The 163,715-nt window shown below is 43.5% G+C and carries 137 protein-coding genes, 3 tRNA genes and 1 pseudogene; 82 read left to right on the top strand and 59 right to left on the bottom strand.

Annotation, left to right across the window (positions count from 1 at the left end):
* The first annotated feature begins 160 nt into the window (after window positions 1-160).
* Entirely contained in the window at window positions 161-1,066 is a 906-nt protein-coding gene (locus VHE99_12900) for an NAD(+) kinase (GenBank protein ID HVV69906.1), read from the top strand.
* A gap of 9 nt (window positions 1,067-1,075) precedes the next feature.
* On the opposite strand, the gene VHE99_12895 is transcribed toward VHE99_12900, so the two are convergent.
* On the bottom strand, window positions 1,076-2,452 hold the full coding sequence (locus VHE99_12895) for a fused MFS/spermidine synthase (protein HVV69905.1): 1,377 nt from the start codon (window positions 2,450-2,452) through the stop codon (window positions 1,076-1,078).
* A gap of 209 nt (window positions 2,453-2,661) precedes the next feature.
* Between VHE99_12895 and VHE99_12890 the strand changes: the two genes are divergently transcribed.
* On the top strand, window positions 2,662-2,844 hold the full coding sequence (locus tag VHE99_12890) for a hypothetical protein (protein ID HVV69904.1): 183 nt from the start codon (window positions 2,662-2,664) through the stop codon (window positions 2,842-2,844).
* A gap of 37 nt (window positions 2,845-2,881) precedes the next feature.
* Here VHE99_12890 and VHE99_12885 read toward each other — a convergent pair whose 3' ends face one another.
* Complete coding sequence (locus VHE99_12885; protein ID HVV69903.1) at window positions 2,882-3,682, bottom strand: hypothetical protein; 801 nt, start codon at window positions 3,680-3,682, stop codon at window positions 2,882-2,884.
* Window positions 3,683-4,261: 579 nt separating this feature from the next.
* Between VHE99_12885 and VHE99_12880 the strand changes: the two genes are divergently transcribed.
* On the top strand, window positions 4,262-5,500 hold the full coding sequence (locus VHE99_12880) for a hypothetical protein (protein ID HVV69902.1): 1,239 nt from the start codon (window positions 4,262-4,264) through the stop codon (window positions 5,498-5,500).
* 116 nt (window positions 5,501-5,616) lie between these two features.
* Here VHE99_12880 and hslU read toward each other — a convergent pair whose 3' ends face one another.
* The 6 genes from hslU to VHE99_12850 form a co-directional block, all read right to left on the bottom strand.
* Window positions 5,617-6,942: an ATP-dependent protease ATPase subunit HslU gene (gene hslU / locus VHE99_12875; protein HVV69901.1), complete on the bottom strand. Its 1,326-nt coding sequence runs from the start codon at window positions 6,940-6,942 to the stop codon at window positions 5,617-5,619.
* Between the two features lie 69 nt (window positions 6,943-7,011).
* Window positions 7,012-7,566, bottom strand: coding sequence for an ATP-dependent protease subunit HslV (hslV, locus tag VHE99_12870; GenBank protein ID HVV69900.1), 555 nt, complete (start codon window positions 7,564-7,566; stop codon window positions 7,012-7,014).
* 202 nt (window positions 7,567-7,768) lie between these two features.
* Window positions 7,769-8,536 (bottom strand): SPOR domain-containing protein, encoded by a 768-nt coding sequence (locus VHE99_12865; GenBank protein ID HVV69899.1) that lies wholly within the window; start codon window positions 8,534-8,536, stop codon window positions 7,769-7,771.
* A gap of 37 nt (window positions 8,537-8,573) precedes the next feature.
* The gene (locus VHE99_12860) at window positions 8,574-9,980 is read right to left on the bottom strand and encodes a YdgA family protein (protein ID HVV69898.1); all 1,407 of its coding nucleotides are present in this window, start codon (window positions 9,978-9,980) and stop codon (window positions 8,574-8,576) included.
* Between the two features lie 200 nt (window positions 9,981-10,180).
* On the bottom strand, window positions 10,181-11,935 hold the full coding sequence (gene argS / locus VHE99_12855; protein ID HVV69897.1) for an arginine--tRNA ligase: 1,755 nt from the start codon (window positions 11,933-11,935) through the stop codon (window positions 10,181-10,183).
* Between the two features lie 62 nt (window positions 11,936-11,997).
* Window positions 11,998-13,182 (bottom strand): amidohydrolase, encoded by a 1,185-nt coding sequence (locus tag VHE99_12850; protein HVV69896.1) that lies wholly within the window; start codon window positions 13,180-13,182, stop codon window positions 11,998-12,000.
* Between the two features lie 35 nt (window positions 13,183-13,217).
* On the opposite strand from VHE99_12850, the gene VHE99_12845 reads away from it, so the two are divergent.
* Window positions 13,218-14,594, top strand: coding sequence for a deoxyribodipyrimidine photo-lyase (locus VHE99_12845; protein HVV69895.1), 1,377 nt, complete (start codon window positions 13,218-13,220; stop codon window positions 14,592-14,594).
* Window positions 14,595-14,611: 17 nt separating this feature from the next.
* Here the strand turns inward: VHE99_12845 and VHE99_12840 are convergent, their stop codons facing one another.
* A complete protein-coding gene (locus VHE99_12840) occupies window positions 14,612-15,448 on the bottom strand; it encodes a carbon-nitrogen hydrolase family protein (protein ID HVV69894.1) in 837 nt (278 codons plus the stop codon).
* 244 nt (window positions 15,449-15,692) lie between these two features.
* On the opposite strand from VHE99_12840, the gene VHE99_12835 reads away from it, so the two are divergent.
* Window positions 15,693-15,863 carry a hypothetical protein gene (locus VHE99_12835; GenBank protein HVV69893.1) on the top strand — a complete coding sequence of 57 codons (171 nt, stop codon included), beginning with the start codon at window positions 15,693-15,695 and terminating at the stop codon, window positions 15,861-15,863.
* Between the two features lie 104 nt (window positions 15,864-15,967).
* Here the strand turns inward: VHE99_12835 and VHE99_12830 are convergent, their stop codons facing one another.
* Together VHE99_12830 and VHE99_12825 are read right to left on the bottom strand one after the other, a co-directional pair.
* A complete protein-coding gene (locus tag VHE99_12830) occupies window positions 15,968-16,249 on the bottom strand; it encodes a hypothetical protein (protein ID HVV69892.1) in 282 nt (93 codons plus the stop codon).
* A gap of 116 nt (window positions 16,250-16,365) precedes the next feature.
* Window positions 16,366-17,106 carry an HAD-IB family hydrolase gene (locus VHE99_12825; GenBank protein HVV69891.1) on the bottom strand — a complete coding sequence of 247 codons (741 nt, stop codon included), beginning with the start codon at window positions 17,104-17,106 and terminating at the stop codon, window positions 16,366-16,368.
* A gap of 199 nt (window positions 17,107-17,305) precedes the next feature.
* On the opposite strand from VHE99_12825, the gene VHE99_12820 reads away from it, so the two are divergent.
* Window positions 17,306-18,532, top strand: coding sequence for a hypothetical protein (locus VHE99_12820; GenBank protein ID HVV69890.1), 1,227 nt, complete (start codon window positions 17,306-17,308; stop codon window positions 18,530-18,532).
* Here the strand turns inward: VHE99_12820 and murG are convergent.
* Genes murG through murD form a run of 3 tightly spaced genes read right to left on the bottom strand, consistent with a single transcriptional unit; the run spans window position 18,529 to window position 22,214 of the window.
* Window positions 18,529-19,617 (bottom strand): undecaprenyldiphospho-muramoylpentapeptide beta-N-acetylglucosaminyltransferase, encoded by a 1,089-nt coding sequence (gene murG / locus VHE99_12815; protein ID HVV69889.1) that lies wholly within the window; start codon window positions 19,615-19,617, stop codon window positions 18,529-18,531. The genes VHE99_12820 and murG overlap by 4 nt on opposite strands.
* 60 nt (window positions 19,618-19,677) lie before the next feature.
* Entirely contained in the window at window positions 19,678-20,859 is a 1,182-nt protein-coding gene (gene ftsW / locus VHE99_12810) for a putative lipid II flippase FtsW (GenBank protein HVV69888.1), read from the bottom strand.
* Window positions 20,856-22,214: a UDP-N-acetylmuramoyl-L-alanine--D-glutamate ligase gene (murD, locus tag VHE99_12805; GenBank protein HVV69887.1), complete on the bottom strand. Its 1,359-nt coding sequence runs from the start codon at window positions 22,212-22,214 to the stop codon at window positions 20,856-20,858. The genes ftsW and murD overlap by 4 nt, the downstream gene beginning before the upstream one ends.
* A gap of 188 nt (window positions 22,215-22,402) precedes the next feature.
* On the opposite strand from murD, the gene VHE99_12800 reads away from it, so the two are divergent.
* From VHE99_12800 to pfkA, 5 genes are read left to right on the top strand one after another with little or no spacing between them, the layout of a single operon-like run.
* Window positions 22,403-23,176, top strand: a complete 774-nt coding sequence (locus VHE99_12800) for a phosphodiester glycosidase family protein (protein ID HVV69886.1) — start codon at window positions 22,403-22,405, stop codon at window positions 23,174-23,176.
* 35 nt (window positions 23,177-23,211) lie between these two features.
* Window positions 23,212-23,979 (top strand): bifunctional demethylmenaquinone methyltransferase/2-methoxy-6-polyprenyl-1,4-benzoquinol methylase UbiE, encoded by a 768-nt coding sequence (gene ubiE, locus VHE99_12795; protein HVV69885.1) that lies wholly within the window; start codon window positions 23,212-23,214, stop codon window positions 23,977-23,979.
* A gap of 9 nt (window positions 23,980-23,988) precedes the next feature.
* The gene (locus tag VHE99_12790; GenBank protein HVV69884.1) at window positions 23,989-24,582 is read left to right on the top strand and encodes an SCP2 sterol-binding domain-containing protein; all 594 of its coding nucleotides are present in this window, start codon (window positions 23,989-23,991) and stop codon (window positions 24,580-24,582) included.
* A 23-nt stretch (window positions 24,583-24,605) separates the two neighbouring features.
* Entirely contained in the window at window positions 24,606-26,249 is a 1,644-nt protein-coding gene (ubiB, locus tag VHE99_12785) for a ubiquinone biosynthesis regulatory protein kinase UbiB (protein ID HVV69883.1), read from the top strand.
* A gap of 45 nt (window positions 26,250-26,294) precedes the next feature.
* Window positions 26,295-27,296, top strand: a complete 1,002-nt coding sequence (gene pfkA, locus VHE99_12780; GenBank protein HVV69882.1) for a 6-phosphofructokinase — start codon at window positions 26,295-26,297, stop codon at window positions 27,294-27,296.
* A gap of 44 nt (window positions 27,297-27,340) precedes the next feature.
* Here the strand turns inward: pfkA and VHE99_12775 are convergent, their stop codons facing one another.
* Window positions 27,341-28,204 carry a YicC/YloC family endoribonuclease gene (locus VHE99_12775; protein ID HVV69881.1) on the bottom strand — a complete coding sequence of 288 codons (864 nt, stop codon included), beginning with the start codon at window positions 28,202-28,204 and terminating at the stop codon, window positions 27,341-27,343.
* 188 nt (window positions 28,205-28,392) lie between these two features.
* Here VHE99_12775 and VHE99_12770 point away from each other — a divergent pair, with 188 nt between their 5' ends.
* The 6 genes from VHE99_12770 (at window position 28,393) to sucD (ending at window position 33,923) form a co-directional block, all read left to right on the top strand.
* Window positions 28,393-28,701, top strand: a complete 309-nt coding sequence (locus VHE99_12770; protein HVV69880.1) for a bacteriophage holin — start codon at window positions 28,393-28,395, stop codon at window positions 28,699-28,701.
* Window positions 28,702-28,827: 126 nt separating this feature from the next.
* Window positions 28,828-30,183, top strand: a complete 1,356-nt coding sequence (locus tag VHE99_12765; GenBank protein ID HVV69879.1) for a nodulation protein NfeD — start codon at window positions 28,828-28,830, stop codon at window positions 30,181-30,183.
* 33 nt (window positions 30,184-30,216) lie between these two features.
* Complete coding sequence (locus VHE99_12760) at window positions 30,217-30,987, top strand: lysine/arginine/ornithine ABC transporter substrate-binding protein (GenBank protein ID HVV69878.1); 771 nt, start codon at window positions 30,217-30,219, stop codon at window positions 30,985-30,987.
* A gap of 53 nt (window positions 30,988-31,040) precedes the next feature.
* The gene (locus VHE99_12755; GenBank protein ID HVV69877.1) at window positions 31,041-31,799 is read left to right on the top strand and encodes a slipin family protein; all 759 of its coding nucleotides are present in this window, start codon (window positions 31,041-31,043) and stop codon (window positions 31,797-31,799) included.
* Between the two features lie 67 nt (window positions 31,800-31,866).
* A complete protein-coding gene (sucC, locus tag VHE99_12750) occupies window positions 31,867-33,054 on the top strand; it encodes an ADP-forming succinate--CoA ligase subunit beta (protein ID HVV69876.1) in 1,188 nt (395 codons plus the stop codon).
* Window positions 33,051-33,923: a succinate--CoA ligase subunit alpha gene (sucD, locus tag VHE99_12745; protein HVV69875.1), complete on the top strand. Its 873-nt coding sequence runs from the start codon at window positions 33,051-33,053 to the stop codon at window positions 33,921-33,923. Before sucC ends, sucD begins: the two co-directional genes overlap by 4 nt.
* A 53-nt stretch (window positions 33,924-33,976) precedes the next feature.
* Here the strand turns inward: sucD and VHE99_12740 are convergent, their stop codons facing one another.
* Window positions 33,977-34,888: a glycosyltransferase family 9 protein gene (locus VHE99_12740; GenBank protein ID HVV69874.1), complete on the bottom strand. Its 912-nt coding sequence runs from the start codon at window positions 34,886-34,888 to the stop codon at window positions 33,977-33,979.
* Between the two features lie 174 nt (window positions 34,889-35,062).
* Here VHE99_12740 and ftsA point away from each other — a divergent pair, with 174 nt between their 5' ends.
* From ftsA to VHE99_12715, 5 genes are all read left to right on the top strand, one after another.
* Complete coding sequence (gene ftsA / locus VHE99_12735; protein HVV69873.1) at window positions 35,063-36,298, top strand: cell division protein FtsA; 1,236 nt, start codon at window positions 35,063-35,065, stop codon at window positions 36,296-36,298.
* Window positions 36,299-36,497: 199 nt separating this feature from the next.
* A complete protein-coding gene (gene ftsZ / locus VHE99_12730; GenBank protein HVV69872.1) occupies window positions 36,498-37,661 on the top strand; it encodes a cell division protein FtsZ in 1,164 nt (387 codons plus the stop codon).
* An 83-nt stretch (window positions 37,662-37,744) separates the two neighbouring features.
* The gene (lpxC, locus tag VHE99_12725; GenBank protein ID HVV69871.1) at window positions 37,745-38,626 is read left to right on the top strand and encodes a UDP-3-O-acyl-N-acetylglucosamine deacetylase; all 882 of its coding nucleotides are present in this window, start codon (window positions 37,745-37,747) and stop codon (window positions 38,624-38,626) included.
* A 61-nt stretch (window positions 38,627-38,687) separates the two neighbouring features.
* On the top strand, window positions 38,688-39,536 hold the full coding sequence (locus VHE99_12720; protein HVV69870.1) for a biotin--[acetyl-CoA-carboxylase] ligase: 849 nt from the start codon (window positions 38,688-38,690) through the stop codon (window positions 39,534-39,536).
* Window positions 39,537-39,632: 96 nt separating this feature from the next.
* Window positions 39,633-40,133, top strand: a complete 501-nt coding sequence (locus VHE99_12715) for a disulfide bond formation protein B (GenBank protein ID HVV69869.1) — start codon at window positions 39,633-39,635, stop codon at window positions 40,131-40,133.
* 314 nt (window positions 40,134-40,447) lie between these two features.
* On the opposite strand, the gene VHE99_12710 is transcribed toward VHE99_12715, so the two are convergent.
* Window positions 40,448-41,227, bottom strand: coding sequence for a uroporphyrinogen-III synthase (locus VHE99_12710; protein HVV69868.1), 780 nt, complete (start codon window positions 41,225-41,227; stop codon window positions 40,448-40,450).
* A 22-nt stretch (window positions 41,228-41,249) separates the two neighbouring features.
* Window positions 41,250-41,555 (bottom strand): NGG1p interacting factor NIF3, encoded by a 306-nt coding sequence (locus VHE99_12705; GenBank protein HVV69867.1) that lies wholly within the window; start codon window positions 41,553-41,555, stop codon window positions 41,250-41,252.
* 246 nt (window positions 41,556-41,801) lie between these two features.
* Here VHE99_12705 and VHE99_12700 point away from each other — a divergent pair, with 246 nt between their 5' ends.
* Window positions 41,802-42,050: a hypothetical protein gene (locus VHE99_12700; protein HVV69866.1), complete on the top strand. Its 249-nt coding sequence runs from the start codon at window positions 41,802-41,804 to the stop codon at window positions 42,048-42,050.
* Between the two features lie 192 nt (window positions 42,051-42,242).
* Here VHE99_12700 and VHE99_12695 read toward each other — a convergent pair whose 3' ends face one another.
* The 3 genes from VHE99_12695 to eirA form a co-directional block, all read right to left on the bottom strand.
* On the bottom strand, window positions 42,243-42,941 hold the full coding sequence (locus tag VHE99_12695) for a DNA-3-methyladenine glycosylase (protein ID HVV69865.1): 699 nt from the start codon (window positions 42,939-42,941) through the stop codon (window positions 42,243-42,245).
* Between the two features lie 11 nt (window positions 42,942-42,952).
* Complete coding sequence (gene hemC, locus VHE99_12690; GenBank protein HVV69864.1) at window positions 42,953-43,891, bottom strand: hydroxymethylbilane synthase; 939 nt, start codon at window positions 43,889-43,891, stop codon at window positions 42,953-42,955.
* Between the two features lie 87 nt (window positions 43,892-43,978).
* Entirely contained in the window at window positions 43,979-44,491 is a 513-nt protein-coding gene (eirA, locus tag VHE99_12685; protein ID HVV69863.1) for a T4SS-associated protein EirA, read from the bottom strand.
* 276 nt (window positions 44,492-44,767) lie between these two features.
* Between eirA and uvrD the strand changes: the two genes are divergently transcribed.
* The 12 genes from uvrD (at window position 44,768) to VHE99_12625 (ending at window position 56,770) form a co-directional block, all read left to right on the top strand.
* Window positions 44,768-46,939 carry a DNA helicase II gene (uvrD, locus tag VHE99_12680; protein ID HVV69862.1) on the top strand — a complete coding sequence of 724 codons (2,172 nt, stop codon included), beginning with the start codon at window positions 44,768-44,770 and terminating at the stop codon, window positions 46,937-46,939.
* Window positions 46,940-46,955: 16 nt separating this feature from the next.
* Window positions 46,956-48,008, top strand: coding sequence for a uroporphyrinogen-III C-methyltransferase (locus VHE99_12675; protein HVV69861.1), 1,053 nt, complete (start codon window positions 46,956-46,958; stop codon window positions 48,006-48,008).
* Window positions 48,005-49,192 carry a heme biosynthesis HemY N-terminal domain-containing protein gene (locus VHE99_12670; GenBank protein ID HVV69860.1) on the top strand — a complete coding sequence of 396 codons (1,188 nt, stop codon included), beginning with the start codon at window positions 48,005-48,007 and terminating at the stop codon, window positions 49,190-49,192. The genes VHE99_12675 and VHE99_12670 overlap by 4 nt, the downstream gene beginning before the upstream one ends.
* On the top strand, window positions 49,189-50,280 hold the full coding sequence (gene prfA / locus VHE99_12665) for a peptide chain release factor 1 (protein ID HVV69859.1): 1,092 nt from the start codon (window positions 49,189-49,191) through the stop codon (window positions 50,278-50,280). The genes VHE99_12670 and prfA overlap by 4 nt, the downstream gene beginning before the upstream one ends.
* Window positions 50,281-50,562: 282 nt before the next feature.
* Window positions 50,563-51,390 carry a peptide chain release factor N(5)-glutamine methyltransferase gene (gene prmC, locus VHE99_12660; GenBank protein ID HVV69858.1) on the top strand — a complete coding sequence of 276 codons (828 nt, stop codon included), beginning with the start codon at window positions 50,563-50,565 and terminating at the stop codon, window positions 51,388-51,390.
* 233 nt (window positions 51,391-51,623) lie between these two features.
* The gene (rdgB, locus tag VHE99_12655) at window positions 51,624-52,235 is read left to right on the top strand and encodes an RdgB/HAM1 family non-canonical purine NTP pyrophosphatase (GenBank protein HVV69857.1); all 612 of its coding nucleotides are present in this window, start codon (window positions 51,624-51,626) and stop codon (window positions 52,233-52,235) included.
* Window positions 52,235-53,353, top strand: coding sequence for an ABC transporter permease (locus tag VHE99_12650; GenBank protein ID HVV69856.1), 1,119 nt, complete (start codon window positions 52,235-52,237; stop codon window positions 53,351-53,353). The genes rdgB and VHE99_12650 overlap by 1 nt, the downstream gene beginning before the upstream one ends.
* A gap of 9 nt (window positions 53,354-53,362) precedes the next feature.
* Entirely contained in the window at window positions 53,363-54,175 is an 813-nt protein-coding gene (locus tag VHE99_12645) for an ATP-binding cassette domain-containing protein (protein ID HVV69855.1), read from the top strand.
* Window positions 54,176-54,184: 9 nt separating this feature from the next.
* The gene (locus VHE99_12640; GenBank protein HVV69854.1) at window positions 54,185-54,979 is read left to right on the top strand and encodes an MlaD family protein; all 795 of its coding nucleotides are present in this window, start codon (window positions 54,185-54,187) and stop codon (window positions 54,977-54,979) included.
* A 38-nt stretch (window positions 54,980-55,017) separates the two neighbouring features.
* Window positions 55,018-55,677 (top strand): ABC-type transport auxiliary lipoprotein family protein, encoded by a 660-nt coding sequence (locus VHE99_12635; protein ID HVV69853.1) that lies wholly within the window; start codon window positions 55,018-55,020, stop codon window positions 55,675-55,677.
* A 118-nt stretch (window positions 55,678-55,795) separates the two neighbouring features.
* Window positions 55,796-56,308: a YbhB/YbcL family Raf kinase inhibitor-like protein gene (locus tag VHE99_12630; protein ID HVV69852.1), complete on the top strand. Its 513-nt coding sequence runs from the start codon at window positions 55,796-55,798 to the stop codon at window positions 56,306-56,308.
* Window positions 56,309-56,326: 18 nt separating this feature from the next.
* Window positions 56,327-56,770 carry a host attachment protein gene (locus VHE99_12625; protein ID HVV69851.1) on the top strand — a complete coding sequence of 148 codons (444 nt, stop codon included), beginning with the start codon at window positions 56,327-56,329 and terminating at the stop codon, window positions 56,768-56,770.
* Window positions 56,771-56,862: 92 nt separating this feature from the next.
* On the opposite strand, the gene VHE99_12620 is transcribed toward VHE99_12625, so the two are convergent.
* The 7 genes from VHE99_12620 to pilM form a co-directional block, all read right to left on the bottom strand.
* The gene (locus VHE99_12620) at window positions 56,863-57,570 is read right to left on the bottom strand and encodes a dienelactone hydrolase family protein (GenBank protein HVV69850.1); all 708 of its coding nucleotides are present in this window, start codon (window positions 57,568-57,570) and stop codon (window positions 56,863-56,865) included.
* Window positions 57,571-57,803: 233 nt separating this feature from the next.
* The gene (locus tag VHE99_12615) at window positions 57,804-64,001 is read right to left on the bottom strand and encodes a tetratricopeptide repeat protein (GenBank protein HVV69849.1); all 6,198 of its coding nucleotides are present in this window, start codon (window positions 63,999-64,001) and stop codon (window positions 57,804-57,806) included.
* 163 nt (window positions 64,002-64,164) lie between these two features.
* Window positions 64,165-65,472 (bottom strand): secretin N-terminal domain-containing protein, encoded by a 1,308-nt coding sequence (locus VHE99_12610; GenBank protein HVV69848.1) that lies wholly within the window; start codon window positions 65,470-65,472, stop codon window positions 64,165-64,167.
* 22 nt (window positions 65,473-65,494) lie between these two features.
* The gene (locus VHE99_12605) at window positions 65,495-65,893 is read right to left on the bottom strand and encodes a pilus assembly protein PilP (protein ID HVV69847.1); all 399 of its coding nucleotides are present in this window, start codon (window positions 65,891-65,893) and stop codon (window positions 65,495-65,497) included.
* Window positions 65,890-66,483 (bottom strand): type 4a pilus biogenesis protein PilO, encoded by a 594-nt coding sequence (gene pilO, locus VHE99_12600; GenBank protein HVV69846.1) that lies wholly within the window; start codon window positions 66,481-66,483, stop codon window positions 65,890-65,892. Before pilO ends, VHE99_12605 begins: the two co-directional genes overlap by 4 nt.
* Window positions 66,484-66,489: 6 nt before the next feature.
* Window positions 66,490-67,026, bottom strand: coding sequence for a PilN domain-containing protein (locus tag VHE99_12595; GenBank protein HVV69845.1), 537 nt, complete (start codon window positions 67,024-67,026; stop codon window positions 66,490-66,492).
* Window positions 67,023-67,967, bottom strand: a complete 945-nt coding sequence (gene pilM, locus VHE99_12590) for a pilus assembly protein PilM (protein ID HVV69844.1) — start codon at window positions 67,965-67,967, stop codon at window positions 67,023-67,025. Before pilM ends, VHE99_12595 begins: the two co-directional genes overlap by 4 nt.
* A gap of 232 nt (window positions 67,968-68,199) precedes the next feature.
* Here pilM and rplU point away from each other — a divergent pair, with 232 nt between their 5' ends.
* From rplU to VHE99_12570, 4 genes are all read left to right on the top strand, one after another.
* Window positions 68,200-68,511 (top strand): 50S ribosomal protein L21, encoded by a 312-nt coding sequence (gene rplU / locus VHE99_12585; protein ID HVV69843.1) that lies wholly within the window; start codon window positions 68,200-68,202, stop codon window positions 68,509-68,511.
* Between the two features lie 36 nt (window positions 68,512-68,547).
* The gene (rpmA, locus tag VHE99_12580) at window positions 68,548-68,832 is read left to right on the top strand and encodes a 50S ribosomal protein L27 (GenBank protein HVV69842.1); all 285 of its coding nucleotides are present in this window, start codon (window positions 68,548-68,550) and stop codon (window positions 68,830-68,832) included.
* 114 nt (window positions 68,833-68,946) lie between these two features.
* Window positions 68,947-69,960 carry an Obg family GTPase CgtA gene (gene cgtA / locus VHE99_12575; protein HVV69841.1) on the top strand — a complete coding sequence of 338 codons (1,014 nt, stop codon included), beginning with the start codon at window positions 68,947-68,949 and terminating at the stop codon, window positions 69,958-69,960.
* A gap of 74 nt (window positions 69,961-70,034) precedes the next feature.
* Window positions 70,035-70,841: a M15 family metallopeptidase gene (locus VHE99_12570; GenBank protein HVV69840.1), complete on the top strand. Its 807-nt coding sequence runs from the start codon at window positions 70,035-70,037 to the stop codon at window positions 70,839-70,841.
* A gap of 68 nt (window positions 70,842-70,909) precedes the next feature.
* On the opposite strand, the gene rpsT is transcribed toward VHE99_12570, so the two are convergent.
* Window positions 70,910-71,182, bottom strand: a complete 273-nt coding sequence (rpsT, locus tag VHE99_12565) for a 30S ribosomal protein S20 (protein HVV69839.1) — start codon at window positions 71,180-71,182, stop codon at window positions 70,910-70,912.
* A 451-nt stretch (window positions 71,183-71,633) separates the two neighbouring features.
* On the opposite strand from rpsT, the gene VHE99_12560 reads away from it, so the two are divergent.
* On the top strand, window positions 71,634-73,682 hold the full coding sequence (locus tag VHE99_12560) for an oligopeptide transporter, OPT family (protein HVV69838.1): 2,049 nt from the start codon (window positions 71,634-71,636) through the stop codon (window positions 73,680-73,682).
* Between the two features lie 64 nt (window positions 73,683-73,746).
* Here the strand turns inward: VHE99_12560 and VHE99_12555 are convergent, their stop codons facing one another.
* From VHE99_12555 to fba, 5 genes are all read right to left on the bottom strand, one after another.
* A complete protein-coding gene (locus VHE99_12555; protein ID HVV69837.1) occupies window positions 73,747-75,054 on the bottom strand; it encodes a nitrate/sulfonate/bicarbonate ABC transporter ATP-binding protein in 1,308 nt (435 codons plus the stop codon).
* A gap of 197 nt (window positions 75,055-75,251) precedes the next feature.
* Complete coding sequence (locus VHE99_12550) at window positions 75,252-77,000, bottom strand: ABC transporter permease subunit (protein ID HVV69836.1); 1,749 nt, start codon at window positions 76,998-77,000, stop codon at window positions 75,252-75,254.
* A gap of 64 nt (window positions 77,001-77,064) precedes the next feature.
* Window positions 77,065-79,107, bottom strand: a complete 2,043-nt coding sequence (locus tag VHE99_12545) for an oligopeptide transporter, OPT family (GenBank protein HVV69835.1) — start codon at window positions 79,105-79,107, stop codon at window positions 77,065-77,067.
* A gap of 17 nt (window positions 79,108-79,124) precedes the next feature.
* Entirely contained in the window at window positions 79,125-79,724 is a 600-nt protein-coding gene (yihA, locus tag VHE99_12540) for a ribosome biogenesis GTP-binding protein YihA/YsxC (GenBank protein ID HVV69834.1), read from the bottom strand.
* Window positions 79,725-79,899: 175 nt separating this feature from the next.
* A complete protein-coding gene (gene fba / locus VHE99_12535) occupies window positions 79,900-80,964 on the bottom strand; it encodes a class II fructose-bisphosphate aldolase (protein ID HVV69833.1) in 1,065 nt (354 codons plus the stop codon).
* 150 nt (window positions 80,965-81,114) lie between these two features.
* On the opposite strand from fba, the gene VHE99_12530 reads away from it, so the two are divergent.
* The gene (locus tag VHE99_12530) at window positions 81,115-81,714 is read left to right on the top strand and encodes a hypothetical protein (protein HVV69832.1); all 600 of its coding nucleotides are present in this window, start codon (window positions 81,115-81,117) and stop codon (window positions 81,712-81,714) included.
* A gap of 162 nt (window positions 81,715-81,876) precedes the next feature.
* On the opposite strand, the gene VHE99_12525 is transcribed toward VHE99_12530, so the two are convergent.
* Together VHE99_12525 and VHE99_12520 are read right to left on the bottom strand one after the other, a co-directional pair.
* Window positions 81,877-82,668 (bottom strand): hypothetical protein, encoded by a 792-nt coding sequence (locus VHE99_12525; protein HVV69831.1) that lies wholly within the window; start codon window positions 82,666-82,668, stop codon window positions 81,877-81,879.
* 122 nt (window positions 82,669-82,790) lie between these two features.
* Window positions 82,791-83,426 (bottom strand): TIGR02444 family protein, encoded by a 636-nt coding sequence (locus VHE99_12520; GenBank protein HVV69830.1) that lies wholly within the window; start codon window positions 83,424-83,426, stop codon window positions 82,791-82,793.
* Window positions 83,427-83,859: 433 nt separating this feature from the next.
* Here VHE99_12520 and rocD point away from each other — a divergent pair, with 433 nt between their 5' ends.
* The 4 genes and pseudogenes from rocD (at window position 83,860) to nth (ending at window position 87,892) form a co-directional block, all read left to right on the top strand.
* Window positions 83,860-85,071 (top strand): ornithine--oxo-acid transaminase, encoded by a 1,212-nt coding sequence (gene rocD, locus VHE99_12515; protein HVV69829.1) that lies wholly within the window; start codon window positions 83,860-83,862, stop codon window positions 85,069-85,071.
* A gap of 117 nt (window positions 85,072-85,188) precedes the next feature.
* Window positions 85,189-86,829, top strand: a pseudogene (metG, locus tag VHE99_12510) (methionine--tRNA ligase).
* A gap of 11 nt (window positions 86,830-86,840) precedes the next feature.
* Window positions 86,841-87,239 (top strand): RnfABCDGE type electron transport complex subunit B, encoded by a 399-nt coding sequence (locus tag VHE99_12505; protein ID HVV69828.1) that lies wholly within the window; start codon window positions 86,841-86,843, stop codon window positions 87,237-87,239.
* Between the two features lie 8 nt (window positions 87,240-87,247).
* Window positions 87,248-87,892 carry an endonuclease III gene (nth, locus tag VHE99_12500; protein ID HVV69827.1) on the top strand — a complete coding sequence of 215 codons (645 nt, stop codon included), beginning with the start codon at window positions 87,248-87,250 and terminating at the stop codon, window positions 87,890-87,892.
* 41 nt (window positions 87,893-87,933) lie between these two features.
* Here the strand turns inward: nth and VHE99_12495 are convergent, their stop codons facing one another.
* A complete protein-coding gene (locus VHE99_12495) occupies window positions 87,934-88,419 on the bottom strand; it encodes a hypothetical protein (protein ID HVV69826.1) in 486 nt (161 codons plus the stop codon).
* A gap of 211 nt (window positions 88,420-88,630) precedes the next feature.
* Here VHE99_12495 and VHE99_12490 point away from each other — a divergent pair, with 211 nt between their 5' ends.
* Window positions 88,631-93,922 carry a hypothetical protein gene (locus tag VHE99_12490; protein HVV69825.1) on the top strand — a complete coding sequence of 1,764 codons (5,292 nt, stop codon included), beginning with the start codon at window positions 88,631-88,633 and terminating at the stop codon, window positions 93,920-93,922.
* A gap of 236 nt (window positions 93,923-94,158) precedes the next feature.
* Here VHE99_12490 and VHE99_12485 read toward each other — a convergent pair whose 3' ends face one another.
* The 3 genes from VHE99_12485 to parC all read right to left on the bottom strand — a co-directional run bounded on the left by VHE99_12485 (window position 94,159) and on the right by parC (window position 98,283).
* Window positions 94,159-95,355 (bottom strand): aromatic amino acid transport family protein, encoded by a 1,197-nt coding sequence (locus VHE99_12485; GenBank protein HVV69824.1) that lies wholly within the window; start codon window positions 95,353-95,355, stop codon window positions 94,159-94,161.
* A gap of 135 nt (window positions 95,356-95,490) precedes the next feature.
* Window positions 95,491-95,982: a PH domain-containing protein gene (locus tag VHE99_12480; GenBank protein HVV69823.1), complete on the bottom strand. Its 492-nt coding sequence runs from the start codon at window positions 95,980-95,982 to the stop codon at window positions 95,491-95,493.
* Window positions 95,983-96,051: 69 nt separating this feature from the next.
* A complete protein-coding gene (parC, locus tag VHE99_12475; GenBank protein ID HVV69822.1) occupies window positions 96,052-98,283 on the bottom strand; it encodes a DNA topoisomerase IV subunit A in 2,232 nt (743 codons plus the stop codon).
* A gap of 90 nt (window positions 98,284-98,373) precedes the next feature.
* Here parC and adk point away from each other — a divergent pair, with 90 nt between their 5' ends.
* Window positions 98,374-99,024, top strand: coding sequence for an adenylate kinase (adk, locus tag VHE99_12470; protein HVV69821.1), 651 nt, complete (start codon window positions 98,374-98,376; stop codon window positions 99,022-99,024).
* A 171-nt stretch (window positions 99,025-99,195) separates the two neighbouring features.
* Here the strand turns inward: adk and VHE99_12465 are convergent, their stop codons facing one another.
* On the bottom strand, window positions 99,196-99,630 hold the full coding sequence (locus VHE99_12465) for a hypothetical protein (GenBank protein HVV69820.1): 435 nt from the start codon (window positions 99,628-99,630) through the stop codon (window positions 99,196-99,198).
* Window positions 99,631-99,952: 322 nt separating this feature from the next.
* Here VHE99_12465 and VHE99_12460 point away from each other — a divergent pair, with 322 nt between their 5' ends.
* Window positions 99,953-100,411, top strand: a complete 459-nt coding sequence (locus VHE99_12460; GenBank protein ID HVV69819.1) for a DUF2147 domain-containing protein — start codon at window positions 99,953-99,955, stop codon at window positions 100,409-100,411.
* A 139-nt stretch (window positions 100,412-100,550) separates the two neighbouring features.
* Here the strand turns inward: VHE99_12460 and glpD are convergent, their stop codons facing one another.
* Window positions 100,551-102,047 carry a glycerol-3-phosphate dehydrogenase gene (gene glpD, locus VHE99_12455; GenBank protein ID HVV69818.1) on the bottom strand — a complete coding sequence of 499 codons (1,497 nt, stop codon included), beginning with the start codon at window positions 102,045-102,047 and terminating at the stop codon, window positions 100,551-100,553.
* 102 nt (window positions 102,048-102,149) lie between these two features.
* Here glpD and VHE99_12450 point away from each other — a divergent pair, with 102 nt between their 5' ends.
* The 3 genes from VHE99_12450 to aceE are packed head-to-tail and all read left to right on the top strand — an operon-like array spanning window position 102,150 to window position 106,953.
* Window positions 102,150-103,319: a cation:proton antiporter gene (locus tag VHE99_12450; protein HVV69817.1), complete on the top strand. Its 1,170-nt coding sequence runs from the start codon at window positions 102,150-102,152 to the stop codon at window positions 103,317-103,319.
* Between the two features lie 48 nt (window positions 103,320-103,367).
* On the top strand, window positions 103,368-104,231 hold the full coding sequence (gene ampE / locus VHE99_12445) for a regulatory signaling modulator protein AmpE (GenBank protein HVV69816.1): 864 nt from the start codon (window positions 103,368-103,370) through the stop codon (window positions 104,229-104,231).
* A 58-nt stretch (window positions 104,232-104,289) separates the two neighbouring features.
* Window positions 104,290-106,953 (top strand): pyruvate dehydrogenase (acetyl-transferring), homodimeric type, encoded by a 2,664-nt coding sequence (gene aceE, locus VHE99_12440; GenBank protein ID HVV69815.1) that lies wholly within the window; start codon window positions 104,290-104,292, stop codon window positions 106,951-106,953.
* 112 nt (window positions 106,954-107,065) lie between these two features.
* Here the strand turns inward: aceE and VHE99_12435 are convergent, their stop codons facing one another.
* Window positions 107,066-107,836: a hypothetical protein gene (locus tag VHE99_12435; GenBank protein ID HVV69814.1), complete on the bottom strand. Its 771-nt coding sequence runs from the start codon at window positions 107,834-107,836 to the stop codon at window positions 107,066-107,068.
* Window positions 107,837-107,991: 155 nt separating this feature from the next.
* Complete coding sequence (locus tag VHE99_12430; GenBank protein ID HVV69813.1) at window positions 107,992-108,567, bottom strand: hypothetical protein; 576 nt, start codon at window positions 108,565-108,567, stop codon at window positions 107,992-107,994.
* A 398-nt stretch (window positions 108,568-108,965) separates the two neighbouring features.
* Between VHE99_12430 and aceF the strand changes: the two genes are divergently transcribed.
* Together aceF and lpdA are read left to right on the top strand one after the other, a co-directional pair.
* The gene (gene aceF, locus VHE99_12425) at window positions 108,966-110,561 is read left to right on the top strand and encodes a dihydrolipoyllysine-residue acetyltransferase (GenBank protein ID HVV69812.1); all 1,596 of its coding nucleotides are present in this window, start codon (window positions 108,966-108,968) and stop codon (window positions 110,559-110,561) included.
* 163 nt (window positions 110,562-110,724) lie between these two features.
* A complete protein-coding gene (lpdA, locus tag VHE99_12420) occupies window positions 110,725-112,149 on the top strand; it encodes a dihydrolipoyl dehydrogenase (protein HVV69811.1) in 1,425 nt (474 codons plus the stop codon).
* 87 nt (window positions 112,150-112,236) lie between these two features.
* On the opposite strand, the gene dapE is transcribed toward lpdA, so the two are convergent.
* Together dapE and dapD are read right to left on the bottom strand one after the other, a co-directional pair.
* Window positions 112,237-113,388, bottom strand: a complete 1,152-nt coding sequence (dapE, locus tag VHE99_12415; GenBank protein ID HVV69810.1) for a succinyl-diaminopimelate desuccinylase — start codon at window positions 113,386-113,388, stop codon at window positions 112,237-112,239.
* Window positions 113,389-113,487: 99 nt separating this feature from the next.
* Window positions 113,488-114,309: a 2,3,4,5-tetrahydropyridine-2,6-dicarboxylate N-succinyltransferase gene (dapD, locus tag VHE99_12410; protein HVV69809.1), complete on the bottom strand. Its 822-nt coding sequence runs from the start codon at window positions 114,307-114,309 to the stop codon at window positions 113,488-113,490.
* Window positions 114,310-114,401: 92 nt separating this feature from the next.
* Between dapD and VHE99_12405 the strand changes: the two genes are divergently transcribed.
* The 8 genes from VHE99_12405 to VHE99_12370 all read left to right on the top strand — a co-directional run bounded on the left by VHE99_12405 (window position 114,402) and on the right by VHE99_12370 (window position 120,357).
* Window positions 114,402-114,478 (top strand) — tRNA-Pro (locus tag VHE99_12405).
* Window positions 114,479-114,516: 38 nt separating this feature from the next.
* A tRNA-Arg gene (locus VHE99_12400) sits at window positions 114,517-114,593 on the top strand.
* A gap of 60 nt (window positions 114,594-114,653) precedes the next feature.
* Window positions 114,654-114,729: transfer RNA gene (locus VHE99_12395), tRNA-His, on the top strand.
* A gap of 133 nt (window positions 114,730-114,862) precedes the next feature.
* Window positions 114,863-115,342 (top strand): RNA pyrophosphohydrolase, encoded by a 480-nt coding sequence (locus tag VHE99_12390; protein HVV69808.1) that lies wholly within the window; start codon window positions 114,863-114,865, stop codon window positions 115,340-115,342.
* A 50-nt stretch (window positions 115,343-115,392) separates the two neighbouring features.
* Window positions 115,393-117,675 (top strand): phosphoenolpyruvate--protein phosphotransferase, encoded by a 2,283-nt coding sequence (gene ptsP, locus VHE99_12385; GenBank protein ID HVV69807.1) that lies wholly within the window; start codon window positions 115,393-115,395, stop codon window positions 117,673-117,675.
* A 192-nt stretch (window positions 117,676-117,867) separates the two neighbouring features.
* Window positions 117,868-118,677 (top strand): sulfite exporter TauE/SafE family protein, encoded by an 810-nt coding sequence (locus VHE99_12380; GenBank protein HVV69806.1) that lies wholly within the window; start codon window positions 117,868-117,870, stop codon window positions 118,675-118,677.
* 63 nt (window positions 118,678-118,740) lie between these two features.
* Complete coding sequence (gene lgt, locus VHE99_12375) at window positions 118,741-119,550, top strand: prolipoprotein diacylglyceryl transferase (protein HVV69805.1); 810 nt, start codon at window positions 118,741-118,743, stop codon at window positions 119,548-119,550.
* Between the two features lie 12 nt (window positions 119,551-119,562).
* Window positions 119,563-120,357: a thymidylate synthase gene (locus tag VHE99_12370; GenBank protein ID HVV69804.1), complete on the top strand. Its 795-nt coding sequence runs from the start codon at window positions 119,563-119,565 to the stop codon at window positions 120,355-120,357.
* 188 nt (window positions 120,358-120,545) lie between these two features.
* Here the strand turns inward: VHE99_12370 and VHE99_12365 are convergent, their stop codons facing one another.
* Window positions 120,546-121,889: a S41 family peptidase gene (locus VHE99_12365; GenBank protein ID HVV69803.1), complete on the bottom strand. Its 1,344-nt coding sequence runs from the start codon at window positions 121,887-121,889 to the stop codon at window positions 120,546-120,548.
* A gap of 454 nt (window positions 121,890-122,343) precedes the next feature.
* Here VHE99_12365 and VHE99_12360 point away from each other — a divergent pair, with 454 nt between their 5' ends.
* Entirely contained in the window at window positions 122,344-123,051 is a 708-nt protein-coding gene (locus VHE99_12360; GenBank protein ID HVV69802.1) for a L,D-transpeptidase, read from the top strand.
* Between the two features lie 48 nt (window positions 123,052-123,099).
* Here the strand turns inward: VHE99_12360 and hemW are convergent, their stop codons facing one another.
* Window positions 123,100-124,251, bottom strand: coding sequence for a radical SAM family heme chaperone HemW (gene hemW, locus VHE99_12355; protein ID HVV69801.1), 1,152 nt, complete (start codon window positions 124,249-124,251; stop codon window positions 123,100-123,102).
* Between the two features lie 249 nt (window positions 124,252-124,500).
* Here hemW and VHE99_12350 point away from each other — a divergent pair, with 249 nt between their 5' ends.
* The 4 genes from VHE99_12350 (at window position 124,501) to VHE99_12335 (ending at window position 129,197) form a co-directional block, all read left to right on the top strand.
* Window positions 124,501-126,258 carry a hypothetical protein gene (locus VHE99_12350; protein HVV69800.1) on the top strand — a complete coding sequence of 586 codons (1,758 nt, stop codon included), beginning with the start codon at window positions 124,501-124,503 and terminating at the stop codon, window positions 126,256-126,258.
* A gap of 51 nt (window positions 126,259-126,309) precedes the next feature.
* On the top strand, window positions 126,310-127,143 hold the full coding sequence (cysQ, locus tag VHE99_12345) for a 3'(2'),5'-bisphosphate nucleotidase CysQ (GenBank protein ID HVV69799.1): 834 nt from the start codon (window positions 126,310-126,312) through the stop codon (window positions 127,141-127,143).
* 93 nt (window positions 127,144-127,236) lie between these two features.
* Window positions 127,237-128,226, top strand: a complete 990-nt coding sequence (locus VHE99_12340; GenBank protein ID HVV69798.1) for a malate dehydrogenase — start codon at window positions 127,237-127,239, stop codon at window positions 128,224-128,226.
* 23 nt (window positions 128,227-128,249) lie between these two features.
* Complete coding sequence (locus VHE99_12335) at window positions 128,250-129,197, top strand: acetyl-CoA carboxylase carboxyltransferase subunit alpha (GenBank protein HVV69797.1); 948 nt, start codon at window positions 128,250-128,252, stop codon at window positions 129,195-129,197.
* Between the two features lie 59 nt (window positions 129,198-129,256).
* Here VHE99_12335 and VHE99_12330 read toward each other — a convergent pair whose 3' ends face one another.
* The gene (locus VHE99_12330) at window positions 129,257-130,366 is read right to left on the bottom strand and encodes a ThiF family adenylyltransferase (GenBank protein HVV69796.1); all 1,110 of its coding nucleotides are present in this window, start codon (window positions 130,364-130,366) and stop codon (window positions 129,257-129,259) included.
* A gap of 402 nt (window positions 130,367-130,768) precedes the next feature.
* On the opposite strand from VHE99_12330, the gene hldE reads away from it, so the two are divergent.
* From hldE to VHE99_12305, 5 genes are all read left to right on the top strand, one after another.
* Complete coding sequence (gene hldE, locus VHE99_12325) at window positions 130,769-132,199, top strand: bifunctional D-glycero-beta-D-manno-heptose-7-phosphate kinase/D-glycero-beta-D-manno-heptose 1-phosphate adenylyltransferase HldE (protein HVV69795.1); 1,431 nt, start codon at window positions 130,769-130,771, stop codon at window positions 132,197-132,199.
* A 134-nt stretch (window positions 132,200-132,333) separates the two neighbouring features.
* Window positions 132,334-133,227: a septal ring lytic transglycosylase RlpA family protein gene (locus tag VHE99_12320; protein ID HVV69794.1), complete on the top strand. Its 894-nt coding sequence runs from the start codon at window positions 132,334-132,336 to the stop codon at window positions 133,225-133,227.
* Window positions 133,228-133,326: 99 nt separating this feature from the next.
* Window positions 133,327-134,805 carry a D-alanyl-D-alanine carboxypeptidase family protein gene (locus tag VHE99_12315; protein ID HVV69793.1) on the top strand — a complete coding sequence of 493 codons (1,479 nt, stop codon included), beginning with the start codon at window positions 133,327-133,329 and terminating at the stop codon, window positions 134,803-134,805.
* Window positions 134,802-135,671, top strand: a complete 870-nt coding sequence (locus VHE99_12310; protein ID HVV69792.1) for an aminotransferase class IV — start codon at window positions 134,802-134,804, stop codon at window positions 135,669-135,671. The genes VHE99_12315 and VHE99_12310 overlap by 4 nt, the downstream gene beginning before the upstream one ends.
* Window positions 135,672-135,827: 156 nt before the next feature.
* Window positions 135,828-136,100, top strand: a complete 273-nt coding sequence (locus VHE99_12305) for a DUF493 domain-containing protein (protein ID HVV69791.1) — start codon at window positions 135,828-135,830, stop codon at window positions 136,098-136,100.
* A gap of 566 nt (window positions 136,101-136,666) precedes the next feature.
* Here VHE99_12305 and VHE99_12300 read toward each other — a convergent pair.
* The 5 genes from VHE99_12300 to VHE99_12280 form a co-directional block, all read right to left on the bottom strand.
* The gene (locus VHE99_12300; protein HVV69790.1) at window positions 136,667-137,359 is read right to left on the bottom strand and encodes a methyltransferase domain-containing protein; all 693 of its coding nucleotides are present in this window, start codon (window positions 137,357-137,359) and stop codon (window positions 136,667-136,669) included.
* 118 nt (window positions 137,360-137,477) lie between these two features.
* Entirely contained in the window at window positions 137,478-138,644 is a 1,167-nt protein-coding gene (locus tag VHE99_12295) for a type III polyketide synthase (GenBank protein HVV69789.1), read from the bottom strand.
* A gap of 3 nt (window positions 138,645-138,647) precedes the next feature.
* The gene (locus VHE99_12290; protein HVV69788.1) at window positions 138,648-140,021 is read right to left on the bottom strand and encodes an NAD(P)(+) transhydrogenase (Re/Si-specific) subunit beta; all 1,374 of its coding nucleotides are present in this window, start codon (window positions 140,019-140,021) and stop codon (window positions 138,648-138,650) included.
* Window positions 140,014-140,310 (bottom strand): NAD(P) transhydrogenase subunit alpha, encoded by a 297-nt coding sequence (locus tag VHE99_12285; GenBank protein HVV69787.1) that lies wholly within the window; start codon window positions 140,308-140,310, stop codon window positions 140,014-140,016. Before VHE99_12285 ends, VHE99_12290 begins: the two co-directional genes overlap by 8 nt.
* A gap of 45 nt (window positions 140,311-140,355) precedes the next feature.
* Window positions 140,356-141,453 carry a Re/Si-specific NAD(P)(+) transhydrogenase subunit alpha gene (locus VHE99_12280; protein ID HVV69786.1) on the bottom strand — a complete coding sequence of 366 codons (1,098 nt, stop codon included), beginning with the start codon at window positions 141,451-141,453 and terminating at the stop codon, window positions 140,356-140,358.
* Window positions 141,454-141,722: 269 nt separating this feature from the next.
* On the opposite strand from VHE99_12280, the gene lipB reads away from it, so the two are divergent.
* The 5 genes from lipB (at window position 141,723) to rlmB (ending at window position 147,824) form a co-directional block, all read left to right on the top strand.
* Window positions 141,723-142,349: a lipoyl(octanoyl) transferase LipB gene (gene lipB / locus VHE99_12275; protein ID HVV69785.1), complete on the top strand. Its 627-nt coding sequence runs from the start codon at window positions 141,723-141,725 to the stop codon at window positions 142,347-142,349.
* A gap of 54 nt (window positions 142,350-142,403) precedes the next feature.
* On the top strand, window positions 142,404-143,351 hold the full coding sequence (lipA, locus tag VHE99_12270; GenBank protein HVV69784.1) for a lipoyl synthase: 948 nt from the start codon (window positions 142,404-142,406) through the stop codon (window positions 143,349-143,351).
* Window positions 143,352-143,354: 3 nt separating this feature from the next.
* Window positions 143,355-145,454 carry a VTT domain-containing protein gene (locus tag VHE99_12265; GenBank protein ID HVV69783.1) on the top strand — a complete coding sequence of 700 codons (2,100 nt, stop codon included), beginning with the start codon at window positions 143,355-143,357 and terminating at the stop codon, window positions 145,452-145,454.
* 145 nt (window positions 145,455-145,599) lie between these two features.
* The gene (locus VHE99_12260) at window positions 145,600-146,871 is read left to right on the top strand and encodes an MFS transporter (GenBank protein HVV69782.1); all 1,272 of its coding nucleotides are present in this window, start codon (window positions 145,600-145,602) and stop codon (window positions 146,869-146,871) included.
* Window positions 146,872-147,083: 212 nt separating this feature from the next.
* Window positions 147,084-147,824, top strand: a complete 741-nt coding sequence (rlmB, locus tag VHE99_12255; GenBank protein ID HVV69781.1) for a 23S rRNA (guanosine(2251)-2'-O)-methyltransferase RlmB — start codon at window positions 147,084-147,086, stop codon at window positions 147,822-147,824.
* A gap of 206 nt (window positions 147,825-148,030) precedes the next feature.
* On the opposite strand, the gene prmB is transcribed toward rlmB, so the two are convergent.
* Complete coding sequence (gene prmB, locus VHE99_12250; protein ID HVV69780.1) at window positions 148,031-148,945, bottom strand: 50S ribosomal protein L3 N(5)-glutamine methyltransferase; 915 nt, start codon at window positions 148,943-148,945, stop codon at window positions 148,031-148,033.
* Between the two features lie 31 nt (window positions 148,946-148,976).
* Between prmB and VHE99_12245 the strand changes: the two genes are divergently transcribed.
* The 3 genes from VHE99_12245 (at window position 148,977) to VHE99_12235 (ending at window position 152,273) form a co-directional block, all read left to right on the top strand.
* The gene (locus tag VHE99_12245; GenBank protein HVV69779.1) at window positions 148,977-149,528 is read left to right on the top strand and encodes a Smr/MutS family protein; all 552 of its coding nucleotides are present in this window, start codon (window positions 148,977-148,979) and stop codon (window positions 149,526-149,528) included.
* A gap of 38 nt (window positions 149,529-149,566) precedes the next feature.
* Window positions 149,567-150,211: a uridine kinase gene (udk, locus tag VHE99_12240; GenBank protein ID HVV69778.1), complete on the top strand. Its 645-nt coding sequence runs from the start codon at window positions 149,567-149,569 to the stop codon at window positions 150,209-150,211.
* Between the two features lie 277 nt (window positions 150,212-150,488).
* Window positions 150,489-152,273, top strand: coding sequence for a hypothetical protein (locus VHE99_12235; GenBank protein HVV69777.1), 1,785 nt, complete (start codon window positions 150,489-150,491; stop codon window positions 152,271-152,273).
* Between the two features lie 73 nt (window positions 152,274-152,346).
* Here VHE99_12235 and VHE99_12230 read toward each other — a convergent pair whose 3' ends face one another.
* The 4 genes from VHE99_12230 to smc form a co-directional block, all read right to left on the bottom strand.
* A complete protein-coding gene (locus VHE99_12230; GenBank protein HVV69776.1) occupies window positions 152,347-153,930 on the bottom strand; it encodes a peptide chain release factor 3 in 1,584 nt (527 codons plus the stop codon).
* A 357-nt stretch (window positions 153,931-154,287) separates the two neighbouring features.
* On the bottom strand, window positions 154,288-156,315 hold the full coding sequence (ligA, locus tag VHE99_12225; GenBank protein ID HVV69775.1) for an NAD-dependent DNA ligase LigA: 2,028 nt from the start codon (window positions 156,313-156,315) through the stop codon (window positions 154,288-154,290).
* Between the two features lie 81 nt (window positions 156,316-156,396).
* Entirely contained in the window at window positions 156,397-157,122 is a 726-nt protein-coding gene (gene zipA, locus VHE99_12220; protein HVV69774.1) for a cell division protein ZipA, read from the bottom strand.
* A gap of 97 nt (window positions 157,123-157,219) precedes the next feature.
* Window positions 157,220-160,741, bottom strand: coding sequence for a chromosome segregation protein SMC (gene smc, locus VHE99_12215; GenBank protein ID HVV69773.1), 3,522 nt, complete (start codon window positions 160,739-160,741; stop codon window positions 157,220-157,222).
* Window positions 160,742-161,030: 289 nt separating this feature from the next.
* Between smc and VHE99_12210 the strand changes: the two genes are divergently transcribed.
* The 3 genes from VHE99_12210 to VHE99_12200 all read left to right on the top strand — a co-directional run.
* Window positions 161,031-161,777, top strand: a complete 747-nt coding sequence (locus VHE99_12210) for a hypothetical protein (protein HVV69772.1) — start codon at window positions 161,031-161,033, stop codon at window positions 161,775-161,777.
* A gap of 78 nt (window positions 161,778-161,855) precedes the next feature.
* Window positions 161,856-162,371 (top strand): hypothetical protein, encoded by a 516-nt coding sequence (locus VHE99_12205; GenBank protein HVV69771.1) that lies wholly within the window; start codon window positions 161,856-161,858, stop codon window positions 162,369-162,371.
* A gap of 375 nt (window positions 162,372-162,746) precedes the next feature.
* A partial coding sequence (locus VHE99_12200) for a hypothetical protein (GenBank protein ID HVV69770.1) occupies window positions 162,747-163,715 on the top strand: 969 nt, incomplete at its 3' end.

Below are 163,715 nucleotides of genomic sequence, written 5' to 3'. Positions count from 1 at the left end.
AGAAGGTGCCCGTGAGGGCGGATGAGGGGTGAGTTTGGGTTGGCTTTACTATAGCAAAAGCCACTGCAAGCTTACCTCTCATCCGCCCTGCGGGCACCTTCTCCCACAAGGGGAGAAGGAAAAAAGTCATGGCTGTATAAGAGCCGCATTAAACTTTGAAGTGCGATATTCTATGACCGAAAAGACCTTCAATCGTGTCGCCATTATTGGCAGGCAGCGTCAGGAAAATTCTAAAGAAACTTTCAAAGCGCTTTATGAATATTTAAAAACCCGTGGTTATAAAACGGTATTTGAACGCGAAACTGCGCCTGAGTTATCTTTAAATGCGGATGAACGTATCTCTCAAGATCGCTTGGCTGAAGCCTGTGATATTTTGCTGGTGGTGGGGGGAGATGGTAGCTTGCTGCATGCAGCGCGCGTCGCGATAGATCAGTCACTGCCGGTAGCCGGTGTTAACCGCGGACGTTTGGGATTTCTGACGGATATTTACCCGCACCAGTTTGCTAAAATAGAACAACTGCTTAACGGACAGTATCATGAAGAACAACGTTTTTTATTAAACGGATATATTCAACGTCAAGCGCAGGTGACAGTTGCTATTCCGGCTTTGAATGAGATTGTGTTGTCAGCTGGCAATATCGCGCATATGGTTGAATTTAGCATTGCTGTCAATGGCCAAAGCGTGTGCGAAATGCGTGCGGATGGTTTGATTGTAGCGACTCCCACAGGTTCTACCGCTTATGCACTTTCTGGGGGTGGTCCGATTTTGCATCCTGGTTTGCATGCGGTGGTGTTGGTGCCGATGTTTCCTCATACTTTAAGTAATCGTCCAATTGTACTTGATGCTGATAGTCGCATCTCCATCTGCATACCGGAAAATAATGAGGCAATACCTTACATCAGTGGCGATGGACAAAAACGTGTGCCAATTTCTCCGGGCGAAACTTTGATTATAGAGAAAAAATCCCAAACGCTGCGTCTTATTCATCCGCTGGATTATAATTATTTTGAAACGTTGCGGTCTAAATTGGGTTGGCAGGGGAGTGCAGTACCTTTGAATAAATGAGGTAGTGCCTCATTGAAAATAAATATCAAGATTCGCACGATTCAAATTATCCGTATAAATCATCGTATCATGAGATTCTTTATTGTCCTGGCAGACGTAAATAATATTGGTTAAGTCCTGGGTCGTAAAAAACAGCGGATAAGCCAAGCAGGTGCCAAATGCAGCGCGTAAGGTATTATCAACTCGTTTTGAGTACGTGGTTTTCAAAAAGGGTGAAGCGATGATGTTAAAGATAGCCACACCCCCGGGTTTCAAAGCGTGTTTCAAATCCTGAAAATACTGCACGGTTAATAGCTGACTTGGGATATTAGCAATGTTGCTGAAGGTATCTGAGACAATGGCATCAAAACTGTGCGGATGTTCTTTCACAAAACGGCGCGCATCAGCGGCTATAAAAGTGCCATTGATTGGTTTTAAGAAATGTTGCTCGACGATAGGATAAATGCGCGGCTCAATATCCACATAGGTAAAGCGGTTACCGTAAGTATTTTCTGCCGATAAGGTAAAGCCACCTGCGCCTAGTACTAAGATATCTTTATTTCTTAATGCCATATGTTTAAATAAAATATTTTTGATCGTTTCTATATAGGGAAACCCCTTTTTTTGTGCAGATAAAAACGAACTGTGTGAACGATTAATGGATAATATCTTACCGGGTTGGCCATAAACCTGTTCTTTTTGGACTTCATAGTTACCATAAGGTGTAGTTTCAACAAACATACGCGTTTCTATGCCGCGATTTACAACATACACTACAAATCCCAGCATGAGTAAAACCAAAATCATAATCAGTCGCTGTGGCGTAGGTGTGATGAGTAGTATTAAGCTCGCCAGAATCAGATAATTAATAATGACAGTCCATGCGACACCGAGAAAATTCATCAACAATACTGTAGTTAAAACTGCACCTAAAAAAGAACCAATCGTGCTTAAAAATAGGACTTTTCCACCCAGGGCGCCCACCGTTTGTGCAGGCAATAGATTCATGGTGATGGGTACAGTTTGACCCAGAAGATAAGTAATTGGGGCAATGATAAGCAACAGATAAATGACTAATATGGCGAGTAGATTGACTTCTAAATGTCGGCCGACGGAGAAAAATGTATCGATAAAAAGAAACGATAAGCCAAGACCAATGCCAATGGCTGCTAGGAAGAAATTGCGCTGCAGGGCTTTAAATAGGTTTTTATGCTGACGGCCGCCTGCTTGATAACCGTAGGCTAAAAATAATAAGAAAATCCCAATGATTAAGCTGGTGATGATAATATTGTTGCCAACCTCGGGCAGCAATTGACGAATGGCGAGAATTTCTACTGAGATCGTCACAAAGCCTTCGAGTAAAATAATCACTAAGATATAAAAAGGAGATACGCTTCTCTGTTCCATAGAGCACCTGGTTAAATGATTGGGTTTGTCGCAATGATTATACATTTTTTGAGATGCGCTGATGGTATTGCTTCTCATTAAACTAAAACAAGTTAATCTTGCCTTGTTCCATTTCAATTCTTGCCCTTAAATTACTTTTGAGTTATTTTTCGTACCCTATAGGGACAGATTAGCCTTGTTAGCAACTAGGACAATAAGCCTATTCAAAAATGGCTGTAGTAATAGATAGCCCAGCATCATGTTATAAGCGATTAACAAGCTTTTTTCGAGAGTTCAATATTGATACGGCTACCATAGCGCGTTTGATATTTAAGTGGGGAATTGATGATAGTGGCTACCAATCAAAACCCGAAGAATGCAATCGCGATTTATTTGCGACGCTGGGAAATTGAATCTTTATTTCAAAATCTCAAAAGGTTCTCGTATAAGTTAGGTAGGTGAAGCGCGTGACTTCGGGTCATCCTTTTCTCCATCACTCATCATCACTGTATGGGTGTCGTATGCTGAAGGATTAATACCATCGTCATCATCTTTCTGTCTCCAAAAGCTAGTTTCTGGCGCGCTATAAGCTCTGGAGCGGGATAAACTGTAAGAGCTGGACGCGCTTGTGGAGCTATATGAGCTCGAAGAGCTAGAAGAGCTGCTTGTTGCATACTTGTTTTCATCAGGTTCTTTAAGTGGTCTTTTGAGAATATAGTTGGCATAGTAATGATTCATGTCCTGTTGGCATTGAATAATCCAAGGTGTATCTTTGGGATTTATTTTCTTAACGGTGCTAAGAGACATGTGCATTTCTTGCAACAAAAGTATAAAATTATCTAACTTTTCTGGATTTTTAAGTAGGTCATTTATCCATTCTGAGTCAGTTGTTAGTTTCTTTATGGCCATAAACGCTGCGCGAAGCAAAAATCCATTATCCACGAGTTCATTAGATTGAGTTTCTAAAACAGTGGCTATTAGATTGTTGCTTGAAAGGTATTGATTGGCTCCGGGTAGATACCCTTGTGTGGCATACAGTTGAACCAATCTTGTTAATTCTTGAATAGAGTCCTGATTAGCATCTCTTACAGCTATGTAAAAGGATTGGCTAATAACGTCATGGGTAGCTTCTTTAAGAGTTTCCCCCCAAGATACCTCTTGAATAATTTTTTCTATTCTCGCAATAGCCATTGCTGCGGCTTTATCAAGGGGTAAAAAATTAGTTTTTTCTTTCTGTTCATAATCTGACATATTATATACCTAGAAGACAAGATTTGGTTGTTGTATACAAATATTTTCGCGATCCCTCAAGAAAGAAGTGTGATTGATACAATAAAAATTAGTGTAACGTGTATTCTTTATTTTACTTTTTTATAATTAAAATTGTATTAAGGGCACCTCTAGAAATTAGAAATTTTCGCTCAAGACAAGGCGGATTAGATTTTAAACCTGCGTTTATACGGGAATAAATGAGGATTTTAAAATCTAATCCAACGCAGTATTGAGCGAAAAGATCAATTTCTAGAGGTGCTCTTAAGGCTAAGCCAGTTAATATGAGTCAATTCGGCCCTGTGAAAAGTGCCCATTCTTTAATATAGTCTTAAGATTCTATTGATAAAATCCTATTAAATTTTTAAAAATTATCGATTGAATAATGCTCGATTTTGCAACATTTGTTGTTAAAAATGCATAAATTTTATATAAAAATAACATTTTAGTTTGCAGTCTCTTTTCTAAGAAGCAGAGAGGAGAAGGTTGACAAGGTGAGTATTGCGAAAATTTTAGCATCTAGAAGCGAAGTTGCATAAACTGTTTTTTTGGAGAGATCCCATGCGTTTTAGTTTAAAAATAATCACCTTGCTTTTTTCAGGAGTGCTTTTGTTAGTACCCTCTGTTAGTCAAGCACAGTACGATATAGGTCCTCCTATGGGGGGGGGTGGCATTGATTGGGATCTTTTTGGACTATACACAGAAGCTTATCAAGCTTTGGGCATAAGCTTTAGTGAACTTCCCAATATGACTGAGGAAGAAAAACGCAATACGATAGACCAGTATTTGGCTAAAAATGAGCAGTTATTTGAACAGTATATGACAGAGCTTTACGGTTATGTGGAGATATTAAACGGAATACAGAATAGTACCGATGCAGTAGACTATGATGAAATCGCGCAACAACTGGGTCTAGAGCCAGGGGTATATACACCGGATGAAATTCTTCAGCGACTTAATAAAATTAAAGATCAGTATTATCTGGTGCGACAGGGTCAAGAGAGCGCCAATGCATCGGGTATCACCACGGGACAATATATGCGATGGCTGATGGGCTATGTTGCTCGTGATGGTGTCTATTGTAATAGCTATCCTCACGCTTCTTATGGGGATCCATATAACCCTTCCCCGGAAGATTTCTACAGCACAGATAAGGTCAGCTGTTTAAGCGATCTTAGGAATCTGCCGGACACTATACTACATGCGCCACCGGCGAATCCTAATCCGCCAACACCGCCTACACCCCCGGAACAGTTGGAATCTGATACCTCCGATGTGGGTAAGGGACTCCTAAATAATCTGCGTATGCAGATCCCATCGCTGGTAAGGCTGGTTTTCGCCATGAGCTATACCATCGGTGTAGTGTTTTGTATCATCGGCATGATGAAGCTGAAACATATTGGTGAGAATAGAGGCGCCAGTATGTCCCATACTGGGGGATTGGTTGGTGTGATGGCTTATATGATTACGGGCACGGCGTTGATTTACTTGCCTTCCAGTTTGCATATGACCACAGGGACATTTTTTGCACTGGGAGGGGATTCTTCGGCATTTGCTTATTCAAGTGAGGCTGCAGCGGGTATGAGCTTTGATAACCTGGTGGCTGTGGTGGTGGATATTGTGAAGCTGGTGGGTTTGATCGCCTTTGTGCGCGGCTGGATCTTGTTGTCTAAGGTGGGTAGTCAGTCATCGCATGGCACGATGGGTAAAAGCCTGGTGCATATTGTAGCGGGTATTTTGGCGGTGAATATTGTCACTACATGGGAAGTGGTCAGAGCAACGTTTGATTATGCGTGGTAGGAATTTCTTGCAGCCTTGATTTTCCTCTTACAGCCGTGGCTTTTTCCCTTCTCCCATCCCGCAAGGGGATTCCCTTCGGTCACAGACGGGAGAAGGAAGTATGTATTTTTTTATTATTAGAGAATATACCGACTCAAATCTTCATTCTTCAATAAGCTGGTGAGCTGTTTATTCACATACTCTGCGGTAATATCCAACATTTCTCCGCTTCTATCGGTTGCTTCAAAAGAAACGCTTTCCAATAAGCGTTCCAAAATAGTGTACAGCCTTCTTGCGCCAATATTTTCTGATCGTTCATTGACCTGAAAAGCAATTTCCGCAATGCGTCTGATGCCATCTTCAGTAAAATTCAATTTAAATCCTTCAGTGCCCATTAATTCAGTGTATTGCGTGACTAAAGAGGCTTGCGGTTCGGTCAAAATACGCGCGAAATCGTCAGTCGTCAGGGCTTTTAATTCAACTCGTATAGGTAGCCGGCCTTGGAGTTCTGGCACCAGATCTGAAGGTTTGGATAAATGGAACGCACCTGAGGCAATAAATAAAATATGATCGGATTTCACCATGCCATATTTAGTGGATACGGTTGACCCTTCGACTAATGGCAATAAGTCGCGTTGCACGCCTTCGCGGGAAACATCAGCGCCGCCATATTCGCTGCTGCGGCGGACAATTTTATCGATTTCATCCAGAAACACGATGCCATTTTGCTCGACACTTTCTATAGCTAGTTTGCGTATCTCATCATCGTTAACCAGTTTGGCAGCTTCTTCGTCACCCAATTGTTTGAGCGCATCTTTGATTTTCATCTTGCGCTTTTTGGTGCGTTCACCTGCCAGAGTTTGGAACATACCTTGTAACTGGCTGGTCATTTCTTCCATGCCGGGAGGTGCCATGATTTCTATGCCTACCTGAGCACTGACTTCAATTTCGACCTCGGTTTCATCTAATTGGCCTTCGCGTAATTTTTTGCGAAATAATTGCCGAGTGGCGCTGTCTTCTTCTGTTGCTGCTGCTTTACTGGCGATGGTGGAGCGCGGCGGTGTGAGTAGCACATCGAGGATGCGTTCTTCGGCGATCTCTTCAGCGCGGCTGCGCACTTTTTCCATTTCGCTTTCGCGTACCAGTTTGACTGCCACATCGGCTAGGTCGCGGATGATGGATTCTACATCTCGGCCGACGTAACCGACTTCAGTGAATTTGGTGGCTTCCACTTTAATAAAAGGGGCTTTGGCTAATTCGGCCAGGCGGCGGGCGATCTCGGTTTTACCGACCCCTGTGGGACCTATCATTAAGATATTTTTGGGGGTGATTTCTTTAGCCAGTTCGGCGGGCAACTGCATGCGGCGCCAACGATTACGCAGGGCGATTGCCACGGCTCGTTTTGCTTCATCTTGGCCGATAATGTATTTGTTTAATTCTTCGACAATTTCACGCGGGGTCATGGTGGATTGAATATCGATGGAAATCTGTCTATGTCGTCTTTGTGCCATTTTATATTCTCGTATTTAAAGTTATTTAGCAGCTTCAGTGGAAAGTTCTTCGATCACAAAATTTTTGTTGGTGAATACGCAAATCTCGGCTGCGATCGTCAAGGATTTTTCAACAATGTCACGAGCGCCTAGGTCAGTGTGGCGTGCCAGTGCTCTGGCTGCTGATTCAGCATAAGCGCCACCGGAGCCTATAGCCATGATGCCTTCTTCCGGTTCAATCACATCGCCTAGGCCAGTGATAACTAGAGAGGATTTGGCATCAGCCACAGCTAATAATGCTTCTAAGCGTCGTAGGATTTTATCGGTGCGCCAGTCTTTGGCTAATTCCACAGCAGCGCGGGTTAAGTTGCCGGCGTGTTTTTCTAGTTTTGCTTCGAATAGTTCCAGTAAAGTAAAAGCGTCAGCGGTGCCGCCGGCAAAACCGGCGATGACTTTGTCATTATATAAGCGTCGCACCTTTCGGGCATTGCTTTTCATGACCATGGATTTACCCATAGTCACTTGGCCGTCGCCACCGATAACAACGCGGTCGCCACGCCTTACGGAGAGGATGGTGGTGCCTCTGAATTGTTCCAAGGGGAGTCTCCTGTGGTTTGAGTGCGTTTTATGTATATGGTGAGTCTGTGTGGGTATTTCAAGGTAGGAGTAAGTAAGTGGGAGTAAGTAACTACCAGAGGGTCTTTTTTTTGTGGATGAGAGCATTGTTTAAGCACTGTATCCCCTCTCCCCTTGTGTGCATACCCTAAGCCTTGTGGGAGAGGGGGTTACGGGGCTACAACTACTGTTTAACTACCATACTTGAAATATTATTCTCACGTAATGTTTGCTGCTTTTCTAAAGCTTGCTGTTTTGTGGAAAATGGGCCAGCAAATATTCGGTTCCACACCTCGCCATCTACTGTGGATTTTTGAATGCTCACACTTAAACCCAACATAGACAGCTGTGCTTTGAGGCGATCTGCCTCGCTGTAATTTTTAACAGAAGCCACCTGTAACATATATTTGCCCGTGTGATTGGGAATTGCTTCAGAGGGTGTGGTGGGCTTTGTTGTTGTGGGAGGGGCTTCTAAAGTAGAGGTGGTGTCGGCTGTGTGTGATGGAGTAGGTGCAGTAGGGGTATTGGCAGCTTTAGTTGGGCTAACGGCGTTAGTGGTGGTTGGCACAGTTGCGGGGGCTATGGGTTTTTTGGCAACAGGTGTTTGTGCGGTTGGGGTTGGTGTAGTACTGCTAGCATCGACTTGCGCCTTTGGTAATAAGGTATAAAAATCAAACTGTGGTGTATGGGATTGGCCGGCAGTGCTGTCAGCTGTGGGATGGTCTTTTTTGATAGCCGCATGATGAGATTGAATTGGCGGAAGTTGGTGTTTGGACGCCTTGGCATGTAAGAGACTGGGTGCGTATTCCCAAAAAATAGCAATGGCTATCAGTAGCCCAACTAAAATACCGATGAAGGTCCATTTAAACCCGCCGGCAGTATTTTTGGGCGCAGGCTTAGTGTAGCGTTTGGATGGACGGGTTGAATGCGTTCTGCGGTAGTCTCTGGCCATAATTAGTTTTCACATTGTGGTTTGGTTTGTGTCTAGGTTAGGTATTTTGTTGCTGATTAATCACGATCCCATTCACCCTAAGTTGCTGGTTTTTATAAAAAAGATCTAAAATATAGCTGTTATCCTCGGGGATTAACCATTTCTTTAGTATCCATTGGTCAATTTGCTGTTTGGCTTGTTGTAAAGGTTCTGCATTGGGATTGGCAGAACCGTTAGGAACGCCGGCAGAAGTAGTCATTGCCCGTAACATGGCGCTATTACCAAAGCTGGTTAAAAATTCCGTTAACATGGCATCGGGTATCTTTAGATGCGCTTTAGCATCTAAATTGTGCAAAAAATCTGCTAGATTCGTTGTGGTGGTGGACTGCGGTTTTATCACCATTTGCATATTAGCGATGAGATTACCTGAAGCGAGAACTAGGTTCAATTTTTCAATATTCACTTCCAGTCCTTTGTTTAGCAGTATCATGAATAAATCATTATAACGTAGAAGTTGCGTGGGTAAGAGGGCTTCTGTGCGATTGATTTGCGTGAGTTCTTTGCGTAATGCTAACAAAGTGGGCACATCCAGATTGTTAAGAGATAATTTAAGTTGTTGTGGCCCATAAGCATTATTATCTACTACCACTTTATTCAAAATGGTATTTAATTTGTAGGTCATTTTTGCGCTGTTTTCGGCGCTTTGTGATTGCATAGTCAGGCCGTTTAACTGAATCTGAGATTTATGATCTATCGTCTCCCAGGAGGCGTCGCTGATTTTGGTGGTTCGCCAACCTAGGTATAAGCCACTTGGACTTTTGCGTAAGCTGAATTGTTCGCTTAGGTTATTAATTTTCTGTAAAAACTCTGTGGTGGTAATGGTTCCCTCGGGGACATCAATGTTGGCATAGATTTGATTGAGATCGGATGAAAGTAATAGCGTCGCAGTCAAACCATTTACGGTAGCATTGATGTATTGAGCGGAGTTGACTAGATGTAATTCTGGGGCATTTATAACGCTTAATAATGAACCATCCAATTCTACGAAAGTGATGGAATCCATATTGCCTAAGGCGGTTTTGACATTACTTTTAACGACAGCTCTTCCGAATAGAAAGCGTTTTTGTCCAGTCTCTGAAACGATGCGTAAAAATGGACCATGTTGTATATGTTGGTTAAGCGTAAACTGGATGGGGGCGCCTTTGGTTTTTTCATTGCCTAACCAGCGATTGATCTCAAGCAGGCTGGGTTGGGTCAACGTTACTTCTACAGCGGCATCTGAATGAAACCAGCCACGTTGGTAATTAAGAAGTTTCATCTTGACGTGTTCGGATTGGGATAGGGATTCTAGGATTGCGGTGTATTTGTGTTGTACGGCAAATCCCATTCCCCAAGGTAATAATAGGGTAAGGCTAGCGATGATGATTACTAGACAGATTGCAATCCAGATTAGCCATTTTTTCATTCGGTTACCTTTTGACGGTGCCACTAGGCGCTTTTTAGACAGTGAGTTAGGGAGAGGGCTTAAGTGAAAACGCTGTGAATACGTCCATGTACGCTCCATTGTTTCATCCATGAAACAAAGGTTTCACTTAAGCCCTCTCCCTAACTCACTGTCTAAAAAGCTCAGTTGAGTGCCATTTAAATCGTATTTACTTCATGATATTACATCATGTTTGGCGCAGTTAGCCCCAACAATGTCAAACCATTATGCAATACTTGTCGTGTCGCGGTTATTAGGGACAGGCGCGCGTTTCTTAGTGCGGCATCATCCACCAGAAAAGAATGTGCATTATAATAAGCATGGAAATGATTGGCTAATTCTTGTAGATAATGTGCAACAATGCCGGGTTCGTAGGCTGTGGCTGCGGTCTCAATAATTTCAGGATAACGTGACAGGCTGTTTAATAGGTCTTTTTCGTGGGTGTTATTTAGAAGATGCACTGACGCTTTACCTTGGACGCTGTCCCACTGCCATTGTTTTTGCTGTAATTGTCTAAACACACTGCAAATGCGTGCGTGCGCGTATTGAATATAATAAACCGGATTATCACTGGATTGTGATTTGGCGAGTTCCAAGTCAAAATCCAAATGTTGGTCGCGTCTTCGCATGATGTAAAAGAAACGCGCGGCATCATTGCCTACTTCGTTGCGCAGTTCGCGTAAGGTCACAAATTCACCGCCGCGGGTGGACATAGACACGCGGGTTTTGCCGCGGTAGAGAATGGCGAATTGTACTAATAACACTTTGACTTTATCGACATTTTCTCCCAAAGCGGTAACCAGCGCGCGCAAACGTGGAATGTATCCGTGGTGATCGGCGCCGTAAATATCTAAAAGTTCATCAAAACCACGTTCTAATTTATTTAAATGATAACCCACATCGGAAGCAAAATAGGTAGGTTGGCCGTTTTCGCGCACGACGACGCGGTCTTTTTCATCGCCAAAATCTGTGGAGCGAAACCAGGTGGCGCCGTCTTTTTCATAGAGATAGCCGCTTTGGCGAAGTTTTTCTATGCCGCGGGTAATATCACCGGTGGTGTGTAGCTGGCTTTCTCGAAACCAGGTTTGGCAGCTCACGCCAAATTGCAATAAATCATCATGAATGTCCCGTAATATGCTATTTAAACCGTGCTCAAATACGACGGCGAATTCTTTTATGCCAAGGAGTTGTTCGGCGCGAGTGATTAAGCTGTCAACATAGCTTTCTTCTGTGGTTTCATCATCTGGAGGTAGTTGCGCATAAACCTCAGCTGCTGGTTTGTAAAAACGTTCGCCAGCTTGTATTTTCAGTTCTCGGGCGATTTCGATGATGTAATCACCTTTATAGCCGCGGCGCGGAATAGTGATGGATTCACCAAACAGTTCTAGGTAACGCAGCCAGACACTGACTGCCAAAATTCGCATTTGCCGACCTGCATCATTGACATAGTATTCGCGATGTACCTGGAATCCGTAGGCTTCGAGTAAATTGGCGCAACTGGCACTGAATGCAGCTAGGCGCCCGTGTCCTACATGCAGTGGTCCAGTTGGATTGGCGGAGACGACTTCCACATGTATACGCCGTCCAGCGCCTTGATTGCTGCGTCCGTAATCCTCTGCTTGAGCTAAAATCAGGGGGATAACTTGCTGTAGTGTGGAATCAGCAAGAGAAAAATTAATAAATCCCGGTTTCGCTACAGTGACTGCTTCGACACCCTCTATTTTTGGTAAGTGCGCGACGATATCGTCAGCAAGTTGTTGTGGGTTTTGCTTACATTGTTTGCCAAGAATTAAAGCGATATTGCAGGCAAAATCACCGTGTCGTGGATCACGTGCGCGTTCTATTTGTATTGAGACGTTGAGGTCAAGCGGGAGTTTGTTGTCATTTTGTAATGCCGCAATGCTGTTTGCAATAGCAGTTTTAAGTTGTGTTTTCATGGGGTTAAGGCTCAAGTGGCAGGTTTTTGTATAGGTTAGGATAAAGGTTCATAGGCGTCAACCTAGACCATTAAATAATCTATGACAATCTGGCATAACAATTCTGCTGCAATTGGTAAAATTGCGTCGTTAAAATCATAGCTAGCATTATGGCAGGATGCGGTATGGGTGCCATTGCCAATAAAAAAATAGCAGCCGGGTATTTTTTCCAGATAGAAGGCAAAATCTTCAGAGGCGCGTGCGGGTTGCGGCTTGATTCGTACTCTATCATCGCCAAGTAAACGACGCGCAGTGGCAAATACCTGTTGTGTTTCTGTCGCTGTGTTCATGGTTGGAGGGATATAATCGATTAGACTGACTTCGGCGGTGGCGCCATGGGCTTGTGCTAGGTTTTGTACTAGGGCGGTAATACGTTGTTTGGCTGCTTCTCTTTGTTTTATGCTAGCTGTGCGTATCGTGCCGCCAAGGATCGCTGTTTCTGGGACGATATTTCTGCTGGTGCCGCTGTTGAATTCTGTGATGCGCATCGTGATGGGATCGCTGTTAGTAGATAGTTGCTGATTAATGATGGGAAAAGTTTGTGCAATAGCGGCACCAATTAAAATCGGGTCTATATTGTGTTCTGGGGTGGCGGCATGGCCACTTTTACCACGAATGGTGATAACTATATTGGTATTGCCGGAAAGCGCACTGTCAAAGCGCGTGACGACTGTGCTTGTTTCGATGCCGGGATGATTATGCCAGGCGAATATGGCATCTACTTTGGGATTTTCTAGCACGCCGGCCTTAATCATTGCGGGTGCTCCCAGTTTGCAGGCTTCTTCAGCTGGTTGAAAAATCAGTTTTACTTTGCCGCGAAATTGATTTTTGCATGCGACTAAAGCAGAAGCCGCGGCGAGTAGTGTTGCTGTATGTCCATCATGACCGCAGGCATGCATTTTGCCTGGTTGTTGTGATTGATAGGATAGGTGGGTTTGTTCGCTTATGGGTAATGCGTCTAGTTCTGCGCGTAAAGCGACGGTTTTTCCGGGATGGCCTGAGTCTATTACGGCGACTACGCCAGTGCCGGCTAGTTTGATGGGAGTCAGCCCTAAAGCTTGCAATTCATGTACAACGAGGGCAGCTGTTTGCTGTTCTTCAAAACCGAGTTCTGGGTTGGCATGGAGGGTGTGGCGGATGGTGATGAAATGCTTAGCGTTTGTGGAAATGCTATTTCTGAGCTTACTGCTATTTTCGGTCATGTTCATATGGCTGATACCTTGTTCAAAGAAAGGATACACTTTTGAAAAAATCTGAGTTAGCACTGTTTATTTTTAGGCGTGACTTACGTCTTACGGATAATACGGCATTGCTTGCAGCCTGCAAGGAATATAGTCTGGTTTTGCCGTGTTTTATTTTTGATCCGCGGCAGATTGGCGGCAGCAATCCTTATAAAAGTGTTAATGCCATACAGTTTATGGTTGAGTCGTTGCAGGATTTAGAGCGACAGTTAGCGGATAAAGCAGGTAAGCTGTTTTTATTTTATGGAGCGCCTGACCAGGTTGTTATGCAGTTGCTTCGGTCTTTGCCGATTGAAGCTGTGTTCATCAATGCAGATTATACGCCATTCAGTCAGGAAAGAGATGGATTGCTGGAAGCAGTTTGCCGTGACCATAAGGTGAAGTTCAGCGTGTTTGACGATGCGTTGCTAAATCCACCTTTTGCTATCACTAAAAGCGATAAAAGTTATTATTCGGTATTTACGCCTTATTGGAAATCGGCAAGTAAAGTGCAAGTGGCGCGACCGGTGCAGTTAAGAAAAGCGCATTTTTTTATTGGAAAAATTAAACAGGCATTGGGAATTGCGATCTATCATAAAGTTTGTCCTGTGACGAATACTAACCTTTACCAGTCGGGTGGTCGTGCGAATGCTTTGGCGATTTTGGCAGTCTTGGCCAAATTTAAAGATTATACAGCGCATCATGATATAGCAGCTTTGGAAAATACTTGCTTGTCTGCTCATCTGAAATTCGGAACGGTTTCTGTGCGTGAAGTGTTCCATGCAGTGCAGCAGGCATTGGGAGAAAATCATCCATTATTGCGGCAGTTATATTGGCGTGATTTTTATACGCAAATTGCTTTTCACGCCCCTTTTGTGTTTGGGCACTCTTACCAGAAAAAATATGAAAAACTCTGGTGGAGTCAGGATAAAAGCGCTTTTGAAAAGTGGTGTACTGGAAAAACAGGCTTTCCCTTGGTAGATGCTGGCATGCGTCAATTAAATCAAACTGGATTTATGCATAATCGGGTACGCATGGTGGTGGCTGCATTTTTAACCAAGGATTTGCATATCGATTGGCGCTGGGGGGAGCGTTATTTTGCGCAGTATTTGTTAGATTATGATCCAGCAGTGAATAATGGCAATTGGCAATGGTGTGCTTCGACAGGTTGTGATCACCAGCCGTGGTTTCGAATTTTTAATCCATGGTTGCAGCAGAAAAAATTTGATTCAAATTGTGATTATATTAAACGTTGGGTTACGGAGTTGCAGGATATTGAACCTTCGATTATTCATCGCTGGTACGATGCAAAAAGTCCCGCGATCAAGGGGTACCCGCGACCTATGTTGGATCATGCTACAGAGAGTGATTTGACGAAAAAAATATTTAGAGGGCAATAATAATGAGAAACAAGCAGCTAGTTAATTGAATCACATTGGACAGCAATGCGCTGATGAGTCAGGGCTGGGAACTTTTCTCGGATATTTTTTTGCAGTTGCAGATCTACGTTTGCAGTAATAACGCCGGATTCTTCATCAATTTGGCTTAGAACTTTTCCCCAAGGGTCGACGATGCGGCTATGGCCGTAAGTGGCATGTTTTTGGGGAGAATGCTGGCCGGTTTGGCAGGCGAAAATAAAATAATTCAGGCTTTCTATCGCGCGGCAGCGGGTTAGGGCTTCCCAATGATCCTGTCCAGTTTTTACGGTGAAAGCACAGGGTACTGCGACGATTTGTGCGCCTTTATTGACCAGGCAGCGAAATAGTTCGGGGAATCTCAGGTCATAACAGACTGCAAGGCCGAGTTTGCCAAAGGGTGTATCTATCACGACGATCTCATGGCCTGGGTCGAAGGTTTGTGATTCACAATAGGTTTCAACGCCCGAGGTAATGGTCACGTCAAACAAATGGATTTTGTCATAACGGGCAGCGATATGGCCTTGATCGTTGTAAACAATACAAGCGGCGCTTACTTTGTTGGGATTGTGCGTTTTGATGGGTATGGTGCCTCCCACCAGCCAGATTTTATGCTGTTTTGCTCGAGAAGCTAAAAAATCTTGAATTACGCCATTCCCAAATTCTTCCTGCAATGCCAATTTAGTCATCTCTTCTGCACCCATCATGGGAAACATTTCTGGTAACACTACAAGCTGCGCGCCTTTGTTGGCCGCCGTTGCAATGAGATGGGATGCTGCGGTTAAGTTACTTGTTAGATTAGGGGTAGAAGTCATTTGAATGGCAGATACGAGGGTCATATAGGTATGCCTTTAGAAAGTTTTTAGTTCATATTAACAGAGATTTTTAGCTGACAGCATGCCAAAAAGTCCGTTCCGCCTAAAGACTACATTTTTGAAACTATGACTATGCTGTAATCACAGACGAACTCAACAAAGGTCAATAGGGAAATCGCAGGATAACACCCTCCAAGGAGGGGGAACCACGGATGGAAATGCGGTCAAGGCCTGAGTAGTGTGAAACTAAATTCTCGAGTGTCATGTTATGTTAGCCGACTTGCCAATGCCGATACAGAAGCAAATACTAAGTTATCTTGAAGCAGATAATTTTCGTGCAGCTAAAGAACTACACGATTCATTTCTGCTGTATAAAATTAACAAACAAAATTATGATCAAGACGATAGTTTTGATGATGATGAAGATGAAAAATCTTAAACTTATCTCATATCTTTAAAATCTTTTAAACGCCTAAGTTTCCATGCTTTTTAGTCAATTATTAAACCCCTCCTCTCCCTAATGGGAGAAGAGAGGGTGTTTATTTAGCTGTTGGTGTTACCGGACTGAGTGGGTTCTGTCTCAGTTCCATGCATTTTTTCGCACTGTTCCTTAGTCAGTTCCAGATATCCCTGGCCTTTGCAGCTATTTTGACCTTTGCAGGCGTGCGCATAAAAGGTACTGGTTTTGCAAGCGCTTTGGCCTTTGCAGGAATTTACGCCATAGCATTTAACATTATCAGCCAATGCTTGGGTAATGGGGGCGACGGTGAATGCCAATGCTACAGTAGTAGCTAGAGCGGTGCCGATTAGGTTCTTTTTGATCATAAAAACTCCTTTTAATATGAATATCATAAATTAACGATTAAAAATGGCATTTTAACGTAAATTTTTAGAAAAGGAAATAGAGGCTTGTTGGCTGAAATGAAGTCTCACCCCCTTTTTCAAAGAGGTGACCCCTCTGTAAGAGAAGGCGAGTGAGTGAGCGGAACAATTGTTATCTTTTCTCGGTCAGCATTGGAATCCTTTAAGCTAATAATGTCCCAATTTTTATCCAGCGCGATTTGTTTTAAATTAATGTCCGGATCTACAGCAATGGGTTTATCCACTTGGCTTAATAAGGGCAAATCATTAATAGAATCGCTGTAAAGGATGGTGTAAGTCGGGACAATGTTATTCGCTTTAATCCATTGTTGAAAACGTAAAGCTTTTCCAGGTCCAATGCTAGCAACGCCAGCCAATTTCCCGGTAAATTCACCATCAGCTATCTGTGGTTCTGTCGCGATCAAGTGGTGTACACCCGCGTGAGATGCCACGGTAGTTGCGATGTATGCGAGGGTGGCAGTTATCAATATGACTAAAGTATCAGGTTGTTGTTTATATTCTTGGATGAGACGTAAACCGGTACTGGATATTTTCGGCTTGATCAGTTGGTTAAAAAAATCCTCAAGCCACGCTTGTCTTAAGTGCGCGGGGATTTTTTTAATCATGGTTAATTCAAATTCATAGCTGGCAATGACATCAAGTTGGCCTACGATATAATCCGCATGAAACTGATTCCAACGTGCATGCTCTTCCTCAGTGACCATACCTTTTTGATCAAGATATTCTCCCCATAAAGCCACGGTGTTTGCAGAGACTAAGGTATGGTCCATATCAAAAAGCACCACATTTCTCTTTTGCATGACTGTTACCTCAATTTTAACGATAAAATATAAAAAACTACCAATTTTACAGGCAAATAGGTGGTTTTATTATACAATTTTTTTGAGGTTTTGTCATTAGCTATCTTGGTTAATGTCGTAGCTGTCCATCTTATTGAGTTTTACAGCATAGTTAAGTATTGTTGGGATTATGAATATCAAAATATGAGACAGGTGAGATATGGCTGAAGATAAAGATCGAAAAGAAAAAAAATCGCTGGAATCCCTAAAAAAAGAATTAACACATATACAGGATATCAGTACAAAATTGGTATTTTCTATTGGTGCGGCGTTATTCCTCTGGTACCCTTTTGCAAAAGAAGATCCGGCTCAAGAAGTTATAGTGGAAGAGGTGAGGAAAATAGCGCTATTTTTAACAATTCAAAATATACTGGATCTCTTAAGCCGGTTATCCTTGTCAAAAATTAATATCATCGATATCCACGCAATATTACAAGGCATTAAAAAAAGCCATGAAACGCAATCAACTCAGATTAGCATAGAAACTGATATCTCCAAGATTAAAGAAGAACAAAAAACCAAAAAAGTAAAAGAGGTAAAAAAAGAAATCAACCCGAGTACCAGCACCCCTTCCTCCTCAGCCTCTCCCTTCACTTTAGGACTTAACGCAAAACTTCAAGAAGTCAAACAAAAATATGCGAGAGTTTACTCAACAATGCAGCCATTGGTCGAGAAAATTGCTTTGATTAATAAAAGCAATAACGCAGATATTTCAGCTCGTGCCAACACTCTTTGTCAGGTGTTTGACATGATGATAGCTAAAAAATCTGCTTGGGATAAACTAGAGGCCAAATGGCGCGAAAAATCGGATCAGGAAAAAGAATTATTGTTAACCAAACATAATCAACAAGCTGAAATTATGGACGCCAATGTTAAATCATTATCTATAAAAGTTATTGAGCTTGAAAAAAAAGAGTTTAAATATAAAGTTCAAGTAACATGTAAAAATTATTTAGAAGTTTTAAACGGTACAACACTCACAGAAGCAAAAGAATCAAAAAAATCCTCAGTGATCAAAATTCCTGAAGATCCCAAAAGTCTCATCGCAAGATTGAGAAGAGCCATGCCTAGATTGAAAGCTATAAACCCCAAAGATCATGCTTCTGCAAAAAGAATATTGACCTCTTTATTTGAAACTTCTGCAGAACTTAAGGATACCTGCTCTCGTTTATCTTCTAAGGTGATGATTACACAGGAAGAATTTCCACAATTTCAAGATAAGATTGATCGACAGATATTGCGAGCTGAAACGCTCATAAAGAAAGCTTCCCTTAAAAACACACAACGCTTTAGTTATGCAGGAAATAGAGATGATGAAAAACAAGAAAAAAACCTATCCACAGACGACAGCGAGCTATTAGAAGATAATAACTCTTTCGAATACTAAGGTGAGATGTTAACTAAGACATTCAAGCATCCTTGTGCAACGACTTCGGTTGCTTCTGGCATTGCTAGTTGACGAGCCTGCTTGGCCATTTGTAATAATCGGGATTTATCTTGGCTAAGTTCTAGTAGCAAAGTAGAGAGTTTTTCTTCGGTAAGGGTGCTTTGAGCAATGAGAATTGCCGCATCAGCATTAGCCAGCCAGGCGGCGTTTTTCGTCTGGTGGTCATCTACTGCAAACGGAAAAGGAATTAAGATGCTGCCGATGCCGGCAGCGGCCAATTCAGCGACGGTTAAAGCGCCAGAACGACAGATCACCAAATCCGCCCAGGCATAAGCGCCAGCCATGTCCGTGATGAATTCAGTTACTTTTGCGGTAATCCCGTGTTTCACGTAAGCGGCTTCTGTTTTTTTAGCATACTGTTTACCTGCGGAATGCCACACTTCAGGTCGTAATTCAAAAGGTAATGCCGCCAGAGTTGCTGGTAAGATTTGGTTGAAAAGGGCGGCGCCTTGGCTACCGCCTAAAATTAATAAACGCATGGGAGCTTGGCGTCCGGTAAAACGCATTTCGGGCTCTAGGACTTGTGCAATTTCTACGCGAACGGGGTTGCCGCTGGTGATAGCGTGATATTGTGCGGCAAAGGCATTAGGGAAGGCTTGAAATACTTGTGTGGCTAATCGCGCTAGATATCGGTTGGATAAGCCAGAAACAGCGTTTTGCTCATGAAGAATAAGTGGTTTACGTGCCAACCAAGCAGCAAGACCAGCAGGAGCAGTCACAAAGCCGCCAAATCCAGCTACAACGTCAGGTTGCAATTGTTTAATCAATTTCAGAGTTTGCCAGGTAGCGCGCAATAAATGGAAAGGTGCAGCGAGTAAGCGCTTGAAACCTTTGCCGCGGATTGCCGGCATGGCAATGTAATGTATAGGAATATTCTGTGGAGGCACTATTTGCTGTTCTAAACCTTGCCTGGTACCCAGCCAATGAATTTCCACTTGAGCAGATTGCAGTCGTTTTGCGACAGCTAAGGCTGGAATAATATGCCCGCCGGTGCCTCCGGCTGCGATTAAAATGCGTTTAATCATAAAGTAAAGTATAGGTTTAGTTCTGTAGGGTTAATCTATGCTTTCGAGTCTCATATTCTGTTAGGTTCTAGTCGGTACCGCACGTACCGAACGCGCGCGTTCAATAGACGGCATATCCGTGTTTTTATACGGCGATTCATAAGCTAAACGAAACAATATCCCCAGCACCAGGCAGTTTACTAATAAACTTGTGCCGCCATAGCTCATCAGTGGCAAGGTCAAACCTTTCGTTGGTAGTAGACCTAAATTGACGCCGATATTTATCATAGCCTGCAACCCCATGCATAAGCTTAACCCCGCTCCTAAATAAGCACTGAACAAATGGCCATTGCGATAAGCGCGGTAACTGACTAAAAGTGAGCGTACCACAAAAATTGTAAATAGCATGACCACGGCTAATTGACCGACCAGGCCTAATTCTTCGCCAATCACTGCAAAAAGAAAATCTGTGTGTGCTTCAGGCAGGTAAAATAATTTTTGCACACTATTACCCAGACCCACCCCAAAAACACCGCCACGTCCAAATGCGATCAGCGATTGGGTCAATTGATATCCAGTATCGAATGGATTAGACCAAGGATGTAGAAAAGTGGTTAAGCGCAACAAGCGGTAAGGCACAGATATTGCCAATACACCCAGAGCACATATCGCCATGACTAATAAAAAAATGAATTGCCACAGACGTGCGCCGGCGATAAACAACATGCCAAAGACAGTAGCGGTGATCACTACAGTTGCACCAAAATCTGGTTCTTGCAGTAATAATAAAGCAATTCCGGCCAATATCAGAAGTGGCTTGATAAAACCCCGAACTCTCGTCTGCACTTCATCCTGGCGTCGCACCAAGTAACCTGCGATGAAGGTAATCGTACCGAGTTTGACAAACTCAGAAACCTGCAGTGATAAGGGCCCAATAATAATCCAACGCATACTCCCATTGACTTCACGTCCAATGCCGGGCATTAGCACCAAAAGTAGGAGGAAAAAGCTAAATAAAATTAAATAACCGCTGATTTTTTGCCAAAAAGCCATGGGGATACGGGTAATTAACACCGCAAGTGATAATCCCAACATCAGATAAATGGTTTGGCGGATTAGATAATAAAATGGATAGTTAAAGGCGCGGTCTGAAATGACTATGGATGAGGAGGCGACCATCAATAGGCCTAATCCCAAAAGTGATAGGGAGGATATCAGCATCCAAGGATCATAGTGGATCGCTCTTTTAGCGCGTAATTTCATGCTAAGGCTCTCACTGCACTCATAAATACTTCTCCACGGTGTTCAAAGTTATTAAACATATCAAAACTGGCACAAGCAGGCGCCAGAATCACGGCATCGCCAGGTTGTGCCTGTTGTTGTGCTAGCGTGACAGCTTGTTCCATCGTCGATGCCTGTTCGATGTTGACGCTGCCTTTTAGTGCATTGGCCATGAGTGGTGCATCTTTGCCAATTAATATTAATTGGCGCACATATTTTTTCATGGTGTCTTTTAGCGGTGAGAAATCGGCATTTTTACCCAGTCCGCCGGCGATCACCACCAATTTGCCTTGGATATCCGCCCCGAGTCCTTCTATGGCAGGCTTGGCGGCGCCGACATTGGTAGCCTTAGAATCATTGTACCAGTCTACCCCATGATAATGCGCGACCCATTGACAGCGATGTGTCAGACCTTGAAAGTTTTTCAATGCCTCTAGCATGGCAGGCATAGGCAAACTTACTGCTTCTCCCAGCGCTAAAGCGGCTAGTGCATTGGCCAGCTGATGTCTACCCTTGATCTTGAGATTGCTGGTCGCTAAGAGATTTTCTGTGCCGCGCGCCAAATAATAATTGCCTTCTACGTTACGTAGGCCAAACTGACCCTCTTGCGGTTCATCTAAGCCAAATGATAAGGTTTTTTCGAAAGTGAGATTTTGCCAGGTGATAGGGTCGTCGCGATTGATAATGGTGGTGGCACAACCCGCATAAATGCGCTGCTTAGCTTTTAAATAATCAGTCATGCTATCGTAACGATCCATATGATCTTCGCTAAGATTTAAGATGACGGCTGCAGCAGGCTTTAAAGAATAGGTAGTTTCTAATTGAAAGCTGGATAGCTCCAGTACAAATAATTCGGTGGTTTTTGAGGTTAATAGATCCAGTGCTGGTGTGCCGAGATTTCCACCAACCTCTACCTCTTTACCCGCTTGGCGCGCCATTTCACCGACCAAAGTGGTTACTGTGCTTTTGCCGTTGGAACCGGTAATGGCGATAACGGGGGCAGTATGTGCCTTTGCAAATAACTCAATATCGCCAATGGCGGGAATGCCTTGGGCAATCGCTGCTGCAACGGCGGGCTCACGTAAGGAAACGCCAGGGCTGACAATGAGTCGACTGGCTTTTTGGCACAGTTGCGTATCAAAATGGCCGGTGATAACCGGGACTAAAGGAAATTGCGCCTGCAATTCCGTCAATCCTGGAGGATTGTCTCTACTGTCAGTTACAGCGATGTTGAAATGATGCGCTGCTAGCCAATGTGCGCACGACAAGCCGGTTTTGCCTAAACCGACAATGACTTGTAAGTCATGGAGATTGGAGTGAGTAGCGTCAATTTTCATGGGATGTATTATGCCATGAAAATTATGCATAATAAGAGTTTTAAGAGTAATTTAAAATTAAAGCGAGCTACTCACACCTATTTAGAGCGTCAGTCTGGCGTGGATGCTGGGACGACGCGGGAGTAGTTACAATTAGAAGGGACATATAAAAAAAGGATGTTTGAAACCAAGCCCAGGAGTACTGTGATATGCGGTTAAGGCAATTCATAAATATCTTTTTAATGGTTTGGTGTGTCATAGCTTCTGTCAGTATTTGGGCAGAGCCCACCCGTTGGCAAACTGTGCAGCCAGGACTTGAGTATACGCGTATCAGTGATTTCCCGGGATTTCCAGGGGGATCTATACATGCCTTTCGGATTGATCTGAAATACTATAATTTTAAATTGGCGTTGACTCAAAAAGCGGATCAAACCAGTCAGATTCCAGAGTTGATGCAGCAACAAGGCGCTGTCATCGCAGTGAATGGCGGATTTTTTTCGCCCGAATTCAAGCCATTGGGGTTACGCATCAGTGAAGGTCAGGAACTGAATCCTTTAAAAGGTACGCCATGGTGGGGTGTGTTTTATATCGTTGGGCAACAAGCACATATTGTGGCTAGAAATGCTTATAAACCCAATACACTCAGCGATTTCGCTATTCAAGCGGGTCCGCGATTACTGGTTGATGGCGTTATTCCTGGGTTAAGTCCGAATATTGATTTCCGTACAGCATTGGGCATCACAGAGCAGGGTCAGGTTATTTTGTTGGCGACTGATAATGTGTTGTTATCAACGGCAGGTTTGGCGGATATTATGCGCAGGTCTTCTGCAAATGGCGGTTTGGCGTGTATAGCTGCCATCAATCTAGACGGGGGTCACTCGACGCAGTTATATACACGATTGAAAAACTTAGCACTGCAGGTGCCAAGTTATGCACCTGTCGCTGATGCAATTCTCGTCATGCCGCGGCAAGGGCAGGAATGAAGACAAATTCAACAAAACTACTGAGATAACTTCGCATGAAGCCTGATGATCCTTCAGAAAAAACCCAATCCACTGATTTTGGCTACCAGCAAGTTTCATTTGCTGAAAAAACCGCCAAAGTAGCGCAAGTGTTTCATTCTGTGGCCGATAAATATGACATGATGAATGATTTAATGTCGCTTGGGGTGCACAGATTATGGAAACGCTATACTGTGGAATTAGCAAATGTTAGAGCGGGTCAACAAGTTTTAGATTTGGCGGGTGGTACAGGTGATTTAGCTAAACAATTTGCCAAAAAAGTGGGTTCACAAGGTGCTGTGGTGTTGGCAGATATCAATGAGGCCATGCTAAAAAAAGGGCGGGAGCGATTAATTGATAAGGGTATTGTGGGTAATATTAGCTATGCGCAGGTCAATGCTGAAGCACTACCCTTTCCTGATAATCATTTTGATTTGATAACCATCGCTTTTGGTTTGCGCAATGTGACGCATAAGGAAATTGCGCTTAAAGAAATGTATCGTGTCTTAAAGCCTGGGGGTAAGGCACTTATTTTAGAATTTTCCAAAGTCACAGTGCCGGGATTAGCCTCTTTATATGATGCCTGGTCATTTAAGATGCTGCCATTTTTGGGTCAAATGGTGGCAAAAGATGCGGATAGCTACCGTTATTTAGCAGAATCGGTTCGTAAACATCCGAATCAAGAAACCCTGAGGGTGATGTTGGAAACAGCAGGTTTTGAAAATTGTGACTATCACAATCTTACTGGGGGGATTGTGGCGATACATCGTGGCTATAAAAGCTGAGGAAGATCAATGTTATTAACGGTTGTATTAGAGCGAGCACTTAGTACCTATTTGCGCTGGGATCCAGAAACACTAGCGCGCGTTACCGCACTTGCGGGAAAAGTCGTCAAGATGGAAGTGACAGGTTGGAATCTTGTATTTTATCTATGCCCAGACTCAAATGGCATCAGCCTTAAAAATCATTATGCGGGTGAAGTGCATGCTACCATTGCAGGTTCTCCTTGGGCTTTGCTGCGTATGGGTATTGCGACACCGGAAGAAAAGGTACGCTTAGCAAGCAGTTTGACCATTACCGGTGATGTGGAATTGGCGCAAACCTTAAGCCAGATTGTCAGAAACAGCCAACTGGATTGGGAAGAGCCATTGTCACACCTAACCGGTGATGTAGTGGCTCATCAAATTGGCCGCATGGTGAAGCGTGTCGTGCATTGGGGTAAAGAAGCCATGAGCCAGGCGCGCCAGAATCTCGGTGGCTATCTGCAGGAAGAATTGCGTTTATTGCCGCCTCGGCAGGAAATCGAAGATTTTTATACGGATGTCTATCTGTTGAATAATGACATTGAACGGATTGAAGCTAGGGTGCGCAGGATAAATAATGGATAGCTATAGGAGTAATTGAACAAACCATGCATCGCCCTAGTCAACTGTTAAGACTGTTTTATATCAATTATGTGATGGCCAGACACGGAGTGGATCGTGTGGTATTGTCTGCGCCGGTATTTTCGCCGCTTAAATTCTTAAGTTATTTAAATCCCTGGAATTGGGGGCGGCCTAAACATCAGACGCGTGGGGAATCAGTGCGTCTGGCGCTCCAGGCGTTAGGTCCTATATTTGTCAAGTTTGGACAAATATTGTCCACCCGCCCGGACTTATTACCTGATGATATTATTCAAGAGTTAGAAAAACTCCAGGATCAAGTGCCGCCTTTTTCTGCGACTTTGGCGCGTAAAGTTTTAGAACAAGCTTATGGCCGGCCATTGTCAGAGGTGTTTGCCGAATTTTCAGCGGAACCTTTTGCATCTGCTTCAATTGCTCAGGTGCATAAAGCCGTTTTGCCTGACGGCAAAAAAGTAGTGGTGAAAATCTTGAGACCTGGCATCGAGAAAATTATCCGCCGCGATGTGGGATTAATGTATACCGTGGCTAGGCTGACTGAACGCTTTTGGTCACACGGTAAAAGATTGCGTGCGGTAGAGCTCGTTGCTGAATTTGAACGCACGATTCTCGATGAGTTAGATTTTATGCGTGAGGCAGCTAATGCCTCACAACTGCGACGAAATTTTCAAAACTCACCCTTATTGTATGTGCCAGAAATTTTTTGGGATTACACCCTTATCAATGTGATCACCATGGAGCATATTTCGGGCATTCCAGTATCGGATAAGGAGGCTTTGATTGCGCAAGGGGTGGATTTGAAAAAACTGGCTGAGCGTGGGGTAGAAGTGTTTTTCACCCAAGTGTTTCGTGATAGTTTTTTTCATGCCGATATGCATCCAGGAAATATTTTTGTTGCCAAAGAGCATCCAGAAGATCCGCAATATATTGCGATAGATTTTGGCATTATGGGTATTCTCAGTCCTAAAGATCAGCATTATTTAGCTGAAAACCTGGTTGCGTTTTTTAAACGTGATTATCGGCAGGTGGCCGTGTTGCATGTAGAATCTGGCTGGGTGCCGCCCACAACGCGTGTTGAGGAATTTGAGGTGGCCATACGTAGTGTGTGTGAGCCGGTATTTGAAAAGCCCTTGCGAGATATTTCTTTTGGACAATTGTTATTGCGCTTATTTCAGACGGCCAGTCGTTTTAAAATGCAAGTGCAGCCGCAGCTTTTTTTGTTACAGAAAACCTTGTTAAATATTGAGGGTTTGGGTCGTAAGTTATATCCGCAGCTGGATTTATGGGCTACAGCTAAACCGATTTTGGAACGCTCTGTGCGTAAACGCTATAGTGCTAAGCAAGTATTGAAAAATTTTTATATGCAAACACCGCAGCTCATGGAAAACTTAGTGGCTATTCCTCAGTTGTGTCGAGAGATTTTGACCCATGAAAAAGATCAGCTGACGGCGCAAAAATGGCAGGAACGGATGCAACCAGTCGCTAAGAAATCGTCGGGTTTCAAATATTTTTTTGTGGGGGCTGGGTTGTCAGTGTTGGCTATTGCCGGGGGCAGTTATTTTGCGGTTTCTGGGCTGCCGCATGTGTGGTTTGAAGTAACAGGCGTTGTGGGTTTGGTATTGCTGGGGTTGGCGTGGTTGCCAATTAAAATATAAAGTATTTATTCCTCTAACAGCCGCCACGGCTAATTTAGGTGTTATATGACAAACAAAATTAAAAAATTACTTATCATTACATCTGGTGGTGATGCGCCTGGAATGAATGCGGGGATTCGTGCGGTGCTGCGTACGGCGATTGCTAATGGTATTGAGGTTTATGGGTGTGAGGGTGGTTACAAGGGTTTAATTGAACAAAATGTATTTCCACTGACATCACGGGATGTCGCAAACTCCATCCAGCGTGGCGGTACGATTTTAAAAACCGACCGTTGTGAAGCATTTTTACAAAAGCCGGTGCGGGATAAATGCCGCGAATATTTGCAGGCTTTAGGCATTGATGCAATGGTGGTGCTAGGAGGTGATGGTAGTTTTCGTGGGGCCTTTATGTTGGAGCAAGAAGGCGGTCCGAAAACCATGGGCATTCCTTGTACCATCGATAATGATATTGTTGGCACTGAATATACCATTGGTTTTGATACGGCCTGTAATACAGCACTTCAAGCGATTGATAAGATTCGTGATACGGCATTTAGCTTGAATCGACACTTCCTGGTAGAGGTGATGGGACGTGCGGCTGGGTTTTTAGCCGTTGAGGTTGGTATTGCCGGTGGGGCTGAGTTTATTTTAATTCCTGAGGTGCCTATCAGCGTAGAGGATTTGGTGCAGCGGATTCAGAGTCGTCCACGTAGGAAATTGGCATCTATTATCGTGGTAGCTGAGGCGGAAACAACGGGCAGGAGCTTTGCTATTGCTGAAAAAATCAAGCAATTGAGCGATATTTCTTACAAGGTTTGTGTGCTGGGTCATATACAACGGGGCGGTGAGCCAACAGTCAAAGACCGCAAGATGGCTTCATTGATGGGATATCATGCTGTAGAGCATTTGCTGCGCGGTGATACTCAGAAAATGATTGCTGTCAGTAAGGACCAATTGATTCCAGTTGCATTTCCTGATCCAGCCAAAGGTGCCAGACGTTTTGATGAAAAGCGTTTTGATGAAGAAGTGGAGCTGATGAAAATTAATCAGATTATTTGTGGGATGTGAGTGAATGAATGTCATCCTGAGCGCTGCGAAGGATGACAGAGAGCTTATTCCACATTCTGCACCTGTTCACGCATTTGTTCGATCAACACTTTCAGTCGGATGGCGGCATGAGTCACTTCGGCGTCGGCGGATTTGGACCCTAAGGTATTGGCTTCGCGGTGCAATTCCTGCATCAGAAAATCCAGGCGTCTTCCAACTGCGCCCTTGGTTTTGAGCGACTGGTACACTTCATCGACGTGAATTTCCAAACGTTCTACTTCTTCGCTGATATCCATTTTTTGCATTAATTGCAACACTTCTTCTTCTAGGCGTTGCGGGTCAATAGCGAGCTTGAATTCTTCAATACGCGCTTGAATTTTATGGCGTTGATGTGTAAAGACTACCGGTAAGCGCTGTTTGATGTGGTCAACTTCGACTAAGACTTGTTTGAGTCGTTCTTCAATACGCTGTTGTAATGCAAGGCCTTCGCGCTGTCGTATCATACCAATTTCGCGTAATGCAGTGTCAAACAGGGTAAGCACACTTTGATGCAGCGCTTCTTTATCTAATTCTACACTTTGTAATACCCCCGGCCAGGATAAAACACTGGTAACGGAAGTTGTCATGTTATCACCCCATAGGGATCTTACTTCTTGACCGGCTTTAGCTAATTGCTGAATTAAATCTTGGTTAATCGAGAAGCCGGCATTGGCTTCGGTGGGTTTATATTTAAGATGGCATTCAACTTTGCCCCGGTGTAAGTAATGCGATGCACGTTCTCTAAGTGGCATTTCCAGCTCACGCAAGGATTCAGGTAACCTGAAATCTAACTCGAAATAACGATGATTTACAGTACGTAATTCCCAGGTAATCACCCCCCAGTCTTGTTGCAAACCATGGCGGGTAAATGCAGTCATGCTATGAATCATAGAATCCTCAAGGCTTTGGATTGTGGAATACCAAACAGTGTAGGGCGGCCGTACTTTATACCTGAATCTTAAACGCTTCAAGCCTCTTTTAAATAGTTCCCACCCCCTTCTTCAAAGGGGGTGAAACAGTCTGGGATTAACTTAAGGACTATAATTATAGTAGAAAAGGTAAAATGGAGGGTAAATTTATGTATGCGAAATATACAAAACTACATGTGTTGGCGTTTGGCTTTGCTTTTGGCATCCTAGGCGCAATTTCCATGTTTATTGTAGGATTGTTTGCTATGCGTGGTTATGGAGTGGGTTATGTGACAATGCTATCATCCCTATATATAGGTTATAGTGCTACATTTTTGGGCAGTATATTAGGGGCAATTTGGGGTTTTTTGGATTGCTTCATTTTTGGGGTTATCCTAGCAGCGCTTTATAACTGCTTTTTAGGGAAGTGCGGAACCTGCAAAGCAAGCACACTAGAAAATAAGGGCGAGTTGAAATAAACAAAAGGCAAAAGGACATGCTGAATCTCGAAGTTGATCTTGATATCTTCCCCTTTAAAAAAGGGGGAAGATGCTCCTTTCAAAGAGGAAGATCGGAAAAGATTATTGGTTAGAGGAAGGAAAGCCATGCAGAAATGGATTTTAATTAAAGGGCTATGTTTGATAGCATTAGTTGGGTTTTTTTTGACTCTAATCAGTGCCCAAAATCCCGTAGCTTCCCAGAAAACCGTGATACTTTTAACCATAAAAGAGGCTATTGGTCCTGCAACTGTGGATTATGTCAAAAGTGGTATTGAGGCTGCTAAAAACACCGGCAGCAGTGCGGTGATTATCCAATTAGACACACCAGGCGGTTTAGATACCGCGATGCGGGAAATAATCCGCGATATTATTGCTTCCCCTGCTCCAATCATTACTTATGTCGCACCTAGTGGTGCACGCGCGGCCAGTGCGGGAACTTATATCCTATATGCTAGCCATATTGCTGCTATGGCACCGGGAACTAATGTCGGTGCGGCGACCCCCGTGAGTCTCAGTGCCCTGGGCGGTGAGGGAAATGCTGGGAAAACTGTACCAGTAGAAACCACCGAAGAACGTAAAGTGAAAAATGACGCTCTGGCTTATCTGCGCAGTTTAGCTGAGTTGCGTGGGCGTAATATCCCTTGGACGGAAAAAGCCATACAACAGTCTGCTAGCTTGACTGATCTTGAGGCGCTTAAGTCTGGAGTTATCAATGTGATTGCGCCAGACATACAAAGCTTACTGCAAGAAATTGATGGTAAAACCGTATTGTTGCAAGGGCAAAAATTGGTGCTGCATACGAAAGGTCTCAAAGTGGTGGCGCAAACAGAGAATTGGCGTACGCGTCTTTTGGCAGTGATTACCAATCCTAATGTGGCTTATATTTTACTTTTAGTCGGTATTTATGGGTTATTTTTTGAATTTTTAAATCCTGGGTTCGTGTTGCCAGGGGTTGCCGGGTTGATTGCGTTGTTATTGGCTTTATATGCTTTTCAGTTATTACCTATCAATTACGCGGGTTTGGCTTTAATTTTATCCGGCATTGCTTTTTTGATTGCTGAGGTGTTTTTTACTAGTGGTGTGTTAGCGGTAGGGGGGATTATCGCGTTTATATTTGGCTCTATTTTACTATTTGGGACCGGGACAGTGGGCTTTAGTATCGCTTGGTCAGTTATCATCACTGTCACTGTGGTTACGGTAATTTTCTTTTTGGTAATTGTGGGTTTAGCCATGCGAGCACGGTTTCGTCCAATCGTTAGCGGGCGTGAAGAATTGATTGGGAGTTGTGGGGTAATTGAAAGAATAGATGAGGCAGGTGTATGGATGCGTCTTGCCGGAGAATTGTGGCAGGTGCGATCCAGTGCGCCATTGTCATTAAATCAAAAAGTTATCGTCACAGGTAGGCAAGGGCTGGTATTATTTGTGGCTCCACAAGAAGCTGGGAAAAGGCTGCCATCTTGAGCCTTCCCTCTATACCAAAATGGAGATTCATTCATGCTAAAAAAAATACTGGCTATTGGTGCTGCGGTAGTACTCTATCTCATGTGTTCACCGCTTAGGGCAGCTATACCGGAGACTATTAATTTTGCCACTGAGGCGACTTTCCCGCCGTTTGAATATATGGATGCTTCAGGACAAGTTAAAGGTTTTGAGATTGATATGGTTAATGCCATGTGTCAACTCATGAAAGTGAAATGTACTTATAGTAACCAGCCCTGGGTTAGCTTGATTCCGAGTCTCAAGCTGGGGAAATTTCAGGCGATTATTAGTGCTATGTCTATCACACCTGAGCGTCAACAGCAGGTGGATTTTACCCAACCTTACTTTGCCACAACTGCGCATTTTGTAGTGCCTGTGGGCAGTCAGTTAGTTATTTCGCCAGAAGGTTTAAAAGGCAAGGTTGTAGGGGTGCAGATTGGTACGACTTCCTCGAAATATCTGGAGGCGAAGTACGGCAAAATTGTCACTATCAAGACTTATCCTAATCAACAAGAAGCACTTTTGGATCTGGCGGCCGGCAGAGTTGACACAGTTTTAGGTGATACGCCAGTAACTGCAGAATGGCTACGCCAGCGTGGTTTAAACAAGAAATATGTATTCACTGGGCCTGCAATAGATGACCCAGCATTTTTTGGGGTGGGTTATGGGATTGCGGTGAAAAAAGGCAATAAAGAATTATTGGATGCCTTCAATAAGGCATTGGCGGAAATAAAAGCCAATGGGACTTGGCAAAAGATTGTGGATGCTTATTTTAAACAACAGTGAGTTGCCCCCTTTGAAAAAGGGGGTACATAAAATGGATTTCAAGGAGAGACATAATGAATTATGCTATCTATGTATTAATCATTATCATCATATTATTTTTATTCAGCGCATTACGCGTATTGAAAGAGTATGAAAGAGCGGTAATTTTTACCCTGGGACGATTCTGGAAGGTGAAAGGCCCAGGTTTAATTATTTTGGTGCCCATCGTGCAGCAGATGATGCGCATTGACTTGCGTACTGTGGTGATGGATATTCCACCGCAGGATGTGATTTCTAAAGATAATGTCTCGGTGCGGGTGAGTGCGGTGGTGTATTTTCGGGTGATAGATCCCGAGCGTTCTGTCATACAGATTGAGAATTTTTATGAAGCGACCAGTCAATTGGCGCAGACTACCTTGCGTTCGGTGCTTGGCCAGCATGAATTGGATGATATGCTATCGCAACGTGAAATGCTGAATTCGGCAATTCAGAAGATTTTAGATGAACAGACTTATGCCTGGGGAATTAAAGTCAGCGTGGTTGAAATCAAGCATGTCGACATTAATGAAAGTATGATCCGGGCGATTGCACGACAGGCTGAAGCAGAGCGGGAGCGGCGTGCTAAAGTCATCAATGCCGAGGGAGAATTACAAGCTTCTGCAAAGTTGCTTGAAGCTGCGCAAGTGCTAGCGCAGCAGCCGCAAGCTATTTTGTTGCGTTATTTACAGACTTTACTGGATTTGGCTGGCGATAAAACTTCTACAGTGATTTTCCCTGTCCCTATAGATTTTATTTCAGCACTGCAGGCTGCATTGAATAAAAAAAACGATTAAATCATGAGTTATCATTTTCTGCATAAATGCAGAATGATAGCTTTTCTGTCACCCTTGGAGGAGTTAAATGAACTTACACGAATATCAAGCGAAACATCTATTTGCCAAGTACGGTTTACCCGTGCCGCCCAGGGAAGTGGCATACAGTACTGAAGAAGTAGTCGATCTTGCCAATAAAATTGGCGGTAATCGCTGGGTAGTTAAAGCCCAGGTGCATGCCGGCGGTCGAGGTAAAGCGGGCGGCGTGCGTATCGTGAATAGCAAAGAAGAGCTCAAACAAGCGGTTAAAGATTTGCTAGGAACCCGTTTAGTGACTTATCAGACGACAGAACACGGCCAGCCGGTGAACCAGGTATTGGTGGAACAGCCCTGTGAAATTGCGCGTGAATTATATTTGGGTGCAGTAATTGATCGTGCACAGCAGCGCCTGGTGATAATGGCATCCACTGAAGGTGGTGTGGAAATTGAAAAGGTAGCACATGAAACGCCGGAAAAAATAATCACCGTTGCCATTGATCCACTGGTTGGTTTGCAACCTTATCAGTGCCGTGAATTGGGGTTTGCTCTGAAGCTTTCGCCGGAACAAATTAAGCAGTTTGTGCCCCTTTTGCGCGGCCTGTATAAAATGTTTATTGAACAAGATCTTAGTTTATTGGAGATCAACCCGCTAGTTGTGACCAAAAGTGGGGATTTATTGTGTTTAGATGGTAAAGTCAATATAGATGACAATGCCTTATATCGTCAGACTGAGCTTCGTGAAATGCGTGATACTTCTCAAGAAGATGAACGTGAAACACGAGCACAGCAAGCTGATCTCAATTATATCGCGCTGGATGGTGACATTGGCTGCATGGTCAATGGTGCGGGTTTGGCTATGGCGACTATGGATTTGATTAAGCTCAATGGCGGTAATCCTGCCAATTTCCTGGATGTAGGAGGTGGAGCTACCAAGGAACGTGTCACGGAAGCATTTAAAATTATTCTATCTGATCCCAAGGTCAAAGGCATATTGGTGAATATTTTTGGAGGCATTGTGCGTTGTGATTTGATTGCTGATGGTATTATGGCGGCAGTGGCGGAAGTTGGTACGCATCTGCCGGTTGTCGTACGCCTGGAAGGTAATAATGCTGATTTGGGTGCACGTAAATTAAGTGAAAGCAAATTGAATATCATCCCAGCCAAAAGTTTTGCCGATGCTGCGGTGCAGGTTGTGAAAGTAGTTAAAGAGAGCTTTAAAGAAGGAGCACTGACATGAGTATATTATTAGATAAAAACACACGCGTTCTTTGTCAGGGATTTACTGGTAAACAGGGGACATTTCATTCAGAACAAGCGATTGCCTATGGTACACAAATGGTGGGTGGTATCACCCCAGGTCGTGGTGGAGAAAAACATTTAGGGTTGCCGGTATTTGACACAGTGCGTGATGCTGTGAGAGCAACATCAGCGAATGCGTCGGTGATTTATGTGCCTGCGCCTTTTTGTCAGGATTCCATTATTGAAGCAGTGGATGCCGGCATCCCATTGGTTGTGTGCATCACTGAGGGCGTACCAGTCTTAGATATGCTGGTGGTTAAGGATTATATTACTAAAAAAGGTGTACGTTTGATTGGACCTAACTGTCCTGGCATCATCACGCCAGGTCAAGCGAAAATTGGTATCATGCCGGGAAATATCCATCAACCAGGCAAGGTGGGTATTGTATCTCGCTCAGGTACCTTGACTTATGAAGCTGTGAAACAAACCACGGACCTAGGTTATGGTCAAAGCACTTGCGTAGGTATTGGCGGCGACCCTATACCCGGCATGAGTTTTATTGATGTATTGAAATTGTTTGAACACGATCCACAAACGGAAGCCATTATCATGGTGGGCGAAATTGGTGGGAGTGCCGAAGAAGAAGCGGCTGAATTTATCCGGCATAATGTGACTAAGCCAGTTGTTTCCTATATTGCTGGTGTGACAGCGCCAGCCGGTAAACGTATGGGACATGCCGGCGCAATTATCGCGGGTGGTAAAGGAACTGCAGCTGATAAGTTTGCAGCATTAGAGGCAGCAGGGGTGCATACTGTGAAATCACCAGCTGAGATAGGCAAAAAGGTGGGTGAGGTGATGGGGTGGTGAAGCCATTCGGACTGTCATCCTGACTGTAAGGGATGGATGACAGCTTTGGTGATTTATGAAACAGGATGCTCTTGTGTCAGTTGCAGAAAAGCCTTTAATACACTTTGCACAGACACAAAATGTTTCCAGTATTTTGCTTTCCAGGATTTAAATAACATAGGGAATGGCGGCAATAATACTTTGTTGGGGGCAAAACTAGGACGCCACCGTCGACAAATACTGTGTCTAGCCATTAGTGTGATGGTCGGAATGCCAAGACTAGAGGCCAAGTGACCTAGGCCAGAATCGCTACCTATAAACCACCCTGATTCATAGATGTGCTGTGCAACCACATCGATAGAGGTGGGTTCTATTCTTTTAAGCCCGTGATCCAGAACCCAGCTCGTTAACTCTTTTTCTTTGGGAGAGACTAAAAAAATTGGATCAAACCCGCGCGTTTGTAACTGTTCAGCTAAGGCGACAAATTTTTTGGGTAACCAATGTTTATCTGGTGAAGCACCGGTAGGATGTATCGCCACTTGTCGCGGTTTGGAGCGAAACTTTGCATCTGGATGTCTTAACATACCATTGTTATGTTGCACTTCAGATAAGCTGAATAATTCTTTACAAATTGCGATCTGAATATCAGCCATAGAAATCGCCCGATGATAAACTGGGTAGTCATTTAAAAATACGATATTTGGATGCCATTCTTTTGCATGTAGTTTCTTATCATTGTAGTGATAGACATACAACAATAAATCAAAAGATTTTAATATCTCACGGCTGACTTCAATCTGCGGCCAGGGCTGTATGTCTGCATCAGGAAACCAGGAGCGCAAGGCATATAAAAAATTATTGAACACAGTGACTCTGTAGCCATGACGATTCAGATTATGTGGAATAATCATAGAAAACAAAGCATCGCCTAAGCTGGGCGACATGATAAAGCCAATATGTTTGGCTGATTTTAAGGCATTAATCATTCAGGTAAATTCCCATTTAAATCACTATTCTGTTCCCTGAGTGGGAAGGAAATAGTAGCAGATAATTCCATGAAGATACAAAAACATGCATATTTAGCTAAATATGATTGCTTGCTTGTAATTTTGGTAATATGATGCACAGCAATGTCATAATCGTAGGCCAGGCAGGTGGATATGCCCAAAAAAGTTCCCAAGAATCTCATCGTCGGATTGGACGTTGGGACTTCAAAAGTTGTTGCCTTAGTTGCTGAGGTGAGTTCCGAAGGACATATTGAAGTCATCGGCATCGGTTCACACCCCTCTTATGGCTTGAAACGCGGCGTTGTGGTTAATATCGAAGCAACTGTATCCTCGATCCAGCGCGCGATTGAAGAAGCTGAATTGATGGCAGGTTGTGAAATTCATTCAGCTTATACCGGCATTGCCGGCAGCCATGTGCGCAGTTTAAATTCACATGGCATGATTGCAATACGCGACAAAGAAGTATTAGCTGCGGATATCGACCGTGTGATTGATGCGGCCAAAGCGGTGGCTATTCCCGCCGATCAACGCATTCTACATATCCTGCCACAAGAATATGCCATTGATAGCCAAGAAGGCATTCGCGAACCAGTTGGAATGTCCGGTGTGCGTTTAGAGGCTAAAGTGCATATTGTCACAGGCGCGGTAAGCGCTGCACAGAATTTGGTGAAATGTGTACAGCGTTGTGGCTTACAAGTTGAAGATATTATCCTAGAACAGTTAGCATCCAGCTATGCTGTACTGTCTGAGGACGAAAAAGAATTGGGCGTATGTATGATTGATATTGGTGGTGGTACCACTGATATTGCAGTCTTTACCGCAGGCGCCATCCGCCATACGGCGGTTATTCCAATTGCAGGCGATCAAGTAACCAATGATATTGCTGTTGCATTGCGCACACCCACGAAACATGCTGAAGAAATTAAGATTAATTATGGTTGCGCGCTACTTCAATCAATTGATGAAACAGATACTTTCGAAGTGCCAAGCGTCACTAAACGTGCACCACGGCAATTATCTCGAAAAGTCCTGTCTGAAGTTATCAATGCACGTTATGAAGAGTTATTTGCCTTGGTATTGGCGGAATTGCGTCGCAGTGGCTTAGAAGAGTTAGTCGCTTCAGGTATTGTATTAACCGGTGGCGCAAGCGCAGTCGCGGGTGCTGCAGAATTAGCCGAATCCGTATTTCATATGCCGGTGCGCGTAGGTATGCCACAACATGTAAAAGGTTTGACAGATGTGCTGGACAGTCCGGTATACGCCACCAGCGTAGGTTTGTTACTATATGGCTATCAGCAACAGTATGAAGGTCGTCCCGAATTGATCGTACGCAATGGTATGAAAGGCGTTTGGGGACGTGTTAAAACCTGGTTTCAGGGCAATTTTTAATTTTTTAGACAACGACTCTCCCACTTTTTCAAAGGGGGAGAGTCGTTGTGTTACATTTTTAGTTAGGTAGCTATTCAGCAATGAGTAGTTAAATATTCCATCAAAATGGCGACGGATTTGCCGATAAGAAAATACTGGCTTAAAAAGCATAGGCGAGGCTGAAAGCAAATGTTTTTACTTTACGTTAGGAGATTTGGCGATGTTTGAACTATCTGAGGGTTCTCCGCACAGTGCAATCATTAAAGTCATAGGGATAGGCGGAGGCGGTGGTAACGCAGTTGAACACATGATGCAAGAAAACATCGATGGTGTTGAATTTATCTGCGCTAACACTGATGCTCAGGCACTGAAAAGATCAAGTGCCCAAGTGATTTTACAACTTGGGGAAGAAATCACTAAAGGTTTAGGCGCAGGCGCCGATCCTGAAATAGGTCGAAAAGCCGCAGAAGAAAATCGTGAGCGGATTCATGAGTTACTTGCGGGTTCGGATATGGTATTTATTACCTGCGGCATGGGTGGTGGCACTGGCACGGGAGCAGCGCCCGTATTTGCTCAAGTGGCCAAAGAATTAGGCATACTGACTGTGGCGGTTGTTACTAAGCCATTTGCATTTGAAGGAAAAAAACGTTTATTAGTGGCCGATCATGGCATACAAAGTTTATCGCAAAATGTAGATTCACTCATTACCATCCCCAATAACAAATTATTGACGGTTCTTGGTAAAAACATCACTTTACTCAATGCCTTCAAGGTTGCCAATAATGTATTGCTAGGTGCGGTACAGGGTATTGCCGAACTCATTACACGCCCTGGATTGATTAACGTCGACTTTGCTGACGTTCGCACGGTGATGTCTGAAATGGGTATGGCGATGATGGGCACCGGTGTCAGTGCTGGCGAAAATCGCGCTAAAGAAGCAGCGGAGGCTGCCATCTCCAGTCCGCTATTGGAAGACATTGATATTACTGATGCGCGTGGCGTATTGGTTAATATCACAGCAGGTTTAGATATGTCTATTGGTGAGTTCGAGGCTGTTGGCGATGTCATTAAGTCTTTTGCCTCAGAAAACGCTACTGTTGTAGTAGGCACAGTGATTGATCCTGAGATGACAGACGAGCTGCGTGTGACGGTGGTTGTGACCGGGTTGGGTAAAGGTAGCCAAGGTGCTAAATCTGCAGTAGAACCGCAGGTAAAGCTGATAGAAAGTACTAAAAATGACGGCACGATGGATTACCATAATTTAGAGCGTCCCGCTGTTATACGCAAGCAGCCGGCTGCTCCCAAAGTAGCGATGGAATTAGGCGCTAAAGATATTGATTATTTGGATATACCCGCATTTTTACGGCGTCAGGAAGAAGATTAAGAGGCTATTTTTTTCTCCCTTTGTCCACTCACCCTCTTTTTCAAAGGGGGTGCAGTAGATTAGTTCTAATTTAGTGAGATCAAGTGAAACAGCGCACTCTAAAAACAACGACTCAAATATCTGGTATTGGTGTACACAGTGGTAAAACCGTTCAATTAACTTTGCATCCCGCCCCTCTTGATACGGGGATCATTTTCCGGAGAATAGATATACATCCGGCTGTTAATATCCCGGCAATTTCTAAGTATGTCAGTGATACCCGCCTCAATACTTGCCTGGCAAAAGATGGAGCGATGGTTTTTACTGTCGAACATGTACTTTCCGCTTTTGCCGGTATGGGAGTTGACAACGCTTATGTAGATGTAACAGCTGCAGAAATGCCAGTTATGGATGGCAGTGCGCAACCTTTTGTTCATCTGATTCGTGCTGCAGGTATTGAGCAGCAGGAAGCGCCAAAAAAATTTCTGCGTATAAAACGCCCAATAAAAATTAATGATGGCGATAAATTTGTTAGCATTGAACCCTTCGAAGGCTTTAAGTTTTCACTGACAGTAGATTTCGATCATCCGGTATTTCGCTCCAGTTCTCAGACGGCTAGCATTGATCTTGCGACTACCTCATTCGCAGATGAAATTAGCTATGCCCGCACCTTCGGCTTTCTTTCAGATTATGAACAATTGCGCAAACACAACTTAGGATTGGGCGCTAGTCTTGAAAACACACTGGTATTAGATGAGCAGCAAGTACTTAATCCTGAAGGATTACGTTATGCCGACGAATTTGTTAGGCATAAAATTTTAGATGCAGTCGGTGATTTATATTTACTAGGTCACAATTTTATTGGCGCATTTACCGGCTATAAATCAGGACATAAATTAAATCATCAATTGCGTGAAGCTGTGCTAGCTGATAGCAGCGCCTGGGAAATTGTCTCGAAAGAGCTGCTAGCAACTTCTTTTGCATAAGGGGGCGTTAAAACAGCATGCACGTTTTCCTTCTTCTGCAAGGAGGCAAAGATTTTCTCTTATGCCACAGTTTATCACCCACGGCGGTCAAACTTTTTCCATGCCTACAACTCTCCTAGATGAAGCAGTCATCCGTAAACAAATCCAAACACCTCATACGGTTGCAATCGATATTCTTCCGCGTGTTACATCCACTATTGATTGGCTGAAAGCAAAAGGCGCAGGTTTAGTTTGTCCGCACATTTGTTTAGCCGAGGAACAAACGCATGGTCGGGGACAAATGAACCGTTATTGGCATACCCCCTTCGCTACCAATGTTAATTTATCTTGTGCTTGGCTATTTCAGAAGGAAATCCAGCAGCTGGAAGGCTTAAGTCTCGTGGTTGGTATTTGTGTAGTTAGAGCATTGGCTGCCTACGGCTTGACTAAACATGTGCGGGTCAAATGGCCAAATGATATCTATTGGAAAAATAACAAATTGGCTGGAATTTTGGTGGATACTGAAAGTCGAGGTTTGGGAAAAACCTTCGCCATTATTAGTGTAGGCTTGAATGTGAATATGGTGCCTACGTTTGAAGATAAAATTTCGCAAGCATGGACTTCATTAAGCTTAATCTTGGGCAATCCGCAGGATAGAAGTAAAATGGCTGGCCTTATAATCGATCAACTATTGACCGATCTTGAGGTTTTTGACAAACAGACTTTTGCCGCATTTGTAACGGATTGGCAGCGTCATGATTATCTACGAGAAAAATCCGTCACCTTAAAAAATGCCCAAGGAACATTTTCTGGAGTTGCTAAGGGAATCGATGGCAGAGGACATTTATTAATTCGCACTGACGATGGAGCTTTAATGTCTCATGCCTCTGGAGAGTTGGTTAAGAGAGAGTTTGAAGTAAAAAAGGTTTGATAAAAGAAAGCTGAAAAAACTGGCATAGTGCTCAGTCTATTTTTAGTACAGCAGGCTCATTGAAAAAGAATCAAAGAATCAACTAGGACAGAATTTATGAGATTTTTTTGCAGTCGCGTCCTCAATGTATCTGGTTTCATTATCTGCTGTTTATTACTGGCAGCTGCCTATTATCTGCAATATATTCAAGGCATACAGCCCTGTCCATTATGTATGCTGCAGCGACTCGTATTTATGGCATTGGCAATCATTTTATTTGTGGCCATGCTTCATAATCCTAAAAAAACCGGAGTGCGTATTTACGGTGCATTGACATTGATTATGGCTATAGCAGGCGTATTGTTGGCATGGCGGCATATCTGGTTACAACTCCATCCCAAAGCTGCGACGGAGATCTGCGTTCCAGGTTACGCTTACCTCATGACTTTACCTTTTGTGCAAGCCATGCGTTTTTTATTTCAAAGTTCAGAAAATTGCAGCCACATTATCCAGGTCTGGGGTTTGAGTATTCCATTTTGGACATTATTATGTTTTGCAGGATTTGGTGTGTTGGCTTTGACACAGATTGTTTTTGCACAAAGGCTGAATAAACATTAGTAACTATTCACCACAGGACTGAAACGGCCATATTTTTCCACTAAATTTGTAGGAACAAATTTGAATGCGTCAGCAGCCCGAAGGGTAAAGTGCAGGAAGTACTTTATAATCTCACCCCTATAAATTTAGGAAAAATGCTCACATACTTTGTGTATGCTGCGTTTTTTCCTAAATTTTTAGGGGTGACCTTGGAAAAATCTGACCGTTTTGTGCTACTTCCAACAATGTGCTGAATAGTTACTTAAACATTAAGGAAACTGCAAGTCGCTATCTCGTCTGTGACTGAAGGGAATCCCCTTACGGGATGAAAAGAGCTAAAGATGGGAGGCTAGTAATGTATCAAGTATGGCTGAATCGCTAGCATTTGCTGCAATTAAGGGTGCTAACAAAAACCCCAGTTTCTGTGCCAATTCCGCCATAGATCTGCTTATAACTAATAATTGTTGATTACGTAACCAAGCCTGTCCCTCTTTTCCAGCAATTAGCCATAAGTTATTTAAGCTCTCACTGCTGGTGCTGATAATGCAAGCAATTGTCTCCAGTTGCCATTGTGATAAATGTGCTTGAAAATCAACTGGCGGCAAATTACGCTGATATACCGCTACCTGCTTTACTCGTGCCTCTCGCGCCTTCAGAGTATTCTCCAACAGCATTCGTCCATCCAATCCTGAGAAAATCACGATTTTTTGACCAGCCACAACTTGTAGTTCAGGTAAGGACAACAACCCTTCACTGTTGAAGGCGTTAGCATATGGGGTGTGGCTTTTAATTCTAAATTCAGCCAGCATTTTGGCAGTACCAGGACCGATAGCAAAAACTGGGGGTATTTTGCAATTGTCCGGCCAATACGGCATCACGAAACGTACGGCGTTAGCACTTAGGAAAATTACTTTATCTACATTAGCTAAGTTGCTGAGAATGGGCAAAAGTAATTGTTGCAGTTCAGGCAATGGAGAAATTTCCAGAGTCGAAAATACAATACAATTCCCACCTAAAGTTTCTATATTGGCGCACAGATTGTGTGCTTGCTGCGCAGGGCGAGTTATTAAAAAAGTTAAGGTTGAAAGAGGCTTAGAAATATCAAGGTCAGTCATACTAATCATAACCAAAATGAGTTTATGAAACTTTAAAAATTACATATGCAGGTTGTTCATAAGGATGTGCATTCTGCAATGCTGCAATTACAGCCGCAACACAATCATCTTCACAAACCATTTCTACTTTATATTCCGCAATCTTTGCTAGCTTTCCTGATTCCCCCAGAAAAGGTTTGCTATTTTTAAGCGGACGAAATTGTCCCACACCCAGTACTTGCCAAGCGCAGTGTTCATAATTCCCAATGCGGCCGGCGCCCTGTGCAAATAAAGCGGCTTTGACGCTATCGAGATGGGATTTTGGAACATAGAAATGCAGGTAGTGCATCAGTTTCTCCTTTTGATATCCCGGATTTAAAAATCATTGAAACATTACGGTATTGCGAAGCATCACACCATCTTGCCACAATTACTTTTTTGATATCCAGGAAAATCTAGCAATGGAAATTACTACTTCGCCTCATCTTGGTATTGTTAATGATTATGACGGTGCCTTGAAAGCTATTTTAGATCGATATTTTCCGTGTTTCCTACAGCTTATTAATGAAATTGAACAGTGGGAGGACAAAAAAATATGCGTTATGTAAATTGTTTTGAACGATATTATTCGGCGAAAGCTCTTGAAACAGGACTTAAGCAAGGATTAGAGCTAGGGCAGCAACAAGGAGAGGTTATGTTGCTGAGAAAATTACTTGAAACAAAATTTGGTGCTTTATCTCCTAATGATGAGCGTCGCTTACAGCAAGCAGATTCGGAACAGTTGCTGTCTTGGGTGGTGCGTATTTTGTCAGCCCAAAGTTTGCAAGATTTTTTTCAGAAATAAACTTATATCTAATGGCACTCCTTACGGAAAAGATAGGTCCAGATTCATGACGATCAAGAGCAATTACGGGATGAGGCAGCAACACCTGAACTGCGACTACGCGAAAAACTACTTGCCTCAATAAAGATTTCCGTTAGATCCCTTGTTCCCTGGTTGATTAATCTGAATTTGCTGTAAAAAAGCGCCTTGCGACTACTCATTGTTGTAAGGACTCTTCAAAATTAAATCCAAATCTTTAATCTCATATTCCTTGTTGATCTGCCAGCCCCGCCGCGTAAGCGGATTACTAGTTGCACGTGTAATATAGCGATAATCTATAAAACGATAAGGCAGATGCGGATCGCGGCCTTTAGGAATTCCAAGGCGCGTAGTTTGAATAATTTGTTGTGGGTGATAACCGACATCTTCCAGATAAAAACGTTGTGGATCGAAAGTTTTTTGATTCCATTCTGGCACTTTTAATGTCAGCGAGCGGCACAATAAAGTTTGGCCGGAGCATAAATGTGATACTGGGCGCAATTTTCCACTTTTTAATATGGGATTTAAGCGGCGCATTTGTTCTAGCATGTTCGGGTGCGTGCGGCCATCCTCCCAGGCAATGCCGGATTTTATCAATACAGCATTCCCTGCGCCGCGACAGCTCAAGTTGAGCGAATCGCCACCGTGGGCATAATACATATAAATGGTACCAGGAGGCATAAATAGCGCTTTGCGTTTTTCGGTTAATCCTAATGAGGCGTGACTACCTTTATCTTCCAAATAATAGGCTTCAGTCTCAATTATCATTGCCGATAGCCACATGCCATGATAGTGATGGCGCAATACTTTGCCTAATAAATCTATAGCGACAACTTGTGCGTCACGATCAAAAAATTGTTGGGTGATTATCATGGTTTAAATGATTACGAAATCGTAGATTTTTGTAGCAATGCACGCGCACCAGCGGCCAATAATTTATGGGCAAGCTCTGCACCAATATTTGCCGCATCTTCTATGCTTCCAGAAGCTTCTGATTGTATTAATGTCTGATTTTCTAAGTCGCCGACTAAACCGCGGATAGTTAATTGCTCAATCTGCAAGGTGGCATAACCGGCAATGGGTAGTTGGCAGCCACCGTTTAACTCTAAATTCATACTGCGTTCTGCGGTGATGCACTGTTGTGTCGGCGGATGATTCAGTGCTGTCAGCAAATTTAAAACAGACGCATTATCACGATGGCATTCAATCCCAATAGCCCCTTGACCCACGGCCGGAATCCAGATTTCTGGGTCTAAATAAGCACGGATGCGGTTTTCAACCTCTAGGCGTTTTAGGCCGGCTGCGGCTAAAATAATGGCATCGTATAAGCCCGCATCGAGTCGGCTGAGTCGGGTGCCGACATTGCCGCGTAGGTTTTCAATCTTAAGGTCAGGGCGTATGGCATGTAACTGACACGCGCGTCGGCTGCTGGAGGTGCCCACAATTGCGCCTTGCGGTAAATCATCCAAGGAAGTGAATTGATTGGAAACCAACGCGTCGCGTGGATCTTCACGTTCACACACAGCGGCCAGAATTAAGTGATCGGGCAGGGTCACTGGTAAGTCTTTGATGGAATGTACGGCAATATCGGCGCGATGCTCTAGAATGGCTTTTTCCAGTTCTTTGACAAATAAACCTTTCCCGCCTATCTGGGTTAGGGGGGTGGCTAATAACTTATCTCCCTCGGTTAATAGTCCTAGAATGTCAACGGTTATATGGGGATGGAAGGCTATGAGCAAAGTTTTAACATAGTTAGCTTGCCACATAGCTAGGGGGCTTTTGCGAGTGGCGATGCGTATATTGAATGGAGTGAGGGCTGACATATTATGGAGCACGTGAATTCCTTGAGATTTTGGGGTGTTTTTCCTGGAAATGGTGGAGCGCCTGCGCTCCCAGGATAATTCTCAATTTTAATAGGAGCTATCTAGGGGTTTGCCCTTGTAAAAGTCGATTTCATCATAGATATTTCCATGCTTCTCGGGCTGGGGGGTAAAAAAGCGGCATTGTTTGGGATCGTTTGAAATGCAGTCTTTATAACCGCCTTTGTCTGCCGTCCAACCGCCGCCAACGGGTGAAACTACCAGATTAGGACGCTGCAGGTTAATCGGGAAGCGGTTTTTTCCACTTTTGGTATAAATGCAGATAACTTCGCCTAGGTTCACCCCTATCCATTGGGCACCGACAAACTGAGTCACAGAGTTAAGAAAAGATGGACTATGGCTTTTCCAGCCGCCCGGTGCGCTCCAGGTGTTATCCAAGTTCCGAGTTAAGGCTTCAATCGGGGGGCAAAGCTGCTGTGTTAAGTTGTTATTAACTGCTGTAGGTGGATAGGGTGTCGTATCCGCTGCATCCGCCATAGCTGAAACGAAAAAAATAGCACTAAAGCTAGCAAAGATCGCTTTGTTTGGTAAATTCAATGACATACTGCCTCGATCATCAACGGTTTATAATGTGTTTGGAGTCCATTTTAAAGAAATCATGGGGCTCTCTTCCCTCTTTTTTCAAAGAGGGTGAGTAGTGGCTAATTCTGTTACTATACCGCATTCATATTAAGCTAGCCTTAAAAAACAAGTGTATTAATTTCAGATTTCTCTGTGCTAGACACAATTTAAAACAGGATAGAGGTATGGCTTCGGGTGAAAATTATCCCATCAAACTATCACGTGTCGCTATCCCCACTTTCAGGTACAATCAACATTATGCCAGATTCTCTTATTCTTGATAGTTTAAATGATGCCCAGCGGGCTGCAGTGGCGGCTCCGGCTGAGCATTTTCTCGTACTGGCGGGTGCTGGCAGTGGTAAGACGCGGGTATTGGTGCATCGTATTGTTTGGCTGGTAGAAAAAGAGGGTGTTTACCCTGAGCAAATACTGGCTGTGACCTTTACCAATAAAGCGGCAGCTGAGATGCGAGCGCGTGTTGAGTCCTTGCTACACCTTCCGGGTCAGCGTCTTTGGGTGGGTACGTTTCATGGTATGGCGCATCGCCTGCTACGCAAACATTGGCAAGAGGCGGGATTGCCTCAGGCATTTCAAGTCATAGATAGCGATGACCAATTGCGTTTAATACGCCGGGTGCAAAAAAATTTAAATCTGGATGAGGCTAGATGGCCGCCTAAACAAGCGCAATGGTTTATCAATTCACAAAAAGAACTAGGTTTTCGTCCCGGAAGAGTTCCTCCTGATGGTGATATCTTCACAGAAACCTATAGGCGGGTTTATCAAGGTTATGAAGAAATCTGCCGCACGGGTGGTTTAGTGGATTTCTCCGAGCTGTTGCTTCTTACTTACGAACTTTGGGAAAGTCATCCTGATCTCCTTGCCCATTATCAACAACGTTTCAAGCATATTTTAGTTGATGAATTTCAAGATACGAATCAGATTCAATATCAATGGCTGAAAAAACTTGCCGGTCAGCACAGTAAAATGATGATGGTCGGTGACGATGACCAGTCTATCTATAGCTGGCGTGGTGCTAAAGTGGAGCATTTGGCGCAATTTATGCGTGATTTTCCCAGCGCACAAACCGTGCGCCTGGAACAAAATTATCGCTCAACCAATATTATTTTAAGCGCAGCCAATGCGGTTATTGCCAATAACCAAAATCGCATGGGTAAGAATTTATGGACCCAAGGTCAAGAAGGCGAGCTGGTATCCTTGTATGCGGCATTTAATGATCGTGATGAAGCCCGTTTTATTACGTCTCAGATTCAGGAATGGGTGGAGCAAGGCGGCGCGCGGCGAGAGATAGCTATTTTATATCGTTCCAATGCCCAATCCCGTGTTTTAGAAGAAGCATTAATTCATGCGGAGATTCCCTATCGCATCTACGGCGGTTTACGCTTTTTTGACCGCGCTGAAATTAAAGATGCCCTAGCTTATATGCGTTTGACCCAAAATCGCGATGATGATGGTGCTTTTGAACGCGTGGTCAACACACCGACGCGTGGTATTGGTGACACGAGTTTGGTGGCATTGCGTGAATGTGCGCGTGACTCTGGAATTTCATTATGGCGGGCTGCGGAAACACTGCTAGCTGAGAATAGATTAGTCAGTCGTTCTGCCAATGCGGTGCGAAGCTTTTTAGACTTAATTAATGCACTAAGCCAAGCCAGTAAAGATAAGGCTTTGCATGAACAAATGCGCTATGTATTAGAAAATAGTAACTTATTGCCCCATTATCGTCAGGATCGATCTGAAAAAGGCTTAGCAAAAGTGGAAAACTTAGAAGAATTACTGAATGCCGCTTATCAGTTCACCCCCGATCCTGAAGAAGCAGATTTATCGCCATTGGCCGGATTTTTATCTCGGGTTGCACTGGAAAGCGGTGAGCCGCAAGCAGACCAGGCTAGCGATGCTGTACATCTGATGACCTTACATTCTGCTAAGGGATTGGAGTTTCCTTTGGTGTTTTTATCGGGGATGGAGGAAGGGTTATTCCCACATGGCTTATCCAGCCAAGATCCGTTTAAATTGGAAGAGGAACGTCGTCTGTGTTATGTCGGTATGACGCGAGCGATGACGCGGTTGTATCTGACTTATGCGTCAATGCGGCATTTGCATGGTAATGAAATGCACCAACGTCCCTCACGGTTTATCAGGGAAATTCCGGCAGAATTTTTATCCGAAGCTTATCTTAGAACTAAGATTACGCGCCCGGTTTATTTTACACAACACCTGACGGATAATAGCGATACAACCACACAAAATGCAGCGGGATTAGTTTTAGGCGGTCGCGTCCGACATCCGCATTTTGGCGAAGGCGTAGTGTTAAGTTTTGAAGGCAGCGGCGCGCATGCCAGAGTGCAGGTGCGATTTACCTCGGGCGCGAAGTGGCTTGTAGTCAATTATGCTAAATTAGAGCCAGTTTGAATAAAGAGATACTCCTATGCAAGAAATGCAAGAAAATATACCCCAAAGTGAAGAGGTTGTGGCTGAACCGGATGCAACACCGGCGTTGCCGCCTGCCCCACCTAAGCCCAACAGATCACCTTTAAGTATTTTGATTGCGGTAATTGCGTTATTAATTGCATTAGCCAGCGTTGGTGCCTGGATATATAGCTGGTGGCAATATCAAGCTCGAGAGACTAAGAGCCATGAAAAAATTTTACAACTTGAAAAACTAACCAAAAAAAATCAAAGTGCGTTATCAGCGCTACAGACTGCACTAAAAAATACCCAACAATCTGTGCAGCAACTCAATACCGAGCTCGAACAACAAAACAAGCCGAAAAATTGGCTGTTAGCTGCGGTGGATAATCAAGTTAAATTAGCAGCATTAAATCTCAGAATCGATAACAACGTGACTTTAGCGCAAAAGTTATTGCAAGATGCAGATCAACAATTAGCAGCTGCCAATAATTCTGCATTATTACCCGTTCGTCAGGCTTTAGCCAAGGATATGGCGGCTTTGGCTGCAGCACCAGAGGTTGATATTCCAGGCATCATTGTTCGCCTAAATATCTTAAAAGAATGGGTTGAACAATTCCCACAGACACCAAAGATTGAAGTAAAAGCACAACCACAATCTAATCAAACTTTACCCAATACAGCTGCCTCTCAATCCTTAAGCGATAAGAGCAAAGATTTCCTATCACGCCTTTGGCAAAGCTTAAAAGAATTAGTCGTGATCCGTCATGAAGGTGCGGAAGTGGCACCATTACTTCCTCCTAATGCTTTTGCTTTTGTCGTGACAAATATTCAAACCCAGCTCACCTTGGCGCAATGGGCAGCATTACATCACGAGGAGCAGATTTATAAACAAAGTATTGCACAAGCGCGCAATTGGATAGGCCGTTATTTTGCCCCAGATGATGCTAAAGTGAAAACTGCCCAAATTTTACTGAACAACTTAATGGCGGTGAATGTCAATCCGGCAATACCCGATTTATCCCAAAGCTTGCAAGCGATTCAAAAATTGTTAGTGAGTGGCGTTCAATGAAGAAATTGATCGTATATTTTATTGTATTATTGCTGGCAGTTCTCGGTGGACTATGGATGCATGCGCATCCAGGTTATGTGTTAATTGGGGTAGCTAATACGCGTATCGAAGCTTCTTTGTGGTTGGCGGTTTTTGCACTCATTGTGCTGGTGATAGTCTTTTATTGGTTGCTACGATTATTGGTTGGTATTTTTCGCATTCCCCGGCGTTTCCATAGTTTTAGAAAACGTCGCGAAAGAAATCAAATTTTAAAATTATCAGAGCGTGGCGAGTATGAGTTGCTGAGTGAAAATTGGCACAAAGCGGAACAGGATCTGGCCAAAGCTGCAAAAAAACCGCCCCGCCGCGTTTTGAATTATTTGGGAGCAGCTAAAGCTGCGCGAGCACAAAACAATGATCTTCAACGCGACCAATATTTAGAAAACGCGCGCAAATTAGCGGATGGACGACAGCGACAAGCTATCATTTTCACCGAAGTGCGCTGGCAAATTGCCAATGCCAACTGGGATGCGGCGTTAAAAACCTTAGAACCTTTACAACAAGCTTTGCCACGACATCCATTTGTACTCATGAGTTTAAAGCAAATCTATTATGCCAAGCAGGATTGGGAGCATTTGCAAAAATTACTACCCAAATTAAAAAAACAACATTTACTGACAGATGATGAAGCCAGGTTGCTGGAACATGAAGTGTATTTAGCACTCATGGCAAAAGCGCGTCTGACCAATCAGCCACAGGTTCTAGAGAAAATCTGGCATAGCTTGCCAGACTATTTGCGCCGCGAGCCTCAAGTCTTAGCCACTTATACTGAATATCTGATCGAAGAGGGTAATCAGGAAAAAGCCGAAAGCTTGTTGAAAGTCCGATTAAAAAAATCTTTAGAGGCGCCGCTACTTCAGCAATATGCTAAAGTGCTGAGCAGTGATTCAGCCAAGCAATTATCCAGAGCGGAGTCATGGCTAGAAAAAAATCCACACAATGCTGCTTTGTTATATTGTCTAGGTCAACTATGCATACGACATCGTTTGTGGGGTAAGGCACGTAATTATCTCGAGGCCAGTCTTAAACAAGCACCATCCGCTCCGATATATATTGCACTTGGAGAAGTCGATGAACATCTGGGAGAAAAATCGGCAGCTTTAGAATGTTATCGTGAAGGCTTAAAACTGGTTTCCCGCGCATGAAAAAACTTTCTTTACAATCTAAATTGGAATCCTTAACTGCACGTCATGAAGAACTCGAACATTTGTTAGGTAACCCCGAAATCATTGCTGACCAAAATAAATTTCGCGCACTTTCCAAAGAATATGCACAGCTGGAGCCGATTGCCGACTGTTTTAAAGCCTATCGGCAGGCTGAAGCAGCTTTTGCCAGTGCAGAAAAATTACTAGAAGAAGCTGACCCAGAATTAAAGCAACTGGCCGAGGAAGAAATAGCAGAACAACGTCAAAAGTTGGAGACATTAGAGGAGCGGCTGAAAATTTTGCTGTTACCGCAAGATCCTAACGATCAGCGCAATGTCTTTTTAGAAATTCGTGCAGCCGCAGGGGGTGATGAGGCAGCTATTTTTGCCGGTGATTTATTGCGTATGTATACACGCTATGCTGAGCACCAAGGCTGGAAATTAGAAATCATTTCCGAAAGCCAAAGCGAGCATGGGGGTTATAAAGAGGTGATTTCCCGCATTTCTGGAACCGATGTTTATGCTCGACTTAAATTTGAATCAGGTGCCCACCGCGTACAACGAGTTCCCGTCACTGAGGCGCAGGGGCGTGTGCACACTTCAACTTGTACTGTCGCGATATTGCCAGAGATCGAAGAAGTTGATGCGGTGGAAATTAATCCCGCTGACTTACGCATAGATACCTATCGGGCTTCAGGAGCGGGTGGCCAGCACGTGAATCGAACGGAATCAGCCATACGGATAGTGCACTTGCCAACTGGCACCGTAGTCGAATGTCAAGATGAGCGCTCACAGCATAAAAACCGCGCCCGTGCGATGAGTTTGCTAAGCGCCAAACTCCTAGCCAGTGAACAGGAAAAACAACGCCGCGAACGCAGCGAAACGCGTCGGGGATTGGTCGGCACGGGTGACCGTTCAGAACGTATTCGAACCTATAATTATCCGCAAGGAAGAGTAACGGATCATCGTATTAATCTGACTTTATATCAGCTGGATCAAATTATGGAAGGTGAAGGATTAGGAGATGTTATCGATCCATTAATCCGCGAATATCAAGCGGATTTGTTGGCCGAAATGTCTGGGGAGTGAGGGCAGATATTAGCTATCATTATCGCGAAGTTAATCAATTGCCACGCATCGGCAAAAGTAGGGAAGTGAGGCTCATCAGACACGCTGTGAATACATCCATGTACGCTCGACGGGTTCATCCATGAACCCGACGGTCTGATGAGCCTCACCCCCCTACTTTCGCCTTACTTTTTAGCCATCAATTAATATGGCTAATCAAGTAGTAACTTGTAGTAGTGATACGGTCTTGGCGATTCCCTAAGCTCATAAAATAATTTATTAGCCCATTGATACAACTTGCAAATGAACTATTCTGATGCTTTGCAACAAGTCTGCAAACTATTACCCAGTACCCCAAATCCGCAATTCGAAGCGCAATTATTGCTTTCACGTGCCCTCAAAATTTCCCGCAGTTCTTTATTAGCTTTCCCCGAAAGAGTCATTGATGCTGAGCAACAAAAATTAATAATGCAGTTAGTCAAACGACGTGTAGCAGGTGAACCGATGGCTTATATTCTACAGGAAAAAGAATTTTGGTCTTTGTCTCTGAAGGTAACTGCCGATACGCTGATTCCGCGTCCTGAGACAGAACTTCTAGTGGAATTGGCATTGGAGATTCTCCCCGCAAATGTCACTCAAACTATAGCTGATTTGGGCACAGGTTCCGGTGCAGTAGCCTTAGCACTAGCTAAAGAACGTCCACATTGGCAATTGATTGCCACCGATCAATCAAGCGCTGCTTTAAAGATAGCCCAAGAAAATGCCACTCACCTAGGATTATTCAATGTAAGTTTTCACCAAGGCAGTTGGTGCGCTGCATTGCCGCGACATGGTTTTAATGCCATTGTCAGTAACCCACCTTATATTGCAGAAAAAGATGTGCATCTAGAAGGTGATCTACGATTTGAGCCTCAAAATGCGTTGGTTTCAGGAAAAGAAGGTTTGGATGCGCTACGTATTATTATTGAAGAAGCAGGGAATTTTTTATCGGCAGAAGGTTGGTTGTTATTAGAGCATGGGCATACTCAGGGAGAAGCTGTAAGGACGCTTATGCAGAGTAGTGGTTTTAAGGATATAAGAACACATCAAGATTTGGCAGGCCTTGATAGAGTTACAAAGGGTAAAAGGTAAGCATTGTCATTCCCGCGTAGGCGGGAATCTATCCTGATTTTGGCGCTGTGTCAGAAATAGATTCCCGCCTGCGCGGGAATGACAGTATTTTTTATAGGGGTTACGGTAAAAATGCATAAGTTAACAGCTTAATTTTATCTGGCTGAATAAAAGTCAAAATATGCTACAATGTTAAAATTATAAGTAAAATAGCTGTAAAATTATTCGACCTTTTGTAAACTAACAGGATTCAAATGAGTCACAAAAACCCGCCTCCAGTAGTATTAGCAAGCAATAACCCCGGTAAATTGCAGGAATTTCGTGAAATCCTGGGAGATATTCATATCTCCATCATTCCACAATCTGACCTCGGTGTGCCAGAAGTAGAAGAAACTGGCCTGACTTTTGTTGAAAATGCTTTACTGAAAGCACGCAATGCCGCCAAACATACTGGTTTGCCGGCCTTGGCCGATGATTCGGGCTTGGAAGTTGATATCCTAAATGGCGCCCCTGGCATTTATTCGGCGCGATACGCAGGCGCCAAAGTCGATTTTTCTGAAAACCGTCAAAAATTATTGAGTGATCTCATTGCTGCCGCAGAAGATGAACGTACTGCTCGGTTTCAATGTGTGCTCGCATTACTCAAACACGACCATGATCCTAGCCCACTCATCTGTCAAGGTACTTGGGAGGGTAAGGTGTTATTTGCGCCACGAGGAGAAAACGGTTTTGGCTATGACTCATTGTTTTTTGTGCCTACACACGGTTGTTCAGCTGCCGAATTACCTTCTGCCGTCAAAAATCAAATCAGTCATCGCGCTAAAGCGATTGCCCACTTAATTCAAGAGCTGCGAAACAAACTCTAATGAGCAATCCTAATGCCGCTATCAATCTGGATACACACAACCGCATCTTGCAATGTGTGGGTGAATGGACTGTTTCCGGCATAGAAACGCTTACCTCTCAGATGCAAAAGCTCGGCACTATAGCCCCTGCAACCATATCAGGTAAGGACATTACGCGTATGGATAGCACGGGCGCTTGGGTTTTATACCAATATCTACAAACGCTCGAACAACGAGGCAAAACAGCAGAGTTAGCTGATTTTGCTGAGGATCACCTCTCACTCATCAATTTAATTAAAGAAAAAGGCAAAAAAGCCAGCCAGGTTATCTCTACTCCTGCAAAAATTCCTTGGCTTGCAAAGGTGGGAATTTTCACGATGACGGGTTTTAAAGAAGGGATAGATTTTTTATCTTTTCTGGGAGAATTTATCATTACAGCATTGAATAACCTGCGTCGTCCCGCCCACATTCAATGGCGCAGCTTTTTTAATGCAATCGATGAAACCGGGTTTGCTGCCTTATTCATTGTCGCTTTGCTGAATTTTTTAATTGGTGTGGTATTAGCTTATCAAATGGGTAATCAGCTGCTGGCTTATGGGGCAAATGTTTACATTGTCAGCTTGTTAGGTATAGGTGTGTTACAGGAGTTTGCGCCATTAATCACGGCAATTATCGTGGCCAGCCGTACCAGTTCAGCTTTTACGGCACAACTGGGTACCATGTTGGTCAATGAGGAAATTGACGCATTGCGTACGATGGGATTATCTCCCATGAATCGTTTAGTACTGCCAAAAATTTTTGGTCTAATGGTTTCTTTGCCGCTGCTTATCATTTGGGCGGACATCTTTGGTTTACTTGGTGGAATGATCGTTTCTAAGCGCATGTTGGGCATCAATTTTTATAACTTTCTGACGCAGTTTCCTCGGGTCATTCAAATTAGCACATTTTTCCATGGCTTAGTCAAAGCGCCGGCTTTTGCGTTAATTATTGCGGGCATAGGCTGTTTTCAAGGTTTCAGGGTGCAATATACTGCAGATAGTATTGGTAGGCAAACCACTAAAAGCGTGGTGCAAGCTATCTTTTTAATTATTGTAGCGGATGCGATATTTTCTCTTATTTTACCTTGGCAAAATATTTAGAGCCTTTTTATGTCAGAACCTAGCACTAAAGTCATAGAAATCTCTGATCTTGAGAATAATTTCGGTGGCCAATCGGTGCATAAGGATTTGGATTTAGTAGTCAACCAAGGTGAAATCCTCGCCATTGTAGGTGGTAGCGGCAGTGGAAAAACTACACTTTTAAGAAGTATTCTGATGTTGCGGCAGCCCACTTCAGGCAGCATTCGTGTATTTGGGACGGAAATTACGCAATGTAGTACAGAACAAGCACTAGCGGTGCGTCGTCGTTGGGGTGTATTATTTCAATACAATGCACTGTTTAGTTCCTTGACAATATTGGAGAATATATTATTTCCATTGCGTACGTTTACGCATTTGCCAAAATCTTTTGCTGAAGAGATAGCGCGTTTAAAGATTGTTATGGCGGGCCTCAGTGTGGATGTAGGTTCAAAATATCCTTCTGAACTCAGCGGTGGCATGCAGAAACGTGCCGGATTAGCACGTGCCATTTCCTTAGATCCAGAGTTGTTGATTTTGGATGAACCGACCACTGGACTTGATCCGCAAAGTGCAGAAGCGTTGGATGAGCTAATATTGCAGTTACGGGAAGGGTTAGGATTGACAGTGGTGATGGTTACCCATGATTTAGATTCTTTATGGCGGGTGACAGATCGAGTCGCGTTTTTGGGGGAGGGTAAAGTTCTGGCAACGCTTCCTATGCCAGAATTGGTCAAGGAGCCGCATCCACTGATTCAGGCTTATTTTAGTGGTTATAGGGGCAAGAGGAATGTGGGATCTCCTTCTCCCACAAGGGGAGAAGGAAAAAAGTCACGGCTGTTATAGAGAGAAACAATGGAACCTAAAGTTAATTATATCGTTGTTGGCTCATTTGTCGTTATTTTAACGGCTGTACTGGTTATCGCCATCATTTGGTTATCAGCCAACCAGCGCACCGACCATGAAACATATATGGTATATATGAATGAACCTGTATCTGGTTTAAGCTTGCAGGCGCCTGTCAAATTCAATGGCGTGGATGTGGGCTATGTATCTGATATCAGTTTAAACCCGGATAACCCTCAACAAGTGCGTTTGCTGCTCAGCATTGACGAGAGTGCCCCCATCAATCAAAGCACTACAGCAACATTAATGGCGCAGGGAGTTACTGGTATCACTTATGTAGGCTTGAAAGCGGAAGCAGCTAAGGCACCACCCTTAAAGATATTACCTGGTAATAAATATCCCATCATACCCTCCACACCCTCGCTTTTAGTGCAACTGAGCACGGTGTTAACATCCTTAGCAACGACAACTCAAGATCTGCAACAGGTACTGCGCGGTGTATTTAACCCCGAAAATCAACGTGCAATTCATGATAGCTTGCAGAGCATAAGCAAAATAACAGAGAATTTTGCAAACAATTCTGAGCAAATTACCAGTAGCATTAATCATGCGTCACAAACCTTAGAGCAAAGCCAGAGTGTGATGAAGGCTATTTCACAACAAATGCTGCCTGGCATATCGCAGATGGTTAATCAAGTGAATGCCGTGTTAGGGAATATGCGACAATTAACTAATTCAGTAAAAAGCAATCCCAGCGCACTGATCCGCGGGCAGATGCCTGAGCCTAAGGGGCCAGGGGAGTGATGGTATATACCTTCTCAAAATAATTCAGAGATTTATTTATGGCTAAACATCAATCCCGCAATGCTAGAGATATTTCCAAGCGTTGTATTGTCAATTTCAGAACTATCCTAAGCTTAGGTTTATTATTAAGTCTTGCAGGCTGTTCACTCTTGAGTCCGGTGAAAACCCCGCCTAATAACCAATACACACTGAGTGCGGCTGGGGCTACCCGTACTCAGCCAGTTCGGGAAAATCGTCCGACCTTACTGATTGCTACTCCAGCTGCCAGTCCAGGTTATGACACCACGAATATGATTTATCTGGAAAGACCTTTTCAGCTTAACCATTATGCTAATCACCACTGGGTTTCACCGCCTGCCGAAATGCTAACACCGATATTGGAACAAAAGCTGCGTAACAGCGGTTGTTTCCGTGCCGCATTGGGTCTGCCTTCATCAGGAACTGCAGATTATATATTGAATACAGAATTGCTAGCGTTACAGCAGGAATTTATAGGCGGTAGGAATCAGGTGCGTTTGGCATTACTGGCCACGCTAATCAATGGTGCTTCCCAACAAATCCTTGCGCAACGCCGCTTTGAAGCCGTGGTGCCGGCCTATCAAGTTAACCCGTATTCCGGTGTGGTTGCTGCGAATGAGGCTATGGCTATAGTGACTCAAAAGCTGGCTACTTTTTTGTGCCGTTATGCGGATGAATGAAGAGTAACTATCTGAATATTTAAGGCAGGAAGCCTTCATGGTCTATACTTTTAATAGGGGAAGAATAATTTGGCCTATAGACCTATTTCTCCCAATGCTATGATTAAATGGAGAATTTATGCGGAAAACAACATTGGCTTGGATATTCCTTGGGTTGATCTATGGGAGTTCTGCAATGGGTATGACACTTACAAGTACTGCATTTTCTGAAGGCGGGAAAATACCAGATATTTATAGTTGTGATGGTAAAGATATGGCACCGGATCTGACATGGTCGGCTGTGCCGATAGGTACAAAATCATTTGCACTCATTATGGATGACCCGGATGCGCCATCCGGCTTATGGACACATTGGGTGTTATTTAATATTCCTGCAAATGTAACAAAACTTGCTTCTAATGCAGCATTACCTGAAGGAGCTTTAATAGGGAATAACAGCTGGGGAAGAGCCCAGTATAATGGTCCCTGCCCACCTTATAATAAAACCCATCGTTACAATTTTAAGCTGTATGCGCTTAACACCGTATTAAAATTACCCTCGGGAGCTAGTGCGGCTCAAGTGATGGGTGCGTCAGAGCATCATATAATGGGTCAGGTCAAATTAATGGGCAAATATGAAAGGAGTCATTAAAAAGTAGGAGCTAAATCAATGAAAACACATATTCTAGTTGCCAATGCAAGTGAAGCAAAATTGTACGAAACGGAGCGTCTAGGTGAAAAAATGGATTTGATAAATGAATACAGTCACCCTGCAAGCCGAGAGAAACGCTTGGAGCTGGTGACGGATCGTCCTGGCCATTTTGCCACTAAGGGCACGGGTGTTTCGCGTGGAGCTTATGATGAGTCTGATCCTAAAGAGGTAGAGGCGGATAAGTTTGCGCAGCAGTTAGCGAAAATTGTTATAGAAATTTGTGACAATCACCATGATGATAAAATGGTTATAGTTGCTGCGCCACATTTTCATGGTTTGCTTAATAAGCATTATGATGAACAGGCTAAAGAACAGATAACGCATGCTATTGAAAAGGATTACACTAAAATGCCTATGAAAAAGTTGATGGGTTATTTGGGTGAATTGACTAAGCTAACATAAAATTTTTTTCCTCTTATGGCCATAGCGTTTTTCCTTCTCCCACAAGGGGAGAAGGAAAAACGTCACGGCTGTAAGAGGGAAAAAGTCACAATTTAAGATGCCTTAACATAATGCTGTAAAAAGTCCAAAGTTTTTTGATATGCCAGATCCGCAGCAGCAATATTAAAACTACTTCTGTCCTGATTAAAAAAAGCATGTCCAACCTGTGGATAAACTTCAATTTGCACATCGCGGCGTCCATTGAAAGCAGCTTTAATGCGGTCAATCTGGTCGGGTGGAATCATTTCATCTTCTTCACCAAAATGCATTAACACCGGACAACGAATATTTTTTGCTTCTTGCAAATAATCAGCAATACGGCCGCCATAAAACGCAACGCAAGCATCGACGGGATATTTTGCTGCGGTCAAATAGGCTAACCGTCCACCTAAACAAAATCCCAGAACGATAATTTTATTTTCACAAGCAGGGCGATTGCGCAAAGCTGCAATAGCTTCGCCAATGTCGAGAAGTCCCTGTTCTACATCGAATTGATGATAATAATCAAAGGCTTGTTCTAGATCCTCTCCTCCATAGCTGAGTTGTACGCCAGGTTTTAAGCGCCAGAACAAATCAGGTGCAAGTACGTTATAACCGGCTTTAGCAAAACGATCGGCACAGGTTCGAATGCTATTATTCACGCCAAAAATTTCTTGTAGTAAAACAATGCCGGGGCCAGTCACAGACTGGGTAGGGGCAAAATAGCTGTTAGCAAGGCAGCCGTGGGTATTTGGTATGCTAATCAGGGTAGTATCTGACATAACGGTTCTCCCTTTAATTTTTGTGGTAACTCATCATTGACGCGAAATTCAAGTCTATCATTCATTTTGAAATTCTGACAAAGCAATAGCTCGTTGTTCCGGCATGCTACACATTCAACAATGTCAAAGTTTCAAATACTACATGCGCCATAATTTATCCTCAGAATAATGGTATTTTAGAAAATTAAAAGGAATTAAGCTATACCGCGGTAAGAGCTCAAGTGGCGTTTTCATTATTTTGGAGAATTACTTTTCGTTTCTAACCTAGCTGAATCCTTTGTTGAATCTTTGTCAATTTGTGGAGATGAAGAAGCATGAATAGGAGAGTTTTTCACTACTACCTGCAACATTTGATCAACAGATATAGCAATTGGCTCTTGTTTTCTGTCTTTCTCCTCACTTAAATCAGTTGAGAATTGTTTTTTTTCTTTTTCTTCAGGCTCTTTTGTTGATTCAGACCATAACCCCATTTTTTTAAGTTCATCTATGGCAGGAACATATCCTTGACTAGCAGCTGAACGAAAATGAATAATACTTTCTTCTCGCTCATATTTTTCGCTATCCTTAATTAAATCAGGAAATTTTTTATGCTTTTCTAACATCTCTGCATCCCGATTAAAACCATGAAGATAGCAGTAACCTAGTTTATGTTGAGCTTCTGGTAAGTTTTGATCTGCTGCAGAATAATAATATCGATAAGCTTGGTGGTTATCTTGCGAAACCCCTTTACCATTTAAATAACTATCAGCTACAACAAGTTGTGCTTCAGCTATCTCTTGATCTGCCGCTAATTTAAAATATTTAAATGCAGTTTGTATATCTTCAGGCACCCCTTCACCATCGCGATAGCACTTAGCTATTGCAAATTGTCCATCTGGTAAATTTTTATCCGCAGCTAATTTATAAAATAGCGCAGCCTTTTTAACATCTGGCACGCCATTTATGCCCTTGGCGTAGCGCTGCCCTTCCTCGAATTGTTCTTGTGCCAAACCTTGGTTTTCTAGTCTGATCGGATCATCTAATCTATGGCTTGGAGGCCCGCTGCTGATAACCATTTGAATCTTTTCAACAGCCGTTTTCTTGTCTAACGGAAAAAGTGATGGTGAGACAATTCGCGTTAATGTCGTGATGACATGGCCATCTTCATTTTTGCGATGAATCAGCCTAGTATCTCGCAATCTTTTTTCCCAGCGTGAATTTCCCCGTGTTTTAATATCTTCTTCCAATTCAAATACATGTTTTTCTCTGCGGTCATTATTTGTGAGGCAGATATGAGGATAGTCCAAGTCAATTTGTGGATTTGATTCAAATTTATAATCAGCAAGACCTTCTTGCTTGGCGAGCTCATCAGCTAATTCTAATTGCAGTGGGCTAAGCATATTAGGCTTGGTAGCTTGAATATAAGGTAATATATAATCTGGAAGTGGTTCATTTTGCCAGTATTGCGCGCCTTTATAGGCGCATTTTCGATATTCTGCAATAGAAGTTTTATAGGCAATAGGATGAAGAAAAGCCTTAAAAGCCGCGGTTAAATTTGTTGTGGGTATGCTCCCATCTTGTGGATAACCGAATAAAGATAATGCATAAAGCGTATCGCCGACCTGCATCATTTTCATTGTTTTTGCTTGAAGTTCAAATGTGCGAATTAATTGTGCCACCATGGGCTTTAATTGATCTATATCATCTTGATGATTGCCACCGACTCGCAGCATCTCGCCTACAGACAATAAAATTTCTATCAGCTGCGATCGCTGTAAAGTTTTATTGCTTATAATAGCTTGCAAAATGTTTTTCAAGGCCGAAACGGGAAGTGCTTTGGGAGCATCAAACCTATTGTTCATACATTCACAAATAGCGCGAATTGAATGCACCGTATGCAACAATTGTTTGTTGTCAAAAGGTTTTTTAGATTTGTTTTTAGAATCATTCTCTATATAAAATTGTTTTGTCAAGGCGCACAATATTTTTTCTATCATTGTGTCTGTTTCAACGGAATTAGGATTGAAAGTCCAACTAATTATTAATAACTTCAATGCATGTAGGCTCTCTAAAAGCAGCTCAATGGATTCTGATGTTGTTAATGTATTTAACAACAAATGAATGCTCTCATTAGCCAGCGGATATTTTAGATATTGCTTTTCGGATAATAACCCAAAAAATTTTAAAAATTGCACAGCCGTTTCCGGTAAAAAATCTATTTTAGGGAGTTGTTTTTCCAGCCATTCAGTAGTAATTGTGCCTGCCTTGCATATAAGCAGGGGGGTTTCTATGAGTAAGTTGATAGGTGCAATGCATTTTTCAAGTGTAGTAGTGGATAATAAGTTAGCATTTAAAAATTGTTGTAATGAATAAAACAATAATGAGAATTGAATTGTATAGCCATACTTCGCATAGGAATCCCATCTTTCCTTCTCTTCCTTGCTGGATATTTTCTCCTTCTGCTCCTTGGCCAATTTTGAAGTAATAGCTAAAATTTCATCGAGAGCAATCTCTGGGCTTGGTGGTAGTTCTGACTGATCTCTGGAGGCATGCACTTTATCAAGCAAGGCTTGTGGTTTTGATAACACTTCTCTAACATAATAGGCAGCAGAATCAAGGGACAATTTTTTAGATGAAGGTTCTTTTAATACAGAGTTTAATGAATTAATTGCTACGGAGATGATAGGTAATACTTTTTTCGGTGAATAAGTTTTTGTCCAAACATCCCATTCTTTTAGCATCACGTTCAGACTCATTTGGATAGCTATTTTTTTGTCTTTTGAAGCTTGCCGGTTTATCCAGTTTAGATAAACTGAATGATCTTCTAAACATTTAAGAATTAAAGCAGGATCAGAGAATTCAAGCGGAAGTTTATAAACTGAGTATGTTTTTACTTCAGCCAGTTTGTATCCTTGTCGCCCAGACAATTGGTAATATTCATTAGCTTTTTTAACGTCTTTGGGGCAAGCATAGTATTCATAGTGCACGCCCAGCATAAAGGAAGCAGATCCATTTCCTTGTTTCGAAGCTAATTCATAAAATTTAACCGATTCATCAAGATTTTTTAGTACACCAGTTCCCCGCTCGTAGCAATCTCCTAATCTAGATTGGGCTTCCGCTACTTCTTGGTTAGCGGCTATTTGATAATGATGAAAGCCTTGCTTTTCATTTTTTTCGACGCCTTTGGCAAAAAAGTAACAGTTGCCTATGTGTAAATGCGCTTCCGGCAAACCTTTGGCCGCAGCTAATCGGAATAGAGATAAAGCGCGTGGATGATATCGTTTATCGTGGTGTTCATAGCACTTTTGTCCTAAAAAAAGTTGTGCTTGCGCCGAGCCATGAGGTTCAGTTACAGCTAAATTCAATAATCTGTACGCTTCAGCTTCATCTTTTTTAACCCCGTAAGTTCCAGACAGTAAATGTAAAGCATATTCATATTGGGATTGTTTGTAGCCTTTGCTGGCTGATTCTTGCAGCCAAAATAGATGGCGCCTAGGGTCTTCGTCTTTTTTATAATGTAATGCAAGCTGATATTGAGCGGCAGAGTTTCCATTTGCAGCGGCAGCTTGCAGTTTTTCTATCGGAGTTGGAATGTTAGAGGCTAAAGACTGCTTTGGTGGGTCTATAGGTATTTTAGCCATTTCAGAAGTGCTTGGGTTTTGGTTCAAAGAAGCTGCAGTTGAATTTGGGCGTAGCAAATTTTTGTGATCGATAGTAATAAAAGTTAATTGATCTGCTTTTGCTTGTATTTCAGACCAGTCTATTTTCTCTCGAGGTTCGTTTTTCTTTTTAAGTTTTCTGCGTTGCTTGCTATTGGTTTTCCTTTGCTCTTCCCAGCGGTCAGAAATAATTCTAAATACTTCGGGACTAGTATGTTGCCATTTTTTTGCCAAAATGAGTGGAGAAATTTGACAGCGCTCAATGTTTAAAGATGAAATAGAGGTGTTGTCAACTAAGAATTTAATAATGCCTTGGAAATTGCGTTTAAGGGGTGGGCTTGTACTATTATGTTCATCCTCCATGGCCTTCATAAGTGCTACGGTAAAGATATAAGGATCAGCTTGCTTGGTAAAAGGATTAAGGGGTTTTTCCTTACTAGAAACAATCGTTTGTACAATATTGAGATCGCCAGCGCTAACCGCAGTCATTAATTGATTAAACAGAGGCGGAGCATGCTTTCTATTTACTATTGGCATAGCTTTGCGCCGTGGCAAATGTTTATCTTCTATATCTAAAGGCGTATGGGTTGTTTCAGGTTCTGATTCTACACTAGAAGAAGTAGGGGGTTTACGGAATGGATTTGTGCCAATCGCTACCTTGCTATCGGCTAATCCTTTTTCCCACTTTACTTCTCTGCCACGAGTTCGTTCTGTTATATATTCAAATAAATGCTGATCTGATGGCGCATGCAATTTTTTTAAGTCTTCATTATCAGTTAATGCATAATTATAAAATGTCTGCGATATTTGACTAACTACCAGTTTGGGAACAGGTATTTTCTTAGAATATTCGAAATAAAATACCGGTCTGCCAGTTAAATGTGATAGTGCAAACCCTTTAAACAAATCCTGCATTGCTACTGCTTTGGGATTTTTTCTAGCGCCATGCATATCGCCATTCATTTCGAGTACGATTTCCCATCCTTTTTGACAATACAGATCCTGCGGATGATACTCTTCGTTTTCTTCTGGTATGGTGTGGAAACCTACTCGACTAAACAGCCGGCCTATTTGTGCTAATAGTGTTTTAGCGCCTGGATCTGATGGTTTGATTTTGTCGAGATCGGCTAATATGGGCTCATGTTGCTTGATTTTTTTAATTCTTCCTAAGCATAAATAAAGGAATAATTTAGTCAAAAGTGAGTTATATTCTTTCAAGGTTTTGCGATATTTTGGCAAGAACTCAACAGCTATGTTGGTTAATTGTAAACTATTGAAAGTAGGTTTTGTCATTCCTAATAGCGCTAACCCATATAATGCGTTGATTATTGCACTTAAAGTTTGTATATTCTCTTTTTGTTTTGACAAGTTGAAGTTGCATAAGTTGGCCAATACTAATAAATGCGCTAACAAACTATCAACTCTATGTAGTAACATAACATTGATATCGCTATAAAACCATTTGAACCTTGTGATATCTCCGATAGCTTTCAGTGCTGATCCGATATCTTTTGCGGTAACAAGTTCAATAGTTGAGACTTGGATTTGGGTGGTTTTTTCGATTTGAATTAAAATCTCAAACAATGTAACGCAAGAGATATTGACGCTAGGCAGATAATTCAGTGTCGCAGCGAATCTATCAACCATAAAACATAAATCTTTAGCCCTTCTGCTATCCATCTCCTTGAAAAAATTTGAAAAAATAGTATCTATCAGCTTTGTTTTTATTAGAGATAAAGATGAAATTTGCCGCGAAAGTAATAGTTTTAAAAATCCCCAGTAAGCTGTGTTGGTCAAATAACCGTCGCTTAAATTTTTTTTAGCAAATATATCTAACACTATATTAATATGTTCAGCTGGTATAGCTGCGGTTAGGCGTTGATTTTCCGCCAGCCGTCCTAAACCCAGTAGCCATTTTTGTATTACCTCTAATTTTTCTCCACGTAAAACTGATTCCATGTGGGAAAGAAATGGTTTAATATTTATTTTTTGTTGACTTAAAACATTTATTTCTGCTAATAAGCCGAGGGCTTCGAAAGCTTTACTTAATTCCAGAGCGGTAATAGTTTCTTTGTCACAGAGTAACCAATCATAAAGTAATGCATTAACACCGAATGGCGGGAACTCAAGCTCAACATCAGATTCATGACTACTGGATTTATAAATGACCATATCATGAGTCAAAATGACTAAAATTCTTCCTATTGGCAAGGGATGCGAGGTCGCTTCTATAAACTCCTGGAATGATTTCATGTTTCCTAGAAGAGTGGTTAATTCTTTTAAAAAATTTAAGATGCCGGCAATGGTGGTTTCTAAATTTGTAGAATATGATTTCGGGCTCGTATTGAAAAACTGCTGTGCTACTCGTTGAATAAAATGACGTAATTTAGCTAGAGTAAAATTTTCAGAGTGCATTACATCGCTTTCGAAATCATGCTGAACTTGATTAACTTTCTGTAAAGTAACAGCTAATGCTTGTATTTTTTGCGAGGGAAATTGTTCTAACCATATTTTATAAAGTGGAAAATTCTTATCATTATCGGTTATGAAGCTGAGTAACTGCCGATCAGTTAGAGATATAGTTGCTGGGTGATGTTTTCTTTCTTTGCTATCGAATGTTGTTAGGGTAGATGGTTTGCGAGGGTTTGATGTAGTCCCAAATAGTTGTTCAGGATGTGCGGTGGAATCCTCTTTTTCTAAGAGTGATAATTTATTGTCTTTTGCCTTAGGTTCAAGTGATTTAGTAATGGTACTAAGAGATTTAGTAGGTATTATTTTGCTTTCAGTGCTCATCATTGTTCTCTTCAGGTGGGTAGGATTGTAAAATATCTTGGTGATATTAAAGCAGTATTAACGGGGCACCTCTAGAGTACAGGATTTTGAGTCAACGCATACCGAGGTTCACTTCTGTACCCATTACACCTCAGAATGCTATATTTAACACTTTTGCAAAAACCTATCCAATTGGCTGGGGCTTAAACTTAGCATCTTGATGTATAATGGATATGGATTCAATGATTTTTGGTGTGACAAAAATAAGTAACTCTTTGCGTTCCGCATGAGTTTGTTTGTTGGTAAATAACGCACCAAGTACCGGTATAGAACCCCAAAAAGGAATACGCTCGTGAATATGGCTGTTGCTTTCTTCATAAATTCCACCTAACACAATGGTCTCGCCGTTATTAACCAGAATTTGTGTTTGTACTTGTTGCGTACTAATAGCCGGAACGCCATTGACGGATAAAGCGCTAATTTTATCTTGATTCACGGTGAGATTGAGCAAAATTTTATTTTCTGGAGAGATCTCGGGAATGACTTTCAAACTCAATACGGCTTTTTTAAAGGAGATGCTCGTGGCGCCGCTAGAAGTTTTTTCTTGGTAAGGAATTTCCTGACCAGATTCAATAGATGCGCTTTGTCGATCTGAAGTAATTAACTCGGGGTTGGAAATGAGTTGTGCTCGGCCTTCGCGTTCCAGAGCGGATAATTCCATGTCTAGTAACGTGCCTTCACTGAGTTTGGCGATGGCTACGGTAAAATGTCCTATATCTTCTATGCTAAGAGGCATATCCATAGATAACTCTCCCGGTGGTTTAGTGGCAGTTGTGGTTGAAACTGTGCCAAATTTCAGCCCTAATTCTTCTACAGAATCTTCGTCGACATTGACAATGCGGGCAGCAATTTGTATTTGTCGCGCAGGAACATCCATATCATGCAGAAATAGTTTGATTTGTTGTAAATGCGCAATGTTGTCTCTAATCCATAAAGCATTCGTGCGGGTATCTGCTACAACACTGCCTTGTTCGGATAATAAATGGCTGTTTTTATCCTGCAACAAAACAGTTAGATCGGAGGCTTTAGCATAACTTAACCGAAATAAGGTGTTGTGGAGTGGTTGAGTTTCGATGTTTTGTTGTTCGAGAGTGGTCATTTCTTGCGTAGGTGCAATAAATAAAATAGTATCCTGTTCTTCTTTGCTTAACCCCTGCATGCGTAATATGGTTTTTAGCGCTTGATCCCAGGAAACATTTTCCAGTCGTAAGGTGATATTTCCCGCCACACTATCGCTTAAAATTAAATTCACTCCCTTAAATTCGGCTAATAGTTCTAATAAATCGCGTACTGGAATGTCGTGAAAATTTAAGGATAAATTATGATTTGGAGTAGGTGTCACGCCAGAGGCTAGTGCAGTATTCCCAAAACAGGTGATTGATAAAGTTAAAATAAAGACAGGGAATAAAAATTTTTTATATAAGGTTAACATGGAATGATTTTTCCATTATGAGTTAGGGTAAATTTAAAACAGTTATAGTAGGCAATATGGCCTGCTGATTAGAATATGTAGTCAATACGATTTTATCTGAAAAAATTCCCGTGATTTTTGCTTGTTTCTCACCTAGTGTTTCGCCTATTTTCAATTGATGTAAGCGCCCGTTTGAATCGAGAAAAATCGCGCGAGAATCATTTCCCAGTTGTAAAATTCCAGTTAACTTTAGCTCAGTTAAAGGAGGTTGACTAAAACTTAGGTCACGCATTTGATGTCCGCTCATCTCTTCGGTTGTTTTGACAAAAGGATCGCGAAGAGGTGGGGTTACGATGCTATGGTTTTCTGCAAAACAAAAAGTCTGAATTGATAGAGTAAGAATGAGTGTTAGCAATGTTCTTTTTATTACTGATCTGTTCATGGTTGGTTGGCTTTAGAATATAAATTGATGATTAAAGTTAATTGCAAGGTTTTTGGAGCAACATCATCACCTGTTGAAGGTAATGGCTTGATGCTGAAATCTCCTAAGGAATTTATCGAATCTAAGTGCGGCAGTTGTGAAAAAAAATCTTGTAGTTGTTGATAATGCCCGCTAGTAGAGACTTGTATGGGTTGGATCTGTAGATTATTTGCAGATTCCAACGGTAAGGGTTTTATCGTGTCAAACTCTAGGCGATTTTCATTTGCCAAGGCTACTAGTTGAGTTAATAAATGCGACAAACGTTGTGATTGTAATTTGTTAAGTTCAAATAGACCGGCTTTGGTTTGTTTGTTTTGCGTGATAGATTTTTCAGTACGAATAAGTTGTTGTTTATCGTTGAATTCTTTCGTTAGCTGGGTAATAAAAATTGCATTGTGGTGTCGCTGTGTATTCAGAGGCGAGTAGACGAACAGATAAAAAATCAAAGATAACGTAAGATAACATGCAGTGAAGCAAAAAAATTGCGTTGGTTTTGACCAAAATGTAATTTGTGAGAAATTTAAATTCAAGTGCAATTTATTAAAGTTCATAGAATTTTATTGTGCAGAATAGTTTTCATAAATTAATTCAAAATCAATTTCTGGATTTTGTGGGTCGGTATGCTTGGTTTCGGTGAGTTGTGGGTTCCCTGCAAATTGAGTCTCCAGATTTTTGAGTAATAAAGTGATTTCTGCGTGGGAGGCTGATTTTCCTGAAAAGCTCAAAGATTTATGGGTTTTTTGAATTTGTGTTAGATACAGGTTAGGAGGCATTTTTTGTCCGATGTCATGTAAAAGTTGCAATAGCGTCTGGTTGGTTTGTAATAGATTTTTTATATAGTTTGTTGTCTGCATTTGTTGCTGCAACTTTTTATGAATCACCAAATAATGTTGGTATTCGCCGGATAGTTGCTGGATGTGTTGTTGCAGTTTGCTAATTTCATGCTTTTGTTCTAGCAAAAACATCAATGATTTGGCTGATAAAACCGACCAACCCATGAGGATAAAGATCAAGCCCAAAATAAATAACCAATAAAGTCGGCGAATTTTTTGTTTATGGCGTGCTTCACGCCAAGGTAATAAATTCACTGTCATAGTGAACGCGCAGTAGGCATAGCCAAACCGATGCTCAACATAAATTCACAAGCGGGGTATGACGTTTTTTCAGCACTTTTGTATGACAGATACTCGAAGGGATCGACTACTTTACTCGGAATATGGGTTTCTTGTTGTATAGCGGCCATTAGACTGATGTCAGGGATATGTCCGCAAAGAGCCAAGAGGTCAATGGGTTTGTGTGACTCTGAATGATAGTAAAGCTGTAGCGCGCGCGTTATAAACGCTAGGATGCAGTTTTTACCTGTGTCCTTTTGAGTTAAAGATTTATTGTGTTCAGTAAGCGTATAGATGGGTGTTTGGTGGTCTGAAACTGTGAATAAAATTGATTCGCCATTGATATAAAGTGTGGCGATGGTCGCCGCTGTAGTCACAGTGGATTTACCCAAGCAATAATAGGCTGCCCGCTGTAGCGCATAGGAGTTGATGTCGACAGCTACAGTGGTCAAGCCAATTTTTTTTAGATTCGCAATATGATTGATAACAGGTTGTTTTTTAGCGGCTATCCATCTGATAGTCACCAGGTTCGGATCATTTTTAGAGGGACCAAGCCTTTCAAAGTCCAACAGCAATTCTTCTGCGGACTGATTAAAAATTTGGCTAATGTGGCTTTTTAGGTGGGACAGAATTTCCGCTTCAGTGAGGCTGGCATCCACTTCAATGACTTTGAAAAGAGCTGCAGAATGATCGATGGCTATCGCTGCAGATTTTATCCGGGTATTAGCGTTGGTCAAGGTTTGTTGCAGGATAGATATGATTTGTTCAGGGTTAGGTTCGTCAATGGGCAATGGTGCTCTGGCGTAGGTTTGTATTGAAAAACCCTGTCTATTGCGCGTAAGAGCAGTTATGCAGATAGCGTTGGAGTTGATGTCTATGCCGAGTAAGGCACGGTTCATTGGTTGTCTGGATAAAAACAGCATGGAAGTACCCTGATTCAAATGGAATGATATTGTTAAATGCATTTAATGACGGTTCAATACCGTAATTAATCTTCTCACCTTCCCTCAAATTGAAGCGTTGTGTGGCAGAGTACTTTAAAAATACTCAATTTTGATGAAGTGGCCCTGACCATAGCCACCTTGGCTGTTGCTACTTCGTGAAATTTCCCTTAGAATCGCAAATCCTTTAGCTTAAAATCAACGGAGTTACCCCATGCATGCGGTTATTATAAGTGGTGGGAAGCAACATAAAGTGGCAGAAGGCCAGCGCTTGAAGCTGGAAAAGCTGCCTAATGAAGTAGGCGATTCTATCGCTTTCGACCAGGTGCTTCTTCTTACCGACGGAGAAAATGTGACACTCGGCGCCCCTTACATTAAAGGAGCAAAAGTGAGTGCAGAAGTGATTAGTCAGGGTCGGCACAAAAAAATCAATATTATTAAAATGCGTCGTCGCAAACATTATATGCGTCGTCAAGGGCACAGACAGGATTTTACTGAGGTTAAAATTACCGGAATTACCGGTTAACAGTCCTGTAGTAACAGCATATTAGAGGTTCTAAAAATGGCACATAAAAAAGCCGGTGGTAGTACACGTAACGGCCGTGATTCTAATCCCAAGTACTTGGGAGTCAAAAAATTTGGTGATGAATGGGTGGCTGCCGGTAACATTTTAGTCCGTCAGCGTGGTACGCGTTTTCATCCAGGCGTCAACGTAGGATTAGGTCGAGATCACACCTTATTTGCAACCGTGGATGGTTTTGTCAAATTTGAAACCAAAGGCCGTTTTCATCGTACTTTTGTTTCTGTTGTACCGGAAGCAGGTGAAGAAGAGCGTCGTGCTGGTTAAGAGGTAGTATTGTTTAGATAGCCACATTTTCCTTGTTGGACAAGCCCTTAGCTGTCATCCTTCATTTTCCTCAGGATGACAGCCATTCCTGAATTCATAACTCCAATCCTCCTTATGAAATTTGTCGATGAAGCCTTTATTCGCGTAGAAGCTGGGAACGGCGGTAATGGCTGCCTGAGTTTTCGCCGCGAAAAATATATTCCCTGGGGTGGTCCTGATGGTGGTGATGGTGGTGATGGGGGCAGTGTGTTTTTGCGGGCGATCGAAAATATCAATACTTTGGCCGAATTTCGTTACCGCCGTGTTCATAGGGCACAGCGTGGCCAGGATGGTATGGGTAGTCAGTGCACTGGCAAAAGTGGCGAAGACCTCGTGATTGAAGTACCAGTTGGTACTTTGGTTTATGATGCAGATACTGATGAATTGTTAAATGATTTAACCGTGTCTGGCCAAATTATTTGCGTAGCCAAAGGTGGTCATCACGGCCTTGGTAATATCCATTTTAAAAGTAGCGTTAACCGTGCACCTCGAAGAACGACCCGTGGCACGGAAGGTGAGCAACGCAATTTGCGTCTAGAATTAAAGCTGCTGGCAGATGTCGGGTTGCTCGGCCGTCCTAATGCCGGTAAATCCAGTTTCATTCGCGCGGTATCGCAAGCACATCCTAAAGTGGCAGACTACCCCTTTACGACTTTGCATCCGCACTTAGGCGTAGTGCGTATAGATCACAATCACAGTTTTGTCATTGCAGATATACCCGGCCTAATTGAGGGCGCGGCAGAAGGCGTTGGCCTTGGGGTGCAATTCCTCAAACATCTGATGCGTACCCGCATATTGCTGCATTTGGTGGATATCACCGCTGCAGACGGCTTAGAACCGGTAGCGGCGATTCAGTCTATTTTAGAAGAACTGAAGAAATTCAGTCCCGAGCTCGCCACGCGTGAACGCTGGTTGGTTTTTAATAAAATTGATTTATTGCCTGCTGAAATGGTGGATGAGGTCTGCCGATCTATTGTTGAACAACTAGCCTGGTCGGGTCCAGTGTTTAAGATTTCGGCATTGAAAAAACAGGGCACGCAGCAATTATGTTATCAATTGATGTCAGCATTGTCTCTCGCAGACTCTTAAAATATTCACCTCTCCCCTTGTGGGAGAGATGAATATTTTAGCCCCTAATCTCGAAGCGCAAGGAGCAAAAAGCATTGATTAACATCAGAAAAAAATTCTCAAAAAACAGCGGTTTAAAACGCTTGATTTTATTCTGGTTAACTTACAGCTGCATAATGGCTGCAACAGCCACCCCCCATAATTTGCCGCCTGGCTTCGTATATCTCAAAGACATTGATCCTAGTATTATTCAAGATATACGCTATGCCGGATATCACAACTTTATTGGCCATCCTATCAGTGGTTATAAGGCAGCAGAGTGCATTTTAACTCGCCCCGCTGCAACAGCCCTAGCGCGAGTGCAGCAATCGTTAAGACCTTATTCACTTTCTTTAAAAGTGTATGATTGCTATCGACCGCAGCTCGCAGTCAATGAATTTATCAACTGGAGCCGTCTGCCAGCTTTGCAGCAAATGAAAGCGGAGTTTTATCCGCGGGTTAATAAGGCGGATTTCTTCAAGCTGGGATATGTGGCGTCAAAATCAGGGCACAGTCGCGGAAGCACGGTTGACCTAACGCTAGTTGCATTACCCTTGGCTAAACAGGAGCAGTACTTTCCTGGCCAGAAATTGCGTAGTTGTTTTGCGCCATATACGCAGCGTTTTAATGATGGCAGTATTGATATGGGCACAAGTTTTGACTGCCTTGACCCAACAGCACATTTTGCAAATCCAGCCATACACGGTAAAGCAGCGCAAAATCGATCATTTTTGAAATCTATGATGGAAAAGCAAAGGTTTGCCCCTTATGCAATTGAATGGTGGCATTTTACTTTGCAGGATGAGCCATTTCCTGATACTTATTTTAGTTTTCCGGTTCAGGCGGATGGCGCTAAGCCATAAATTGACATTCAATTTATTCGGCAATGCCCTCCAACAGGAAGGAGGAACTTAATGTAAAACTATCAGTATTATGAGGAAAGCACCAATTTTTTCAAACTAGCATTCAAGCGGCTCTTCAATCGCCCGGCTTTATTTTTGTGAAAAATACCTTTAGGCACCATTTTATCAATTTGTGAAAACGCACTTTTAACAGCAGTTTCTGCTTCGCTTTTCACGCCGGAGGCAATCGCTTTGCGGGCTTTTTTGAGATAGGTATACACTCTGGAACGCAGATTGGTGTTGCGGGCTTGACGTTTGATAGTTTGTTTTGCGCGTTTTTTGGCTGATGCAATATTGGCCACAGTTTGTACTCCGAAACAAGAATATTATTGGGTCGGTAAATATGCCGCTTTATGCGGCATTTGTCAATCGACCTCTGTGGGTGTGTAGCGGCAATTTAGTAATGTCACCTCTACCTGACCTCTACGACCTCTGCGGAATGACCTGATGAGTGTCGCTACATTAATTTTTTTGCTTGACAGGCTAGCTAACTCTATAAGACACTACAAAATTGTGCCTACCCTATTTTGCCTGAAATATGTATAAGCCCAACTTTATTCACCTAAAACTGACAACAAAACATTTTGTTATCAGTCTGACATGACATACCTGTTTTGTATAATTTGTTGGTAATTACTCGTTCCCTTTTAAAACGGAGAATTTGATGAAACAGGCAAAGTAAAAAAATCGTTATTTAAATAAAAAAGCTTCAAAAATAACAACTCATGAAATTTCCTCTAAAGGGGTACGCTTATGAATGAAGTTCTGCGTAATACACCATCTACTGATATACCTTTTATCCGTGCCGACCAATCCTTGCCTGAAATCACGATTAAAGCAGTGATTTTAGCTGTAATCATCACGGCAATTTTAGGCGCAGCTAATGCATATTTGGCGTTAAAACTCGGTCAAACCATCTCAGCGTCCATTCCTGCCGCTATCATTTCCATGGGCGCGTTACGTTTTTTCAGAAAGCACAATGTCTTAGAAAATAATATCGTGCAAACTGCAGCTTCCGCGGGTGAAGGTGTGGCCTCAGCAGTAGCTTTTGTATTACCTGCACTGCTCATGATAGGTTACTGGGATCATTTCCATTATTGGGAAACCATGCTAATCACCTTAGTCGGCGGCCTGTTAGGTGTGTTATTTTCTATTCCATTACGCCGCATTATGTTGAACTATCCTACCTTGAGCTTCCCTGAGGGTACGGCGATTGGCAATGTGCTCAAAGCCAGCGCCACCGGTAAGGCAAAAATGAAGCACCTATTGCAAGGTGGTCTGGTAGGTGCATTGATTAGTTTATTCCAGACTGGATTTAAGCTGCTATCTGAAATACTGCCGCTGTGGAATGTCAGTGGTAAAACCTTGTTTGGTTTTACCTTAGGTTTTTCACCCGCATTATTAGCTGCCGGTTTTATTGTCGGTCTGCAAGCTTGTGTGGCGATGTTGGTGGGTTTGGTATTGTGCTGGGGTATTGGTATTCCATTGTATTCACATTTTCATGGATTACCCCAAGCGACTAGTTATTATGATATGGCCATGAGTTTGCGCGCCGATCATATTCGTTATGTCGGTGTTGGTACCATGTTACTGGGTGGTTTGTGGACACTATTAACCTTGATTAAGCCCATTTTCCTAAGTCTAATCGCTTCTGTGCGCTCACTTAAGGAAGCACGACGAGGGAAACTCACAGGTATCGTTATCCCTCGCACGGAACGTGATATACCTATCACCTGGGTAGGCTTGGGCACAGTTGTGTTGGCTGTTTGTGCTTTCGCGACTTTCCAATATTTATTTGCTGGGAACTTTCAATCGAATTCATACCTCTATGGCGTGAGTTTTTTTGGTATGTTGTATTTACTGATTGTTGGATTTTTACTGGCTTCCGTCAGCGCGTATTTATGCGGGTTAGTGGGTGTTACAAATAATCCCTTATCAGGATTAATATTGGGTTCTATATTAATTACCTCATTACTGATGTTGCCGGTATTTGGACATATTATTCAGGCAAACCCAGCTGCTGCCAAATCAGTGATCGCTTCGGTGATTATTATTACTACAGTTACGGCGACAGCGGTGGTGATCTCTGGTGAAAATCTGCAGGATTTGAAAGCGGGTAAAATGGTTGGCGCTACGCCTTGGAAACAGCAGGTGATGTTGCTGATAGGTGTCATCGTTGCTTCGCTGGTAGTGGGTCCGGTATTGGAATTGTTATTTCAAGCTTATGGCATTGGTGGCGTTTACCCACGTCCTGGAATGAATCCGGCGCAGATGTTAGCGGCGCCGCAAGCAGGCTTGGTCGCTGCGGTATCGCAGGGAGTATTTGGTAATTCGTTACCGTGGGCGGATATTTTGGTCGGCATTGGTATTGCATTAGTGGCAATTGTGGTTGATGAATGGCTGAAAAAGCGCAACAAACGCTTGCCGATATTGGCTATTGGTATTGGTATTTATTTACCGCCCGAAATTACCAGTGCAGTTATTATTGGTGGTATTCTCAATTACGTCTGCAAGGCGCGTTTAACTGCGCGTTTTAATAAAACCCAAGGTGGGAGCGCGGATAAAACCTCCATGGAACAATTTTTTGAACAAGGCACTTTGTTAGCCTGCGGTCTGGTTGCGGGCGCTGCGCTGATGGGAGTTATATTAGCGGTACCATTTGTATTAAAAGGCAGTTCTGATGCATTACGGCTAGTAGGTGCTAGTTTTACCCCGATCGCAGATATATTGAGTGTTTTAGTATTGATATTGCTATGTGTTTGGTTATATAAAACCACCGTGGGAAGTAAATCTGAGAATTAAAGATAAATATATGCTTATTCTCCTGCGTGCCTCGCCCCATTTTTCAAAGGGGCAAGCAATTAAGCTATTGCGGATTTTCAAGGCTCAATACGCCGGAATTGTAATCATAAGCAAACAACTCTGCATAACGTCCCCAGTCTATAACGACTTCCAGCACTTCGCCTGCAGCCTCTTCACTTAAATGATCTTCCAGTTCTCGCAGAAAACGATCTTCAGAGGCGCGATGGCCAGGACGTTCATCCAGTACACGGCGAATATGACGGGCGAGTGGCACGTATTTCATTAAATGTGCGGCAAAGAGTTGTTTACGCTGCAGAATATCGGCTTCAGAAAATTGCCTGCCAGCACGGGTCAATTCAATATCACCTTTAGAAACGTCAGCAAAATGCAGAATTTCTAAAGCTTCAGTATTCAAAAACAGTTTGTCGACATCCAGATTTAAGTCTTTTGCCAGTTCAGGCAAATCGACTTTTTGTTGATAGTCAGGAGAGCTTAGGGTTTCTAAAAAACCCGTCAACTCAGAAACCTGTACTTTAGGCAGACGATAGCCGATGCCAGTGGGTTTGTGTTTGGTCAGGTCTTGCGCTTGGCCGATGGCTGTGGTCATCAGCATATAAATCTCATCGACGACTTCGCGGATTTTTTCATCTTCGTCGGAACGTGGGTGGGGGATATTCACTTTGATTTCACCGCGGATTTGGCCAGGATTACTGCTAAATACCAGGATACGGTCAGCCACTAAAGCGGCTTCTTGGATATTATGCGTCACTAGCAAAATGGAGCGGATATTGGTTTTTTTATCTTGCCAAAGATCCAAAAGATCGCTGCGTAGGTTATCAGCGGTCAAAGCGTCAAGAGCGGAAAACGGTTCATCCATTAATAAAACTTCAGGATTGACTACTAACGCGCGTGCAAAACCGACGCGTTGGCGCATACCGCCGGATAATTCTTTAGGGTAAGCAGACTCAAAACCATCAAGACCAATCACATCAATCGCTTCCAGTGCACGTGCTCGCCGCTCTGCGCGCGAGACACCTTGTGCCTCCAGCCCCAGCTCCACGTTTTGCAATACGGTAAGCCAGGGGAAGAGGGCAAAACTTTGAAATACCATAGACAGCCCTTTGACAGGACCAGAAATAGGCTGTCCCTGATAGACCACTTGACCGGTGGTTGGTCTGGTTAACCCGGCAATAGTGCGTAGCAGGGTAGATTTTCCCGAGCCAGATTTACCTAACAAGGCAATAATTTCTCCTTCATACAAGGAAAAATTTAAATTATCCAGCACCAATAAGTCTTGGTAATCACTTTTTTTGAAGGATTTGCATAGGCCAGTGATAGTTATAAGAGGAGTGGGAGAATTGGGGAAATTCACGTGGGATGCTCCGTGTTTTTGGCGATATGCTTGACGCATTTGAGTATAGCAGTTCTTGTCATAAATTTTTATTTTAAGCTGAATTATATCTAACTTCCCCCTCTTGTTTTATAGCGCGAGGGTTGTGAGTGAATGTAATGGATGTCTTTGAAATAGCAGGTCACCTGCATAAAAGAATCATGGTAAACGAACTGGTATTAAGATAATTTAAATCTTTCTACGGCTAATCTATATAAGGGACGCCATAGTACCCTGTTAATGGATAAGACATAAAGACACATAACCGCAATACCTAATGCCAGACGTGCGAAATCTCCAGAACTGGTCTGGTGGGTAATATAAGAGCCCAAACCGACAGCGCGCAATTCAGTATGACCCCAATGTACCACTTCTGCGATAATACTGGCATTCCACGCTCCGCCAGCTGCAGTGATGGCGCCAGTCACATAATAGGGAAAGATTCCGGGTAGAATCAATTTCCTCCACCACAACCAACCGCGCACATTGAGTGAACTTGCCACCTGACGTAAATCTTTAGGCAACGCATTCGTGCCAGCAATCACGTTAAACGCGATATACCACTGTGAACCCAGGATCATAAGCGGTGAAGTCCAAATATTGGTATCAAGGTGGAAGTTAACAATGATAATCACAGCAACCGGATAAACCAGATTGACGGGAAAAGAAGCTAAAAACTGAATAATAGGCTGAGCAAAATTGCTATAACGGGGGCGCAGTCCTATCCAGACGCCAAGCGGAATCCATAACAATGAACATAAAAAAATTAATATCAAGACTCTAAGCGCAGTAATAAAACCTAAAACAATCACATGCCCAATTTCAGCCCATGAAACAGTAGCCAGCACGAAGCGTGCTAAGATAATGACAGAAACCAATATAGCTACTGTCAGCAGCACATACCATAGTATAACTGCCGTCAATTGCCAGTGACTGGCGCGGTGAGTCCCCTGAATTTCTTGCCTGCGATGAGAGAACAACCGTAGGTTGATAAAACATTCCCACAATAGCAACAAAAATTTACCTATGGATTGCATCCATTTGGTGCGACGTAATAATTTGACAACCCAGGAATGTGTCTCAGGTTCCTCTCCTAGCTGTTCAAATTTAAATTTATCTGTCCATTCATTTAAGGGGCGAAATAAAATTTGGTCGTAAATTAGAATCACAATGAACATCGCAATGATGGCATAAACGACAGACCTCATATCTGCGTGCAATACGGCAAGCGCGATATAAGAACCAATACCAGGCAAAGTGATGTTTTGGTGGTTGACAGAGATAGCTTCGGAAGCCACTACAAAGAACCAGCTGGCTGACATAGACATCATGGCATTCCATAACAATCCGGGCATGGCAAAAGGTACATCTAAACGCCAAAATCGCTGCCACGCTGATAGTCTGAAGATATGTGCTGCTTCCACCAGATCCTCAGGCACTGTGCGCAGACTTTGGTAAAAACTCAAAGTCATGTTCCAGACTTGTGCAGTAAAGATGGCAAATATCGCCGCACATTCTGGTCCTAATAGACTATTGGGGAACATGGCGATAAATACCACAACGGTAACCGATAAATACCCTAAGACTGGCACGGATTGCAGTATATCGATTACCGGTATAATAAAGCGCTCAGCATGCGTGCTTTTAGCCGCCGCTGTGCCGACGATGAAGGTAAACAACAATGAGCATATTAGTGCTAAAGCCATGCGCAGCACGCTACGAAAAGCATAATAGGGTAAATCAGCGGGGTTTAGGGAAATATGGATGGGTTCGCCCAAATGATAAGGCGTGGCCATGCCTTTGGCGCCCCAAGCGAATAAAACGATAATCGCTAATACTAGGCAGATCGCAATAAAGTCCCAATAATTGGGATAGCTCCAGCCTTTCAGATCATTTTTAGCATAAGTCCATTTGGCGAAGATAGGCACGGTTTGGGTACTCTCTAAATAAAAACCTCACACCCCCTTTGAAAAAGGGGGAGAATCTTAGTAATTAAGGCATTTTCTCAGCACTAGCCTTAGCCGTACCCGTCACATAAAGCCACACACAAACCCCCAACAAACTAATCACTCCTAATGCATCCGCAATTGGCTTGAAATTATCCGAAACCAATTTAATCGCATTAGAACTACCGGCAATCACAAAAGGTATAGCCAGAATCACTCCCATTAATGCCGCTCCGGCTACCAAGCCACAAGCAAGCAGATTAGCCGCTTCCATCGAAGGTGCGTGATGCGCTGCGCCACCATTTTGTTTTCTCAACCGAGATTTGACTAACCAGGTCACCAGTCCGCCGATAATAATCGGAGTCATCACTTCCGGTGGCAGATAAATCGCCAACCCCATCGCCAAAGCCGGTAGACGTTGGCCTTTGGTTTTAAGCCATTCATCAATAATAATAGTGACTAAACCGACCCCTAACCCCATAGAGATATCAAACCAAGGCAAAGAACCACCAAATGCACCTTTAGCCACAGCTGCAATCAAGCTAGCTTGTGGTGCGCCTAACATTTGTGATGGATCCATGCCTGGATGAGGAAAAACACCACCCATACCATAGGCTTTAAATAACAATTCCATGACTGGACTGATTAAAAAGGCCGAAACGACAACACCCACTAGCAACATCACCTGCTGCTTCCAAGGCGTTGCGCCGACCATTTGCCCGGCCTTCAAATCTTGCAGATTTTCACCGGAGATGGCGCCAACAATAGCTACGACAGTGGTAATCAATAGCACAATCGCCACGGCTTCTGTCGTCATGCTGGGTGTGATATGCAAACCGAATTTAAACACCGGTACCAGAATAACCGAAATTAATAAAACTGAAATCAACATTAATCCTGATAATGGATTATTGGTCATTCCTACCAGGCCACCCATATAAGCACAAATAGAAGCCACTAAAAATCCACCCACCACAATATACACTGCACCGATCAAGCCAATACTATAACCAGTATGCCCAGTACCCATAGCTATCCCGCTAGCTTGTAGCGTATGTAGAATCATAAAAAACGCTAAAATGGCCAGAATCAGTGATCCCCAAACCAGGTAGCGTATAGAGATATCACGATCGGTACGTAGTATCGTTAACTTCTGGCCGCTTTTTTTCTCTTGTTTGAGTGCGCGTAATGGCACAATCAAACCATTGATAATGGGTTTCAGCAAGGTAATCAATGTCCACAAACCGCCGATCAGCATTGTGCCGACACCTACAAAGCGCAGATGGTGGCTCCAAAGATCCATGGCCATATCATAAGGCGTCGTATCGCCAGTTGGTAAACCATAGACATGTCCTAAAAATGGAATGCCAACTACCCAGCCAATAATGACGCCAACTAACAAGGTAATGGCCGTCTGTGTACCAATAATAAATCCGGCAGCGATAATGGCTGGCGAAAAGCCAAATCCGGTACCGTATACTAGTGATCTGCTACCCAAGAACCAAAATTGTAGATTATCCGAGCAGATCTGAAACCCAGTTTGGCACAGACTAATCAGCCCACCGACTAAGCCGCCCATTAATAATTTTTTTATCTGGCTCTGACCGGTGGCCGTAGCCTGCAGCACGCGACCTACAGCCGTACCTTCAGGAAAAGTCAGGGTAGGATAGTTCAACATCACGCGGCGCAAAGGAATAGAAATCAATACTCCCAATATGCCGCCGATAGCAATTAAAAACACCGTAGTCCAGTAGTCAAAGTGTTTCCAGTGTCCAATAATCAACAAACCTGGCAACACAAATGCCACGGCTGCCGCAATGCCTTCACCGGCTGAAGCTGCGGTTTGTACAATGTTATTTTCCAAAAGATTATAATTTTTAAACAAGCGCAATATGGCCATTGAAATCACAGCAGCCGGAATAGAGGCCGAGATGGTGGTGCCAACTTTCAATGCTAGGTATGCATTGGAAGCGCCTAGAACACCGGCAAGAATAATACTGAGGATAACGGCTTTAAAAGTGATTTCAGGTAAAGATTGGCTGGCAGGGATGAAGGGAGTAACTGAAGGGGTGGCAGAGTTTGGTGGCATAAGATACTCCTCTTATTTTAGGGAAGCCATTGGTTTAAAATCGCCCAAGCCTGTTCTAGACCGGTTCGATCCAAAGAAGAAAAAAGTTGTACGCTAAGAGCGCCGGGACGGGATTGCAAATCCTGTTCGACCTGACGTAGCACCGAGGAAGCCGCGCCATGGCTCAGTTTGTCACATTTGGTCAAAAGGATATGCAAGGGAATTTCACAACGACCTATCCAGTTAATAATCTGCAAGTCAGAGTCTTTCATGGGATGGCGTATGTCCATGATTAAGATTAAGCCTTTGAGGGATTTTCGCGTTTCCAGATAGCGGTGTACCAATTGCTGCCAGCGCTGTTTCACGGTCAATGGCACTTTAGCATAACCGTAGCCTGGCAAATCGACTAGGCGACGTTGATCGTCCAGGCGGAAATAGTTGAGTGTTTGTGTGCGGCCGGGGGTTTTACTGCTGCGTGCCAGTCCTTTGATACCAGTGATGGCGTTAATTGAACTAGATTTACCAGCGTTGGAGCGCCCAATAAATGCTACTTCTGCGCCGTTATCGGGGGGTAAATGCTCAAGCGCGGGGGCACTTAGTAAAAAGGTTGCTTGATGGTAAAGGGTTTTTGAGGTCATAACTTGTCTTTGGTGGTTGTGCTGTATTCTTAGTTAGTTGCTGGCGCGAAACATAAAAATAGTGCCTGCGTAGGCGCACAAGTGTCCGGCTAACCACTGTAACCCCTCCCCTCTTGTGGGAGAGGGGATATAGAGTTTTACCGGACATTTGTGCGCCTACGCGGGGAAAAAGTCTTTAACGCACACGCGGCACCAACTCACCCGCGGCATAACGTTCAGTCATTTTTTCCAGAGACAAAACTTTAATTTTAGATGCCTGGCCAGAAGTGCCGAAGGCTTCATAACGTGCTTTACAGATTTCTGACATCGCTTTGGTGCCTGCGCCTAGATATTTACGTGGATCAAATTCCGTTGGATCATCTCCCAGTACCCGGCGAATGGCGCCAGTAAAAGCCAGACGTAAATCCGTATCAATATTAATTTTACGTACCCCATGGCGTATCCCTTGCTGAATTTCTTCAATGGGGACTCCATAAGTTTCACGAATATCACCGCCATATTGATTGATAATGGCTAGCCATTCTTGTGGCACGGAAGAGGAACCATGCATGACCAGGTGGGTATCTGGAATGCGCTTATTGATGGCCTTGATGCGGTCAATGGCCAGTGTATCACCCGTAGGTGGTCGGGAAAATTTATAAGCGCCATGACTGGTGCCGATGGCAATTGCCAAGGCATCTACTGCGGTATCTTTGACAAATTCTGCTGCCTGGTCAGGGTCGGTGAGTAGTTGATCGTGAGATAATACACCTTCTGCGCCCGAGCCATCTTCCTCGCCGGCCATGCCGGTTTCCAAAGAGCCAAGGCAGCCTAATTCACCTTCAACGGAAACACCACAAGCATGTGCCATAAACACAGTCTGCTGTGTGACCTTGACATTATATTCATAGGAAGAGGGAGTTTTCATATCTGCCTCTAGTGAGCCATCCATCATCACCGAGGTAAAACCCAATTGAATGGAGCGCTGACATACCGCTGGCGCTGCACCATGATCCTGGTGCATACAAATCGGTAAATGAGGCCATTCAGCGGCGGCAGCCAGAATGAGCTGGCGTATGAATTCTGGACCTGCATATTTTCTTGCGCCGGCTGAAGCTTGAAGGATAACCGGACTGTCAGTCGCATCAGCAGCCTGCATAATTGCGCGTATCTGCTCTAAGTTATTGACATTGAAGGCTGGAACACCATAACCGTGTTCGGCGGCATGGTCTAATAACTGACGTAAAGAAATAAGGGGCATAGGAGTGTCCTGTTATTCATTCTTGAAAGAAAGGGTTGGCATTATACAAATTTTTTTTACTAATTCATATTTAATTCCAACGGATAGGTTTAGATAGAGGTGGGATATGATATAATTACGCATCAAATTTTAGCTGAGGTGCCCTCAAAAATGCGCAGCAAATCAGGTAATGGCAATAAATCCACCATAGATTTAAATTCGCTATGGGAAGAGCGAATGTTTGGCGAAGATATCCCGCAAATCGACTGGAATCGCCCAGTTTCCCATCAAGAGGTGGAATACCTGCTGCGTTTATACCCCTATTTGCAGATGATTAATAGTGAAGCGGTCTGGGAAGAAGAAATCATTCCTCGATTTAAGAGGGCTCCAAGTGGTTGGGTCATTCATGATTATGGTCAAGCGATGAGTACTTCCCCGGGCAAGTATTTATTTGGCCCTGGAAATCCTGAGCTTAAAGAAGAAGAGGGAGGTGGGTCAGAGACAGGGGCGGGCACTATTATCACCCAAACTTATATTACTGCAGAGGCGATGATTGAGTTTGCCATGGAAAAAGGCTGGCCTGGTGTGGAAATTGTATCAGGTACGCCCTTTATGCAATGGGCGGCATGGATGGCGGCACTGAATAAAAATTACACCTTAGTGGGATACGAACCCACGGAAAAAGAAAAGAAAAAACGCGAGCGCATTTTACGTTTAGCTGGCGGTGTGGCGCCGAGTTTGGGAGTAGGCATCAGACCAAGCAAAACCTAAAAGCGATAAAAATCCTGAGTGCACTCGCGACTTGATCGCGGGATCTTAGATTTCGCTGCATTAAGCTGAGTAAAGGCACTACATGGGTTTAATCTGTCTCTATGAATTAGGACAGTTTAATGAAAATCTGTCTTTATGCGCAGAGACAGATTTTGTTAGGCATCACCCTGAAACGGTACTACCTGGTGGTTTAGGAGGCTTTGGAATAGTAGGAAGATCAAAAATGCTTGGTGGACGTGGTTGTACTGGAGCCTGAGCTTGCTGTGTTTTTAATTCTTCAGTTTGCTTGATCCAACTGGGTTTGGGCATAGGAGCTGTGTTGGAAGGTGCAGGCATTGCAGCTTTTTTCTTTTGTGTTACAGGCGTCGGTGATGCTGAGATAGTCGTTCCTGCACTAGTATATATTTTATTGCCGGAGTTGTTAGATTGCTGATTCAAAGAACCTTGTACTTCCCGGAATTGACGCTGCTTGGGATCATACCTCTCTCTAATGCTATTTCCTTGATTGTCGAGTAAAGTAACCTCAGCCGTTGGCGCAGGTTGGTTTAATTGATTAAATTTCGCTTGTAAACGTTTAGCAAAATCTTTTTCCGATATTGGCTTGCCCTTGAGTTCTTTACGGATTTCTATAGCTGCCTGATTGAGCAGTTTAAGTTCTTTATTACTAATTTTTGAGTTTGATGGATCATCGAGGCCAAGGACTGGTACATTGGCCTTGATTAATTGCTTAGCTGCCTCGCTGCCATTTTTTTCAAAGCCCTGGAGGGTGAGGGGTTTATTCTGCAATTTATTGGCTTTAATGAAGTCGAGACAATTTTTTACGATATGATTGTACTGTTCTCTGGAGGCATTGGGTGGAATTTCAAAGGTTTTATCAGCGGTTATAATTTTCGCAGGTTTGGGGGCTAGTTTCTGCCCAGGACTAGTACTGGAAGAAGATGTTTCTGCTGCCATGAGGAGGCCTCGCATTTAAGTTTTATAACCGTAAATTGTATGAAATTTTATTAATATTTTAACGCTATAAACTTAAGATAGTATGAAAGAGCCAAAATCCAGCTAAAGGCAAAGGAAGATTATCAGCTAATTAACAACTCCAACTGCAATTGCTTTTGCGTCGCTTTATTATTCGGTAGATGCTTGCCCATCAGCACCGCGCGGCATAAGGCCAAAGCATCCTCAGGGTTTAACTCGGCGAATATCACAATCAATATATCAGCAAGGCACTGACAGTCAGCCTCATCGGGGTAAATATAGAGTACTTGACAATACAGGGAAATATTTTGGCAAGCGAAAGCTGCGCGTTGTGTCAGTGTGCGGCGGTTACGCTGCCCCTTTTTGGGGGCTGCATCGATGATGAGAAGTTCTTCAATATGTTCTGCGGTTAATTCAGTGGCTAACACTTCCTCGCGGACTGATTCTACCCAGGTTGGCGTTAGCAGGGTATTTTTATTGAGGCCATTGCGCAAATGACGTAAAGGCGCCACGATGCGCTCATGCCAAGTGTGGATGCTGGTCAATAAATGCTTTAAATCCTGTTTAGTCAGCGAGCTATGGTTATTAGCGGCAAACCATAGACAAAACAGCAGCATATTGATATTGAGATTATAACGGGTCTGCAATCCGAGTAGATGGTCTTTGGTCTTTTCATAAACCTGGCAAGAAAAGCTCCAAAATGGGTGGTTTGGCAATAAAGCAGGGGGTTTTGCTGACATATGGTTAACATCCTTTGCCAAGAAGTATATACTCACCGTGTTTGAGATTGCGGTTTTTAACACTTAATATAATCAGATGAAAGATTGTGCATTTTATGAGATAAAAGACACGGTGAATATATTTTATTTTAAGAATAAGGGGGATACTCCCCCTTAAAATCCCCCATCGCCTAGTTGCATTTGAAATCGCAAAAACCGCGATTTCAAATGTGGATACTATACACTGAGAAAAATAACATTATAATCACAAATTAACAAAATTTTGTAGCAACTCACCCCCTTTGAAAAGGGGGTCGTAGGCCGTAAGGCCTGCGGGGGGATTTAAAGAGTTTGGGATTGCTAATATTGTGCTGAATCTCTTTAAATGCCCATAGTCCCCATTTTTCAAAAGCGGGAAAGTATAACCTGGCTCTATTCCCCAAGGAATCAAACTATGCATCCAATTCTAGATACTGAAAACCGCTATTCAGCCAATAATTATCTGCCATTGCCTGTCGTCTTAGTTAAGGGGGAGGGTTGTTATCTATGGGATATTAATGGCAAACAGTATTTGGATATGATGAGCGCCTACTCTGCAGTGAGCCATGGGCATTGCCATCCAGTGCTGGTGGAGGCTTTAACCAAGCAGGCGCAGCAGCTTTGTGTTTGCTCACGTGCTTTCTACAGTGATAAGTTAGCGCCCTTTCTTGAATATGCTTGTGAATTGATAGGGTTGGACAAAGCGATACCTATGAATTCAGGTGCTGAAGCAGTAGAAACGGCGGTTAAAGTTGTGCGCAAATGGGGTTATGTCGCCAAAGGTATCCCGGATAATCAGGCAGAAATTATTGTTCTTGAAGGGAATTTCCACGGTCGTACCACCACAGTCATTAGCTTTTCCTCTGAACCACAGTACCGTCAATGCTTTGGTCCATTAACCCCAGGATTTAAGTGTATACCTTATGGCGATGCCGATGCTTTGGAAAATGCCATTTCTGCTAATACCGCAGCCTTTTTGGTTGAGCCAATACAGGGTGAGTCAGGTATTCGCGTGCCACCTAGCGGCTATTTAAAAAAATGCGCGGAAATTTGTGCTGCTAACAATGTGCTATTTATTTCTGATGAAGTGCAAACCGGTCTTGGGCGTACTGGGAAAATGCTAGCTTGCCAGCATGAAGACGTTAAGCCAGATGGCGTCATTTTGGGTAAGGCGTTGGGCGGCGGTTTATTACCCGTATCTATGTTTTTAGCCAGAAGTGAAGTGATGGACGTGTTGAATCCGGGTGACCACGGCAGTACTTTTGGTGGTAATCCTCTGGCTGCAACGATAGGATTAACCGCTTTGCGCACGCTGGTGAACGAAAATATGGTGGCCAACTCAGCAGAATTGGGAAGTTACTTTCTCAAAGCACTATCAGCGATCAAAAGCCCATTAATTAAAGAGGTACGCGGAAAAGGCCTGTTTATTGGGGTTGAAATTGATACACGCAAAGTGAGTGCTAGAGATGTGTGTTTGCAGTTAATCGAAGATGGATTGTTAACCAAAGATACCCATGGCACTGTCATTCGTCTGTGCCCACCGCTGGTTGTGACACGCGCCCAGATTGATGAGGCATTAAGGATCATTAAGCACAGTTTGGCGGAAATAGAGCGGGTAATTGGGTAGTATCCTCCTCTTCAGTACTGTAACTCCCTCTCCCTAACCCTCTCATCCCGCAAGGGGGATTCCCTTCGGTCACAGACGGGAGAGGGAAATAGTAGCTTCAATCTCACAATTAAAACTATGACAAAACAACCCCGAAAAATTCTAATTACCACTGCCTTGCCTTACGCCAACGGCGCCATTCACTTAGGCCATGTTGTAGAATACGTACAAGCCGATATTTGGGCGCGATTCCAAAATTTGCACGGCGAAGAATGCTTATTTGTCTGTGGTGAAGACACCCACGGCACGCCCATTATGATTAGCGCTGAAAAACAAGGCATCACCCCCGAAGCATTACTAGCCAAAAGCAATGCCGAACACCGCGCAGATTTTGCCGATTTCAATATTAATTTTGATTTCTACTACACCACCCACTCCCCGGAAAACCAACAACTTTCCAATCTCATTTACCAACGCCTGCGTGAGCGCGGCGATATCGAAACACGCACCATCGAGCAAGCCTATGACCCAGTAAAAAATCTGTTTTTACCAGATCGATATGTCAAGGGAGAATGTCCACGTTGTGGCGCAAAAGATCAATATGGTGACAACTGTGAGGTCTGTGGCGCTACCTATCAACCTACTGAGTTGAAAAACCCTCTGTCAGTGTTATCTGGTGTCGCGCCGATACAAAAAGAATCGGTACATTATTTTTTCCTACTTGGAAATTATACAGAACAACTGCAACATTGGATGCGGTCTGGGCATTTGCAGCCGCAGGTCGCAAATAAACTAACGGAATGGTTTGAGACCGGCTTGCAAGCTTGGGATATTTCCCGTGATGCGCCGTATTTCGGGTTTGAAATCCCCGATGCCCCGGGTAAATATTTCTACGTATGGTTAGATGCGCCGGTAGGCTATATGGCAAGTTTTCAAAAACTCTGCGAAAGACGTCCGGAATTATGCTTCGAAGATTATTGGGGTAAAGACAGCACCACGGAACTCTATCATTTTATCGGCAAAGATATTATTTATTTTCATGCACTATTTTGGCCGGCAATGCTGCAAGGCAGTGGATTTCGTACCCCTTCTGCGGTGTTCGCGCATGGTTTCTTGACAGTTAATGGGCAGAAAATGTCAAAATCCCGCGGCACTTTCATCACCGCGCGTGAGTATTTAACGCATTTGGATTCTGAATATTTGCGCTACTATTTTGCAGCCAAACTCAATAGCCATATCGAAGACATCGATTTGAATTTCACGGATTTTGTACAGCGCATCAATGCGGATTTAGTCGGAAAGGTTGTCAATATTGCCAGCCGTTGTGCGGGATTTATCAATAAGCAATTTGCCGGAAAATTGGCGACAGAATTAGATGATCTAGATTTATATCATGAGGCAGTTGCAGTAGGCGCTAAAATTGCACAGTTATATGATGCACGTGAGTACCAGCACGCCGTGCGCGAAATCATGTCATTAGCTGATCGCGCCAATCAATACATTGATGCAGTCAAACCGTGGGTATTAGCCAAAGAGCCCGATTCAGCAGACCGAGTGCAAAAGGTTTGTACGCAAGGCATCAATCTGTTCAAAGTGATTATGACGTATTTAAAACCGATTCTGCCTAAAACCGCGAGTAAAGCGGAGCATTTTCTCAACACCGCTCCGTTAAATTGGGCTAACCTCGCCACGCCATTATTGGCACAGCAAATAGCCACATTTCAGCCATTATTGCAACGCATCGACCCAGCTGCGATTACGGCGTTACTCGATAAATCCACTGCCTCCTGATGAAAACCTTACAGCGAGCCTTAATCCGCGAAGATGAATGCATCGGTTGTGCCAAGTGCCTGACAGCCTGTCCCGTGGATGCCATCATCGGCGCGCAAAAATTCATGCATACGGTCATCACGGATGAATGCATCGGCTGTCAATTGTGTGTGGCACCCTGCCCAGTTGATTGCATAGAAATGTATGAGATACCTTTACCTTCTGCTGAAATGCGTAAAAACATAGCGCGTCAAGCACGAAAACGCGTTAAAGCCCGAAAATTGCGCTTAGTTGCGTCAGATGCTGGGCAGCAAAATCCTGAAATAAATAAAGTAGCAAGCAATGCAGCAGCAGAGATTGCAGCTGCTATAGCTAGAGTGAAAGTTAAAAAATGCAAGGAGGCAGAACGTTGTGGGTGACTATTTATATGACTCAAAAAGATCGCTTTGAAATGTTCCAGCGCTTTCAAGCGCAAAACCCGCACCCAACAACTGAGCTGCATTTCAGCTCTGATTTTGAATTGTTAGTTGCGGTTATTCTCTCTGCGCAAGCCACCGATAAGCGCGTCAATATCGTCACTCAGCAATTATTTCCCCTCGCCAATACCCCTCTAAAAATGCTGGCCTTAGGAGAAGCAAAGTTAAAAAAAATTATCCAAAGCATTGGTCTTTATAATACCAAAGCCGTTAATATCATTAAAACTTCGCAGCTGTTGGTTGAGAAATATCAATCGCAAATACCCAGGCAACGCTCCGAATTGGAGTCGCTGCCAGGCGTTGGGCGTAAAACTGCCAATGTGATTTTAAATAGTTTATTTGGTGATGAAACCATTGCGGTAGATACACATATTTTTCGTGTGGCTAATCGTACTGGACTTGCCAAAGGTAAAAATGTGCGGGAAGTGGAGCAGAAGTTATTAAAAGTTGTGCCACCCGAATTTAGAAAGCATGCGCATCACTGGCTAGTGCTGCATGGACGTTATGTGTGTACCGCAAGAAAACCTAAATGTCCGCAGTGCTTGATTGCTGATTTATGTGAATATAAAGATAAGACAAGTTCCTTATCATCCTGAGCAAGCCGTCATCCTTCGCTGCGCTCAGGATGACAGCTTGCTCAGGAGGGCAGCCTATTTGAGCAGTAAGCATCTATTTCTTTCGAATTTTCTAGTTTTTTAGGTGAAATTTTATGAGCTTTGGTTAGGTCAGAGGTTTTAAAAAATCCACTAGTTAGTTGTGATGTAGTCTCAGGAAGAGCAGGTAAGCTTGTAGCGAAAAGTTGGTGATTGAGCCTTTTTAGCGTTTCAAGCGCCTCGGTGTGCGCTGATATTGAGCATGGATTTATTAAAATTTTTTGAATATCTTGTAATTTTCTGGCGTGATCGATTAAAAAATCTGCAGCGGCGCGATATTGGAGAGCATTTATGTGATCTTCTGAGATTTTAAGACTGCCGGGTTTAGAATGAGGTAGATTTTCCTTTGGCAGCAGACGGTTTAAATTTGCAAGTTTTTTATAACTCTGTGCCTTTAGGATAATGTGATTGATAGTGTTCTGTAAAATAGCTAAGGTATTTTCATCAAGGAGATTATTCAAACCAGACATACTTTTATTCTCTAATCATATCGAGTTGCAAAAAAATATCACACTAGTTTATTCCTGATATATTAACCGAATCTTAACACTCTGCTAAATTTTTCAATTAAATTTCTTAATAGTTCTTTAATTTTTATTGATTATATTGGGTTTTAAATTTTGTATTTGCCGTGCAGCAAGCAGACTCAGTCTGTAAATTTAGAATTAGGTGAATAATATTATGTCAGAGCTACAATCGGAACGGGATAAAAAAATTTCACGCATACCACTAATTTTTGCGGAAATAGAAGAAGATATATGTAAGTTAGATGAAACATTAAACGCGCTAGATCACACCTTGGTTAACCCAAAAACATTATCTTCGTACGATGAATTTGTAGAAAAATTTACAAGTAAGCAAACGGAAGTGCACACTATTTTAAAATCTTCTGGAGACATACATCCTCTGACTAATCAATATAGGGATAAAATAAGTCAATATGTTAAAGAATTGGGTAACAAATTAATTGTATATTTCGATGAACCTACTGCGAAATACAAAAAAATATGTGATAAATATCGTGAGCTATATGAAAAAATAACACGTGAGGCGCAAGTGGGGCAAGAGGCAATAACTCAGCTTCGTTTGCTTCGCTTGGCAGTAATAGTAAAAATGCTATTTGAATGGATTTTGCAATTTCTTGATGATAAATTACCTGTAAAAGAAAGTCTTAGGATTTTAAACGAGGATATCTCTAAATTAAAATTGAACCGAGAATATGAATTAATTTTAACAAAATCTCGTATAGAGAAACTCGTAAAATCTTCAGGTACTCCTTGGAGTATTGATGCTATTTTTGCCGCATATGAACCACCTGGTGATTTGAAGTCAAATCCTCAGGATCAAAGGACCCCCACAATTCCAATTCCTCCGCATGCTGCTTCACAGCAAAAATCACCTCAGGAAAAAAAATCTGCACCAAATAATTTACCCAAACAGAGCGATACTACAAAAAATAATCAAGCTAAACTACAAGCAATCTTCCCTGGGATGAAAGAAAATCTAAAAAAGTTGGATTTAGCGATAACAGAATTAGATAAGATTCTAGTTGACCCAACTGTAGATTTTCTTGCCGTTATTCGAGATTTTAAAAATCAACAAGCTCGTGCTGCTGCTATACTGGAAAAATATAAATCGGCAGAAGCATACAAAAAACGCTTAAATCACTATAAAGAGGAATATACTAAGAAAAAGGGACAGTATGAAAAAAAATTAGAAGCAATGTGTCTAGAGTTATGTAGGAAATACCAGAAATTAGAGACTGAATATAATAAAGTGCAAGATGGAAATAATGCGCTCCTATTTTTACAGCTATTATTGGCGGGAGATTTGCTATTTGCATGGCTATATAATCTTACTAAAGATCAGCCATTACATGAAGAAAGTAAAGTTATAAAATTTAGGATGACAGTAATCGCAAGTGATTTGAATATGTACGCAAGTAAGGATTTAGTATCGAGAGTTGCAACCAATGTTCGTACAAAAATGCAAGAATGTTCACAAAAATCTCTAGATATTGTCTCCACGCTTCAGAAGGCATGCGAATCCCTGCCGATACTCAGCGACATAAAAACTACTCAAATAAGTAACAAGAAACTCGATTCATCTTACAATAAGCCTGAGAAAAAAAATACTACACAAAATTTAACTGTTCACGATATAAAGACATCTATAATTTCTTCAACTCATGCCCCACAACAAAACAATAAATCCACTCAAGATTTAGCTACTTTACACTCTGTTTTAGTAACGATGAAGGAAGATATGGGCAAATTGGATTTGGCGATGGAAGAATTAGATAAAGTATTGGCCGATCCAACTGTAGATTTTCTTTCTGTTATCCATGATCTTGAAAAGCAATATGCGCATGCTATAACTATGCTAGAAAGAAATGAATCTCAGGCGATAGAAAAATACAAAAACTCTTTAAATGAATATAAAGAGGAATATACCAGAAAAAAAGCACAGTATGTAAATAAATTAGAAAAAATATGTTCAGATTTATGTGAGAAATATGGTCAATTAGAAGAAGAAAAATCTACGAAATTAGCCAAAGCTACACGAGAAAGTAAAAAAAATCCAAAGCTTAAAGTAAATCCTGAAGATTTCTTTTCATTTTGGCAGCTATTAGCGGCAGGCACTGCGCTATTTGGTTGGCTATCTAAATTCACTAAAGCCGCTTCACTAAAGACAAACGACAAAATAGCATCTGCTCTGGAAGAAATCACCCGTGATTTCAAAGAACAAGGAGACCCGAACCCTTCAGCAGTATTGAGAATATCAGCTAATGTTCTCATACAAATACAACAAAGCTCGCGACAATCCCTAGGTATTGCCGCCATTCTTCAAAAGGCATGCGAACCTATAGCGGCACTCCGGGACTTAAAAAATACACTTTCTCAGGCAAGCATCAACAAGAATCCAACAAGCGAAGACTTTCAACCCAATACGCCTAAAAAATTACAACTTCCCCCACAACCTCTTCCCAAAACAGATAATCACAAAAAACACCTGACAGGAAATACCGAACCTAACAATCTAACAGAGAATATAGAAACAAAAAGCAAATTCAAATCGCCTGTCGAAAATACTACAATATCTGACCTAGACTCGAAAAAGTTAATCCCTACAAAAAAACTAAAAAAAACCACTGCTGATGTTATCGATGATTTGCTGGCAAGATCTAGAAATACATTGCAAGATTTAAAGAACTTGGTTAATGAAGTCGTCGATCAATCGAAAAAACACAAACCAAATAAAATTAAAACTGAACAAGATTATATAAAGTCAGTAAAAAATGATTTAACAAACTGTCATAAACAAATTTCTTTACTAAAAAATAAAGACGCAGATAAAAAGCCAAAATATTTTGGACAGATAAAAAATCTTGAGGCTGAACTAGAAAAACTAGAACTGATAGTTAACAAAAAATCTGAAGTGCCTGTGTCTGCTTCTCAATCATTTATTAAACCAGTCACAGATGATTTATCCGCAGCCACAGCAATTACGCCTTCCACAAAAAAACCTGACAAAAAACATAAACCTAAAATATCTGCAAAAAAATTAAAACAGCAAAAGAAGCAAAATAAAAAGGAAAGACAAAAGGTTAAACCTAAATCTTCAATAGATAAAGAGCAAGCTGTAGAAAATAGCTCGCCAGAAGTTTTAACCGATAAATTAGATGAAGAAGCGCGGGATTTGCTGAAAGATCATAAATTGCTAAATAATAATCAAAAAACTCAAACAGAAGACGAAAACCCAACTCCACCTATTCAACATCAACGCAGCAAAGCAACAGAAATTAACTTAAGTAAAGCATCAACCCAAGACTCATCTATCGATAAATCTGAGCAGCCACCTGAGCAGAAAAATAGCAGTATACAATCATCATCTCAAACATCCCCAGACAAAATACCAGATGAAGTACTTGGCGATCAGGATAGAGATATAGAATCGCCAGAACATGAAATACCAGAGGAAAGCTCTTTAACGTCGAATCAGACATCTTTCCCAACAGCATCCGAGCAATTCGATGAAAACAGCGGTAATACACAGCCATTATCTCAAATTGTCGCATCCCCACACATCCCACCCCTTACTCACGGAATTGATTTGGAAAGGGGAGAGAGCGAGGCTGACGATGCTCAAGGATTACAAAATTTCTCAGATATTACATTAGATGAAGATAACGGCTCATCCCATATAGAAGACGTCATCCCGGTAGAGATACCAAGAGAAAGCAAACAAGAAGGTGAAAGTTTCCCATCCCTGGAATCTGGAGCTTTGTATCCTTACGAGGACGATATCCAAGTAGCTACAGATGAAGAACTTTATTTCGAAGATGTGGCAATGGGGCTACAAAATGAAGAACTGGAAGAGACTTATTCAGGGACAGTCCCAACCTATTTAACGGAAGATTTTGCACAATTTGATGCTAAAAACAATCACAGCAGAAAATTATTATACCAAACCGCCTTTGATACACCAAAGGATGAGGAACTCTATTATCCATATGACGCTAGCGAGCCACTAGAACATGGGCGGGAAGGAACACAAGATGATTCGAAAAACTCCTTTACTGCGCAGCCAAGTGCGTATCAGCGAATTCCAACGGCACATTCTTTTACGCCTCATTTCTTTCAGCCTTCAACAACTCAACCACTTGAAACTAAAAAAAATGATTTAAAGGACATGCTAGTGCAGCTGGGAATAATGCCTGGTCTTCCAGAAAAACAAGAAGTTGACCTGCAACAACCGCCATTACCTCCTCGGAAATTTACTAAACTTCCTGAAGAATTTTCTTTAAAAGATTTGGAAGGAATCTTAACTCCTGAAAAAAAGACTGCACTGACTAAAGCCGTTGAGCTCATAGAAGAGCTAAGAAAAATTGGCGTCAATGCTTATGTGAGTGGCTCATTTCTGACTGAATGCGCGTATTCTTTATTAACGGATGGAAAATTTGAGGCTAAAGATATTGATTTAGTGATCGAATTACCCAAAGACATGACTCTAGCTGAATTATTAAAAAAGGTTCCCTTAACAACACGTAGTTTTCCTTTTCAAGCTGGGGATAGCGATGGTCGTACTTTTCAGAATTATTTCAGCACTGATAAAAAAAGCACCAGGGTTGAACTTTCCGTTAGAACTAAAGACTATGTCAGTAATGATAACCCATTTCCTTTAACGGGCGGTAAAATGTTTCTTCGTGCTGATCCAGAAGCTGGGATTAAATTTAAATTTGATCAGGCGTATATAAAAAAATCAGAATCGTATATAAAAAATAAAAAATTTCCTGTACATCTATCATCGCCTGAAGGACTAAGTAATATACGGCATTTTTTTCCGCGGTTTGCCAAATATCTGCCGCGCTGTCAACGGGGAATTCAAATGCTTTACTATTATGACTTTAAAAAATCGATTCAGCAGTTGCCAGCAGATAAACTCAGTGATTATTTAGAAAATTACTTCAAACATGTGTTAAGGCTGGGCGGGCTCAATGTTAAGGTAAAACATCATTTTGCCGGGATGGTAAAAATGATACAGGAAGGCAATTTTACTGATCCGTTAGCACTCACGATTATACAACCTTTTTGTAGAGCGTTACTTAGCTTTGTGCCAGGAGTCACGCAATTGCCGCCGGAATACTTAATTCGAGCCGGAAAAGCAATGGCTGACATTCTTCAGCATTATTTTAAGGCTCATAGTAAAGATGCTCCAGGTTTCTCTGAAATTACTAACTCATTTAGGTCTCAAGAAACAATTCTGTCATTGGCATCTATTAGTCATAGTAACCAAATATCTGGGTGGGCAGAATTGCTTTATAAAAGTAGGTACTCGGTAAGTTCATTAACTCAGCATTGGCGCACGCCTACAAAACAAGTTCCAGCGCAACAAGGCTTGAAAACAACAGCGCTAATAACAGAAGAAGTTTCGACTTTGGCGCAAGATCAAGGATATGATCGTGTTCATTAAAAATTGTAACTAGTCGCCGGAAACTTAAAAAATGCACGTCGTCCCGGCATGGATGCCGGGATCCAGCTGACAGGGAAGTTAAAGTTTCGCTTTCCTGCTTCCTTTCTCCCGGCTTCTTGCCGGGACACGTGCATTTTTTAAGTTTCGGGCCAGCGACTAACTAATCGCGCCTATAAGAAACGCTGGCATTCCTGCCCAGGCATATTCCTACTTAGAAAAAGCGGTGACGATTGCAATTATCGAGCTGCCAATTGTGTCAACATGATGATGATAGAAAAAATAATGATTAATATTTGCACAGTCTTGCCGATATTTACCCGATAGCCAGTCGCAATTTTCTTCCAATCACGCCCGCTCCACAGCATCAACACGGGCAAAATGCCAAATAGAATCGCAACAAAGATGCCGGCATAACCTAATGCCAGTATAAATCCATTGGGATAGTAATAAGCGAATAATAAAGATGGCAGAAATGCAATTACCAATGTCAGCATTTTGCCTTTGGAGGTTCTTTTTATCTTAAAAGTATCAATTAAAAAATCAAACAGACTAAAAGAAACGCCGATAAATGAAGTGGCAATGGCGCAAAAAGTAAATACTTTAAATAGTATAGAAATCCAGCCTTTTTGTAGAATATGGTCTAAAGAATGTGCAAGACCGGTTGCAGGTTGGCCTGATACGAATACCTGTAATAATCCTTCATTGCCGTTAAGTGGCACCACGCCCAATATGATGAGTTCCCACAAAATATAGACTATTAGCGGAATAGTGCTACCGATGAGGATGGCGCGGCGGAGTTTTTTAACATCATCGTTGAGATACACGCGTAAACTGGGCAGAACATTTTGAAAACCAAAAGAAGTGATGACTACCGGTAACGCCAACCACATGTGGCTGGTGCTGGTGCGTTCCAGGTTAGGTAACTGCATGTGTGGTGCCAGAAAAATAATCACGAAAATATAAGTAAGCATTTTACCCATAAAAAATAGGCGATTTAAATAATCGACTGGTCGGGTGCCGATGTAGATGACCGTGCCGACGATTAAAATGAGTAACAAAGCACCAGAGCCATTATAAATATTTTTATGAAACACATCAGCTACGGTTTTTTGTACTAAATCGCCCATACCAGAAACATAAGCTGCCATCAACGAATAAAACAGCAGAAAATAGGCGATTAAGGCGATCAGCTTGCCCCAAATACCCAGCGTTTGTGTGGCCATGGAAACAATGTTGGTTCCAGGTTTCAACCACAAGTTGACTTCGAGCAGGATCAATCCTGTGAGCAACATACATAACCAGCACAATACAAATAATCCAATGGAAGGTAAAAAACCATAGGCCGCAGTTGATACTGGTAAGGCGAGCATGCCGGCACCGATGGAAGTTCCGGCGATTAATAAGATAGAGCCTAGGTATTTATTGGTTTGCATGGTTTGTCCTTGGATTGTATTTTTTAGTGGTGATGAACTGATCCCATAAAAAACATTGTCATTCCCGCGCCTGCGGGAATGACAACGCTTCATGCACTTTTTCTTATAGGAGTGAGTAGTTACTTTTAATGATTGTTATAATCTTTCAATTTGTTCTTGCACCTTATTACGTAAAAATGCCGGATCAGGTAAATCCATAAATGGATCTTTGCTGCCGCCGGTGCCGCTAATCAGTATAGTGCCATAATTAAACATTCTGCCGACTAATGTTTGATAAACACTGATGCTTTCAATGCGTGATAATAAAATCTCATTGGTGGTGCGGCGTATAAAGCCTTTTTTCAACAAAATACGTTTATTGGTAATGACAAATTCTGTGGATTTATATTTGACAAAGGCAGGTATAAAAGCAATCACGGCGGCACACAGTAAAATCAGAGGGACAAGCTGATATAATTGCGGCAGACCGAGAAATCGATAATGGCCTATAGGGTACATGGCGCTGATAAAAAATATCAGTATGGCCAGTACTAGCCAAAAGGCGGAGCGGGAAAAAATAATCCAGTGCGGTCGAACAGGGTAGATAATCACTTCATCCTGCATGAGATTTTTATCGATGTAGGTCATGGTTTTTCCTTGTTAAATTGAATAGTCTGTCATCCTGTTTGACAGCTGCGCTCAGGATGACCAGTAATACTAATCCACCTCAATCCGTTCCACCCGTTCAAATCCGCGTGGCAGTTTCTGTCCGCGGCGGCCGCGTTCGCCATGATAATGTGCTAAATCACTGGGCTTCATCAATAGTTTGCGTTTACCGGCATGCAAGGTGATTGCGCTGTTGGTATTGATGATAGCCATATCGGTTACAAATTCTGTATGGTTGGCAATTTTAGCTGGAGATATCGCGATAATTTTATTCCCCTTGCCGCGAGGTAATTGCGGTAAATTTTTTAAAGGAAATACCAGCATACGACCTTCATTACTGGTGGCGACAATCAGCTGTTGTTCATATTCAGTAATCAAACGCGGCGGGAGAATTTGCGCGCCTGCAGGTATTTTGAGCACGGTCTTGCCGGCGCGATTTTTACTATATAAATCACCCAGCTTGGCTACAAATCCGTAACCTGCATCTGAGGCTAACAAATAAAGTTGTTCAGTCTCACCCATAATCACCGTAACAAAATTCACATTGGGTTCAGGCTTTAAGCGGCTGGTTAGCGGTTCACCCTGGCCGCGAGCGGAAGGTAAACTGTGGGCGGGAAGTGAATAGCTGCGGCCACTTGAATCCAATATAATCACCGGTTGATTGCTGCGACCGCGAGTTTCAGCTTGGAATTCATCACCCGCGCGGTAACTTAAAGTCGTACCGTCTATTTCATGGCCTTTACCGGCACGTATCCAGCCTTTTTGTGATAGTACCACTGTCACCGGTTCAGATGTGACTAGCGATTCTTCAGCGAGCGCTTTGGCTTCGGTGCGTTTAACAATAGGAGAGCGGCGGGCATCGCCAAATTTTTCCGCATCCTGTGCTAACTCTTTGCGTATTAATGCCTGTAATTTAGCTTTTGATTTCAGCAAGCCGTTTAAATGATCGCGTTCTTTGGCTAGTTCATCTTGTTCAGTGCGAATTTGTATTTCTTCCAATTTGGCCAAGTGGCGCAATTTCAATTCTAAAATCGCTTCGGCTTGTATGTCGCTGAGATCAAATCGCGCCATTAATACCGATTTAGGCTGATCTTCATGGCGGATGATATGTATGACTTCATCAATATTAAGATAAGCGATGAGTAAACCCGCTAAAATATGTAACCGTGCCAGCACTTTATCTAAGCGATACTGCAAGCGCAAACGCACAGTTTGGGTGCGGAATTCTAACCACTCGCCAAGAATCATGCGCAGATTTTTCACTTGTGGTTTGCCGTCTAATCCAATCATATTCAGATTAATGCGGTAGTTGCGTTCTAAATCCGTGGTGGCAAATAAATGTGCCATTAAGGCTTCGACATCGACGCGATTGGAGCGGGGCACAATGATGAGGCGTGTGGGATTTTCATGGTTGGATTCATCGCGTAAATCTTCTATCATCGGCAGTTTTTTGGCTTGCATCTGTTCGGCAATTTGTTCAAGCACTTTGGAGCCGGAGGTTTGATGTGGTAGCGCGGTGATAACGATATCACCGTTTTCGCGGGTGTAAACAGCGCGCATGCGTAGACTGCCGTTGCCGGTTTTATAAACTTCTTGGATATCTTGCGGCGAGGTGATGATTTCAGCTTCTGTGGGGAAATCAGGTCCTTTAACAAAACCACACAGGTCTTTTAGGGTGGCATTGGGATTATCGAGTAAATGGATGCAGGCATTGGCGACTTCTTTGAGATTGTGCGGCGGGATGTCGGTCGCCATGCCTACGGCGATACCAGTGGTGCCGTTTAATAGGATGTTGGGTAGTCGCGCTGGAAGTAAACGTGGTTCTTCTAGCGTGCCATCGAAATTGGGCACCCATTCGACGGTGCCTTGTTCTAATTCATCTAACAATAATTGCGCGTAAGGTGTGAGGCGTGATTCGGTGTAACGCATGGCGGCAAAAGATTTGGGATCATCAGGTGAGCCCCAGTTGCCTTGACCGTCAATTAAGGGATAACGATAGGAGAAGTCTTGTGCCATGAGTACCATGGCCTCATAGCAAGCGGAGTCGCCGTGTGGGTGATATTTACCTAAGACATCGCCGACGGTGCGTGCAGATTTTTTATGTTTGGCGGTATTTTTCAGTCCCAATTCGGACATGGCGTAAATGATGCGGCGTTGCACAGGTTTTAAGCCGTCACCAATTTGTGGCAAGGCGCGGTCAAGGATGACATACATCGAATAGTCGAGATATGCCTTCTCGGTAAATTGCCGTAATGGCTGGTTTTCGATATTTTCTGTCGTCATGCGACTGATTTCCCTGTATTTTAAAAAAGTTTTTGCGTAAATTATAACGTTCTTATGATTAGGTCAAATATATTTAAGGAACACATCTTTATGCATATTATTTTATTGGGCAGTCCGGGGGCGGGTAAAGGAACTCAGGCGCGTCTTATTGCAAAAAAATATCATATACCGCAAATTGCCACCGGAGACATGTTGCGTGCTGCAGTCGAAGCGAAAACGCCGCTGGGTGAGATGGCGAAACAAGAGATGGATAGTGGCAAATTGGTTTCTGATGACATTATTATTGCTTTGGTTAAAGAGCGTTTACGTGAGCCTGATTGTGAGCAGGGGTTTTTGTTTGATGGATTTCCGCGTACTTTAGTGCAGGCGGAGGCGTTAAAATCTGCGCAGATTCATATCGATCATGTGGTGGAAATTTATGTGCCGGATAGTGAGATTATTCGGCGAATGAGTGGGCGCTTAGTGCATCCGCAATCAGGTCGTGTATATCATTTGGAGTATCATCCGCCTAAGGTACCAGGAAAAGATGATATGACCGGTGAACCTTTGATATCACGTGATGATGATGCGGAAGAAACGGTGCGTAAGCGTCTTTTAGTTTATCATCAGCAGACTGAGCCGTTGCTGGCTTATTATCATGAATGGTCAAGACAATCGGGTTTGGTTCCGAGGTTTACCCAAGTTTCAGGGATAGGATCAGTGGAGGAGGTGCAGCGGCGGATAGTGGAGGCTTTGGGTTAGTCATGCTTCCGGTCATCTCTGCTGTCATCCTGTCATAGCGAAAGATGACAGCAGAAAGAATGAGGAGTAAGTAATTTATTTCGTAACTACTTACCCCATAAAAAACATTGTCATTCCCGCCTGCGCGGGAATGACAATGCTTTATATTCGTTTTTTAGTAGAGAGTAGTTACTACTCAATCGTTTCAATTACAGCTGGTTTTGCTTTGTTAGGACGTCCGCGTTTGCCGGTTTTTTTTACAGTGTTTTTTGCTGGTTTGGCTTGCGCTTTTTTGGCAGGGCTTTTCTTTGCGCGTTTAGCAGTTTTTTTTGCATAACGCTTTTCAAATTTTTCTTCAGCGGCCTTGAGGATTTTCTTTTTAGCTTCTTCTTTCTTGGCTACTTCACGTTCTAAGGTTTCTAGCGCTTTAGCTAAGGCTTGTGCTTCAATTTCTTTTAGTTTTTTCTTGAACTCGGCAGTCTTTGTTTTTAATTTTGCGTTAAGTTCTTTTTTGAGCTGTTTAGTACGATTTACTGCTTCACGCCATTTGGCGCGGGCTGAATCAACCGGTTTTCGCCCTCCTTTGGCAGTCACTTTTTTTGCTCTTGGTTTTTTTGCTTTTGGCATTATAAAATCTCCTGAATGGTGGTTAATTTAATCGTACTGTTAAAAATATCAAACAATTTGAGTTTAGAAATAAAAACATTTTTAACAGTATTTAAAAATAAAAAAATTTGTTAAAACGGGAGCTAGTTTACTATGAAAAAGTAGGATGTAAAGAAAAATCTACGTTTTTCTTGCATTATTTAGCGATTTTTATAGATAAATGATTTTTCATTCGTGCTTAATCTCACTATTGTTTGTTATAATGATGAGGATTATCACGAAAGTGATAAGCAAACCCTTTGTGATTATGGGTTAATGTTTTTAATTATTTTTAGGAGTTGCTATGAAAGCAATGAGTCCTGTTTTTAAGTTGTTTTTTACAGTTTGTGCTGCAGTGATGTTGTTTGCTATTCCGGCTCATGGTGAGAACAGTTATTCTCCTGTTGGTTACTGGCAAACCTATGATGAAGACACAAATCAGCCTACCAGTATTCTGCATGTTTGGGAAAATAAAGGTGTATTACAAGGGAAGGTGGTAAAAATTTTTGGTAACCAGTCCGCAGTTTGTTCTGCATGTTCTGGTAGTCAACATAATCAGCCAGTCATGGGTATGATGGTTATGTGGGGTTTTACTAAACATGATAATGTTTGGACTAATGGAAAAATTTTGGCAATCAAAAGAGGTAAGGTATATAACGCTGATTTAGCTTTAACCGATGCAGGACAAAAAATGACCGTCAGAGTTTCAGTTTTCGGCAGTAAACATGAGTTGCATTGGACACGCGCTCAGAATTGGAAATAACTGATTGATCGTAAACTACTCGCACGTCGTCCCGGCAGGAAGCAGGGATCCAGTTGATAGGGATATCAAAGTTTTGTTTGCCTATGAACTGGATCTTGGCATCCATGCCGGTAGGACGGTATAAATAGGGTGCGAGTAGTTACGTTTCGGTGATGTGCTGATTCAATAATTCTACTTCTTGTGGCGACAACGCCAACCCCAATTTAGTTCGCCGCCATAAAATATCTTCAACCGTTTCCGCCCATTCATTTTCCATCAGATAAGCCACCTCCGCTTCATATAATCCAGCGCCGAAGTGCTGGCCTAAATCAGATAGATTATGTGCATTATTTAAAAACCGCTGGCACAGCGTACCGTAACTGCGCGCATAACGATAAGCAAGCTCAGCAGGCAGCCAAGGATATTGTTGTTGGAGTTGTTTATAAAAGCTGGAAAAATCCGCATTAGGTAGATCTCCACCAGGTAAGGGCGCATCTTTCGTCCAACTGGAAGTGGCATGGGGAAAAAATCTCTGCAAATCCTGTAAGGCATGCTCGGCAAGCTTACGATAGGTGGTGATTTTGCCGCCAAAAACAGAAAGTAAGGGCGCTTGTTGCGCATCGTGATTTAATTCTAAAGTATAGTCGCGTGTAATGGCTGATACATTGCTGGTATTTTCGCTGTGTAAAGGTCTGACGCCGGCGTATGTCCAAACAATTTGTTCACGAGTGATAGATTGTTCAAAATAACGATTGACTGCTGTAAGTAAGTAATCAATTTCTTCTGCTGAGATTTCAGCTTTAGCAGGATCGCCCTGAAAAGCAATATCAGTGGTACCGATTAAACTATATTTCCCCAAATAAGGAATCACAAAAATCACGCGATTGTCTATATTCGTCAGAATAAACGCATAATCTTCTGGATATAAACGTGGTACGACAATGTGGCTGCCTTTAACCAAGGTGACATGGTTTTTTGAGTTTAATTTCAGGTTTTGATGAATGACGGATTCTACCCAGGGTCCTGCCGCATTAATCAAAACCTTGGCTTTTATTACTTGGCTTTGGCCATGGGCATTGACCACTTCCATGACCCAATGATCCTTTTGGCGTGCTCCTGAAACTACGCGTGTCCGCGTAAGTATGGTGGCCCCCAGTTGTCGTGCTTGCAGTGCATTGAGTACGACTAAACGTGCATCATCTACCCAGCAATCGGCATAGCTAAATCCACGGTTGAAGGTTTTTTTCAATATTTGTCCTGCGCTATGCTGTGTAAAATTTATGGCAGAAGAGGCCGGAAGAACCTTGCGCTTTCCTAAATGATCGTAGAGAAATAATCCTAATCGCAACATCCAGGCTGGTTTCAGTTGCGCATTGTGTGGCATGATGAAACTAAGCGGCTGAACAATATGTGGCGCTTTTTTAAGAAGTACCTCGCGTTCCTTTAGTGCTTCTCTGACCAAGCGGAATTCATAATATTCGAGGTAGCGTAAACCGCCGTGTATGAGTTTGCTGCTTTTGGATGAGGTGGCGCTGGCCAGGTCATTTTGTTCGCACAAGGTTACTTTTAAGCCGCGACCTGCGGCATCTGCGGCAATACCGGCGCCGTTGACACCGCCGCCAATGATGAATAAATCGATAATATCAGATGTGGGCATTTCGTTTCCTGGGAATGGTATACTATTTAGTTCTGTGATGGTGATTATCATGCCAGCTTTTGTTGATAGGATAAAGTGAGAACCATTTAAGCGTAAAAAACTATGCATGAAAATATTCTGTTTTTCTCTATATTTCTTATTTTTACGGGTGCCGCCATTTTTTCAACCGTGGCATTGTATACCCGCCAATCTTTATTAGTCGCCTATATGATATTGGGCGTGGCGTTAGGTCCTTGGGGATTGGGTTGGGTTACCAATGCTGTTTTGATACAAAACATTGGCGATGTTGGCATTGTCTTTTTGCTGTTTCTCCTAGGTCTACATTTACATCCGCAAAGCTTATTACATCTATTAAAAAAGGTCAGCTGGGTGGCATTGGTCAGTTCCGTAATTTTTTTATTATTAGGCTTGGCTGTGGGTTGGCTTTTTCATTATACCTGGATGGAAAGTGTCATTATTGGGGCTTGTGCGATGTTTTCCAGTACCATTATCGGTTTAAAGTTGTTGCCCACGACTGTTTTGCATCACCAGCATACGGGTGAGGTGATGATTGGCATTTTGCTGTTGCAGGATTTAATCGCCATATTAACGCTGTTGTTTGTGCATAGCGCATCACTGGGGAATGTGAGTTGGATAATGATGAGTCTTAAGTTTTTGCAATTACCCTTTCTCATAGTGTTTGCTTTTATTTTTGAGCGCTTTGTATTGCGTAAATTATTTCGACGTTTTGATCGAATCCGGGAATATATGTTTTTGCTAGCGATTGCCTGGTGCTTGAGTTTGGCGCAGTTGGCCAATATGATGGGTTTATCTGCTGAGATCGGCGCATTTACTGCCGGTGTTTCTATCGCCACCAGCCCAATTGCAGTTTATATCGCGGAAAGCTTAAAGCCGGTGCGGGATTTTTTCTTGGTGTTGTTTTTTTTCGCCATCGGTGCAAGTTTTAATGTAGGCTATTTTCACCAAGTAGCCATTCCGGCGTTATTGTTGGCAGTACTGTTGCTATTGGCCAAGCCGTGGGTATTCCGTATTCTCTTGATGCAGGTGGGGGAATCAAAATCTGTAGCAGGGGAGATCGGGGTGCGCTTAGGTCAGATTAGTGAGTTTTCTATATTGCTGGTTTATATCAGTGTGCAGGAGTCACTCATCAGCCAGGCTGCCTCCAGTCTGGTGCAGCTGGTGACCATGTTGACGTTTATCGTATCTTCCTATCTGGTGGTATTGCGCTATCCGACGCCAGTTGCGATATCAGATAGATTACGTCGTGATTAAGCTTCTACAATTTCTGCAAAGCCAGTTTGCGCTGAGGAAGAATATTTTATGATTTTATTTGTTATTTTAATTTGTCTGGGATTGCAGCATTTCTCTGCATCTCAGCGCTATGACCATTTTTCTCTATTTAAAATTTATTCGCAGACTGGGACGCGGATGCTAGCGCAATTACCGGTAAAAAACGGCTGGGTTGCACTCATTTTATTATTAATACCCGTGTTAATAGTTGTAGCTGGAATCAATTATATTTTAAGTGGCATATGGTTTAACTCACTGAATTTTTTATTTAACTTAGCCGTATTGTACTATTGCTTAGGTGCATACAATAGGCGTAGGCAATTGCAGAATTACGTCGAGGCACTAGAAAAAGACGACCTGCAGGCAGCTTATTATGATGCAGGCGAATTTTTAAAAGCTCCCATGCCGACCGATCGTGTGACGCTTATTCGCCAGGTGACCAGGCAGATATTTTGTCAGGCAGATCGATATATTTTTTCAGTTTTGTTCTGGTATATTTTACTCGGTCCTACGGCTGTTTTGATCTATATGCTCACGGATTATTTATCCAATCTGGATAGTTTGGCGGAACTACCTATTGTTCTTGCTATTAGGCAGGCCGCAACGATTTTTCTTGCGATTTTAGCCTGGATTCCGGCTCGAATCAGTGGCTTTAGCTATGCATTGGTTGGGCATTTTGCTTATGCTATCTCCGCTTGGCGCAAGGACTTATGGACGCCTCTCGCGCTTGATTTTGCCTCTGAGATAGGGCTTGCTGCTTTGGAGTTGACTAAAGAAGATACAGTCAGTGCCGATGTAGAAGAAAATAAACGTGCGCTGGATTTGGTAGAAAAGGCTATTATATTGTGGTTAGCTGTCATCGCGGTGTTGACGCTGTTTTCCTGGATAACTTGACGCATAAGTTAAGCCACTCTACACTCGATAAATCATTTAAGGCAAAGTGAGATCAAATATGGCAAATCAAAACAATTCCTCTGATATAGATCCAATTGAAACTAAAGAATGGTTCGATGCGCTCTCATCAGTCATCAAAGAAGAGGGCAAAGAACGGGCAGCGTTTTTAGTCAACGCCTTATTGGCTAAAGCGGCAGCTACGGGTATACCAGTGCCGACAGGTCTGACCACTTCACACATCAATACCATACCTGTAGATCAAGAAGAAAAAATGCCCGCTGAAGGTCCAGAAGCGATAGCGCTACGTGCACTCATCCGTTGGAATGCCGTGATTATGGTATTGCGTGCCGGAGAAAAAGATCCAGCATTAGGGGGACACCTGGCCACTTATGCCTCCGCAGCCATTTTATACGAAGTCGGTTTTAACTACTTTTTCCGTGGCCGTACGGAAAATCGTCTTGAAGACCTGGTATATATCCAGGGACACTCTGCCCCCGGCATCTATGCGCGCGCCTTTTTAGAAGGCCGTCTCAGCGAAGAACAATTAGAGCATTTCCGTCGTGAAATGGGTGGCATTGGCCTTTCTTCCTATCCGCATCCTTTTTCTATGCCGGATTTTTGGCAGTTCCCCACGGTTTCCATGGGCTTAGGTCCATTGCAAGCCATTTATCAGGCACGTTTTCTGAAATATCTTGAAAACCGTGGTTTGCTAGAGCATCAGGGCCGTAAAGTCTGGGCGTTTCTGGGTGATGGCGAAATGGATGAGGTGGATTCATTAGGTGGCATCACCGTTGCTGCCCGTGAGCAGCTGGATAATTTGATTTTTGTCGTGAATTGCAATCTGCAGCGCTTGGATGGTCCGGTGCGAGGCAATGGCCATATCATGGAAGAGCTAGAAAGCTTGTTCCGTGGTGCCGGCTGGAATGTTATTAAAGTCGTCTGGGGCGGTCGTTGGGATGAATTGCTCGCCAAAGATAAAACCGGACTACTAGTCAAGCGCATGAATGAATGCGTGGATGGTGAATACCAGAATTTCCGCGCTAAAGATGGTGCTTATGTGCGTGAACATTTTTTTGGTAAATATCCTGAGCTCCTGGAATTAGTCAAAGACATGTCTGATGAGGATATTTGGCATTTAAATCGTGGTGGTCACGATCCGCAAAAAGTTTATGCAGCTTATGCGCAAGCAGTGAAACACCAAGGTCAGCCTACCATCATTCTTGCTAAAACGATTAAAGGTTATGGGTTGGGTGCAGCCGGTGAAGGACAAAATATTGCGCATAATGCCAAAAAAATGGCCATTGCTGATCTCAAAGTGTTCAGTAAACGTTTTAATTTATCGATACCAGAAGAAAAAATTTCTGCTTTGCCATTTATTCGTCCAGATAGCAAAAGCCCCGAAATCCAATTTTTGCAGGCGCGTCGTGAAGCTTTAGGGGGTTATTTACCTAAACGTTTCCATGATGCGCCTAGCTTGGAAACACCGCCCTTATCCTTATTCGATGCCGTGTTAAAGGGTTCAGAAGATAGGGAAATCTCTACTACCATGGCTTTTGTCAGAGTGTTGATGGCGTTGCTGAAAGATAAAAATATTAATCAGCATATTGTGCCGATTGTGGCCGATGAATCACGAACCTTTGGCATGGAAGGTTTGTTCCGACAGATCGGCATTTATTCTGTGGTCGGCCAATTATATGAGCCAGAAGACAAGGCACAAGTCATGTATTATCGCGAAAGCAAAGACGGCCAAATTCTGCAAGAAGGTTTAAGCGAAGCTGGCTCTTTCTGCTCTTGGTTGGCTGCTGGTACTTCTTACAGTAGCAATGCCTTGCAGATGATTCCGTTTTATATTTTCTATTCGATGTTTGGTTTCCAGCGCATTGGTGATTATGCTTGGGCGGCCGGCGATATACGTGCACGCGGCTTTTTGTTAGGCAGCCTTGCCGGGCGTACGACGCTGGCCGGCGAAGGTTTGCAGCATGATGATGGTCACAGCTTAATTCTTTCCAGTGTGATACCAAGTTGCATCAGCTATGATCCAACTTTTGGTTATGAAGTGGCAGTTATCATACAACATGGGTTGCAGCGTATGTGTCGCGATCAGGAAGATGTTTATTATTATTTAACCTTGATGAATGAGAATTACACCCATCCGGCTATGCCCAAAGGCGTGGAAGAAGGGATTATCAAAGGGCTTTATCTGTTGCAGAAAGGTGATGCTAAAGCGAAGCTGAAAGTACAATTGCTGGGTTCTGGCGCTATTTTGCGTGAAGTGATTGCTGCTGCTAAATTGTTAGCTGAGTATGGCGTTAGCGCCGATGTGTGGAGCGCGACCAGCATGACTGAGTTGCGTCGTGAGGCGTTGGCAGTGGAGCGTTATAACCGCTTGCATCCTAAGGCCACCCCCAAAGTGAGTTATGTGACTTCGTGTCTACAGAAGTCAAAAGGCCCAGTCATTGCAGCCACAGATTATATGAAATTATACGCCGACCAGATTCGCGCCTTTGTTCCTCGCGCATACCATGTATTGGGTACAGACGGCTATGGTCCTAGCGATACACGCCATTATTTACGCGAGCATTTTGAAGTCAGTGCGCAACATATTGCTTATACTGCGCTTTTAGCGTTGGCAAATGAAAATCAGATTACTGAAGCGCAGTTAATGAAAGCGCAGAAAAAGCTGGGTATAAACGCGGATGCACCTGATCCGGCACGGGTTTAACTCTTGATTCTAGGTAATTGCTCACTCCCTGTGTAGCTGTCATCCTGAGCGTAAGGGAAGGATGACAGCTACGCAGGGAGTGAGTAGTTATTCTTTATCTCAACAATGTTCCTTATCTGTATCTTGGTGTATCATCATCCGAGTCATCGTAATCCTCATATTGACTTAGCTTTTGTGTCACGCCTGATTGGTATTCTTCTTGGAATTTCATCGCTACCCCTTTGGTTATTACCATTTGAGGTTCGGTCGATTTATGTAAGCTACCTAACTCCCCTAAAAGTCTAGGCTCAGTTGCTTTTTTGTAATGTAAGCCGCAGAGATAACAGAGATCATAAAGCGTATTCAAGGTGCCTTGTTGCTGCTCATGCGAAATTCTATCCAGTATGGCGGACATGAAGGTATTCACACTCAGCATGCAGCTAGGAGATGGGAATTTAGCGCTATAAATAACGTCGGTATTTAATGGAGAATGATTTAACATATCCTTGAAGGAGTATTTTTGCGGCTGATCCAGCATGCCGGCAAGATAACGAATAGCTGTTTCATCACCTGTTTTAACTATCTTTAAAATTAATGCACTGCAATATTCTAATAAACCGCCTGATAATTTTTTATCTGCTGGAGTTTTAAGTTTATTTAACGACTGAGCAAGAGAAATAATATCTGGCGGTGCTGATATCTTAGATTTTGGAGCTGTGGGAGGTGGTGAAATGAATATAGGCTTCTGTTTAAAAAAATCGGTTTTGGGTGTCTCTTTAGATTCAGTTTCTACTTCTTTTGGGGCGCTTGAATTGCTAGGTACAAATATAGAAAATGATTTAAAAGTTGGATGTTTTTTCACGTCAGGCAATTCAGTTATGTCTTTTGCTGAAATGGGTGGCATGCCTCTTCTTTTTGCCCGTGTCGCCGCTTCTTCTATATATTTTGCTAGCTCCCTTTGATAAAGCCCTTTTAGATATTCATCGGTTACTTTTGATAAAATAGCAGAAGAGACATTGATATTTTTATTTTGATGGCGAAGAGCCTTTCGTTTTTGCTCTACAGATTCTCCACTTTCAATTTTTTTGCGAGACGATCATAGTTATCTGCCATAGACATCCCGAGTAAACCACAAGTGTTAGATAGCTGGTAAAGTGTGGCTTGCGTTTCCTCATTGCCTGGATCAACTGAAAGTCGCCTTAGAATTCTTGTTATAAGTTTATTGATTCCAATTTTTGCAGTGGTAGTTCCATGATTTCTATAGGATGATAAAGGAGAAGATGAATTCGTTAGAGTATCTATTAGCGGATGCCCAACGTTATCCAAATTATCATGGATTAATTTATCAAGTTGACCGATAGTCTCTTTATTGCCTTTTTTGATTATTTCTAGAACTAAATTACTGATTTCTTTTGTAGAAATTTTTGAAGGGGATGTCAGGCTTGCAAGTTTGTTAAAAGCGCCAATAGCTTGGAGATTTCTTGGAGAAGCCTCGGTCTCAATGGATGAAGGCGCGGTTTTCAATTTTTTTTCATCTTTATTTTTGACAACTTCTTTTGGAGATTGTGCAGGAGAATCATCCAGTTCATCATCTAAGCGGTAATATTGGTTTCGTTCTTTCTTTAAATGTGCCATATAAGTTCTCGTGGAAATGTTAGCGTTGCTAGTTAGGTCTATGCTGTTTTTTTAGAAAGATACTTGATGGGGCTTAAAGTAGTCTTAAAAACGCGAATTTCCTTCTCCCCTTGTGGAAGCAGGTGCCCGCTAGGGCGGCGGATGAGGGGTGAGTTTAGGTTAGCTTTTTAGCAGTAAATGCTACTATAAGCTTACCCCTCATCCGCCCTAGCGAGCACCTGCTTCCACAAGGGGAGAAGAAAGTTGGAATTTTTCGTAAATTTATTTATTGGAAAAAATACCGACGTAGTTATACTATAAGCCATCTAATCTCTACCTCAGCACCTGTAATCTTGCTAACGCTGAATAGTTAGGCTGAAATAATTCATTTAGGTTGAGTCAGTCAAAAGGAGACTACCTTGTCGAAAATAATAGAAGTATCTGTCCCTGATATCGGCGGTGCCAAAGACGTTGATGTCATTGAGTTGTTGGTAGCCCCAGGTGATTCCGTTAAAGCGGAAAGCTCGTTAATTACGCTGGAAGGCGATAAGGCGACGATGGAAATCCCATCGCCAGCAGCAGGTAAAGTGCGTGATATCAAAGTGAAAGTGGGAGATAAAGTTTCTCAAGGGTCATTGATTTTAACACTGGAAGTGGCGGATGAAGCTGGAAAAGCTGAAGAAGCCGAACAAAAGCAAAAGCCTGCCGTACCACAACCCGCATCGGAAAAGCCACAATCTGCTGGTGCTGCTTCTAAAACCATAGAGGTCTCTGTGCCGGATATCGGTGGCGCTAAAGATGTTGATGTCATTGAGTTATTGGTAGCCCCGGGCGATGAGGTTAAAGCGGAAAGCCCATTAATCACCCTGGAAGGTGATAAGGCAACCATGGATATTCCTTCACCGCAAGCGGGTAAGGTGCGTGAGATGAAGGTGAAAGTGGGAGATAAAGTTTCTCAAGGCTCGTTGATTTTAACCCTGGAAGTAGCGGGCGACCAAGTTGCAAAAACTGAGCAAAAACCTGAGCTAACTCAGCCGACCAAAATACCAGAAAAGCAGCCTGAGTTTGCTGCACAACCTGCAGCTGAAAAGCAGCCAGCCGCATCAACAGCAGAAGTTCATGCGGGTCCCAGCGTGCGTCGCTTAGCACGGGAATTAGGCGTTGATTTAAGCCAGATAACCGCGAGTGGCCCCAAAAACCGCATTCTCAAAGAAGATGTGCAACGCTTTGTCAAAAGCGCGCTTGCACGCGGAACGGTAGGATCAGCAGTCGGTGGTTTAGCTGTCGCGCCGGCACCCGTCATTGATTTTGCCGAGTTTGGTGAAATTGAAACCAAACCACTCAATAAAATCAAAAGACTAACTGGAATCAATGTGCATCGTAGCTGGGTCACTGTCCCGCATGTCACACAATTTGCTGAGGCCGATATCACTGAACTTGAAGCATTTCGTGAGCAACAAAAAGCGGCGGCCGAGAAAAAGGGGATAAAACTTACGCCTTTAGTATTCATCATGAAAGCCGTAGTGGCAGCGCTAAAAGCCTTTCCACAATTCAATGCCTCTTTGGATCCAAGTGGTGAGCAATTAATATTGAAAAAATATGTGCATTTGGGTGTCGCTGTGGATACCCCCAATGGCTTGGTCGTGCCAGTAGTGCGCAATGTGGATCAAAAAGGATTGTATATTTTAGCAGAAGAGCTAGCAAAAATTAGCGCTAAAGCTCGTGACAAAGGTTTATCTGTAGCAGATATGCGTGGCGGATGTTTTACTATTTCCAGTTTGGGTGGTATTGGTGGGACTGCGTTCACACCCATAGTCAACAGCCCAGAAGTAGCGATTTTAGGCGTATCTAAAGCCAGCATAAAACCGGTATATCAAAATAATACCTTTGTGCCGCGGCTGATGTTGCCGTTATCATTATCTTATGACCATCGTGTAATTGATGGAGCTGATGGTGCGCGGTTTATTGTGTATTTAAGTGAAAAATTATCGGATATTCGCACTTTGTTGCTATAAAAAATAGACGCTGCACTGATTTCCTTCTCCCACAAAAGGATTAGTGGGAAGCTTATTTATTCAACAACGCTCCCATAAGGAGGGAGGGTACAGTGTTTAGGTTGACGCTTATGCCTTTGTGGAAGGTGGAGTAAAAATTCAAACCGGTTTCAGGAATCAATAAATGACAACAGAAATTAAAACAGAAGTCGTAGTACTTGGCAGTGGTCCTGGCGGCTACTCAGCCGCTTTTCGCGCAGCTGACTTAGGCAAAAAAGTCACCTTAGTGGAACGCTATGATAGCTTAGGCGGTGTGTGCTTGAATGTGGGTTGTATTCCTTCCAAAGCATTGTTACATGCAGCAAAAGTGATAGATGACGCGCATGATATAGCAGAGTTAGGCATCAGTTTCGGCCAGCCAAAAATTGATGTAGAAAAAATCAAAGGCTGGAAAAATAAAGTCGTCGGCCGCCTAACCGGCGGTTTAAAAATGCTGGCTAAACAACGTCAAGTGGAAGTGGTCACGGGTTTTGGTGAGTTTGTATCTCCCACACGAATTAAAGTCAGCGGCAAGAACGGCGACACGCTAATTACTTTTGAACAAGCCATTATCGCCGTGGGATCGCGCCCCGTAAAATTACCCTTCATGCCAGAAGATCCGCGTATTATCGATTCCACCGGTGCGCTGGAATTACCCGATCCCAACAATAGCCGTCTGTTAATTATAGGCGGTGGTATTATTGGTCTGGAAATGGCCACTGTTTATCATGCGCTGGGCGCTAAAGTGAATGTGGTGGAATTTATGGAGCAGTTGATTCCAGGTGCTGATAAAGACATAGTTGCACCCCTGCATAAACGCGTGCAAAAACGTTACGAAAATATTTGGCTAAAAACCAAAGTCACGCAGGTTGAAGCGAAAAAAGATGGATTATATGTGACTTTTGAAGGCGAAAATGCACCAACGAAGCCGGAGCGTTTTGATCGCATTTTAGTGTCAGTCGGCCGTCGCCCTAATGGTGATTTAATTGCGGCTGAAAAAGCCGGTTTAACGGTGAATGAGCGTGGCTTTATCGCGGTGGATAAGCAGCTGCGCACACAAGTAGCGAATATTTATGCAATCGGCGATGTGGTAGGTAATCCCATGTTAGCGCATAAGGCTTCTGCAGAAGGGAGATTGGCGGCAGAAGTGATTAGTGGCTTGAAGCATTATTTTGAGCCTAAGGCGATTCCTTCTGTTGCTTATACTGATCCTGAAATCGCTTGGGCGGGCATGACTGAGCGTGAAGCGAAGGAAAATGGTGTGGCTTATGGTAAGGCCGTATTTCCGTGGATGGCCAGTGGGCGTGCGTTAACTATGGGTCGAGATGAAGGTTTAACGCAATTGTTGTTTGATGAAAATACACATCGTATTATTGGTGCTGGAATTGTTGGCGTAAATGCGGGAGAATTAATCGCTGAATTAACTTTAGCCATTGAGATGGGTTGTGATGTTGACGATATCGCGTTGACTATTCATCCGCATCCGACACTATCTGAAAGTGTGATGATGGCTGCTGAAATTTTTGAAGGTACTATTACTGATTTATACTTGCCCAGGAAGAAAAAATAATAAGGAGGGATCCATTTTCTCCTTCTGCCTGTGTCTGTCATTTGTGGCAGGCCAGGTGGTCCTGGGGAATTGATGCTTCTTTTTTTCTCAGCTTAAATCGCCAGCTCCCAATAACTTCGTCAATATATTTTCATAAATCTTTGCCAATAGCGTCAGATCGTCCACGCGCACTCGTTCATCGATCTGATGAATTGAATCATTGCATGGTCCTAATTCAATCACCTCGCAGCCGGTCGGTGCGATAAAGCGGCCGTCTGAAGTGCCGCCACCGGTAGATAATTGTGGCGTCAAGCCTGTGACTTCCTGAATTGCTGCTGAGGTAGCATCTAGCAATTGACCGCTGGCTGTCAGAAACGGGTTGCCTGAAAGCTTCCAAATTAAATCATAATGCAGCTGATGTTCATCAAGAATGGCAGTTACTTTTTGTTGCAGTTCTTCTGCAGTCACTGCGGGAGAGAAGCGAAAATTAAATAGCACTTCTAGAATACCGGGTATCACATTGGTTGCGCCGGTACCGGAGTGGAGGTTGGAAATTTGCAAAGAAGTCGCCGGAAAATTTTCCAAACCATCATCCCAGTGGGTATTACAAAGCAAGGACAGTGCTGCTAGGCTGCGATGGATAGGATTTTCTGCTAGGTGGGGATAGGCGATATGCCCTTGCTTACCGTAAATTTTCAGATGTCCATTTAATGAGCCGCGGCGACCGATTTTTAAGGTATCACCTAGTGTCTTTTCACATGAGGGTTCACCGACAATGCACCAGGTTAGTTTTTCTCCACGTGCTTGCAGATATTCCATGACTTTGCGAGTACCGTTAATTGCCGAGCCTTCTTCGTCGCTGGTGATTAAAAAGGCGATGGAACCCTGATGCGCGGGGAATTGTTTGATAAAGTTTTCACAAGCGACGACCATGGCAGCTAAACTGCTTTTCATGTCGGCAGCCCCACGGCCGTAGAGAAAACCATCACGCACCGTGGGTGAAAATGGTGGTGAAGTCCATTGATCGAGAGGGCCAGGCGGCACAACATCAGTATGTCCGGCAAATACAAATAATGGCTGTGCTGTACCGCGCCGCGCCCAGAAGTTATCTACCTCTCCAAAGCGCAAGGATTCAATGTTAAATCCTAATAATTTTAAATGGGATGCTAGTAGTGGTTGACACCCAGCATCTTCGGGGGTGACAGAAGCTGCTTGGATGAGTTTTTGGGTGAGTTCTAAAGTTGGGTTGGAATGGAGCATGTGGGCACCAAATTTTTAAGTAGCACACCCATATAGCCTTAACCTTTTTCCTTCTCCCACAAGGGGAGAAGGAAAAAAGCTAAGGCTATAAGAGGACAATTAAACACTACGCAACAATTCATTAATACTAACTTTCCCGCGGGTTTTTTCATCCACGCGTTTGACAATCACTGCACAATAAAGGCTATATTTCCCATCTGCGGATGGCAGGTTACCGGGCACGACCACTGATCCTGCGGGAATGCGTCCATAACTGATCGTTCCGGTTTCACGATCATAAATGCGGGTGCTTTGACCAAGATAGACGCCCATAGAAATCACTGAACCGGATTCAACAATCACACCTTCTACGACTTCTGAGCGGGCGCCAATAAAGCAATTATCTTCAATGATCGTGGGATTAGCTTGTAGCGGTTCCAATACCCCGCCTATCCCTGCGCCGCCAGAGAGATGCACTTGTTTCCCAATTTGGGCACAAGAGCCGACAGTAGCCCAAGTATCTACCATAGTGCCTTCGCCGACATAAGCGCCGATATTAATAAAGCTCGGCATCACCACCACATTAGGTGCAATATAAGCGCCTTTACGTACGCAAGCACCAGGTACGACACGGGCGCCAGAAGCAATTAATTGTCCAGGATTATCATCGGTGAATTTCATCGGAACTTTATCAAAAAAATTACTGTAACCACCGTCAATGATCTGACTTTTCTCAATTTTGAAATAAAGTAACACCGCTTTTTTCAACCATTGATTGACCTGCCATGTGCCATTTTGTTTTTCCGCTACACGTAAGCTGCCACTATCCAGTAAATCAATCGCTTCCAGTATGGCTGATTTTGTTTCTGTAGTTACATTGTCAGCATTAAATTCAGCACGCTGTTCATAGGCGGTTTCGATAGTGTTGATTAGAGTTTGCATTCAGTTTCTCCGGTGGTTCTTTATGCGTAAGTATATACGACAATAAACATTTGACGCTATCAGGTCTGGTGAGTATTATGTTCAGTCTCTTACGGGGTATAGCGCAGTCTGGTAGCGCGCCTGCTTTGGGAGCAGGATGTCGGGGGTTCGAATCCCTCTACCCCGACCAGTAGGCAGGATGGCGTTTGCTACGCTTTATCCTCCCAAGTGCCCGTAGCTCAGTTGGATAGAGCATCAGCCTTCTAAGCTGAGGGTCGGGGGTTCGAATCCCTCCGGGCACGCCATAGCTTAGTAAATGCTAGCAAGTGTTAAAATAACCGCTTAATCTTCTTAAAGCTCTCATGGTGGACGTAGCTCAGTTGGTAGAGCCCCGGATTGTGATTCCGGTTGTCGTGGGTTCGAGCCCCATCGTTCACCCCATTCCCCGCCATAAATTAATTTTCACCATAAAACCCAATACCCCCTTTTCGTAAGCGCTATTTTCTAGGATACTGTAGTTATTTGCCAAACAAATGCAAACCTCCCAGATTGCAGATATTTCTAGGGTTTTATCGTGATAGACAGTAAAGGTCTTAGAGCTAATGTAGGTATTATTCTGGCCAATTCAGAAGGCCGCTTGTTCTGGGGACGCCGTGCCGGCAATATGGATATATGGCAATTTCCTCAAGGCGGAATCGTTAGGCAGGAAACGCCAGAACAAGCGATGTATCGAGAATTGAAAGAAGAAGTGGGTTTATTGCCGGAGCAAGTGCAGCTGATAGCCGTTTCCAAGCACTGGCTATCTTACTACTTGCCGGCGCACTTACGGCGCTATGCGCGTAGACCTTTTTGCATAGGACAAAAACAGAAATGGTTTTTATTAAAGTTGGTGGCCAGTGATTTGGCCATCCATTTTGATCAAACACCTTCTCCAGAATTTTCCAGCTGGTGTTGGGTCGATTACTGGTATCCGTTAAATCATGTCATTGCATTTAAAAAGCAGGTATATAGAAAAGTATTGGAAGAATTTTCTTCCTTACTTCACTCCCCTTGAAAAAGGGGGAGAGTGGTCGTTTTTTTGTTGTTAAATATCCAGGTAGCCGCATGCTGAAAACATTGCGCCGCATCATACAAGAAGTCAATGCCGCTCAGGATCTACCTGAAGCGTTGGATATTGTCGTGCATGAAATCAATGAGGCTATGGGTACGGAAGCTTGCTGCGTCTATCTCGTAGATGAAGAACGTGGCGAAAATACCTTAGTTGCGACAGAGGGCTTGAATAAAGCCTTAATTGGTAAAGTCAGATTAAAATTAGGCGAAGGTCTAATCGGATTGGTGGGAGAGCGTGCTGAACCGATTAATGTAGAGAATGCCTCATCGCATCCCAAATATGTCAGATTTCCAGGTTTAGGCGAAGAATCACTCAATGCTTTCTTAGGCGTTCCTATTATCCATCAGCGGCAGGTGTTGGGCGTGCTGGTAGTTTTCCAGCGCGAATCGCGTTGCTTTGATGAAGCAGAAGAAGCCTTTTTAGTGACACTGTCTGCGCAATTGGCGGGTACCATTGCCCATTCAGTGGCCGTAGGGGCTATTCAAGACTTTAATCGCTCGCATGGTGCACCTTTAAGAGAAGTCATTTTAAGCGGTATTACGGGAGCTCCTGGCGTTGCGATTGGTACAGCCGTTGTGGTTTATCCCTTGGCTGATTTGAATGCGGTTCCTGAACGCAGAATAGAAATTGAAGAAATAGATGCTGAGATTGAAACGCTGAAATCAGCACTGCAAAACGCCCGCGATAGCATTGCTCATCTAGGCGATAATATTGCGAGTGCAGGTCTGCCTGATGAAGAACGTGCACTATTTGATGTGTATTTGCGTATTTTAAATAGTGAAAGCTTAGTCAGCGAAATCATCCAAGAAATCCGCAATGGCCAATGGGCGCAAGGGGCATTAAAGCGTGTGACTGAGCAACATATTGCACGTTTTGAATCCATGGATGATCCCTATTTACAGGAACGCGCTTCTGATTTTAAAGATTTGGCTGAACGGGTGCTGTTCCATTTGCAAGCACGTGAAGGAGGCAGAGCGCCGAGTTTCCCAGAAAAAACGATTTTAGTGGGTGAAGATGTGACTCCGGCTTCGCTGGCTGAGGTGCCTGAAGGACGGTTGGCTGGTGTCGTGTCAGCACGTGGTTCGACTAATTCGCATGTGGCTATTTTAGCGCGCGCATTAGGTGTACCTACGGTGTTGGGTGTATCTGGGATTAAAGTGCCGCAGCTGGAAGGCGAGGAATTGATTGTTGATGGCTATTATGGCCAGGTTTACCGATCTCCCTCTTTGGCATTACGCAATGAATTTATGGCGTTGATGCGCGAAGAACAAGAGTTCGATAAAGAACTAGAAGCTTTGCGCGATTTGCCTGGGAAAACGCTGGATAGTTATAGTGTCGGATTATATGTTAATACCGGTCTTGCACCCGATGTGGGTACTGCATTGAGCATTGGCGCTGAAGGTGTAGGATTATATCGTACTGAAGTGCCGTTTATGACACGTGATCGCTTCCCCAGTGAAGAAGAGCAGCGGGTGATTTATCGGCAATTATTACAAGCTTTTTCGCCACGCCCGGTGATTATGCGTACCTTGGATGTAGGGGGAGACAAAGATCTGCCTTATTTTCCAGTGGCAGAGGATAATCCATTTTTGGGTTGGCGTGGCATTCGCGTGACGCTAGATCATCCTGAAATTTTATTAGTGCAAATACGCGCGATGTTGCAAGCCAGTGTCGGTCTGGATAATTTGCAGATTATGTTCCCTATGGTGACCACGGTTTCAGAAGTTGAAGAATCGTTACGCTTGTTAAAACAAGCCTATGAAGAGACCATTATGGAAGGGTTTGCGGTAAAAATGCCGAGAATAGGGGTGATGGTGGAGGTGCCTTCTGCGGTTTATCAAGCGCAGGTGATTGCTAAACGCGTAGATTTTTTATCGGTGGGTAGCAATGATCTGACGCAATATATATTGGCGGTCGATCGTAATAATGCGCGAGTGGCCGGTTTATACGATAGTTTGCATCCGGCAGTTTTGCGTGCCTTAATGCAGGTGGTGGCCGGAGCGCACCGTGAAGGTAAAACTGTAAGTATTTGTGGTGAGATGGCAGGCGATCCTGTAGCAGTTATTTTGTTGTTGGCGATCGGTTTTGATACTTTAAGTATGAATGCTACGCGTCTTCTGCGTATAAAATGGGTTATCAGGAAATTTACCCTCAAGCGTGCTAAACAGCTGTTGGAAGAAGTATTGGTGATGGATGATGCGATTGAAATCCGTAATCATATGGAGTTGGCGTTGGAAGAAGCGGGTCTTGGCGGATTAATGCGCGCTGGACGATAGAATCACCCCCTTTGAAAAAGGGGGTCGTAGGTCGTAAGACCTGCGGGGGGATTTAAAGAGTTTTGATGTTACTTACAAGTCCAAAAATAGCTACTTCATCTCTTTTTAAATCCCCCTTAATCCCCCTTTTTCAAAGGGGGAGAGTGTAGCTGTGTAGTTGCGCAGAAAATTAACCTATTGAGCCAATCATCAATGCTATTGAATATTTACACGATAGTAGAATATCTTTTGATAGGTGCCGTTGCGGGAACATTTGCGGGTATGTTGGGAGTAGGCGGGTCTGTTGTGGTGGTGCCAGCTTTGGCGTTTGTATTCTCTGCTCATAAAATCATTCCGGCTAATTCATTGATGCATTTTGTCGTAGGTACCTCACTGGCTGCGACTATTGTGACTACGCTTTTTTCGTTGCGGATACAGTATCATAAGTCCTCCCTATCGTGGGATGTGCTTTTTAAGCTGATTCCTGGCATTGCTTTGGGTGTGATAACGGGTGCGGTTTTAGCCAGGTTTTTACATAGTCATGTGTTGCGAGTACTGTTTGGGGTATTTATCATACTGGTTTCAGCGCAGACATTTTTTCGTTTTCGAGAAAGTAAAGAGCAAGGATTGCCAGGGACTGTCAATCGCTGGCTTGCCTCTTTGTTCATAGGCATATTTTCAGGGTTATTGGGTACAAGTGGCGGACCGCTGGTTATCCCCTATTTAACTTACTTTAAAACGCCTATTCGTGAAGCCATGGTGGTTTCAACTGCCTGTGGGGTGGTGATTACCCTGGTAGGGACTGTTGGTTTTATGATGACAGGATGGTTTGATCCCAGTATTCAGTCTGTATCCTGGAATACGGGTTATGTGTATTGGCCGGCCGTATTGGCTATCGCAATGGGTAGCCCTTTGTTTGCTGCCTTGGGCGCAGCCTGGTCGTATCGTCTACCGGTTGAGCGGCTGCGGCAATTTTTTGCGGCTTTTCTTCTGATATTAGGATTGGGGATGTTGTTGCATTGAGTTGCTAAGTCTTCCCCCTTCCCCCTTTTTCAAAGGGGGCTTTTATATAAAAGGTAAATAATTGTGCTAATGTACCCTCACTTAAACCCAATCGCTTTCAAGATTGGTCCTTTGGCAGTTCACTGGTATGGCATTATGTATCTGGTGGGTTTTGCCGCAGCGTGGTTGTTATGCCAATGGCGTGCCAAGCGCCCCAATAGTGGCTGGACGAAAGATCAAGTCAATGATCTGATTTTTTATTCAGCTTGTGGCGTCATCATTGGTGGGCGCTTAGGTTACATGCTGTTTTATGATTTTCCGACTTTTATAGCTAATCCATTGACCATTTTTCGGATATGGACAGGTGGAATGTCGTTTCATGGTGGCATGCTAGGCGTTATCATCAGTTTCTGGATCTTTGCTAGAAGAAATCATAAAGGTTTTTTTGCCGTTGGAGATTTTTTAGCGCCAGTTGTGCCTTTTGGTTTGGGTGCGGGGCGTATTGGTAATTTTATTAATGGTGAGCTCTGGGGAAGAGTGACGGATGTGCCCTGGGGTATGGTGTTTCCTGCCATTGGGCCACCGCCACGTCATCCTTCGGTTATTTATGAGTTTTTACTGGAAGGGGTGGCGTTGTTTTTGATTTTATGGATTTATTCAGCCAAGCCGCGTCCGACCATGGCAGTATCTGGGTTGTTTTTAATCGGGTATGGGGTTTTTCGTATTATTATTGAGTTTTTCCGCCAGCCTGATCCGCAGTTGGGTTTTGTGGCATTGGGTTGGGTGACTATGGGGCAAGTGCTTTCGGTGCCTATGGTTATTTTAGGTGTCGTGTTAATGGTTTTAGCATATAAACGCAAAAATGGTGATGTGCATCTCCAACAAACAAATTAAAGCTTTTTTATTATGCAAACCTATTTAAATTTCTTACAACATATCCTTGATTGTGGTGTCGCAAAGGATGATCGTACGGGCACTGGGATTATCAGTGTTTTTGGCTATGATATGCGATTTAATCTTGCTCAGGGTTTTCCTTTAGTAACGACTAAAAAGCTGCATTTAAAAAGTATAATCTATGAGTTATTGTGGTTCTTGCGTGGCGATACGAACGTGCGTTATTTGAATGATCGTGGGGTAACTATTTGGAATGAATGGGCGGATGTGAATGGGGACCTGGGTCCGGTGTATGGTCGACAATGGCGTTCTTGGCCGGCAGCGGATGGGCGAGTGATCGATCAATTGCAGGAGGTTGTGCAACAGATAAAAGATAATCCTAATTCGCGCCGTCTGATTGTCAGTGCTTGGAATGTGGGTGAGTTAGATAAAATGGCATTGCCGCCTTGCCACTTATTGTTCCAGTTTTATGTGGCGGAAGGCAAATTATCTTGTAAATTGACACAACGTTCCGCAGATGCGTTTTTAGGTGTGCCGTTTAATATTGCTTCTTACGCGCTTTTGACTTGCATTATAGCGCAGCATTGTGGCTTGGGGGTGGGGGATTTTATCTGGTCGGGTGGAGACTGCCATATTTATAAGAATCATTTAGACCAGGTGAATTTGCAATTGGCTAGGGCACCGTATGCACTGCCGCGATTGATAATTAAACGTAAGCCTGAGACGTTGGCGGGTTATGATTTTGAAGATTTTGAATTTATAGATTATCAGCATCATCCGGTGATTAAGGCGCCGGTTGCTGTGTAGGTTCTGAGTAATCTCTTCAAATTGCGTGTAACTTATTTCAACCTTCCTTCTGGTGAGGGCGTTGTGAATAAATAAGTTTCCCATTAATTCCTTCTCCCAAAAAGGGAGAAGGAAAAAAGCTAGGGCTTAAAGAGGACATTTTTTCTCCCACAACGGGAGAGGGAGTTACAGTTGTTTGGATAGCTCTACTACTTAACCGAAGTAATCCCCTTCAATATATTCAGCGCTTGGTACAGCTGAAAATCTTTGTATAACAAATCTTCCACTTTCCCATCTGTTTGCACTTGTCCTGGGGTCGGTTGTGCAGCTGTGCTGTTATCAGTCAAATGTTTGTTCAGATCGGCTTCGGTAATCATTAAGCCGCTATCTTCTTGGTTGGCCTTGGGAATTTGCAGATCCGGTATAGCGATATCTGGAACAATGCCCTTGGCCTGGATAGAGCGACCCGAGGGGGTGTAATAAAGCGCGGTTGTCAACTTTATCATCGAGTTGTTATCGATGGGTAATACCGTCTGTACAGAGCCTTTACCAAAACTCTTCTCGCCTGCAAGGGTGGCGCGCTTTTGATCTTGCAATGCGCCGGCCACGATTTCAGATGCTGAAGCCGAGCCGCCATTTATCAAGACCACCATAGGCAGTCCATGCAGGATATCACTGCCATCTGCTACGGCTTTAATATCAGAGCTTTCGATGCGTCCTTTGGTGTAAACGATTAAGCCACCGTATTTAAGATGTTTACTATCTAAAAACATATCAGTGATATCGACCGCGGAATCCAGCAAGCCGCCGGGATTATCACGTAGATCAAGGATGACACCCGCAAGATGTCCGTTTGCCTGCTTTTGAAGTTTGTTAATGGCGTTCACTAAATCGTCTTTGGTTTCATTCTGGAAGAACGACAAGCGAATATAGCCATACTGATTGTCCAGGAGCTGGGTTTTTACGGTCTGGATTTTAATAATTTCTCGAGTGAGATCGAATTCCAGAGGTTTTTTAGTATCTTTGCGCAAGATAGTCAAATGTACTTTGGTGCCCGGGTCGCCGCGAATTAGATCAATAGCTTGACGCAGTGTCAGGTCGCCCACCAGTTTGCCATTAATACGCACAATCAAATCGCCGGCTTTAACACCCGCTTTAAAAGCAGGGGTATCATCAATTGGGCTGATGATTTTAATGAAGCCATTTTCAGGTATTACTTCAATACCAATACCACCGAATTTTCCGGTAGTGGCCATCTGCAGATCTTGTACGGCATCTGCATCGAGGAAATCTGAATGCGGGTCCAGGTTGGAAAGCATGCCGGCAATTGCGTAGTTAAACAATTTGTCATCGTTGACCGGTTCTACATAATAGCGTTTGATCTGCGCAATAGCCGTTGCTAAGCGCTGAATGTCTTTAAGTGGGAGGTTAATGGTATTGTTTTTCTGATCTAGGGAAGCCTCATCCGCCAAGGCCGGATAGGTGATGTTTAGGCAAAACAGGCCAATCCATAGCCCAAAAAAAGCGATTAATATCTTTCTGGTGAAGCGCACAAAATTCTCCGCAAATCGGTTTTGTCTTTGAGACGTAACTGCTCTCCCCTTTGAAAAAGGAAGGATACAGTGGTCACCTTGAGACCATAAAAAAAGATTATATACCTTTTTTATATGGGTTTCAGGAATTTTTTACTAAATCTCAAACGCTTAAGTACTTATGTCAAGCAAAATATTTTACCTCATGAACAGGAAAAATTTTCAAACGTGAGCTATACGAGAAATAGGGGATTAAAAACATAACGATTCATCTACAAGATTGAAACGGCTCGTGAGAATTTCCATTGTCAAATTTGCCTAGGTTCTATTCTAAAAACCAGCTACCCCGGGGGTGAGCAGTTAGATTTTGGAAAAATCGACTGAAAAGTTCCAAGGATCACACTTCAATCAGGTAGTGAAACCATTGCCTAAAACAAGGATGTTTTAAACGGCAAAAACCAAGGAGGACTAATGCATGAAAAAAATAATACTGACTTTATTGGTAACTGCGGTTACGGTCTTGGTATTCTCAATGAATGCTTATGGTGCGCGTTATGGTGCACGGCTGTGTGACAGTGATGCGGCTGTGACTTGCATGAGAGTGCATGCAGATGACAGCTGGGAATCTTTATGGCCGGATCCGCAACAACGTGATTTGGTCATGCGCTTAAATCGTATGAATACGGACTTACGTCCCGGCATGATTATCGCAGTACCGAATAATCTAAATCTCGATCCCATGAGTATTTCACCATTTAAGCAAAATGTCGGTTATTTGGGGCAAAAACAGGTGGTAGTCAATCCTAACCAACTGGCTTGGGCAGCTTATGACAGTGATGGCACATTGGTGCGCTGGGGGCCTGCCGTTGCTGGTATGGGTGATTGTCCTAATGGCGAAGGCAGCCATTGCCGTACGCCATCAGGTACTTTTACGGTGTATGATAAAAAAGGTGCCGATTGCATTTCTTCGCAATTTCCCTATCCTAAGGGGGGCGCACATATGCCTTATTGTATGCATTTTCATGGGGGTTATGCGTTACATGGTTCAGATGAAGTGCCGGGTTCTAACTCCAGTCATGGCTGCGTGCGTATGTTTCCTGAAGATGCGGAATGGTTGAATCATAATTTTGTTAAGGTGGGTTCGACGAAGGTGATTATCGAGCCGTATTATAGCCCGGTGTAATCCAAAGGCTGTCATCCTGAGTGTAAGCGAAGGATGACAGCCTTTACTTTATAAAAAAATCTGCAGTAAATCATTCAAATAGCGTTTGCCTAAATCTGTGGTCACCATCATCGAATCATCGAAATCTAAAAGACCACGTGCTCTCGCTGTTTTTAGCTGTGTCAAAACGGCATCTATCTGTAATCCACTACGTTGAGTAAATAAATCTAGTGCGATCGGTTGATACAGGCGCAGTGCATTCAACATAAATTCTAGCGGAATTTCCTCTCGAGATAAGTTTTTTTGTCCCGTAATAAATGGCGTTGCTGCATCCAGATAAGCTTTAGGGTGCTTGGTTTTCCATGTGCGGGTGATAGTGTGGTTAGACAAATCCGTTATTTTTCCATGTGCGCCTGCACCTATTCCTAGATAATCTCCGAAATGCCAATAGTTTAGATTATGTTGAGAAGGCAGGTCGTGGCTGTAAGCGGATATCTCATAGGGATGAAATCCTCGGGATGCAAGAAATGCTTGGCCTGCAAGCTGCATTTCCCATAGCACATCATCAGTAGGCAGAGGCGGAGGATGATGATAAAACGCTGTATTTGCTTCTAAGGTCAATTGATACCAGGAAAGATGGGTCGGGTTAAGTGTCAGTGCGGTTTCTAGATCATAGATAGTTTCAGCGACATTTTGTTGTGGCAAACCATACATTAAATCCAGATTAAAATTTGTAAATCCTGCCCACTGTGCGGCTTCTACTGCTTTGATAGCTTCTTGTCCATCATGTATGCGTCCTAAGGCTTTGAGTTTATCAGAATTAAAACTCTGGATGCCGATAGATAATCGATTGATTCCTGCCTCCCTAAATCCTTGAAATTTCAATTGCTCAACTGTGCCTGGATTAGCTTCCAAGGTGATTTCTATTTCTTTAGTGAAGCGCAGATGTTTTTGTATTTCTTCGAGTAATTTAGCCACGCTATCTGGTGACAAAAGGCTAGGTGTGCCGCCGCCTATAAAGACGCTATGGATTTCTCGTCCCATGATGGGGAGTTGTTGTAAATCTTGTTGTAGATCTGTGATTAAGGCGTTGATGTAGTCGGTTTCAGGTATTGCAGTTTTGAGATTGTGAGAATTGAAATCGCAATAAGGGCATTTTTTTACGCACCAGGGGATGTGGATGTAAAGAGAGAGTGGGATAGGGTGAATTATGTTCTGCATAAAGGTTTCTGAATTTGAGTGTCGCATGACTGTACAGGGATCGAATTATATTTTCAATCCGTCCTTGCTCGATTGCGCGCGCATTATTTAATGCACCCTTAAGTTTTATTTACTAAAGAAAATTTTTTTAAGAAAAATACTTAATATTTTCATAAGAATAACATGCCAAAATTAGAGATAAATTAAGTAGGGGATAGGCATTTTCAAGCTATAAAGCATAGTAAATAATTAAGAGCGATTGAGGTAAATATGTCAGGTTTGATGGAAAAAAAGCAAGAAACTTCAAGTGTATTAAGTAAGCTAGAAAAATTAAAAGCACAAAGATTTTATTTACAAACTTTTATTGAGACGGGAAATAGTCAAGAAAAAATTGATAATACTGTGTTAAAAACTGGACAAGTATTTTATCACGCGTTGGAAGAAGGAGGCGTTAAAAAGAAAGCCGTTAGCTTGGATACAGCCATTGATGTATTAAAAGTGATGGATTATTTAAAACAAGATCCTGCGGGAGATCCTTTTAAGCTAGTTGCTAAATCTAAAAGTGATGCGCAATACCTATTTCATGAAACGACTCAATGCGGCGTGCAGCTAACACCGACAGGTGATATTTTACTTAAGTTGGGAGGGGCAATAACGCCAAGTGTTAAAGAAGGTATGGAGGTTATGGATGAAAAATATAAATCCTCAAGTCTCCTGCCGCAAAGTGATATTTGGGAAATTAGATATCAAAGATTTATTGGCCAGGCAAAAAGACTGGGTATGGAAAATATTTCTGTTCCTGAGTTAGTTGTTTTAGATGGAGTTAATACAGATGCTGACGAGTTTACTCGTTTTATCTCTCCTCTGTCAGAGGTAAGAGCAAAATTGATGGAAGAGCCCGAGCTGCAAAATCAATTTGATACAGAAGTACTGACTTCTGAACAGGAAATTTTTAAACAAGCAGTAGATCGATTGCGTCGCTCTTCTCATCATCCTGTATTATTTGATGATAAAGGCGTTGGTAAAATACCGACGCTATCAAAACAGTTTCATGATTGTTTATCTGCGGAAATAAGACAATTAGATACACAGATTGCTTTGCTAGAAAAAACTGAAGCGATGATGGCAAAGGAAAAAGCACATACACAGGCTATAGCAAGAGAAAAAGAAATCGCCAAACAAGATACATTAATTTTCAAGCTTGGAGATACCATAAAAGAAGCGCGCGATACTGCAGTAAAATTTCAAGTACTAGATAGCGCTGAGCCAGTTTTAACTGATGCGGGAAAAACAACGAAAGGTGGCGAGATAGTTTTAGTTTTAAAAGAGGGAAATAAAGAGCAGTGGAAAGCCGTAGTTGAGAATTTAAAAATGAAATTTGCTTTGCCGGAACAAGAGGCTTCAGTATCGCAGCTTGATTTACTCCGTTCTCATGGTTTTTCAATGAATATAACTGAAGCAAGGGATGGTTGTAAAATTAGTATTAGTGGTCCTGCGGTGACTAAAAAAACTATTGAAGCTATTAGAACTTCAGTAGAAATTTCAAATGAAATACAGGAAAAAGTTACGGCTAGTTTAGCTGAAACTTTACAGAATGCTAAGAAAGAAGGTGTTATCAGACTCTCTACATCACCGGTGAGCTTTAATTCATCTCAAAGTAAACTTATTATTTCTGTTAGTGGTGGTGGTCAAGAACAAGTACGGAAAATTGTACAGCAAATGAAAGATTGTGGAATAGTAGGCGTTAATATCCGTTTTAACCAATCGCAAAGAGGCTTTAAGATTGAATTAGAGGGTGCAGGCGTTGGGCCTGCATTAGCTACGGATATCAATTTAATGCTGAAAAAAATGGAGCTGGCAGCCGAAGCAGATAAACCCAAATTTTATGATAAACCTATGAAATTATTTAGTAGCTTCTTCCGTAGCCATCTTCCAGATACATTCAGAGATATGTCGAAAAGAGACCCTGCAGCTGATCTACCTCCGCCTTATTCAGAACAAAGTGAAGATTCCTGTAAACCTGGGTAATTTGAGATAACTTCTGCGGATAGCTGCGATATGTTGTGATAAAATCCCGCAATGCCAAATCTATCTCAACTTCAAAACTCTCTTATTCTACTCTCCAAAACTGCCGGAGCCGCCATACTTGATATTTATCAGGCGGCCCGTCAATATTCCATACAAACCAAAACCGATAACACCCCCCTAACTCAGGCTGACTTAAAGGCCAATGACATACTTATAGCCGGTCTTAAACAGCTCACGCCCGACATACCCATTTTATCTGAAGAAGGCAAACAAACACCGTGGGCAGAGCGCCAGTATTGGCAGCAATATTGGTTGATCGATCCCCTAGATGGTACACGGCAGTTTATCAAACACAGTGGTGAATTTACGGTGAATATCGCGCTGGTTAAAGAGCATCAGGTTGTTTTGGGGTTGATCTATGTACCTGTGACTGGAGAGTGTTATTATGCCGCTCAAGATAGGGGTGCTTATAAACTTGATGCGAAAGGCATGGAAACGCGGCTACAGGTGCGTGCTTGGCAGCGAGGTAAAACCTTGGTGCTGGCCAGTCATTCGGCGGTGGAAGAGCGTACTCGCCGGCGTTTTGGGCACTTGGGTGATTTCACCATTAGACCTTTATCCAGTTCCTGGAAATTTTGCTTGTTGGCTGAAGGCCAGGGGGATTTCTGTCCGCGGTTTGGGGCTACTTGCGAATGGGATACTGCAGCGGGTCAATGTATCCTGGAGCAGGCGAGGGGTGGTATATTTAACTTGGAAGGGGAGCGGTTAAGTTACAATACTAAAGAATCGTTATTAAACCCATACTTTGTCGCAATAGGCGATGTGGCGGCTTTACATCCGCTGATGCCTTGGGGTAAATGGCCGGTATTGCCAGCTATTTACTAGTGCTGTCATCCTTCACTAGCGGGAAGGAATGACAATGAACACAGGAGAAACCAGGCTATGAATACCAATAATAATTCAGAAGGAGTGTATTATATGTCAAAACCTAGAGTAAAAGTCGCGATTACTGGGGCGGCGGGGCAGATTGGTTATGCGATGTTATTTCGCGTAGCTAAAGGCGATATGTTCGGTTGCGAAACCGAAGTAGACTTGCAGCTTCTGGAATTACCAGGGGCATTACCGGCACTTCGGGGTGTGGTGATGGAATTGGAAGATTGCGCTTTTCCGCTGCTGCGCAATGTTGTTGCGACCGATAATGTCTTTGAAGTCATGCGCGATGTCAATTGGGTCATTTCCGTAGGCGCCGTGCCGCGCAAAGCTGGTATGGAGCGTTCTGATTTATTACAGATTAATGGTGGGATCTTCACTGAGCAAGGTAGAGCGATTAATGAACAGGCTGCCTCCGATGTGCGTGTGTTCGTCGTGGGAAATCCCTGCAATACCAATTGTTTAATTGCCATGCACAACGCCCCAGATGTGCCACGTGAGCGTTTTTATGCTATGACGTTACTGGATGAAAATCGTGCACGTTCATTGTTGGCGCAAAAAGCCAATCTAGGCGTAGGTGGTGTCCAAAATATGATTGTCTGGGGTAACCATTCTGCCACGCAATATCCTGATTTTTATCATGCAACCCTTGATGGCCGTTCTGCACTAGATGTCATTGGTGATGAAAGCTGGCTGCAAAACAACTTTATCAGCAGTGTGCAAAAACGCGGTGCTGAGGTCATCAAAGCGCGTGGTGCTTCTTCTGCTGGTTCAGCAGCCAATGCGGCCATAGGCACGGTCTATCGCCTCATCCATGACACGCCTGATGACGATAGTTATTCCGTCTCAATTTGCTCCCGGGGTGAATATGGCGTGGATGAGGGTTTAATTTTCTCATTCCCATCACGTACCAAAGAGGGTAAACATCAAGTCATCACAGGCATTGAACACAATGCTTTTGCTAAAGAAAAAATTGCCATCACTCTCAATGAATTGCGTGAAGAAAAGGAAGCTGTTAAACAGCTAAAACTGATTTAACCATTTGCCACAGGATTTAAACCATGAATCTCAACTTTCTAGAGTTTGAGCGCCCCATTGCTGAACTGGAAGCTAAAATTGAAGAATTGCGACGGCTGGGCACCGATACCGAGATTAATATTTTTGAGGAAATCTCTAAGCTTGAAGGCAAAAGTAAAGATCTGACCCGTTCTATATTTTCTTCGCTCACGCCCGCCCAGGTGGTACAGATGGCGCGTCATCCGTTGCGACCTAATTTTTTAGAATATGTCAGTCGAATATTTACTGACTTTGATGAGTTGCATGGCGATAGACATTTTTCTTGCGGTTTGACTATTGTGGGTGGGTTGGCACGTCTTGAGAATGAACCGGTTATCGTGTTGGGGCACCAGAAGGGGCGCACCACTAAAGAAAAAGTGGAGCGAAATTTTGGTATGTCTAAACCGGAAGATTATCGTAAGGCGTTGCGTTTGATGGAACTGGCCGAGCGTTTTAAACTTCCAATCATTACCTTCATTGATACACCTGGTGCTTATCCTGGCATAGACGCTGAAGAGCGTAATCAAAGTGAGGCCATCGCACGTAACTTAGCGGTGATGTCGCGCCTGCGCACGCCGATTTTATGTGTGGTGACAGGAGAAGGCGGTTCTGGAGGTGCTTTAGGAATAGGGGTGGGGGATAGGATTTATATGTTGCAATATAGTATTTATTCCACGATTTCACCGGAAGGTTGTGCCTCCATTTTATGGAAAAGTGCAGAAAAAGCGGGGGAGGCGGCTCAAGCCATGGGTTTGACCTCAGAACGTCTGCTGAGCTTAGGTCTGATTGATGAAGTCATTGCTGAGCCCTTAGGCGGAGCGCACCGTAATGTCGATCAGATGGCACAGAAGTTAAAACAAGTGTTGAGTGAAGGTTTGACCAGATTTAAAGATGTGCCGATAAATGATTTGCTGGAAACGCGTTATAAACGCTTGATGTCTTATGGGGTTTAGGCTGTCTGAATGTTATCTTGAGCATAGCTGTCGTCCAGTTGGATGACAGCTAGGAAATATCAATACACCCCTATTTCAGGAGCAACTTGCTCCGCCCAGGCGATAATTCCGCCCTGCAAAGAAAACACCCGTCGATATCCCGCAGCCTGCAATAATCTAGCAGCGGTCAAACTGCGCACACCATGCTTGCAATAAACCACCGTCAATTGCTCTTTATCCAGATTTAAGTGCGACACATCAAAATGCGACAGCGGCATAAATTCACCGCCAATGTCACAGATCGCACGTTCATAAGGTTCACGCACATCTAACAACTGCGGTGGTGCAGTCTCCTGTAACCATGCTGCCAACTGTGAGGGCTGCACTTCAGGTACAATAACAGCAGCATTGCATGCGGCAGCATCAAATAGTTCGTCAGATAACTGCTTATGCTGACACAAGGGGCATTCTGGATCAGGATGTACTTGGTATTCTTTAAACTGCATCCCCAGTACATCAACCGTCAACAATCGATCCTGCAGAGATTTGCCCAGCCCTAATGCCAATTTGATCGCTTCAGCCGCCCCAATCGCTCCCATAATACCCGGCAATACCCCCAACACCCCACCCGTTGCACAATCAGGCATTAATTCAACCGGCGGTGGAGAATGATATAAACAGCGATAGCAAGCGCCATCAACCTGATTAAATACGCCAATCTGCCCCTGAAATTGAAAAATACTGGCTGAAACCAGTGGTTTATGAGTCATATGACACACATCGTTTATCAAGTAGCGCGTCTGATAATTATCACTGCCATCCAACACGATGTCATATCTGCTAATCAACTGCTCGGCATTATCACGCACTAATCGCAACGGATAGGTAACAATTTCAATATGCGGATTCTGTGCTGTAAGACGTTGTTTGACTAAATCTGCTTTCAGCAGACCTATATCTGCTTCAGTAAACAAAATCTGCCGTTGTAAATTGCTTATTTCAACCCGATCATTATCAACAATACCCAACTTGCCAACACCAGCAGCCGCTAGATATTGCAATGCTGGACAACCCAAACCCCCTGCACCAAGGCATAAGACCGCAGTGTTTTTTAGGCGCTCCTGCCCCGTTTGAGAAATAATGGGAAAATGGCGGGAATAACGTAAGGTTTCTGTGGGGCTAAGTGGCATGGTGGGTATCGAAGTTGCGAAAGTTTAAGATTTTTTATTGAGAAGAAGTTTAGCTGAAAAATTGGTTATCTATCAATCCTTCTTCTACAAGAATGAGTTTTCACCCCCTTTTTCAAAGGGGGTGAAAAGGGTATATTATTCGCTTCTGGTGGCAGTCAATCTGCTATTATTTTGCGGATGACAAAACTTAGGTTAGCACCCAAGTAAGCTCTCAATCAATTTGCCAGCCCCGCCCGCTAAAACAAACCCTTTTTTTCATGGATGAAAAAAGAGGAGCGTACAGGGATGTATTTACAGCGTGTTTGTTTTAGCGGGCGGGGCTGGCAGATTGATTGAGAGCGTAAATTGGCACTTGTAGTATAGTCCTCTACAGAGCTTTTGATAACTAAGCTAGAGAAAACCATGAAAATAGATATCCCCTCCTTTGAACATGTGCGCGTGCTAGTCGTTGGCGATGTGATGTTAGATCGCTATTGGCATGGAGAGGCATCCCGCATGTCGCCGGAAGCGCCAGTCCCTGTGGTACATATCAATGAACTTGAAGAAAGACCAGGCGGTGCGGGAAACGTAGCGTTAAATCTAGCGGCATTAGGCTGCCAAGTCACTTTGCTCAGCATCGTCGGCAATGACGCACAAGCGCATACTTTGGAAAGCCAGCTCAAACAAGCAGGAGTGAATTCAGTATTCCACTATTTAGATGGTATTCCGACTATCACCAAACTGCGCGTCATAGGGCGCAATCAGCAACTGATTCGGTTAGATTTTGAGCCAGCGCTAGATGCAGTGAAATCTTTTAATTTATTGCCGTTGTTCCGTCAGCACCTGGTTGGAGCAGACATATTAATCTTATCCGATTACGCCAAAGGCGCTTTGCATGACGCCCAGGCCATTATCTGCGCAGCAAAACAAGCTGGTGTACCCATTTTGATCGATCCAAAAACGCGCGATTTTGGTTTATACCGCGGCGCCACCATCGTCACACCCAATCAAAAAGAATTTGAAGCAGTCGTTGGATCTTGCGCCACGCAAGATGAATTGATCGCTAAAGGTCACGGTTTAATGCGGGACTGCGATCTAGGCGCCCTCTTAGTGACCCAAGGTGAGCATGGGATGACCTTGCTGCAAGAAGGTGTACCCCCCCAGCATTTACCGACGCGTGCGCGTGAAGTCTATGATGTCACGGGTGCAGGTGATACCGTCATAGCCGTATTAGCTGCGGCACTGGCTGCAGGCGAAACCATGCATCAGGCGGCTACCCTTGCCAATACCGCAGCGGGCATTGTCATCAGAAAATTGGGCGCGGCAACTGTTTCCGTCCCAGAATTACGCCGCGCATTGCAGCGTCAGCAGGGTTCTGAATTTGGTGTCTTGTCGGAAGAAGAATTAATGGTCGTGGTCGAAGATGCCCGTGCCCACCAGGAAAAAATTGTGATGACCAATGGTTGTTTCGATATCCTCCACGCAGGTCACATTCAATATTTGGAGCAGGCTAGAGAATTAGGGCAACGCCTGATTATTGCTGTTAATGATGATGATTCTGTGCGACGGCTAAAAGGTGCCAAACGCCCAATTAATCCCCTGAGAGAACGTATGACTGTATTGTCGGCATTGCGTGCGGTGGATTGGGTTGTGGCGTTTTCTGAAGACACACCGGAGCGGTTAATTAAATGTGTCACACCCGATGTTCTAGTGAAAGGCGGGGATTATGCTCCCGATGAAGTGGCAGGTGGCCAGCATGTGATAGCCCACGGCGGCATTGTGCAGATTTTGCCGTTTCGTCAGGGATGTTCTACTTCGTCGATTATTGATAAGGCAAAAAATGAGGTTGTGTAAAATGATTCTCACGAAAGATAAAGGCCAGGATTTTTATTAAAAAATATATAAAATACATCTAAAAAAATTAATAAATAATATTTTACAAAAATTCTTCTTGACCTAGCAAGGCGTAGCCGCTATTTTAACGCGCCATGAAAACAAAACGATATTTAGTCAAAAGCCTGGGATGGGTCTTAACTAGCCTGTTCATGTTGCAACTCAGTGCCTGCAGCACCGTCAATGGACAAAATGCTGCCCCGCCAGGATCTTTTAATGCCAATGCCGTGCCTGATGCAGTACCCAGAGCCGAAGCGCTTAGCCATTATGGTAATCCCACTTCTTATAAAGTCGGCGGTAGACGTTATTACGTCATGAGAAGCGCTGAAGGTTATGATAAAACCGGCTATGCTTCTTGGTATGGCACTAAGTTCCACGGTCAGCGCACTTCTAGCCGCGAACCTTACAATATGTTCAGCATGACGGCTGCCAGTCCCATTTTACCAATTCCCACCTATGTGCGAGTCACTAACCTTGCCAATGGTCGCAGTGCGATTGTGAAAGTCAATGATCGAGGTCCGTTCCATTCTAATCGCATAATTGACTTATCCTATGCGGCTGCTGCAAAATTAGGTTATGCAAATCGCGGTACCGCTTTGGTTCGGGTCACCTCAATCACTATGCCTGATATGATGGGTAAAAACTACGCTAGCAATAACGTATCTCCACAGCAGGCAACTTTTGACAGCATCAATAATAGAAAGACGAAAGCGACAGCAACTAATATAAATAACCGAATGTTGGCGCAAAACCAAAAGTCAATGTACTTACAGGTTGGTGCATATAAAGATCGCGGTAAGGCAGTTACCGTCAGTAAGAGAATTGCTGCGCTGACTCAGCGAGAGGTTTCAATTCGACAGAGTTACCGTAATCATGAGCGTGTTTACCGGGTACACATTGGTCCATTAGCAGATGCTGGCGAATCGAGCAAAGTGAGTCAGTTGTTGCAAAAGAACGGTTATGAAAAGCCGATGACTGTCAGTGGATAATTCCTCTTACAGCTTTAGCTTTTTCCCTTCTCCCATATGAACAGCAAAGGAGTTGCTGCAATGTATTATCTTCAAAATTTATCAACCCCAAAGAAACTTATGCACAAACATCCCAAATTTAAAAAAGCCTTGTTCGCAGTCGCACTTGGACTTTGTTCCATGAGTGTAGTTGCCGCCACTGAAAATACTGCAGCAACTGCTACCATTGTTCTGCCTCAGCCCACCGCATTAATTGCTACCGGTAATTTGGCAGAAGCAAAAACCACCTCAGCTGCACCTACACCTACACCTACACCTACACCAGCACCAGCACAAGTAACGAACACGCCAGCACCTGCTGCAAACACAACGACACAGGTACAATCCAACGCGATCCCAACTGCAGCGCAAATTCAAACGGCAACTGCGGCTCCAACTCCTGCCGCCATGCCTATGCCCACACCAGTACCTAAACCCGGGGGAGGACGTGCAGCGGCGTCAACTGGCCCCACCATTGTTCCTGTTCCACCGGAAGTGCAGGCAAAAGCTTATGTATTAATTGACGCCGACAGCGGTTATGTGGTCGCACAGAAAAATGCCGATAGCAAAATGGCGCCCGCCAGTTTGACCAAATTAATGACCATGTTTGTCATTTCTGGAGCGCTGGAAAATAACCGTATACACTTAACTGACCCAGTGCTCATCAGTGAAAATGCTTGGCGTACCGGTGGCTCGCGTATGTTTGTGCAAGTAGGCACACAGGTACCGGTTCAAGATCTGATTAATGGCATTGTAGTCGTTTCCGGTAATGATGCCTGTGTTGCTATGGCAGAACATGTCGCTGGCTCAGAATCCTCTTTCGTCGATCTGATGAATAAAACCGCAGCCGTTTTAGGGATGCAAAATACCCATTATGCTGATGCTACTGGATTACCTGATCCGCAAAATTACACAACGCCGATTGATTTATCTAAGCTGACGCGCGCCATTATTTATACCTATCCGCAAGACTATCAATGGTATAGCCAGAAATGGATGACCTATAACAACATCCGTCAACCCAATCGCAACCTGTTATTATGGCGAGATCCAACAGTTGACGGTTTGAAAACTGGCCATACTGATGATGCGGGTTATTGTTTGGTGGCTTCAGCCAAACGCCAGAATATGCGTTTGATTGCGGTAATCATGGGCGATACCAGCGCTCACCAGCGTGCGACAGATGCTTTAGCTTTACTCAATTACGGCTACCGTTTTTATGAAACGCATCAGTTATATGCTAAAAACACCAAAGTGACTGCAATGCGTGTGTGGTTTGGCAAGTACAAAGAAACACCCTTGGGTGTGGCGCAGAATTTTTATGTCACCATTCCGGTGGGTCAATATAATCAGCTGAAAGGCGGTATAGAAGTGAACCCAGAAGTGAATGCACCCATAGTCAAAGGTCAGAGTTATGGTAACTTGGAAATCAGATTAAATGACCAACTGATCGCCACTCAGCCCATGATCGCTTTAGAGAATAACCCGATGGCGAATGTGTTTTCACGTTTGTGGGATCATGTGTTAATCAAAGTCAATAATTGGTTCCACCGCTCATGAGTCATTCTTCCCGTATTGTTTATTTAAATGGACAGTTTTTGCCGGTCGAACAGGCAACGGTATCGGTGATGGACCGCGGATTTTTGTTTGGGGATGGCGTTTATGAAGTCATCCCCATATTTAATTCACGCTTTTTTTTGCCTAAGCGGCATTTGCAGCGCTTAAAGCGCAGTCTTACTGCAGTAGAAATCGATTTTGCTGTAGATGAAGATCAATTGCTGGCATTATTTGAAGAATTACTGCAACGTAATACTGAGCAAGGTGACACGCAAGTATTGTACGTACAAATTACTCGCGGCGCCGCTTTAAATCGCGACCACTTATTCCCAGAAGGGGTTAAACCGACGTTATTTGCGCAATGCACTGCTGTCAAACCTTTGACTGAAGCTGAGATGCGTCAAGGTAGCCATGCTATCACTGTGCAAGATACACGTTGGGCATGGTGTTATATCAAAGCCATTACCTTATTGCCCAATGTGTTATCCGCGCAGCATGCTAGGCAGGTTGGTGCACGAGAAGCTATTTTGTTGCGCGATGGGGTGGCGCTTGAAGGTTGCAGCAGCAATCTATTTATTGTGAAAGATGGGGTTATTATCACTCCACCCGCAAATTATCAAATCCTAGGTGGCGTGACGCGTGATATCGTGTTGGAATTAGCCAGATCAAATCAAATGCCAGTCAAAGAAGCCTCAGTGACGGAAAACATGTTGCGCCACGCGGATGAAGTGTGGATGACTGGTTCAGTAAAAGAGGTTTTGCCGATAACACAGCTGGATGATAAACCCGTGGGTACAGGTAAAGTGGGAGCTGTGTGGGAGAAGATGCAGCGGTTATATCAGGATGCTAAGAAAAATCTGATACAGTAGTTATTTTTTGGCTGTCATCCTGAGTAGAGGCTGTCATCCTGAGCGCAGTGAAGGATCTCCATATGCTGGCACCACTGCGCTCAGGACGACAGCCTTTGCTTTCTTCAAAGACGGAAAACCCGAAGTAAGCTTGACTTCATACAGGACAAAGTTGCCATGCCCACAGAAAACCGAACCTCTGCCATTCCCTTCCCTTGCGATTTTCCTATCAAAGTCATGGGCAAAGCCGACCTCGAATTCCAAGCTGCCGCTCTTGCCATCATCCGCAAGCACGTGCCCACTTTGGGAGAGGCAGCAGTGCATGAGCGTTATAGCAAGGGCAACAAATACCTATCGCTAACCGTGACTGTCTACGCCACCAGCCAAGAACAATTGGATTCCATTTACCGCGAATTAAGCGCTAATGAGCATGTGGTAATGGTGTTGTAAGTCTTTTAATCACAATATTCTTGCTTAAATCTTGCATATCTTCGTGTTTTAAAGCTAATAATTTCTATAAAAAATACCCTTTGCTCCGCATAAAAAATTAAACTTCGGTTTTAAAATCAAATCCGCTTTGACTTGAACAAAAATCTGAATTTCTAGAGGTGATCTTAAGATAGCTTTAATTTTTAAGAACTAAAATACCATTTTAAAGAAATCATAATTCATATAGTGAGAGTTTAAAGTGGAAATCCCAAGCTATTCAATCTCTTACCGCAGAAATAGATCTAGCAATCGGGCGGAATTTTAACGATGCGGTGTATTCTGCATGGGAAGACAAGTTAAGAAAAGTTAAGAAAGCACTACAATCTCAAATTCTTGAAAATCCTGAAACTCCTGTTATAGTTCATACTCGTCCTCCTCTTACGACTAAATTTTTTGCTAATCCCAGTTCTTCTAGCTCATCTCCAAGCCTAAGCGCTTCAGATTCTGCTACAATAATGCATGGTACTTGCCCAACCCCTTTTTCAAAGGGTGGTGAGTAGTTGCGGATTGAGGCAGGTAGTTTGAAGTCATTTCCACAAAACCACCTGCCACCAAAATGGTAGACGCAATGAAATTTCGTAATGTTTAACCTTAGCTTTTTTCAGCAATAATTCCCATTCGGAGCGAGTAAAACCACGCCGAATAGAAATACTTCCGTCATAACAAATCAACCGGCTGCCAAGAAGGGGACTGAACAGGGAATGTAGCCATTGTGCCATGCGATGCCGGTAGAGATCATTTAGGATGACGGCCTGCTTAGCTGTTGTGGCGGCGGTGTGTAGGAACTCGATTAATTCTTCGTCGCTTAGATGATGGCAGACCAAGGTAGCTACCAGTAAATCCAGACTGTTTTCAGGCAGTTTCAGTTCAGGTTGGGGCTGCAAATAAAAACCAACATCGATGGCGGGGTTGGTTTCTTTCCATGTGGCTAAAGTTTGATTGGCAGCATGAATGGCTTCTGTGCTGATATCCAGCCCTATCAAATGCATAGCAGGAAAATGTTCGCTTAAATGCAGTAAGAATTGTCCGCCACCGCAACCGATGTCGGCTAAAGTTTCCGCAGCGGGGAAGCGTTTGATCGTTTTGACAGTGCTTTTAAAAATGCCTAACAGTTTATTGATAATAAAAAGTTTCGAGAGAAAGTTTTGATATTCTTCAGGCGTGTAATGATCGGGACCTAAGTCGATCAGCTCTTTTTCCTGTGAGCGTTGGGTCAGCATATTTTTTATCCTAAAAAGTCGCTACTCACCCCCTTTGAAAAAGGGGGTCGCAGCCTTTGGCTGCGGGGGGATTTAAAGAGCTTTGAGTGCTTAATCTGGTGTATACTGCTCCAGCCTTTTAAATCCCCCCGCACGCCTTGCGGCCTGCGACCCCCTTTTTCAAAGGGGGTGAGTTACCTAATAGAACTCCTTCCACAGTCAATCCCGGTCCAAATCCCAGGCCAATCGCCCAAGGTGAAGTTCTAGATTGCTTATTCATGGCATCCAATATAAATAAAAAAGTAGCGCTAGACATATTGCCATGTTGCGCAAGGACCTCCCAGGAACAAGCCAGATGTTCTTCTGTCAGATTCAAGGCATTTTGTACCGCGTTTAAAATTTGTTTACCCCCGGGATGCACAGGCCACTGGCAATCATAAATACCAACTCCCTTAGGCAGTAATTTTTGTGCAAATTCTGCAATATGTTCAAAAATAAATTGCGGCACATCCGGTTTAAGCCCCATCAAAAAGCCAGTATCAATCACTTCCCAAGTCATTTTGTCGGAAGTATCTGGCAAGGAATAGCTGACGTTTTTTTCTATAGAATAAAGTGCCTGCTCGAAGGGTTTGGCATGCGTGCCAACAATGCACGCTGCCGCGCCATCGGCAAATAAAGCATTGCCGACTTGATGCTCTGGGTCGTTAGAAGCTTGTAAATGCAGAGTGCAAAGCTCGCAGCAAACCACTAGAATGCGAAAATCTGGATTTTGTCTAGCATAAGCCGCTGCCAGATCCAAACCTTTAAAAGCGCCAAAACATCCCATCATATTCAAGCCAATCTGATTAATATACGGACTTAAATGCAGTGATTTTTGTAAATAAGATTGTACGCCCGGCGCCATCACGCCGGTGCAAGACACAAAAATAATATGGGTGATATCTGCAGCTTTTCCGCCCCAGGTATCTAGCGCCAGTTGTGCTGCTTGATGAGAGAGCTTGGGCGCTTGCTGTTTATAGATGGCATTGCGCGCTGCTGTACTTATGGGATTTTTCTTACCGAAAATCTGCCAGCTATCGATCTCTTCAGCAAAAGCCGAGACTACACTCTGGCGATATTTAACACGTGAATTGCTATAAAGACGTTGTAACCATTTAGTTTCTCGCTCATCTAAATCACTGATAACAGCCATTTTTCTTGCTACGACATCTTGAGCCTCCCTAAAGGGAGGCACTGCGGTGGCTAGTCCCAAAATCTGTGGAGTGCCAGCATCAAAAATGGCTGGTTGAGCAAGGGTCTTGGACATTATCTATAACGCCTTAATTGCCTGAATCAGTCTATTAACGACCTCCTGGCCGTCACCATACACCATATGGGTGTTATCCTTAGTAAACAAACTGTTTTCAACGCCGGAAAAACCTTTACCTTGCCCGCGTTTGATGACCAGGACGTTACGACATGCGGCGACATCTAGTATAGGCATACCATAAATAGGACTATTCGGCTCATTACGTGCAGCAGGATTCACTACGTCGTTGGCGCCTATGACCAAGCCAACATCGGCAGTGGCAAATTCGGCATTAATTTCTTCTAAATCAAAAATTTTGTCATAAGGCACGCCCGCTTCGGCCAAGAGCACATTCATGTGACCCGGCATGCGCCCAGCAACTGGGTGGATGGCGAATTTGACGCTGACACCGCGTTTTTCCAGAAGTTGTGCCAGCTCCCAGATTTTATGCTGCGCCTGTGCGACAGCCATGCCGTAGCCTGGCGCGATAATCACTTTATTTGCATAAGCCATCATCACCGCAGCGTCATTAGGCTCAATGTCCTTTAAGCTGCCTGTGGTTTCAGCTTCAGCTGTGGTCTTAGATTGGGTGATGGGTGAGAATAAAATGGAGAACACCGATTTATGCATGGCCTTGGCCATCAATTGCGTCAGCAACGTACCTGAAGCACCGACCACCGTGCCGGCAATAATTAATGCGGAATTGTTTAATACAAAACCGTTGAAGGCGACGGCAAGACCCGTCATCGCATTAAACAGGGAGATCACCACCGGCATATTGGCGCCGCCGATAGGTAGGGTAAAAGTGACGCCCAAGATCAAGAGTAATAAAAAGAAAGGCAGCATCAAAAGAGTAGCGCTGGGAAAAATCAGTAACAGTAAACCAAAAACCACAGCTGCAATTAAAATCACTAGGTTGAGAGCATAATGTCCCGGTAATACGATGGCGCGTTTTAGCCATTCTTGTAATTTGGCAAATGCCATCAAACTACCACTAAAAGATAAGGTGCCGATGATGGCTCCCAGTACTGCCAACGCACGTACACCCACAGAGATTTGCTGATGGTGTAGCAATTCTGAGGCCGCAATGATGGCTGCAGCGCCACCGCCCATGCCGTTATAGAGTGCTATCATCTGCGGTATGTTAATCATGGCCACTTTTTGACCGGTATACCAGGCAACGGTGGCACCCAGCACAATGGCGATGACGATCAGCACATAATTGAGCCATCCATGAATGCTAGGTAGAAAAAATGTAGCGAGGACCGCCACCAACATACCCCAACCTGCCAGCACAATACCGCTTTTGGCCGTTTTCGGGGATGACATTTTACGTAAGCCAACGATAAGCAGAATGGCGGTGATGAAGTAAATCAGTTGGATAAAACTATTCATTGGGTTTACGCTCAGTTTTAAACATACCTAACATGCGTTCAGTGACGACATAACCGCCCACAGCATTGAGGGTGGCAATCAGCACGGCAAAGAAACCTATAATCTGTTCCAACGGCGTTGTGGCCTGACCTAACGCGATCATGGCGCCAATGACGATAATGCCATGGATAAAATTGGTGCCTGACATCAGCGGTGTATGCAGAATAACTGGCACACGGTTGATGACTTCATAGCCAGTGAAGGCTGCTAGCATGAAGATGTAAAGGAAGGTTATAAAACCTGCGATCATGAATGGCTCCTGGTGGTTATAAAATACAGACATGTATGTCATTGCTTAAACCGCTTGTTTAACTTCCCCATCCCGAGTGACCAGACTCTCGGCAATAATTGCATCTTCCCAGTCAATCGCAATTTGTCCGTTTTTAATCAGCAGTTTTAAAAAATTTACCAAGTTTTTTGCATACATCCCACTGGCATCGCGGGCTAAACTGCTAGCTAGATTTAGCGGTCCATGAATAGTGACGCCTTGATGGTTAACCGTCGCACCCGGCTCGGTCAGTTCGCAATTACCGCCACTTTCCGCAGCAGCATCAATAATTAATGCACCGGCATGCATGGCTTCTACCATTTCTCGCGTGATGATTTTTGGTGCAGGTTTTCCCGGAATCGCTGCAGTGGCAATAATCACTTCGGTGTTGGCTATTGCATCAGTCAATGCGGCGCGTTGTTTCTCTTGTTCATCACTGGCTAATTCTCGCGCATATCCGCCGGCTGCCTCGGCTTTAATATCAATGCTTATCATTTTTGCACCTAAAGATTCCACCTGCTCTTTGGTTGCGCTGCGGATATCATAAGCTTTTACCAAAGCACCTAGGCGACGTGCGGTGGCGATGGCCTGCAGACCGGCAACGCCGGCGCCGATGACCAACACACTGACGGGACGTATAGTACCGGCAGCGGTGGTCAGCATAGGGAAAAAACGACTAGACATATTAGCGGCTAAAAGCGCAGCTTTATAACCTGCAGCCGTGGCTTGTGATGATAACGCATCCATTGCTTGAGCGCGGGAAATGCGTGGAATCAGTTCTATGGCGAAGCTAGTAACTTGCTGCGCGCGCAGTGCATCGACGATTTCAGGATGACGGCTTGGGAATAAAAAACTAAGTACTATCGCGCCTTTTTTATAAGCACGGATTTCTTCTGCTGTGGGTGGTTGTACTTTAAGAATGATATCCGCGTTTTGGTAAAGGGAAGCAAGATCATCGCAGATTTCAACTTGATGATAATCTTTATCAGGATAACCTGCTGCAAGTCCTGCACTTTTTTCCAATAAAATTGTAGCGCCGGCTTGTACCAGTTCTGGAATTAAATTGGGAGTGAGGGCGACACGCTGTTCATCTGCGAGACTTTCTCGGGGTATGGCAATGCGCATGGGAGGCTTCCGTTATTTGTTGCTGTAGCCATCAATGAATGGATTTTAGCGTTATGATGGTATGAAACCATCGACACTTTATCCGAGATGTTTTCTGAAACTGAGATTATTAAATAATAATGGCAAAAGAACAATAATGATATGACAAATAAATATATGTAGTTGCCATCATCTCCTCTGCTGCCCGCCACATTCCCGCAATTGACTTTATCCGCCCAGTCCCTTATAAGATGACAATCATTCCCATATCTTGTACTAAAAATACGCACATGTCCCTTGAACTTAGAGTACGAAAGCTCCAGCGCTGTGATTATCAGCAGACCTGGCAAGCCATGAAAGACTTTACCGAGCAAAGAAGCGACGCTACCCCTGATGAGATTTGGCTGTTGGAGCATCCGCCGGTATTTACGCAAGGTTTGGCGGGGAAAGCCGAACATCTACTTAGTCCTGGTGATATTCCGGTCATAGCCACTGACCGAGGAGGACAGGTGACTTATCATGGCCCGGGGCAATTAATCGTGTACACCCTATTTGATTTGCGCCGTTTAAATATCGGCATACGCCAGATGGTGCGGCTGCTGGAACAATCGGTGATTGGGGTGTTGGCGGAATATGCTATAGTGGCGCAAAACCGTTGTGATGCACCAGGCGTTTATGTGGATCAGGCTAAAATCTGTTCCATTGGATTACGCGTGCGCAAGGGGTGTTCTTATCATGGCATTGCGTTTAACTTAAGGATGGATTTGCAACCGTTTTTACGCATCAATCCTTGTGGCTTTCAAAATTTGCGGATGACGCAGTTAAGTGAATTAGTCAATAAGGCTGATATGGCTGAGGTGCAAGAACAGCTTATCCACCATTTGGTGAAAAATTTTGGGTATAATGGGTATAACTAGTCATTCTTTGCGAGTACTCAATATTCTACTTACAACTAAAAGTGTGCCAAAACCATGACCTCCCTCGATCCCAGCAGTAAACAACGTGCCGCAGATAAATTGGCACGTATTCCGATTAAAATTGCCGTGAGCGAGACAGTGCCGCGTAAACCGGATTGGCTGCGAGTTAAATTGCCTAACAACAATAAAATCACCGAACTGAAAAATCTGCTGCGCACGAACCGCTTAGTGACTGTCTGCGAGGAGGCATCCTGCCCGAATTTGCCGGAGTGCTTCACTCACGGCACTGCTACTTTCATGATTATGGGTGATAAATGCACCCGTCGTTGCAGCTTCTGCGATGTAGCCCATGGTCGCCCTGATCCACTTGACCCCAATGAACCGATTAACCTTGCAAAGACCGTCAGCATCATGGGTTTAAAATATGTGGTGATTACCTCAGTTGATCGTGATGATTTAAGAGATGGCGGTGCACAACATTTTGCTGCTTGTGTTAATGCCGTGCGTGAACATAATCCACAGATCAAAATTGAAGTGTTAGTACCGGATTTTCGCGGTCGCATGGAAAAGGCGCTAAAAGAATTAGCTTCTGCTCCCCCGGATGTTTTTAATCACAATATAGAAACCGTCCCGCGTTTGTATAAACAAGTAAGAGCGGGTTCAGATTACCATTGGTCTTTGAAATTATTACAAGAACACAAGCGTTTGTTTCCCCATATTCCCACCAAGTCTGGCCTGATGCTGGGCTTAGGAGAAACCATAGAAGAAGTTGAACAGGTTTTGCTGGATTTGCGTCAGCATGAGGTAGATATGCTAACTTTAGGGCAGTACCTACAACCTAGTCGTCACCATATACCCATTGCCCGTTATGTCACTCCGCCGGAATTTGAACAGTTACGCCTATTTGCACTGGCTGCCGGATTTACCCAGGTAGCTAGTGGTCCGTTAGTTCGTTCCTCGTACCACGCTGATAAACAGGCAGCGGGCGATAAGGTTTCCTGATCCATGGAATTTCCATTCCTGCATGGTTTTGTTAATTACCTGCACCAGCATCCGCATATGGGCGGTTTCTTCACGTTCTTGATTGCATTTGCTGAATCCCTGCCATTACTTGGTGCCGTTATTCCTGGCTCAGTGACTATGACCGCGGTCGGTGCGTTAATTGGCTCAGGCACAATGCCACTGACCCCGACGCTGATTTGGGCAGTCACAGGCGCATTTTGTGGTGATTATTTAAGTTATTGGTTAGGCGCACATTACAATGAGCGCCTGCGGACTATGTGGCCGTTCCGTAAACATCCAGAATGGTTATCGATGGGAGAGACATTTTTCCATAAACACGGCGGTAAAAGCGTGGTTATAGGCCGGTTCTTTGGGCCGGTGAGGAGCGCTGTCCCTTTAATTGCTGGATTATTACATATGAAGGTCGGCCGATTTGTGATTGCTGCCTTACCTTCAGCGATACTTTGGTCACTGGTCTACATAGGTCCTGGTATAGTCGTAGGTGCCTTGTCATTGGGCTTGCCACCGGCGACGGCCACTAAATTTATTCTCGCCATATTAGCCTTAGTGGCTTTTGGTTGGATATTCTTTGTTCTTTTACATATCTTCTTCAAAAAATTGGTCTCAGGCATTGATAAGCTCATGTCAGCCTGCTGGCGTTATTTGGCAGAACATCACAGCACGCACTGGATCATGTGGTTATTATGTGATCCACGCTTGTTAGAAACAGGTGGAAATATATTACCACCGCGCGTGCCTGGTGAAGACCCTTTGGTGCGTTTGTGGAAACCTTATCGTCAACTCACGCTTTTAGTTTCAGCGGTCATTTTCCTTGTGCTATTTGGGCTTACGTTTGTCAGTGTCCTATGGCAGGTAGGACTATCCCGCTTAAACGAGCCGTTATTTGAATTATTCCGCAGTCTGCGCAATCAGCTGGGTGATAAAATTATGGCGGCTTTTACCTTGCTAGGAGATGGTCATGCGATATTAATCGCGTCATTGATTATCCTGGCTTGGTTGCTGTTTCGGCGTTATTTTAGGGCGACAGTGTTTTGGATCATTATTGTCGTGCTAGGTCTTAGCGTAGCCGAAGTGATTAAACACCTGTATTACTTTCCAAGACCCCCTGGCTTGCTGCTCGGTCCGATCAATTCTTCATTTCCGAGTGGTCATACATTTTTAGCAGTGGCGTTTTTTGGATTTTTAGCCGCACTGATTTCACAATATTTGCCAACTGGGCGGCGTAAAATTCCGTTTTTAATTGCTGCTGTTTTTATAGCAGTGGTTGGACTGTCAAGACTTTACCTTGGGGCACATTGGTTAACGGATGTGGTAGCCAGCTTGTTTTTGGCATTAGCCTGTGTGTTGTTTGTGTTTATGTTATACCGTCGTAAACAGAGCCAGGTAATATCACCTAAGGCATTAACCTTTGTTACCGTAATTGCGGTTTTAGTGGGCTGGGCAGGTTATGGTGTACCGCATTTTCGCACTTTGGAATATGATTACACCCTGTATTGGCCAACAGTGACCATAGACACTGCCGGCTGGTGGCAGCATCGGACTGAGGAAATCCCACTATTTTTGGTTTCGCGTCTGGATAAACCGCGTGAAGTGCTGAATGTGCAATGGTTGGGTTCATTGGATGAGATTAAGCAGTCTTTAATTAAACAAGGTTGGCAGCCGCATGCCATGCAATTGAACTTAAAAAATACTTTCAATCGTTTGTCCCCCCGCACCAATCCTCAGCATTTGCCGGTGTTACCTACTTTATATCAGAACCGGGCACCCGCATTGGTGTTGACTAAGACCGACAGCCAGAATCGGCAAATCAATTTGGCGATCTGGAAATCCAATGTGACGTTGCTGGATAATAATGAGACGCTATGGCTAGGAAGCATTTATTATTATAAGCCGCGACATACCATGTCTACCTTGAGTCCTGACCAAATCGAACAATTGTATCAGAATGCAACCCAGCAATTGATTGCATCCTTACAAGGCTATCAATGGAAGACTATTGTTTTGGATCCTCGCCAGCAACCGCCAGTTATGCGTGATTTGTATTGGGATGGGGTGTTATTGCTGATTCGTAAGGGGGGTTAGATTTTGGGGTTAAATCCTCTTACAGCCTTGGTTTTTTCCATTCTCTCTTTGTGAGAGAAGTGCCTTCTTATAGCTTTGGCTTTTTTCCTTCTCCCACAAGGGGAGAAGGGAATCTGTATTTTTTTATTGATATAGGGAGATCATAATGACAGATAACTCTCAAAAATCCTCACACAGATTTATCGACAAAGTGCGTAGCCTTGGCAATCCGCGTATTCTAGTGACCATGTTATTAGCATTTTCTTCTGGGTTACCCTTATCTTTGACCGGCAGTACTTTGCAGGCATGGTACACCGTCAGCGGTGTTTCTATTATGGCCATCGGTGCCCTGAGTTTGGTTGGACAACCGTATGTCTATAAGTTTCTTTGGTCTCCATTGCTAGATCGCTATAATCCGCCCTTTTTGGGACGTAGGCGCGGTTGGGTGGCTATTTTCCAATTTGTGTTAGTACTGTCGTTGGCCATCATGGCGTTTATGAACCCTAAAACTACGCCTTGGTTACTGGCGTTCATGGCGTTATTGACCGCGTTTTTTTCAGCAACTCAAGATATTGCCATTGATGCTTACCGCACTGATTTGTTGCATGCGAATGAGCGTGGATTTGGTGCAGCAGTGACAGCATTTGGTTATCGAATTGCGCTGATATTCTCTGGCGGTCTGGCTTTAGTGATGGCTGATTTAATGGGTTGGCGCGCGACTTATTTAATCATGGCCGGCCTTCTGGCTCTAGAAATGCTGGTGGTGAGATTTTCGCCGGAACCTGAGCAAAGAACCAGTGCTCCCACCTCGTTAGTTAAAGCCCTGGTTGAACCTTTCAAGGAGTTTTTAACTCGGCCGGCAGCGATCGCCATATTATTATTTGTGTTGTTATATAAATTAAGCGATGTGATTGCGTTATCGTTGAGTACGCCATTTTTATTAAGAGGTATCGGTTTTAGTTTGAGTGATGTCGGGGTGCTGTATAAAACAGTGGGTTTAATTGCTACTTTATTCGGTGCTTTTGTTGGCGGAGCTTGGTTGGGTAGTATGGGTTTGTTCCGTTCTTTAATGGTATTTGGCATATTGCAGGGTTTGTCGAATTTAATGTTTGCTATATTGGCAATTGTAGGAAAAAGTTATCCTTTGTTGATTGGTACGATATTTATTGAAGGCTTTTGCGGTGGATTGAGTAATGTCGCTATTATTGCGTTTTTGATGGGCTTATGTAATGTGCGCTATACGGCGACGCAGTATGCGTTATTATCGGCTTTGTCAGCGATTCCTCGGGTTTTTATTGGTCCATTTGCGGCTTGGTTGGTGGAGGATGTAGGTTGGATCAATTTCTTTTTAATATCTGTCGTTGCGATGGTGCCTAGTTTAATTCTCTTGTGGTGGATGAAGCGCAAGATTGATTTTAACGCAACGCATTTGGGGTAGTGACTTGATTGAGAGCTCACTTGGGTGCCATTGGACGCTTGTGAGGAAACGGTCTAGGGGGAGGGCTACCACGAAAACGCTGTGAATACTTCCATGTACGCTCCATTGTTTCATCCATGAAACAAAGGTTTCGTGGTAGCCTCCCCCTAGACCGTTTCCTCACAAGCTTGCTTAAGTGCCATTTAAAATTTTTTATGAATGTTGAGATAGTTATGACTACACAAAATTATATTTATGGGTTGCATCCGATCAGTGCGCTAGTGAATAAAGAACCAAAACGTATTGTGCAGCTTTATGTGCAGGTTGGGCGGCATGATGGGCGTATGCAATCTGTTATCGATCGCGCTAAAGAAACGGGTATTAAAACGCAGGCGGTGTCGCGGGATTTTTTGGATAAGTTAAGTGGTTATCAGGTGCATCAAGGTTTGGTCGCAGAAGTGGAGGCGGCGTTAGAGAATTCTGAAGCGGATTTATGGCGGTTGTTAGATAAATTGGCTGAGCCGGTTTTGTTGTTGATTCTTGATGGGGTGCAAGATCCGCATAATTTGGGCGCTTGTTTGCGGGCGGCGAATGCTGCGGGTGTGCAGGCGGTAATTGTGCCTAAGGATAGGGCGGTGGCACTGACGCCGGTAGTTGAGAAGGTGGCAAGTGGCGCGGCGGCAATGACGCCTTTGATTCAGGTGACGAATTTGGTGCGGACTTTGAATGAGTTGAAGCAGCGTGGGGTATGGATTTATGGTGCCAGTGATGATGCCCAACAGAGTTTATTTCAAGCGAATTTAAGTGGTGGAGTGGCTTGGGTGTTGGGGGCGGAAGGTGCTGGTTTACGCCGATTAACGCGTGAGAATTGTGATGTGTTGTTGCATATTCCTATGCGCGGGACGGTGACTAGTTTGAATGTGGCTGTAGCAGCTGGTGTATGTTTGTTTGAGACGGTGCGGCAGAAGGGTTAAGCATTAAGCACCTCACCCCCTCACCCCCTTTGAAAAAGGGGGTCGAAGGCCGCAAGGCCTGAGGGGGGATTTAAGAAGCTAGTGAGTACTAACACACAATATTTGGCACCCAAAACTCCTTAAATCCCCCCTTGGCCTTACGGCCTTCGACCCCCTTTTTCAAAGGGGGTGAAAGTTAGAGGGGATAATTTACACAACGCTAGCGCTCACAACTTCGAATTACCCAACTGCTCCGCCGTCAACACAAACACCCCATGTCCGCCATGCTTAAATTCTAACCATAATAACGGTAAATCTGGAAAGCGCGCCTCTAGTGCTGGTGCGCTGTTACCTACCTCGACTATCAAAACACCTTGCGGCGATAAATAATGCTTAGCTTCAGTAATAATTCGTACTACTAGATCCAAACCATCCTCACCAGCTGCCAGTGCTATGATCGGTTCATGATGGTATTCGGGGGGAAGTTGCGTCATGTCTTCAGCATTGACATAAGGAGGATTGCTGACTATTAAGTCATAGCTACGGGGGATTAGACCAGAAAACAAGTCGGAATTGATTAGATTGACTGAATTGGTTACGCCATGGCGCTCGATATTTTGTTTAGCAACCTCTAAGGCTTCAGAGCAAATATCGACAGCATCGACTTCAGCTTCTGGAAAAGCCAGTGCACAAGCAATGGCGATGCAGCCGCTACCGGTACATAAATCCAATACTCGGGTGATAGGGGTTTCATCTAACCAAGGGGAAAAGCCGTGCTCTATGAGTTCGGCGATGGGTGAGCGAGGAATTAATACGCGTTCATCGACATAAAATGGCAGTCCGGCGAACCAGGCTTCGCGGGTTAAGTAGGCAGCGGGTTTGCGCTCACTGATGCGACGTTGGAATAATTGGGCGATATGCAGCCGTTCGCTGATGAGTAGTTTTGCATCAGCAGCTTTATCATCTTCAGCGGGTGTAAGATGCAGGGCATGGCGTGCCAGAAATACGGCTTCATCCCAGGCGTTATCGATACCGTGACCGAATGTTAGATTGGCGGCATTGAATTGGCTGGCACCCCAGCGCACCATGTCGCGCAGGGTTTGCAATTCGCGGATGGCATGATCTAGACTTGAATTTTTCAATGAAGAAGGCCTCAGTGAGGGGAGCATGATTATGCCCAAAAAACCACGGATTACTCAAGAAGAGCGTGATCTTTTCAGGGCTTCTGTACCTAAAGTAGCGCCACTTAAGCAGCATCAGCAGTATGTGTCTGGTCCTTCCTCGGCCAAAAAACTTAAAATTTCGACATTTGTTCCTAGAGCAGAACAAGAACCGGAAATTATTCCACTGCGTGAAGATCCATCTTTAGAACCAGTAAACAGTGAAGATTTTTTAAGTTTCTCTCAGACAGGATTGCAATACCGCACTTTACAGAGATTACGTCGTGGGGAAATGGTAATAGATGCGGAGATAGATTTGCATGGTTTAACGGTAGTGCAGGCAGAGGCAGTATTGGGACAGTTTTTAGCTGAGGCGCTAAAGAGGGGGTGGCGTTGTGTTTGTATCATTCATGGCAAGGCGGCACGCAAGGAAGACAACCGGCCGATATTGAAAAATAAAGTGAATCAGTGGTTGCGCCTATATCCGGGTGTGTTAGCATTCTGTTCAGCTAAGCCGGGACATGGCGGGGTAGGGGCAGTTTATGTGTTGTTGAAACGGTTATGAGCGGTCAAGAATTGACCCAAAAACAGCGGAAAATCTCCATGAAAAATAAAACGATCATCATTGGCATCGCCGGCGCTTCCGGTTCAGGAAAAAGCCTCCTAGCTAACACCATCGTCGGCGAATTAGGCTCTGACCGTGTGGTCGTAATTTCTGAGGATTCTTACTATAAAGACCGCCCTGATTTACCACTGGCTGAACGTGAAAAAATTAATTACGACCACCCAGCCGCCTTTGAACATGCGTTATTAGTTCAGCATATAGAAAGGCTACAGGGAGGTGAGCATGTTGAAATTCCTTTATACAACCATGCCCAACATTTACGCAGCAAAGAAACCCAAGTCATAGGTCAGCACACCATCATCGTATTAGAAGGCATATTGTTGCTAAATGATGCGATGTTGCGTGAAAAAATGAACATCCGCATTTTTATAGACACCCCCCTGGATGTTTGTCTTGTGCGCAGACTACGTCGCGATATTATCGAGCGTCAGCGCTCAATTGAGTCAGTCCTTTCACAATATGAAACCACCGTACGGCCTATGTACCTGCAATTTATCGAGCCATCCAAGCGCTATGCCGACATTATTGTCCCGCGTGGCGGTGAGAATCGTATCGCCATTGAAGTCATCAAGGCGAAAATGCGTGAGTTGTTAAATGGTGGTTATGCGGATTTGATCGTATAAGTATTAGGAATCAGGTGGATAGCCTTGCCCAAGGCCGCTTGTCTGATTCTATTGCATCAATAAAAACCTAAATTTCCCCAGCTTTTCATATTTTGCCATATTTTTAATAGTTCCTTGGTGTTAATATTTCTTTAATATTAGTATGTTAGGTTCTCTGTAATCATTGATTATTTTAAAGCATTTCTAATCAATTAGACCATGACAGCTATATTTTAGCGTGAGCTTGGCACTGATTTTAAATGTATCCTCCGTCATTTTTGATTATGGAAGCTCGCTTATGGTTACGTCTCCTTTTGAAACTCTAATTGAAGAATGTATAAAAAATATTAAATCAGAAAATACCCGTGATAAAAAAATGGCTGCGGCAAAAACAGGTGGCTATGAAACTGAAGATGATTTTATAAACGATGGTTTATTAGATATAGCTTATAGATTAACTACCGATATAGTAAGCATAAGTCAAGAACTGTCTCATCAAGAGAACTTAAAAAGAGGTCGTAGTAAAGAAGAACTGAATGAATTTGTATTGAATAATGAAACATTAACTGAAGTTATTTATTGGCTAATTCGCGGTTCTAAATATGCGAATGCTGCAAAAGAAGAAGATTTAAAATTAAAGTTAAATCAATTATATGAGAAATGTAGAGACGAGACACAGGGATTGGCTTTGGAGCTAGATGAGTGGCAACAAAAAGAGACAAAGGGTGGTGGAAAAGTCAAACCTCAAACTTTAAAAGCTGTAGAAAAATTTAAGATAAGATTAAAAAAATATGAGGCTTTAGAGCAAATTCTTATTGCCCTTAATTTAAGCCTCAATGCTAAAAACGTAGGCACATGTTCAAGCATTGAGGTGCCAGCCGCTCACATAGCAGATAAACTTATCATGAAGGGATGGATGGTAAAATACTTCCATTATCAGAGTCTTAGAGAAAAGTTGTCTCAATCAACAAAGGATGAGAAAGTAAAGGTTGTTGCTTCGTCTCCTGTACAAGCTTCACCTGACGCCTTGGATTCTAGCACGAGTAAAAAAAGTTCAGACAATGTCTTAGTATCCAGTAGTGATGATTCAAGACATTCCGCCTCAACCCAAAGTCCCCCGCCCAGCCCTACTAAAAACAGAAAATCTGATACCAGCGGCAGCAGAAAAAATTCAGATGCCAGTGATGATGGTTTAAAATCAACTTCAAGCCCATCGTCCAGCCCTAAAAAAACTAAAAACCTTGACGCTAGCACTGGTAGCGAAGGCTCAGGCAATACTTCCGATTACAGCGAGGATGATTCAAAGCGATCTTCTTCAACAGAAACTCCACCGCCTAGCCCTAAAAAAACTAAAAACCCTTTTGTAGCTGCGAAGCGACAGAACAATAATGATGCAATATTATTAATTCATCCAAAGGCTATTTTAGCCCATGTCGGTCACTTTACACGTTTTTGGTGGTGGGTTGCTGGGAAGTTGGGGATTAAAACTACTGCACATAAATATAGCAGAATTCCAGTATCATCACCGACTCGTGCGGTTACTTATGAAGATAAAAAGAATATAGGTAATTTAGGTGATCCAGATGGAAAAGTAAAAGCTAATGAACAAAAGCCTCATTCCACAGCGAAAAATTCAACGACTTTAATCTTGGGTTCAAAGCCAAATGAGCATAATCCTAACACTAGTAAAAAAGTGGCCTCAACTGTAAAAAAATCGCCTGTTTTGATTCATTCTGCAAGAGGAGTAGTGGGATTCATACGAAATAAAAGAATGCCTAATCCTCCTATAGAGAAAAAACCAAAAGTTTATGAAGCGGCATCGGGACAAAAATTTGTAGTACGGAATGCAGATACAACGAGCGTTGAACCTAGCGTAATTCCAGTTCCTTTTACTTTGCACAAACAAAAAACTAGTTTTTGGGAACGGGTTACTAGCTTGTTATCTGGCGCCAATCCAAAAAATAGTTCTCTTGATGCTAAGCGTTTAAGGGACAATAAAGCTAATGTGAGCTCTATTGATAAAGATTTAAAGGGCAACAGGGAACAGGGACATGGTGAAGACCGAATACAGATAATTCTTTGAAGAATAAGTTTAGCAGAAGAAATTCTCCTCATTTATTCAAAAAGCCATCTTGTGATAAAAATGATCCCTGAAATTAATCATGCTCCCGGGTAGCAAAAAACTCGATATCCGGCCAGCGCTCCTGTGTCAGATTTAAATTCACCATATTCGGTGCCAGATAAGCCAGGTTATCGCCATTATCTAGCGCCAAATGTGCGGCAAGGCTATTTTTAAACTCTTCCAACTTTTTTGCATTATGACTGCGAACCCAGCGTACCGTCGCCACCGAAACCGGCGCATAGGCGCATTCCACGTTATATTCATGCTTCAAGCGATAAGCAACCACATCAAACTGTAGTATACCGACGGCGCCGAGAATATACTCATTGCTTATCAACGGTCTGAAAACTTGCGTTGCGCCTTCTTCTGATAACTGTAACAAACCTTTTTGCAACGCTTTCATTTTCAGTGGATCTTTTAAACGCACCAGCTTGAAAATTTCCGGGGCGAAGTAGGGAATGCCGGTGAATTTTAGTGCCTCACCTTGTGAAAATGTATCGCCAATCTGAATAGTGCCGTGATTATGCAGGCCGATGATATCGCCGGGAAATGCCTCTTCGACATGCTCGCGGTCACCAGCCATAAAGGTTAAAGCATGATGGATTTGAATATCACGGCCTATGCGGATATGACGAATTTTCATACCGTTGACATAGCGACCGGAGCAGACACGTAAAAAAGCGATACGGTCGCGGTGCGCCGGGTCCATATTGGCCTGGATTTTAAAAACAAAACCGGTAAATTTTTCTTCATCAGGCTGCACTTCCCGAGTCAAAGTTTTTCGCGGCTGCGTGGCAGGTGCATAATCGACTAAGGCATCCAGTAATTCGCGCACCCCAAAATTATTCAACGCAGAACCAAAAAATACCGGAGTTAATTGGCCGGCTAAATAATCTTGCAAGTTAAATTCCGGGCTTGCTCCCTGCACCAATCCCAATTCTTCTCGAAATGCGCTAATGCGATCGCCTAGCAGATTTTGCAGTTTAGGATCATTTAAATCATTAATTTGCTCGATATCCTGCACACGTTCGCCTTTACCTGGTCGATAATGATAGATGGCGCGTTCCAATAAATGATAAACGCCTTTGAATTCTTTACCCATGCCAATCGGCCAGGTGATAGGTGCGCAACGTATTTTGAGAATTGCTTCTACTTCATCCAACAATTCTATGGGTTCGCGCGTATCTCTATCCATCTTGTTAATAAAAGTAATGATGGGGATATTGCGCATGCGGCAAACTTCTAACAGCTTAATCGTGCGCGGTTCTACACCTTTGGCGGCGTCGATGACCATAAGTGCCGAATCAACAGCGGTTAAGGTACGGTAAGTGTCTTCAGAAAAATCTTCATGGCCAGGTGTGTCTAAGAGATTAATGATGCAATCGCGGTAAGGGAATTGCATTACTGATGTGGTGACGGAAATGCCGCGTTGTTTTTCCAATTCCATCCAATCGGAGGTAGCATGACGCGAGGATTTCCGGCCTTTCACTGTACCGGCTAAAGTGATAGCGCCGCCAAATAACAGCAGTTTTTCAGTGAGTGTGGTTTTACCGGCATCTGGGTGAGAAATAATGGCGAAGGTGCGGCGTTTGGTGATTGCTTGGGATAATGTGGTCATGGGTTTATATAGTTGTGAAAATTTAAAGGAAATTTGAATAGTTAGTCGCTGGCGCGAAACTAAAAAAATGGATGTCATTCCCGCGAAGGCGGGAACCCATCCTTAACAGGCATTCAAACCTTTTAAAGATCATTTGAACTTCATTTCGATGAAATTAATGAAGTTTTTTTGCCTGTTAAGAATGGGTTCCCGCCTTCGCGGGAATGACATCCATTTTTTGAATTTAGCGCCAGCGACTAGTTACTATTATTTTTGTTGAGCTTCCCCAATAGCTTGCTGAGTTCGCTTGTCCAGAAAGAAAATCTTCTTTGCAAAAACCTTCAAGGAAATGGCAAGCATCCTTTCAGGCATTCCAAGCTACAATTCTTTTAGCAACTGTAGCAATTCATCTTCCGACAGTATCTGCACTTTTAATTCCTCGGCTTTAGCCAACTTGAAGCCTGGATCAGCACCTGCCACCACATAGGTCGTTTTAGCAGAAACACTACCGCTGACCTTACCCCCTAGCGCTTGGATCTGTTCTTTGGCAGCATCACGGGTCATGGTGGCTAAAGTTCCAGTCAACACAAAAGTCTTACCATTCAACGGCAAGTCGTTTTGCTTAGGACGCGGTGCCATTTCCTGCCAGTGTACCCCAAGCTGCTGCAATTTGGCGATAAGTTCGCGATTATGCGGTTGGCGGAAAAATCCGGCAATATTGGCGGCGACAATGGGGCCAATGTCAGCGACCTCCTGCAGTTGAAGTTCATCTGCCTGCATAATATGTGCTAATCCGCCAAAATGCTGCACCAGATTTAATGCGGTAGCTTCACCGACTTCACGTATGCCTAGGGCATACATAAACCGCGGTAAAGTCGTGGCTTTGCTTTTGTCCAAAGCATCTATGAGATTCTGCGCAGATTTTTCTCCCATGCGTTCTAGGGATAACCATTGTGCTTTGGTCAGTAAAAAAACATCGGCAATATCACGTGCTAATTTGACAGTCACCAGTTGCTCAATGATTTTATCGCCCAATCCCTCGATATCCAGCGCCCTGCGAGAAGCGAAGTGCTTAATCGTCTCTTTTAATTGCGCCTGACAAAACAGTCCCCCTGTGCAACGTGCTACTACCTCACCTTCGGGTTTAATCACTTCGGCATGGCAAACGGGGCAATGTTTAGGTAAAAGTACTTTATGCGTATGTGCCGGGCGTTTATCCAGGATGACAGAAACCACATCAGGAATCACATCTCCTGCGCGTCGCACAATGACCATATCACCCACCCGCACATCTTTACGCCATACTTCATCCATATTGTGCAGTGTTGCATTGCTGACGGTTACGCCACTGATGACGACTGGAGCAAGCCGTGCGACTGGAGTAATAGCGCCGGTGCGTCCAACTTGAAACTCAATCGCTTCTACTTGCGTCATTTCTTCACGTGCTGGAAATTTATGTGCAATAGCCCAACGCGGTGCGCGTGAAATAAAGCCTAATTCACGTTGTTGGTCAAAACGATTAACTTTATAAACTACCCCATCAATTTCATAAGGTAAGCTATCGCGAATGGCTGCCATATGGTGAAAAAATTCCACACAGGGTTCAATGCCGGTGACGTGGATAATTTCTGGATTAACCGGCAATCCCCAACCTTTGAAATCTTCCAACATATCGCTGTGTTTATCTGCAACATGGCCGCCTGCGACTTTACCTAATGCATAGCAAAACAAGGATAATGGCCTGCTGGCGGTAATTTTAGGATCAAGTTGCCGCAGACTGCCGGCAGTGGCATTGCGCGGATTGGCAAATTCTTTTTCTCCTGCTGCGCGGGCTTTGGCATTATAATTTTCAAAACTAATAAGCGGCATATAGATTTCACCGCGAACTTCTAAAATATCTGGATAACCGCTGCCGCGTAAATGCAGTGGCACAGCAGGAATTGTGCGTACGTTCTGGGTAATATCTTCACCCGTCAAACCATCTCCCCGCGTAGCGCCGCGTGTTAACACGCCTTTTTCATAACGCAGACTCACTGCCACGCCATCTAATTTAGGTTCGCAAACGTATTCAATCGGTTTATCAGTCTCTAAGCGCTGTCGAACCCGTTTGTCAAAAGCAATTAACTCAAGTTCTGAAAAAGCATTATCCAAAGACAGCATCGGCACTTCATGAGTGACTGCTGCAAATTCTTTCAATGGCTGAGCACCGACGCGTTGCGTGGGTGAATCCGGGGTGATGAGTTCGGGATGCTCGCTTTCTAAGGTTTGCAGCTCCCGAAACAGACGATCGTATTCCGCATCGGGGATGGTGGGATTATCCAGGACGTAGTAGCTGTAATTGTGTTCGTCAATTTTCTGACGTAGCTGTTCTAAGTGTTGGGATATTTTTTGAGGGAAATTCTTCATGCGTTATTTACACGAACATTGCTACGCTGGAGATGAAGTGCGGTTGACGGTTTCATATGTATTGTAGCCTCTTTGATTTCCTCAGAGATAAGTACGCCATTTCGCAATTTTCTCATCAGTTAAGGGCTGTCGTTGTTCATCTAAAAGTTGCCCGCCTAGATCCTCAGCTAATTCGTTGGCGGTGCTTAGCATCAGATCAAAAACCTGGGTGGGATTTTGCACTGTGGGGATTTGCATAAACAATGTCAGGCCAGTGGTGGCGAAGCTGCCCATTTTGGGTAAATCAAAAGTGCCGGGTTCGATGGAAGATACCAAGTTAAATAAGATATTGCCGCGTCCGGTGGGGTCTTCATAGCGGTGGAACAGCCCTTTTTTGCTGTAGCGTAGACCGGAGGTTAATAAAGCTTGTAATAGTTCATAACCGCGATAGGGTTGGTGTGGCTCTGCTACCAGATTAATAATAATCAGGTCAGTCATTTTTAATGCGGGTGGGGCAGGCTCGGGTTCTTGAGATTGAGGATGGTCAAGATGAGAATCCAGTGGCTCAGGCTCAGATTCAGGCGGATTTATATTGTGTTTTTGTTCCACAGAATATTCTGCGTTATACGGATGACTGGTGTTTTTAATTGCGCTGGTGTTTTTTGCGGTTGCTGTTGATTTGGGTGGAACGGCCACGGCTTCAATTGGGTCATTGCTGAGAAAGGGTTCCTGTTGTCTTCGACGTTTTTCAGGCGGACTTTGTTTCAGGGCGCGTACGACCCCAATAATCACTAGCCCGATTAGGGCGAATAACAGAATAAAGTTCACTCAGTTTATCCTCATGGGTGGTAGTACTGTTATTGTAAGTTTTTATTGGGGTAATTGTAAATTTCTACTTAAAAATAGTGATACATTTTTCTTTTCACTACTCCGCCATCGCCATCGCCTGGTCGATATCCACTGTCACTAAGCGTGATACCCCAGGTTCTTGCATGGTGACTCCCACCAGTTGCTGCGCCATTTCCATGGCCACTTTATTATGGCTGATATAAATAAATTGTACCTGATTAGCCATCGATTGTACCAGACGGCAAAAGCGGCCGACATTTGCTTCATCCAATGGCGCGTCCACCTCGTCTAATACGCAAAATGGCGCAGGATTTAACTGGAACAAAGCAAAAACCAAGGCAATAGCGGTTAAGGCTTTTTCGCCGCCGGATAACATATGGAGCATAGTGTTACGTTTGCCTGGGGGTTGGGCGCGGATTAATACGCCGGCATCTAGTACTTCCTCACCGGTTAATTCTAACTGCGCATTGCCACCTGGGAACATGCTTTGATAGAGGTTTTGGAAATTCTCATTCGCGCGCTCGAAAGTTTCTCTGAGACGGCTTCTCGATTCGCGATCAATTTTGCGTATCGCTTCTTCTAGTGTCGCCAAGGCTTCACATAAATCTTTATCCTGATTATCCAAATAGGTTTTGCGCTCTAACACGGTGCTGTACTCTTCAATTGCGGCAAGATTAATCGCGCCTAAACGCTGAATGCGGTTTTCAATTTGTTCCAGATTTTGCTGCCAAGCAGTGGTTTCAGCTTCTTCTGGTAATTCTTGTAGCAATTGTTCTAAGGTAAATTCAGCTTGTTGAATCTGTTCCAAATGGTTCTCTAAATGGGCTTGGGTCGTGCTTTGTTCAATGCGGATTTGTGCCAAGGCATCTCTTAAGCTTTGGGCGGCATTTTCTGTTGCTGTGCGTTGTTGTTCAATGTCACGCAATTGCTGTTCCAGTTGGCTGACCTGGTGGCGTGCAGTTTGCAGTTCTTTTTCAACGACGCTGCGTTCATGTAATAAATTTTGTAAACCTTCTTGTAATTCCGGCAGTGGTAACTGGATATCTTCTTGACGTGCTAACAATTCGTCGCGGCGTTGTTCCAATTGCGTAAGTTGTTTTTGGGCGCGGACAATATTTTGCTGCAAATAATGCAGTTGATTTTGGCAGGAAGACAGTCGCACTTGCTGTTCATCGGCATTTTGTTTAGCCGTTTGCGCGCGTTGCCTTAATTCCTGGCAAGTGGTGTTATGGGAGTCGCGTGACTTCAGTAAATGTTCACGGCGGGCGGCGAATTGCTGTTGGGCGAGTTGCGCCGTTTCTGCCAATTCTTGGATTTCTGCAAGTTGTTCCTGTGTTTGTTCTAACAGTTGTTGTTGCTGGTCTAATTCATGAGTGATGGCGGCCTGACGTTGGCGTAGCTGTTCTAGATGCGTGTTTTTTGCGCTGAGTTGTGCATGCAATTCGCTGTATTCTCTGGAGTTTTCGCGAAATTCACGCTGTTGATTGTCGCGTTTTTCTTCATATTGCTTGAGGGTAGTTTGAATATGCGTTAGCTGATTTTCTATTGTCTGCAGTTGTTCCTGATAGCTGGTGATTGAGGTATGAATTTCCTGCAAGGCTTGCTTGCGCTGTAAAATGCCGGTGGATTCATCTTGGGCTCTGCTGATGCGTACCCAGCAAGGACCAAACCAAACACCATCGCGTGTCACAATGGATTCGCCAGGTTTTAAAGCAGAAGTTAGTTCTAATGCTTGTGTGGTGCTTTCAACGGCATAGATGCCATGCAACAAGGTGGCAAGGGGTAGGTCGGAAGCAATCTTGCTGGCTAAAGGAACGAATTGTGGCGAACTTGCTGAGATTGGACTGGATTTTTCCAAACCTGAAGTAGTGTGATAGACTGCTAATCGTCCTGCTACTGGGCTATTTGCTGCTAATGTCAAATCTTGTGGATTATCAGTACATACCGCTTCCAGATAGGGAGCAAGTACGGTTTCCACAGCAGTTTCCCAGCCATTATCGACTTGTAACCCTTCCAGTAGACGCGGTTTTTCTGCCCATCCTTGCTGATTCAGCCATTCTGAAACGCCTTGATCTGCTTTGCCTAAGGCGGCTTGCTGCAAGGCATCAAGGGAAGCCTGGCGTTGTTGGAGTTTTTGTAATTCTTGGCGTTGAGTGTCTCGTTCAGTTTGGGTTTGCTGAATTGTTTCTCGGAGCTGCTGTATTTGTGCATTTAATTCTGCAGCTTGTTCTTGGTCTAGATCCAATTGTTGCTTTAATTGCGTCGATTGTGTAGCTAATGTGTCAATCTCTGCGGGTAATTGACCAAAATCTAATTGTTGCTGTTGTTGGGCTAAACGTTGAATCTGCTGCCCAATATCTTGGCTTTTTTGTGTCAAGTGGGTCAGGCGGGTTTTTTCCAGTTGGGCTTTTTGTTCGGCCTGTGAGGATTCGGTTTGGAAGCTGTCCCAAGTTTGTTGCCAAGTAGTGCGTTGTTGCTCGGCCTCTTGCAGTTGCTGTTGGACATGTTCGGCCAGCGCTGCAGCTTCTTTGCTTAAGGGTTCTAAGGTGGTGATTTCTTGCGAGAGGTTTTCAATATTTTCTGCATCATCGCTTAAGTTTTGTTCGGCTTCTTGCCAGGCGGTTTCCATTTGTGCGAGGTCACTGGCCAGTTGGCGTTCGCGTTCCTTGATATGATTGATGCGTTGTTCTTGGCTGGCAATATCAGCCCCGAGTTGGTAGAAGCGCCCCTGCACGCTATTGAAGCTTTCATTAGCAGCAGATTGCAGTTCGCGATGTTGTTCTATTTCGCGTTCAATTCGCCGATGATCTGCGATTTTGCCTTCTAATTCGGTAGTTTTTTGTGCAAGAAGCAATTGATGGCCAACGATTTTTTCATTTAAGGTTTTGGCGTGCAGGGCATGTAATTGCCCTTTGACTAGGCGTTGTTCTTGTTTTAAGTTTTTATAGCGTTCGGCGGCATTGGCCTGACGTTTTAAGTGCTCTAGCTGTTTTTCCATTTCTAAGCGTAAATCGGTCAGGCGTTCTAAGTTTTCACGGGTGCTGCGGATGCGATTTTCAGTTTCACGGCGGCGTTCGCGGTATTTGGAGATGCCGGCAGCTTCTTCCAAGTAGATGCGGATATCTTCCGGTTTGCCCTCGATGAGCTGTGAGACCACGCCTTGCTCAATGATGGCGTAGCTGTCGGGTCCAAGACCGGTGCCTAAGAAAACATCAAGAATATCGCGACGGCGACAACGCGAGCTATTTAAGTAAAACTGCGACTGGCCTTCACGGGTGATTTCGCGGCGAATAGAGATTTCGCTATATTGGGCATAAGCGCCACCCAACCCGCCTTGGCTGTTGTCGAATAGCAGCTCAATAGCCGCCTGGCCGACTGGTTTGCGATGTGCAGTGCCGTTGAAGATCACATCAGTCATCAGCCCACCACGCAACTGTTTAGCCGAGCTTTCGCCTATAACCCAGCGGATGGCATCAACTATATTGGATTTGCCGCAGCCGTTGGGACCAACGATAGCGGTTAAGTTGCTATTTAGGGTGACGGCGGTAGGATCAACAAAGGACTTGAAGCCGGCGAGTTTGATGGTTTTAAGGCGCATGTTTGGGAATTCCCTGGAACGAAACTATAGACCGGATTCTAGCAGATATTTGGCGTTGGTTTACATAGATTGATAGCCATGTTGGTGGTTGGGGGAGGGGGAGGGCTGCTCCTACAGAGCAAATTTCCTAACTGGCTTTTAATATCCTTAATATTCACTTAAGATGTAATAGTTATAATCACGACACAGATAGCTTTGGAAATGGCCAAAGTAAACGGGCGGTTGGCAGGGAGGAAAAGATAGTGCTGGCTATTATTTCATACCAGGATTTAGACTACGGGGTGCAAAAATGCAACAAAAAATTGATAACCTAAATGAAGAAAAGAGCGAAATTGATGAGAGAATAGAGAGTTGTTCTGATGAAATAACGAGATTAAAAAATAAAACTATTGATACGGAAAAAGAGTTAGAAATATTCACCAGTACAAAAAATACTGAAAAAAGAGCGTATGAACAAGAATTACGAGAACTGCAAAGACAATTAGCGAAATTAAAGGAGGAAGAAGGAACCAAACCTTCAGTTGATGATATAGAAAATCTAGAAAGTCAGATACGGGTAAAGCAAAATTTTATTGCTGACATAGAAGCAGAATTAATTGAAGGCAAAGCCGAAAAGAATGCTTCCATAAAAAAACATCAGCTGACTATAGATCAATTGGAGCGTACTCAAGCTAGCTTAACTAAAGGGAGAGATAAAATAGTAGGAAAAATTGGCTCTTTGGAGAGTGAGAGTGCTGCTGAAGACAAGAAAGCTCGTGGGAAACAGACATGGCAAGCTAATGTTAATAGACATGCAGATAGATTGGATGATCGTGCAGAAGATGCGCATGCCAAGGCAAATAATTATGGAGCAGCTGCGATTGGCTGCATAGTATTAACAATGCTAATTCCAGCTTTAGCACCGGTACTTATTCCTACAGCTGTAGGTTTAGCGGGCGCAGCCTGTGTTGAGAAGAAAAAAGAACTTGATGTTAACAAAGAAATCAGTAGGCATAACGAACAAGTGGATAGGCATTTATTAAAACCACCTGCTTAAGTAATTGAATCTAAAGGATTAACTTTTGTTGTTTGAATTTTAAACATAATTTTGTTGTATGAGAGAGAGGTAATATTTATGGCGATAGATAAAGCAGCTGAAGAAGCTAAAAAAACAACACAGGCACTCCAAAACGCTGCGCAAGCTGCTCCTGAGCCGGCGCCCCCAGCGGAAGCAGAGGATGATGAACCTGAAAATCAGCAGGAACAAGCAAAGAAATCCGAGGATGATCCTTCTTTAACTGATAAATTTCTTAAGAAGTCTGCAGATATTGGTTGGGATAGCATGAAAAGCGCTGTCACTGAAGCACCTCCTAAAGACGACAATGTTATGGCAGATTTAGTCAAACGTGGGGTACAGTTAGCTGTAGGGGGAGCAATTTTTGGCACGGCTAAATTAGCACAAGGTGCAAAAGCCTTAGGAGAAATGGCTTTTGAAGATTCAGAGAAAGCCAGACGAGTTCCAGAGGATGGCCAAGAAGATTCGCTTACTCTATCTTCGCCGCACAGTTTCTTTAAAGGGGCTTATGATAAACAACAGGAAGCTAAAGAAACTAAAGAAGCAGAAGAAGATGATTCACTTAGGCTCGGGTAGTCGTCGTGAGTCAGTTGGTTAGGGGTGCGATTAACTTCACAACTTCAATTCAATAGTAAATATTCTCATCTTGTGTGAACGTTCTAATTAGTGGCGCTCAAGGATACTAAAAAAGCCTGGCATTGCCGCGTAGGCGCACTAGTGTCCGGTTAACTACTGTAACCCTCTCTCCCTAACCCTCTCCTACAAGGGAAGGGGGGATACAGCGCTTTGCCGGACAATAGTGCGCTTATGCGGCAATGCCAGGCTTTTTTCGTACCCTAACATTTAACGGCAATAGTTTTTCATATTCTTAAGCTGTACTTAAGCTGCAATGGATATAATACAAGTTCATAACCGGTATAATTATTATATGCTGTAAATGAGGTATTTATTTTGGAATCGATCAAATCAGAAATAGAAGAAACTACGCAAGATACTTCCGATGTAGTAACAACCCCCACCACCGATACGCCCAACCCTTCAGATCAAACAGAAGCTGGTGATAACGTCGATTTGTCACAACCAAAATTAGCTCCAAAGCCAAGTGATGCTGAACCAACTCCCCCCAAAGATCAACCGCAAAAAGAGCAGCCTAAAGATCAGCAACAGAAAAAAAAGCCGGAAAACAAAGATAAAAAGCCCGAAAATCAAAAAGAACAGCCGGAAAATGAGGACGCTATCTTTGCGAATGCAATCAGAGATGGCCTTAGAATTATTATATCGGAAACTGGTAAAGCCATCGAAGCGCTAAGAAAGCGTTTAAAGAATAAAAAAGAAGAACAGCCTAAAGAAAGTCCTAAAGAAGCGCCACCGCCAAAAGATAAAAAAGACAATGAAAACCCTAGTAATTCTGGTGAAAATAAAATCTTTAATAAAGTCACTAATAGAAAATTAGATGATGCGCTAGATGAGCTTGACGCAAATTTAGAGCGTGCTGCAAACAATTCAGCGGAAGTCTTAGAAGCTGAAGCAGGATTTGAACCTGGCGCAAGACCTGAAGGTTATGGTGCAGCTGAGGTTGAGTTTATGGATGGAGCAGGGCCTGAAGGTCAACCGAACAACATAGTAGATGGAGCTGAATTTGAAGATGAGGCAGGCCCTGAAGGTCAACTAAACTTAGCAGGTGAAGCAGAATATGGTGAGCCTAGAGTGGAACCTCAGCTAGGCGAAGTAGAAAAAAATAAACCTGGAGCCGAAGGCATCATCAACACAACGAATGATGTAACTGAAGGTTTAGGTGAAGTAGGTGAAGGTTTAGGTGAAGTAACCAGTGTTGGCGGTGAAGGTTTAGGTGAAGTAGGTGAAGGTTTAGGTGAAGTAACCAGTGTTGGCGGTGAAGGTTTAGGTGAAGTAGGTGAAGGT

It is taken from the genome of Gammaproteobacteria bacterium (assembly GCA_035546635.1).
Classification (GTDB): domain Bacteria; phylum Pseudomonadota; class Gammaproteobacteria; order JAURND01; family JAURND01; genus DASZWJ01.
Note: the sequence above shows the minus strand (reverse complement) of the source record. Positions and strands in the feature narration are given on the sequence as shown.

What these genes read in the sequence shown, in the direction of transcription:
- VHE99_12895 (HVV69905.1), bottom strand. Translation starts at nt 2,452, where the DNA reads ATGGAACAGAGAAGCGTATCTCCTTTTTATATCTTAGTGATTATTTTA.
- VHE99_12890 (HVV69904.1), top strand. Translation starts at nt 2,662, where the DNA reads ATGGCTGTAGTAATAGATAGCCCAGCATCATGTTATAAGCGATTAACA.
- VHE99_12885 (HVV69903.1), bottom strand. Translation starts at nt 3,682, where the DNA reads ATGTCAGATTATGAACAGAAAGAAAAAACTAATTTTTTACCCCTTGAT.
- VHE99_12880 (HVV69902.1), top strand. Translation starts at nt 4,262, where the DNA reads ATGCGTTTTAGTTTAAAAATAATCACCTTGCTTTTTTCAGGAGTGCTT.
- hslU (HVV69901.1), bottom strand. Translation starts at nt 6,942, where the DNA reads ATGACCCCGCGTGAAATTGTCGAAGAATTAAACAAATACATTATCGGC.
- VHE99_12865 (HVV69899.1), bottom strand. Translation starts at nt 8,536, where the DNA reads ATGGCCAGAGACTACCGCAGAACGCATTCAACCCGTCCATCCAAACGC.
- VHE99_12860 (HVV69898.1), bottom strand. Translation starts at nt 9,980, where the DNA reads ATGAAAAAATGGCTAATCTGGATTGCAATCTGTCTAGTAATCATCATC.
- argS (HVV69897.1), bottom strand. Translation starts at nt 11,935, where the DNA reads ATGAAAACACAACTTAAAACTGCTATTGCAAACAGCATTGCGGCATTA.
- VHE99_12850 (HVV69896.1), bottom strand. Translation starts at nt 13,182, where the DNA reads ATGAACATGACCGAAAATAGCAGTAAGCTCAGAAATAGCATTTCCACA.
- VHE99_12840 (HVV69894.1), bottom strand. Translation starts at nt 15,448, where the DNA reads ATGACCCTCGTATCTGCCATTCAAATGACTTCTACCCCTAATCTAACA.
- VHE99_12835 (HVV69893.1), top strand. Translation starts at nt 15,693, where the DNA reads ATGTTAGCCGACTTGCCAATGCCGATACAGAAGCAAATACTAAGTTAT.
- VHE99_12830 (HVV69892.1), bottom strand. Translation starts at nt 16,249, where the DNA reads ATGATCAAAAAGAACCTAATCGGCACCGCTCTAGCTACTACTGTAGCA.
- VHE99_12825 (HVV69891.1), bottom strand. Translation starts at nt 17,106, where the DNA reads ATGCAAAAGAGAAATGTGGTGCTTTTTGATATGGACCATACCTTAGTC.
- VHE99_12820 (HVV69890.1), top strand. Translation starts at nt 17,306, where the DNA reads ATGGCTGAAGATAAAGATCGAAAAGAAAAAAAATCGCTGGAATCCCTA.
- murG (HVV69889.1), bottom strand. Translation starts at nt 19,617, where the DNA reads ATGATTAAACGCATTTTAATCGCAGCCGGAGGCACCGGCGGGCATATT.
- ftsW (HVV69888.1), bottom strand. Translation starts at nt 20,859, where the DNA reads ATGAAATTACGCGCTAAAAGAGCGATCCACTATGATCCTTGGATGCTG.
- murD (HVV69887.1), bottom strand. Translation starts at nt 22,214, where the DNA reads ATGAAAATTGACGCTACTCACTCCAATCTCCATGACTTACAAGTCATT.
- VHE99_12800 (HVV69886.1), top strand. Translation starts at nt 22,403, where the DNA reads ATGCGGTTAAGGCAATTCATAAATATCTTTTTAATGGTTTGGTGTGTC.
- ubiE (HVV69885.1), top strand. Translation starts at nt 23,212, where the DNA reads ATGAAGCCTGATGATCCTTCAGAAAAAACCCAATCCACTGATTTTGGC.
- VHE99_12790 (HVV69884.1), top strand. Translation starts at nt 23,989, where the DNA reads ATGTTATTAACGGTTGTATTAGAGCGAGCACTTAGTACCTATTTGCGC.
- ubiB (HVV69883.1), top strand. Translation starts at nt 24,606, where the DNA reads ATGCATCGCCCTAGTCAACTGTTAAGACTGTTTTATATCAATTATGTG.
- pfkA (HVV69882.1), top strand. Translation starts at nt 26,295, where the DNA reads ATGACAAACAAAATTAAAAAATTACTTATCATTACATCTGGTGGTGAT.
- VHE99_12775 (HVV69881.1), bottom strand. Translation starts at nt 28,204, where the DNA reads ATGATTCATAGCATGACTGCATTTACCCGCCATGGTTTGCAACAAGAC.
- VHE99_12770 (HVV69880.1), top strand. Translation starts at nt 28,393, where the DNA reads ATGTATGCGAAATATACAAAACTACATGTGTTGGCGTTTGGCTTTGCT.
- VHE99_12765 (HVV69879.1), top strand. Translation starts at nt 28,828, where the DNA reads ATGCAGAAATGGATTTTAATTAAAGGGCTATGTTTGATAGCATTAGTT.
- VHE99_12760 (HVV69878.1), top strand. Translation starts at nt 30,217, where the DNA reads ATGCTAAAAAAAATACTGGCTATTGGTGCTGCGGTAGTACTCTATCTC.
- VHE99_12755 (HVV69877.1), top strand. Translation starts at nt 31,041, where the DNA reads ATGAATTATGCTATCTATGTATTAATCATTATCATCATATTATTTTTA.
- sucC (HVV69876.1), top strand. Translation starts at nt 31,867, where the DNA reads ATGAACTTACACGAATATCAAGCGAAACATCTATTTGCCAAGTACGGT.
- sucD (HVV69875.1), top strand. Translation starts at nt 33,051, where the DNA reads ATGAGTATATTATTAGATAAAAACACACGCGTTCTTTGTCAGGGATTT.
- VHE99_12740 (HVV69874.1), bottom strand. Translation starts at nt 34,888, where the DNA reads ATGATTAATGCCTTAAAATCAGCCAAACATATTGGCTTTATCATGTCG.
- ftsA (HVV69873.1), top strand. Translation starts at nt 35,063, where the DNA reads ATGCCCAAAAAAGTTCCCAAGAATCTCATCGTCGGATTGGACGTTGGG.
- ftsZ (HVV69872.1), top strand. Translation starts at nt 36,498, where the DNA reads ATGTTTGAACTATCTGAGGGTTCTCCGCACAGTGCAATCATTAAAGTC.
- VHE99_12720 (HVV69870.1), top strand. Translation starts at nt 38,688, where the DNA reads ATGCCACAGTTTATCACCCACGGCGGTCAAACTTTTTCCATGCCTACA.
- VHE99_12715 (HVV69869.1), top strand. Translation starts at nt 39,633, where the DNA reads ATGAGATTTTTTTGCAGTCGCGTCCTCAATGTATCTGGTTTCATTATC.
- VHE99_12710 (HVV69868.1), bottom strand. Translation starts at nt 41,227, where the DNA reads ATGACTGACCTTGATATTTCTAAGCCTCTTTCAACCTTAACTTTTTTA.
- VHE99_12705 (HVV69867.1), bottom strand. Translation starts at nt 41,555, where the DNA reads ATGCACTACCTGCATTTCTATGTTCCAAAATCCCATCTCGATAGCGTC.
- VHE99_12700 (HVV69866.1), top strand. Translation starts at nt 41,802, where the DNA reads ATGCGTTATGTAAATTGTTTTGAACGATATTATTCGGCGAAAGCTCTT.
- VHE99_12695 (HVV69865.1), bottom strand. Translation starts at nt 42,941, where the DNA reads ATGATAATCACCCAACAATTTTTTGATCGTGACGCACAAGTTGTCGCT.
- hemC (HVV69864.1), bottom strand. Translation starts at nt 43,891, where the DNA reads ATGTCAGCCCTCACTCCATTCAATATACGCATCGCCACTCGCAAAAGC.
- eirA (HVV69863.1), bottom strand. Translation starts at nt 44,491, where the DNA reads ATGTCATTGAATTTACCAAACAAAGCGATCTTTGCTAGCTTTAGTGCT.
- uvrD (HVV69862.1), top strand. Translation starts at nt 44,768, where the DNA reads ATGCCAGATTCTCTTATTCTTGATAGTTTAAATGATGCCCAGCGGGCT.
- VHE99_12675 (HVV69861.1), top strand. Translation starts at nt 46,956, where the DNA reads ATGCAAGAAATGCAAGAAAATATACCCCAAAGTGAAGAGGTTGTGGCT.
- VHE99_12670 (HVV69860.1), top strand. Translation starts at nt 48,005, where the DNA reads ATGAAGAAATTGATCGTATATTTTATTGTATTATTGCTGGCAGTTCTC.
- prfA (HVV69859.1), top strand. Translation starts at nt 49,189, where the DNA reads ATGAAAAAACTTTCTTTACAATCTAAATTGGAATCCTTAACTGCACGT.
- prmC (HVV69858.1), top strand. Translation starts at nt 50,563, where the DNA reads ATGAACTATTCTGATGCTTTGCAACAAGTCTGCAAACTATTACCCAGT.
- rdgB (HVV69857.1), top strand. Translation starts at nt 51,624, where the DNA reads ATGAGTCACAAAAACCCGCCTCCAGTAGTATTAGCAAGCAATAACCCC.
- VHE99_12650 (HVV69856.1), top strand. Translation starts at nt 52,235, where the DNA reads ATGAGCAATCCTAATGCCGCTATCAATCTGGATACACACAACCGCATC.
- VHE99_12645 (HVV69855.1), top strand. Translation starts at nt 53,363, where the DNA reads ATGTCAGAACCTAGCACTAAAGTCATAGAAATCTCTGATCTTGAGAAT.
- VHE99_12640 (HVV69854.1), top strand. Translation starts at nt 54,185, where the DNA reads ATGGAACCTAAAGTTAATTATATCGTTGTTGGCTCATTTGTCGTTATT.
- VHE99_12635 (HVV69853.1), top strand. Translation starts at nt 55,018, where the DNA reads ATGGCTAAACATCAATCCCGCAATGCTAGAGATATTTCCAAGCGTTGT.
- VHE99_12630 (HVV69852.1), top strand. Translation starts at nt 55,796, where the DNA reads ATGCGGAAAACAACATTGGCTTGGATATTCCTTGGGTTGATCTATGGG.
- VHE99_12625 (HVV69851.1), top strand. Translation starts at nt 56,327, where the DNA reads ATGAAAACACATATTCTAGTTGCCAATGCAAGTGAAGCAAAATTGTAC.
- VHE99_12620 (HVV69850.1), bottom strand. Translation starts at nt 57,570, where the DNA reads ATGTCAGATACTACCCTGATTAGCATACCAAATACCCACGGCTGCCTT.
- VHE99_12615 (HVV69849.1), bottom strand. Translation starts at nt 64,001, where the DNA reads ATGAGCACTGAAAGCAAAATAATACCTACTAAATCTCTTAGTACCATT.
- VHE99_12610 (HVV69848.1), bottom strand. Translation starts at nt 65,472, where the DNA reads ATGTTAACCTTATATAAAAAATTTTTATTCCCTGTCTTTATTTTAACT.
- VHE99_12605 (HVV69847.1), bottom strand. Translation starts at nt 65,893, where the DNA reads ATGAACAGATCAGTAATAAAAAGAACATTGCTAACACTCATTCTTACT.
- pilO (HVV69846.1), bottom strand. Translation starts at nt 66,483, where the DNA reads ATGAACTTTAATAAATTGCACTTGAATTTAAATTTCTCACAAATTACA.
- VHE99_12595 (HVV69845.1), bottom strand. Translation starts at nt 67,026, where the DNA reads ATGACAGTGAATTTATTACCTTGGCGTGAAGCACGCCATAAACAAAAA.
- pilM (HVV69844.1), bottom strand. Translation starts at nt 67,967, where the DNA reads ATGCTGTTTTTATCCAGACAACCAATGAACCGTGCCTTACTCGGCATA.
- rplU (HVV69843.1), top strand. Translation starts at nt 68,200, where the DNA reads ATGCATGCGGTTATTATAAGTGGTGGGAAGCAACATAAAGTGGCAGAA.
- rpmA (HVV69842.1), top strand. Translation starts at nt 68,548, where the DNA reads ATGGCACATAAAAAAGCCGGTGGTAGTACACGTAACGGCCGTGATTCT.
- cgtA (HVV69841.1), top strand. Translation starts at nt 68,947, where the DNA reads ATGAAATTTGTCGATGAAGCCTTTATTCGCGTAGAAGCTGGGAACGGC.
- VHE99_12560 (HVV69838.1), top strand. Translation starts at nt 71,634, where the DNA reads ATGAATGAAGTTCTGCGTAATACACCATCTACTGATATACCTTTTATC.
- VHE99_12545 (HVV69835.1), bottom strand. Translation starts at nt 79,107, where the DNA reads ATGCCACCAAACTCTGCCACCCCTTCAGTTACTCCCTTCATCCCTGCC.
- yihA (HVV69834.1), bottom strand. Translation starts at nt 79,724, where the DNA reads ATGACCTCAAAAACCCTTTACCATCAAGCAACCTTTTTACTAAGTGCC.
- fba (HVV69833.1), bottom strand. Translation starts at nt 80,964, where the DNA reads ATGCCCCTTATTTCTTTACGTCAGTTATTAGACCATGCCGCCGAACAC.
- VHE99_12530 (HVV69832.1), top strand. Translation starts at nt 81,115, where the DNA reads ATGCGCAGCAAATCAGGTAATGGCAATAAATCCACCATAGATTTAAAT.
- VHE99_12525 (HVV69831.1), bottom strand. Translation starts at nt 82,668, where the DNA reads ATGGCAGCAGAAACATCTTCTTCCAGTACTAGTCCTGGGCAGAAACTA.
- VHE99_12520 (HVV69830.1), bottom strand. Translation starts at nt 83,426, where the DNA reads ATGTCAGCAAAACCCCCTGCTTTATTGCCAAACCACCCATTTTGGAGC.
- rocD (HVV69829.1), top strand. Translation starts at nt 83,860, where the DNA reads ATGCATCCAATTCTAGATACTGAAAACCGCTATTCAGCCAATAATTAT.
- VHE99_12505 (HVV69828.1), top strand. Translation starts at nt 86,841, where the DNA reads ATGAAAACCTTACAGCGAGCCTTAATCCGCGAAGATGAATGCATCGGT.
- nth (HVV69827.1), top strand. Translation starts at nt 87,248, where the DNA reads ATGACTCAAAAAGATCGCTTTGAAATGTTCCAGCGCTTTCAAGCGCAA.
- VHE99_12495 (HVV69826.1), bottom strand. Translation starts at nt 88,419, where the DNA reads ATGTCTGGTTTGAATAATCTCCTTGATGAAAATACCTTAGCTATTTTA.
- VHE99_12490 (HVV69825.1), top strand. Translation starts at nt 88,631, where the DNA reads ATGTCAGAGCTACAATCGGAACGGGATAAAAAAATTTCACGCATACCA.
- VHE99_12485 (HVV69824.1), bottom strand. Translation starts at nt 95,355, where the DNA reads ATGCAAACCAATAAATACCTAGGCTCTATCTTATTAATCGCCGGAACT.
- VHE99_12480 (HVV69823.1), bottom strand. Translation starts at nt 95,982, where the DNA reads ATGACCTACATCGATAAAAATCTCATGCAGGATGAAGTGATTATCTAC.
- parC (HVV69822.1), bottom strand. Translation starts at nt 98,283, where the DNA reads ATGACGACAGAAAATATCGAAAACCAGCCATTACGGCAATTTACCGAG.
- adk (HVV69821.1), top strand. Translation starts at nt 98,374, where the DNA reads ATGCATATTATTTTATTGGGCAGTCCGGGGGCGGGTAAAGGAACTCAG.
- VHE99_12465 (HVV69820.1), bottom strand. Translation starts at nt 99,630, where the DNA reads ATGCCAAAAGCAAAAAAACCAAGAGCAAAAAAAGTGACTGCCAAAGGA.
- VHE99_12460 (HVV69819.1), top strand. Translation starts at nt 99,953, where the DNA reads ATGAAAGCAATGAGTCCTGTTTTTAAGTTGTTTTTTACAGTTTGTGCT.
- glpD (HVV69818.1), bottom strand. Translation starts at nt 102,047, where the DNA reads ATGCCCACATCTGATATTATCGATTTATTCATCATTGGCGGCGGTGTC.
- VHE99_12450 (HVV69817.1), top strand. Translation starts at nt 102,150, where the DNA reads ATGCATGAAAATATTCTGTTTTTCTCTATATTTCTTATTTTTACGGGT.
- ampE (HVV69816.1), top strand. Translation starts at nt 103,368, where the DNA reads ATGATTTTATTTGTTATTTTAATTTGTCTGGGATTGCAGCATTTCTCT.
- aceE (HVV69815.1), top strand. Translation starts at nt 104,290, where the DNA reads ATGGCAAATCAAAACAATTCCTCTGATATAGATCCAATTGAAACTAAA.
- VHE99_12435 (HVV69814.1), bottom strand. Translation starts at nt 107,836, where the DNA reads ATGCCACCCATTTCAGCAAAAGACATAACTGAATTGCCTGACGTGAAA.
- VHE99_12430 (HVV69813.1), bottom strand. Translation starts at nt 108,567, where the DNA reads ATGGCACATTTAAAGAAAGAACGAAACCAATATTACCGCTTAGATGAT.
- lpdA (HVV69811.1), top strand. Translation starts at nt 110,725, where the DNA reads ATGACAACAGAAATTAAAACAGAAGTCGTAGTACTTGGCAGTGGTCCT.
- dapE (HVV69810.1), bottom strand. Translation starts at nt 113,388, where the DNA reads ATGCTCCATTCCAACCCAACTTTAGAACTCACCCAAAAACTCATCCAA.
- dapD (HVV69809.1), bottom strand. Translation starts at nt 114,309, where the DNA reads ATGCAAACTCTAATCAACACTATCGAAACCGCCTATGAACAGCGTGCT.
- ptsP (HVV69807.1), top strand. Translation starts at nt 115,393, where the DNA reads ATGCTGAAAACATTGCGCCGCATCATACAAGAAGTCAATGCCGCTCAG.
- VHE99_12380 (HVV69806.1), top strand. Translation starts at nt 117,868, where the DNA reads ATGCTATTGAATATTTACACGATAGTAGAATATCTTTTGATAGGTGCC.
- VHE99_12370 (HVV69804.1), top strand. Translation starts at nt 119,563, where the DNA reads ATGCAAACCTATTTAAATTTCTTACAACATATCCTTGATTGTGGTGTC.
- VHE99_12360 (HVV69802.1), top strand. Translation starts at nt 122,344, where the DNA reads ATGAAAAAAATAATACTGACTTTATTGGTAACTGCGGTTACGGTCTTG.
- hemW (HVV69801.1), bottom strand. Translation starts at nt 124,251, where the DNA reads ATGCAGAACATAATTCACCCTATCCCACTCTCTCTTTACATCCACATC.
- VHE99_12350 (HVV69800.1), top strand. Translation starts at nt 124,501, where the DNA reads ATGTCAGGTTTGATGGAAAAAAAGCAAGAAACTTCAAGTGTATTAAGT.
- cysQ (HVV69799.1), top strand. Translation starts at nt 126,310, where the DNA reads ATGCCAAATCTATCTCAACTTCAAAACTCTCTTATTCTACTCTCCAAA.
- VHE99_12340 (HVV69798.1), top strand. Translation starts at nt 127,237, where the DNA reads ATGTCAAAACCTAGAGTAAAAGTCGCGATTACTGGGGCGGCGGGGCAG.
- VHE99_12335 (HVV69797.1), top strand. Translation starts at nt 128,250, where the DNA reads ATGAATCTCAACTTTCTAGAGTTTGAGCGCCCCATTGCTGAACTGGAA.
- VHE99_12330 (HVV69796.1), bottom strand. Translation starts at nt 130,366, where the DNA reads ATGCCACTTAGCCCCACAGAAACCTTACGTTATTCCCGCCATTTTCCC.
- hldE (HVV69795.1), top strand. Translation starts at nt 130,769, where the DNA reads ATGAAAATAGATATCCCCTCCTTTGAACATGTGCGCGTGCTAGTCGTT.
- VHE99_12320 (HVV69794.1), top strand. Translation starts at nt 132,334, where the DNA reads ATGAAAACAAAACGATATTTAGTCAAAAGCCTGGGATGGGTCTTAACT.
- VHE99_12315 (HVV69793.1), top strand. Translation starts at nt 133,327, where the DNA reads ATGCACAAACATCCCAAATTTAAAAAAGCCTTGTTCGCAGTCGCACTT.
- VHE99_12310 (HVV69792.1), top strand. Translation starts at nt 134,802, where the DNA reads ATGAGTCATTCTTCCCGTATTGTTTATTTAAATGGACAGTTTTTGCCG.
- VHE99_12305 (HVV69791.1), top strand. Translation starts at nt 135,828, where the DNA reads ATGCCCACAGAAAACCGAACCTCTGCCATTCCCTTCCCTTGCGATTTT.
- VHE99_12300 (HVV69790.1), bottom strand. Translation starts at nt 137,359, where the DNA reads ATGCTGACCCAACGCTCACAGGAAAAAGAGCTGATCGACTTAGGTCCC.
- VHE99_12295 (HVV69789.1), bottom strand. Translation starts at nt 138,644, where the DNA reads ATGTCCAAGACCCTTGCTCAACCAGCCATTTTTGATGCTGGCACTCCA.
- VHE99_12290 (HVV69788.1), bottom strand. Translation starts at nt 140,021, where the DNA reads ATGAATAGTTTTATCCAACTGATTTACTTCATCACCGCCATTCTGCTT.
- VHE99_12285 (HVV69787.1), bottom strand. Translation starts at nt 140,310, where the DNA reads ATGATCGCAGGTTTTATAACCTTCCTTTACATCTTCATGCTAGCAGCC.
- VHE99_12280 (HVV69786.1), bottom strand. Translation starts at nt 141,453, where the DNA reads ATGCGCATTGCCATACCCCGAGAAAGTCTCGCAGATGAACAGCGTGTC.
- lipB (HVV69785.1), top strand. Translation starts at nt 141,723, where the DNA reads ATGTCCCTTGAACTTAGAGTACGAAAGCTCCAGCGCTGTGATTATCAG.
- lipA (HVV69784.1), top strand. Translation starts at nt 142,404, where the DNA reads ATGACCTCCCTCGATCCCAGCAGTAAACAACGTGCCGCAGATAAATTG.
- VHE99_12265 (HVV69783.1), top strand. Translation starts at nt 143,355, where the DNA reads ATGGAATTTCCATTCCTGCATGGTTTTGTTAATTACCTGCACCAGCAT.
- VHE99_12260 (HVV69782.1), top strand. Translation starts at nt 145,600, where the DNA reads ATGACAGATAACTCTCAAAAATCCTCACACAGATTTATCGACAAAGTG.
- rlmB (HVV69781.1), top strand. Translation starts at nt 147,084, where the DNA reads ATGACTACACAAAATTATATTTATGGGTTGCATCCGATCAGTGCGCTA.
- VHE99_12245 (HVV69779.1), top strand. Translation starts at nt 148,977, where the DNA reads ATGCCCAAAAAACCACGGATTACTCAAGAAGAGCGTGATCTTTTCAGG.
- udk (HVV69778.1), top strand. Translation starts at nt 149,567, where the DNA reads ATGAAAAATAAAACGATCATCATTGGCATCGCCGGCGCTTCCGGTTCA.
- VHE99_12235 (HVV69777.1), top strand. Translation starts at nt 150,489, where the DNA reads ATGGTTACGTCTCCTTTTGAAACTCTAATTGAAGAATGTATAAAAAAT.
- VHE99_12230 (HVV69776.1), bottom strand. Translation starts at nt 153,930, where the DNA reads ATGACCACATTATCCCAAGCAATCACCAAACGCCGCACCTTCGCCATT.
- ligA (HVV69775.1), bottom strand. Translation starts at nt 156,315, where the DNA reads ATGAAGAATTTCCCTCAAAAAATATCCCAACACTTAGAACAGCTACGT.
- smc (HVV69773.1), bottom strand. Translation starts at nt 160,741, where the DNA reads ATGCGCCTTAAAACCATCAAACTCGCCGGCTTCAAGTCCTTTGTTGAT.
- VHE99_12210 (HVV69772.1), top strand. Translation starts at nt 161,031, where the DNA reads ATGCAACAAAAAATTGATAACCTAAATGAAGAAAAGAGCGAAATTGAT.
- VHE99_12205 (HVV69771.1), top strand. Translation starts at nt 161,856, where the DNA reads ATGGCGATAGATAAAGCAGCTGAAGAAGCTAAAAAAACAACACAGGCA.